The 228190-nt window shown below is 58.5% G+C and carries 221 protein-coding genes, 3 tRNA genes, 1 pseudogene and 1 riboswitch (1 of these 226 cut by a window edge); of the genes and pseudogenes, 131 read left to right on the forward strand and 94 right to left on the reverse strand.

The genetic code is table 11. The features are described 5' to 3' along the window. Together CRP02_RS12220 and CRP02_RS12225 are read right to left on the reverse strand one after the other, a co-directional pair. Window positions 1–461 (reverse strand): nitrilase-related carbon-nitrogen hydrolase (locus CRP02_RS12220; RefSeq protein ID WP_323455363.1); only part of this gene is annotated, 461 nt, incomplete at its 3' end. Then, window positions 458–1066: a GNAT family N-acetyltransferase gene (locus tag CRP02_RS12225; protein WP_179784002.1), complete on the reverse strand. Its 609-nt coding sequence runs from the start codon at window positions 1064–1066 to the stop codon at window positions 458–460. The genes CRP02_RS12220 and CRP02_RS12225, both read right to left, overlap by 4 nt. Window positions 1067–1139: 73 nt before the next feature. Between CRP02_RS12225 and CRP02_RS12230 the strand changes: the two genes are divergently transcribed. The 3 genes from CRP02_RS12230 to CRP02_RS12240 all read left to right on the forward strand — a co-directional run bounded on the left by CRP02_RS12230 (window position 1140) and on the right by CRP02_RS12240 (window position 2756). Next, window positions 1140–1541, forward strand: a complete 402-nt coding sequence (locus CRP02_RS12230) for a ketosteroid isomerase-related protein (protein ID WP_097171348.1) — start codon at window positions 1140–1142, stop codon at window positions 1539–1541. Between the two features lie 92 nt (window positions 1542–1633). After that, a complete protein-coding gene (locus CRP02_RS12235; RefSeq protein ID WP_065703672.1) occupies window positions 1634–2215 on the forward strand; it encodes a helix-turn-helix domain-containing protein in 582 nt (193 codons plus the stop codon). A 22-nt stretch (window positions 2216–2237) separates the two neighbouring features. Further along, entirely contained in the window at window positions 2238–2756 is a 519-nt protein-coding gene (locus CRP02_RS12240; RefSeq protein WP_097101159.1) for a GNAT family N-acetyltransferase, read from the forward strand. Window positions 2757–2766: 10 nt separating this feature from the next. Here CRP02_RS12240 and CRP02_RS12245 read toward each other — a convergent pair whose 3' ends face one another. Next, window positions 2767–3843 (reverse strand): alpha/beta hydrolase family protein, encoded by a 1077-nt coding sequence (locus CRP02_RS12245; protein WP_097171349.1) that lies wholly within the window; start codon window positions 3841–3843, stop codon window positions 2767–2769. A 143-nt stretch (window positions 3844–3986) separates the two neighbouring features. Between CRP02_RS12245 and CRP02_RS12250 the strand changes: the two genes are divergently transcribed. Next, window positions 3987–5075, forward strand: a complete 1089-nt coding sequence (locus CRP02_RS12250) for a helix-turn-helix transcriptional regulator (RefSeq protein ID WP_179784003.1) — start codon at window positions 3987–3989, stop codon at window positions 5073–5075. 3 nt (window positions 5076–5078) lie between these two features. On the opposite strand, the gene CRP02_RS12255 is transcribed toward CRP02_RS12250, so the two are convergent. Then, window positions 5079–6182, reverse strand: a complete 1104-nt coding sequence (locus CRP02_RS12255) for a TRAP transporter substrate-binding protein (protein ID WP_003514611.1) — start codon at window positions 6180–6182, stop codon at window positions 5079–5081. Window positions 6183–6319: 137 nt separating this feature from the next. Beyond that, complete coding sequence (locus CRP02_RS12260; protein ID WP_097171350.1) at window positions 6320–6793, reverse strand: group III truncated hemoglobin; 474 nt, start codon at window positions 6791–6793, stop codon at window positions 6320–6322. 140 nt (window positions 6794–6933) lie between these two features. On the opposite strand from CRP02_RS12260, the gene mbfA reads away from it, so the two are divergent. Then, window positions 6934–7917 (forward strand): iron exporter MbfA, encoded by a 984-nt coding sequence (gene mbfA / locus CRP02_RS12265; protein WP_097171351.1) that lies wholly within the window; start codon window positions 6934–6936, stop codon window positions 7915–7917. A 63-nt stretch (window positions 7918–7980) separates the two neighbouring features. Here mbfA and CRP02_RS12270 read toward each other — a convergent pair whose 3' ends face one another. Both CRP02_RS12270 and CRP02_RS12275 read right to left on the reverse strand, forming a co-directional pair. After that, on the reverse strand, window positions 7981–8595 hold the full coding sequence (locus CRP02_RS12270) for a transglutaminase-like cysteine peptidase (RefSeq protein ID WP_097171352.1): 615 nt from the start codon (window positions 8593–8595) through the stop codon (window positions 7981–7983). Between the two features lie 118 nt (window positions 8596–8713). Beyond that, complete coding sequence (locus CRP02_RS12275) at window positions 8714–9502, reverse strand: alpha/beta hydrolase (RefSeq protein WP_097171353.1); 789 nt, start codon at window positions 9500–9502, stop codon at window positions 8714–8716. Window positions 9503–9689: 187 nt separating this feature from the next. Between CRP02_RS12275 and infC the strand changes: the two genes are divergently transcribed. The 6 genes from infC (at window position 9690) to pheT (ending at window position 15636) form a co-directional block, all read left to right on the forward strand. Next, window positions 9690–10226 carry a translation initiation factor IF-3 gene (infC, locus tag CRP02_RS12280; RefSeq protein ID WP_060641871.1) on the forward strand — a complete coding sequence of 179 codons (537 nt, stop codon included), beginning with the start codon at window positions 9690–9692 and terminating at the stop codon, window positions 10224–10226. A gap of 194 nt (window positions 10227–10420) precedes the next feature. Further along, the gene (gene rpmI / locus CRP02_RS12285) at window positions 10421–10624 is read left to right on the forward strand and encodes a 50S ribosomal protein L35 (protein WP_003493355.1); all 204 of its coding nucleotides are present in this window, start codon (window positions 10421–10423) and stop codon (window positions 10622–10624) included. A 40-nt stretch (window positions 10625–10664) separates the two neighbouring features. Continuing rightward, complete coding sequence (rplT, locus tag CRP02_RS12290; RefSeq protein ID WP_097101173.1) at window positions 10665–11069, forward strand: 50S ribosomal protein L20; 405 nt, start codon at window positions 10665–10667, stop codon at window positions 11067–11069. 165 nt (window positions 11070–11234) lie between these two features. Further along, window positions 11235–12113, forward strand: a complete 879-nt coding sequence (locus CRP02_RS12295; protein ID WP_097171354.1) for a lipopolysaccharide kinase InaA family protein — start codon at window positions 11235–11237, stop codon at window positions 12111–12113. Continuing rightward, a complete protein-coding gene (pheS, locus tag CRP02_RS12300) occupies window positions 12106–13188 on the forward strand; it encodes a phenylalanine--tRNA ligase subunit alpha (protein WP_003514626.1) in 1083 nt (360 codons plus the stop codon). The genes CRP02_RS12295 and pheS overlap by 8 nt, the downstream gene beginning before the upstream one ends. 24 nt (window positions 13189–13212) lie before the next feature. Beyond that, window positions 13213–15636, forward strand: coding sequence for a phenylalanine--tRNA ligase subunit beta (gene pheT / locus CRP02_RS12305; RefSeq protein WP_097171355.1), 2424 nt, complete (start codon window positions 13213–13215; stop codon window positions 15634–15636). Window positions 15637–15691: 55 nt separating this feature from the next. On the opposite strand, the gene CRP02_RS12310 is transcribed toward pheT, so the two are convergent. Next, a complete protein-coding gene (locus CRP02_RS12310; protein ID WP_097171356.1) occupies window positions 15692–16693 on the reverse strand; it encodes an aldo/keto reductase in 1002 nt (333 codons plus the stop codon). 117 nt (window positions 16694–16810) lie between these two features. Between CRP02_RS12310 and CRP02_RS12315 the strand changes: the two genes are divergently transcribed. Further along, window positions 16811–17701: a LysR family transcriptional regulator gene (locus CRP02_RS12315; RefSeq protein ID WP_097101179.1), complete on the forward strand. Its 891-nt coding sequence runs from the start codon at window positions 16811–16813 to the stop codon at window positions 17699–17701. Here the strand turns inward: CRP02_RS12315 and CRP02_RS12320 are convergent, their stop codons facing one another. The 4 genes from CRP02_RS12320 to CRP02_RS12335 form a co-directional block, all read right to left on the reverse strand. Continuing rightward, window positions 17702–18145, reverse strand: a complete 444-nt coding sequence (locus CRP02_RS12320; RefSeq protein ID WP_003514632.1) for a GNAT family N-acetyltransferase — start codon at window positions 18143–18145, stop codon at window positions 17702–17704. Between the two features lies 1 nt (window position 18146). Next, window positions 18147–19097, reverse strand: coding sequence for an aldo/keto reductase (locus CRP02_RS12325; RefSeq protein ID WP_097172748.1), 951 nt, complete (start codon window positions 19095–19097; stop codon window positions 18147–18149). 111 nt (window positions 19098–19208) lie between these two features. Then, entirely contained in the window at window positions 19209–20192 is a 984-nt protein-coding gene (locus CRP02_RS12330; RefSeq protein ID WP_097171357.1) for a GlxA family transcriptional regulator, read from the reverse strand. After that, window positions 20192–20752, reverse strand: coding sequence for a cysteine hydrolase family protein (locus CRP02_RS12335; RefSeq protein ID WP_097171358.1), 561 nt, complete (start codon window positions 20750–20752; stop codon window positions 20192–20194). Before CRP02_RS12335 ends, CRP02_RS12330 begins: the two co-directional genes overlap by 1 nt. Before the next feature lie 180 nt (window positions 20753–20932). Here CRP02_RS12335 and CRP02_RS12340 point away from each other — a divergent pair, with 180 nt between their 5' ends. Beyond that, the gene (locus tag CRP02_RS12340; protein WP_097171359.1) at window positions 20933–21916 is read left to right on the forward strand and encodes a Gfo/Idh/MocA family protein; all 984 of its coding nucleotides are present in this window, start codon (window positions 20933–20935) and stop codon (window positions 21914–21916) included. Here the strand turns inward: CRP02_RS12340 and CRP02_RS12345 are convergent. After that, window positions 21913–22284, reverse strand: a complete 372-nt coding sequence (locus tag CRP02_RS12345) for a hypothetical protein (protein ID WP_097171360.1) — start codon at window positions 22282–22284, stop codon at window positions 21913–21915. The genes CRP02_RS12340 and CRP02_RS12345 overlap by 4 nt on opposite strands. Window positions 22285–22295: 11 nt before the next feature. Further along, entirely contained in the window at window positions 22296–22538 is a 243-nt protein-coding gene (locus tag CRP02_RS12350) for a hypothetical protein (protein ID WP_003514644.1), read from the reverse strand. 191 nt (window positions 22539–22729) lie between these two features. On the opposite strand from CRP02_RS12350, the gene xseA reads away from it, so the two are divergent. Then, complete coding sequence (xseA, locus tag CRP02_RS12355; RefSeq protein WP_097171361.1) at window positions 22730–24334, forward strand: exodeoxyribonuclease VII large subunit; 1605 nt, start codon at window positions 22730–22732, stop codon at window positions 24332–24334. Here the strand turns inward: xseA and CRP02_RS12360 are convergent, their stop codons facing one another. The 3 genes from CRP02_RS12360 to CRP02_RS12370 all read right to left on the reverse strand — a co-directional run bounded on the left by CRP02_RS12360 (window position 24335) and on the right by CRP02_RS12370 (window position 26914). Next, window positions 24335–25537, reverse strand: a complete 1203-nt coding sequence (locus CRP02_RS12360) for a mandelate racemase/muconate lactonizing enzyme family protein (protein WP_003514648.1) — start codon at window positions 25535–25537, stop codon at window positions 24335–24337. It lies immediately after the preceding gene. A 54-nt stretch (window positions 25538–25591) separates the two neighbouring features. Beyond that, window positions 25592–26299, reverse strand: a complete 708-nt coding sequence (locus tag CRP02_RS12365) for a FadR/GntR family transcriptional regulator (protein WP_097171362.1) — start codon at window positions 26297–26299, stop codon at window positions 25592–25594. A gap of 114 nt (window positions 26300–26413) precedes the next feature. After that, entirely contained in the window at window positions 26414–26914 is a 501-nt protein-coding gene (locus tag CRP02_RS12370; RefSeq protein ID WP_097171363.1) for a MarR family winged helix-turn-helix transcriptional regulator, read from the reverse strand. Between the two features lie 81 nt (window positions 26915–26995). Between CRP02_RS12370 and CRP02_RS12375 the strand changes: the two genes are divergently transcribed. Beyond that, window positions 26996–27862: an EamA family transporter gene (locus CRP02_RS12375; RefSeq protein WP_097171364.1), complete on the forward strand. Its 867-nt coding sequence runs from the start codon at window positions 26996–26998 to the stop codon at window positions 27860–27862. A gap of 7 nt (window positions 27863–27869) precedes the next feature. Here the strand turns inward: CRP02_RS12375 and CRP02_RS12380 are convergent, their stop codons facing one another. The 3 genes from CRP02_RS12380 to CRP02_RS12390 form a co-directional block, all read right to left on the reverse strand. Further along, window positions 27870–29108 (reverse strand): aminopeptidase, encoded by a 1239-nt coding sequence (locus tag CRP02_RS12380; RefSeq protein ID WP_097171365.1) that lies wholly within the window; start codon window positions 29106–29108, stop codon window positions 27870–27872. Between the two features lie 87 nt (window positions 29109–29195). Further along, window positions 29196–29672, reverse strand: a complete 477-nt coding sequence (gene ybaK / locus CRP02_RS12385; RefSeq protein WP_097171366.1) for a Cys-tRNA(Pro) deacylase — start codon at window positions 29670–29672, stop codon at window positions 29196–29198. 12 nt (window positions 29673–29684) lie between these two features. Beyond that, window positions 29685–30032: an ArsC family reductase gene (locus CRP02_RS12390; RefSeq protein ID WP_097172749.1), complete on the reverse strand. Its 348-nt coding sequence runs from the start codon at window positions 30030–30032 to the stop codon at window positions 29685–29687. 211 nt (window positions 30033–30243) lie between these two features. Between CRP02_RS12390 and CRP02_RS27515 the strand changes: the two genes are divergently transcribed. Next, window positions 30244–30411, forward strand: coding sequence for a hypothetical protein (locus tag CRP02_RS27515; protein ID WP_003503889.1), 168 nt, complete (start codon window positions 30244–30246; stop codon window positions 30409–30411). A gap of 60 nt (window positions 30412–30471) precedes the next feature. Here the strand turns inward: CRP02_RS27515 and CRP02_RS12400 are convergent, their stop codons facing one another. From CRP02_RS12400 to CRP02_RS12465, 14 genes are all read right to left on the reverse strand, one after another. Continuing rightward, window positions 30472–31188, reverse strand: coding sequence for a 2'-5' RNA ligase family protein (locus CRP02_RS12400; protein WP_097101207.1), 717 nt, complete (start codon window positions 31186–31188; stop codon window positions 30472–30474). 103 nt (window positions 31189–31291) lie between these two features. After that, window positions 31292–32869 (reverse strand): glutamine-hydrolyzing GMP synthase, encoded by a 1578-nt coding sequence (guaA, locus tag CRP02_RS12405; protein ID WP_097171368.1) that lies wholly within the window; start codon window positions 32867–32869, stop codon window positions 31292–31294. Window positions 32870–32951: 82 nt separating this feature from the next. Beyond that, the gene (locus CRP02_RS12410) at window positions 32952–33590 is read right to left on the reverse strand and encodes a 5'-methylthioadenosine/S-adenosylhomocysteine nucleosidase (protein ID WP_097171369.1); all 639 of its coding nucleotides are present in this window, start codon (window positions 33588–33590) and stop codon (window positions 32952–32954) included. Further along, window positions 33587–34036 (reverse strand): PaaI family thioesterase, encoded by a 450-nt coding sequence (locus CRP02_RS12415; RefSeq protein ID WP_003514669.1) that lies wholly within the window; start codon window positions 34034–34036, stop codon window positions 33587–33589. The genes CRP02_RS12410 and CRP02_RS12415 overlap by 4 nt, the downstream gene beginning before the upstream one ends. An 80-nt stretch (window positions 34037–34116) precedes the next feature. After that, complete coding sequence (locus CRP02_RS12420; RefSeq protein ID WP_003514671.1) at window positions 34117–34569, reverse strand: TspO/MBR family protein; 453 nt, start codon at window positions 34567–34569, stop codon at window positions 34117–34119. Between the two features lie 51 nt (window positions 34570–34620). After that, window positions 34621–35715: a DUF1513 domain-containing protein gene (locus CRP02_RS12425; protein ID WP_097172750.1), complete on the reverse strand. Its 1095-nt coding sequence runs from the start codon at window positions 35713–35715 to the stop codon at window positions 34621–34623. A 4-nt stretch (window positions 35716–35719) separates the two neighbouring features. Then, the gene (locus tag CRP02_RS12430; RefSeq protein WP_097171370.1) at window positions 35720–36841 is read right to left on the reverse strand and encodes an imelysin family protein; all 1122 of its coding nucleotides are present in this window, start codon (window positions 36839–36841) and stop codon (window positions 35720–35722) included. Next, window positions 36841–38373 carry a di-heme oxidoredictase family protein gene (locus CRP02_RS12435; protein WP_097171371.1) on the reverse strand — a complete coding sequence of 511 codons (1533 nt, stop codon included), beginning with the start codon at window positions 38371–38373 and terminating at the stop codon, window positions 36841–36843. The genes CRP02_RS12430 and CRP02_RS12435 overlap by 1 nt, the downstream gene beginning before the upstream one ends. Before the next feature lie 41 nt (window positions 38374–38414). Beyond that, on the reverse strand, window positions 38415–39692 hold the full coding sequence (locus tag CRP02_RS12440; RefSeq protein ID WP_097171372.1) for an imelysin family protein: 1278 nt from the start codon (window positions 39690–39692) through the stop codon (window positions 38415–38417). Window positions 39693–39847: 155 nt separating this feature from the next. Beyond that, a complete protein-coding gene (locus tag CRP02_RS12445) occupies window positions 39848–41137 on the reverse strand; it encodes an RsmB/NOP family class I SAM-dependent RNA methyltransferase (RefSeq protein WP_025592218.1) in 1290 nt (429 codons plus the stop codon). 61 nt (window positions 41138–41198) lie between these two features. Continuing rightward, window positions 41199–41567, reverse strand: a complete 369-nt coding sequence (locus CRP02_RS12450) for a septal ring lytic transglycosylase RlpA family protein (protein ID WP_097171373.1) — start codon at window positions 41565–41567, stop codon at window positions 41199–41201. 427 nt (window positions 41568–41994) lie between these two features. Then, window positions 41995–42867, reverse strand: a complete 873-nt coding sequence (locus tag CRP02_RS12455; RefSeq protein ID WP_097171374.1) for an SDR family oxidoreductase — start codon at window positions 42865–42867, stop codon at window positions 41995–41997. A 3-nt stretch (window positions 42868–42870) separates the two neighbouring features. Further along, complete coding sequence (queG, locus tag CRP02_RS12460) at window positions 42871–44025, reverse strand: tRNA epoxyqueuosine(34) reductase QueG (protein ID WP_179784146.1); 1155 nt, start codon at window positions 44023–44025, stop codon at window positions 42871–42873. A gap of 71 nt (window positions 44026–44096) precedes the next feature. After that, window positions 44097–44789 carry a glutathione S-transferase family protein gene (locus CRP02_RS12465; RefSeq protein ID WP_003514689.1) on the reverse strand — a complete coding sequence of 231 codons (693 nt, stop codon included), beginning with the start codon at window positions 44787–44789 and terminating at the stop codon, window positions 44097–44099. Between the two features lie 157 nt (window positions 44790–44946). Between CRP02_RS12465 and CRP02_RS12470 the strand changes: the two genes are divergently transcribed. After that, on the forward strand, window positions 44947–45753 hold the full coding sequence (locus CRP02_RS12470) for an undecaprenyl-diphosphate phosphatase (RefSeq protein ID WP_097171375.1): 807 nt from the start codon (window positions 44947–44949) through the stop codon (window positions 45751–45753). A gap of 605 nt (window positions 45754–46358) precedes the next feature. Here the strand turns inward: CRP02_RS12470 and CRP02_RS12485 are convergent. The 6 genes from CRP02_RS12485 to dnaN form a co-directional block, all read right to left on the reverse strand. Continuing rightward, complete coding sequence (locus CRP02_RS12485; RefSeq protein WP_097171376.1) at window positions 46359–47339, reverse strand: complex I NDUFA9 subunit family protein; 981 nt, start codon at window positions 47337–47339, stop codon at window positions 46359–46361. Window positions 47340–47460: 121 nt separating this feature from the next. Then, a complete protein-coding gene (locus CRP02_RS12490; RefSeq protein WP_003514697.1) occupies window positions 47461–47748 on the reverse strand; it encodes a DUF1330 domain-containing protein in 288 nt (95 codons plus the stop codon). A gap of 20 nt (window positions 47749–47768) precedes the next feature. Continuing rightward, window positions 47769–48476, reverse strand: a complete 708-nt coding sequence (gene pyrF, locus CRP02_RS12495) for an orotidine-5'-phosphate decarboxylase (protein ID WP_097171377.1) — start codon at window positions 48474–48476, stop codon at window positions 47769–47771. Between the two features lie 4 nt (window positions 48477–48480). Then, window positions 48481–49077, reverse strand: a complete 597-nt coding sequence (locus CRP02_RS12500) for a histidine phosphatase family protein (protein ID WP_097171378.1) — start codon at window positions 49075–49077, stop codon at window positions 48481–48483. A 95-nt stretch (window positions 49078–49172) separates the two neighbouring features. Continuing rightward, complete coding sequence (gene pmtA, locus CRP02_RS12505; RefSeq protein ID WP_097171379.1) at window positions 49173–49766, reverse strand: phospholipid N-methyltransferase PmtA; 594 nt, start codon at window positions 49764–49766, stop codon at window positions 49173–49175. Between the two features lie 197 nt (window positions 49767–49963). Beyond that, the gene (gene dnaN / locus CRP02_RS12510) at window positions 49964–51082 is read right to left on the reverse strand and encodes a DNA polymerase III subunit beta (protein ID WP_003514704.1); all 1119 of its coding nucleotides are present in this window, start codon (window positions 51080–51082) and stop codon (window positions 49964–49966) included. 267 nt (window positions 51083–51349) lie between these two features. On the opposite strand from dnaN, the gene rsmI reads away from it, so the two are divergent. The 10 genes from rsmI to CRP02_RS12560 all read left to right on the forward strand — a co-directional run bounded on the left by rsmI (window position 51350) and on the right by CRP02_RS12560 (window position 61225). Next, the gene (rsmI, locus tag CRP02_RS12515; RefSeq protein WP_097101236.1) at window positions 51350–52291 is read left to right on the forward strand and encodes a 16S rRNA (cytidine(1402)-2'-O)-methyltransferase; all 942 of its coding nucleotides are present in this window, start codon (window positions 51350–51352) and stop codon (window positions 52289–52291) included. Then, on the forward strand, window positions 52281–52649 hold the full coding sequence (locus CRP02_RS12520) for a YraN family protein (protein WP_097171380.1): 369 nt from the start codon (window positions 52281–52283) through the stop codon (window positions 52647–52649). Before rsmI ends, CRP02_RS12520 begins: the two co-directional genes overlap by 11 nt. A gap of 13 nt (window positions 52650–52662) precedes the next feature. After that, on the forward strand, window positions 52663–53223 hold the full coding sequence (locus CRP02_RS12525) for a sugar O-acetyltransferase (RefSeq protein WP_097171381.1): 561 nt from the start codon (window positions 52663–52665) through the stop codon (window positions 53221–53223). A gap of 133 nt (window positions 53224–53356) precedes the next feature. Then, window positions 53357–54655, forward strand: a complete 1299-nt coding sequence (locus tag CRP02_RS12530; RefSeq protein ID WP_097171382.1) for an extracellular solute-binding protein — start codon at window positions 53357–53359, stop codon at window positions 54653–54655. Window positions 54656–54739: 84 nt separating this feature from the next. Next, window positions 54740–55714 carry a carbohydrate ABC transporter permease gene (locus CRP02_RS12535; protein ID WP_179784004.1) on the forward strand — a complete coding sequence of 325 codons (975 nt, stop codon included), beginning with the start codon at window positions 54740–54742 and terminating at the stop codon, window positions 55712–55714. Window positions 55715–55725: 11 nt separating this feature from the next. Next, entirely contained in the window at window positions 55726–56568 is an 843-nt protein-coding gene (gene ugpE, locus CRP02_RS12540; protein WP_003514715.1) for a sn-glycerol-3-phosphate ABC transporter permease UgpE, read from the forward strand. Window positions 56569–56579: 11 nt separating this feature from the next. After that, complete coding sequence (locus tag CRP02_RS12545) at window positions 56580–57680, forward strand: sn-glycerol-3-phosphate import ATP-binding protein UgpC (protein WP_097171383.1); 1101 nt, start codon at window positions 56580–56582, stop codon at window positions 57678–57680. 110 nt (window positions 57681–57790) lie between these two features. Next, window positions 57791–58303 (forward strand): cupin domain-containing protein, encoded by a 513-nt coding sequence (locus CRP02_RS12550; RefSeq protein ID WP_065659811.1) that lies wholly within the window; start codon window positions 57791–57793, stop codon window positions 58301–58303. A gap of 244 nt (window positions 58304–58547) precedes the next feature. Then, window positions 58548–59507, forward strand: a complete 960-nt coding sequence (gshB, locus tag CRP02_RS12555; protein WP_097101246.1) for a glutathione synthase — start codon at window positions 58548–58550, stop codon at window positions 59505–59507. A gap of 185 nt (window positions 59508–59692) precedes the next feature. Further along, the gene (locus tag CRP02_RS12560; RefSeq protein ID WP_097171384.1) at window positions 59693–61225 is read left to right on the forward strand and encodes a YifB family Mg chelatase-like AAA ATPase; all 1533 of its coding nucleotides are present in this window, start codon (window positions 59693–59695) and stop codon (window positions 61223–61225) included. Window positions 61226–61339: 114 nt separating this feature from the next. On the opposite strand, the gene cysK is transcribed toward CRP02_RS12560, so the two are convergent. From cysK to dut, 3 genes are all read right to left on the reverse strand, one after another. Further along, on the reverse strand, window positions 61340–62308 hold the full coding sequence (cysK, locus tag CRP02_RS12565; RefSeq protein ID WP_097101314.1) for a cysteine synthase A: 969 nt from the start codon (window positions 62306–62308) through the stop codon (window positions 61340–61342). Between the two features lie 156 nt (window positions 62309–62464). Beyond that, entirely contained in the window at window positions 62465–63082 is a 618-nt protein-coding gene (locus CRP02_RS12570; protein WP_019564444.1) for a LysE family translocator, read from the reverse strand. A 76-nt stretch (window positions 63083–63158) separates the two neighbouring features. Beyond that, a complete protein-coding gene (dut, locus tag CRP02_RS12575; protein ID WP_097101316.1) occupies window positions 63159–63629 on the reverse strand; it encodes a dUTP diphosphatase in 471 nt (156 codons plus the stop codon). A 90-nt stretch (window positions 63630–63719) separates the two neighbouring features. Here dut and CRP02_RS12580 point away from each other — a divergent pair, with 90 nt between their 5' ends. The 3 genes from CRP02_RS12580 to CRP02_RS12590 all read left to right on the forward strand — a co-directional run bounded on the left by CRP02_RS12580 (window position 63720) and on the right by CRP02_RS12590 (window position 66935). Further along, window positions 63720–65303 carry a peptide chain release factor 3 gene (locus CRP02_RS12580; protein ID WP_097101319.1) on the forward strand — a complete coding sequence of 528 codons (1584 nt, stop codon included), beginning with the start codon at window positions 63720–63722 and terminating at the stop codon, window positions 65301–65303. A gap of 70 nt (window positions 65304–65373) precedes the next feature. Then, the gene (coaBC, locus tag CRP02_RS12585) at window positions 65374–66579 is read left to right on the forward strand and encodes a bifunctional phosphopantothenoylcysteine decarboxylase/phosphopantothenate--cysteine ligase CoaBC (RefSeq protein WP_097171385.1); all 1206 of its coding nucleotides are present in this window, start codon (window positions 65374–65376) and stop codon (window positions 66577–66579) included. Next, on the forward strand, window positions 66576–66935 hold the full coding sequence (locus CRP02_RS12590; protein WP_003514733.1) for an MmcQ/YjbR family DNA-binding protein: 360 nt from the start codon (window positions 66576–66578) through the stop codon (window positions 66933–66935). The genes coaBC and CRP02_RS12590 overlap by 4 nt, the downstream gene beginning before the upstream one ends. A 23-nt stretch (window positions 66936–66958) precedes the next feature. Here the strand turns inward: CRP02_RS12590 and CRP02_RS12595 are convergent, their stop codons facing one another. From CRP02_RS12595 to ubiE, 3 genes are all read right to left on the reverse strand, one after another. Further along, window positions 66959–67873, reverse strand: coding sequence for a sterol desaturase family protein (locus tag CRP02_RS12595; RefSeq protein ID WP_097172753.1), 915 nt, complete (start codon window positions 67871–67873; stop codon window positions 66959–66961). Between the two features lie 163 nt (window positions 67874–68036). After that, window positions 68037–69611: a 2-polyprenylphenol 6-hydroxylase gene (gene ubiB, locus CRP02_RS12600; protein ID WP_097171386.1), complete on the reverse strand. Its 1575-nt coding sequence runs from the start codon at window positions 69609–69611 to the stop codon at window positions 68037–68039. 36 nt (window positions 69612–69647) lie between these two features. Then, window positions 69648–70424, reverse strand: a complete 777-nt coding sequence (ubiE, locus tag CRP02_RS12605) for a bifunctional demethylmenaquinone methyltransferase/2-methoxy-6-polyprenyl-1,4-benzoquinol methylase UbiE (protein WP_097171387.1) — start codon at window positions 70422–70424, stop codon at window positions 69648–69650. Window positions 70425–70567: 143 nt separating this feature from the next. Between ubiE and mutM the strand changes: the two genes are divergently transcribed. The 4 genes from mutM to dnaA all read left to right on the forward strand — a co-directional run bounded on the left by mutM (window position 70568) and on the right by dnaA (window position 75071). Then, window positions 70568–71470 (forward strand): bifunctional DNA-formamidopyrimidine glycosylase/DNA-(apurinic or apyrimidinic site) lyase, encoded by a 903-nt coding sequence (gene mutM / locus CRP02_RS12610; RefSeq protein ID WP_097171388.1) that lies wholly within the window; start codon window positions 70568–70570, stop codon window positions 71468–71470. Window positions 71471–71501: 31 nt separating this feature from the next. Further along, a complete protein-coding gene (locus CRP02_RS12615) occupies window positions 71502–72275 on the forward strand; it encodes an enoyl-CoA hydratase (protein ID WP_003514743.1) in 774 nt (257 codons plus the stop codon). 194 nt (window positions 72276–72469) lie between these two features. Then, on the forward strand, window positions 72470–72736 hold the full coding sequence (gene rpsT, locus CRP02_RS12620; RefSeq protein WP_003493474.1) for a 30S ribosomal protein S20: 267 nt from the start codon (window positions 72470–72472) through the stop codon (window positions 72734–72736). Window positions 72737–73607: 871 nt separating this feature from the next. After that, entirely contained in the window at window positions 73608–75071 is a 1464-nt protein-coding gene (gene dnaA / locus CRP02_RS12625) for a chromosomal replication initiator protein DnaA (RefSeq protein ID WP_003514748.1), read from the forward strand. Between the two features lie 74 nt (window positions 75072–75145). On the opposite strand, the gene hemW is transcribed toward dnaA, so the two are convergent. Genes hemW through rph form a run of 3 tightly spaced genes read right to left on the reverse strand, consistent with a single transcriptional unit; the run spans window position 75146 to window position 77729 of the window. Continuing rightward, complete coding sequence (hemW, locus tag CRP02_RS12630) at window positions 75146–76345, reverse strand: radical SAM family heme chaperone HemW (protein ID WP_097172754.1); 1200 nt, start codon at window positions 76343–76345, stop codon at window positions 75146–75148. 5 nt (window positions 76346–76350) lie between these two features. Next, complete coding sequence (gene rdgB / locus CRP02_RS12635; protein ID WP_003514751.1) at window positions 76351–76995, reverse strand: RdgB/HAM1 family non-canonical purine NTP pyrophosphatase; 645 nt, start codon at window positions 76993–76995, stop codon at window positions 76351–76353. A gap of 17 nt (window positions 76996–77012) precedes the next feature. After that, window positions 77013–77729, reverse strand: coding sequence for a ribonuclease PH (gene rph, locus CRP02_RS12640; RefSeq protein ID WP_003514752.1), 717 nt, complete (start codon window positions 77727–77729; stop codon window positions 77013–77015). Window positions 77730–77865: 136 nt separating this feature from the next. Here rph and hrcA point away from each other — a divergent pair, with 136 nt between their 5' ends. After that, window positions 77866–78957, forward strand: a complete 1092-nt coding sequence (gene hrcA, locus CRP02_RS12645; RefSeq protein WP_097101329.1) for a heat-inducible transcriptional repressor HrcA — start codon at window positions 77866–77868, stop codon at window positions 78955–78957. Between the two features lie 113 nt (window positions 78958–79070). Further along, window positions 79071–79706, forward strand: a complete 636-nt coding sequence (gene grpE / locus CRP02_RS12650) for a nucleotide exchange factor GrpE (RefSeq protein WP_097101331.1) — start codon at window positions 79071–79073, stop codon at window positions 79704–79706. 129 nt (window positions 79707–79835) lie between these two features. Here grpE and ptsN read toward each other — a convergent pair whose 3' ends face one another. The 6 genes from ptsN to lptC form a co-directional block, all read right to left on the reverse strand. Further along, on the reverse strand, window positions 79836–80297 hold the full coding sequence (gene ptsN, locus CRP02_RS12655; RefSeq protein ID WP_003493488.1) for a PTS IIA-like nitrogen regulatory protein PtsN: 462 nt from the start codon (window positions 80295–80297) through the stop codon (window positions 79836–79838). Window positions 80298–80379: 82 nt separating this feature from the next. Continuing rightward, entirely contained in the window at window positions 80380–80961 is a 582-nt protein-coding gene (hpf, locus tag CRP02_RS12660; protein WP_097101333.1) for a ribosome hibernation-promoting factor, HPF/YfiA family, read from the reverse strand. 234 nt (window positions 80962–81195) lie between these two features. Continuing rightward, window positions 81196–82746, reverse strand: coding sequence for an RNA polymerase factor sigma-54 (gene rpoN, locus CRP02_RS12665; RefSeq protein ID WP_097171389.1), 1551 nt, complete (start codon window positions 82744–82746; stop codon window positions 81196–81198). 153 nt (window positions 82747–82899) lie between these two features. After that, entirely contained in the window at window positions 82900–83709 is an 810-nt protein-coding gene (gene lptB, locus CRP02_RS12670; protein ID WP_003514762.1) for an LPS export ABC transporter ATP-binding protein, read from the reverse strand. A 9-nt stretch (window positions 83710–83718) separates the two neighbouring features. Continuing rightward, on the reverse strand, window positions 83719–84285 hold the full coding sequence (locus tag CRP02_RS12675) for an LptA/OstA family protein (RefSeq protein WP_097101335.1): 567 nt from the start codon (window positions 84283–84285) through the stop codon (window positions 83719–83721). Window positions 84286–84298: 13 nt separating this feature from the next. After that, complete coding sequence (lptC, locus tag CRP02_RS12680; RefSeq protein WP_003514764.1) at window positions 84299–84964, reverse strand: LPS export ABC transporter periplasmic protein LptC; 666 nt, start codon at window positions 84962–84964, stop codon at window positions 84299–84301. A gap of 249 nt (window positions 84965–85213) precedes the next feature. Between lptC and sppA the strand changes: the two genes are divergently transcribed. The 27 genes from sppA to trmB all read left to right on the forward strand — a co-directional run bounded on the left by sppA (window position 85214) and on the right by trmB (window position 114466). Continuing rightward, on the forward strand, window positions 85214–86167 hold the full coding sequence (sppA, locus tag CRP02_RS12685) for a signal peptide peptidase SppA (protein WP_097171390.1): 954 nt from the start codon (window positions 85214–85216) through the stop codon (window positions 86165–86167). Window positions 86168–86169: 2 nt separating this feature from the next. Then, window positions 86170–86496, forward strand: coding sequence for an integration host factor subunit beta (locus CRP02_RS12690; RefSeq protein ID WP_219256707.1), 327 nt, complete (start codon window positions 86170–86172; stop codon window positions 86494–86496). 65 nt (window positions 86497–86561) lie between these two features. After that, window positions 86562–86903, forward strand: a complete 342-nt coding sequence (locus tag CRP02_RS12695; protein ID WP_003514766.1) for a LapA family protein — start codon at window positions 86562–86564, stop codon at window positions 86901–86903. A 93-nt stretch (window positions 86904–86996) separates the two neighbouring features. Then, the gene (locus CRP02_RS12700; protein ID WP_097171391.1) at window positions 86997–88130 is read left to right on the forward strand and encodes a class I SAM-dependent methyltransferase; all 1134 of its coding nucleotides are present in this window, start codon (window positions 86997–86999) and stop codon (window positions 88128–88130) included. Beyond that, window positions 88127–88987 (forward strand): TrmH family RNA methyltransferase, encoded by an 861-nt coding sequence (locus CRP02_RS12705; RefSeq protein WP_097171392.1) that lies wholly within the window; start codon window positions 88127–88129, stop codon window positions 88985–88987. The genes CRP02_RS12700 and CRP02_RS12705 overlap by 4 nt, the downstream gene beginning before the upstream one ends. Continuing rightward, the gene (lspA, locus tag CRP02_RS12710) at window positions 88987–89475 is read left to right on the forward strand and encodes a signal peptidase II (RefSeq protein ID WP_097101342.1); all 489 of its coding nucleotides are present in this window, start codon (window positions 88987–88989) and stop codon (window positions 89473–89475) included. Before CRP02_RS12705 ends, lspA begins: the two co-directional genes overlap by 1 nt. Window positions 89476–89530: 55 nt before the next feature. Next, window positions 89531–91762 carry a hybrid sensor histidine kinase/response regulator gene (locus tag CRP02_RS12715; protein ID WP_097171393.1) on the forward strand — a complete coding sequence of 744 codons (2232 nt, stop codon included), beginning with the start codon at window positions 89531–89533 and terminating at the stop codon, window positions 91760–91762. A 95-nt stretch (window positions 91763–91857) separates the two neighbouring features. Then, window positions 91858–92739: a GNAT family N-acetyltransferase gene (locus CRP02_RS12720; protein WP_003514771.1), complete on the forward strand. Its 882-nt coding sequence runs from the start codon at window positions 91858–91860 to the stop codon at window positions 92737–92739. Window positions 92740–92929: 190 nt separating this feature from the next. Beyond that, window positions 92930–95581: a DNA mismatch repair protein MutS gene (mutS, locus tag CRP02_RS12725; protein ID WP_097171394.1), complete on the forward strand. Its 2652-nt coding sequence runs from the start codon at window positions 92930–92932 to the stop codon at window positions 95579–95581. 95 nt (window positions 95582–95676) lie between these two features. Continuing rightward, a complete protein-coding gene (locus CRP02_RS12730) occupies window positions 95677–98505 on the forward strand; it encodes a [protein-PII] uridylyltransferase (protein ID WP_003514778.1) in 2829 nt (942 codons plus the stop codon). 7 nt (window positions 98506–98512) lie between these two features. Then, the gene (gene murJ, locus CRP02_RS12735) at window positions 98513–100102 is read left to right on the forward strand and encodes a murein biosynthesis integral membrane protein MurJ (RefSeq protein WP_097171395.1); all 1590 of its coding nucleotides are present in this window, start codon (window positions 98513–98515) and stop codon (window positions 100100–100102) included. Next, entirely contained in the window at window positions 100102–100506 is a 405-nt protein-coding gene (locus CRP02_RS12740; protein ID WP_097171396.1) for a VOC family protein, read from the forward strand. The genes murJ and CRP02_RS12740 overlap by 1 nt, the downstream gene beginning before the upstream one ends. A 101-nt stretch (window positions 100507–100607) precedes the next feature. After that, window positions 100608–101672 (forward strand): tryptophan--tRNA ligase, encoded by a 1065-nt coding sequence (gene trpS / locus CRP02_RS12745; RefSeq protein ID WP_097171397.1) that lies wholly within the window; start codon window positions 100608–100610, stop codon window positions 101670–101672. 115 nt (window positions 101673–101787) lie between these two features. Next, the gene (locus CRP02_RS12750; RefSeq protein WP_003514782.1) at window positions 101788–102279 is read left to right on the forward strand and encodes a universal stress protein; all 492 of its coding nucleotides are present in this window, start codon (window positions 101788–101790) and stop codon (window positions 102277–102279) included. 169 nt (window positions 102280–102448) lie between these two features. After that, a complete protein-coding gene (locus tag CRP02_RS12755) occupies window positions 102449–103012 on the forward strand; it encodes a NifU family protein (RefSeq protein WP_097171398.1) in 564 nt (187 codons plus the stop codon). 21 nt (window positions 103013–103033) lie between these two features. Continuing rightward, window positions 103034–103702, forward strand: a complete 669-nt coding sequence (gene tsaB / locus CRP02_RS12760) for a tRNA (adenosine(37)-N6)-threonylcarbamoyltransferase complex dimerization subunit type 1 TsaB (RefSeq protein ID WP_097171399.1) — start codon at window positions 103034–103036, stop codon at window positions 103700–103702. A 39-nt stretch (window positions 103703–103741) separates the two neighbouring features. After that, window positions 103742–104236 carry a GNAT family N-acetyltransferase gene (locus tag CRP02_RS12765; RefSeq protein ID WP_003514785.1) on the forward strand — a complete coding sequence of 165 codons (495 nt, stop codon included), beginning with the start codon at window positions 103742–103744 and terminating at the stop codon, window positions 104234–104236. Window positions 104237–104305: 69 nt separating this feature from the next. Further along, on the forward strand, window positions 104306–104734 hold the full coding sequence (locus CRP02_RS12770) for a Fur family transcriptional regulator (RefSeq protein WP_003514787.1): 429 nt from the start codon (window positions 104306–104308) through the stop codon (window positions 104732–104734). A gap of 30 nt (window positions 104735–104764) precedes the next feature. Further along, window positions 104765–105559: a lysophospholipid acyltransferase family protein gene (locus CRP02_RS12775; protein WP_097171400.1), complete on the forward strand. Its 795-nt coding sequence runs from the start codon at window positions 104765–104767 to the stop codon at window positions 105557–105559. A 64-nt stretch (window positions 105560–105623) separates the two neighbouring features. Next, window positions 105624–107027: a tRNA (N6-isopentenyl adenosine(37)-C2)-methylthiotransferase MiaB gene (miaB, locus tag CRP02_RS12780; protein ID WP_179784006.1), complete on the forward strand. Its 1404-nt coding sequence runs from the start codon at window positions 105624–105626 to the stop codon at window positions 107025–107027. A 40-nt stretch (window positions 107028–107067) separates the two neighbouring features. Beyond that, a complete protein-coding gene (locus CRP02_RS12785; RefSeq protein ID WP_003514799.1) occupies window positions 107068–108123 on the forward strand; it encodes a PhoH family protein in 1056 nt (351 codons plus the stop codon). A 9-nt stretch (window positions 108124–108132) separates the two neighbouring features. Then, complete coding sequence (gene ybeY / locus CRP02_RS12790; protein WP_019564421.1) at window positions 108133–108639, forward strand: rRNA maturation RNase YbeY; 507 nt, start codon at window positions 108133–108135, stop codon at window positions 108637–108639. Window positions 108640–108654: 15 nt separating this feature from the next. Continuing rightward, window positions 108655–109800, forward strand: a complete 1146-nt coding sequence (locus CRP02_RS12795) for a hemolysin family protein (RefSeq protein WP_003514803.1) — start codon at window positions 108655–108657, stop codon at window positions 109798–109800. 199 nt (window positions 109801–109999) lie between these two features. Beyond that, a complete protein-coding gene (gene lnt, locus CRP02_RS12800) occupies window positions 110000–111589 on the forward strand; it encodes an apolipoprotein N-acyltransferase (protein WP_097171401.1) in 1590 nt (529 codons plus the stop codon). A 134-nt stretch (window positions 111590–111723) separates the two neighbouring features. Further along, a complete protein-coding gene (locus tag CRP02_RS12805) occupies window positions 111724–112143 on the forward strand; it encodes a helix-turn-helix domain-containing protein (protein WP_003514807.1) in 420 nt (139 codons plus the stop codon). Window positions 112144–112331: 188 nt separating this feature from the next. Then, complete coding sequence (metK, locus tag CRP02_RS12810; protein ID WP_003514808.1) at window positions 112332–113594, forward strand: methionine adenosyltransferase; 1263 nt, start codon at window positions 112332–112334, stop codon at window positions 113592–113594. Window positions 113595–113767: 173 nt separating this feature from the next. Next, window positions 113768–114466 carry a tRNA (guanosine(46)-N7)-methyltransferase TrmB gene (gene trmB, locus CRP02_RS12815; RefSeq protein ID WP_097171402.1) on the forward strand — a complete coding sequence of 233 codons (699 nt, stop codon included), beginning with the start codon at window positions 113768–113770 and terminating at the stop codon, window positions 114464–114466. A 12-nt stretch (window positions 114467–114478) separates the two neighbouring features. On the opposite strand, the gene CRP02_RS12820 is transcribed toward trmB, so the two are convergent. Next, window positions 114479–115378, reverse strand: coding sequence for a ribokinase (locus tag CRP02_RS12820; protein ID WP_097171403.1), 900 nt, complete (start codon window positions 115376–115378; stop codon window positions 114479–114481). Window positions 115379–115431: 53 nt separating this feature from the next. Further along, window positions 115432–116625, reverse strand: a complete 1194-nt coding sequence (locus tag CRP02_RS12825; RefSeq protein WP_179784007.1) for a DNA recombination protein RmuC — start codon at window positions 116623–116625, stop codon at window positions 115432–115434. A gap of 148 nt (window positions 116626–116773) precedes the next feature. On the opposite strand from CRP02_RS12825, the gene def reads away from it, so the two are divergent. Genes def through truA form a run of 3 tightly spaced genes read left to right on the forward strand, consistent with a single transcriptional unit; the run spans window position 116774 to window position 119069 of the window. Then, window positions 116774–117286, forward strand: a complete 513-nt coding sequence (gene def / locus CRP02_RS12830) for a peptide deformylase (RefSeq protein WP_003514812.1) — start codon at window positions 116774–116776, stop codon at window positions 117284–117286. A gap of 47 nt (window positions 117287–117333) precedes the next feature. After that, window positions 117334–118269 (forward strand): methionyl-tRNA formyltransferase, encoded by a 936-nt coding sequence (gene fmt, locus CRP02_RS12835; RefSeq protein WP_097171404.1) that lies wholly within the window; start codon window positions 117334–117336, stop codon window positions 118267–118269. After that, a complete protein-coding gene (truA, locus tag CRP02_RS12840) occupies window positions 118269–119069 on the forward strand; it encodes a tRNA pseudouridine(38-40) synthase TruA (RefSeq protein ID WP_097171405.1) in 801 nt (266 codons plus the stop codon). Before fmt ends, truA begins: the two co-directional genes overlap by 1 nt. 15 nt (window positions 119070–119084) lie before the next feature. Here truA and CRP02_RS12845 read toward each other — a convergent pair whose 3' ends face one another. From CRP02_RS12845 to dapD, 3 genes are read right to left on the reverse strand one after another with little or no spacing between them, the layout of a single operon-like run. Then, window positions 119085–119681 (reverse strand): hypothetical protein, encoded by a 597-nt coding sequence (locus tag CRP02_RS12845; RefSeq protein WP_019564415.1) that lies wholly within the window; start codon window positions 119679–119681, stop codon window positions 119085–119087. After that, window positions 119665–120861: a succinyl-diaminopimelate desuccinylase gene (dapE, locus tag CRP02_RS12850; protein ID WP_097171406.1), complete on the reverse strand. Its 1197-nt coding sequence runs from the start codon at window positions 120859–120861 to the stop codon at window positions 119665–119667. Before dapE ends, CRP02_RS12845 begins: the two co-directional genes overlap by 17 nt. 14 nt (window positions 120862–120875) lie before the next feature. After that, window positions 120876–121730: a 2,3,4,5-tetrahydropyridine-2,6-dicarboxylate N-succinyltransferase gene (gene dapD / locus CRP02_RS12855; RefSeq protein ID WP_097101372.1), complete on the reverse strand. Its 855-nt coding sequence runs from the start codon at window positions 121728–121730 to the stop codon at window positions 120876–120878. 143 nt (window positions 121731–121873) lie between these two features. On the opposite strand from dapD, the gene CRP02_RS12860 reads away from it, so the two are divergent. Further along, window positions 121874–122734 (forward strand): LOG family protein, encoded by an 861-nt coding sequence (locus CRP02_RS12860; RefSeq protein ID WP_097172757.1) that lies wholly within the window; start codon window positions 121874–121876, stop codon window positions 122732–122734. A 168-nt stretch (window positions 122735–122902) separates the two neighbouring features. Further along, the gene (locus CRP02_RS12865; protein ID WP_097172758.1) at window positions 122903–125248 is read left to right on the forward strand and encodes a methyl-accepting chemotaxis protein; all 2346 of its coding nucleotides are present in this window, start codon (window positions 122903–122905) and stop codon (window positions 125246–125248) included. Between the two features lie 71 nt (window positions 125249–125319). On the opposite strand, the gene CRP02_RS12870 is transcribed toward CRP02_RS12865, so the two are convergent. Then, window positions 125320–126264 carry a nucleoside hydrolase gene (locus CRP02_RS12870; RefSeq protein ID WP_097172759.1) on the reverse strand — a complete coding sequence of 315 codons (945 nt, stop codon included), beginning with the start codon at window positions 126262–126264 and terminating at the stop codon, window positions 125320–125322. Between the two features lie 212 nt (window positions 126265–126476). Between CRP02_RS12870 and CRP02_RS12875 the strand changes: the two genes are divergently transcribed. Both CRP02_RS12875 and CRP02_RS12880 read left to right on the forward strand, forming a co-directional pair. Continuing rightward, on the forward strand, window positions 126477–126902 hold the full coding sequence (locus tag CRP02_RS12875; protein WP_013635387.1) for an Hsp20 family protein: 426 nt from the start codon (window positions 126477–126479) through the stop codon (window positions 126900–126902). A gap of 56 nt (window positions 126903–126958) precedes the next feature. Continuing rightward, window positions 126959–127216, forward strand: a complete 258-nt coding sequence (locus CRP02_RS12880; protein WP_003493591.1) for a DUF1150 family protein — start codon at window positions 126959–126961, stop codon at window positions 127214–127216. A gap of 43 nt (window positions 127217–127259) precedes the next feature. On the opposite strand, the gene CRP02_RS12885 is transcribed toward CRP02_RS12880, so the two are convergent. Continuing rightward, window positions 127260–127856, reverse strand: a complete 597-nt coding sequence (locus CRP02_RS12885) for an EF-hand domain-containing protein (RefSeq protein WP_025592284.1) — start codon at window positions 127854–127856, stop codon at window positions 127260–127262. 122 nt (window positions 127857–127978) lie between these two features. Further along, window positions 127979–128692 (reverse strand): pyrimidine 5'-nucleotidase, encoded by a 714-nt coding sequence (locus CRP02_RS12890; protein WP_097171407.1) that lies wholly within the window; start codon window positions 128690–128692, stop codon window positions 127979–127981. Window positions 128693–128798: 106 nt separating this feature from the next. On the opposite strand from CRP02_RS12890, the gene CRP02_RS12895 reads away from it, so the two are divergent. Further along, entirely contained in the window at window positions 128799–129716 is a 918-nt protein-coding gene (locus CRP02_RS12895; protein WP_035252051.1) for a DMT family transporter, read from the forward strand. A 48-nt stretch (window positions 129717–129764) separates the two neighbouring features. On the opposite strand, the gene argB is transcribed toward CRP02_RS12895, so the two are convergent. Beyond that, on the reverse strand, window positions 129765–130649 hold the full coding sequence (argB, locus tag CRP02_RS12900) for an acetylglutamate kinase (protein WP_003514834.1): 885 nt from the start codon (window positions 130647–130649) through the stop codon (window positions 129765–129767). A gap of 359 nt (window positions 130650–131008) precedes the next feature. Here argB and CRP02_RS12905 point away from each other — a divergent pair, with 359 nt between their 5' ends. After that, window positions 131009–131386 (forward strand): hypothetical protein, encoded by a 378-nt coding sequence (locus CRP02_RS12905; protein WP_097171408.1) that lies wholly within the window; start codon window positions 131009–131011, stop codon window positions 131384–131386. Between the two features lie 13 nt (window positions 131387–131399). Here CRP02_RS12905 and yihA read toward each other — a convergent pair whose 3' ends face one another. The 4 genes from yihA to rpmH are packed head-to-tail and all read right to left on the reverse strand — an operon-like array spanning window position 131400 to window position 134406. Then, window positions 131400–132053: a ribosome biogenesis GTP-binding protein YihA/YsxC gene (gene yihA / locus CRP02_RS12910; protein ID WP_003514838.1), complete on the reverse strand. Its 654-nt coding sequence runs from the start codon at window positions 132051–132053 to the stop codon at window positions 131400–131402. After that, entirely contained in the window at window positions 132050–133849 is a 1800-nt protein-coding gene (gene yidC / locus CRP02_RS12915; protein ID WP_097171409.1) for a membrane protein insertase YidC, read from the reverse strand. The genes yihA and yidC overlap by 4 nt, the downstream gene beginning before the upstream one ends. Continuing rightward, window positions 133849–134232, reverse strand: coding sequence for a ribonuclease P protein component (rnpA, locus tag CRP02_RS12920; RefSeq protein ID WP_003514841.1), 384 nt, complete (start codon window positions 134230–134232; stop codon window positions 133849–133851). The genes yidC and rnpA overlap by 1 nt, the downstream gene beginning before the upstream one ends. A 36-nt stretch (window positions 134233–134268) precedes the next feature. Further along, a complete protein-coding gene (rpmH, locus tag CRP02_RS12925) occupies window positions 134269–134406 on the reverse strand; it encodes a 50S ribosomal protein L34 (protein WP_013635393.1) in 138 nt (45 codons plus the stop codon). A 349-nt stretch (window positions 134407–134755) separates the two neighbouring features. On the opposite strand from rpmH, the gene CRP02_RS12935 reads away from it, so the two are divergent. From CRP02_RS12935 to CRP02_RS13020, 17 genes are all read left to right on the forward strand, one after another. Next, a complete protein-coding gene (locus tag CRP02_RS12935; RefSeq protein WP_097172760.1) occupies window positions 134756–136783 on the forward strand; it encodes a methyl-accepting chemotaxis protein in 2028 nt (675 codons plus the stop codon). A 255-nt stretch (window positions 136784–137038) separates the two neighbouring features. Next, on the forward strand, window positions 137039–138457 hold the full coding sequence (locus CRP02_RS12940; protein ID WP_038492672.1) for a sensor histidine kinase: 1419 nt from the start codon (window positions 137039–137041) through the stop codon (window positions 138455–138457). A gap of 217 nt (window positions 138458–138674) precedes the next feature. Beyond that, window positions 138675–138751, forward strand: a tRNA-Arg gene (locus CRP02_RS12950). Between the two features lie 173 nt (window positions 138752–138924). Next, a complete protein-coding gene (locus tag CRP02_RS12955) occupies window positions 138925–139737 on the forward strand; it encodes a class I SAM-dependent methyltransferase (RefSeq protein ID WP_097171411.1) in 813 nt (270 codons plus the stop codon). Window positions 139738–139954: 217 nt separating this feature from the next. Further along, complete coding sequence (locus CRP02_RS12960; protein ID WP_179784008.1) at window positions 139955–141100, forward strand: ABC transporter ATP-binding protein; 1146 nt, start codon at window positions 139955–139957, stop codon at window positions 141098–141100. Next, on the forward strand, window positions 141097–142023 hold the full coding sequence (locus CRP02_RS12965) for a carbohydrate ABC transporter permease (protein WP_097101409.1): 927 nt from the start codon (window positions 141097–141099) through the stop codon (window positions 142021–142023). The genes CRP02_RS12960 and CRP02_RS12965 overlap by 4 nt, the downstream gene beginning before the upstream one ends. Further along, on the forward strand, window positions 142023–142844 hold the full coding sequence (locus tag CRP02_RS12970; RefSeq protein ID WP_003514860.1) for a carbohydrate ABC transporter permease: 822 nt from the start codon (window positions 142023–142025) through the stop codon (window positions 142842–142844). Before CRP02_RS12965 ends, CRP02_RS12970 begins: the two co-directional genes overlap by 1 nt. A 42-nt stretch (window positions 142845–142886) precedes the next feature. Then, on the forward strand, window positions 142887–144179 hold the full coding sequence (locus CRP02_RS12975; RefSeq protein WP_025592292.1) for an ABC transporter substrate-binding protein: 1293 nt from the start codon (window positions 142887–142889) through the stop codon (window positions 144177–144179). A 66-nt stretch (window positions 144180–144245) separates the two neighbouring features. Then, the gene (locus CRP02_RS12980; RefSeq protein WP_097171412.1) at window positions 144246–145046 is read left to right on the forward strand and encodes a phosphodiesterase; all 801 of its coding nucleotides are present in this window, start codon (window positions 144246–144248) and stop codon (window positions 145044–145046) included. Window positions 145047–145323: 277 nt separating this feature from the next. Next, the gene (locus CRP02_RS12985) at window positions 145324–146820 is read left to right on the forward strand and encodes an acetyl-CoA hydrolase/transferase family protein (RefSeq protein ID WP_097171413.1); all 1497 of its coding nucleotides are present in this window, start codon (window positions 145324–145326) and stop codon (window positions 146818–146820) included. Between the two features lie 188 nt (window positions 146821–147008). Beyond that, the gene (locus tag CRP02_RS12990) at window positions 147009–148331 is read left to right on the forward strand and encodes an alpha/beta hydrolase (RefSeq protein WP_097171414.1); all 1323 of its coding nucleotides are present in this window, start codon (window positions 147009–147011) and stop codon (window positions 148329–148331) included. Window positions 148332–148459: 128 nt separating this feature from the next. Next, window positions 148460–149497: a 4-hydroxyproline epimerase gene (locus CRP02_RS12995; RefSeq protein ID WP_065661431.1), complete on the forward strand. Its 1038-nt coding sequence runs from the start codon at window positions 148460–148462 to the stop codon at window positions 149495–149497. A gap of 113 nt (window positions 149498–149610) precedes the next feature. Next, window positions 149611–150648, forward strand: a complete 1038-nt coding sequence (gene pyrC, locus CRP02_RS13000; RefSeq protein ID WP_097171415.1) for a dihydroorotase — start codon at window positions 149611–149613, stop codon at window positions 150646–150648. Window positions 150649–150712: 64 nt separating this feature from the next. Continuing rightward, window positions 150713–151411 (forward strand): orotate phosphoribosyltransferase, encoded by a 699-nt coding sequence (locus CRP02_RS13005; protein ID WP_097171416.1) that lies wholly within the window; start codon window positions 150713–150715, stop codon window positions 151409–151411. Window positions 151412–151508: 97 nt separating this feature from the next. Next, a complete protein-coding gene (locus CRP02_RS13010) occupies window positions 151509–152435 on the forward strand; it encodes a carbohydrate kinase family protein (protein WP_097171417.1) in 927 nt (308 codons plus the stop codon). Window positions 152436–152559: 124 nt separating this feature from the next. Beyond that, a complete protein-coding gene (locus CRP02_RS13015; RefSeq protein ID WP_097172762.1) occupies window positions 152560–153525 on the forward strand; it encodes an acetylxylan esterase in 966 nt (321 codons plus the stop codon). After that, window positions 153522–154250, forward strand: coding sequence for an esterase family protein (locus CRP02_RS13020; protein ID WP_097171418.1), 729 nt, complete (start codon window positions 153522–153524; stop codon window positions 154248–154250). The genes CRP02_RS13015 and CRP02_RS13020 overlap by 4 nt, the downstream gene beginning before the upstream one ends. A 16-nt stretch (window positions 154251–154266) precedes the next feature. Here CRP02_RS13020 and CRP02_RS13025 read toward each other — a convergent pair. The 3 genes and pseudogenes from CRP02_RS13025 to CRP02_RS13035 all read right to left on the reverse strand — a co-directional run bounded on the left by CRP02_RS13025 (window position 154267) and on the right by CRP02_RS13035 (window position 158692). Beyond that, window positions 154267–155136: pseudogene (locus tag CRP02_RS13025) on the reverse strand (ornithine carbamoyltransferase). 90 nt (window positions 155137–155226) lie between these two features. Beyond that, window positions 155227–156852: a glucose-6-phosphate isomerase gene (gene pgi, locus CRP02_RS13030; protein WP_097171419.1), complete on the reverse strand. Its 1626-nt coding sequence runs from the start codon at window positions 156850–156852 to the stop codon at window positions 155227–155229. 127 nt (window positions 156853–156979) lie between these two features. Beyond that, on the reverse strand, window positions 156980–158692 hold the full coding sequence (locus CRP02_RS13035) for a long-chain fatty acid--CoA ligase (protein ID WP_097171420.1): 1713 nt from the start codon (window positions 158690–158692) through the stop codon (window positions 156980–156982). A 354-nt stretch (window positions 158693–159046) separates the two neighbouring features. Here CRP02_RS13035 and CRP02_RS13040 point away from each other — a divergent pair, with 354 nt between their 5' ends. From CRP02_RS13040 to CRP02_RS13065, 6 genes are all read left to right on the forward strand, one after another. Beyond that, window positions 159047–160096, forward strand: a complete 1050-nt coding sequence (locus tag CRP02_RS13040) for an ABC transporter ATP-binding protein (RefSeq protein ID WP_097171421.1) — start codon at window positions 159047–159049, stop codon at window positions 160094–160096. 154 nt (window positions 160097–160250) lie between these two features. Beyond that, a complete protein-coding gene (locus CRP02_RS13045) occupies window positions 160251–161267 on the forward strand; it encodes a Fe(3+) ABC transporter substrate-binding protein (RefSeq protein ID WP_097171422.1) in 1017 nt (338 codons plus the stop codon). Between the two features lie 73 nt (window positions 161268–161340). After that, the gene (locus CRP02_RS13050; protein ID WP_097171423.1) at window positions 161341–163017 is read left to right on the forward strand and encodes an ABC transporter permease; all 1677 of its coding nucleotides are present in this window, start codon (window positions 161341–161343) and stop codon (window positions 163015–163017) included. Window positions 163018–163189: 172 nt separating this feature from the next. Next, window positions 163190–165379, forward strand: a complete 2190-nt coding sequence (locus tag CRP02_RS13055) for a TonB-dependent siderophore receptor (RefSeq protein ID WP_097171424.1) — start codon at window positions 163190–163192, stop codon at window positions 165377–165379. A 102-nt stretch (window positions 165380–165481) separates the two neighbouring features. Continuing rightward, a complete protein-coding gene (locus tag CRP02_RS13060; protein ID WP_179784009.1) occupies window positions 165482–166363 on the forward strand; it encodes a helix-turn-helix transcriptional regulator in 882 nt (293 codons plus the stop codon). 127 nt (window positions 166364–166490) lie between these two features. Then, on the forward strand, window positions 166491–166883 hold the full coding sequence (locus tag CRP02_RS13065) for a PRC-barrel domain-containing protein (protein ID WP_003514894.1): 393 nt from the start codon (window positions 166491–166493) through the stop codon (window positions 166881–166883). Between the two features lie 66 nt (window positions 166884–166949). Here the strand turns inward: CRP02_RS13065 and CRP02_RS13070 are convergent, their stop codons facing one another. Continuing rightward, complete coding sequence (locus CRP02_RS13070; protein ID WP_003514896.1) at window positions 166950–167192, reverse strand: DUF982 domain-containing protein; 243 nt, start codon at window positions 167190–167192, stop codon at window positions 166950–166952. A 341-nt stretch (window positions 167193–167533) separates the two neighbouring features. Beyond that, window positions 167534–167692, reverse strand: a complete 159-nt coding sequence (locus CRP02_RS13075; protein ID WP_003514897.1) for a YqaE/Pmp3 family membrane protein — start codon at window positions 167690–167692, stop codon at window positions 167534–167536. 418 nt (window positions 167693–168110) lie between these two features. Between CRP02_RS13075 and CRP02_RS13080 the strand changes: the two genes are divergently transcribed. The 4 genes from CRP02_RS13080 to CRP02_RS13095 all read left to right on the forward strand — a co-directional run bounded on the left by CRP02_RS13080 (window position 168111) and on the right by CRP02_RS13095 (window position 173283). Next, window positions 168111–169433, forward strand: coding sequence for a tyrosine-type recombinase/integrase (locus CRP02_RS13080; RefSeq protein ID WP_097171425.1), 1323 nt, complete (start codon window positions 168111–168113; stop codon window positions 169431–169433). Between the two features lie 89 nt (window positions 169434–169522). Beyond that, window positions 169523–169750 carry a helix-turn-helix transcriptional regulator gene (locus CRP02_RS13085; protein WP_097171426.1) on the forward strand — a complete coding sequence of 76 codons (228 nt, stop codon included), beginning with the start codon at window positions 169523–169525 and terminating at the stop codon, window positions 169748–169750. Beyond that, window positions 169750–170487 (forward strand): hypothetical protein, encoded by a 738-nt coding sequence (locus tag CRP02_RS13090; RefSeq protein WP_097171427.1) that lies wholly within the window; start codon window positions 169750–169752, stop codon window positions 170485–170487. The genes CRP02_RS13085 and CRP02_RS13090 overlap by 1 nt, the downstream gene beginning before the upstream one ends. A 99-nt stretch (window positions 170488–170586) precedes the next feature. Continuing rightward, the gene (locus CRP02_RS13095; RefSeq protein ID WP_179784010.1) at window positions 170587–173283 is read left to right on the forward strand and encodes a CHC2 zinc finger domain-containing protein; all 2697 of its coding nucleotides are present in this window, start codon (window positions 170587–170589) and stop codon (window positions 173281–173283) included. Here CRP02_RS13095 and CRP02_RS13100 read toward each other — a convergent pair. Next, complete coding sequence (locus tag CRP02_RS13100; protein ID WP_097171429.1) at window positions 173277–174008, reverse strand: DUF3800 domain-containing protein; 732 nt, start codon at window positions 174006–174008, stop codon at window positions 173277–173279. The genes CRP02_RS13095 and CRP02_RS13100 overlap by 7 nt on opposite strands. Before the next feature lie 257 nt (window positions 174009–174265). Between CRP02_RS13100 and CRP02_RS13105 the strand changes: the two genes are divergently transcribed. Genes CRP02_RS13105 through CRP02_RS13125 form a run of 5 tightly spaced genes read left to right on the forward strand, consistent with a single transcriptional unit; the run spans window position 174266 to window position 182019 of the window. Further along, on the forward strand, window positions 174266–175057 hold the full coding sequence (locus CRP02_RS13105; RefSeq protein ID WP_097171430.1) for a terminase small subunit: 792 nt from the start codon (window positions 174266–174268) through the stop codon (window positions 175055–175057). Continuing rightward, window positions 175057–175356, forward strand: a complete 300-nt coding sequence (locus CRP02_RS13110; protein ID WP_097171431.1) for a hypothetical protein — start codon at window positions 175057–175059, stop codon at window positions 175354–175356. The genes CRP02_RS13105 and CRP02_RS13110 overlap by 1 nt, the downstream gene beginning before the upstream one ends. 5 nt (window positions 175357–175361) lie before the next feature. After that, the gene (locus CRP02_RS13115) at window positions 175362–175949 is read left to right on the forward strand and encodes a hypothetical protein (protein ID WP_143539319.1); all 588 of its coding nucleotides are present in this window, start codon (window positions 175362–175364) and stop codon (window positions 175947–175949) included. A gap of 2 nt (window positions 175950–175951) precedes the next feature. Beyond that, on the forward strand, window positions 175952–178687 hold the full coding sequence (locus CRP02_RS13120; RefSeq protein WP_097171433.1) for a hypothetical protein: 2736 nt from the start codon (window positions 175952–175954) through the stop codon (window positions 178685–178687). A gap of 11 nt (window positions 178688–178698) precedes the next feature. After that, a complete protein-coding gene (locus CRP02_RS13125; protein WP_097171434.1) occupies window positions 178699–182019 on the forward strand; it encodes a hypothetical protein in 3321 nt (1106 codons plus the stop codon). A gap of 150 nt (window positions 182020–182169) precedes the next feature. Here the strand turns inward: CRP02_RS13125 and CRP02_RS27520 are convergent, their stop codons facing one another. Further along, complete coding sequence (locus CRP02_RS27520; RefSeq protein WP_179784011.1) at window positions 182170–182346, reverse strand: hypothetical protein; 177 nt, start codon at window positions 182344–182346, stop codon at window positions 182170–182172. A 135-nt stretch (window positions 182347–182481) separates the two neighbouring features. Here CRP02_RS27520 and CRP02_RS13135 point away from each other — a divergent pair, with 135 nt between their 5' ends. Then, complete coding sequence (locus tag CRP02_RS13135) at window positions 182482–182760, forward strand: hypothetical protein (protein WP_097171436.1); 279 nt, start codon at window positions 182482–182484, stop codon at window positions 182758–182760. Next, a complete protein-coding gene (locus tag CRP02_RS13140; protein WP_097171437.1) occupies window positions 182757–183023 on the forward strand; it encodes a pyocin activator PrtN family protein in 267 nt (88 codons plus the stop codon). The genes CRP02_RS13135 and CRP02_RS13140 overlap by 4 nt, the downstream gene beginning before the upstream one ends. 612 nt (window positions 183024–183635) lie before the next feature. Here CRP02_RS13140 and CRP02_RS13145 read toward each other — a convergent pair. The 3 genes from CRP02_RS13145 to CRP02_RS13155 form a co-directional block, all read right to left on the reverse strand. Beyond that, window positions 183636–184865, reverse strand: a complete 1230-nt coding sequence (locus tag CRP02_RS13145) for an ATP-binding protein (RefSeq protein ID WP_097171438.1) — start codon at window positions 184863–184865, stop codon at window positions 183636–183638. A 181-nt stretch (window positions 184866–185046) separates the two neighbouring features. After that, window positions 185047–185122 (reverse strand) — tRNA-Thr (locus CRP02_RS13150). Window positions 185123–185247: 125 nt separating this feature from the next. Beyond that, the gene (locus tag CRP02_RS13155; RefSeq protein WP_097171439.1) at window positions 185248–186222 is read right to left on the reverse strand and encodes an NAD(P)H-dependent flavin oxidoreductase; all 975 of its coding nucleotides are present in this window, start codon (window positions 186220–186222) and stop codon (window positions 185248–185250) included. Window positions 186223–186476: 254 nt separating this feature from the next. Between CRP02_RS13155 and CRP02_RS13160 the strand changes: the two genes are divergently transcribed. Then, entirely contained in the window at window positions 186477–187622 is a 1146-nt protein-coding gene (locus CRP02_RS13160) for a hypothetical protein (protein WP_097171440.1), read from the forward strand. A gap of 61 nt (window positions 187623–187683) precedes the next feature. Here CRP02_RS13160 and ppk2 read toward each other — a convergent pair whose 3' ends face one another. Then, on the reverse strand, window positions 187684–188565 hold the full coding sequence (gene ppk2 / locus CRP02_RS13165) for a polyphosphate kinase 2 (protein ID WP_003514903.1): 882 nt from the start codon (window positions 188563–188565) through the stop codon (window positions 187684–187686). 231 nt (window positions 188566–188796) lie between these two features. Here ppk2 and phoR point away from each other — a divergent pair, with 231 nt between their 5' ends. From phoR to phoB, 7 genes are all read left to right on the forward strand, one after another. After that, window positions 188797–190065, forward strand: coding sequence for a phosphate regulon sensor histidine kinase PhoR (gene phoR, locus CRP02_RS13170; RefSeq protein WP_097171441.1), 1269 nt, complete (start codon window positions 188797–188799; stop codon window positions 190063–190065). Window positions 190066–190260: 195 nt separating this feature from the next. After that, a complete protein-coding gene (locus CRP02_RS13175) occupies window positions 190261–191295 on the forward strand; it encodes a substrate-binding domain-containing protein (protein WP_003514907.1) in 1035 nt (344 codons plus the stop codon). 274 nt (window positions 191296–191569) lie between these two features. Then, window positions 191570–193054, forward strand: coding sequence for a phosphate ABC transporter permease subunit PstC (gene pstC, locus CRP02_RS13180; protein WP_097171442.1), 1485 nt, complete (start codon window positions 191570–191572; stop codon window positions 193052–193054). Beyond that, window positions 193051–194373, forward strand: a complete 1323-nt coding sequence (gene pstA, locus CRP02_RS13185; RefSeq protein ID WP_097101439.1) for a phosphate ABC transporter permease PstA — start codon at window positions 193051–193053, stop codon at window positions 194371–194373. The genes pstC and pstA overlap by 4 nt, the downstream gene beginning before the upstream one ends. A 14-nt stretch (window positions 194374–194387) precedes the next feature. Further along, window positions 194388–195203, forward strand: coding sequence for a phosphate ABC transporter ATP-binding protein PstB (gene pstB, locus CRP02_RS13190; RefSeq protein ID WP_003514913.1), 816 nt, complete (start codon window positions 194388–194390; stop codon window positions 195201–195203). A gap of 98 nt (window positions 195204–195301) precedes the next feature. Then, window positions 195302–196027 carry a phosphate signaling complex protein PhoU gene (gene phoU / locus CRP02_RS13195; RefSeq protein ID WP_003514921.1) on the forward strand — a complete coding sequence of 242 codons (726 nt, stop codon included), beginning with the start codon at window positions 195302–195304 and terminating at the stop codon, window positions 196025–196027. A gap of 31 nt (window positions 196028–196058) precedes the next feature. Then, window positions 196059–196742, forward strand: coding sequence for a phosphate regulon transcriptional regulator PhoB (gene phoB / locus CRP02_RS13200; protein ID WP_003493692.1), 684 nt, complete (start codon window positions 196059–196061; stop codon window positions 196740–196742). 299 nt (window positions 196743–197041) lie between these two features. On the opposite strand, the gene CRP02_RS13205 is transcribed toward phoB, so the two are convergent. Further along, window positions 197042–197575 carry a GcrA family cell cycle regulator gene (locus CRP02_RS13205; protein WP_003514924.1) on the reverse strand — a complete coding sequence of 178 codons (534 nt, stop codon included), beginning with the start codon at window positions 197573–197575 and terminating at the stop codon, window positions 197042–197044. Between the two features lie 430 nt (window positions 197576–198005). Between CRP02_RS13205 and CRP02_RS13215 the strand changes: the two genes are divergently transcribed. The 3 genes from CRP02_RS13215 to CRP02_RS13225 all read left to right on the forward strand — a co-directional run bounded on the left by CRP02_RS13215 (window position 198006) and on the right by CRP02_RS13225 (window position 201393). Next, complete coding sequence (locus CRP02_RS13215; protein WP_097171443.1) at window positions 198006–199208, forward strand: aspartate aminotransferase family protein; 1203 nt, start codon at window positions 198006–198008, stop codon at window positions 199206–199208. 54 nt (window positions 199209–199262) lie between these two features. Then, entirely contained in the window at window positions 199263–200180 is a 918-nt protein-coding gene (argF, locus tag CRP02_RS13220; protein WP_003514928.1) for an ornithine carbamoyltransferase, read from the forward strand. 223 nt (window positions 200181–200403) lie between these two features. Further along, complete coding sequence (locus tag CRP02_RS13225) at window positions 200404–201393, forward strand: Hsp33 family molecular chaperone (RefSeq protein WP_097171444.1); 990 nt, start codon at window positions 200404–200406, stop codon at window positions 201391–201393. Between the two features lie 37 nt (window positions 201394–201430). Here the strand turns inward: CRP02_RS13225 and apaG are convergent, their stop codons facing one another. Continuing rightward, window positions 201431–201823, reverse strand: a complete 393-nt coding sequence (gene apaG, locus CRP02_RS13230; protein ID WP_003514932.1) for a Co2+/Mg2+ efflux protein ApaG — start codon at window positions 201821–201823, stop codon at window positions 201431–201433. A 236-nt stretch (window positions 201824–202059) separates the two neighbouring features. After that, window positions 202060–203244 carry an O-succinylhomoserine sulfhydrylase gene (locus tag CRP02_RS13235; protein ID WP_097171445.1) on the reverse strand — a complete coding sequence of 395 codons (1185 nt, stop codon included), beginning with the start codon at window positions 203242–203244 and terminating at the stop codon, window positions 202060–202062. 42 nt (window positions 203245–203286) lie between these two features. Next, window positions 203287–203365: riboswitch (SAM riboswitch) on the reverse strand. 73 nt (window positions 203366–203438) lie between these two features. On the opposite strand from CRP02_RS13235, the gene CRP02_RS13240 reads away from it, so the two are divergent. The 4 genes from CRP02_RS13240 to CRP02_RS13255 all read left to right on the forward strand — a co-directional run bounded on the left by CRP02_RS13240 (window position 203439) and on the right by CRP02_RS13255 (window position 205891). Further along, on the forward strand, window positions 203439–204536 hold the full coding sequence (locus CRP02_RS13240) for a 2'-deoxycytidine 5'-triphosphate deaminase (protein WP_097103160.1): 1098 nt from the start codon (window positions 203439–203441) through the stop codon (window positions 204534–204536). A 56-nt stretch (window positions 204537–204592) separates the two neighbouring features. Further along, a tRNA-Gly gene (locus CRP02_RS13245) sits at window positions 204593–204666 on the forward strand. A gap of 154 nt (window positions 204667–204820) precedes the next feature. Next, window positions 204821–205507, forward strand: a complete 687-nt coding sequence (aqpZ, locus tag CRP02_RS13250; RefSeq protein WP_019564342.1) for an aquaporin Z — start codon at window positions 204821–204823, stop codon at window positions 205505–205507. A gap of 90 nt (window positions 205508–205597) precedes the next feature. Then, window positions 205598–205891, forward strand: coding sequence for a hypothetical protein (locus CRP02_RS13255; protein ID WP_179784012.1), 294 nt, complete (start codon window positions 205598–205600; stop codon window positions 205889–205891). Window positions 205892–206027: 136 nt separating this feature from the next. On the opposite strand, the gene CRP02_RS13260 is transcribed toward CRP02_RS13255, so the two are convergent. Then, entirely contained in the window at window positions 206028–207965 is a 1938-nt protein-coding gene (locus CRP02_RS13260) for a glycosyltransferase family 2 protein (protein WP_179784013.1), read from the reverse strand. Between the two features lie 170 nt (window positions 207966–208135). Here CRP02_RS13260 and CRP02_RS13265 point away from each other — a divergent pair, with 170 nt between their 5' ends. Further along, the gene (locus CRP02_RS13265; protein WP_097101448.1) at window positions 208136–208897 is read left to right on the forward strand and encodes a transporter substrate-binding domain-containing protein; all 762 of its coding nucleotides are present in this window, start codon (window positions 208136–208138) and stop codon (window positions 208895–208897) included. A gap of 40 nt (window positions 208898–208937) precedes the next feature. Here CRP02_RS13265 and uppX read toward each other — a convergent pair whose 3' ends face one another. Then, the gene (gene uppX / locus CRP02_RS13270) at window positions 208938–210164 is read right to left on the reverse strand and encodes a Wzx-type polysaccharide biosynthesis protein UppX (RefSeq protein ID WP_236772363.1); all 1227 of its coding nucleotides are present in this window, start codon (window positions 210162–210164) and stop codon (window positions 208938–208940) included. Between the two features lie 350 nt (window positions 210165–210514). Between uppX and uppY the strand changes: the two genes are divergently transcribed. Continuing rightward, on the forward strand, window positions 210515–211810 hold the full coding sequence (uppY, locus tag CRP02_RS13275) for a Wzy-type polysaccharide biosynthesis protein UppY (protein ID WP_097172766.1): 1296 nt from the start codon (window positions 210515–210517) through the stop codon (window positions 211808–211810). A gap of 27 nt (window positions 211811–211837) precedes the next feature. Continuing rightward, on the forward strand, window positions 211838–212590 hold the full coding sequence (locus CRP02_RS13280) for a polysaccharide deacetylase family protein (RefSeq protein WP_097171447.1): 753 nt from the start codon (window positions 211838–211840) through the stop codon (window positions 212588–212590). A gap of 74 nt (window positions 212591–212664) precedes the next feature. On the opposite strand, the gene CRP02_RS13285 is transcribed toward CRP02_RS13280, so the two are convergent. Both CRP02_RS13285 and CRP02_RS13290 read right to left on the reverse strand, forming a co-directional pair. Further along, window positions 212665–213315 (reverse strand): helix-turn-helix transcriptional regulator, encoded by a 651-nt coding sequence (locus CRP02_RS13285; RefSeq protein WP_003514944.1) that lies wholly within the window; start codon window positions 213313–213315, stop codon window positions 212665–212667. 111 nt (window positions 213316–213426) lie between these two features. Further along, the gene (locus CRP02_RS13290; protein WP_097101453.1) at window positions 213427–214077 is read right to left on the reverse strand and encodes a response regulator; all 651 of its coding nucleotides are present in this window, start codon (window positions 214075–214077) and stop codon (window positions 213427–213429) included. 244 nt (window positions 214078–214321) lie between these two features. Here CRP02_RS13290 and CRP02_RS13295 point away from each other — a divergent pair, with 244 nt between their 5' ends. Further along, entirely contained in the window at window positions 214322–214675 is a 354-nt protein-coding gene (locus tag CRP02_RS13295) for a DUF952 domain-containing protein (RefSeq protein WP_097171448.1), read from the forward strand. Next, window positions 214675–215766, forward strand: coding sequence for a quinone-dependent dihydroorotate dehydrogenase (locus tag CRP02_RS13300; RefSeq protein WP_097171449.1), 1092 nt, complete (start codon window positions 214675–214677; stop codon window positions 215764–215766). The genes CRP02_RS13295 and CRP02_RS13300 overlap by 1 nt, the downstream gene beginning before the upstream one ends. Before the next feature lie 81 nt (window positions 215767–215847). Here CRP02_RS13300 and CRP02_RS13305 read toward each other — a convergent pair whose 3' ends face one another. Continuing rightward, window positions 215848–216345, reverse strand: a complete 498-nt coding sequence (locus CRP02_RS13305; RefSeq protein WP_013635432.1) for a CAP domain-containing protein — start codon at window positions 216343–216345, stop codon at window positions 215848–215850. 1 nt (window position 216346) lies between these two features. Beyond that, a complete protein-coding gene (locus CRP02_RS13310) occupies window positions 216347–216613 on the reverse strand; it encodes a DUF6460 domain-containing protein (RefSeq protein WP_003514949.1) in 267 nt (88 codons plus the stop codon). A gap of 168 nt (window positions 216614–216781) precedes the next feature. On the opposite strand from CRP02_RS13310, the gene CRP02_RS13315 reads away from it, so the two are divergent. The 3 genes from CRP02_RS13315 (at window position 216782) to CRP02_RS13325 (ending at window position 219184) form a co-directional block, all read left to right on the forward strand. Continuing rightward, window positions 216782–217723: a class I SAM-dependent DNA methyltransferase gene (locus tag CRP02_RS13315; protein WP_179784014.1), complete on the forward strand. Its 942-nt coding sequence runs from the start codon at window positions 216782–216784 to the stop codon at window positions 217721–217723. Between the two features lie 134 nt (window positions 217724–217857). Next, window positions 217858–218469, forward strand: a complete 612-nt coding sequence (locus CRP02_RS13320; protein WP_025592410.1) for a YitT family protein — start codon at window positions 217858–217860, stop codon at window positions 218467–218469. Between the two features lie 73 nt (window positions 218470–218542). Further along, window positions 218543–219184, forward strand: a complete 642-nt coding sequence (locus tag CRP02_RS13325; protein ID WP_097171450.1) for a YitT family protein — start codon at window positions 218543–218545, stop codon at window positions 219182–219184. A gap of 26 nt (window positions 219185–219210) precedes the next feature. On the opposite strand, the gene CRP02_RS13330 is transcribed toward CRP02_RS13325, so the two are convergent. Continuing rightward, window positions 219211–219672: a carboxymuconolactone decarboxylase family protein gene (locus tag CRP02_RS13330; RefSeq protein ID WP_065658364.1), complete on the reverse strand. Its 462-nt coding sequence runs from the start codon at window positions 219670–219672 to the stop codon at window positions 219211–219213. Between the two features lie 101 nt (window positions 219673–219773). Continuing rightward, window positions 219774–220277 (reverse strand): RrF2 family transcriptional regulator, encoded by a 504-nt coding sequence (locus tag CRP02_RS13335; RefSeq protein ID WP_097101461.1) that lies wholly within the window; start codon window positions 220275–220277, stop codon window positions 219774–219776. Window positions 220278–220327: 50 nt separating this feature from the next. Between CRP02_RS13335 and CRP02_RS13340 the strand changes: the two genes are divergently transcribed. Then, the gene (locus CRP02_RS13340; RefSeq protein ID WP_323455364.1) at window positions 220328–222919 is read left to right on the forward strand and encodes a ligase-associated DNA damage response DEXH box helicase; all 2592 of its coding nucleotides are present in this window, start codon (window positions 220328–220330) and stop codon (window positions 222917–222919) included. 34 nt (window positions 222920–222953) lie between these two features. Further along, window positions 222954–223682: a ligase-associated DNA damage response endonuclease PdeM gene (pdeM, locus tag CRP02_RS13345; RefSeq protein WP_097171451.1), complete on the forward strand. Its 729-nt coding sequence runs from the start codon at window positions 222954–222956 to the stop codon at window positions 223680–223682. Between the two features lie 18 nt (window positions 223683–223700). On the opposite strand, the gene CRP02_RS13350 is transcribed toward pdeM, so the two are convergent. The 4 genes from CRP02_RS13350 to podJ all read right to left on the reverse strand — a co-directional run. Continuing rightward, window positions 223701–224138 carry a universal stress protein gene (locus CRP02_RS13350; protein ID WP_097101465.1) on the reverse strand — a complete coding sequence of 146 codons (438 nt, stop codon included), beginning with the start codon at window positions 224136–224138 and terminating at the stop codon, window positions 223701–223703. Window positions 224139–224298: 160 nt separating this feature from the next. Beyond that, window positions 224299–225123, reverse strand: coding sequence for a TIGR02186 family protein (locus CRP02_RS13355; RefSeq protein WP_013635439.1), 825 nt, complete (start codon window positions 225121–225123; stop codon window positions 224299–224301). Further along, window positions 225120–226046, reverse strand: coding sequence for a sulfite exporter TauE/SafE family protein (locus tag CRP02_RS13360; protein ID WP_003514964.1), 927 nt, complete (start codon window positions 226044–226046; stop codon window positions 225120–225122). The genes CRP02_RS13355 and CRP02_RS13360 overlap by 4 nt, the downstream gene beginning before the upstream one ends. Before the next feature lie 263 nt (window positions 226047–226309). Continuing rightward, window positions 226310–228190: the end of a cell division protein PodJ gene (gene podJ, locus CRP02_RS13365; RefSeq protein WP_097171452.1), read on the reverse strand. The gene runs 1893 nt beyond the window's last position; the window shows 1881 of its 3774 coding nt (coding positions 1894–3774); its start codon lies beyond the right edge, outside the window; it ends in the stop codon at window positions 226310–226312.

Raw genomic sequence — 228190 nt, forward strand, 5'->3', positions numbered from 1 at the left:
ATGCCGAGCCTGCCGATTGGCGTCTCGAAGGCTCTCAGGCCCTCGATGCCGGCATGGATGTTCCATTGCTCCCGCTCGAAGCGCGTCATGATCTGCTTGTCCTGATACCCGATCAGTCCGTTAGGGCCGAACAGCCATGCGCGGTTGCGGAACTTGCCGTCCTTGTCCTTCACTGGTGCGCTGCCCGGCTGAAACAGGATTTGATGTTGCCGCGCCAGCTCTTCACAAAGCTCGACCCATGAGGGGATGAGCGCCTGTATCTCTTCGATGGAGCGGTGCAGGTCCGAGCGCGCATCGGGCGGCAACTGCCCGGTCAGCATCATGGCCGAATATTCCGGCAAAAGCAGCAGCTCGGCGCCTTTTTCTTTCGCCTCGCGCACGATGGCGGAAAGATGGGCGGCATAGCCTTCCCATGTCTCAATGAGTTCGATGGCATATTGGCTGGCGGCGAGTTTCGTCATCTGTTTTCCTCTCCGGCAGCAATGGTCTTCATCCAGAAGGACAGGGGTTTCGGGCTTTCGGTGCTCTCGTCGAGATCCCGCCAGGTGAAGCTGGTGTGCAATTGCGGGTGATGGTGATAGCCGCGTTTTTCCCAGAAGGTATTCAGCGGCACGTAATCCGGTGGCCGGCGCGGGTGATGGGCCGGGCGCTCGACCGCGCAGAAGGTGCAGCAGTTGAAGCCGAGCTTGCTCGCATGCGCCTCCCGCTCCGCAAAGAACCGCACCCCGATGCCATGCCCGCGATAGCTGGGCAGAAGCACGCTTTCGCCGAAGTAAAATATCCGGTCCGGATCGTAACCCGCCTTCAGGAACGGCGCCTTCACCTCGTCGGTTTCCGCCGCCATCGGCATGCCGGTGGACATGCCCACCACGTGTGCGCCATCAAGCGCCAGCACGAAAACCGCGCCTTTCGTGTCGGCATAGGTGGCGAGATATTTGCGCTCGTAATCCAGCGATCCGTCATAGAGATAGGGAAAGGCGCGAAACACTTCGATCCGCAGGCGCGCAAGGTCATCGAAATAGGGCGCGGCCTCGATGCCGGAAAGAGACTTGATTTCGACGGCCATGGGCATTTTCACTTTCGGTTGCACTGGTTATACCGTCATGGAAAACCCGCGCAAGCATTGAACGGAGAAGACGATGACCGCCACTGAGACCATCCGCGCCTATTACGATGCCTTCAACCGTCAGGACATGGATGCCTTTCTGGCGCTTCTTCACGACGAGGTGGTACATGACATCAATCAGGGCGAGCGTCAGACCGGAAAGCCGGCTTTTGCGTCCTTCATGCAGCACATGAACCGCTGCTATAAGGAAAACCTCACCGGCATGGTCATCATGGCGAGCGAGGACGGCAAGCGCGCCTCTGCGGAATTCATCGTGAACGGCGAATATCTCGCAACCGATGAAGGCCTGCCGGAAGCCGATGGCCAGACATACGTCCTGCCAGCCGGTGCATTCTTTGACCTGAAGGATGGAAAAGTTAGTCGAGTAACGAACTACTATAATCTGAACGATTGGATCGCCCAGGTCGGTGCCTGATGCATTTGCCGCGCGCACAACCCGCGGTAAAAAACGATCGCAATTTCCATTATGATAGATATTGACTCCATCATGCGAGAATGTATTCTCGCATGATGGAAAACGAAGATCATATTCTCGAACGCTCTATCGGCGACCGCATCAAGACGTTGCGCGCCGAAAATGGCCTGACCCTGGACCGGCTCGCCGCCGAATCCGGCGTCAGCCGCGCCATGATTTCCCGCATCGAACGTGGCGAGGCGAGCCCCACGGCCTCGCTTCTTGCCCGCATCTGCGCAGCGCTCGGCCTGTCGCTCTCCGGCTTTTTCGCCGAAGACGAAGAGGCTGTTTCACCGCTGGTGAAAAAGCGTGACCAGCAGCTCTGGAAAGACCCGGAGACCGGTTATGTGCGCCGTGCCATATCCCCGCCGCGCGTCGGTTCCGATGTCGATATTGTCGAGGTCGAGTTCCCGGCGGGCGCACGGGTCGGTTTCCCGCCGCATGCGGCAAGCCGCGGAATGACGCAGTATGTCTGGCTTTTCGAAGGTGTGCTGGAGATGACGAGCGGTGGAGACGTGCACCGGCTGGAACCCGGCGATTGCCTTTTCATGCCGGTGGGTGAGGGACATGTCTTCCACAATCCCTCAGAAAAACCTGCCCGTTATGCCGTCGTGCTGGATCAAAGACAGCGCTGATTTTCCCCGACAGGAGTTATTAATGGCCACCATCCGCGTATTGAATCGGGCAGAGACGATCAATGTCTTGCCCGAACTTTGTGACGTTATCGCCGATTGCGTGAATGGCGGCGCGTCTGTCGGTTTCATGCTGCCTTTCTCCCCAAAAGATGCCGAGCCGTTCTGGCAGGATGTAGCCGATGCCGTGGAAGCAGGCGGCACCATCCATGTGGTGGCGGAAGTAAACGATAAAGTGGTGGGCACGGTGCAGGTTGGTTTGGCCTCCAAGCCCAACCAGCCACATCGCGGTGATCTGATGAAACTTCTTGTGCATCGGTCGGCACGCGGGCTGGGACTTGCACGAAAGCTCATGGAAAAGGTGGAGCAGGAAGCGGCAAAACGTGGCCGTACCCTTTTGGTGCTGGATACGGCCACGGGTAGCGATGCGGAGGCAATTTATCCCCGTCTTGGCTGGGAACGCGTCGGCGTCATCCCCGATTATGCGCTTTTTCCCGACGGGCGTTATTGCGGCACGACCTTGTTTTACAAAAGGATCGGCTAGGTTCTTCTGGTTATTGACCCGGCTTCAGCGTGCGGTTGAAGGCGGTGACGATCATCGTTTCCAGCTGTGCATGAATATCCTTACGGTCGCGGGGCCCGGCCGGTTCGCAGATCGGATCGCGCTCGCCAACGGATTTGAGAAACGCGTCGGCATCCGGCTTGCAAAGGGGCAGGAAGCTGAAATGGTTGGCCTCGTCGACCTGTTGGTAAGTAGAGGCTGGCACTTGTGCTGCAAGCGCGTCGGCAAGCACGGCGGGCGGTATTTTACCTTCGCTGCCAAGATTGATGAAGGTCAGCGGAATATCGATTTGTCTGAGGCTGTCCGGCTGGAACGCCAGCGCCAGACCCGGATCGACCAACACGGCGGAACGGATGCGTGGATCGCGGTTCTGCTGCTCGAAACGGGCCTTGTCGATGGTTCTGAGATCGAGCTTCGGCACGCTGACCGGCTCGTTATTGACATAGGCCCGGCCGCCGGCAAACCACTGGCAATCCATCATTGCTGCATTCTCTTCACAATAGCGCACATAGGCGTCAAGATCGGCGCGTGCACCTGCAATCTCCATCGCCGCGCTACCGCCCAGCGAAAAGCCGAGAACACCGATGCGTTGCGCGTCGATCGCACCCGACCACGTGCCGTCCGTCGTCAAAGCCGTGACGATTGTGGATAGATCGTTCGCACGTTCCCAGATTTTCGGCGTATCGGCAGGCGTCGAGTCACCACTGGTCGTGCCGGGATGATTGGTTCCGGCTACGATGAAACCTTCGCCGGCGAGTTTCGCTGCGATCCAGGCCATGCCTTCCGCGCGAGATCCGGACCCGTGTGAAATCAACACGAGGGGGAAATGGCCGTCCTTGATGGTCGCGTCCTTCCGAACCGCCGTTCCCTGAAAGATACGGTTCTCGGAGGAAACCGTCGGTGTGCCGTCTCCGCCTTTGGCCGGATACCAGATCGTAACGTCAAGGTTTGTGTCGCGAGCCTTGGAAGGAACAGGGATGCTTGTAAGCCCGACATCCTCTGCGGCAAATGCCTGCGGGGAAAAAGCTGCGCACATCAGAAGTGCGACAAGGGTGTTTTTCAGTGTCATGAGAGCCTCTCCGTTTGACAAGGTGGATGCTCCCGTTTTGCTTTTAGGGGGAATAAATGCGTCCTTGATCGCGTTAAAGGTCGTGCCGAAACGCGATCTGGTCCATGAATGGATGGTAATTCATCGCTTCGGGATCGTTATCCGTGCTTTTCATTCCCTTGCCTTTTGTCGTCGCACTTCTGCTGGTCGTCATGTTCATCGTCTTCTTTCGAGGCGGAGAGGATATGCGAACCAATCGGGCGTTTCTGGCGCTCATCGCGCTTTGCGCCGTGCAGTCCGTTCTTGTTGGCTTGCGCTGGGGATATGGTGTGAGCGAAGCGCGTTATGTTTTGCCTGTTCTGGCTGCCTGCCTGCCGCCTCTCGTCTACATCGCCTTTCGCGGACTGATGGGCGTTGGAGTTGAAAGCAGGAGAGCGATGTTTGCCAGTCTTCTACTCTCACCTTTATTCGTCGTCTTTCTGGAGTTCGTTCTTCCTGTTGCGATCGATTTTGCGCTGATCGTGATTTTTGTCGGGCACGCCATTGCCCTGCTTCTTTTGGCAAGAAAAGGGCCGGATGGGCTGGACGAGGCGCAATTTGCCAGCGTCGCATCTGCGCATAAGGCGCTCATTGTTGCCGCGGTCGCTCTCTGCGTTTCCGCGTTCTTCGATCTTCTGGTGTTTTTCGATTTCGAGTGGGCGCATGGAGAAAATGTTGCCGCGCTTGTCAGCAATGCCAACCTTCTCGGGCTTCTGCTGATCGGTCTCATGGCTGCACTTGCCGGCAAAAGCAAAGCGCCGCAAACGGCTGCCCAGCCTGCCGTGGAGTTGTCTTCGCCGGAGCCTTCACAACAGGACCGGGACGTTGTCGAAAGGCTTGATCGCTTGATGGAGACCCACGCGCTCTACCGCGATGAGAACTTAAACCTGTCACGGCTCGCAAAACGTCTCGGTCTGCCGAGCCGGCAAATCTCGGGCGCCATCAACCGCTCCCTCGGCGTCAATGTCTCGCAATATGTCAACCAGCTGCGCATCCGCGAAGCGTGTCGGCTGCTGGAGGAGACGGATCAGTCGGTCACTGCGATCATGCTGTCTTCCGGCTTTCAGACCAAGTCCAACTTCAACCGGGAATTTCGCCGCGTCACCGGCATGAGCCCGGTGGACTGGCGTGAACGCGAAGTGTGGAAACTGGTATCGAATACAAAAATGGCCACCCGGCAGATGCCGGATGGCCGTTTGAAGATACTGAAATGAGGATCAGAGCGTGCCGTTGCGCTGCTGGATCATCATATAGGTGTCATAGGTATATTCGGCGATCTGTGCCCAGAGATAGGCGTCTTTCTTGAACGCCTGCTGGCTTTCGTAGATCTTCTTGAAGCTTTCGTTCTTGGCCGAAATCTCCGCATAGGTGTCCTGTGCCGCCTTGTGGCAGACGTCGAGGATTTCCTGGCTGAACGGCCGCAGGATGGCGCCCTGTGCCACGAGTTCCTTCAGAGCCTTCGGATTGCGCGCGTCATAACGCTCCAGCATGCTGGCGCTGCCGGCGGCGCAGGCGTCTTTCAGAATACGCTTGTAGTTCTCCGGCAACTCGTTGAACTTCTGCAGGTTCACGAAAGCATGAACGGCCGGGCCACCTTCCCACCATGCGGGGTAGTAGTAATATTTCGCAACCTTGTAGAAGCCGAGCTTCTGGTCGTCATAAGGACCGACGAATTCGGTGGCATCGATGGTGCCCTTTTCCAGAGCGGCGTAAACATCGCCGCCGGCGATCTGCTGCGGTGTCACGCCAACCTTCTGCATCACCTGGCCGGTCAGGCCGGCAATGCGCATTTTCAAGCCCTTCAGGTCATCGATGGTGTTGATTTCCTTGCGGAACCAGCCGCCCATCTGGGCGCCGGTATTGCCGAGCAGGATCGAGTAGATATTGTGCTGGGCAAGAAACTCATTGAGCAACTCGTTGCCGCCCGCCTGGTTGAACCATGCATTCGTCTGGCGTGCATTGAGACCGAAGGGAACCGAGGTCCCGAGCGCGAAGGTCGGATCCTTGCCGACATAGTAGTATGAGCAGGTATGCGCCATTTCGACGGTTCCGGCCGTCACCGCATCCGCTGCCTGCAGCGCCGGCACGATTTCGCCACCGGCGAAATGCTGGATGACGAAGTTGCCGCCGGAGGCTTCCTTGACATGATCGGCGACGATCTGGCCGGCACCGAATAGAATGTCGAGGCCCTTGGTGAATGACGACGTCATGCGCCAGGTGATTTTGGGGTTTTCCTGCGCAATGGCCGGAGCGGCCAGCACGGTTGCGGTAACACCGGCGCCAACAGCGCCCGCCTTGCGAATAAATGATCTGCGATCCATGTCGATAAGCCCTGATATGTCTGCATATTACAGGCGAACCGTACGGTACGCCTCCCACTGGCTACTAAACATTTATCCTTGCGGCCATCAAGGGGAATATTCGAAATTGCCGGGCCTGCGATCATCGCCCGGAGGGGCTACGGATGCATGCGTTTTAACGCCGGATGATCCATTGCAGGATTGTAAAACAGCGAAAGCGTCAGGCTTTTTGCGATGCGTTCCGCAGTTTCCATGAACCAGCTATGGGCTTGTGGGCTCGGCGCGATATCGTCAAGGGTGGCCGAAAAAAGCGCCAGCCACTGCGGGAACAGTTCCGCCGACATGCCTTTTACGCCAAGATGCGCCTGTACCGGCTTGCCGCCGTAGCCGCCATTCTTGAAGGCGACGGCCGCCCAGAACTGTTTCATCCTGGCCATATGCTCCGGCCAGCGCCCGGAAAGCCGCGCATCGAAGACAGGGCCGAGCGTGGGATGTTCCAGAACGCGGCCGTAAAATGTCTCGACCAGCAGGTCGACGAAACCGGCGTCGATGCCGATAGCCGCCATGGCCTTTTCCGCCCTGTTCTGAATTTCCGCGTTGTGGGCGGCCTTTGCCGCGATCTGGTCCTGCATTGTGCTTCCTTTTGCGGCAGAACCTACGTGGCTCTTCAACACTCCGCAATGCGACCCTTTGGCATATTAGAATAATTCTAAAAGGCTTGATTGTGACGTGATCGGGATGTATTTAGAATTATTCTAAAGAGGTTCCAGCCATGTTCCGCAGTCTTTTTTCCCTGTCCAAACGCCCGTTCTCCTCGCTTGGCGAACAGGAAATCCTCGCACTTGCCATCTCGTCCGAAGAGGACGATTCCCGCATCTACCGCTCCTATGCCGATCATCTGCGCGCGCAATATCCGCAATCCGCAAAAGTCTTCGATGATATGGCCGAGGTGGAGCAGCAGCATCGAAACGTGCTGATCGACATGCACCGCAGGCGATTTGGGGAAACGATCCCCCTGATCCGCCGTGAGCATGTGCGTGGCTTTTACGAGCGCACGCCGGACTGGCTGGTGAAGAACCTGTCGCTCGACAAAATTCGTGCGCAGGCGGAATTGATGGAGGCCCAGGCGATCCGTTTTTACGATGAGGCTGTCAAGCGCACCAGCGACGCCTCGACCCGCAAGCTGCTCGGCGATCTGGCCGAGGCGGAGCGTGGTCACGAAGACATCGCGCACATGCTGGAAGAGAAACATCTCGATGAAAACGGCAAGACAGAAGAGGCGGAGACCGCAAAGCGACAATTTCTTCTGACCTTTGTGCAGCCGGGTCTTGCGGGACTGATGGATGGGTCCGTATCGACGCTGGCGCCGATCTTCGCAGCCGCCTTCGCCACGCAGGATACGTGGCAAACCTTCCTGATCGGCCTTTCGGCCTCCGTTGGCGCGGGTATTTCCATGGGCTTCACCGAGGCGGCCCATGATGATGGCAAGCTTTCCGGTCGTGGCTCTCCGGTAAAGCGCGGTCTCGCCTCAGGCATCATGACGGCCGTTGGTGGCCTTGGCCATGCGCTGCCCTATCTCATTCCGCATTTCTGGACAGCCACGGCCATCGCCGCCGTCGTCGTTTTCGTGGAACTCTGGGCCATCGCCTTTATTCAGAACCGTTTCATGGAAACGCCGTTCCTGCGGGCAGTGTTTCAGGTAGTGCTCGGCGGTTCGCTGGTGCTGGCCGCCGGCATCATCATCGGCAACGCCTAGTGAATAAGAAAGCCCGCAGCGTTTGCTGCGGGCTTTCTGCATTGAGCCTATAATATCTGTCGATCAGCGCAATGCGCCGACCAGAACGTCGCGGCCATCCTCGATGGAAACCCAGCGGCCCGAATTGAAGGACGCCTGCCGCTTCAGATAAGTGTAGTTGGTGTCGGTCCAGAGCTTCACGTCGTCGGTGAGATTGTCGAGAATGTAATCGCCATCGGTGGTGCGGAGCGTCAGCACGGCGTGGCCCTCGCCATCAGGCTTGCGCACGACAGTGATCAGCAGGTCAGCAACGGAAAACCCGCGCTCGACCAGCTTCTTGCGCTTCATCAGTACGAAGTCCTCACAATCGCCGGCGGTCGTGGGATATTCCCAGACTTCTTCCTTGCCGTAGATTTCCATGTCGGTCATGGCGACGATCGAGGTGTTGACGGATGTGTTGATCTCGCGAACCACACCCCAGCCATACTCGGTGACGCGTGGCGGCGGCGTCAGCTTGCTTCGAATGTTGCACTCGCTCGCGTATTTCTGACAGAACTCATAATGACCGATCGGCTGGGATGTGATCCCGCCCGTCACCATGGAAGGGCTTCCCTTGGTTTCCGCCACGGCGGAGGCAGCAGTCAATAGCCCGGCGGCAACTGCAAACAGCAGCGCACGCGCCAGCGGTGCGTTCATCATGAAACCCGTCCCTTAATTCTTAATGAAAAGTTAAGAGGGTTGGGGGTCAGGAGTCAATCACTAGCCATCGGCGTCGCGCAAGACTCGTTAAATATGGTTAAGATCGTTGCGCAAATGCCTATGTTGCAAGGGCTTTGACGGCAGCCATCATCCTGTCGATATCCTGCGGCCGGGAAAGCCGGTGGTCGCCATCGCGGATCAGCGTCAAGACGACGTCGTCGGCAGGAAGATGTTCGAGGAGTTTCAGCGCATGCTGATAGGGAACATCGGGATCGCGCATTCCCTGCAGGATGTGAACCGGGCAGCCCGTGGTAATGATGCCGGTGAGGACTCGGTTCTGCTGCCCGTCTTCCATCAGCGCGCGCGTAAAGATGTTCGGCTCGGGGCTGTATTCCGAATGTTCCTCGAAATATCCCTTCTCCTCAAGCGACCGCTTTTCCGCATCAGTGAGGCTCGGCTCTATCAGGTCTGCCGTGAAATCGGGGGCTGGCGCAATAAGGACCAGACCGGCGACGGACGGCGTGCCGCCAGCCTTGCGCAGTTCCTCGACCATGCGCAGCGCAATCCATCCACCCATCGACGAACCGATAAGGACGACGCGCGATGGCGCCTTTTCGCGCACGACGGCAAGTGCCTCTTCAAGCCATCTTGAAATCGTACCCTTTTTGAAGTCGCCGCCGGAAGCGCCGTGCCCGGAATAATCGAGCCGCAGGCAGGCAATGCCGTTTTCCGCTGCAAAGCGGTCGAGTTCCACCGCTTTGGTTCCCGTCATGTCTGAACGGTAACCGCCGAGCCAGACAAGCGTGGGTGCATCTTCTCGTGAAGTTGCCGGGCGATGAAGGACGGCGATGTCGCGGGCGTCGTCGCCCATGCCTACACGCAGGAATTCAGCGGCTTGTTCTGTCATGTATATGCAATTCTCCTGAATTTCGCGCAACAAAGGCGGCGTATTTGCAAAAACCGTGACAACAGGTGATCTTTTCGGGCAGATATGCTATTGACTTCGCCACGGCAATAACGACATTTCCGCCGCTTGTACCAAACAAGCTGTTTTTTGCCGATGTGATCCAGAAACAGATCAGGAGAATACGACCATTCGCAGACCTTTCAAAGCCGATGCCCCCGTCAAGGAGGGCCCGCGCTCCAACCGGGAAATCCGGGTTCCCAGAGTTCAGCTTATTGATGAAGAGGGCCAGAACCTCGGTAGCATGCCGACGGACCAGGCTTTGAAAATGGCGGAGGATGCCGGTCTCGATCTCGTTGAGATTTCGCCGAACGCTGAACCGCCGGTATGCAAGATCCTCGATCTCGGCAAGCTTAAATACTCGACCCAGAAAAAAGCCGCTGAAGCGCGCAAGAAACAGAAGATCGTCGAGGTCAAGGAAATCAAGATGCGCCCCAACATCGACACGCATGACTATGACGTGAAGATGAAGGCGATGAACCGTTTCTTTGACGAAGGTGACAAGGTGAAGGTGACGCTGAAGTTCCGCGGCCGCGAAATGGCCCACCAGGAACTCGGCATGAAGCTTCTCCTCCAGGTGAAGGAAGATACCCAGGCGATTGCCAAGGTTGAAGCCGAGCCGAAGCTGGAAGGCCGTCAGATGATGATGGTTCTCGCGCCGAAATAACTCTTTCGCGCACGCCGCCCGGGCGGCATGAAGCACCACCGCAAGGGGAAGTTCGTATTCCCCGTTGCGCTTTTAACCGACTGCGGTTATAAGCGCGCGTCCGAACGGTCCGGCAGGGCATGCCGAGGCCGTTCCTGAATAGCTTGAAATAGGCCTCGTCTGCCTGTTTCGATACAAAAACACGGAGTAGCAAAATGCCCAAGATGAAGACGAAGTCCGCTGCAAAAAAGCGGTTCAAGATCACCGCCACCGGCAAGGTTGTTGCAGCCGCCGCCGGTAAGCGCCACGGCATGATCAAGCGTACCAACAAGTTCATTCGCGACGCGCGTGGAACCATGGTTCTCGCCGAAGCTGACGGCAAAAAAGTCGTCAAGAACTACCTGCCGAACGGTCTCTGAGACTTTTCCGCACTTTTGGACACTTTAAGGAGATCATGACATGGCACGCGTAAAACGTGGCGTAACTTCCCGCGCCAAGCACACCAAGACACTCAAGGCAGCCAAGGGCTTCTACGGCCGCCGCAAGAACACCATCCGCGCAGCAAAGGCTGCCGTGGATCGTTCCAAGCAGTACGCTTACCGCGACCGCAAGGTCAACAAGCGCAACTTCCGCGCTCTGTGGATCCAGCGTATCAACGCTGCTGTTCGCGAATTCGGCCTGACCTACGGCCGCTTCATCGACGGCCTGAACAAGGCTGGCATCGAAGTTGACCGCAAGGTTCTGTCCGACATGGCTATCCATGAGCCGGCAGCATTTGGCGTGCTCGTTGAGACCGCGAAGAAGGCTCTTGAGTACCTCAAGGACGCTGGTACGACCAACGAGTTTGAAACCGCTGTAAAGTAATTACGGCGCGGACAATCTGTTGTTCATTTGAAACCCGCGCCGGTCCTCCGGCGCGGGTTTTTCGTTTTCAGTTTCTGATGCAGCTCTATCGGCGTTTTTTAATTTAGAAATTTAGAATAGTTGGAGTATTCACGCCGTTTGAAGCGAAATCCTTGGTGGACGGAAATGCTGGTCAATAAAATTGAGGTTGTGGAAGCAGAAGGCTTTCGCGTTCATCTCGACGACGACGACATCGCAACCCTGATGCGCGTCCTCCTGAAAAGTGACCGGCGCATTCAAAAAGTCGAGCTTTCGCACTTGACGGTGTGGATCAAACGGCAGGGCACGGAACGTGTGACCTGGTGGATGAAAATGCAGAAGCTGCTGTCAAAACTTCTGCCTTATGCTTTTCTTCGCCCTTCGGAACCACTGGACGGCGCCGGCCTCATGCAGCGAGAGCTGGAAACGTTGCAGCAGTTCCAGCAATGCGGTTTCCCGGTTCCGCCGCTGATCTATTCGTCGCGCACAGCAATGGTGTTGGGAGATGTCGGTCCGACGCTCATGGAGCGGATGGATGCGCTAAAGGCGTCCGATCCGGTGCAACATGACGCCTTGCTTGTGAAATCCGCAGAAGCGCTTGGCGAGCTGCATGCGGCGGGCCTCTGCCACGGCCGCCCGCATGTGCGTGACTTCTTTTTAAAAGACGACCGTATCGGTTTCATGGATTTCGAGGAGCGCCCGCAGGAGGTCATGCCGCTGGAGACAGCGCAGGCGCGCGATATCTGGCTGCTGTTTTTGCAGGTCGCGAGCCGCGCCTGCGATGCACCGAAAACCTGCGACGCCGCCTTTGCCCGCTGGCGTGAAAACGCCTCACCGCGGGCGCTTGAAGAATTGTGCCGTCTGATCGGCATTCTGGGGCGATTTTTACCGCTTGCCCGGTTGATCGGGCGCGTGCGGATGGGTAGTGATCTGCGACGCTTTATCATGGCGACCGACTATCTGATGAATGCTGTGAACCCCGAAGCCGCTGTTAAAAATACCGGCAAGGCAGGAAAAGATGACTGAACTTGATACCTTGAAATCGCAACTGATGTCGGAGATCGCCGCCGCCGCCGATGAGCCGGCCATCGAAGCCGTGCGCGTCTCCGCGCTTGGCAAGAAGGGCTCGGTTTCGGAGCTTCTGAAGACGCTGGGGTCGATGACGCCGGAAGAGCGCCAGACCCGAGGCGCTGCCATCAACCAGCTCAAGACTGAAATCACCGACCTGATCGGTGAACGCAAGAGTGGCCTGAAAGATGCCGCGATTGCCGCCCGCCTGAAGGCGGAAACGCTGGATGTCAGCCTGCCGGTCCGCCAGTCTCCGACCGAGCGCGGCCGCATTCATCCGATCAGCCAGATCGTCGATGAAATCACCGCGATCTTTGCGGATATGGGCTTCTCGATCGCCGAAGGTCCGGATATCGAAACGGACTATTACAACTTCACGGCGCTGAATTTCCCCGAAGGCCATCCGGCCCGCGAAATGCATGATACCTTCTTCTTCCAGCCGGATGAAAACGGCGAGCGCAAGGTGCTGCGCACGCACACCTCGCCTGTGCAGATCCGCACCATGGAAAGCCAGAAGCCGCCGATCCGCATCGTCATTCCGGGCAAGACCTACCGTCAGGATTCCGATGCCACCCATTCGCCGATGTTCCATCAGGTCGAAGGTCTGGTGATCGACAAGAAGGCTCATGTTGGTAATTTACGCTGGGTACTCGAAGAGTTCTGCAAGACCTTCTTTGAGGTGGATAGCGTTGTCATGCGCTTCCGCCCGTCGTTCTTCCCCTTCACGGAGCCGAGCTTCGAGGTGGATATTCAGTGCGACCGTTCCGGCCCGATCGTCAAGTTCGGCGAAGGCAACGACTGGATGGAAATCCTTGGCTGCGGCATGGTGCACCCGAATGTGCTGCGCGCCGGTGGGCTGGACCCGGATGAATATCAGGGCTTTGCCTGGGGCATGGGCCTCGACCGCATCGCCATGCTGAAATACGGCATGCCGGACCTGCGTGATTTCTTCAACGCCGATGTCCGCTGGATGAACCACTACGGCTTCCGCCCGCTCGACATGCCGACGCTGTTCGGCGGTTTGAGCGTTTAATCCGGTTAGCCAAGGAGCAAAGACATGAAATTCACTCTTTCCTGGCTGAAAGAGCATCTCGAAACGGATGCGACGCTGGACGACATTTGCGAGCGGCTGACGGCGATCGGGCTTGAGGTCGAGGATGTTGACGACAAGGCGGCCTATAAGCCTTTCGTCATTGCCAAGGTCGTCTCCGCTGAAAAACATCCCGAGGCCGACCGCCTCAAGGTGTTGATGGTGGATGCCGGTGACGGCAAGCCGGTGCAGATCGTCTGCGGCGCACCGAATGCGCGCGCCGGCCTTGTCGGTGCGCTGGCGCGTCCTGGCGTTTACGTGCCGGGCATCGATGTCACGCTTGCCGTCGGCAAGATACGCGGTGTCGAAAGCCACGGCATGATGTGCTCCGAAAAAGAGCTGAACATTTCCGACGATCACGACGGCATCATCGATCTGCCGGAAGACGCGCCGGTCGGCACTTCTTTCGCGACCTATGCCGGACTTGACGATCCGGTCATCGAGATCAATCTGACGCCAAACCGCCCGGATTGCACCTCGATCTATGGCATCGCCCGCGATCTCGCCGCTTCCGGTCTCGGCAAGCTCAAGACCAAGCCAGCGCCGTCCTTCAAGGTCGAAGGCTCAACCCCGGTCGACGTGAAGCTGGAGCTGGATGACGCGGCGCTCTGCCCCGGCTTTTCGCTGCGCATCGTGCGCGGTGTGAAGAACGGCCCGAGCCCGAAGTGGATGCAGCAACGTCTGATGGCGATCGGCCTGCGTCCCATCAATGCGCTCGTGGACATCACCAACTACATGACCTTCGATCAGGGCCGGCCGATGCACGTCTTCGATGCCGCCAAGGTCAAGGGCGATCTCACGGTCCGCCGTGCGAAAGAGGGTGAGACGATCCTCGCGCTTGATCAGCGCGAATACAAGCTCGGCCCGAACAATGTCGTCATCGCCGACGAAAAGGGCCTCGAGTCCATCGGCGGCGTCATGGGCGGTGAACACTCCGGCTGTGATGAAAACACCGTTGACGTGTTGATCGAGTCCGCTCTCTGGGATCCGATCAACATCGCCAAGACTGGCCGTTCGCTCGGCATCATCACCGATGCCCGTTATCGCTTCGAGCGCGGCGTCGATCCGGAATATATGGTTCCGGGTCTGGAACGCACCACCGAACTGGTTCTGGAACTCTGCGGCGGCGTTGCCGGCGAAGCCAAGGTCGTCGGTTACAAGGGGCATCAGCCCAAGGTCGTTGATTTTCCGCTCTCGGAAGTGAAGCGTCTGACCGGCCTCGAAGTTTCGGCGGAAGAAAGCCTGGCCATTCTCAAGGGTCTCGGTTTCGGCATCGAGGGAACGGGCGAGCGTGTTTCCGTCACCGTGCCGTCCTGGCGCCCGGATGTCGACGGCAAGGCCGATCTGGTGGAAGAGGTCATGCGCATTCATGGCGTCGACAACATCAAGCCGGAACCGCTGGAAAGCTTCGGTGCCGTCAACGGCCGCATCCTGACGACGCTGCAGGTCCGCACCCGCACCGCGCGCCGTGCGCTTGCCAGCCGTGGCATGCTCGAGGCAGTGACCTGGTCCTTCATCCCGGAAGCTCAGGCGAAGCTTTTCGGTGGCGGTTCGCGCGCTCTGAAACTGGCCAATCCCATCGCGGCCGATATGTCGGATATGCGTCCTTCGCTGCTGCCGGGCCTTCTGACCGCAGCACAGCGCAATGCCGACAAGGGCCATGGCGATGTGGCAATCTTCGAGGTCTCCGGCACCTATGAGGGTGACACGCCGGACACCCAGCGCCGCGTTGCCGGTGGTGTACGCCGTGGCACGGCCTCTCTCGCAGGCAGCGGCCGCATGTGGTCCAATGCTACAAAGGGCGGCGGCAAGCCGGTGGATGTCTATGACGCCAAGGCCGATGCGCTTTCGGTGCTCGAAGCCTGCGGCCTGCCCATGGCCAATGTGCAGATCGAGGCCGGCGCTCCCGGCTGGTATCACCCTGGCCGCTCCGGCACCATCAAGATGGGTCCGAAGGTCGTGCTCGGCTATTTCGGTGAATTCCACCCGAAGACTCTGTCAGAGCTGGATGTTTCCGGTGTCTATAGCGGTTTCGAGATCTATCTCGACGCCATGCCGGAGCCGAAGAAGAAGGCGACCCGCACAAAGCCGGCCCTTGAGCTTTCGCCCTTCCAGGCGGTCAAGCGCGACTTCGCCTTCGTGGTCGACAAGTCGGTCGAGGCAGGTGCCATCATCAAGGCTGCAACAAGCGCTGATCGCAAGCTGATCACCGGCGTCAATGTCTTTGACGTCTTCGAAGGTGCATCGCTTGGTGAAAGCCGAAAGTCCATCGCTATCGAGGTTCAGATCCAGCCGGTCGACAAGACGCTGACGGATGAGGATTTCGAGGCGCTGACCGCAAAGATCGTCGGTAATGTAGAGAAATCGACGGGCGGCGTGCTGAGAGCGTAAAGCTCTGTTTCATGAATTGAAAAAGCCGAGGCAGTCGCCTCGGCTTTTTTTGTTTTTAGCGGTTTGCCATCTGGGACATACGCTCGGGATATCGTTGGCCGGCAACCTTTGCTGGAGAAAGCAACGCGCCAAGGCTGGCGACTTCTTCTGCCGTCAGCGATACATCCGCTGCCGCCACGTTTTTCTCAAGATTGGCGATTTTTGTCGTACCGGGGATCGGAACGATAAAGTCATCCTGCGCCAGAACCCAGGCCAGCGCCAGCTGCCCGGCGGTAACACCCTTTTCGGCAGCCATGTCTTCCAGAAGCTTGATGAGTGCGAGATTGGCATCGAAGTTTTCACTTTGGAAGCGCGGCAGGCCGCGGCGGAAATCGTCGGATGCAAGTCCGTCGAGCGACTTCAGCGCGCCCGTCAGGGCACCACGCCCGAGCGGGCTGAAGGGGACGAAACCGATGCCAAGTTCGCGGCAGGTTTCCAGCACGCCGTTTTCCTCCACATCGCGGGTCCACAACGAATATTCGCTCTGTATGGCAGCGATCGGGTGAGTGGAATGCGCCTTGCGAAGTGTTTCGGCACTCGCTTCCGATAGGCCTAGATGTTTCACCTTGCCCTGCCGGACCAGTTCCGCCATGGCGCCGACCGTATCTTCAATTGGAACATCCGGATCGACACGATGCTGATAGAACAAGTCGATGGTGTCGACGCCTAGGCGTTTGAGAGAGGCTTCGGCGACGGCGCGCACATTTTCCGGGCGGCTGTCGGTGCCCACCATCATCTGGCCTGCGGGTTTGCTGGCGTCGATTTTGAAACCGAACTTGGTGGCAATGACCACCTTGTCGCGATAGGGCTTCAAACCCTTGCCGACGAGGATTTCGTTGTTGTAAGGCCCATAGACCTCTGCCGTGTCAAAAAAAGTGACACCGAGTTCGACGGCGCGTTGTAGCGTCGCTATTGCGCTGTTTTCGTCGCCGGTCGGGCTATAGGCATGGGTCATGCCCATGCAGCCGAGGCCAAGCGCCGAAACGGAAAGGTTGTTTCCGAGAGTTCTTTTTTTCATCTGTTCGTCCTTCCATGAGGAACCGCCCGTTGTCAGGGGCGTGATGAGAAGATAGCGCCCTAAGACGGCGAAAATAATCGCTGCAAATCGGTGCGGGTTGTTCTATTATTTAGAACAATGAACCGTGTACAACTCTCCCAACTCGCTGTCCTCGCTGCCGTTGCCGAAGGCCGTAGCTTTCGTAAAGCTGCCGCCGAACTTGCCATTGCGCCTTCCGCCGTCAGCCATGCGGTGTCGTCGCTCGAAGCAAGCCTTGGCCTGCGCCTGCTGCATCGTACCACCCGCAGCGTTTCGCCGACGGAGGAGGGCAGGCGGCTTCTCGAGACGCTGGGGCCGGCCCTTGCTGAAATAGATGCCGTCATCGATACGCTTGCCGAGCATGGCGGAAGGCCGGCCGGACCGTTGCGGATCACCCTGCCGAGACTTGCGGCGGAGGACCTGATCATGGCCCGGCTTGGCGAGTTCCTGCGGCTATATCCAGATATCTCGCTGGAGATTTCGACCGATGACCGCTTCGAGGATATTGTCGCGAAAGGTTTCGATGCCGGCCTGCGGCTCGGCGAGAATCTTGAAGCGGATATGATTGCCGTGAAGGCGAGCGGCCCATGGCGTGGCGCGATTGTCGGCGCGCCCACCTATTTCGCAGAAAATCCGCCGCCCCGTGAGCCGAGGGATTTGATGCGGCATCGCTGTATTCTCCGTCGCTTCTCCAGCGGGTTGCTCTACCGCTGGGAGCTGGAAAAGGACGGCAGACCTTTGGTGGTCGATGTGCAGGGGCCGCTCATCCTGTCGGACCAGAGCCTTATTCGCCGGGCGGCGATTGACGGCGCGGGTCTGGCTTTCGTTTTCGAACAGCGCGTAGAAGACGACATCAAGGAAGGCAGGCTGGTCCGGGTGCTGGAGGACTGGTGTGCGCCCTTTGATGGTTTTTATATCTATTACCCCTCGCGCCGGCAGATGCGCCCGGCGCTGAGGGCTTTCGTGGATTTCTTCCGCTTCAGAGGGTGATCAGAACTTGATGCGATAGCGGATATGGCCGTCACTTTTGACGTAGCTGTCGTAAAGCTTCTGGGCACGGTGATTGTGCTCGTCCGTATTCCAGTAAAGCCGGGACCAGCCCTTTTCCTTGCATATGGCAATGAGGTCATCCATCAGCGCCCGGCCTGTTCCCTTGCCGCGGATCGCGCCGTCAACGAACAGGTCTTCCAGATAGCAGTCGGGCGTTTTCACCCAGGTGGAATCATGGAAGTGATGGATGGCGAAACCGGCCATCCTGTCGCCCAGAAGAGCCACGCGCATGGAAACGCGTGATGCCGGATCGAGGATGCGCGCCCATGTATGGTCCGTAACTTCCTCGGCAAGGTGTACGTTATAGAAGGCGAGATAGTCGTTCCACAGGCGCAGCCATTCCGCCCGGTCTTCTGGCTCCGCGTCGCGAATTACAAGATCCATGTCACGCGCCCGCCTTGTCGAGCAGCGCCATCATCTCATCCGTCAGCTTGAGATTGACGGCGCGTTTGAAGCTTTCGAGTTGCGACAGGCTGGTGGCGCTGGCAATCGGTGCCGTCACGGCCCTCTTCCGCAGTAGCCACGCCAGCGCGATATCGGCAAGCTTGGCCCCTGTTTCAACGGCAACCGCATCCATGGCGCCCAGAACGGCAAGGCCGCGGGCGTTGACATATTCACCCACCCGGTAGCTGCGGGCGACGCCTTCCGTATCCGCCTTGGCGCGATATTTCCCGGTGAGGAACCCGGCCGCGAGGCTATAATAATTGATGACGCCAATTTCCTGGGCGACGCAAAGATCGGCAAGCGGGCCTTCGAAATCCGCACGGTTGTAGAGATTATATTCCGGCTGCAGCACATCGTAACGGGGCAGATCGTTCTTCGCGGCCGTGTCCAGCGCTTCCTGAAGCTGGCTCACCGAATAGTTGGAGCAGCCGATGGCGCGTATCTTTCCCTGTTCCTTCAGCTTTGCAAAGGCTGCAAGCGTTTCCTCCAGCGGCACATCCGCGTCCGGCTTATGGGCGAGGTAGAGATCGATATAGTCGGTTTGCAGCCGCTTCAACGAGGCGTCGACAGCCTTTGCGATCCATTTGGCGCTGAGGCCTGTCTTCTGACCGCGATTGTCGAAACCGACCTTGGTGACGATCACCGCGTCCTCACGCTTGACGCTCGACTGTTTCAGCCATTTTCCGATGATGGCTTCCGACTCGCCGCCCTCATGCCCGTCCACCCAGGCGGAATAGACGTCTGCCGTGTCGATGGCGTTGAACCCGGCGTCGAAAAATGCATCGAGCAGGGCAAAGGAAGTCTTTTCGTCCGCTGTCCAGCCGAACACGTTGCCGCCGAAGACGATCGGGGCGATGGAGAGGCCGGTGCGGCCAAGGCTTCGTTTTTCCACGGGGAATGCTCCTGTTGCTGTCTTTGGCGGCAAGGTTATCAACTGCTTGCCGGCATAACCATTCAATTCCTTTGATGGCATTCATCAGGCAACGGGCAAAAGCGGGTGAGATCAGGCCTGAAAGCCGCGATAGTGGCTGGGCGGGAGGCGATTGTGCTGTTGCCACACGCGCCGCAAATGCCGGGCGGAGGCAAAGCCCGCCCGCTCCGCAATGGTCTCCATATCCAGACGGCTGTTTGCAAGGATGTCGCGGGCAAGATTGACCCGCATCAGGTTGACGTAGTCGATGACGCTGATGCCGGTATGCTCGCGAAACAGGCGGGACAGGTGCCTCTCGCTGAGTGCGGCAATATCGGCCAGCCGTTCCAGCGACCAGTCCTGAGCCGGCTCAGTCATCACCCGGTCCTGCACCCGGTGAATGGCGGGGTGAATGTGGTTGCGGCCGGTAAGCCAGGGGGAGATTTGCGGATCATTGCCGCTGCGCCTGAGATAAACGACCATGTTTTTGGCAATGCGCGCCGCGACCGCAGGCGATGTCAGTCGGGAAACGACATGCAGCATGAGGTCGGTGCCGGTGGAAATACCGGCACTGGAGAAGCGGTTGCCATCCTCCACAAAAAGGCGGTTTTCGGCCACCTGCGACAGCGGTGCGGTGCGGCGCAGCGCTTCGACGCAGTCCGCATGTGTCGTACAGCTCCGCCCGTCGAAAAGTCCGGCTTCGCCCGCCAGCAGAGCGCCGGAGCAAATGGAAATGACTGTGGTGTCCGCGCGCACTGCGCGGCGTAACCATGCCACCAGCGCCTGCCGCTCCCGTCGCATCTCCGGCGCGTTGTCGAAGCGGGAGATGCTGCCGGAAATCAGCAGGAAAGCATTTTCCGGCAGGGTTGCGGGCAAGGCCTCCAGCCCGCAAAGCCCAAGGCCGATGGAGGATTGCTGTTGGTCATGTTCCGCGATGTAGCGGCAGTCGAAATGGATGTCCCGCTGTTCCGCGTTGGCATAACGGATCACCTCCAGCGGGCCGGCAATGTCGAGCAATAACGCGTGTGGCGGCACAAGCGTATAAAAGGGAATGATGCGCGTGCCGCCATTGTCCATCAGGCGGCCTTTCGTACCGTTTCGAGAACGTCGCCGACGGTCACGATGCGCGCAAAGCGACCGGCCAGCACCAGCTCGGTTCGGGTGCGAATGTCATCAGGGCTGAACACGGTGCCCGAGGCGTGCGTCATTGGAAAGGTAAGCGTCGCCTCGGTGACGTAATCGACTTTGTAACCGAGGTCCGATGCATGCCGGGTGGTCGTTTCGCAGCACTGTTCGGTGCGGATGCCGGATACGATCAGCCGGTTGATACCCTTTTGCGTCAGCCAGATATCGAGGCCGGTGCCGGCGAAAGCCGAGTGGCGGTTCTTGCGAAAGGTGACGTCAGGGGTAATGCGCAAACCCTCGAGTGCGCGAATATAGCCGCTCTCTTCTGCAAAGGCCCGGTCGCCATCGACATGAAAGATTTGCACGACGGGAATGCCCGACGCCTTGGCGCCGTCGATCAGTGCCTGCTGTTTTTCCAGATAGGCGGGAAGTTCGCTTTCTTCGAAATAGGGGGTGTGCCGGAAGGATTCCTGAACGTCGATGAGAAGGAGTGCCGTGTGAGAAGAGGACATTTCATGATTCTCCATTGGGTTCATGCATAGCATAATTCACCTTTGAAAGGCTGGATAAAAGCATGGAAACCGACAAAGGAAGGACGAATCCGGCCATAGCTTTTGCAGTTACGTCTCGCGCGACTTGCCAGGCGGCGCGACGATGGTAAGTTTTTGGGAACTACAGAGTGGGAGAATGAGATGCTGCGCTTCGGAATAATTTCAACGGCGAAAATCGCTCAGGATCACGTCATTCCGGCGATACAGGATGCGCGGAACTGTGTGGTCAGCGCCATCGCCAGCCGCGATCATGCCAAGGCGCGCGCGGTTGCAGACCGGTTTTCCGTCCCGCATGCCTTCGGCTCCTATGAGGAAATGCTTGCGTCCGATGTGATCGATGCCGTCTATATTCCGCTTCCCACCTCGCAACATGTGGAATGGACCATAAAAGCTGCCAATGCCGGCAAACACGTTCTGTGTGAAAAGCCGATTGCACTCAAAGCTGAAGAGATCGACGCCATCATCGCGGCGAGGGATGACAATGGCGTTGTCGTGTCGGAGGCCTTCATGGTCACCTATTCTCCTGTTTGGGGCAAGGTGAAGGAATTGCTGGCATCAGGTGCAATCGGAACGCTGAAGCATGTGCAGGGCGCTTTCAGCTACTTCAACCGCGATCCCGGCAATATGCGCAATATTCCCGAACTGGGCGGCGGGGCCTTGCCGGATATCGGCGTCTACCCGACCATCGTCACCCGTTTTGCCACGGGTGCCGAGCCGAAGCGCGTACAGGCGAGCGTCGAGCGTGATAAGGAATTCGGCACCGATATCTATTCCAGCGTCAGGGCTGATTTCGGCGGCTTCGAACTGAGCTTTTATCTGGCGACTCAGCTTGCCGCCCGCCAGATGATGGTTTTCCACGGCACGGACGGGTACATCGAGATCAAATCTCCCTTCAACGCCAATCGCTGGGGTGCGGAGGAAATCGAGTTGACCAACCAGGGCCATAACCAGTCGCAAGTCTTCCGGTTTCAGGACAGTCGTCAGTACAAGCTGGAGGCAGAGGCCTTTGCCCGCGCGGTGAAAGGTGAGGGCGAGGTCGTCACCCTGGAAAGCTCGAGGAACAACCAGCTTTTCATCGATGCCATCTACCGTGCGGCGGAAAAGGACGGTTGGGAGACGGTTTAATCCCGATCCGCACGCTGCTTTTGAAGCCGTCTGTAGCCGTAAAGCGCCAGCACCAGTGCCGCGAGTGCCGAAAAGGCAAGCGGGACCAGCGGCTGCACTAGTGGATTGCGCCATTGCAGCAGGGCAAACAGCCCGACGCCAACCATGCGGGAGATAAGCGTGACGGCGTTCATCAGAAAGCCGTTCAGCCCCTTGGGGCCATCGCCATTCGAATGGTTTAGCCTCCAACTCGTCGCAAGCCCTGCCAAAGCGCCCGGAAGACGGGCGGCAAGCGGGTCGATGCCGATATAAAAAATCAGCAGAAAAGAGATGGAAAGGTCTACAGCCAGTCCGTAAACCTCGGTCAGGGCGAAGTGGCGAAGCCGCAAGGCCGTGTGCTTTAAAGCGTCGGCTGGGTGGAACGCGGACGTTGCAGCACGAGAAGGCCGATGACCACACTCACAACGCCGAAATTATAACCGGCAAGCGCCAGGAGCAGCGACATCAGCGGCACGGCGGTTGCAGAAATCGCCATTGCGACACCATAGGCGCCGATGACCATCAGGCAGATGAAAATGATGCTGAATACCGAACGCAACGCAACTGCGGTTACGCCGAGCAATGTGGCGGTAAGAAAAATCATGAATGCCGCCTCCTCTTTGGTTGCCGGGTCTGGGACAAGACGTAGCGTCCTCTTCCCTAACGAACCCTTGTTTTCTCCTCCCTCACCCATTTTCCTAACTCGTTAGTTGAGGATATGGTTTCATCGCCGTTAAAAATAGAGCCGGCCAGTGCCGGCATTTCCGAATCGACGGGTTTTGGTTACAAACGGGCATGAGCGATATTTTCTCCAATGCCGCATTGAGCAATCTTGCCGAGTTCTCGGTTTCCGAACTGTCGGGTTCCATCAAGCGAACGGTGGAGACGGCTTTCGATCAGGTGAGGGTGCGCGGCGAGATTTCCGGCTACCGGGGTCCGCATTCTTCGGGTCACGCCTACTTCTCCCTGAAGGACGATCGCGCCCGCATCGATGCGGTTATCTGGAAGGGTACTTTCTCGCGGCTGAAGTTCCGCCCGGAAGAAGGCATGGAGGTCATCGCCACCGGCAAGGTCACCACCTTTCCCGGCTCCTCGAAATATCAGATCGTCATAGAAAGCCTCGAACCGGCCGGCGCGGGCGCGCTGATGGCTTTGCTGGAGGACCGCCGCCGACGTCTGGCGGCGGAAGGGCTGTTCGATGCGGAACGCAAACGCCGCCTGCCGTTCATGCCGCGTGTCATCGGCGTTGTCACATCGCCCACGGGCGCAGTCATTCGCGATATTCTCCACCGCATTTCGGATCGCTTTCCGGTCCATGTCGTCGTCTGGCCGGTCAAGGTGCAGGGCGAGGGCTCGGGTGAGGAAGTGGCGAACGCCATTCGCGGTTTCAATGCGCTTCAGCCCGGCGGTGAGATTGCACGCCCCGACGTGCTGATCGTCGCCCGTGGCGGCGGCAGTCTGGAAGATCTCTGGAGCTTCAACGACGAAATCGTCGTGCGCGCCGCTGCCGAGAGCGAAATCCCGCTGATTTCCGCCGTGGGGCATGAGACGGATACGACCCTGATCGACTACGCCGCCGACGTGCGCGCGCCCACACCGACGGGTGCCGCCGAAATGGCCGTGCCGGTGCGTGCGGAACTGGAGGCGCAGCTCTCCGGCCTTGCAGCGCGCCTTTCCGGCTCGGTATCACGCCAAATGGACAATCGCCGACAGGGCGTGCGTGCGCTGGTGCGTGCACTGCCATCGCTTGACCAGCTTCTGGCTCTGCCGCGCCGTCGTTTCGACGAGGCCGCAAGCGGTTTGGGTCGCGGGCTTGAGATGACGACGCTGAACAAGCGCCGCGCGTTCGAACGCTCTGCTTCGGGTCTGAGGCCGGAAATCCTGCTGAATGGCCTGCGGCAGCATCGCCAGCGTGTTAAGGAACGCATGCAGAGGGCCGAGGCGCTTGTGGAGCGCCGCCTGTTGCAGGCGCAGTCGAGAATTTCCTCGACCGATTCCGCGCTGCGTTCGCTACCCGCTCGCCTGCTCGGCCAGTTGGAGCGGCAGAAGGAACGGGTCGTCACCGCAACGCGACGTGCTGATACCGCCGTGCTTCACCGCATGGTGCAGAACCGTTCGGGCCTTGCTGCCCATGACCGCATCCTGCAGTCGCTGTCCTACAAGAATGTGTTGAACCGCGGTTATGCTGTCATCCGCGACGAGGAGAACCGGCCGCTGACCCGCGCTGCCGCCATCGTGTCCGGTGCAGTGGTGTCGATGGAGTTCGCCGACGGCCGCGTGGCCGCCCTGACGACAGGCGAGGCTACTCCATCATCTGATGTTCCAACGCCTGCCGCTCCCAAAAAGAAGCCGGTGAAACCGGCCTCTTCCGACCCGGGAAATCAGGGCAGTCTGTTCTGATCAGATCGACGCCGCATCTGAAAAACGGCGGCTGACAGTGAAGGTCTTTTCAATGTCGGGATGCAGCTCCATGCCAAGGCCGGCACCCGGCGGCACGGTGATCATGCCGTTTTTCACCTCCGGCAATGCGGTAACGAGATCGCGGTACCACGTCTTGTAGAAAGCACGCACGCTTTCCTGAACCAGCGCATTCGGTGCGTTGAGCGACAGATGCGTGGAGGCGCAGAGCACCACCGGGCCGGTGCAATCATGCGGCGCGACCGGCAGATGCCAGGCTTCAGCCATGGAAGCGATCTTGCGCGCTTCGGAAAGTCCACCACACCAGCTGATGTCAAGCATCACCACGCCGGCAGCGCCAGTTTCCAGGAGATCTCGGAAAGCCCAGCGCGAGCCGAGCGTCTCCGATGCGGAAATCGGCGCGGGTGAAACGGCGGCATAACGCGTCAGGCTGGAAAGGCTGTCCATCTTGATCGGATCTTCGTGCCAGAAGGTCTGGTAAGGGGTGAGCGCCTTGGCAATCTGCATGGCGGGCAGAAGCTGCCACATGGAGTGAAACTCCACCATGATATCCATCTTGTCGCCGACTGCCTTGCGGATTTTCTCGAAAGGCTCGAGTGCGCTTTTCAGGTCCGGCATCGAGATATATTGCCCGCGCGTCTTTTCCGCCGCCGCATCGAAAGGCCAGATCTTCATGGCCGTGATGCCGTCTTCCAGAAGCGAATGGGCAAGCTCGTCCGCCCGGTGCAGGAAGCCGTTCAGATCGTCATAATCCTTGCCGCCGGACAGGCCGTAATTGGCCGTCTGCTGGCCGGTCGCCTTCTTGATATATTCAGTGCCCGCGCAGGTATTGTAGGTGCGGATTTCCCTGCGGCTGAAGCCGCCGAGCAATTGCGCAATAGGCTGGTTGGTTGCCTTGCCGAAAATATCCCAAAGCGCGATATCGAAGGCCGAATTGCCGCGTACTTCCGCACCCGATGAACGGAAGCCGAGATAACCGACGAGGTCCTGTGCCAGAAGGTCGATCTGCAGCGGATCGCGGCCGATCACACGGGGTGCGATATATTCGTGCACATAGGTTTCAACCGTCTCGGCGCCGTAGAAGGTTTCACCAAGTCCGGTAATGCCCTCATCCGTGTGGACCAGAACCCAGAGCAGGTTTGCCCGTTCCGCCACGCGGACGGTTTCGAGTTTCGTAATTTTCATGAAGTGTCTCCTCCAGAGGCAGGCAGTTTTCGATCTGGAACTGCGTTTGAAAAATCAGGCGATGCCGGCGGCCAGAAGCGCATGCACGCTTTCATCGAAGTGCCGTGCCATCAGTGTTGAGGCCGTTTGCGGGTCGCCCGCGGCGATGGCCTGTCCGATGGCGATATGAAGTTCAGTCGCGGCATGACGCTGCGCGTCGGATTTGCGGCTCTTCCAGCCGATCGGCCATGTCTGGCGCGTCACATTCTGAAAGGCGCCGAGAATGAGTTCGAAAACCGGGTTCTTGGAGGCTCTGGCAACGGCAAGGTGAAAGGCAAGGTCGTGTTCCATGACCTTGTCACTATTGCCGAAGTCCCGCTCCATATTGTTGGCGTGGTCGAGAATGGTGAGCGCCTCCGCATCCGTTCGCCGGAGCGCCGCCAACGTCACGGTTCTGACTTCGATGGTGCGGCGCACGTCGTAAATCTGCTGGATGTTGATCTGCTCGGTATGAATGCCATGTTCGAACATCAGCGACATCGCGCCATGATCCAGCGTCGCCACCGTAGCGCGCTTGCCGACGCTGACATCGATCAGCCGCATGGCCGACAGGGATCGGAAAGCCTCGCGGACGACGGTGCGCGAGACACCGAGCTGCTGAGAGAGCGAAAGCTCGCTCGGCAGCTTCGCCCCCGGGGCAAGTTCGTTTTCGCGAATGTGGCGCGTGATTGCGCCAATCGCGCCGCTGACAAGGTCGGTTTCATGCGAAATGGGCTTATACAATCTTTCCTCCAACCTGTAGGACAGGTTTATGGAAAATTGCTTATAGGATTTTTATCGCCGAAACAAGCGCCATCACCTGCGCGATTGCTGGTTCCTGTCCGCGTTGTGGAAAACCTAAGCTTCAAACCCCTGGAGGAACCGCTTCACAAGCTTGTTCAGCGCCGTACGCTCTTCTTCGCTGAGCTGTGCGACCAGCCGTTGCTGGTTCTCGACATGGGCGCTGACCGCGTCCTCGACAATGACAAATCCCCGCTCTGTCAATGATATCAACACGCTGCGACGATCCTGCGGGTTGTGGATGCGCTCCACCAGACCCGCTTTTTCCAGCTGGTCGATCCGGTTGGTCATTGTGCCGGAGCTTACCATTGTCATGGCCAGCAGATCACCGGGCGAAAGCCGGTAGGGCGCGCCCGCGCGCCGCAATGTCGCCAGCACATCAAAAGCGGAAGAGGAGAGGCCGTGTTTCAGCAGCACCGCCTCCACCTCGCGACCGAGATGCGTGGTTAGCCGTTTCAAGCGCCCAAGCAGCCCCATTGGCGCGACATCGAGATCGGGCCTCTCCTTGCGCCATTGCGCCAGAATGTGATCGACGTGATCGAGCGGTTCTTTGTTCATCTTCAAGGCATAACAAATGATATCTTGACGTCAAGATAAAATTGACTAAGTTGTGTTTATCTTGATGTAGAGATTCTTGAAATGAAGAAAAATACCACCTATGCCGCCGATGTGCTGGTGACCGCACTTGCCCCCGCCATCTGGGGAACGACCTACTTCGTCACCACCGAATTCCTGCCGCATGGATATCCATTCCATGTTGCGATGCTGCGCGCCTTGCCGGCCGGCGTATTGCTGTTGCTTCTGGTCAGAAAACTACCGGAGGGCATCTGGTGGCCACGCAGCCTTATTCTAGGTGCGCTGAATTTCTCGTTTTTCTGGGCGATGCTTTTCGTTTCGGCTTACCGGCTGCCGGGTGGTGTAGCCGCGACTGTGGGTGCGGTCCAACCCCTGATCGTCATCGGCCTTTCGCGGCTGTTTCTCGCCGCGCCGGTCCGGCCGCTGGCCATTGTCGCTGGTCTTCTGGGTATTGTCGGCGTCGCACTTCTGGTTTTGGCGCCGGGTGCTGCCGCGCTGGATGCCGTCGGCGTGGCTGCGGGTCTTGCAGGCGCCGTATCAATGGCCTTTGGAACCGTGCTCACCCGCAAATGGCGACCGCCGGTGTCAAATCTCACCTTTACGGCCTGGCAATTGACGGCTGGAGGCATTCTACTTCTGCCGGTCGCATATTTCCTGGAACCGGCCCTGCCTGCACCGACCGCGGCCAATATTCTCGGCATGGCCTATCTCGGCATTATTGGTGCCGCCTTGACCTATTTTCTGTGGTTTCGGGGTCTCACCCGCATCGAACCCTCGGCTGCGGCCTCGCTCGGTTTCCTAAGCCCCGTCGTTGCGACCCTGCTTGGCTGGCTGGCGCTCGGCCAAAGCCTCACGCCAGTGCAAATCGTCGGGTTCGTTGCGGTGCTTTTCAGCATCTGGCTCAGTCAGCGGAGCCAGGTGCCGAAATAGCTCTTTATCAGGCCCATTCGCCCTTGCGCATCAACGGAACCGTGGAGCCATCCGGCTTCACGCCATCGATATCCACCTTGTCGGAACCGATCATCCAGTCGATGTGGATCAGGCTCGAATTGCCGCCCTGCGCCTTGATCTGATCCTGCGACAGCGAAGCACCATCAACGAAGCATTTCGAATAGCATTGGCCGAGCGCAATGTGGCAGGAGGCGTTTTCGTCGAACAGCGTGTTGTAGAACAGGATGCCACTTGCCGAAATCGGCGAGGAATGCGGCACCAGCGCCACTTCACCCAGACGCCGCGCACCCTCGTCTGTATCGAGCACCTTGTTCAGCACGGCTTCGCCCTTCGAAGCCTTGGCTTCCACGATGCGGCCGCCTTCGAACTTCACCTGGATATCGTCGATCAGCGTTCCCTGATGTGAAAGCGGCTTGGTGCTGGACACGTAACCGTCCACGCGCAGCGCATGCGGTGTGGTGAACACTTCTTCCGTCGGAATGTTCGGGTTGCAGGTGACACCGTTCTTGGCGGTGGAGGCGCCCCCATGCCATTCGTGGCCGTCCGCCAAGCCGATTTTCACGTCCGTGCCGGGACCGGTGAAATGCAGCGACGAGAAATGTTCACCGTTCAGCCATGCCGAACGCTTGGCGAGATTGGCGTTATGCTCCGCCCATGCCGCAACCGGATCGGCAAGATCCACCCGCGAGGCGGCGAAGATGGCGTCCGCAAGCTTGCGGACCGCTTCGTCTTCCGTCACACCGGGAAAGACCTGTTTTGCCCAGGACGGGTTTGGATAGGAGATGATGTTCCAGTTGATATCGAAGTTGGAAATCTTCTCAAGCGCCGGCTTATAGGCTGTGGAATTGGCCTTGTTGGCGCGCGCCACCTTGGCGGGATCCTGTTCGGCCAGCAGCATGGGGTTGTCGCCGGCAATCGCAAGCCGCGCCGCGCCATTGGCATAGGCCTTGGCCATGCCGTCATAGAGCCAGCCGGAAGCCCGGTCGAAATTGGCGTCGCTGGCGTGGCGGTAGCGGGAAAGCGTGGTTTCTTCGTCGGAATAGAAGGTGGTGACCAGCCCGCCGCCGGCAAGATAGGCGTGTTTGGTCAAAAACCGCACCAGCGGCAACGCCGCCAGCGGAGCGGTGATCACCAGATCCTGATCCTTCTGCAATTGCAGGCCGACCTTAATGGCGACTTCAGCCAGTTTCTCGAGTTTGACGGGATCGATGGGGGAAACAGTCATGATCTGCCTTCGTATATTTCAATCGGAGGCGCCGACCATAGCCCATTCGCTTCGAAAGCCAAATGCTTTCAAAGCTGTGTCCAGACGTCAATCGGCCACCAAAGGTGCGACAACGGCTTTCAGCGCTGCCTGCGCGTCGCCGGGGGAAAGCCTCACCTGCAAACCGCGCTGGCCGCCATTCATGTAGACATAGGAATGTGTCATGGCCTCAGCCTCTATGGCGGTCGGAACCTGTTTCTTCTGTCCAAAAGGGCTGATGCCGCCCACATGATAACCGGTTGCCCGCTCTGCATCGGCGGGCTTCATCATGCTTGCGGATTTGCCCCCGAAGGCGGCGGCAAGCTTCTTCATGCTAACTTCCCGGTCGGATGGGACGACGACGCAGACCGGCTTGCCATCCAGCTCAGCCATCAGTGTTTTAAGAACCAGATGTGGCGGCTCGCCGATAGCTTCGGCCGCCTGCAGGCCGATCCGGTCGGCATTCGGGTCGTAGTCATAGGTGACTGTGGTGAAGTTCACACCGGCCTGGGTCAGCATCTGTGTAGCGCGGGTTGTCTTGGACATGGCGGCGTGCGCTCACGCAAAGAGGGACTGATAGGTTTCCGGCTTGAAGCCGACGGATATCGTCTCCTTGGCCTCCAGCACCGGTCGCTTGATCATGGAGGGCTGCTCCAGCATCAGGCCAATGGCCTTTTCGCGGGTAAGATCGGCTTTCTGGCTGTCGTCCAGTTTTTTGAAGGTGGTCCCAGCCCGGTTCAGAACCGTTTCCCAGCCCGCGGCATCGCACCATGTTTCGAGATGGGCCTGGTCGATACCGGCCGTCTTGTAGTCATGGAAAGAATAGTCGACACCGTTGGCTTCCAGCCAGCTTCTGGCCTTTTTCATCGTGTCGCAGTTCTTGATGCCGTAAATGGTGACCGTCATGTTGCGTGCCCCTTTGTCTTGAACTTCCGGCATAACAAATAATGCGCCGTATTCAACCCGCAGCCTGCAGCACGGGATTCAAGCCATGCAAAAATGCAGTGTCTGACATCCAAACGAGCGCGAGCAAAGCTGCATGGCTTCCCTGCTACATCATGAGTTGTAGCAGAGGCCAAAAATGCCCATTATCTGGGCATCAAAGATGGAGAGAAAAATGCGTCAGGTTGCAAAGACATCGCGTAACTTCTTTGGCGAAACTTTCGCCGTTCTCGGTGCCGCACTTTCGGTTTCGGCCGCTGTTCGCGCGCATCGCAAGCCGGCCCGCGCCGACCTCGAAGCGCTTGGCATCGACGGCAAGGCTTTCGACAAGGTTCAGCTCTAAGCTGATTATCGTTTGCGGCGAGGCGACATCGCCTCGCTCGTGCGTATATGTTGGCGGGCCTTAGCGTTCCGCCTGCTTTCGGTTCGGCCGTTTTCTCGGACCGATCAGTTTATCCGGTAAATGCAGCTGGCTTTCGAGCGGCTCATAACGATCTGCTTTTGCGGAGAGTGCGAAGCGTCCTAGGGACTCATGTCGCGTTTCGCCATTATGGCTGAAAACAAGCTCGAAATTACCCGCAAGCCAGCTATAGGGTTTTCCCGCCGGCATCGGCTCTATCTTCCCGCAGCCATAAATCATCGTGATATGCGGCGTGAAAGATGGTGCCGCGATATAGGGAAGGTTCGCCTGTCGAAGCGCTCGCTGCAGCAGCTTCACCAGAGCGTTGATCTCCGGCAGATCACCACCGTTTCGCAGTACCAGACTGTTGCGATTGCCGAAAAGCGCGCTTCCGTCCAGGGTGACTGGAACAGGCCGCGCGCTTACCGCACCCATTGCCGCCTTCAGCCTGCTTGTCAGTCCGTGAGGGATTGTCTCGAAACATCCCAAACACAGCAGGGTTATGTGCAGAAGCTCGGCGGGATATGCCTCGCGGGTTGTCCGACCCATGGCATGATGCGACGCATCGACAAAAATTCTTTCCGCCAATTGCCGTGGTGGCTTCAGCAGTAGCAGGAGCTTGTTTCGAAAGCGCGGATTGATGCGTCGTATTTTCTGCGGCTCCAGCCCATCAAAACAAAGCTGCCTTAAGGCTCTTTCGTCCGCCAACTCGCACTCCATGACGATGCTCCACAGCCTTATACCAAGGCCGGAAACCTATCATTGCGCGGTGATAAAATAAAGAACAAAAGAGGAACAAAAGGCGGAATTACTCCGCCTTCGTTTATTCCCACTCGATCGTGCCGGGCGGCTTGCTCGTCACGTCATAGACGACACGGTTGATGCCGCGGACTTCGTTGATGATGCGGGTCGCGGCACGGCCGAGGAAATTCATGTCGTAGGGGTAGAAATCCGCCGTCATGCCATCCACGGAGGTCACGGCGCGGAGCGCACAGACGAAGTCATAGGTGCGGTAGTCACCCATGACGCCCACGGTCTGCACCGGCAGGAGCACTGCGAAGGCCTGCCAGATGGTATCGTAAAGACCCGCCTTGCGGATTTCGTCGAGATAGATCGCATCTGCCTTGCGCAGAATATCGAGCTTCTCGCGGGTGATCGCACCGGGGCAGCGGATCGCCAGACCCGGGCCGGGGAAGGGATGGCGGCCGATGAAGCTTTCCGGCAGGCCGAGTTCACGGCCAAGCGCACGCACCTCGTCCTTGAAGAGTTCGCGCAGAGGCTCCACCAGCTGCATGTTCATGCGCTCGGGAAGGCCGCCGACATTGTGGTGGCTCTTGATGGTGACGGAAGGACCGCCTGAGAAGGAAACGCTCTCGATGACGTCAGGGTAAAGCGTGCCCTGCGCCAGGAAATTCGGAGCACCCTTGCCGTCTGCTGCGATCTTGGCAGCTTCCGCCTCGAAGACCTCGATGAACAAACGGCCGATGGTCTTGCGCTTCACTTCCGGGTCGGAGACGCCCGAAAGCTGGCCCAGGAACATGTCTGCGGCATCCACATGCACCAGCGGAATATTGTAATGGTCGCGGAACATGCCGACGACCTGCTCGCTTTCGCCAAGCCGCATCAGGCCGTGATCAACGTAAACGCAGGTTAGCTGGTCACCGATCGCCTCATGGATGAGGATCGCCGCAACCGAGGAATCGACGCCGCCGGAGAGAGCGCAGAGCACGCGCCCGGCGCCGACCTGATCGCGGATCTTGCGGATCATCTCGGCACGATAGGCTGCCATCGTCCAATCGGATTTGAGACCAACGATCTTGTGCACGAAGTTGGAGAGCAGCTTGCCGCCATCTGGCGTATGCACCACTTCCGGGTGGAACATGGTGGTGTAATAGTGGCGTGTCTCGTCGGCAGCGATGGCGAAGGGTGCGTTCTCGGAGGTTGCGATAACCTCGAAACCTTCCGGCAGTTTCGTCACGCGGTCGCCGTGGCTCATCCATACGGGATAGCTCTTGCCCTGTTCCCAGAAACCGTCGAACAGAGGGCTTGCCTTTTTGATGTCGATATCGGCGCGCCCGAATTCCGCCGCGTGACCGCCCTCGACAACGCCGCCGAGCTGGGTGCAGAGCGTCTGCTGGCCGTAGCAGATGCCGAGGATCGGAACCTTGCTGTCGAACACCGCCTGCGGAGCGCGCGGGCTGCCTTCCGCCGTGACAGATGCGGGGCCGCCGGAGAAGATCACGCCCTTGGGCTGGAGCTTCTCAAACGCCTCTGCGGCATTCTGAAACGGGTGGATTTCGCAATAGACCCCGGCTTCGCGGATGCGGCGCGCAATCAGCTGCGTCACCTGGCTGCCGAAATCGATGATGAGAATGCTGTCGGGATGGGCTATCTGGGTCATGGCGAGCCTTTAAAGAAAATGGCGGCTTTAGGCAACCCGGAAGCGGGCGTCAAACGCCGGAAATTTGCGAAAATCGCGAGGTTCAAAGGGTGATCGCACCGTCTTCGATGGCGTGGCAAAGCCTGTCGACGGCGTCTGCGAGCTTTTCATCGATGATATGCAGGTATTCCGTCCAGTCGTCCACATGGTTCACATCTTCCCTGCCGTCGGAAATACCGCACAGGCCGATGAGCGGCACGCCGAAGCGCTGGCAGGCCCGGAGCACGGCATAGGTTTCCATTTCCACCATATCGGCATCGATCGACCCATAAGCGGCACCAGAGACGACGTTGGCGCCCGTGGAAAGCCGCGCCTCGGCAATATCGGGTATGCGCAGGGACAAGGCCACCTCGGCCGGCAGATCGAGAAACGGCGTGCGGCCCTTTTCAAAACCGAAGGCTGAGGCATCCATGTCGCGGTAGGCAACAGAAATCGCCTGATAGATGCCCGTCTGGTCGAGCGTCCGCGAGCCGGCGGAGCCGAGCGAAACGACAAGGTCAGGCAGATGGTCCGCCGCATCGAGCCCGGCAAGAATTGCCGTGACCGAAATCGCTGCCTCGACCGGGCCGACGCCGGTCATCAAGGGCGCGATGCGCGCCTGCAGGTGGGGGCCGTATTCGGCGGAAGCCGCCATGACGAAAAGTATGGATTTGTCTGCAACATGCAAAAGCCGGTAGCTCATCCGGTAATATCCTCGCGGCCCTTCACCACCATCATCGTGCCTGTCATGGAGGCGATCAGCTTCGCAGGCCCGTCGGAAAGGGCGTAAGCGCGGCCATCGGCCACGATCAGGTTGTTGCCCGGCTTGATGATTTCGCCACGAAACAGGAACCGCTCGCCGCGCCCGGGCGACATGAGGTTGACCTTGAACTCGATTGTCAGCAGCGAGGCTTCCGGCTCTATGATCGTATAGGCGGCATAGGTGCAGGCGGTATCCAGGCCTGCGGCAATGACACCGGCATGCAATATGCCGTGCTGCTGTGTCAGCTTTTCATGAAAGGGCAGCTCGATTTCCACCAGACGGTGTTCGATGCGGCTTATCTGCGCACCGATTGCCTGCACCACACCCTGCCGCGCAAAGCTTCTTTCTATCCGCTGACGAAAATCGCCGGGATCCGTGATCTCCATTGGCTTACCTGCCTGCTTTTGTCCTCACCGCAAACTGACATGGCGTGTGGCGGCGGGCAAGGCAAGTGCCGCAGGAGCAATTAGTTCAGCACGGCGATGCTGGCATTCAGCAGCGTGGCAAAGGCGACCCAAAGTGCGTAGGGCACGAAAAGCCACATGGAGATGCGGTCGCGACTGTAGGTGAGCGCAATGAAAGCCAGAATGCAGATCAGCATCGGCACGATGATGACCAACGCGCCCGTCGGGCTTTGCATGCCGAAAAAGATGGGCGACCACAGGAAATTCAGCACCAGCTGCGTGAACCAGAGACGCATGCGCGTGCCCGCTGGTCTCACGATCCAAGTTCGCGCGCCTGCAATGCCGATCATCACGTAGAGCGTTGTCCAAACGGGGCCGAATATCCAGTTGGGCGGGTTGAAGGGCGGCTTCTGAAGCGACTGGTACCATTCGCCCGGCACGTTGTTGATGCCGATGAGCGCACCCAGCGCAACAACCACAACCACGAAAATGATATACACGGACAGGTTTTTCATGACGCCTCAAATGCTTTTTGGTCTTTTTTGTTCCGGTGCATTTTCAGTATTTTAGCCTGAAATACGCACGATATGCTGGTCCCACGCCACGTCGCTGCGAATAGCCTCGAAAAATCCGTCATAGGAAGAAACCGCAATGCCCTTTGTGGCGGGGGCAACGCCCGCAGCCTCCCGTACGGTCGTCTCGGATACAACACGCCCGGTTTTCGCATCCAGCGTCACGGCCGCGTTGCCATTGGGTGAGGTCAGGCCCACCAGGCCATCGCGTCGGTTGACGGCGATGGCACCGACATAATTGGCAAGGCGCACCGTCGTTGGCTCTGGTAGATCGACGAAGGCAAGGTCCTCGCCCTTCGAGAAATGGCCAACAAGCGGCGGAAGATCGTTGCGCGGTCCCTCATATTGGCAGGCAAACCAGACACGCCCGTCATCGCCGAGATCGACATGGCGGGTGGAAAGCTGTCGCAACTGGTCTGGCATGGCATGTTTCTGGATCAACTGGCCGCTGGCGGCGTCCAGAAGCACGAGCGACGGCTGCATTCTGTCGACATTGAGTTTGGTTCGGCCGAAATCCGGGTGGGTCTCGATGCCGCCATTTGCGATCACGATCAGCCTGCCATCATCGCTCACGGTCATGTCATGGGTGCCAATGCCGTGGGCGTCGTATTCACCGATGCGGACAAATCCGTCGCGGGCATCGTAAAGCCCGATAACACCGCGATTGCCATCGAAGTCGTTTTCGCTGGCGTAGAGGATCGCACCGTCGGGGGAAAATTGTCCGTGGCCGTAGAAGTGGCGATTTGCCGGCGTGTGCATCACGACAGGTTCGCGGCGCCGCGCGGGGTCAAAGGCCATGAAGAAGGTGCCGGGCCGGCGCGCAAAGGCCACTGTCATGCCGGTCGCATGGCTCGTTGCCATTCCATGGGCGCGGGCTGGAAGCGCAACACGGTCGATGATCTCGCCGCGTTCGCTCACAGTCGCAATGCCGTAGGAACCGTCATGGGCGCGAAAGGCGGAAGCGAAGACAGCGTCCGCGCGTTCAAGCGCATGCAGCGAGCCGGGAGCGAGCGTCGCAAGGAACGGAATGCCCGCCGCCTTGATGAAGCTGCGCCGGTCTATCAACGTCGGCTTTTTGCCTGATATCACCGCCTCAGTCTCCGTCGGCGAAGGAAAAGCCGGAGCTGAGACCGATTGCTCCGCCATACTGGTCGTTGAGGCGGTAGATCAGGTCTTTGCCGTTCAGCAGCAGGTAATCCACCTTGGCGCGTTGCTGATCGTCGTCCAGCGCCTGTTCCACGTTGGTATCAATCGTTCCGGCAATGCGGATCATCGATTTGGCGATGAAATCGATGGAGTTGACGATGGAGCGCTGGTCGGATGGCACGAGTTCGACCATATCGGCCGTGTGCAGGAGGGTCTGAACGGCCTTGATGTTTGCGGCAATGCTTTTCCACGTAAGGCCGGACCGCCAGTAGATCGCCGTGCGGGGAAACTTCGCCTTGTCCGGCCCTTTGTAGAAAGTCTCTATGCGCTGGTCGCGGATTGCTTCGGCGCCGTGCACGAGAATGCCAAGCAGGGCAACCAGCGCCTCACGCTCATCGCGAAAGACGGGATTATCCGCGCCGGGCTGCGTCCAGTTTTTCTGCGCGCCGTCAGGTGCGTTCCAGCTGTCGGAAAGCTCCGCCGCCACATTGGCAACGTTGCCGGCAATCGCCGCGCCATAACGGCAACGGAAATCGCCCTTCTTGTCGAACAGGTCATCCGCACCGGTGCCATAGAGCACGAATTCCAGCGCGCCGAGGCCTTGCGCTGCGACACTCTTGCCCTTCAGGCTCTCGGCGCTGGTGACGCTTTCGTCCTTTTCCGCAAGGTAACGCTGTACCTGTTTCAGGCCAAGACCCTTCTTGTCTGGGTAATAGAGCACACGTTCGAAGCGGTTGTGCTCGATCACCGGACCGACCCGAACGATCTCGATGGTTGACCAGCTGGAGACCGTATCGGCAAAGGCCGCTTTGGCCGCCTCGTCCGTCGTTTTGGAAGGGGAGGCGCAGAAAGCCTTCATGCTGCCTTCCAGCTTCTCTGCCGATTGCCGGAAGTGGTCATAGCCGGGACGGATGAAACCGTTCACCGCTTTTTCCATCACGCCCCGCACCTGTACGGGGTCGAGCGGTGGCGGCGGCATCAGCTCCACATCCTGCGCCATTGCGGGCTGCATGCCCAAAAACAGCAGCACGGAGATGAGACCGGGTATTTTTCGCATGGCATTTTTCATCAAAGGGACTCCAGAAAAGCCAGCAAAGCCTGCCGGTCGGATTTTTGCAAGGCGGCAAAGGCATCGCGCGCTTTTTGCGCTTCGCCGCCGTGCCATAATATCGCTTCTGTCAGGCTGCGCGCCCGCCCGTCATGCAGGTAAAAGCCGTTGCCATTCACGCTTTGCGTCAGACCGATACCCCAGAGCGGCTGGCTTCGCCATTCCTGCCCGCTTGCTTCGCCCACCTGCTGGCCGTCGGCAAGCTCCTCTCCCATGTCGTGCAGCAGAAAATCCGAATAGGGCCAGATCAGCTGGAAAGACTGAATGGGGTCGGCAGCGTCACGGCGGGTGACGAATTTCGGTGTATGGCAGGATGCGCAGCCGGATGCGTAGAAAAGCTGCTTTCCCTGCAAAACGGTGGGATCACCCACATCGCGGCGCTGCGGCACTGCAAGGTTTTCGGTGTAAAAGGTCACGAGATCGAGAATGGGGTCCGGCGCTTCCACTGGCCCAAGCCGTGGCTGCACGCCGGTCGGCATGGCAAGACAGTCTTTCTGAACGTCTGTGCAATCGCCATAGGCGTTTTGTGCATCCGGCGTGGAAATGCCGATATCGTGGGAGAACGCGCTGGCGCTCTGGTCGCGGACGCTGGCGTTCTGGGCTTTCCAGCCAAATCGGCCGAGCTTCACTTCGCCGGTCCGGTGATCCCGTACAAAAGCAGGGCGCCCGGAAATGCCGTCGCCATTTTTGTCATCCGGATCGGCGCTGGCCAGAATATCGGCCTCGGCAATGGCCTCGATCAGCCCAAGCCCAAGGGTTGGCATGGCAATCCGCGCCGACAAAGTCGTATCGACGCCCAGGGGGCCATAGTGCAGGCCTGCCACGGCATAGTCTGGCTTGCGCAGCATCACCACCTCGCCGTCGGCCAGCCGCACGGGCTTTTCGATATAGGTGACGACAGGTTTGCCCTCTGCGGCGAGGCCGGGAATGGCAAGGTTCTGAAGCTGCCGGCCATAGGTCTCGTCGGGAAAATTCAACATCTCGTGGCGCGCAATCGCTGCCCGTTCCGCCTCGTTGCGGGCAGGCCGCGCCAGCCGCAGAAACAGGGAGACGGCATCTTCGCCGGCAAGTGGCGGTCGGCCTCTGCCGTCCTTCACATGGCACGCCTGGCAGGATCGGGCGTTATAGAGTGGTCCCAACCCGTCCGAGGCTTGCGTGGAGGAGGGGGAAGACACCCAGAGCTTCTGGAACAGCGCATTTCCGAGCTTGAAATCCTGTTTTCGCTCGAACGGCATTGTTGCGGATGGATGCGAAAACGCGCCGCTATCGGCTTTATTGGTGCTGGTCGTTGCCCCGCCGGACATGGTCTCGAAGGGCTCCGGCCTGGTAAAATCGATCGTCGGCGCGGTGACAGCCTGAACGCGGCTTCGGTCTTTTTCCGTCAGATCGTCTCGAAGCGGCGCGGCAAGCACCATCGATGCCACAAGGCAGGCTGCCCCGGCGAAGAAGAACGGCTTGCGGATCCGCGGCAGCGATGACTTCATGGAAAGCATGGGAATGGCGGGCCGCAGCGATCTGCGGCCCGCATTGGTTCTTATTTGAAGACGGCGTTCGGATTATCGAGGCTGGCGGAACCTTCAAGTTCGATCTTGCCGAGATCGAGTGCCGCAATCACGCGTTCGACGGTTTTCGTCTGGTCGAGAAGGCCGTCGATGGCCGTCTGAACCACGGCGTTGCCTTCCTTGTTGCCTTCGCCGATCATCTGGTCGTAGGCCTCGACGGTCTGGGCGCGCTTTTCCATGGCATGCATGGCGTCGAGCGTCTTGTTCAGCTTCGCCGTCATCTCGTCGTTCAGCGCCTTGTCCTTGGCGCCTACCAGCTCCGACAGCGAGGCGCCGGTCATCTTCGTTCCATCCACACGGGTATATTCGCCGGTATAGGCAGATGCGATGCCGATGGCGTCGTTAAGATGCGAATTATAGGTATTGTCAGAGAAGCAATCATGCTCCTCTTCCGGATCGTGCAGCAGTAGGCCGAGCTTCATGCGCTCGCCTGCCAGCTCGCCATAGGAAAGAGAGCCCATGCCGGTGAGAATGGCGGTCAGGCCGGCTTTCGGGTCGGCTTCCACTGTCTTGGTGGCTTCTCCTTCCGGCGCCCAGGCGTCCACCATTTCCTGAAGATCCTTGATCAGCAGGGTGGAGGCGGACTTCAGGTAATCGGCGCGGCGGTCGCAATTGCCGTTCGTGCAACTCTTCTTGTCGTAGTCGGTATAGGGGCGGTTGCCCGCACCAGGTCCGGTGCCGTTCAGGTCCTGGCCCCAGAGCAGGAATTCGATGGCGTGGTAACCGGTCGTCACATTGGCTTCGACATCGCCCGCCTCGTGCAGGCTTTCGATCAGTTCGGGGGTGATCTTCGAGGTATCGACATCTTCGCCGCTGATCTTGATCTTCGGATTGGCGATGATGTTTGCGACGTAAAGCTCGTTCTCGTCGCTCTCGGTGCCGTAGGAACCGTCGACATAGTCGATCAGGCCTTCATCCAGCGGCCAGGCGTTTACCTTGCCTTCCCAGGCGTCGACGACAGGGTTGCCGAAACGATAGACTTCCGATTGCTGGTAGGGAACGCGCGCCTTGATCCACGCTGCACGTGCAGCTTTCAGCGTTCCTTCGCTCGGCGTTGCGATCAGCGCGTCGATTGCCTTGTCCAGCGCCTTGGCCGTGGTCAGCGAATCCTCGTATTTCGCATGCGCGACGTCGGCGTAATGTTTGACGACAGCGGCGGCGTCGGTCGCAGCGCGGGCGGGAAGTGCGGTGAAGGTCGCGGATGCGGCCAGAAGCGCGAAAGACGCGCTGAGAATGGTTTTGCGGATCATGATCCCTCTCCTTGGGCAGGCGTGAAATAACTTCACGCCGCGGAAAGCGAGTTCTGACCCAATCGCAAACTTGTGTCAAATATTCTAGTTTAGAATGCTTTGAAACAAGCTACTCGGTATTTTTCGAAGTAAAATCAGCGCGTGCAAAACCTGTTTCAGGCTTTGCGTTTCATCACGCAGAAGAAGAAACCATCCGTATCTGTAGTTGCAGGCGTCAGCGTCACTGTCTTGCCGTCAGAGGAATGCGGTTTGTTTGCATTGCCGCCAAAAGTCGTCTGCCAGCGTTCCAGTGCCGAACCGATATAGAATTGCGGATTTTCTTCGCAGAAGCGCGTGACCTGCTGCTCGTTTTCCTCGGGCAGAACCGAGCAGGTGACATAAAGCAGCTCACCGCCGGGGCGCACAAAACCCTTGGCCTGCGAAAGGGCCTCGCCCTGCTGCTGTACCCGTTCTTCCAGATTGCGTGTGGTCAGCCGCCATTTGGTGTCAGGCCGCCGGCGCCATGTTCCGGTGCCGGTGCAGGGGGCGTCCACCAGAACGCGATCGAATTTTTCATGAAACGGGACAAGTCCGGCTGCGCGGTCATGAACCTGCACATTGCGCGTGCCGGCTCGTTTCAGCCGCTCGATGATCGGCGCGAGCCGCTTGCGATCGGCGTCGAAGGCGTGAACCTGACCCTTGTTGTTCATGCTGGCGGCCATGGCCAGCGTCTTGCCGCCGCCACCAGCGCAATAATCGAGGATCTGTTCGCCTTCATGCGCGCCGGCAAGATCGGCAACGATCTGCGATCCCTCGTCCTGAACTTCGAACCAGCCTTTCTGGAAGGACAATTCGGCAGTCACATTCGGCAGGCGGGAAGGGCCTTCGCCGGCGGGGATGCGGACACCCTGACGGGCGATATGCGTTGCTTCCGCACCGCTCTCTTCCAGCGCCTTCAGCACCTTGTCGCGAGTGGCCTTCAGCGTGTTGGCCCGCAGATCAAGTGTCGGGCGCTGGTTCAGCGCCTGCGCCTCGGCAAGCCAGCCCTCTCCGAACGCCGTCTCGAAGGATGCTTGAACCCATTCGGGAATGTCGCCCTGAATATGGGCTGGTGCGTCGGCGAGAGAACGGGAGAGAAAGGCTTTCTGCTTTTCTTCATCAGGCGCGGCAGGGGCGAATTTGTCGCCGTCGAATTCTGCCGCAAGTTCCGAAAAGCTCTTGCCCCATTGGCGCAGCAGAACTGCATAACCAAGCGAGGCGGCGCTGTCGTCATCCATCAGCCAGGCGTGGGACAGTTTCATGCGCAGCGCGTCATAGACGATGTTGCCGATCGCGGCCCTGTCACCCGAACCTGCGAAACGATGGGCAAGTCCCCAGTCCTTCAGAGCATCGGCAACGGGACGCCTGCGTCCCTCAATATCCGCCAATACTTCGATTGCTCCGGCCAAACGCCCGCCCAAACGCATTGTCTACCTCATTTTGCTGATTAGCCCGGTTGGTAGACGCGAATGGCGGCAAGGGCAAGGCTCAATCGGCGCTGACGATCTCGTAGCAGACCTTGGCGGTGCCGGAACTGATCATGCCGATGTTTTTGGCAGCGGCCTTGGAAAGATCGAGAACGCGACCCTTGATGAACGGACCGCGGTCATTGATGCGCACCACAACGGCCTTGCCGTTACGGGCATTGGTAACCTTGACCTTGGTGCCGAACCGCAGCGAGCGGTGAGCGGCGGTCATGTTGGCGGCGTTCATACGCTCGCCCGAAGCAGTCTTGGAGCTCAACGCATACCACGATGCCCCTCCACAACCATTTGCCGCATTCGCCTGAAGAGGCGCAATGATGGAACAGGCGGCTATAGTTGCGACGGTGAAAGTTATACGACGGATATTCAACAAACTGTGCTTCCCTGAAAATCGGCCCCGCGCCGATTGATTGTGCCCTTGCTAAACGGCCATTGTCTGGCCTGAACGCGTTTGAATGCGAGATTGTAGGGCGAGGGAAAAATGGCGAAAAAAAGCTTAGCTCAAATCACGAAGTGTTACAGGCTGTAACATTCGTGATCGTTAGCCGGAAAGGTGTCGCCGGTGCCTTATTGTTGAAAAGTGGAAAAAATGACGCAGAATCAATGCTCAATGGAAATGCTGTTACAAGTCACGCCTTCGTGAATCCAGTTCACGAAATGTGAGTGAAATATTTTTCTAATGGCTACGATTTTAGCGATTTTTGCATGGTTAATAAAAGCCTAATTGACTGAAAAGCCACGAAAACCATCCTCAAAAACGGGTTTGGAAGGATTTTTCATCGCTTTTAACTGGGGGATTTTCAGCCCCGCCAGAGGCCGCTTTCCCACAATTGTGTCAGGGAGATTTTGTACTCCGGAAAGCTGAAATCGAAACCGAGGCCACGTATCCTGGCGTTGGAAACACGCTTGTTCTCGCCGTAGAAGGAGCGTGCCATCGGCGTCAGATCGGCGGTCTCGAATGCCTGTTCGGGAGGCGGCTCGACGCCCATCAACGTGGCGGCGAAGCTCACCACATCCTGCGGCGGGGCGGGTTCATCATCCGTCACATTGAAGACGCCGCGTTCATTTCTCCGCGCCAGAAAGGCGTGGGCCGCACCAATATCCTCAACCCGAATGCGGTTGAACACCTGGTCTTTCTTCACCAGCCTGCGCGCCGTTCCCTTTTCAAAATTCATGAAACTATTGCGTCCGGGGCCGTAAATTCCCGAAAGGCGCAAGATGGCAAGCGGCACGCCCGCTTTTTCAGCAGCCGCGATCCAGGCGGCTTCGGCAGCAACGCGTTCCACGGACCGGGCGGAAACCGGGCGGCACGGGGTTTCCTCATCCACCCATGCGCCGTCATGGTCGCCATAGACGCCAACGGTGGAAAGATAAGCGATCCATTCAAGCTTGGGCAGGAGCCTTTTCAGGTCGTCGCCCAAAAGCGCAAGCAGTGGATCTCCATCCTTGCCCGGCGCGATGGACTGCACGAGATGCGTGACATTGGCCATTGTGGCGACGAGATCGTCATTGAGATGGGCACCGTCGAACAGGAAAGGTGTCATGCCAGTTGCAGCAAGGCTTGCGAACTTGTCTGTGCTGCGCGTGGTGCCCGATATCGTTGCAGCTTCGGTTTTCAGCGCGTTTGCGATGGCCTTGCCCGAATATCCTGCGCCGAAAATCATCACATGCATGGGTCACGCCTCTGCCAGTTGCCATTCCATTTCCGCCTCCGGATCAGGCTCCGGGGCGCGGCCGGCAGAGTATGCACGGAATTCCTCGCTGTCCATAAGCTGCGACAAAGCCCATGCGGCCATGCCGCGCACCTCCGGTGCCGGGTCTTTTTCGGCGAGAGACTTGCATTGCTGCACGAATTGCCGGTCGCGCGAGTTTCCAGCTGCTATCAGCACGTTGCGGATAAAGCGGTTACGCCCGATGCGCTTGACCGGTGAGCCGCTGAAGAAGCTGCGGAAGGCAGCGTCGTCCAGCGTCAGCAGGAAGGCGATGGAAGGTTCCTTCAAATCCTCGCGCGCCTGCAGCTTCATCTCGGAGGCGCTGGCCGCGAATTTGTTCCAGGGACAGGCGGCAAGGCAATCGTCGCAGCCATAGATGCGGTTGCCTATCATCGGCCGGAACTCGTGCGGGATGACGCCTTTGTGCTCAATGGTGAGGTAGGAGATGCAGCGGCGGGCGTCCAGCTGGTAGGGAGCGGGGAAGGCCGCCGTCGGACAGGCATCGAGACAGGCGCGACAGGAGCCGCAATGGTCCTTCTCGGCCTCATCAAGACAAAGCTCGGCGGTGGTGAACATGCTGCCGAGAAACAGCCAGGAACCGTGGGTGCGGCTGACCAGATTGGTGTGTTTGCCCTGCCAGCCGAGACCCGCGGCTGCGGCAAGCGGTTTTTCCATCACCGGCGCGGTGTCTACGAAGACCTTCACGTCCTCGCCGGCGCGCGCGGCAAAACGGGTGGCGATTTCTTTCAGTCGACCTTTTATGACGTCGTGATAGTCGCGGTTGCGGGCATAGACCGAAATGGCTGCCTTGTCGGATTTGGAAAGAACGCCGCGAGGATCTTCCTCAGGCCCGTAATTCAGCCCGAACATGACGATGGAGCGCACGTCGCCCCACAGCGTTTTCGGCTCGGCGCGACGGGCCTCGGTCTCCTCCATCCACGCCATCGTGCCATGATAGCCCTTGTCGAGAAACTGCCTCAGCCGTTCCGGTGCCAGCGGAATGCTGTCCGGCGCGGTGATACGACAGAGATCGAAGCCGAGCGAAAGCGCCTCCTGACGAACGAAGTCCGTCAGTTTGCGAGCGCGTATCCGCTGCTTGTCGCTGGCAACGTCGATGATCGTTTCTCCTGCGTACTCTGCGACATATATACGCTTAGCGTATGCCGCAGCAAATAACCGGGAGCGGGGATTTAAAAATCCAGATCGGCGTAGTGGGAGGAGGGGGCAAGGCGCGGAATGCGCTCGCTGAGGAAAGGCCGGAATGACGGGCGCGATTTCAGTCGCTGATACCACTCCTTGGCAATGGGCGCTTCGAGCCAGTTGATTTCGCCGAGATAATCCAGCACCGAGACAGAGGCGGCCGCGGCCAGATCGGCATAACTCAACCGGTCGCCCGCCAGCCACGTCCGCGAACCCGCCAGCCATTCCAGATATTTGATGTGCTGACGAACATTATTGCGGGCGGTGCGCAGAAGCTTGGAATCCGGGGGGCCACCACCCTGCGCGGCCGTCATCTGCAATTTATAGACCCGTTCCCGCACCAGCGGCCTGGTCACGTCGTTTTCCATCTTCTGCAGGAACCACTCCGTCAAGCGGCGGATTTCCGCCCGCTGAAACGGGTCTTCCGCCAGCAATCGCCGGTCACGCTTCAAAACCCCGTGCGTTTCGTCGAGAAACTCGGCGAGCACGTAGGGACCGCTGAGAGAGCGCATATTGTCATCGAGATAGACCGGCAGGGTGCCCGCCGGATTCAGCGCCAGAAACTCCCGCCTTCTTTCCCACGGCTGCTCCTCCACGAGATCGGTCTGGAACCCGTATTCCGAAAGGATCAGACGAACGAACCGGGATGCGGTCGACATGGGAGAGTGATAGAGAGTTGGCATCGGTACTCAATTTTTACGATTGGTTGTCATGATCGACAATTGCCGGAAAACTTTTTCAGTTTCGCTTCATCAAGACGCTATAAGAGCTTGGCTACTTTAAAACAAGTTTAACGCAATTGCTTTCCCTTCCCGCTTCCCCCTGAAAAAAGGATACCTCATGGGTGACCAATCGATCATCAGCGCGCTTTTGCTGGGCATTATCGAGGGTCTGACGGAGTTCATTCCCGTTTCCTCAACGGCGCATGTGCTGCTGGCCGGGCATTTTCTCGGCTTCAAATCGCCGGGCAACACCTTTGCCGTTCTCATCCAGCTCGGCGCGATCATTGCTATCCTTCTTGTTTATTTTCAGAAGCTTGTGTCGATCGCCATGGCGATGCCGACAAGTGCCAAGGCGCGCCGCTTCGTGCTGGCTGTCGCTGTCGCCTTCCTGCCGGCGGCGGTGATCGGCGCTCTGGCGCATGATTTCATCAAGACGGTGCTGTTCGAAACGCCCATCCTCATCTGTATCGTGCTGGTTATCGGCGGCATCATATTGCTGGCCGTCGACCGGATGCCGCTGAAGCCCAGATATACCGATATCATGGATTATCCGCCGTCGCTTGCCTTCAAGATCGGTCTGTTCCAGTGCCTTGCGATGGTTCCGGGCACCTCCCGGTCCGGCGCCACCATTGTCGGTGCGCTGTTGATGGGCACGGACAAGCGCTCCGCCGCCGAATTCTCGTTTTTCCTGGCGATGCCGACCATGCTCGGCGCGTTTGTGCTCGATCTCTACAAGAACCGCGATGTCCTGAGCTTCGATGACAGCGCGCTGATTGCCGTGGGCTTCATCGCCGCTTTCGTCTCCGGCCTGTTCGTCGTGCGCTCGCTGTTGGACTTCGTCTCGCGACGCGGTTTTGCACCCTTTGCCTGGTGGCGCATCATCATCGGCTCGCTGGGTCTGGTGGCACTTCTGCTCTACCGTTGAGCCGAACTTTAAAATAGCCGTTCGTTTTTAATACACGGACAAAATAAAAAGCGCCCCGGAGAATCCGGAGGCGCTTTCTATTTGAGACTTGTGAAAGCTGATCAGTTCGTGCTGATCGAAGCCGTTGCGCAAGGGTCGACACCGTAGGCGGGAGCGCAACCGCTCTTGCCCGCTGCAACCGTGCCCGGCGCCATGAAAGAACCCGCCAGAACCACCAAAGCCGCACACGCAAAAAAGAGTGCGATAGATCTGCCCATTTTATTATTGCCTTTCAGACGTTCGTTCGCGCGGATTACGCCGCCGTGTGTGAAGTGAGGGTTCTGGATATGTTAGGAATGTGGCCATTATCAATAAAGCGGCTTGCTGAATACCGGGTTAATGCGAAGTCTTTTCCACAGTTGCGCTTGTGCCACGCTTGGCTGTGGAGGCCACTTGGCCGTTAACTTTTACCCGGCTGTTCAAAACAGCTTCAGTCGATAGTGCACCTCCCCTGCAGTTGAGGGGAAAATGCACCAATAGCGGTTTGGTTGCGATTGAATTGCGCAAAAACAAAAAGCGGGAATGGTTCCCGCTTTCGTCCAGATCGTTAATGCACGACGGTAGGCTTATGCTGCTTTTCCGGCGTTCGAGAACTGTCCGTGCGGGCGATAGTGCACCATGTAGGACGGCAAGACGGAAGCAACGCGAACGGGCGTAATGCCGATGCCTTCCAGGGTCAGGCCGTTCTTTTCCGCGTCAGCGGAAACGACATTATCCTTTTTCAGCATGGTCACCTGATCGACAGTCAGCGGCGGCGTAATCAGCGGCACCAGCGACGCGATCTTGCCGATTATTGAGGCGACGCCGAAAGGCAGGTTGACGAAAGGACGCTGACGGTAGGTTGCGGCAAGAACCGCCTCAAGACAGTCGCGGAACGTCATGACGTCCTGGCCACCCAGTTCATAGATGGCGCCGGGCTTCAGCTTGCCATCCACGCTGCGGGCAACGGCTTCTGCTACATCTTCGACATAGACCGGCTGGAACTTGGTTTTTCCGCCGCCGATCAGCGGCAGGAACGGCAGGCTGCGGGCCATCTTGGCGAATTTATTGAAGAAATCGTCTTCCGGTCCAAAGATGATCGAAGGACGCAGGATCACGGCGCCGGGCAGAACGGAATGGATTGCTGCCTCGGCGCGGCCCTTTGTGCGGCCGTAGCCGGTCGGCGAATTGGCATCGGCACCGATGGCGGAGATATGCGTCAGCGTTGCACCGGCGTTGCGGGCTGCCTCGGCAATGGCTTTCGCGCCGAATTCCTGCACGGCGTCAAAGGTGTTGCGGCCGCTTTCGGCCAGAATACCAACGCAATTGACCACGTGGTCGGCGTCTTCGACGGCTTTGACGATGGAGTCGCGATACCGCAGGTTCGCCTGGGCAAACGAGATCTGGCCGACATTACCGAGTGGCTGCAGGAAACCGGCAAGATCGGGACGGCGCACGGCCACGCGGATGCGATAACCGCGCTTGGCGAGCATCCGCACGACATGCCGCCCGACAAAACCCGAACCGCCGAAAACGGTGACGAGGGGTGGAAGGTTGGCCAAGGTCATGGGAGGCTCCTCAGAAGCTGTCGATAAAGCGTTTTTCAGTCTCTTAGCCCAAAGCCGTGCGCGCGTGAAGAGACGTTGTCGCAACGCCCGGGACTAGTTTTGGAAATGCGGTTGACGACCGTCAAATTCCTTCGACGATCATCATCTCCGCGTCAGCGACTTCCTGACGGATTTTGGCCGCCGCCTGGTATTCGGGCGAGTTGTAGCAATCGATCGCGTGCTGCACCGAAGGGAACTCGATGATGACGTTGCGTGCGCGTGCCTTGCCCTCAAGTTCGGTCAACGCACCGCCGCGGGCGAGAAAGTTGGCGCCGAACCGCTCGAAAGCGGGCTTCGCTGTCGAGACGTAGTCCTTGTAGCGCTCGTTGTCGCGTACATCGACGCGCGCGATCCAGTAACCCTTTGCCATTTCGTCTCCTCCGATGGTCCTTATTGATTTGCCGGAAAGCTGGCGCGCAGCATGTCGTCAAGAATGGCGCGGGCTGCTGCTTTCGGATCTTCTGCTCTGACGATGGGGCGGCCGACAACCAGATGGCTCGAACCGGCCCTGATGGCGTCGAAAGGTGTCATCACGCGCTTCTGGTCTCCCGCCTCGGCACCGGCCGGGCGAATACCAGGGGTGACGACGGCAAGGTCGGGGCCAAGGATTTCACGCACCGCCGTCGATTCCTCTGCCGAACAGACGATGCCGCCCATGCCCGCCTCGCGCGCCTGTTCCGCACGACGCAGCACCAGCGAACGGGCATCCGATGCATAGCCGGCCTCGGCAAGATCGGCGTCGTCCATCGAGGTTAGCACGGTGACACCAAGCAGGCAGAGGCCAGAGCCTTCGGCTGCCTTGACTGCGGCGCGCATGGCTTTCGGGTAGGCATGCAGGGTCAGCATCGACATGCCCATGCGGGCGATGTTTTCGACGCCGGAGGCGACAGTATTGTCGATGTCGAGCAGTTTCATGTCGAGAAAGACTTTCTTGCCGCTCTGGGCAAGGTCGCGGGCGAATTCGAGACCGCCGGCAAATACCAGCTGATAGCCGATCTTGTAGAACAGAACCTCATCGCCGATCTTCGACACGATGCTTTCAGCTTGTTGCACAGTCGGAACATCGAGCCCGACGATCAGTTTTTCGCGCGCGGTCATAGTCTTATCCCTGCCATGTTTCCATTGCCGTCCAGTCGCATGTGGGGCGCTGAGCTGCAAGTGAAAATTCGGCGATTGGGAACCGGAAAAGATTGCCGCCGCCGGGTGGCTGGTCCTTGCTGCGGCTGATGCCGACGCCTTCGATATGGCATTTCAAAAGCGTGCCGACGCCGCCATGGCCGACAAAGGCAATCGGCTGTTGCGGGTCGTGCCGGTCGAGAACAGCCCTGACGGCGTTAACAATTCGCGCCTGCGCATCGATTGCCCGTTCCCAGCCGTGAAAGCTTTCTCGCGGATGGGCAAAAAACCAGTCGGCAGCCTTTTCGAATTCCGGCGGCGTCAGGAAGCCTGTGGCCGACCGGTCGTTCTCATGCATCGCCTCGATGATCTCTATCTCCGCACCGGATGTTTCGGCAAGGATTCCGGCGGTTTCGATGGCTTTGGTTTCCGCGCTCGACACGATCCGGCGCAATGCGCGTGCCCATGCCAGGCGGCTTGCCTCAAGCGCCCGCTGTGCACCCAAGTCCGAAAGTCCCCATTCCGGAACCGGAACAGCCGGATCGATCCGGACCTGGGGATGGGTAATGTAAAGGGCATGCATGGGAACGGTCCTCAATGGCGATGGAAGGGCAAATCAGGACCCTAACCATCTGTCACGACCGTGAAATGACGGCCTTTGCCCACTCTGCCGTGTGATCAGGCCCGCGTATAGGTCCACAATTGCGCCGGAGGAATGTTGCGCACGATGAAATCGAAATGGCGGATGTGGTAGAGATGCGGCTGCGCAACGATCGGGGAAATCGGACCGTAGGATATCTGTATGACGGGGCGACCGTGCGGCACGCGTTTCAGCAATTCGTCGAGAAGCTTGATACGGGCGGCCATCGGGAAATTCAGCATCGGTACGGCGGAAATGACGCTGTCGAACATCTGGTCCTGGTACTCGCCAAGTGTCGCATTCAGATCGAAGGCATCGCCATTGATGAAGTTGACGCCCGGATAGCTTCTGAGAAGCTGATTGTAGAAATCGGTCGAATATTCGATGGCCGTCAGGCGCTCAGGCTTGATGCCGCGTGCCAGAATGGCCTTGGTGATGACACCGGTTCCGGGGCCGAGTTCGAGAACTGGCAGGTCGGAATGGGGGTCGATGACACTCGCCATTTTTCTTGCCGTGATGGAGGATGTCGGGACGATGGCTCCGACCTTTTTCGGCTGGCTGACCATGCCTTTGAAAAAGCGGATTTCTTCCTCAAATTTTCTTTCAAAGCGTTGCTTCAGGTTGAGTGCCATAATTCCCCTCGGATGTATTTTGGTCATTGTCAAAAAAATGTTACGCACTGTTGATCTCATTTGGCGCTAAAACAAGGCAAAATGTCGTAATTGGAAAAATTCGTTTAGCGTTAAAAATCTGTCTGCGCCGAATCAAAAAACGCCGGTGGAGCGATCCACCGGCGTTTTTTGATTGATTTGAAGAAAAAAAGTCCACTTTAAACGCGCATCGGCATCAGAACATAAAGCGCATCGTCGCCGGCGGTGTCGCGAACGAGCGTTGGCGAACCCGCATCCGCCAGAAGGAAAATCGCGTCTTCACCGGAAAGCTGCGAGGTGATGTCGAGGAGATATTTGGCATTGAAGCCGATTTCCATCGAATCATTGTCGTAGCCGACAGCCACTTCTTCCGTCGCACTGCCTGAATCCGGATTGTTGACGGTCAGCGTTAGCTGGCCGTTGGTCAACGCCAGCTTCACGGCGCGGCCGCGCTCGGAAGAGATGGTCGACACGCGATCGACCGCGCGGGCGAAGGTCTGGCAATCGACGCGCATTTCCTTGTCGTTGCCGGTGGGGATGACGCGCTGGTAATCCGGGAAAGTGCCGTCGATCAGCTTCGAGGTCAAAACGACCGAGCCGATGGTCAGGCGGATTTTCGCGTCCGATACCTCGACGGTGACGTCAAGTTCGGGATTGTCCATCAGCTTCTGCAATTCGCCGACGGTCTTGCGCGGAATGATGATGCCCGGCATGCCTTCGGAACCGGAAGGCGCATCCACATCGGCGCGCGCAAGGCGGTGACCGTCCGTCGCGACTGCGCGCAGCTTGAGGTCGCCGTTGCTTTCGATGGTGTGGAAGAAGATGCCGTTCAGATAATAGCGTGTCTCTTCGGTCGAAATCGCAAATTGCGTCCGGTCGATCAGCATCTTCAGGTCGGTCGCCTTCAGTTTGAAGGTGTGGCTGAAGGTACCGGCGGTCAGATCCGGAAAATCGGTTTCCGGAAGGCATTGCAGCGAGAATTTCGAACGGCCGGAAGCAACCGTCATCGTGGAGCCATCCGGATTGGTGGCCAGAAGCACTTCGGAACCATCCGGCAGCTTGCGCACGATTTCATAAAGCAGATGCGCCGGCACGGTGGTCGCGCCCGCCTGCTCCACCATGGCCGGCGTCGCTTCGGTGATTTCGAGGTCGAGGTCGGTCGCCTTCATATCCAGATTGGCGCCGGATGCGCGCAGCAGAACGTTGGACAGGATCGGGATCGTGTTGCGACGCTCGACGACCCTGTGGACGTGGTTCAGCGATTTAAGAAGGTTCGACCGCTCAAGAGTAATACGCATGGACGCTACCGCTTTCAACCGTTGCGACCCGGCCACCGCCGGATCGGTAAGAAGAGTCTTGACCGGCCGGAACGCCGGATAATGTGGACGGGCAAAATGGCAGAGTTATTGCAGAAAATGCAAGAGCCGAGTGCATCTGCCGCCGGTCATTTTGCTGCTATACAGCATGATCCACAGCCTGTGACCGCCCGTGGACCTTGTTCGCCGGTTTTCTATTGCCCATAAAGGGGTAAAACTGGAGCGACCGGCCGTGAATGATCGGCCAGAATGATTGGAAGCCGTGTGACGGAAGAAATATCGAACAGCGACGCCGGACAGGCGACCAAGAGCTTCAGGATCGGCACGGCCACTATTCCGGCGCGGCCGCTGGAGCCGGCGCTCTATCTCGTGGCCACCCCCATCGGCAATCTCGGCGACATCACCATCCGGGCGCTGGAAACGCTGGCGTCGGCCGACGTCCTTGCCTGCGAGGATACCCGCGTCACCCGCATTTTGCTCGAGCGTTACGGTATCCGCACACGTCCGCTCTCCTATCACGAGCATAATGCGCAGGAAGCGGGGCCAAAACTCATCGCGGCTTTGGAGGCCGGAAAATCCGTGGCGCTGGTGTCGGATGCCGGAACGCCACTCGTCTCCGATCCCGGTTATCGCCTCGGTCAGCTCGCGCTGGAGGCCGGTCATCGCGTCGTGCCGGTGCCGGGAGCGTCGGCGCCGCTTGCTGCCCTTGTCGGTTCTGGCATGCCGAGTGACGCCTTTCTGTTCGCGGGCTTTCTGCCGGTAAAGGATCGCGGCAAGCGCGACCGTTTTGCCGAACTTGCGAAAATTCCGGCCACCCTCATGTTTTTTGAATCGCCACGCCGCATTGGCACCTCCGTAAAGGTGGCATCGGAAGTCCTTGGCCGCGATCGCCGTGCTGTGGTGTGCCGCGAGCTGACCAAGACTTTCGAGGAGTTCCGGCGTGGCACGCTGGGCGAGCTTGCGGAATATTACGACGAGGACCGTGTGGTGAAGGGCGAGATCGTGCTCCTGATAGAACCGCCCTCTTATGACGAAATTCCTGATATCGAGGATGTCGAGAGACTTCTGAAGGATCTTGTCACAACCATGCCTGCCGCAAAGGCCGCAGCCGAGGCGGCAAAGCTGACCGGCCTGCCGCGCAAGGAGCTTTATCAACGGCTGCTGGATATGAAGGATGCGGATGGCCGCTGACGGGCGAACGAACAAAAGACGAAAGGCCGAGCGACGCGGCCACACTGCGGAATACTGGGCAGCACTCTTTCTGCTGTTTCGGGGATACCGCATCCTCGCCATTCGTTATCGAACCCGGCTGGGGGAAATCGATCTCATTGCCCGCAAAAAGGATGTCGTCGCCATCGTCGAGGTCAAGGCGCGGCCCTCCGGTGCCGGGGCTGTCGATGCGGTCGGCTTCCGTTCGCAACAGCGAATTCGGGCCGCTGCCGATATTTGGCTCTCCCGCCGCAAGGATGCCGCGCGGTTTTCGTTGCGTTTCGATATCGTCGCAGTCCTGCCACGACGCCTGCCGCAGCATTTCATCGACGCTTTTTGAGGGGAGGGAAGGTATGTCCACTGAGCGGGAAAAAATGGCCGCCGGCGAATGGTATTGCTGCATGGATGCCGAACTGGACGTGCTGCGCGCCCGCGCCCGCCGTGCCGTTCACCAGCACAACACCGCGCCGCCGGATGAGCGCGGGGCCATGTCGCCTTTGCTGCGGGCGCTCTTTGCCTCCGTTGCGGAAGGGGCCTTTATCGAAGCGCCGTTTCATTGCGCTTACGGCTTCAACATTACGTTGGGTGCGAACGTCTATCTCAATACCGGCTGCGTCATTCTTGATTCCGCGCCCGTGCGGATTGGCGATGGCGCGATGTTGGGGCCGGCCGTCCAGATCTATTGCGCCGAACATCATCTGGACCCGGTTCCGCGTTCGCAAGGCATTGAAATCGCAAAGCCGGTAACGATCGGTCGCGATGTCTGGATCGGCGGCGGCGCGATCCTTCTGGCCGGCATCACGATTGGCGATGGCGCGATCGTTGGGGCCGGTTCGGTGGTGACGCGGGATGTCCTGGCCGGGACGACGGTGGTCGGAAATCCGGCTCGCCCGATAAAGCGCAAGGACGCTTGAGACATCCGTTTCTGGAAGAATGGAGTCCCTATCGCAGGGACTGTAATAAATCTGACATAAAACCGTTAAAGAGGCGTCATGGAACGTCTCTATTCGCATCCTCATCCCAATAAATGGTGGAGAGGATTTAGTAATGTTGAAGAAGATTTCCATGGCCGCAGTGGCGGTCAGCATTTCGGCAACGTCTTCCATGGCAGCGACCAACATCACTTGGTGGCATGGCATGGGCGGCCGTAACGGCGAAGTCATCAACGAAGTTTCGCAGAAGTTCAACGAAGCCCAGAAGGAATGCGCTCTGACGCCGGTTTCCAAGGGCTCATACGAAGAAGCGCTTGCAAGCGGCATCGCTGCCTTCCGTTCGGGCGAACAGCCGAACATTCTCCAGGTTTTCGATGCTGGCGCTGCCACCATCATCAACGCCAAGGGCGCTGTCATTCCTGCGGAAGACCTCATCAACAAGGCCGGTTACAAGTTCGACCGCGAAGCCTTCATCAACGGCGTCCGCTATTTCTACGCTGCCGCTGACGGCAAGTTCGTCGGCATGCCTTTCAACACTTCCGCGCCGATCATGTATGTTAACGACGAAGCCCTGAAGAAGGCCGGCGTCGAAGCTCCGAAGACCTGGGAAGATTTTGAAAAGGTCGCACCGAAGCTAAAGGAAGCGGGCTACATCCCGCTCGTCCAGTCGCAGCTCACCTGGCAGTTCACGGAGAACTTCTTCTCCCGCAACAACATCCAGTTCGCAACCAACAACAATGGTTACGACAGCGTCACCGACACCAAGCTCAAGGTCACCGACCCGAACCTCGTCATGATGTTCGACAAGCTGAAGGACTGGAAAGACAAGGGTCTGTTCGCCTACTACGGCGCCGGCTGGAACGACAACCAGAAGCCCTTCGAAGAAGGCAAGGTTGCCCTCTGGATCGGTTCCTCGGGTTCGTTCGGTGGCCTGCAGAAGACGGCATCCATGCCGTTCTCGGCAACCTTCCTTCCCTACTGGGGCTCCATCAAGGGCGCCGGCACCAACTCCTTCATCGGCGGCGCTGCCCTCTTTGCAATGTCGGGCAAGTCCGAGGCCGAAAACAAGTGCGTGGCTGACTTCTTCCAGTTCCTGACCTCGCCGGAAATCCAGGTCTTCTACCACAAGGCAACCGGTTACGTCGCTATCACCACGGCCGCTTACGAAAAGGCCAAGGCTGAAGGCTTCTACAAGGAAAAGCCTGCCGCCGAAGTCGGTATCCAGCAGCTGTCGCTGCCTTCAGGCGAATGGTCCAAGGGCTACCGCCTCGGTTTCTACCCGCAGATCCGCTCCATCATGGAACGCGAATACAACCGCATCTTCTCCGGCGAAGTAACGCCGAGGGACGCCTTCGACATCATCGAAAAGGAAGGCAACGATCTTCTCGCCCGTTTCGCTAAAACGGCTGGCTGATCTCCCTTTTCGAAACCAACGATAGTTGTCGAGCCTCCTTTCCGCCGGAAAGGAGGCTCGCTCTTGGATTAAGGAGGCGCAAGCGTGGCCTATACATCGTCTCAACCGCGTCTGGCCCGGTTTCTATCCGGCCGGTCTGCAAAAACCGGAAAAATGGCGAAGGCCGCAGAAGCCAGCATGAAGCGCGTGCAGTTCTCCTCGTCCTACGTGCCCTATCTGTTTCTGGCGCCGCAGCTGGCGGTGATTTTCATCTTCTTCTACTGGCCTTCCGTTCAGGCCGTGCAATCGTCGTTCTTTATCGAAGACCCTTTCGGGTTCGGTGCAACGTTCGTGGGCTTCGCCAATTATTCCGATGCCATCTTCAATCCGGAATATCTCAACATCGCCAAATTCACGGTTGTCTTCACCGTGCTGGTCACTTTCTTTTCGCTGGCGCTCGGTCTTTTGCTTGCGGTCAAGGCCGATGCGGTCATTCGCGGCAGTTCCGCCTACAAGACGTTGCTGATCTCCGTTTACGCCATCGCGCCGCCGGTTGCGGGTCTCATCGGCATGATGTTTTTCGACCAGCATATCGGGCCTTTCGTCAAGATGGCCGCGTTTTTGGGCTGGGATATGAAGGTTGGCCTCAACTACTTCGATACGGCCTTCGCCATGATTGCCGTCGCAGTCTGGAAGCAGATCCCTTATAATTTCATCTTCTTCCTGTCCGGATTGCAGGGCGTATCCGTCGCCGTGCGCGAGGCTGCCGCCATCGATTGTCGATCGGGCGTGCGCCGGTTCTGGACGGTCATCATGCCGCTTCTGGCACCGACTGCCTTCTTCCTGCTGATCATCAACATCACCTATTCGCTGTTCGATACCTTCGGCATTATCGACGTGATGGTGAAGGACAAGGCCGCCAACAATCCGATTACGCTGGTCTACAAGGTCTTTCTCGATGGTTTCCGCGGCAATGACATCGGCGGTTCTTCTACCCAGTCCGTCATCCTGATGCTGGTCGTCTTCGTTCTGACCATCATCCAGTTCCGCTTCATCGAAAAACGCATCCATTACAATTGAGGGAAAAGACAATGTACAAGACAAAACCCCTCGACCATCTGGTGCTGATCATTGGCGCACTGTTCCTGATATTGCCTGTCGTCGTGGCATTCATGACGTCCACCCATACGGCGGCGGAAATCCACCGCAGCGGCCTGACACTCGTTCCGGGGGACAATTTCGTCGGGACCTATGAAAAGGTCCTGACGCAGAAGGGCGGCTTCACCGGGCAGATCACCGGTCTCAACATGGTGCTCAACTCGCTGATCCTCGGCATCGGTTTTGCCGTCGGCAAGATCGTCCTGTCGATGATGGCAGCCTATGCGATCGTCTATTTCCGGTTCCGGTTTGCAACGCTTGCCTTTTGGATCATCTTCACCACCCTGCTTCTGCCGCTCGAAGTGCGCATCATGCCGTCCTATGAGGTGATGAGCAAACTCGGCCTCTTGAACTCCTATACCGGTCTGATCGTGCCGCTTCTGGCGTCTGCGACGGGCACCTTCTATTTCCGGCAGTTCTTCAAATCCATTCCCGAGGAATTGCTGGAAGCCGCTCGCATAGATGGTGCCGGCCCGGTCAAGTTCTTCATTGATGTGATCATCCCGCTTTCCCGTACCATGATGGCGGCGATCTTCATCATCATGTTCGTTTACGGCTGGAACCAGTACCTCTGGCCCATGCTGATGACCACGGACGAGAGTTTCTTCACCCTGATGCGCGGCATCAAGTCGATCCTGCAAGTCTGGGTCGGTTCGCAAATCCCCGATTACAACGAAGCTTTCGCGCTTGCCGTTCTGGCCATGCTGCCGCCTGTGATGATCGTCGTGATCTTCCAGCGCTGGTTCATCAAGGGCCTGACCGAAAGCGACAAATAAGGAAACTGAAAATGGCCGCGATAGAAATCAGTCAGGTCTGCAAGGATTATCATGGCGGCGTGCGTGCCGTGCATCACGTCGATATCGACATCAGGGACGGCGAGTTCATTGTTCTCGTCGGTCCTTCCGGCTGCGGCAAGTCCACGCTCCTGCGTATGGTCGCCGGACTTGAGGATATTTCCGAAGGCACGGTGAAGATCGGTGACCGGGTGGTCAACCAGGTAGATCCGGCTGACCGGGATATTGCCATGGTGTTCCAGAACTATGCGCTCTATCCGCATATGTCGGTGCGCCAGAACCTGGAATACGGGTTGAAGAACCGCAAGACGCCGAAGGCGGAGATCGATGCGCGCGTGGCCGAGGCCGCTCGCATGCTCCAGCTCGAACCCTATCTGGAGCGCAAGCCGCGCGCCCTTTCCGGCGGCCAGCGTCAGCGAGTCGCCATGGGCCGCGCCATCGTGCGCAAACCGGCGGCCTTCCTGTTTGATGAGCCCCTGTCCAACCTTGATGCCAAACTACGCGTTTCCATGCGCGGCGAGATCAAGCGCCTGCAAAAGCGCCTCGGCACCACGTCGATCTACGTCACGCACGATCAGCTGGAAGCCATGACGCTGGCAGATCGTCTGGTGGTGCTGAACGGCGGCCGCATCGAACAGATCGGCGCACCGCTTGAGGTCTATCACACCCCCGCTTCCACCTTTGTCGCAAGCTTCATCGGCTCTCCCGCCATGAACCTGCTGAACGGCGAGTTGCACGGGGATAGCCTTGCCGTCGGGCCGTCGCTGATCGCGCTCAACGGTTTCGCCCCCACCTCCGGCCCGGTTACTGTGGGCATGCGGGCGGAAGATTTCCGCCTGGCGGCCGCAGGTGAGCCAGGTTTTTCGCTACGCGTCGAGTATATCGAGGAACTCGGCTCGCAGCGTCTTATCCACGGCATGATCGGCGACCAGAACCTGACTGTGGCGTTTTCGCCGGAGGTCGAGATTCCGGCTACCTTGTCGGTCGCCATATCTCCGGACAAGCTGCACTTCTTCTCCAGCGATACCGGCAAGCGCATTGCCGGCAAGGCGGAACAGGCCATGGCGCAGCCCGTGCAGCTGGCAACGGCCTGAGTGCACGATAAGAAATCGGCGCGATGACTAAAATTGCGCCGATTGTCAAAACCGCTTCGTTACGATCCCGATGATAGAAGATCTCCAATAATTCACGGGGGTTTTCTAATATGCCTTTAAAGATGATGTTCGCGGCGGCTGCGACCATGGCGATCCGCACGGTGCCGATATTGCCGGCCTCTTTGCGCCGGGCAAAAGACGAGGGCGTGGTTAGCGCGTCCTGCACCGATTTGCGCCTGCAGCCGGCCCCCATCAACCCCGACTGGATCATTTCCGGCGATCCTCAGGCGCGCGCGGCGGATCATTCCAGAAGCGGCGACCGCGCCTCCAGCACTGCCATGTGGGATTGTACGGCGGGCGAGTTCCGCTGGTTCTTCGGTTGGGACGAAACCGTCTATATCCTTGAGGGTGAGGTGCATGTGACGGCGGAAGACGGCACAGTCAGTATCCTGCGGGTGGGTGACGTCGCTTATTTCCGCGCGGGAACATGGGCCACCTGGCGGGTGGATGAGTATGTCCGCAAGGTTGCCTTCATGCGCCGTCCTTTCCCCACGGCGCTGGCTCTGGCCTACCGGGTCAAGAACAAGCTGTTTGCCGGTCGTTCCTACAAGCTGGCGGCCTGAACTGGTAAAACACTCCGGCAGGTGGGGCTCTGCGCAGCGCCACCTGCGGAATTGTGAAGGTTCAATAAAACTCACAAAAAGCACCCCTCGCAGCAGTTGCGTTTGAATGGTCGCTGCCCTACATCTTCAGGGTTTTCTGAAGCATTTCCGGGTCTCTTCCGGTCCTGCGGGGAATCGCGAACAGACGAGGCAATGGGCACGGCGGAACCGCGAAGCGTCCGCATGCTGCAAGAGGAAGATGCGCATGGCGAAGATCAAGAACGTCGCGATCCAGATGGATCATGTCTCCGGCATCAATATCGCCGGCGACTCCACCTTCGCCATGAGCCTTGAGGCGCAGGCACGTGGATACCGGCTGTTTCACTACACCCCCGAACGCCTCTCCATGCGCGATGGCAAGATCTACGCGACCGTCGAACAGATGGAACTGCGCGATATCAAGGGCGACCATTTTTCGCTCTCGGAGCCGGAGCGCGTCGATCTCTCGACCATGGATGTCATTCATCTGCGCCAGGATCCGCCATTCGACATGGCCTATATCACCTCGACCCACTTGCTCGAGCGCATTCATCCCAAAACGCTTGTTGTCAACGATCCCGCCTGGGTCCGCAACTCGCCGGAAAAGATTTTCGTCACCGAATTCGCCGATCTTATGCCGAAGACGCTGATCACCAAGGATGTCGCTGAAATCGCCCGCTTCCGCAATGAAATGGGCGATATCATCCTCAAGCCGCTTTATGGCAATGGTGGTGCAGGCGTCTTCCATTCCGCGCGGGACGACCGCAATTTCTCATCGCTGCTGGAAATGTTCGGCCAAATGTTCCGCGAACCCTATATCGCCCAGGAATACTTGCCGGATGTTCGCAAGGGCGACAAGCGTATCCTCCTGGTAGATGGCGAACCCGTTGGCGCGATCAACCGCGTGCCGGCAGAAAATGATGCCCGCTCCAACATGCATGCCGGCGGCCGCCCGGAGCCAACGGAACTCACCGCGCGCGAGAAGGAAATCTGCCGCCGCATCGGCCCCGCCCTGCGCGAGCGTGGTTTCCTGTTCGTTGGCATCGACGTGATCGGCGATTACCTCACGGAAATCAACGTCACCTCACCGACAGGCATTCGTGAAGTGCAGAAATTCGGTGGTGCCGATGTGGCAAGCCTGTTGTGGGATGCGATCGAGAAAAAGCGCGAAGCACAGGATTTCTGAGGCAATTTCCTCGCCACCTGCGCTTGTTCCGCGTGCACAACTCTATACAACTGAAATACACCGTGTGCGCGAAATTGTTCGCTTAATGTTCTTGTTTTATTCTTTGCTCTGTGGCAGGTTACTTGAGAGTGGCCGCCATCGGGGCATAATGCTTTGATGTTGCGGCCGGTTTGCGGGGGCAGGCCATGGTGGCACGGGTCAATACTGTTGCATTTCAGGGAATAGAGGGTGTGCCGGTCGAGGTGCAGGTGATGGTCGCACCCGGAAAGGTCGGCATCCAGATCGTCGGCCTACCGGACAAGGCGGTGGCGGAAAGCCGGGAGCGGGTGCAGGCCGCGCTCCACGCCTCGGGTCTGGCGCTGCCGGCAAAAAAAGTCACGGTCAATCTGGCGCCTGCGGATTTGCCCAAGGAAGGATCGCATTTCGATCTTCCGATCGCTTTGGGTCTCATGGCCGCTTTGGGAGCGATACCGGCGGAAGCGCTCGGGCAATATGTGGTTCTCGGCGAGCTCAATCTCGATGGCACCATCGGCACGGTTTCGGGCGCTCTGCCCGCGGCCATCGGTGCCAATTCGCTCGGTAAGGGGTTGATTTGCCCGGCCGATAGCGGGCCGGAAGCAGCCTGGGCCGGGGCTGGCATCGATATTCTCGCCCCACGCAGCCTTATTGCGCTTGCCAACCATTTTCGCGGCACCCAGCTTCTCTCCCGCCCGATGCCCGCCATCCGCGCCAATCCGGTCAATTTGCCGGATCTGGCCGATATCAAGGGGCAGGAGACGGCCCGGCGCGCGCTGGAAGTGGCAGCGGCCGGTGGCCATAATCTGCTGATGGTTGGCCCGCCCGGCTCCGGCAAATCCATGCTCGCCGCGCGCTTGCCTTCAATTCTGCCGCCGCTCGAGGCTGCGGAATTGCTGGAAGTGTCCATGGTCCATTCCATCGCCGGCCAATTGTCCGGCGGCAAGCTGTCGGACCGCAGACCGTTTCGCACGCCACACCATTCCGCCACCATGGCCGCGCTGATCGGCGGAGGGCTGCGTGCCAAGCCGGGCGAGGCTTCACTTGCCCATCACGGCGTTCTTTTCCTCGATGAGTTCCCGGAATTTGCGCCACAGGTGCTGGATGCGCTGCGCCAGCCGCTGGAAACGGGCGAATGCATCATTGCCCGTGCCAATCACCGCGTCACCTATCCGGCGGAAATCCAGCTTGTCGCTGCGATGAACCCCTGCCGGTGCGGCAGAGCGGGGGAGCCGGGTTTCACCTGCGCCAGAGGCCCACGTTGCATGACAGATTATCAGGCCCGCATTTCCGGCCCGCTGATGGATCGCATCGATATCCGCATCGACGTTCCCGCCGTCTCCGCCACTGACCTCATCCGTCCCATGACTGCCGAACCGAGTGCGGTGGTGGCCGCCCGTGTCGCCCGCGCCCGCCTTGCCCAGCAGGAGCGTTATGCGGCGGCGGGCTTTTCAGGCATTCGCACCAACGCTCGCTGCACGACAACGCTGATCGAAAAATATGCGGAGCCGGATGCGTCCGGGCTGCAATTGCTGCGCGATGCTGCCGAACGGTTGAAGTTCTCCGCACGCGGTTATCATCGCATTCTCAAGGTCGCCCGCACATTGGCTGATTTGGACGGCAAACAAACTGTCGGGCGTATCCATGTGGCGGAAGCCATTTCATACCGCATTGCCGGTGAAAGACTGACGGCGGCGGCATAAAAGGCCTTGCTTCACCCTCTACCGGCTAAAACAATTGTGCCGCCAGCGGATGGCCAGCGGCACAATCGGTCATTGCGGTCACGCGCGCGTTTGCGGCCTGCACAAAGAGGTGGCTTAAAGCCCAAGCCCTTCGAAAAGGGCGGTCGAAAGGTAACGTTCCGCGAAGGAGGGAATGATGACGACGATATTCTTGCCGGCGTTTTCCTCACGTGCGCCGACCTTGATTGCCGCTGCGAGTGCCGCGCCCGAGGAGATGCCGACGGGTACGCCTTCCAGCTTCGCCACCAGACGGGCGATTTCAAAAGCGTCGTCATTGGTCACGGTGACGATTTCGTCATAGATTCCAGTGTCGAGGATCGCGGGTGCAAAACCGGCGCCGATGCCCTGGATCTTGTGCGGACCGGGGTTGCCACCGGAAAGAACCGGGCTGTCGGCTGGCTCGACGGCAATGACCTTCACCTCCGGCTTGCGGGATTTCAGCACCTGGCCCGTACCGGTAATCGTGCCACCGGTGCCGATGCCCGAAACAAAAATATCAACAGTACCCTCGGTGTCGTTCCAGATTTCTTCCGCCGTCGTCTTGCGGTGAATATCCGGGTTTGCGGGGTTTTCGAACTGCTGGGGAATAATCGCGTCTGGCAGGGTTTCGGCCAGTTCCTGTGCCTTGGCGATGGCGCCCTTCATGCCCTTCGGGCCTTCGGTCAACACCAGTTCCGCGCCCAGCAAGGCCAGCATTTTCCGGCGTTCGACCGACATCGTTTCCGGCATGGTCAGGATCAGCTTGTAACCCTTGGCGGCGGCGGCAAAGGCGAGCGCAATGCCCGTGTTGCCGGAGGTCGGTTCAACCAGCGTCGTTTTACCGGGGGTGATCTTGCCCTGCGCTTCCAGCGCTTCGATCATGGCAACGCCAATGCGGTCCTTCACGGAGGCGATGGGGTTGAAGAACTCCAGCTTGGCGAGAAGATTGGCCTTCACGCCCTTTTCCCTCGCCAGCTTGTCCAGCCGCACGATCGGCGTATCGCCGATTGTTTCGGTGATGGAGGAATAGACGCGTCCGCGTCCGGGCTTTCTGGCTTCGGGCATGATGCTCTCCTGTATGAAGGCCACACGATGTGCGACCGCAAGATTTCAGCGGCAGAATAGGAGCAATAGTCTTGTCAGGCCAGCGAACGTTCGTCCTAATATCGTCTGATTACCGGAAAAAATTCACGATAAATCAGGCAAATGCACGAAATCGTTTCAGGTGCTGCGGATCGCGATCATGGTCGCCGTTCCCGCCAGAATTCCCGCCGCCGTGCGGTTGAGGATCGTCAACGCACTTGGCCGTTTCAGGAGGTTGCGCGCCTTGGCGGCAAGCAGGATGTAAGGCAGGAGAACGGCCATCAATACGACGAAGGTCAACGCCAGAAGTGTCGCATATTCCGATGGGCCGATCATGCGGATGTCGATCAGCGTCGGCACCAGCGCCACATAAAACAGCATGGTTTTTGGATTGCCCAGCGTGATCAGCAGGCCGGACAGAAACGACATGGGAATGCTGGTGCTTTTTTTCGCCTTCAGGTCCTGCGGCAAGAGGCCGGCGGTCCAGAGCTTCCATGCGATATAGAGAAGATAGGCTGCGCCGGCAAACTTCAGGACCATGAAGGCCTCCTGAAAGGTCTGCGCCACGAAGGCGAGGCCGAGGATCACGCCGGTCAGGTAGATCATGTCGCCCAGCACCAGCCCTAGGCCCATGAAGAAGGTTTCCCGAAACCCAGATCCCAGCGCCCGCGCCACGATCGCCGTCATGCCGGGGCCGGGAATGGCAGCGGCGATGAAGAGTGCGGTGGCATAGGCAAGAAGGGTTGTCAGCGTCATGATCATTTTCCCCGAAATCCGCCAGATCCATAGCGAAAATCAGGGGTGAAAACAATCGCCCATAAAGGGGGGCTGGTCAAAGCCCCGTGGAGCCGAAACCACCGGCGCCGCGTGCCGTCTCGGATGTTTCGGTCACTTCGCTGACTGTCACCTGCGTTACCGGTGCAATCACCATCTGTGCGATGCGCATGCCGCGTTCGATGACAAAATCGGCCTGCCCCAGATTGGCGAGAATGACCTTCACTTCGCCGCGATAGTCGCTGTCCACCGTGCCGGGGGAATTGAGGCAGGTGATGCCGTTCTTGATGGCGAGGCCGGAGCGCGGACGGATTTGCGCCTCATAGCCTTGCGGAACCTCGAAGATGAAACCGGTCGGCACCAGCGCCCGCTCGCCCGGCTGCAAAGTCAGCGGTTCATCGGCCGGCACTGCGGCGCGCAGGTCCATGCCGGCGGCGCCACGGGTTTCATAGGAAGGCAATTCGAGGTCTGCGCCATTGGCGAGACGCACGAGCCGGAGGAGGGGTCGATTATCATTTTGAACGGTCATGCGGCATTAGTTTGCCGAGATCGCGGCAAGGTCAATTGCAAATGCGGGCCTGAAACGCTAGATACCCCGCAATTCCACAGGATTTGTCAGATGGCCGAAACACTTGCCGAGGCGGTCTCCCGCCGCCGCACCTTTGCTATTATTGCGCACCCGGACGCGGGTAAGACCACGCTTACGGAAAAACTGCTGCTGTTCGGCGGAGCGATCCAGCTTGCCGGCGAGGTGAAGGCGAAGAAGGATCGCATCCAGACCCGTTCGGACTGGATGAAGATCGAGCGCGAGCGCGGCATTTCGGTCGTCACTTCGGTCATGACCTTCGAATATAACGACCGCGTCTTCAACATCCTCGATACGCCCGGCCACGAAGACTTCGCTGACGACACCTACCGCACGCTGACGGCGGTGGATGCGGCGATCATGGTCATCGATGCCGCCAAAGGTATCGAGCCGCGCACGCTGAAGCTTTTCGAAGTTTGCCGCATGCGCGATATTCCGATCATCACCTTCATCAACAAGATGGACCGCGAAAGCCGCGATCCCTTCGAGATTCTGGACGAGGTCGAGGAAAAGCTGGCGCTCGATACAGCGCCGATCACCTGGCCGGTCGGCCGGGCGAAGAGCTTCTGTGGCGCTTACAATCTTGCTGAAAACACCTTTCGTGGCAACGACACGCAGGTGGATGGCCTTTCGGTCAACGGCCCTCAGGCTGTCGCCGATCGTCTGCCGGAAAATGAGCGCAAGGTCTTTGTCGAGGAAACGGAACTGGCTCTGGAAGCCTGCCGCCCCTTCGACCGTCAGGCGTTCCTGGAAGGTCATATGACGCCGGTATTCTTCGGTTCGGCGCTGCGCAATTTCGGTGTGCGCGACCTCATCAATGCGCTGGGTGATTTCGCCCCGCCGCCGCGCGATCAGGTGGCGGATACCCGCACCGTGCATGCGGCGGAAGACAAGATGACGGCCTTCGTGTTCAAGATTCAGGCCAATATGGATCCCAACCACCGCGACCGCATCGCCTTTGCCCGCATCTGCTCCGGCAAGCTGGAGCGCGGCATGAAGGCGCGGCTGTCGCGCACCGGCAAGCTCATGGGGCTGACCGCACCGCAATTCTTCTTCGCGTCACAGCGCCAGTTGGCGGATACCGCCTTTGCGGGCGATGTGGTCGGCATTCCCAACCACGGCACGCTGCGCATCGGTGATACGCTGACCGAGGGTGAAAACCTCGTATTCCAGGGCGTGCCGAACTTCTCGCCGGAAATCCTGCGCCGCGTGCGCTTGGAAGACGCGATGAAGGCCAAAAAGCTGAAGGAAGCTTTGCAGCAGATGGCGGAAGAAGGTGTCGTGCAGCTCTTTTCGCCAGAAGACGGCTCGCCCGCCATCGTCGGCGTTGTCGGGGCGCTGCAGCTCGATGTGTTGAAGGAACGGCTGATGGGCGAATATGGCCTGCCGGTCTCGTTTGAAATGTCTCGCTTTTCCGTCTGCCGCTGGATCTCGTCCGATCAGCCGGCGGAAATGGACAAGTTCCTCAACGTCAAACGCGGCGATATCGCCCGCGATCTGGATGGCGACCCGGTGTTTCTGGCGCAGGATGCCTTCTCGCTGCGGTATGAATCCGAGCGGTTTCCGGCGATCAAGATGGTCGCGATCAAGGAATATCACGTAGCCAAGGCGGCGTGATATCAGCCGGATTGCACTTTGAATGCCAAGGGCTTAGTTTCCCGGTTAAACGGGAAACTGGTCCGGCATCATGACGCTTTCAGGCAAACATATTCTCCTCATCATCTCCGGCGGCATCGCGGCCTATAAGAGCCTCGACCTCATCCGCCGCCTGAAAGAGCGCGGCGCAAAGGTGACGCCAGTCATGACGAAGGGCGCACAGGAATTCGTCACTCCGCTTGCTGTTGGCGCACTGTCCGCCACCCACGTCTTCACCGAGCTTTTTTCGAGGCAGGACGAGCAGGATGTCGGGCATATCCGGCTCGCGCGCGAATGCGACCTTGTGCTGGTCGCGCCCGTCACCGCCGATCTGATGGCGAAGATGGCGAATGGTCTGGCTGATGATCTTGCCTCCACGATCCTTCTGGCGACCGATCGCAAGGTGCTGGTCGCACCTGCCATGAACCCGAAAATGTGGTCGGCAAAGCCAACGGTGCGCAATGTCGAAACGCTGAAAAAAGACGGCGTGTTTTTCATCGGCCCTATGGCAGGCGAAATGGCGGAAAAGGGCGAGGCCGGTCTTGGTCGTGTGGCGGAGCCTTTGCAGATCGTCCAGGCAGTAGAGGCGTTGCTGGATGGCGGGCCGAAGCCTTTAAAAGGCAGAACGGCGATCGTTACTTCCGGCCCCACCCATGAGCCGATCGATCCGGTGCGTTACATCGCCAACCGCTCCTCCGGCAAGCAGGGCCATGCCATCGCAGCTGCGCTTGCGGAATTGGGGGCGGAGGTAACGCTGGTCTCGGGTCCCGTCACGATTGCCGATCCGGCGGGCGTTGCAACGGTCCATGTCGAGCGTGCCGAGGAGATGCGCGATGCGGTGATTTCAAGGCTGCCAGTGGACATCGCCGTCATGGTCGCCGCTGTCGCCGACTGGCGAGTGGCGGGTTCTTCGGAGCAGAAGATCAAGAAGCAGCCAGGCGATTCCCCGCCTGCGCTGCAACTTATGGAAAACCCCGATATTCTCAAAACCGTCGGCCACCACGAAAAGCGCCCGAAGCTGGTGGTGGGTTTCGCCGCCGAGACGCAGGATGTCGAAAAAAACGGCCGGGCCAAACTGGAGCGCAAGGGCGCCGATTATATCGTTGCCAATGATGTGTCGGCGGAAACCGGCATCATGGGTGGAGACCGCAACAGCGTGAAGATCATTTCGAATGAGGGTATCGAGGCCTGGCCTGATATGGACAAGGCCGAAGTCGCCAAACGTCTGGCGGCCCTTATCGCGGAGAAACTCGCATGAGCCTTTTCGATCGCAAGACATTCGACAGGGTGCTCGGCGAATGGCCGGGCGTCCGTTTCGTCGATCAGTGGGATTCCCACGTTGCCAAGGTCGGAGACAAGGTCTTTTCCGTTTTGGGTGAGCGTGACGACTGGCGGCTTGTGGTGAAATGTTCGGAGGAAAGCTTCGAAATCCTCACCTCGCTGGAAGGGATCCATCAGGCACCTTATTTCGCCAAGCGCAAATGGATATCGATCTCCGATCATTCACCGCTGGAGCAAGAGGAGCTGGAACACTATGTCCGCCGCTCCTATGAACTCGTTGCCGCAGGGCTGACGAAGAAGCTACGGGTCGAACTGGGAATTCTCCCGGCCTGAAGGCGGCATTGCCGCCAATCCCTTCAATTTTCTTTCGTGTTTCGCCCGATGATCTGGCGAACCCCTTCCTTGGTGAAGGGCTGAAAAAGTTGTGGCAAAAAGCCCTTTGCAATTTCTCCCTTGATGCCGATGTTGGTTGAGGAAGGGCGATCGGGATTGAAATAGCTGCCAAACAACTGGTCGAAAACGACAAGGTTCTCACCATAATTGGTATTTCCCTCAGGCAGCTGTTTGGAATGGTGCCATCGGTGCAGCCTGGGGGTGCTGAACACGTAGTCCAGCGGACCGGTTTTCATATCCACATTGCAATGGGTCAGAATGCCGATGAAGGCCGTCACAGCCGCGAGCCACCAGAACACCTGCAACGGTGCGCCCATGAGATAAAGCGGAATCTGGCTGAGCGCGATCTTGAACAGCGAGTCGGCTACATGGAAACGGCCCGTATTGACGACCCAAAGACGGACAACGCTGTGATGAAGCGCGTGGAAACGCCAGAAAAACACCGTTTCATGAGCGATACGGTGCGCCCAGTAGAGACCGAATTCAGCGATCATCAGGGCGAGCGTGACCTGAACGATCATCGGCAACTGAGAAGGCCACAGGTCGAATTTCATGGCCGCCAAAGGTTGCAGAAAAATGGCAGTCAGCATTGGAAAGAGAACCGCTGCCATGGCAGCAAGCTGAACAAGCCCCTTGGTCAAGAGCGTGTGGGCGATATTGTTGACGGTTTCACCATCAGACTGAAGCCATTCCGTCTCGTAGGGAATGTAACGCTCAAGAAGAAACAGGCTGGCCACCGCGCCCGCGTAGACGGCGAGGAATGTGGTGATTGGATGCTCACTCGAAAAAGCGAAATAAGCCCCGGTAAGACCGAGAAAAAACACCATGGGCCACGAGCAATAGGTAAGGACCCGTTTTACGGCTTCATTTTTTGCCATCAATCTCAATTCCCGTCCGGCAATCATTTAACTTTCAACCAAGATCAGGTCATTATCCTCGATATGTTGCAGCAGCATGGTACGCATCTATCGAACTGGAAGACCGGCGATTTTCGGTTCGAAAGTGTGCCGCACCGGCGTGAGCGCCGAGTTTGAATATCGTTTAGCTGATCCTGATCGCGATATAGAGAAGCGTCAGCGCAATCACCCAGAGCGCCGCCCGGCCCCATTTGGTATGGCGCGCTTCCGCCTTGCCGATGGCTTCCGCCGTCTGGGCGTCGAAACGCAGGCCGTTCTCGCTCATATACACCAGGTCGGAATGCAGCTTCTCCGTCTTGGCAGCGATCTCGGGTGCCGCCTCCGCAAGCTTGAGAGCAGCCTTCACGCCGTCCTTCAGATCGGTGACGATGCGTTTCGGGCCAAGATTGTCCCTTATCCAGCCGCTGACGACCGGATCGGCCGCTTTCCACATGTTGAAACGCGGATTGAGCATGCGGGATACGCCTTCCACCACCACCATGGTCTTTTGCAGCATCACCAGTTCCGGGCGCGTTTCCATGTCGAAGAGTTCGGTAACTTCGAACAGCAGCGTCAGCAACTTGCCCATGGAGATCGTCTCGGCCGGCTGGCCGTGGATCGGTTCGCCGATGGCGCGGATCGCCTGCGCAAAGCTGGCTTTATCGTGATGGCCCGGCACATAACCGGCCTCGAAATGCACTTCCGCGACGCGCATGTAATCGCGGGTGATGAAGCCGTAGAGGATTTCGGCAAGGAACCTGCGTTCTTTTTTGCCCAGCCGCCCGGCAATGCCCATATCCACGGCTACGATCATGCCCTGCGGATCGACAAAGAGATTGCCGGGGTGCATGTCGGCATGGAAAAAGCCGTCGCGCAACGTGTGCCGCAGGAAGGACTGGATGAGGGTATCAGCCAGCTTGTTCAGATCGTGGCCGGCAGCCTTCAGCCCCTCAATATCCGACATCTTGACGCCGTCGATCCATTCCATGGTGACGACATCGCGGCCGGTGCGTTCCCAATCTACCTCCGGAACGCGGAATCCGGGGTCTTCTTTGGTATTTTCGGCAAGTTCGGAAAGGGCGGCGGCCTCAAGCCGCAGATCCATCTCGATCTTGGTTGTCTGTTCCAGCGTGCGAGTGACTTCCACCGGCCGCAGGCGGCGGGCAGAGCGGACGAAACGCTGTTGCAGGTCGGCGATCAGATACATCGCCTCCAGATCGTTCTGGAAGCGCTGGCGAACGCCGGGGCGAATGACCTTGACGGCGACCTTGCGCGGCCCTTTCGGCGTATCCACTATCGCCGGGTGAACCTGGGCGATGGAAGCGGCGGCGATCGGATCGCCAAATTCCCTGTAGAGTTCCGAAACAGACCGCCCGAGCGAACCTTCGATGTTAGCCTTGGCCGCGGCTGCGGGGAAAAATGCCATGCGGTCCTGCAGGCTCGCAAGATCGTCGGCGAAGTCGGCGCCGACCACATCCGGCCTTGTGGCCAGAAACTGTCCCATCTTCACATAGGACGGGCCAAGCCGCTCGACAGCTACCGCCAGCCGGTCGCTACGCTGCGCCCGCTTGGCCTTGCTGCGGGCGAATGGCTTCAGCAATGCCTTTATCACTTGCGCGGAGGCAGGAAGGTCATCGGATGGCAAGGCCAGCACGACGCCTTCGCGCACGAGAACCCAGCCAACCCTTGCGAGGCGGAAATATGCGCCCAAAGTGCTCATGCTTATGCTTGTCTCCTGCTTTTGCCGGACATGGTCTTAAAGCTTCCAGCCGGAATGCAGGGCGGCGATACCGCCGGTGTAATTGGTGTAGGTCACGCGCGAAAAGCCGGCGGTGCGGATCATCGTCGCGAAATCCTCCTGGTTGGGGAATTTGCGGATCGACTCGACCAGATATTGATAGGGCTCGGCATCGCCGGTGATCATCTTGCCGAATTGCGGAATGGCGTTGAACGACCATGCATCATAGACGCGGTCGAGCAGCGGCATTTCCACTTCGGAAAATTCCAGCACCAGCAGTCGCCCGCCACGTTTCAGCACGCGGTAGGCCTCTTTCAGCGCAACGTCGATGCGCGGCACGTTGCGAATGCCGAAGGCGACCGTATAGGCGTCGAAGCTGTTCGCCTCGAAGGGCAGCTCTTCGGCATTGGCTTCAACGAAGGTTAGATTGTCGGAAAGCTTTCGTTTTACCGCGCGCTCCTCGCCAACGGCAAGCATCGAGCCGTTGATATCGAGAACGGTGGCATGCGCCAGACGGTTGGAGGCTTCCACGATGCGGAAGGCGATATCGCCGGTGCCACCAGCTACGTCAAGCACCTTATAGGAGGCATCCTTGCGCGGTGAAAGCGAGGACACCATGGCGTCCTTCCACAGCCGGTGCAGGCCGGCCGACATCACGTCGTTCATAATGTCGTAGCGCTTGGCCACCTTGTGGAAGACATCGTTGACCAGCCCCTGCTTTTTGCCTTCGTCCACTTTGTGGAAGCCATAGGACGTTTCCATGCCGCCTTGGGCAGTGGTACGGGCGTCGGTCATCGTCTGTCTCCATATTAATTGCGTGGCGGACCATAGCGGAAACGCCGTGGCGACGCTATCTGTTGCCGCATCGCCTGGGCGCGACATTTCGCGTGCATTGTATAGACCACATGGTCCTAACGATAAACTGCCGGATAAGCCAGATGCCAGAATTGCCAGAAGTCGAAACCGTCAGACGCGGCCTCGCGCCCACCATGGAAGGGGCAAGCATCCGCAAGCTCCATCTTGGCCGTCCCGATCTGCGCTTTCCGTTCCCGGAAGACTTCGCGGGACTGATCGAGGGCAAGACGATCATATCGCTCGGGCGCAGGGCGAAGTATCTCTTGATAGAGCTGGAAGACGGGCTGACGATCGTTGCCCATCTTGGAATGTCCGGCTCGTTCCGTATCGAGGCGCGAGAAGATGAGGCAGGGAATAGGAACGCGCCCGGCGCGTTTCATTATGCCCGCTCGAAGGACGGCAAGCATGATCATGTCGTCTTTCATCTGGATAGAGGCGAAGAGCGCATCTGCGTCATCTATAATGACCCGCGCCGCTTCGGCTTCATGCATCTGGTGGAGCGCAACAAGCTCGATCTTTACCCCGCTTTTGCGGAGTTGGGACCGGAACCCACCGGCAACGCGCTGAGTGCTGATTATCTCGCGAGCCGGTTCCAGGGTAAAAGCCAGCCTTTGAAAAGCACGCTGCTGGACCAGAAGGTCATCGCGGGCCTCGGCAATATCTATGTCTGTGAGGCGCTGTGGCGTGCCCATCTCTCGCCTTTGCGGGCGGCGGGAACGCTGGTGACCAAAACCGGAGAGCCGAAGCCGCAGCTCATCAATCTTACGGAGAAGATCCGGGACGTGATCGCGGACGCAATCGCCGCCGGCGGCTCTTCCCTGCGCGACCATATACAGACGGACGGAACGCTCGGTTATTTCCAGCATTCCTTTTCAGTCTACGATCAGGAAGGCCAGCCTTGCCGTACACCTGGCTGCGGGGGTACGGTTGAAAGGATAGTGCAGGCCGGTCGTTCGACCTTTTATTGCGCGGCCTGCCAGAAGTAGCTGAGGCGGAATAATGGCGAGGGAGACTGCCGTGGATTATGAAACGATACTGGTCGAGAAACGCGACGAGGTGGGCGTCATCACGCTCAACCGTCCCAAGGCGCTCAACGCCCTCAATTCGGTGCTTCTGAAGGAGCTGCGGCACATTCTCTCCTCGTTCTCTGCCGACGATTCCATCGGCGCGATCATTATAACGGGGTCGGAAAAGGCATTTGCCGCTGGCGCGGACATCAAGGAAATGCAGGGGCTGGATTTTGTCGATGCCTATGTCGGCGACTTTCTCGGCGGCTGGGACGAGGTCGCATCGACCCGCAAGCCGGTCATTGCCGCAGTCTCCGGCTTTGCGCTGGGCGGCGGGTGTGAGCTGGCAATGATGTGCGATTTCATCATCGCTTCGGACACGGCGAAATTCGGCCAGCCGGAAATCACGCTTGGCGTCATTCCCGGCATGGGCGGCTCACAGCGGCTAACGCGGGCGGTGGGCAAGGCGAAGGCGATGGATCTGGTTCTGACCGGCCGCATGATGGATGCGGCCGAGGCAGAGCGCGCCGGCCTCGTTTCGCGGATTGTCCCCGCAGCAAATCTTATGGATGAGGCGGTGGATGCCGCCACGCGCATCGCCTCGCTGTCGCGCGCTTCCGTTCTCATGGCCAAGGAAAGCGTCAATCGCTCATTCGAGGTTCCCCTTTCGGAAGGGCTGAGATATGAAAGGCGATCCTTTCAGTCGCTCTTTGCAACAGCGGATCAGAAGGAGGGCATGGCGGCCTTCGTTGAAAAGCGCAAACCCGCTTTCCGGAATCGCTAAGGATTCGGAATATCGGCGTTTTCCGCCATTTGCGCGTTGACGGGCGTACGCTTTAGCGGTATATGCCCGCCCACGGTTAAGGAAAGCCATCCGGCTTGTCCGAAATTACTCCCGCATTCTTGGGTTAAGTGAGGTCTTCGAACGACCCGATCCTCTGGTTGCGGAATTTGGTTTGAATTCGAAGAGAGGCATACATGGCCAATACAACTTCGGCGAAAAAGGCGACCCGCAAGATCGCTCGCCGTACCGCAGTCAACAAGGCTCGCCGTTCGCGCGTTCGCGGCTTCATCCGCAAGGTCGAGGAAGCAATTGCTTCGGGCGATCTGGCAGTAGCCACCGAAGCTCTGAAGGCAGCTCAGCCTGAGATCCAGCGCGCAGCGACGCGTGGCGTTCTGCACGGCAACACGGCATCCCGTAAGGTGTCGCGTCTTGCCCAGCGCGTTAAGGCTCTTTCCGCCTAATCCGGCTAATCACAATTAACTATTCAAAAAGCCTGGTCTTTTGACCGGGCTTTTTGTGATTCTAACCCTCCGTTAATCATTCCTGCCGTAACGTGACAAACGCGTGTCAGATGAGCGACAAGAAAAACTGAATAAAAACAATGGATTGCCGGAGGTCTCCCGAAAAATGGGAAGCTTTCTCTACGGAAGTCGCAGCCAGTTTTGAGTCAAGAAGATTTTTATTTTTTTGCCAAAACGGGCTATCGAAAAATGCCAAAATTGAATCTCATTGATTCATAAGCGATTCTGCTTCGGACCTTGCCGGTGATGCAAAACGACCATTGCGAGTCAATGGTCGATCTGAGTTTTTGCAGAAAAAACGCCATTGATCTCTCCCCACGATCCTGCCTAAATGCATTTCAACAAGGGGTGCGGATCTCAGTCCACAGATTATCTCGATGATCGTATCGACGATATTCACCTTCTTGCTGGCGGGTCTTTCGAGGTCCGTTTTCTCAGGTCATTGAGCTTTTTGTGCCGTTTCGGTCTCGGAACGGGCTGGAGCTTTTTGTCCTTAAGAATGCGCCTTACAGTTGTAGCGAAAGGAGCGTTTTTAGCGTGTCGCAGGCCTCTCCATGAAGGGGAGGGAAATGGGATAACCGGCTCGCAAACAAGTAGTAGTCTTTGACGCTCTTTCGAGGGGAGTGCTGGAGGCGGGAAATAATACGAGGGGGATCTCTGGCGATCGTTTTTTGATCGTCAGGCTATGATTGGCAATTTGAAAGGCGGCAATATGCAATTGAATTTGGCGATGGGTGCGGTGGCCGATGGGGACCGCGCACCACAGGCTCGTGATGCAGCTTGCTCAGAAGCGGCAGGGGATAAATCGGCAATGAAGCACGATGCGCTGTTTGAACGTTTTAGCGCGCGGCTGAAGGCACAGGTTGGTCCCGAGGTCTATGCAAGCTGGTTTGCACGGCTCAAACTCCACACCGTTTCGAAAAGCGTCGTCCGTTTTACCGTTCCGACGACCTTTCTGAAGTCCTGGATCAACAACCGTTATATGGATCTGATCACCAGTCTCGTCCAAAGCGAGGATCCGGACGTGCTGAAGGTGGAAATTCTTGTCCGCTCCGCCAGCCGCCCGGCCCGGCCCGCGCAGGTCGAGGAACGGGTGCAGCCCGTTCAGGACATGGGCGCTGTTGCGCGCAACAAGTCCTTCATTCCGTCGCAGCCGGCGACAGCACCTTCTGCACAGCCTGCGGCGGCGCAGGCGACGCTGCGGCAGGGTAGCTCCGGGCCGCTGTTCGGTTCGCCGCTCGATACACGTTTCACCTTTGACACTTTTGTCGAGGGCTCGTCCAACCGCGTCGCGCTTGCGGCGGCAAAGACGATCGCTGAAGCGGGTGCCGGTGCGGTGCGCTTCAATCCGCTGTTCATTCATGCGGGTGTCGGGCTTGGCAAGACACACCTTCTGCAGGCGATTGCCAATGCTGCCATCGACAGCCCGCGCAACCCGCGTGTGGTCTATCTGACGGCCGAATATTTCATGTGGCGTTTTGCGACTGCGATCCGCGACAATGATGCGCTGACGCTGAAGGACACCCTGCGCAATATCGACCTTCTGGTCATCGACGACATGCAGTTCCTGCAGGGCAAGATGATCCAGCACGAATTCTGCCACCTGTTGAACATGCTGCTCGACAGCGCCAAGCAGGTTGTCGTGGCCGCTGACCGCGCGCCGTGGGAGCTGGAATCGCTTGATCCGCGTGTCCGTTCGCGCCTTCAGGGTGGCATGGCCATCGAGATCGAAGGTCCCGATTACGACATGCGCTACGAAATGCTCAACCGTCGCATGGGCTCGGCGCGTCAGGACGATCCGTCTTTCGAGATTTCGGACGAAATCCTGACCCACGTGGCCAAAAGCGTGACGGCGAGCGGACGCGAGCTTGAAGGCGCCTTCAACCAGCTGATGTTCCGGCGCTCTTTCGAGCCGAACCTCTCGGTTGACCGTGTCGATGAGCTGCTGTCGCACCTCGTCGGGAGTGGGGAGGCCAAGCGCGTCCGTATCGAGGATATTCAGCGCATCGTCGCCAGACATTATAATGTGTCGCGGCAGGAGCTGGTTTCCAACCGTCGCACCCGCGTCATCGTCAAGCCGCGCCAGATCGCCATGTATCTGGCCAAGATGCTGACACCGCGCTCATTTCCCGAGATCGGTCGCCGTTTCGGCGGTCGCGACCACACCACGGTTCTTCACGCGGTGCGCAAGATCGAGGATCTGATTTCCGGCGACACCAAGCTCGGCCACGAGGTTGAGCTGCTGAAGCGCCTGATCAACGAAAACAACGCATGAAAAAGCGGCCTTCGGGCCGCTTTTTTATTGGTTTCTCGGTTGTTGATTGGCTCAGGACCAGGCAGTGCTGCCGGTCAGCAGGCGAGATCGGCGACCACGGCATCCAGAATAAGCATGCCGGAAGGGGTGCAGCGCAGGCGGGAATTGCCGATGCGTTCCACGAAGCCGTGTTGCAGGAGGAATTCCTCTTTCTCCGGGTCGAGTTCGCGGCCGGAGAGATCGCTCCAGCGAGCAAGATCAATGCCTTCGCGCAGGCGTAGACCCATCAATAGCAATTCGTCTGCCTGTTCGTCGACGCCGAGAAGCTCCTGATCGACCATGCCGTGACCTTCACGCTCGACGGTCTCGAGCCAGGTTTCCGGGTGGCGCTCGGTGACGGTGGCGAGCTTGGAGGCGCCATTGGTCAGGCGTCCATGCGCACCAGGGCCAATACCGGCATAATCGCCATAACGCCAATAGGTCAGGTTATGGCGGCTTTCCGCACCGGGGCGGGCATGATTGGAAACCTCGTACGCCGGCATGCCGTAACGCTCGGTGATTTCCTGCGTCGCTTCATAAAGCACGGCCGAATGCTCGCCATCCGGCACAATCAGCTTGCCAGCCTTGTGCAGCCCGTAGAACGGCGTGCCTTCCTCGATAGTGAGCTGATAGAGCGACAGATGGTCGACAGCGTAGGAGACCGCTTCCTTCAGCTCAGCGTCCCATTCGGCCACCGTCTGTTTCGGGCGGGCGTAAATGAGATCGAAGGACATGCGCGGAAAAATCTCCCGCGCCAGCCGGATGGCTTTCAGCGCATCGGCAACATCATGCAGACGGCCAAGGAACTTCAGGTCCCGGTCGTTCAGCGCCTGAACGCCGAGCGAGACGCGGTTGACGCCGGCTGCCCGGTAACCGCGAAACCGCTCCGCCTCGACGCTTGAAGGATTGGCCTCCATGGTGATCTCGATACCATCAGGCACATGCCAGAAGCGCGAAACGCCATCAAGAAGCGCGCCTACGGTCTGCGGGTCCATCAGCGAAGGTGTGCCGCCGCCCATGAAAATGCTGGTGACGACACGCGGACCGCTGAGCGCCCGCATCTTTGCCATTTCGCTGAGGAACGCCGCAGTGAACCGTTCCTGATCCACCGGGCGGTGGCGGACATGGCTGTTGAAATCGCAATAGGGGCATTTGGCCGCACAGAAGGGCCAGTGCAGATAGATCCCGAAACCGGGATCGCCCGTATCCGGCAGAAGCGACGCGCCGGGGGCAGAAAGTTGGTGCTCCCCGGTCATCGGGTTCATGCCTCCAGGCAGGTTTCTACGAATTTTTTAAAGGCGCGGGCACGGTGGGAGAGCGCAAACGCATCGCCGTGCTTCCAGCCGTGTTTTTCGTCTGCGGTCATTTCACCGAATGTGGTGTCGTAACCTTCCGGTTTGAAGATGGGGTCATAGCCGAAACCGCTCGTTCCGCGCGGGGGCCACGCCACCGTGCCTTCCACCTCGCCGCGAAAATATTCGACATGCCCGTCCGGCCAGGCAAGGCACAGCACGCTGACGAAGCGGCCCGTGCGGTCTTCCGGCTTCGTTGCACCGCGTTCGGCAAGCGCATCCTCGACCTTCTGCATGGCCATGGCGAAGTCGCGCGTACCGTCAGCCGTTTCCGCCCAATTGGCGGTATAAACGCCCGGCGCGCCATCCAGCGCATCGATCACCAGACCGGAATCGTCAGACAGAGCAGGCAGGCCGGACGCCTTCGCAGACGCGAGCGCCTTGATGGCAGCATTTTCCTCAAAGGTGGTGCCTGTCTCGTCCGGCTCCACGAAGTTCAGCTCCGCAGCCGATTTGGCTGAAAAGCCGAAAGGCCCGATCAGGTCGGCGATTTCGGCGATCTTGCCCTTGTTGTGGCTGGCGACGACGATCGTTCTGGTATCGAGCTTGCGCATGACGTTTTCCTGTCGGCTCAGGCGATTGCCTGTTTCTGAAGGGCGACCAGTTCGCTGCATCCCGCCTTTGCAAGACCGAGCAGCGTCAGGAACTCCTCTTCGGAGAAAGGGGCGCCTTCCGCGGTTCCCTGCACCTCAACGATGCCGCCGGAGCCGGTGATGACGAAATTCGCATCGGTCTCGGCGGAGGAATCCTCGAGATAATCGAGATCGATGACCGGCTGTTTTGCAAAGATGCCGCAGGAGATCGCGGCAATATGGTCTTTCAGGACCTTTTCGACCTTGATCATGTTGCGGGTTTCCATCCACTTCAGGCAATCATGCAGGGCGATCCATGCGCCGGTGATGGAAGCCGTGCGCGTGCCGCCATCGGCCTGAATGACGTCGCAGTCGATGCTGATCTGGCGCTCGCCGAGCGCCTGCAGGTCGACCACTGCACGCAGCGAGCGGCCGATGAGGCGCTGGATTTCCTGCGTGCGTCCGCCCTGCTTGCCGGCTGAGGCCTCGCGTTTCATCCGTTCATGGGTGGAACGCGGCAGCATGCCGTATTCGGCGGTGACCCAGCCCTTGCCGCTGTTGCGCAGCCACGGTGGCGTCTTTTCCTCAAGGCTTGCGGTGACGAGCACATGCGTATCGCCGAATTTGACCAGACAGGAACCTTCGGCATGTTTCGAGAAATTGCGCTCGAAGGAAACCTTGCGCATCTGATCGGTTTTTCTGCCTGAAGGCCGCATATGATCCACTCTCCATGTTGGTTCCTGCCTTCTAAGGTGCGCCCCGGGCTTTTGCAAAGCCAATTTCCATTTTGCCGCAGCGGTGCAACGCATTATATTGGTAAGGACAAGGTTTTTACGATAAAGAACGGATCATATGGGCTTTTCCGCACCGCTTTCAAAAGATCAGGCATCGTTGCTGGATGAACGGTCGCGGGAGATTTTCCGGCGCATCGTCGAAGGCTATCTCGACACCGGCGAACCCTTGGGGTCGCGCAGCCTGTCGCGGCTGTTGCCGATGTCGCTTTCACCGGCCTCCGTTCGCAACGTCATGAGCGATCTCGAGGAACTGGGTCTCATCTATTCGCCGCACATCAGCGCCGGTCGCCTGCCCACCCAGACGGGGCTGCGCTTCTTCGTGGACGCATTCATGCAGGTGGGCGATTTGCCCGCCGATGAGAGAGCCAGCATCGACCGGCAGATCGGTCCGGTCGCCGGCCACGAGCAATCGCTGGAAGGGTTGCTGACGGAGGCAAGCCGCATGCTTTCAGGCATGTCGCGCGGTGCGGGCCTGGTGCTGACGGCCAAGAGCGACGTCATTCTCAAGCATGTTGAATTCATCCGGCTGGAGCCCACCAAGGCGCTTGCCGTGCTGGTAGGGGACCACAATCAGGTCGAAAACCGTATCATCGAATTGCCGGCTGGCATTTCGTCATCGCAATTGACCGAGGCGGCGAATTTCATCAATGCCCATCTTTCCGGGCAGACGCTGCAGGAACTGCGGGGCCAGTTTCAGACGCAGCGTGCCGAATTGCAGTCGGAACTCGGCACGCTCGCGCAGGATCTCATCGAACGTGGTCTCGCCATATGGGCGGGCGACAATGAAGAGGGCAAGCTCGGCCGCCTCATTGTCCGCGGACGCTCCAACCTGCTGGAAGGTCTGGCCGGTGAGGAAGATATCGATCGTGTGCGCCTGCTGTTCGACGATCTGGAACGCAAGGAAAATCTCATCGAGATCCTCAACCTTGCAGAAAGTGGCTCAGGTGTCAGGATTTTCATCGGCTCGGAAAACAAGCTCTTCTCGCTGTCAGGCTCGTCACTGATCGTGGCACCTTATCGGGATGAGGAAAATCGCGTTGTGGGTGCGGTCGGCGTCATCGGTCCCACGAGGCTCAATTACGCCCGTATCGTGCCTATGGTGGACTACACCGCACAAATTATGGCCCGCCTTTCCCGAAAGCAGAGATAGGACAAGCCCGCAAGGTTAGAGAATGCGGCAAGCTTTTCGCCGCAAGCCTTGATTTTTGCCCTTCAAACCTCGATATCGGGCGCAACCAACAATATTCAAATCTGGAGAACGTCATGACCGACGATACGAAAAAGCCCGGACCTGACGCGGACGTCGCCGAAGAGTTTGTCGAACCCGCATTTACAGGGGAAGAGACGGCGGAAGCTGCCGAGCCCGATCCGATCGAACTGCTCAGGGCCGAAAATGCCGATCTGCGCGACAAGTTCCTGCGTCTTGCAGCAGAAATGGACAATCTTCGTCGCCGCACCGAGCGCGAAGTCAAGGATGCGAAGGCCTATTCTCTCGCCGCTTTCGCGCGCGACATGCTTGCCGTTTCCGACAATCTTCGCCGCGCTCTTGAAGCCATTCCGGACGAACTCAAGACCAATGGCGAAGCCGGTCTCAACGGCCTGATCGAAGGTGTCGAGATGACAGAGCGTTCGATGCTCTCGACGCTGGAGCGCCATGGCGTCAAAAAGATCGATGCGGAAGGCCAGAAATTCGATCCGAATTTCCACCAGGCTATGTTCGAAATTCCGAACACGGCGGTTCCGAACAACACGGTACTGCAGGTGGTTCAGGCCGGTTTCACCATCGGTGACCGGGTGCTGCGCCCCGCCATGGTTGGCGTCTCCAAGGGTGGCCCGAAGGTGGAGACCGCCGCAACGCCCGAGCCGGGCACCGCTTCCGTCAATGAGAAGGATGCGTGAGGCATTCTCTCACCTAAAGCGCGTCCGGATGTAAAACCGGTACGCGCTTTTGCTTGAAATGCTCCAATAAAAAACGCGCCTCAAGGGCGCGTTTTTTTGTCCATGGAAAGGGCCGTCGGCAACCTTTGATCAGGCAGCGGTCGCCTGCTCCTGATTGAGGAAGGCGTAGATTGCCGTGTCGGAATCGGTGGCGCGCAGCTTGGCCACCAGCTCGGGGTCGCGCAAAGCACGGGCAATTCTCGACAGCGCCTTCAGATGATCCGCGCCGGCGCCTTCGGGTGCAAGCAGCAGGAAAACCAGATCGACCGGCTGGTCATCCAGCGCCTCGAAATCAACAGGTGTTTCAAGACGTGCGAAGACGCCGGTGATCTGATGGATGCTGCTCAGCTTGCCATGCGGAATGGCAATGCCGTGCCCCACACCGGTGGAGCCGAGTTTCTCACGCTGGAGGATGACGTCGAAAACTTCCCGTTCCGAGACTCCGGTAATTCTGGCTGCCTTTGCGGCCAGCTCCTGAAGCAATTGCTTTTTGGAATTCACCTTGAGGGCGGGAATAATCGCATCTTGTTGCAGCAAATCTGCCAACGCCATTCTCTTTTTCCTTCATGCCATCGAGACGATGCAGGAGGCAGATACGCTTTCGCGCTCTGCCTCCCATGTCTTGTCAGACTGTTCAGCTCTTGATCGTTTCCGCGTCGATCCAGCCAATATTGCCGTCATGTCGTCGGTAGACGATGTTGAGATATTCCTTGCCGGGGCTGCGGAACAGCAGAACCGGTTCGTCCGTCATGTCGAGCGCCATCACGGCGCTGGCGACGGACATCGTCTTTATCTGTTTCGAACTTTCCGCAACGATCGTGGGTGCGTAGTCTTCCGGAACCTCGTGGTCCTCATCGGGGACAGCATCCATTACCGTATAGGCGATTTCCGACATCGCGCCGTTCACCGCGGAACCATTGTGGTGATGGTCCTTCAGCTTCCGTTTGTAGCGACGCAGGCGCTTCTCGATACGCTCGGCGGCGGCATCGAAACTCGCTTGCGGATCATTTGCCTGACCCGCCGCATGCAATACAACGCCCGTATCGAGATGCAGTTTGCAATCGGCTGCAAAACGCGATCCGGACTTCTCTACGGTCACTTGGCCTGAATACCCCCCATCGAAGTATTTGGTAACTGCCAGACCTATATTGTCCTCAATCCGCTGCCGGAAAGATTCGCCGATCTCCATATGTTTACCAGATACACGCACACTCATGGAAAATTTCCTTTTTGTAGTGATTTGCGAGTACCAGCTTACGTCAAGCCGCGCGCGCATCCAAGCGTTTCGAAGGCCTTTAAAAGCCCCCATTCGAATTTTACGCCCATGGACGGTGGAGGTGAATCCGTTACAAATGACCTTGCTTACGTGTGCGGCGGGCTTCTAGCCCTTGCCGTAGCAAGAGTCAATGGTGCGGCTGGAAAGCCCTGAAAACGTGACCAGCGCCACCGCTCAGAACGCCGACAGTCTGGCCAGGGCCTTCTTCTCGCGCCGTCTCTGAACGGAGGATGGGATGTTCATCGCCTCGCGATATTTGGCCACGGTGCGGCGGGCAAGATCGATACCACTCTTTTTCAGATTATCGACGATATCGTCATCGGAAAGCACTGCGTCGGCGGCCTCCTGCGCGATCATCGCCTTGATGCGATGACGCACCGCTTCTGCCGAATGGCTGTCACCGCCTTCCACCGAACTGATGGAAACACTGAAGAAATATTTCAGCTCGAACAGGCCGCGCGGCGTCAGCATGTATTTTTTCGACGTCACCCGGCTGACGGTGGATTCGTGCATCTTGATGGCGTCGGCCACCGTCTTGAGGTTCAGCGGGCGCAGGTGATCCACGCCATTGACGAGAAAGGCGTCCTGCTGGCGCACGATTTCGGTCGCCACCTTCATGATCGTTCTGGCGCGCTGGTCGAGGCTGCGGGTCAGCCAATGGGCCGTCTGCATGCATTCGGAAAGGAAATCCTGATCCTCTCCCTCACGCGACTTGTGCCTTGAAACCTCTGCGAAATAGGTCTGGTTGATGAGCACGCGCGGCAGGGTCTCGGGGTTGATTTCCACAAGCCAGCCGCCGGCAGAGGAAGGGCGAATGATGATATCAGGAACGATTGTCTCGGAAACGGTCGAATCGTAACCAGCGCCGGGACGCGGATTGAGCGTGCGGATTTCCGCCAGCATGTCGAGAAGGTCTTCCTCATCCACGCCGCAGAGCTTTTTTAGAGAAGCGAAATCCCGTTTCGCCAGAAGCTCCAGATTGTCGATAAAAGCCCGCATTGCCGGATCAAGCCTGTCCTTCTGGGCAAGCTGGATCGCCAGACATTCGCTCAGCGAGCGGGAAAACACGCCGGGAGGATCAAAGCCCTGAAGCGTCTCCAAAATGCGCTCCACTGCCGAAGGCGCCGCCCCCAGCCGTTCAGCGACATCTTCGATGGCATCTACGGCGATATATCCGGTCTCATCGAGCTGGCCGATCAGCGCATCAGCGATCATCCTGTCTTCCACAGAGGATATGGCGAGAGGCAATTGCTGATTGAGATGGTCGCTGAGGGTCTGTTTCGCGGCAACGAAGTCGTCGAGATCGTAACTTTCGCCGGACTCCTGCCCGGGCATGGATTTCCACTGCCCCGCCAGTTCGGGTGCGTCGGGCTTTCTGGGTTCGGTATCGTCGGGAAAAACATTTTCGAAGCTGGTGTCGAGCTGCTCGCCGAGATTTGCCGCGCGGTCGCCGTACCAGTCGTCGCTGTCGGCCGTTACCGGCGCAGACTTGTCGGACCCTTCGCTGTCGGCATCGCCGAAATTCTCCGCATCAACAGGGGTATCGTTGCTCAAATCGCCGTCGTTTGCTGCAATTTCAAGCAAAGGATTGCGTTCCACCTCCTGCGCGATGAACTGCGTCAGTTCGAAATGCGTCATCTGAAGCAGCTGGATGGACTGCATCAGTTGCGGTGTCATCACGAGAGACTGGTTTTGACGCAGCAAAAGGCTGGCAGATAATGCCATGGCGGACGCGAAACTCCCCTTACAGCTTCTTCGTCGCCACAAATTTCATAAATTTTGCGCAGGCAACGAAACTTGGCCCAAAAATTGCTTTTTTATTATGTTTGGTCAAGCGTCACTGCGGGGCGCGATGAAGAATCTTTCGCGCCCGGGAGCTTAAAGGCTAAAATTATTGCCGAGATAGAGCCGGCGCACATCCGGATTGTTGACGATATCGTCCGCACGGCCATGGGTCAGAACCTCACCGGCATGGATGATATAGGCGCGGTCGATGAGGCCGAGCGTTTCGCGAACATTATGGTCGGTGATGAGAACGCCGATCCCGCGCGCGGTCAAATGTCTGACGAGGTTCTGAATGTCGCTGACGGAGATCGGATCGACGCCGGCAAAAGGTTCGTCCAGAAGCATGAAGGTTGGATCGGTCGCGAGAGCACGGGCGATTTCCAGACGGCGACGTTCGCCGCCCGACAGCGCGACAGCGGGCGATTTGCGCAGCTGCGCAATGTGGAACTCTTCCAGCAACTCATCGAGCTTGCGGCTGCGCTTGGCGCTGTCAGGTTCGTGCACTTCCAGCACGGCGCGGATGTTTTCCTCGACTGTCAGTCCGCGGAAAATGGAGGCTTCCTGTGGCAGATAGCCGACACCGAGGCGGGCACGCCTGTACATCGGCATGGTGGTGACGTCGTTGCCGTTGATTGCGATCTTGCCGCTATCGACGGGTACGAGGCCCGTGATCATGTAGAAACAGGTGGTTTTGCCCGCGCCGTTCGGGCCAAGCAGCCCCACGGCTTCACCACGGCGCACGACCAGCGAAACGCCGTTGACAACCCGCCGCGTATTATAGGTCTTCGTCAGACCATGCGCGATCAGGGTGCCGTCATAGCGAGCCTTGTCGGCCTGCGACGCAGCGTCCACAGGTCGGTCGCGCCCACCGCCAAATATTTTTGAGATCGAGGCTATCTTCACGAGGTGAGACTACTGTTTCTTCTGCTGCGATTTCGGATCGAGCATGATCCGGACAGGGCCGCCGCAGCTTTCGAGCTTTGCCTGCCCTGAATTCATCAGAACAGTGAGCTTGCAGCCGGTGAAGACATTCGCGCCCTCGGACAGCACAACCTGCTTGCCGGTCAGAATGAAGGTCTGCGCCGCCATGTCGAATTCGCCGTGATCGGCCGTGGCCTTCTGCGTCTCGGACGTCAGGTAGACGTTATTGTCGACGAAGATTTTTTCGATGTTGGCGTCACCGCTGGTGAGCGAGGAACCTTCACCCTTGTAATTGACCGTCATCTTGCCGGCCTGAAGGGTGGTGGTGCCCTGCACAACTTTTACGTTACCTGTGAAATAGGCCTTGCGCTCTTGGTCCCGAATCTCGAGCTGATCGCTTTCGATAGCGATCGGCTGGTCGCCGGAGAGCTTGACGCCTGTCATGTTGCTGGTGGTGTTCTGAGCGAAAGCCACGGTTGCAAGACAGGAAAAAGCAAAAGCTGCGACTGTAACGCCTGCGGATTTGCCAAGGGAAACGGGACGGGAAATTTGCATCATCTGGACCGGGCTCTCACTTGCCTTCATTCTTGATATTGGATGCAGCGATACGTGCGCGTACCTGCCCCGAAAATGTAATAGTCTTGCCATTATCCGCGATATCAATCGATTGCGCAACAATGGCGCCGTCGTTTGTTTTGATCGAAACCGGCTCTTTGCTGCTCATTTTTCCAGCCTTCAGATCGACATCCGCAGATTGGAACTTCGCTTGTATGCCATTGCTGAGATTGATGTCAAAAGGGGCGGTCATCTTCAGCGTGTTGGTGGCCCGGTCGAAAATGCCTTCCTTGGCGATCACCTGGGCGACGCTGTCGTTCACAGGCACCGCAGCCAGAACCCTTTCGAGCGTCATGAGGTTGGGGTTGGCGATGTCCTGCAACGCACGGTCTGCGTTCATGGAGTAGTCGATCCCCTTCTCGTTGCGGCCCGCAACTGCCGGCTTTTCCATCACGATCTTGCCGTCTTCGATCCTTGCGCTTTCAAGCGAGACCTCTTCGGGCGCCCAGGTGCGAATGAGCGAAACGGCGACGAAGGCAAACGAGATGATCGCCGCACCGAGCGGCAGAATGATTTTCAGCCGCTTCACGCGCGCGGAATGCCTCAGCGCGCGCTCGTAAGCGCCGTTCTGGTCATTGGGCAGCGGAAACGCTGGCGCGGGTTGGCGGAGTCTTTCGAGCATAAGAGTGGGTCCGGAAAACTTCCTGGGCGCCACTTTGGCGCGCAACTGAAGCTTATATGTTTATCTTGATGTCTTTGGCATGAGTGCTGTGTCCTGCCAATATGGTTTTTGTCTGGAAAGGTGCAAGGGAAATGCGAATTTAATCGTAATTCTGGTTTCCTTATTGTTTCCTTGCGGCTTCGCGCTAGAAGAACCATATGGCCATGATGCTTATATTACGCTTCAAATGCCGGAAGGCAGGGGTTTTCGATGGATAATATGGCGATAGCGGATCGCAGACGATTGCGCCGCAAGCTGACTTTCTGGCGGATTGCCGCTGTTTTTCTGTTTATCGCCGGCATTTTCGGCCTCTACCGGTTTTTATGGGCCGCCCCGCAGCAAAGCGAGAGACCCCATATTGCCCGTGTCCAGATCTCCGGGCTGATCCAGGACAATACCGAACTTCTGGAGCGGCTCGACAAGATTGCCAAGAGCGACAATGTCAAAGGGCTGATCGTGTCGATTTCATCGCCCGGTGGTACCACCTATGGCGGCGAGCGCATCTTCAAGGCCATTCGCGGCGTTGCGGAAAAGAAGCCGGTGGTGTCCGATGTCCGCACGCTTGCCGCCTCCGCTGGATATATGATCGCATCTGCAGGTGACGTCATCGTCGCTGGCGAAACCTCGATCACCGGCTCGATCGGCGTGATCTTTCAATATCCCCAGATCGGCCAGCTGATGGATAAGCTCGGCGTTTCGCTGCAGGAAATAAAGTCCTCTCCGATGAAGGCAGAGCCTTCGCCGTTCCATGAGGCGCCCGAAGAGGCGAAGACGATGATCCGTTCCATGGTGATGGACAGCTACGGCTGGTTCGTCGACCTTGTGGCCGATCGCCGCAAATTGCCGCGCGAGGATGTGTTGAAACTGGCGGACGGATCGATTTTCACGGGCAGACAGGCGCTCGCCAACAAGCTGGTCGACACGCTTGGCGGCGAAAAGGAAATTCGCGGCTATTTCGAAACGCGCGGTGTTGCCAAGGATCTGCCGATCGTGGAATGGCGCGCACCGTCTTCCAGTTCGCCTTTTTCGCTTTTCAGTGTTGCGCAAATAGCGAAGCTTCTGGGATATGACGATTTAATTCCGTTTGCGGGCTCCGGTCAGCTCGGTGCGGACAAGTTGTTTCTTGACGGTCTTGTTTCCGTTTGGCAGGTTGAGCCGCATTAAAAATCCAATTCTTTCAGGGGGCAACCGTGATCAAGTCTGAACTGGTGCAGATCGTTGCTGCGCGTAACCCGCACCTTTATCACCGTGACGTGGAAAATATCGTCAATGCGGTGCTGGATGAAATCACCGATGCCTTGGCAGCGGGAAATCGTGTCGAGCTTCGTGGTTTCGGCGCATTTTCGGTGAAAAACCGTCCTTCGCGATCCGGTCGGAACCCGCGTACGGGTGAATCGGTTTTCGTCGAGGAAAAATGGGTGCCTTTCTTCAAGACGGGCAAGGAACTGCGTGAGCGCCTGAACCCCGGTATGGGTGACGAAGAGGACGATTGATCGTTCTCACCCGCCGCGCCGGAAACGGAGCCGGCGGAATGCACGCCGCGATGGAGTAATGTCGGATGTCGAAAAAAATCATCAACCTCATCATCCTGCTTCCGCTGGCGATTATCCTCGTCATCCTGTGCGTGGCCAATCGTCAGTCCGTGACGCTCGCGCTCAATCCGTTCCGGCCGGAGGATGGCGTACTTTCCTTCACCGCGCCGTTTTTCGTGTTCCTGTTTCTGGCCGTCATTTTCGGTGTGCTTCTGGGATCTTCCGCCACATGGTTTGCGCAGGGCAAGCATCGCAAGCGCGCCCGGATCGAGGCGAAGGAAGCCGTTCGCTGGCATGACGAGGCGAACCGGCACAAAGCGGCAACAGCCGCGCAGCTTCCGAATGCGGGCCAACTCCCGGCAAAGTGATGGTGCCGACATTCGTTGCGGCTCTAGTCGAGCGACGCTTGGAATGCTATTTGCTGGCGCGATAAGACGCGGGCAGAAGCGGAAAGATTTCCATTGAAGAAAAAAGACAGCCGGCCGGGCAATCGCGTGCGTGCCGGGAGCGAGAAAAAACAGGTTCATGCCGCAAAGCCGGCACGGCGGACGGACGCGGCACCGAAAAAGCGCGAGCCGGACGCGGTGCGTAGCGCGCCGAAACCTGCGCCGAGGGAAAAGATAGCCCCAGTACCGGCCGTTGAGCAGGTGCCTGCGCGGCCCCTCAAGCATCGCACCGGCGAGCGTCCCGCAGAACAGGTTCCGGTTATTCTGGAATCGAGTGGCGCGGGTGATTTTCATCTCATCGACAGCGGCAATGGCCTGAAGCTTGAACAATACGGCGAATATCGCGTCGTCCGTCCCGAGGCGCAGGCTCTCTGGCAGCCGTCGGTTCCCGACCGCGTATGGCAGAATGCCGACGCCATTTTTACCGGCGACACGGATGAAGACGGCATGGGCCGTTGGCGTTTTCCAAAGGCAGCACTCGGCGAAACCTGGCCCCTGTCCCTGCTCGGCGTCGAATTTCTCGGTCGTTTCACGGCCTTCCGGCATGTCGGCGTCTTCCCGGAGCAGATCGTCCACTGGGAATGGCTGAAACATGCCGTCGAAACGGCTGACCGGCCGCTGAAAGTCCTGAACCTGTTTGGTTACACCGGCGTCGCTTCGCTGGTCGCCGCTGCTGCAGGCGCTGAAGTGACCCATGTCGACGCCTCCAAGAAAGCGATCGGCTGGGCAAAGGAGAACCAGGCGCTTGCCGGGCTCGAACAGGCGCCGATCCGCTGGATTTGCGAAGACGCGATGAAGTTCATCCAGCGCGAGGAGCGTCGCGGCAGCACCTACGACATCATTCTCACCGACCCGCCGAAATTCGGCCGCGGCACCCATGGTGAAATCTGGCAATTGTTCGACCATCTTCCGTTGATGCTCGATATCTGCCGGGAAATCCTGTCGCCCAAAGCGCTCGGTCTGGTGCTGACGGCCTATTCTATCAGGGCCAGCTTCTATTCGATGCATGAATTGATGCGCGAAATCATGCGCGGCGCCGGTGGCGTCGTTGCATCCGGTGAGCTCGTCATTCGCGAGGCCGGGCTTGATGGCAAGACGCCGGGCCGGGTGCTTTCCACATCGCTGTTCAGCCGCTGGGAGCCGAAATGACGAACGACATGCGCGAAAACACGACGCGCCGGGTTGGCCAGGTGAAGGAAGTCACCAGCCTTGCCAATCCCATCATCAAGGATATCAAGGCGCTTACCCAGAAAAAGGGCAGGGAAGAGACCGGCACCTTTATGGCGGAAGGCTTGAAGCTGGTTATCGACGCGCTCGAACTGGGCTGGACCATCCGCACCCTGGTTTACGCCAAGGCGGCCAAGGGCAAGCCGCTGGTGGAGCAGGCGGCGGTAAAGACGGTCGCTTCCGGCGGGCTGGTGCTCGAAGTCAGCGAAAAACTCATCGCCTCGATCACCCGCCGCGACAATCCGCAAATGGTTGTTGGCATCTTTGACCAGAGATGGAAGCCATTGAAGGATATCCGTCCGGAAAAAGGCGAGACCTATATCGCGCTCGATCGGGTGCGTGATCCCGGCAATCTCGGCACCATCATCCGCACGGCGGATGCGGCGGGTGCCTCAGGCGTCATTCTGGTCGGCGATTGCACCGATCCGTTTTCGCTGGAAACGGTGCGTGCGACCATGGGTTCGGTCTTCGCTACGCCCGTTGCCCGCGCCTCGGTTGAGGAATTCCTCTCATGGAAAAAATCGGCGAATGTCAGTGTCGTTGCCACCCATCTTGCCGGGTCCGTGGATTATCGAAAAATCGATTATGCCGGAAAGCCCGTCGTGCTTTTGATGGGTAACGAGCAATCCGGCCTGCCACCTGAACTGGCTGGCAAGGCAGACCAACTGGCGCGCATTCCCCAACAGGGCCGTGCCGATAGTCTCAATCTCGCCATCGCAACCGCTGTCATGCTTTTCGAGGCGCGGCGACATCTCCTCGAACTGGCACCGGTGAAGTAATGGCCAAAGCGGCGTTGTTTTCGAAATTTGGCCCGGCTTTCGCGCTTATCGTTGCTGCCCTTGTGCTGGACCAGATCGTCAAGCAACTGGTCGAGACCTATCTGCCGTTGCAGGAGATGGTGCCGGTCATTCCGTTCCTGGCGCTTTACCGCACCTATAATCTCGGTGTGGCGTTTTCGATGCTGGCGGACATGCACGGCTGGTTCATCGTCAGCATGCGACTCGTCATCGTGGTCTTCGTTCTGTGGCTCTGGCGCAAGACGGCGGCGGACCGGACTTTTGCCCATCTTGGCTTCGCCTTCATCATCGCTGGAGCGGCCGGTAATCTTCTCGACCGCTTTTTCTACGGTCACGTCATCGACTACATCCTGTTTCACACCGATACATGGTCGTTCGCGGTCTTCAATCTGGCCGACACTTTCATAACCATCGGTGCCGGTTGCGTCATTCTCGATGAGTTTCTGCACGCCCGGGCGGCTAAAAAGTAAAATTTTAGCGTTTGAGCCAAACATATCAAAACCGCTGCCGTGGTAGCGGTTGTGCATGAGCGAACTGGCACGACTGCGGGAAAAATTATCAGATGGCCTCGCCGCCACCCCGGCGCAGCCGGCGGATCGCGTCGACACGACATCTCAACCTGTCGGTGCGGAGCGCGGGATAGATGCCGGATCGATCACGCTATACGTTGCCGCGTCATTGTCGGTGGGTGCCTTCTCCGCAGCCTTGATCGCGCTTGCGGTGCCTTATGCGGTCACCGTCGCCTTGGCATCCTTCTTTGGTGCGGTGCTGGTCGGTCTCCTGTCCTACGCCATGTTCGGCAAATCCTTCCAGTATTCCGGCAAGATATCTGCTGATGATCTGGATGTACGGCTACGCCAAACTCAAAACCGATCGCTGATTGCCGAGATCCAGGAGGCCATGGGCGATATCATCGTCATCCGCAATATGGATCGGCGCATCGTCGAGGCGAATGCGGTTTTTCGTGAAGTGACGGGCTGCTCGGCCCCCGAAGGGCTGAGCTGTGAGGAAATCGGCATCGCTTTCCGGCCGGGCGACAAGGCCCACGCTTATGATGTGGAAATTGCGACCCCGTTCGGTCAGCGCATTTTCTCCTGGCACGATGTCGTCACCCGCGATCTGGCAAGCAGTCGTCTTCTCATCAGCAGCATCGCGAGAGATGTCACCGAGGAGCGGCTGGCACTCGGCGAACGGGAAGACGCCCGGTTGCGCGCTGAAAAGGCCGATGCCGAAAAGGCAAGGCTGCTTGCCACGGTTAGCCACGAGATCCGCCTGCCGCTTTCCGGCATGCTTGGCATGAACCATCTTCTGTCGCAGACGAAGCTCAACCAGGAGCAACGTAATTATCTCGACGGCATGAAGCAGTCCGGTCAGTCGCTGGTACAGCTGGTCGAGGACCTGCTGGATTATTCGACCATGGAGGCGGGCCGTTTCAAACTCAATCCGCGTGCGGAAAACCTGCGTCGACTGATCGAGAGTATTGTCGAGATGCTGGCGCATCGCGCCCACGAAAAGGGCATCGAAATCACCTCCTTCGTCACGCCGGATGTGCCCGATTATCTGGATTTCGATCCGGCAAGGCTGCGTCAGGTTCTGTTCAACCTCCTCGGCAATGCCGTCAAATTCACGCAGGTGGGCGGGGTCGTCATCCGGGCGCGCATGGTTGAAGGCGAATTGCATATCACCGTCGAGGACACCGGCCCCGGCATGAGCCAAGCGGAACAGGCCCGTATCTTTGGCGAATTCGAACAGGCAGGCCCGATGTCGCAGCAAAGTGGGGGAACAGGGCTTGGGCTCGCGATTTCCACCCGCATCGTGCGGGAATTCGGCGGCAGCCTCACGGTCTTCAGCCGCAAGGGCGAGGGCAGCACCTTCACGCTGGCATTCCGTCCGGGCAGTTCGTCCACCGGCACGCCGGACCCGGACCGGCGCCATTGCCTGCAGCATACCAATGTCCTGCTGATCGCGCCGAGGGGCGTGGCAGCGGCGGTGACGATGGAGGCGATCGAGGCTTTCGGCGGCAAATGCGCTCTTATCCACGAACCGGAGGATTTGGAAAGGCTGCACGGTACGGCTGCCGATCTCACCGATATCATTGTCGACAGGCGTATTTCACCTCTGTTCAGAGACGCGCTAAGGGATTGGCCGCAACAAAATGTCCGCCGCACGTTGCTGGTCAGTCCCGAAGAGCGGGCGTCGACCATGCATGCGTCCTTCGACGCCTGGTTGATCCGGCCGCTGCGCGAAAAGTCCCTGATTGACGTCCTCTGCGGCCGTCTGCGCGGCATAGAACGGCGCGATGCCATCAACGACAACCACCCGGATGTGGGGTTTTCTTCACGGGTGACGGAGGGGGTAAGCGGCATCGATATCCTCGTGGCCGAGGACGACGCCGTCAATGCGCGCATCATCCGGGCCGTTCTGGAAAAAAGCGGTTACATCGTGCGCGGTGTCGACGATTTTCAGGCCCTGCAGCAAGCCGTGGCGCCGGGCACAACCCGCCTACCGCACCTCATCATATCCGATCTCAATATGCCAGGTGGCGAGGGGCTTGAGGTGCTGCCGGAGCTTCTCGGCACGCTGAAGGGTGGAAGAAATATTCCGCTCATCGTGCTCAGCGGCGATGCGAGCGTTGAGACCGCCGAAATCCTGCTGAATGCCGGTGCGGCCAAGGTTTTGAACAAGCCTGCCGACCCGAGACGACTGGTCGAGGAAATCCGCCGCTTGCTGGAGGCGAAACGCCTGTTGCCATCATGACTTGAGAGACTCGCAATGGCTGCATTTTGTCACTATTCTGTCGTCAATTAGTGATTTATGACAGGAAAAATCTTTTGGTGGCGGAGCGATTCCCCATGGTTGCCGAAATCTACAGTCACGACATTTGTGAAAACAAAGTTGTTATTCATCCTCGTCCAGACACCGCTCAGGACAATGAGGGGCTTTTCGGCCGTATCGGCTCGCTGGAAACACGGCTCGCAAGAAACGAGCGGGAGATCGACGCGGCGCAGTCCGTGCGTTACCGGGTTTTCGTTGATGAAATGAAGGCGCGCCTTCCCGCAGACGCGATGCGCCGCAAGCGCGACATCGACGCCTGGGACAGTGTCTGCGACCATCTGCTCGTGCTCGACAAGGCGATTGAAGGCGACAGCGAGGACCAGATCGTCGGCACGTACCGTCTGCTGCGGCAGGAAACGGCGCTTGCCAATAACGGGTTCTATTCCGCAAGCGAATTCGACATCGCCGGGCTGGTAGCGCGCCATCCCGGCAAGCGCTTCATGGAGCTTGGCCGCTCCTGCGTGCTGCCGGAATATCGCACCAAGCGCACGGTTGAGCTTTTGTGGCAGGGCAACTGGGCCTATGCCGTGAAACACCGCATGGATGCCATGATCGGTTGCGCCTCGTTTCCCGGCGTGCAGCCGGAAGCCCACGCGCTTGCTCTGTCCTTCCTGCATCACAATTGCGTTGCAAAGGGCGAATGGGCGGCTTCCGCCCTTCCCGAGCTTTATCACGAGATGGACCTGGTACCGGCTGAGGCGCTGAACGCCCGCAAGGCGCTGAACGCCATGCCGCCGCTGATCAAGGGCTATATGCGTCTCGGCGCCATGTTCGGCTCCGGCGCCGTGGTGGACCACGCATTCAACACGACAGATGTTCTCGTGGTCCTGCCGGTTTCCTCTATAGCCGGCCGCTACATCAGCTATTACGGCGGTGAGACCGAGCGCATCAACGGCTGACCGGTTTTAACTCGGATCTAGCGGGATGTTCCTGTGGGCAGCGGTCCGGTGTGTGTTGTCTTGGGGCGGCCATTGCCGCTAGTGTCGGCGCTCCCTTTCCGCAACACGATATGACATCGGCAAGCCATTGACGGACGTTTTGACCACCGCTTCCCTGATCTCGGAAGAGAGCCGCGCTACGGCCACTCCCATGATGGAGCAATATATCGAGATCAAGGCGAACAATCCCGGTTCGCTGCTGTTTTACCGCATGGGCGATTTTTACGAATTGTTCTTTGACGATGCGGTGGAAGCCTCGCGGTCGCTCGGCATCACGCTGACGAAACGCGGCCAGCATATGGGGCAGGATATTCCCATGTGCGGCGTTCCCGTTCACGCCGCCGATGATTATCTCCAGAAGCTCATCCTGCGCGGTTATCGCGTCGCCGTCTGCGAGCAGGTGGAGGACCCGGCCGAGGCGAAGAAGCGCGGATCGAAATCCGTTGTGAAGCGCGATGTGGTGCGGCTTGTCACACCAGGCACGCTCACCGAAGAAAAACTGCTGTCGCCGACGGAATCCAACTATCTGATGGCGCTTGCCCGTGTCCGCGGCAGTGCCGAAGCGCAGTTCGCGCTCGCCTGGATCGATATTTCCACCGGCGTCTTCCGTCTGGCGGAAACCACCCTGACACGGCTTCTCGCCGATATCTGGCGTATCGACCCACGCGAGTTGATCGTGGCCGACAGCCTGTTCCACGACGAAGAGCTGAGGCCTGTTTTCGATGTCCTCGGCCGCGTGGCGGTGCCGCAACCGGCTATCCTATTCGACAGCGCGGTCGCGGAAGGGCGTATCGCACGTTATTTCAATGTCTCGACGCTGGACGGTTTTGGCGCTTTTTCACGCGTGGAAATGGCGGCAGCCGCAGCAGCCGTGGCCTATGTCGAAAAGACCCAAATTGCCGAGCGCCCGCCCCTTGGCGCACCGGAGCGCGAAAGCGCCGCCTCCACCCTCTTCATCGATCCCGCCACCCGCGCCAATCTGGAACTGGTGAAGACGTTATCGGGTGAAAGAGACGGATCGCTGCTGCATGCCCTCAACCGCACGGTCACGGGCGGCGGCGCGCGACTTCTGGCGGAGCGGCTGATGTCGCCTTTGACCGACCCGGAAAAGATCAATGCCCGCCTCGATGCGGTCGCTTATCTCATCGATGACGTATCCCTCTGCGATGGCCTGCGCGATGCCTTGAAACACGTCGCAGATATGCCGCGTGCGCTTTCACGTCTGGCGCTGGAACGCGGTGGTCCGCGTGATCTCGGCGCTATAAGGCAGGGGCTGGTTTCGGCCGAAAAAATTGCAGCTATTCTCGATGATGGGCTGCTGCCGGATGAGCTGGCGACAGCTCTCAAGGATTTGAAAGCCTTGCCGGGCGGGCTTGAAGCGATGCTTGGCTCGATGCTCGCCGACGATCTGCCGCTTTTGAAGCGTGATGGCGGTTTTTTGCGTGAGGGCGCCAATCCAGAACTCGACGAGGTACGCGCGTTGCGCGACCAGTCGCGTCGTGTGATCGCCGGGCTGCAATTGAAATACGCCGATGAAACCGGCATCAAGTCGCTCAAGATCAAGCACAACAATGTGCTTGGTTACTTCATCGAGGTGACGGCGGGCAATGCCGATGTGATGATGGCGACGGACGAGGCGAAGGCGCGCTTCATCCACCGCCAGACCATGGCGGGTGCCATGCGCTTCACCACCACCGAGCTTGCCGATCTCGAAAGCCGCATCGCCAATGCCGCCGCACAGGCATTGACCATGGAGCTGGAGGCCTTCGCACGCATGGTTGAGGCCGTGGTGCAGCAGGCGGAAGCAATCAAGGCCGGCGCGGCGGCACTTGCAGTTATCGACGTTGCCTCGAGCCTTGCCTATCTGGCGACGGAGCAGGCCTATTGCCGACCGATCGTCGATGCCTCCATGACCTTCGCGATCAAAGGCGGGCGCCATCCGGTGGTGGAACAGGCCCTGCGGCGCCAGTCGGCTGGGCCATTCATCGCCAATAATTGCGATCTGTCGGCTGCTGAGGGCGGCAAAAATGGCGCGATCTGGCTGCTCACCGGCCCGAACATGGGCGGTAAGTCGACTTTCCTGCGTCAGAATGCGCTCATTGCCATCCTTGCGCAGATCGGCTCCTTCGTTCCGGCAGAAGCCGCCCATATCGGCATCGTAGACCGGCTGTTTTCCCGCGTCGGCGCCTCCGACGATCTGGCGCGTGGCCGCTCTACCTTCATGGTGGAAATGGTGGAAACGGCCGCCATCCTCAATCAGGCGACGGATCGCTCGCTGGTCATTCTGGATGAGATCGGCCGTGGCACGGCAACCTTCGACGGCCTTTCGATCGCCTGGGCGGCGGTCGAGCATCTGCACGAGGTCAATCGTTGCCGTGGCCTCTTCGCCACCCATTTCCACGAACTGACGGTGCTGTCGGAAAAACTTGGTCGCCTTTCCAATGCCACGATGCGGGTGAAGGAATGGGAAGGTGACGTCATCTTCCTGCACGAGGTCGGACCGGGTGCTGCGGATCGTTCCTACGGTATTCAGGTGGCAAGGCTCGCCGGACTTCCGGCATCGGTGGTGGAGCGCGCCCGTGAGGTGCTGACGAAGCTCGAAGATGCCGATCGCAAGAACCCTGCCAGTCAGCTGATCGACGATCTGCCACTGTTCCAGATCGCGGTTCGCCGTGAGGAAACCCGCAAGGCTGGGCCATCGAAGGTGGAAGAAGCTTTGAAAGGATTCAACCCGGACGAAATGACGCCGCGTGAGGCATTGGACGCGCTCTATGCGTTAAAGAAAGAACTTGGCAAGGCTTAAGAGGATAGACTGCCTGTCCATCGCCTTTGAAACTCGCTATAGGACAATCCCATCGCAAGCGGTGGCTTTCCCACAGGACATGGATACCGGCATAAATGGCCATCAAGGACCTGGATTTTTCCGAAATTCTCGATGTTTCGGCGCTGAAGCGCGAATGCGACATCATCTTCAAGAACGACGGCAAGCGCATAGCCGATGTCAGGTCCGACCTGCTGCCGATCTTTCGCAAGGCCAGCACGGAAGGCCGGGAAAAGGCTCGCGAACTGCTGAAATCCGACGGCAGCGGCATCGACTGCGCCCGACGTATCTCCTGGCTCCAGGACCGGCTGATCGAAATCCTCTATGATCTCGCCTGCCAATATGTCTATCCGAAAGACGCACCGCAGATCGCCGTTGCAGCGGTGGGCGGTTACGGTCGCGGCACGCTGGCGCCGGGATCGGATATCGACCTACTGTTCCTGCTGCCAGCCAAGAACACGCCGGATATGCACAAGGCCGTGGAGTTCGTGCTTTATCTGCTCTGGGATCTCGGCTTCAAGGTCGGCCACGCCACGCGCACGGTGGATGAGTGCGTCCGCCTGTCGAAATCCGATATGACTATCCGCACCGCCATTCTGGAAGTGCGGGCAATCTGCGGCAAAAAATCCCTGACCGATGATCTCGAAAAACGTTTCGAGTCGGAAGTTGTTACCGGCACCGGGCCGGAATTCATCGCCGCCAAGCTGGCCGAGCGCGACCAGCGTCACCGCAAGGCTGGCGATACGCGCTATCTGGTGGAGCCGAACGTCAAGGAAGGCAAGGGCGGCCTGCGCGACCTGCACACGCTGTTCTGGATCGCCAAATATTATTACCATGTCCGCGATACGGCCGATCTCGTCAAGCTTGGCGTCCTGTCTAAGCGCGAACTCAGGCTGTTCGAAAAGGCCGATGATTTTCTCTGGGCCGTCCGTTGCCAGATGCATTTCATCACCAACAAGGCAGAAGAGCGCCTGTCCTTCGACATTCAGCGCGAGATCGCCGATGCGTTGGGCTATCAGCCACGCCCCGGGCTTTCCGCCGTCGAGCGTTTCATGAAGCATTATTTCCTGGTGGCGAAGGATGTGGGCGACCTGACCCGCATCGTCTGCGCCGCACTGGAGGACAGGCAGGCAAAGGACGTGCCGGGCCTGTCGGGTGTTCTCAGCCGCTTTGCCCACCGGGTCCGCAAAATTCCCGGTTCTGTTGAATTCGTCGAGGATCGCGGCCGCATCGCGCTGGCCAAGCCGGACGTGTTCAAAAACGATCCGGTCAATCTGATCCGGCTCTTTCATATCGCCGATATCAACAATCTCGAACTTCACCCGGATGCGCTGCGTGTCGTTACCCGGTCGCTGTCGCTGATCAATGACGGGCTTCGCGAGAACGAGGAGGCGAACCGGCTGTTTCTAGCGATCCTCACCTCGAGGCGGGATCCGGCGCTCACCTTGCGGCGCATGAACGAGGCTGGCGTCCTCGGCAAGTTCATTCCCGAATTCGGCAAGATCGTCGCGATGATGCAGTTCAACATGTATCATCACTATACGGTGGACGAACATCTGATCCGCTCTGTCGGCGTACTGTCGGAGGTGGACAAGGGGACGGCTGTGGATGCCCATCCGCTTGCCAACCAGCTGATGCCGGGTGTCGAGGAGCGTGAGGCACTTTATGTGGCCGTTCTGCTGCACGATGTGGCCAAGGGCCGGCAGGAGGATCACTCGATTGCCGGCGCGCGCGTGGCCCGCAAGCTTTGCCAGCGTTTCCGGCTGACCGGCAAGCAGACCGAAATGGTCGTCTGGCTGATCGAGCAGCATCTTCTGATGTCCATGGTAGCCCAGACGCGCGACCTGCACGACCGCAAGACCATCACCGATTTCGCCGACAAGGTGCAATCCATGGAGCGGCTGAAGATGCTGCTTATCCTGACGGTCTGCGATATCCGCGCGGTCGGTCCGGGTGTCTGGAACGGCTGGAAGGGTCAGTTGCTCCGCTCGCTTTATTACGAGACCGAGCTGCTTCTCTCCGGTGGCTTTTCGGAAGTCTCCCGCAAGGAAAGGGCGCATATTGCCCGCCAGGCGCTTTACGACGCGCTGGAAGACTGGGGCCAGAAGGCACGGCGCAAATACACCAAGCTGCACTATGAGCCCTATCTGCTGACGGTGGCGTTGGAAGATCAGGTGCGTCACACCCGCTTCATCCGCGAGGCCGACAAGCAGGAAAAAGCGCTGTCGACCATGGTGCGCACACATTCCTTCCACGCCATCACCGAAATCACCGTGCTGGCGCCCGACCATCCGCGCCTGCTGTCGATCATTACCGGCGCCTGCGCTGCGGCCGGCGCCAACATTGCCGACGCGCAAATCTTCACCACATCCGATGGGCGGGCGCTGGATACGATCCTGATCAACCGCGAATTTCCGATCGACGAAGACGAGACGCGGCGCGGCAACAATGTCGGCAAGCTGATCGAAGAGGTTCTGTCCGGCCGTCAGCGCCTGCCGGAAATGATTGCCACCCGCACCAAGAGCCGGAGGAAGAAAAGCGCCTTCACCATTCCGCCCTCCGTCATCATTTCCAACGGGCTTTCGAACAAGTTCACCGTTATCGAGGTCGAGTGCCTCGACCGGCCGGGGCTTCTGGCGGATATGACGGCTGTCATCGCCGATCTGTCGCTGGATATTCATTCCGCACGCATCACCACCTTCGGCGAGAAGGTCATCGACACATTCTACGTGACTGATCTCTTCGGCCAGAAGGTCACCAACGACAACCGGCAGGCCAGCATTGCCACGCGCCTGAAGGCCGTGATGAGCGAGCAGGAAGACGAATTGCGTGATCGCATGCCAAACGGCATCATCGCCCATCCCGATGTGGCGGCGTTGCCCGCCACGCGCACGGCAAAGGCTTGAAATCCCCATGAGCTTGATCGGAAAGTTCGCCACGGTCGGCACGGCCACGCTCGGAAGCCGCATCTTCGGTTTCCTCCGCGAGACCCTGATGGCCGCAGCTGTCGGTACCGGCCCGGTCGCCGATGCCTTCAATGCTGCCTTCCGTTTCCCGAACACCTTCCGGCGTCTTTTTGCCGAAGGCGCATTCAACTCGGCCTTCGTGCCGCTTTTTGCCAAGGAAATCGAGGCGAACGGCATGGAGGGTGCAAGACGCTTTTCCGAAGAAGTTTTCGGCGTTCTGTTCACCGTGCTTCTGGCTTTGACGATCCTGATGGAACTGTCGATGCCGTTCATCGTGCGCACCGTTATTGCGCCGGGCTTTCTGGAAGACCCGGTGAAATTTGACAACACCGTCCGTCTCGCAACCATCATGTTTCCCTATCTTGCCTGCATGTCGCTGGCGGCGATGATGGGCGGCATGCTGAATTCGCTGCACCGTTATTTCGCTGCCGCGATTGCGCCGGTCTTCCTGAACATCATTCTCATTGGTGTTCTGATGCTGGCCTGGTGGAAGCATTACGACCCGCTTCAGGTGGGTTATGCCCTGTCCTGGGGTGTCATGGTGGCCGGTGTGGTGCAGCTTGGCATCGTCTGGATCGCGGTGCGCAATGCCGGCATGCGGATCGGTTTCCGCAGACCCCGGCTGACGAAGAATGTCCAGCGCCTGCTGGTCCTTGCTTTGCCAGCGGCGATCACCGGCGGCATCACCCAGATCAATCTCCTGATCAACACCAATATCGCGTCTGCCGGTGAAGGTGTGATCTCCTCGCTTGCCTATGCTGACCGGATTTACCAGCTGCCGCTCGGTGTCGTCGGCATCGCCGTTGCCACCGTGCTTTTGCCGGAACTGGCGCGGGCTTTGCGTGGCGGACATATGGTCGAGGCGGGAAGCCTGCAAAACCGCTCGGTCGAATTCGTGCTGTTTTTGACATTGCCAGCTGCCGCTGCCCTTCTCGTCATGGCGGAACCCATCGTGCGCTTTCTGTACGAGCGCGGCAATTTCGCGCCTTCGGCCACCGTCACCGTCGCGCAGATCCTCGGTATTTATGGCCTCGGCCTGCCGGCTTTCGTGCTGATAAAGGCGTTCATTCCCGGCTTCTTTGCCCGCGAGGACACCCGCATCCCGATGATCTTCGCGGCGATTTCCGTGGTTGTGAACGTCTCTCTGGCGCTGACGTTGTTTCCGCGTCTCGGAGGTCCGGGCATCGCCATTGCCGAGATTACCGCCGGCTGGGTCAATGCCGCCCTGCTGTTCGGCATGCTGTTGTGGCGCGGTCACTGGCATGTGGACATTCCGCTCCTTACCCGCATTCCGCGCTTGCTGCTGGCCGCCGCCCTTATGGCGGGCTTCGTTCACTATGCGCTGACCTATCTGAGCTTCGAGCTGTCCTCCGCCTCCTCCATTTTCGTCCGGGCCGGAACCATCATGGGCCTCGTGTTCTCCGCCATGCTCGTTTATTTCGTGCTGGCTTTCGTTTCGGGTGGTGCCGATCTTGGCATGGTCAAGAGAGCCCTCAAAAAGCGCCGCAACAAGAATGCCCAGACGGAGACAAGCTGATGTCCTTTGCCGGGAACCGCCGCATCGCCCTCACTACCCTTATTGTGGACGATTACGACCGGGCAAAGTCGTTTTATTGCGAGGTTCTGGGGTTTGACTGCCTTTCCGACCAACCTCTTGATGACGGCAAACGCTGGCTGGTGGTGAAGCCGCAAGGCACCGATGGCTGCGCCCTCTTGCTTGCCGAGGCGGATGGTGAGGCGCAGCGTCTTGCCATCGGCAACCAGACCGGCGGCCGTGTCGGGTTTTTCCTGCATACCGACGATTTCGGCCGTGACTACGAGACGATGCTTGCGTGCGGCGTGCGCTTTCTGGAAGAACCGCGCCATGAGGTTTATGGCTCCGTCGCGGTCTTTGCGGATCCTTATGGAAATCACTGGGATCTTCTTCAGCCGCGCGGCTGACGCGCCCTGAAACCGCTTGATTGCGAGGGGCTGTAGGTGCATAAGCGCGTGCAATTCCAACCACGGGGCGGGGCCCTCCACAAGCCTTTTCGAGGACGACAATGAACGCATTCAAGCCGCTGGTTTTCTCGGGCGTCCAGCCGACCGGCAATCTGCATCTCGGCAATTATCTCGGCGCCATTCGCAAATTCGTGGCTTTGCAGGAAGATAACGACTGCATCTATTGCGTAGTCGACATGCATGCCATCACCGCCCAGCTCGTTCATTCGGACCTGAAGGCGCAGACCCGCTCGATCGCGGCCGCCTTCATTGCCGCAGGCATCGATCCGGTGAAGCATATCGTCTTCAACCAGTCGGCAGTGCCGCAGCACGCCGAACTCGCCTGGATCTTCAATTGCGTGGCGCGCATCGGCTGGATGGAGCGCATGACGCAGTTCAAGGACAAGTCCGGCAAGAATGCCGAGCAGGTGTCGCTTGGGCTACTTGCCTATCCGAGCCTGATGGCTGCGGACATTCTCGTCTACCGCGCGACCCACGTTCCTGTCGGCGACGACCAGAAGCAGCATCTGGAACTGGCCCGCGACATCGCCCAGAAATTCAACATCGATTTCGGCGACCATATCCGCAACGCCGGTCTCGGGCTTGACATCACCGTGGGCAATGAGCCGGTGCATGCCTATTTCCCGATGGTGGAGCCGCTGATCGGCGGTCCGGCACCGCGGGTGATGTCGTTGAAGGACGGCACCAAGAAGATGTCGAAGTCCGATCCGTCGGATCTGTCGCGCATCAACCTCATGGACGATGTCGACGCAATTTCGAGAAAGATCAAGAAGGCGAAGACGGACCCGGATGCACTGCCGAGCGAAGTGGAAGGCCTGAAGGGCCGCCCGGAGGCCGAAAACCTCGTTGGTATCTATGCGGCACTGTCTGACAAGACGAAAGCGGAGGTTCTTGCCGAATTCGGCGGACAGCAGTTCTCGGCCTTCAAGCCGGCTCTCGTCGAGCTTGCCGTCAATGTGCTTGCTCCGGTCAACAACGAGATGCGCCGCCTTCTCGACGATCCCACCCACATCGATGCCATCCTCAAACAGGGTGGTGAGCGAGCGCGCGCGATCGCTGAAAAAACGATGAACGAGGTGCGCGACATCATCGGGTTCCTGCGCTGACCAGGTATCGCCTTGCGGCTCACGGCGGGCGGTTTGCGCCTGCCGTGATTTGATATAATCTCCGCCCGAACCGTCGGGCGGTTTTTCGGATCGCGGCGGACACAGGGAGTGCGGAATGGTTTCAAAACGGCTGTCGCGTCTGGAAGGGCATCGTCGCAAATTTCTCGCTGTTATCGATGACACACCGGAATGCGAAAGGGCCGTGCATTATGCCGGTCGTCGCGCCAAGAACTCCAATGGCGGACTGGTTCTGCTCTACATGATACCGGAAGGCGATTTCCAGCAGTGGCTGGGCGTCGAGCAGATCATGCGGGCCGAGGCGCGCGAGGAGGCGGAAGCAACGCTTGCCAAGATCGCCCAGAAGGTCCGTGAGACCATCGGCATCGAGCCGGAGGCAGTCATCCGTGAAGGCGGCGCAACCGAACAGATCCACGGACTTATCGAGGAAGATCGCGATATTGCCATTCTGGTTTTGGCGGCAGGATCGACGAAGGAAGGGCCGGGACCGCTCGTCTCCTCCATCTCAGGACGCGGTGCGGCCTTCCCCATCCCCGTCACCGTGCTGCCGGATACGCTGACGGATGAGGAAATCGACGCCCTCTGCTGACGTTTGTCGGGCCCTGAAAGACAGGGACGGATTCGGGTAAGAAGTTGGGGCTGACGATTTCTTGAATGTAATTATCATGTCAGGGCTTGAAGTAAGGCTTCGCCAGGCGTATTTTTTGGAAGAATTCTAAATTGCGGGGCGTGAACGGCGACCTCGAAGGAGACAGATAATGTTCATTCAGACGGAAGCCACGCCGAACCCCGCGACCCTCAAGTTCCTGCCGGGCAAGGTGGTGCTGGAAAGCGGCACGGCTGAGTTTCTCAACCCCGCGCAGGCGCAGGCCTCGCCGCTGGCAGAGCGCCTCTTCACCATTCGGGGTGTCACCGGCGTTTATTTCGGCTTCGATTTCATCACCGTCACCAAGGATGACGCCGAATGGCAGCATCTGAAGCCCGCCATTCTCGGTTCGATCATGGAGCATTTCATGTCTGGCCGCCCCATCATGGGCACTGCCATTGCGGCTGAAGTGTCGGATGAGGAAGGCGAGTTCTTTGAAGCGGGTGACGAAACCATCGTCGCCACCATCAAGGAACTGCTGGATACCCGCGTCCGCCCCGCCGTGGCGCAGGATGGCGGCGATATCACTTTCCGTGGTTTCCGCGACGGCACCGTGTTCCTGAACATGAAAGGCGCTTGCTCCGGTTGCCCGTCCTCCACCGCCACGCTGAAGCACGGCGTCCAGAACCTGCTTCGCCATTTCGTGCCAGAAGTGCGCGAAGTTGAAGCCGTATGACGTTGTAAGCTAGGCCGCGCCATGATTGTTCTCGCACTCGATACCTCAGGTGTGGATTGTTCCGCCTGCGTCTATGACAGCGCCTCCGACACGGTGCGTGGCGAGGTGTGCGAAACCATCGGAAAAGGTCATGCCGAGCGGCTGATGGCTGTGATTGATGGTGCCCTGCAGCAGGCGCAGCTGCCGCTTCAGAAAGTCGGGCGCATCGCGGTAACGATCGGGCCGGGTTCCTTTACCGGCATTCGCGTCGGCGTTGCCGCCGCGCGTGGTTTTGCCCTCTCGCTCGGCATAGAGGCAGTCGGCGTAACCACGCTTGAGACGATCGCCTTGCATCATCTGCTGGAAAATCCCGACCGGCCAGTGGCTGTCGGGCTCGACGCCAAACGGGGCGAAGCCTACCTCCAGACATTTGCAGAGGATGGATCGCCGCTCCGCGAGGCCGCGCTTTTGTCTCTGGAGGATGCCAAAACGGCTCTCTCCGGTTTCGATGGTGCCATTGTCGGTTCCGCCGCACCCCTTTTTCAGGGTTTCGACGCGGCGTCAGGGCCCGATCATTTTCCGATTTCCACTGTCGCGCGGGCGGGTGGACGCAAGCCGAAAGGCATGCCGAAACCCGCACCGCTTTACCTTCGCGGCCCGGATGCCCGGCCGCAGACGGGTTTTGCGCTGGCACGCCAGAGCGTTGCCTGATAGGTGGCACCCGTAAATGCGTGCGGATGATTCCTTGTTATGTTTGACGAATATCTAAGCTGGAAGCCTTATTTCGAGATCGTGCCGATGCAGCATGAGGATTGCGCCGGAGTGGCGGAGTTGCATGCGCTGCGCTTTCCGCGCCCCTGGAATGACGGGGAGTTTTCCGGGCTGTTGACGCAAGGCTCGGTTTTCGGTGCCGTCGCGCGGCAGACGAACGCATTTTTCAGCAAACCGCTCGGTGGTTTCGTGCTTGCGCGCGAAGTGGCCGGCGAGGCGGAAATCCTGACCGTTGCGGTGGCCGACAAGTTCGCGCGCACCGGCCTCGGCTGGCGCCTGATGCAATCGGCCGTCCGTGAGGCGATGATGCGCGGTGCAGAAACGATGTTCCTAGAGGTGGACAGCAACAATGCCTCCGCTCTGGGACTTTATAAAAAGCTCGGCTTCAAAACGGTCGCTGAGCGCAAGGCCTATTACACCGCCAAGGATGGCGCGAAGTCGACGGCGCTTGTCATGCGCCGCGATCTTCGCTAGTTCCCTGCGACAGGCATTTTTCGGCGACAGCCCCGAAATTCAACCGGAATACTCAAAAGGCCAGAAGACGTGATAGACCTTTCGAAAACGCTGGAGGAACTTTGTGCCGAACGCGGCATGCGGATGACGGACCAGCGCCGTGTCATCGCCCGTGTGCTGCAGGAATCGGCAGACCATCCGGATGTCGAGGAGCTTTACCGCCGTTCCTCCGCCGTGGACCCGCGCATCTCGATTTCTACCGTTTACAGAACGGTGAAGCTGTTCGAGGACGCCGGCATCATCGAGCGTCATGATTTTCGCGATGGCCGCTCGCGTTACGAGACCGTGCCTGAGGAACATCACGATCATCTGATCGATCTGAAGAACAGTGTGGTCATCGAGTTTCATTCACCCGAGATCGAGGCGCTTCAGGAAAAGATCGCCAGGGAACATGGCTTCAAGCTCGTTGATCACCGGCTCGAACTCTACGGTGTACCGTTGAAGCCCGGCGAACATTGAGACGCTGGTGAGCAAGCGCACGGTTCAATCATGATGTGGATTCGGACAGCCTATATTGCGGTCGTTCTCCTGATCGTCACGCTTATATTGCTGCCGCTGCAACTGTTGGGCCTTGCCTTCGACTTGCGGCTTCGTCGCCGTATTCCCCGCATCTGGCACCGCATAGCCTGCCATGTTCTTGGCATCCGCGTGCATGTCCATGGGGATGTGGAGCGGGCAAAACCGCTGATGCTGGCGGTCAACCACGCCTCGTGGAAGGACATTCTCGTTCTCGGCAGTATTGCCGACGTGGTGTTCATCGCCAAGACGGAAGTGCGTGACTGGCCCGTCTTCGGCTGGCTCGCCCGTCTGCAGAAAAGCATCTTCGTCCAGCGCGAGCAGAAGCGCAGCACCGGTGCGCAGGTCGGCGAGATCGCCGCCCGCATGGCCGATGGCGAGATCGTCGTGTTGTTCCCGGAAGGCACCACCTCTGACGGTAACCGCATGCTTGCCGTCAAATCCTCGCTGTTTGGCGCAGCCTCCACGGCTGCCGAGCAGGTTCCGGGCAAGCTCGTTTATGTGCAGCCGGTTGCAATCGCCTATACGCGGGTGCAGGGAATGGCCATGGGACGTTACCACCGGGTCATTGCAGCCTGGCCGGGCAGCATAACTCTGGTGCCGCATCTGCTCGGTATCATCAGGGCAGGTGCTATCGACGTCGACGTTACATTCGGCGACAGCGTTCCGTTTCACAGCACGGATAACCGCAAGCGTCTGGCGACCGATATCGCCGCTTCTATCCGCTCCATGTTGGCTTTCAGCCTGCGTGGTGGCTGGCGGAAATAGAGCATTGCAGCTTTTCCGGTATTTTTCTGTTTAATCCGGGCGTGAAAAACACTAGATAACCGCCATGACCCAGGAAACGCTTGGCCTCGACGCCCCCGAAATGATTGCCCGCGAGGGCTCTAACAGCAGGAAGGTCTTCATCAAGACCTATGGCTGTCAGATGAACGTGTACGATTCCGTCCGCATGAGCGATGCGCTTGCGAAGGACGGTTACGTTCAGACGGAGGATATGGGCGAGGCGGATCTGGTGCTTCTGAACACCTGTCACATCCGCGAGAAGGCCGCTGAAAAGGTCTATTCGGCGCTCGGTCGCCTGCGCGACATGAAAAAATCGCGCGAAGAACAGGGCCGCGAATTCGTGATCGGCGTTGCCGGATGCGTGGCGCAGGCGGAAGGCGAGGAAATCCTTCGCCGTGCGCCTGCCGTCGATGTCGTCATCGGCCCGCAGACCTATCACCGCCTGCCTGACGCCCTGAAGCGGGTGCGCGGCGGCGAGCGCGTCATCGAGACCGAATATGCGGTCGAGGACAAGTTCGAACATCTGCCGGTGGCCGAAAAGGCAACACTGCGTACGCGCGGCGTCACGGCATTTTTGACGGTGCAGGAAGGCTGCGACAAGTTTTGCACCTTCTGTGTTGTGCCCTATACGCGTGGTTCGGAAGTTTCGCGCCCCGTGCGCCAGATCGTCGATGAGGCGATGAAACTGGTGGATGCCGGCGTGCGCGAGATCACGCTGCTTGGCCAGAACGTCAATGCCTGGCAGGGCGAAGGCCCGAAGGGCGAAAAATGGGGACTTGCCGAGCTTCTTTACCGGCTGGCGGAAATTCCCGGTCTTGCCCGCCTTCGTTATACCACGAGCCATCCGCGCGACATGGATGACCGCTTGATTGGCGCACATCGCGATCTGCGCATCCTGATGCCCTATCTGCATCTGCCTGTTCAGTCCGGGTCGGATCGCATTCTGAAGGCGATGAACCGTCGCCACACGGGTGAGGAATATATCCAGCTCATTGAAAAAATCCGGGCCGTCCGCCCTGATATCGCCATGTCCGGGGATTTTATTGTTGGCTTCCCCGGCGAGACGGATCGTGATTTCGAAGACACGATGGCGATCATCGAACAGGTGAAATATGCGCAGGCCTTTTCATTCAAATATTCCACACGCCCTGGAACGCCGGGCGCCGATCTGACGGATCAGGTTACGGAAGAGGTCAAGGCCGAGCGGCTGGAACGATTGCAGGCGCTGCTCTTGCGGCAGCAGAAGGAATTTGCGGAATCGCTGGTCGGAAAGACGATGGATGTGTTGCTGGAAAAGCCCGGCCGCATGCCTGAACAGTTGATAGGTCGCTCTCCCTGGCTGCAATCTGTGAATCTTGATGCAAAGACTTTGAAAATCGGTGACATTGTTAATGTACGAATCACCGCAACGGGTCCAAACAGCTTGTTTGCCGAGGTGGCAGAGAGTTAGAGTGAGGAGCCGACACTGATTGGGACAGGAGCCTGACCGCTTGAACGCACATGAATTGGTATCACCTTCATCGCGCCAGCCACGCCAAGCCGCGACCGACGCCAATCACTTCGTCCTCACGTTCGAGAATAACAGGATAGCGGGAGAGCTATTCGGTCAGTTCGATCAGAACCTCAAATTGCTGGAACAACGCCTCAACATCGATGCGCGCCCGCGCGGCAATTCCGTTGCCATCACCGGCGATGTCGTTGCCACCAATCAGGCTCGCCGGGCGCTGGATTTCCTCTACGAGCGTCTGCTCAAGGGCGGAACCGCCGAGGTTTCCGACGTGGAAGGCGCGATCCGCATGGCCATGGCGGCAGACGACCAGCTGACCTTGCCGACGATGGAGCGCAAGGCGAAGATCTCCATGGCGCAGATTTCAACGCGCAAGAAGACTGTCGCTGCCCGCACGCCGACCCAGGATGTCTACATGCGGGCGCTGGAGCAATCCGAACTGGTTTTCGGCGTCGGCCCCGCCGGCACCGGCAAGACCTATCTTGCCGTGGCGCATGCGGCGCAACTTCTGGAGCGTGGTGCGGTCGACCGCATCATCCTCTCGCGTCCCGCAGTGGAGGCGGGCGAACGCCTTGGCTTCCTGCCGGGCGACATGAAGGAGAAGGTCGATCCTTATCTGCGCCCGCTTTACGATGCGCTTTACGATATGATGCCGGGTGACAAGGTGGAGCGCGCCATTCAGGCGGGCGTCATCGAAATCGCTCCGCTGGCCTTCATGCGCGGACGCACGCTTGCCAACGCCGCCGTCATTCTGGACGAAGCCCAGAACACCACGACCATGCAGATGAAAATGTTCCTCACCCGTCTCGGTGAGAAAGGCCGCATGATCGTGACCGGCGACCCAAGCCAGGTGGACCTTCCGCGGGGTGTGAAGTCAGGCCTTGTCGAGGCCCTGCAAATCCTCACCGATGTGGAAGGTGTATCCGTCGTGCGCTTCAAGGATGTGGACGTCGTGCGCCATCCGATGGTGGCGCGCATCGTGCGGGCGTACGAATCCCACACGGCGGTGCCGGATGAAAGCCTCGTGAAGGGCAACTGACGCAAGACAATGACAGCTCTGGATATTCAAATCAGCGTCGAGGCCGAAGGCTGGTCCTCGGAAGAGGACCTTCTTGCCTTCGCCACCAAGGCGCTGGATGCAGCGGTTGATTTTTTGAAGCGGGAAGAGAAACAACCCTTCCCGAAAATGCCGGTGGAACTGTCACTGGTCTTTACCGACGATGAAAATATCCGGGAAATCAATGCCGAATGGCGCGACAAGGACAAGGCAACCAATGTCTTGTCTTTCCCCGCTTTTCCGCTGGAACCGGGCGGTATGCCCGGCCCGATGCTGGGCGATATCGTCATAGCGCGCGAGACGGTTGAACGCGAGGCTCTTGAACTTGAGAAGAGTTTCGAGGATCATCTGACCCATCTTCTTGTTCATGGGTTCCTGCACCTGTTCGGTTATGACCACATGGATGAGGAGGAGGCGGAAGAAATGGAGTCGCTTGAGACTCGCATTTTGGCGGTGCTTGGCCTATCTGATCCTTACGCGGGACAGGAACCGCTTTGAATATTGTCTGGAGCCATGAACGAACATTCTGCACGACCTGCCAATGAGGGCAGAGAAAACGGCGAGCAGTCCTCCTCGGAGGAGGGCAGTAGTCATTTACGGAACGACTCCAATGCAAAGCCGAGATCGACGATCTGGTCGCGCATTGGACGGTTGTTGAAACCGTCACAGGGCGAGCGCCTGCGCGAGGATTTGACCGACGCGCTGATGGACGACACCGAAATCGGTGCCGCCTTTTCGCCCGAAGAGCGGGCGATGCTGAACAATATCCTGCGTTTCCGGGAGGTTCGGGTCGAAGATATCATGATCCCACGCGTGGATATCGACGGTCTCGACCAGAATATGACCATCGGCGAAGCTCTGATCCTCTTTGAGGAAACCGGGCGCTCCCGCATGCCGGTTTATGATGAGACGCTGGATAATCCGAAGGGCATGATCCACATTCGCGATTTGCTGGCCTATGTCGCCAAGCAGGCGCGCAACAAGCGCCGGGTGGGATCGCGTGGCGTTGCTTATGGCGAGGCGAAGGCTCCGCGCTCGCCGCGACCGAATTTTGACCTGGCACGGGTGGATCTGGAACAGACGGTCGCCGATGCCGGGCTGGTGCGCAAAATTCTTTTTGCACCCCCCTCCATGCTGGCTTCCGATCTTTTGAAGACCATGCAGGCACAGAGAACACAGCTTGCCCTCGTGATCGACGAATATGGTGGCACGGACGGTCTCGTCAGCCATGAGGACATCGTCGAGATGGTCGTGGGTGACATTGATGACGAGCACGACAAGGACGAGACGATGTTTTCGCGTCTGTCCGCCGACGTGCTGGTGGCGGATGCCCGCGCCGAACTTACGGAACTTGCCGAGGCAATCGGACCGGAATTCGATGTCCGCGAGCATCTTGAAGAAATCGATACGCTCGGCGGCCTGATATTCTTCGCGCTCGGCCGCATTCCGGCCAAGGGTGAAGTGGTCCGGGCCGTACCCGGTTTCGAGTTCCAGATCCTCGATGCGGATACGAGGCGTATCAAGGGTGTCCGTATCGTCCGCGATCACGGCTCGGAAGGGCAGGATGACCGCGCGCCGGGCGATGCCGATGCCGATGAGGTTATTCCGCTGCCCGCGCCGGATGTTCGCCTCATCACCCACCAGCAAAACGCTGACTGAGGTGGGCGACGGGATGCTCCCCGTCGCCTCCGCTCCTTGAACGCGTCATCAAGAGTCCAAAAGGACGCACGGTGCTCCGGCGACCATCCCTTCTGTGGACTGCGAATCTTTTTTCCTTTACGTCGAGTCTAAAGGGAAATTCCTTTGCGCGGCCATGCCGGGGTTGGGCTTTTCCGGGTGGGCATTAAACGGAGATGGCATGGAGCGTCTTGCAGGCAGGGTAATGCTGGCCGGCGGCAAAAGCCGCGCAGTGATGGCGATTGCCGCAGGCGCGGTTGGAGCGCTGGCCTTGCCTCCGGTCGGCTTTTTCGCGGCGCTTTTTTTGTCTTTCACCCTGCTTGTCTGGTTGGTCGATGGCTGCACCGGCAAGCCGGGCGGCGGCATCTTCAGCCGCATCATGCCCGCTTTCGGCATCGGTTGGTGTTTCGGCCTTGGTTATTTCGTGGCGGGCCTGTGGTGGCTGGGCAATGCGCTCCTGCTGGAAGCTGACGAGTTCGCCTGGGCGCTACCGCTCGCCATCCTCGGCCTTCCGGCTTTTCTCGCCGTGTTTTACGGTTTTGCGGTCGCAGCCGCCAATATCGTCTGGTCGGACGGTCTCGGCCGTATCACCGCACTTGCGGCCGCATTCGGCCTTTTGGAATGGCTCCGCAGCTTTATAGCAACTGGCTTTCCCTGGAACGCCATCGGTTATGGCATCATGCCTGTGCCGATCATGATGCAGTCGGCGCATCTGCTTGGTCTTTTTGGTGTCACCACGCTTGCCGTTTTCATCTTCGCCTCGCCTGCCTTGATCGGCACGAAAAAAGGCATGTGGCCGGGTCTCATTGTGGCGGGCCTGCTGCTGGCTGGCCATTTTGGTTACGGCTTTTACCGCCTTCAGACACCGTTGGAGGCACCTGCGGATGCGCTGACCGTGAGGATCGTGCAGCCGTCGATCGACCAGTCCCGCAAGATGCTGAATGCAGACAGGGCCGAGATTTTCAGCGAGCATCTGCGTTTGACGGGCCTGCCGCCCGGCGAAGGAAAAAAACGCCCCGATATCATCGTCTGGCCGGAGACCTCCGTGCCTTTCATCCTGACGCAAAATCCGGACGCTCTGGCGGAAATCGCCAAGACGCTGGAAGACGGGCAGGTCCTGTTTACCGGTGCGGTCAGAATGGAAGATGCCGGTGCCGGCCGGCCTCCGCGTTACTACAATTCGGTCTATGCGATCGACAGTCAGGGCGAGATCATCGGCGCGACCGACAAGGTCCATCTGACACCCTTTGGAGAATATGTCCCTTTCGAAGATATTCTACGGGGATTCGGCATCAATAATGTCATCAGCCTGCCGGGCGGCTTTTCAGCCGCCTCGTCGCGCACGCCCTTGACGCTTCCTTCCGGTAAAACCTTTTATCCCCTGATCTGCTACGAGATCATTTTTCCCGAAGAGATGACCCCTGGTCTGGCGGGTGCCGCAGCGATCCTGAACGTCACGAATGATGGCTGGTTCGGCGATACGCCCGGCCCTTATCAGCATTTTCTGCAGGCAAGAGTACGGGCCGTTGAAACGGGAGTGCCGGTGATTCGCGGCGCTAATACCGGAATTTCCGCCGTTATAGACCCCTATGGTCGTATTATTGCCGGGTTGGACTACGGCCGGGTCGGAATTGTTGACGCCACCTTGAGTGGTGGGTCAAATGATGCTGTTACTTACGACATACATCGGACGTATTTCTGGTTGATTTTTTCTATCATGCTGACCGTTGCGGTATTTTCTGCCTGGCGTTTTGCCCGGCGCCAGAATTGACCGGGAACCCCTACAATTGCATAGTGAATACGTCAGTCGTAAAACAAGTTTAGACGTTATCGAAATGCCAGCTCATTTCTTCGAATAAGCAATGAAACGAGATATCAACCCTTTCCGAGTGTCAGGACCGCATGATGACCGAAAATAAGAAAAAGCCTAACCCCATCGACATTCATGTCGGAAGCCGAATTCGTCTTCGCAGAACCATGCTGGGCATGAGCCAGGAAAAGCTGGGTGAAAGCCTCGGAATTACCTTTCAGCAAATTCAGAAGTATGAAAAGGGCACGAACCGCGTGGGCGCCAGCCGCCTGCAGAATATCTCCGCGATCCTGAATGTGCCGGTTTCCTTCTTCTTCGAGGACGCGCCGGGCGACCAAGCTGTTGGCACGACGGGCATGGCAGAAGCATCGAGTTCCAATTACGTGGTGGATTTCCTGTCGTCTGCCGAAGGCTTGCAGCTGAACCGCGCTTTCGTGAAGATCGCCGACCCGAAGGTTCGCCGCCGCCTCGTTGATCTCGTCAAGTCGCTCGCCGCCGAAGGGGATGCCGAGTAGCACTCGCAGGCGACTCCTTTATTTTCCAGCGTGCGGCGCTGGACACTCAACGGTCCGCAAGGGCCGTTTTTTTGTGCCCAATTAGAAAGGAATTCTCACATAAAGATATATTTATGTGGTTGTGTCCTTGTCTTTCATGGCCGAAATGACTAACAAAACCGAAGACCGTTCTTTGAGGGGAATCCCGCATGCGTGCCAATTACCTGTTCACCAGCGAGTCCGTGGCCGAAGGTCATCCGGACAAGGTTTGTGATCGTATTTCCGATGAAATCGTGGATCTCATCTATCGTGAGGCATCCAAGACGGGTGTCGACCCCTGGACCGTGCGCATCGCATGCGAAACGCTTGCGACGACGAACCGCGTCATTATCGCCGGTGAGGTTCGGGTTCCCGATACCCTGCTGAAAAAGGACAAGGACGGCAAGGTTCTCAAGGATGCTGCCGGCCACCCGGTCATCAATCCCTCGAAGTTCAAGTCGGCTGCCCGCAAGGCGATCCGCGACATCGGCTATGAGCAGGATGGTTTCCACTGGAAGACGGCGAAGATCGATGTTCTCCTGCATCCGCAGTCGGCGGATATCGCGCAGGGTGTGGACAACGCCTCCGACAAGCAGGGCGACGAGGGTGCCGGTGACCAGGGCATCATGTTCGGTTACGCCTGCAAGGAAACGCCGGACCTGATGCCGGCTCCGATCTATTATTCCCACCGTATTCTGCAGCTGCTCGCCACCGCCCGTAAAAGCGGCGAAGGCGAAGCTGCGAAACTCGGTCCCGACGCGAAGAGCCAGGTGACGGTTCGTTACGTCGACGGCAAGGCTTCGGAAGCCGTGTCCATCGTTTTGTCCACGCAGCATCTCGATGCCAGCTGGGATTCGAAGAAGGTTCGCGAAGTTGTCGAACCTTATATCCGCGAAGCGCTGGGTGACCTTAAGATCGCCGATGATTGCCAGTGGTATATTAACCCGACGGGCAAATTCGTCATCGGTGGTCCCGATGGCGATGCGGGTCTGACCGGCCGCAAGATCATCGTGGACACCTATGGCGGTGCTGCCCCCCATGGCGGCGGTGCATTCTCCGGCAAGGACACGACCAAGGTCGACCGTTCCGCGGCCTATGCTGCCCGCTATCTGGCCAAGAACGTGGTGGCTGCCGGTCTGGCCGAGCGCTGCACCATTCAAATTTCCTACGCGATCGGCATCGCCCAGCCTTTGTCGATCTATGTCGATCTGCACGGTACCGGCAAGGTCAGCGAAGATCAGGTCGAAGGCGCCATCCGCAAGGTCATGGATCTCTCGCCGTCGGGCATTCGCCGTCATCTCGATCTCAACAAGCCGATCTATGCCAAAACGTCTTCCTACGGCCATTTCGGTCGCAAGGCGGGCCGTGACGGTTCCTTCTCCTGGGAGAAGCTCGATCTGGTGAAGCCGCTCAAGGAAGCTTTGAGCGCTTGAAGCATTTCCAGTAAAATTGCGTAGCGATTTTACGTCCGGAAAATGCGGGGACTTGTTCTAAGCCTTGTCATTCGACGGGGATTGAGAGATACCGGTTGCACCATTTGTAACCCGCATAGTGCCATTCAAGTGGCCCTGTGCGGGTTTAGTCTATTTGTTCTTGAGAGTATGACATGACGGAAGAGCGGCGTTCGCGCGCAACGGAAGCGTTTTTTGGCAGACGCAAGGGCAAGCCCCTGCGCAATCAGCAGATCGATACGATCGAAAACCTGCTGCCTTTGCTGAAAATCGATCTGGAAAGCGCGCCTCCGAAAAATCTCATCGCTCTCTTTCCGGCGGATGTGAAATCGGTCCGTCTGGAAATCGGTTTCGGCGGCGGCGAGCACCTTGCCCACCGCGCGGTTGAAAATCCTGAGACCGGCTTTATCGGCGTCGAGCCCTTCGTCAATTCCATGGCCAAGCTGCTGGCAAGCGTGCGTGAAGGCGAGTTGATGAATATCCGCCTTTACGATGATGACGCGACGCAATTGCTGGATTGGCTGCCGGATGGGTCGATCGATCACATCGATCTTCTCTATCCCGATCCTTGGCCGAAGAAGAAGCACTGGAAGCGCCGTTTCGTTTCCGACGTCAATCTTGCCCGTTTCCATCGCGTCCTGAAACCCGGTGGCAAGTTCTGCTTTGCTTCCGATATCGATACCTACGTCAACTGGACGCTACAGCATTGCGCCCGCCACGGCGGTTTCGAGTGGACGGCGGCAAGCGCCGAGGACTGGCACACCCCCTATGCCAACTGGCCGGGCACGCGTTATGAGAACAAGGCGAAAAGAGAAGGCCGCAGCTCGGCCTATCTCACTTTCATTCGCATTTAACAGCTCGAACCGTCAGATATTCGCGTCCACTTCGGCTGCGACCGGAATGGAAGGCTGGGCGCCGGCGCGGGTGCAGGCGAGCGAGCCTGCGACGGCGGCGCGCTTCAGCGCCTTTTCGAAATCCATACCCTGATCGAGGCTGGCGGCGAGATAACCGCAGAATGTATCGCCAGCGCCAACGGTATCGACCGGCTCGATCTTGAGACCGGACGCCTTGAAGACCTTGCCGTTGCGAATGGCGATCACGCCATCAGCACCAAGCGTCACGATCAATGTCTGGCCGGTCTGCTCATGCAGGGATTTGAGTTCATTTTCCCGTTCGGAGGCTGAAAGTCCGTTTTTGCCGATCAGCAATTCAAACTCGGTTTCATTGGCGATGACGATATCGGCAAGGCTGGCAAGGCGCGGCCCGTCCGCAGTCAGCGGCGCGGTATTGATGATAGTGGTGATGCGTTTAGCCTTCGCGGCCGTCAGTGCTGCTTCGATTGAGGGTGCGGGCACCTCGAACTGAAGCATCAGAATATCGCCCGCTGCCATCTCCGCCACGGCTCTTGCGGCGTCGGATGCGGAAACTTCGCCATTGGCGGCGGGAATGACCGAGATCATGTTCTCCCCGCCTTCACCGATCAGGATTACGGCGGTTCCCGTGGGGCCGGGCGCGGTCTTGACGAGCGACAGATCGGTGCCGGCATCGCGCAGCAATGTCAGCGCTGGCGCGGCAAAGGTGTCATCACCCGTAGCGCCCGCCATTTTGACCGTTGCACCTGCGCGCCGTGCGGCAAGCGCCTGATTGGCTCCCTTTCCGCCGGCCGCCGTGGAAAAGGTGTCTCCCGTCACGGTTTCACCGGGTTTGGGCAGGCGTTTGGCGGTGGCGACGAGATCCATGTTGATGGAGCCGAAAACAGTAATCATCAGGGCATGTCCGTATGAAATTCAAAGCAAGGCGGCGACTTTGCCCGACGGGATCACTCGTCGTCAACCACCCGCAACTTGGCCGTTCCCGCCCTGTTCTCCGCAAAGCGTCGCGCCTGCTCGATTTCGCTATGGGAGGTCTCTTTTTCCGTCGGCGAAAAATCGAGGCCCTCGATTTTCTGGCCACGCGCCAGCACCTTGTCGGAGGAGATCAGCATCATGTCGACATCTTTCTGCGCCAGCCCGAAATGGGCTTGCAGCTTGCGCGTCCGGTCGTCCAGCCGCCGCACGTCATCCATGAGAAGCGCGACTTCACCCTGAATGAGATGCGCCTGCTCGCGCATGCGCTGGTCCTTCAGCACCGACTGGATAACCTGCACCGACAGCATCAAAAGCGATGGCGAGACAATAACGACACGGGCGCGATGGGCACGCTGCACCAGATATTCGAAATGCTGGTGAATGTCGGCAAAGATCGATTCCGACGGCACGAAAATGAAGGCCGTATCCTGCGTTTCGCCGCGTATCAGATATTTCTCCGCCACGTCGCGAATATGCACTTCCATATCGCGGCGGAACTGCTGGGTCGCAGCCCGTTTGCCCTCGGGCGTTTCATCCGCCTTCAGCGCATTCCACGCCTCCAGCGGAAACTTGGCGTCGATGACGAGGGACGGCGCGTTGTTCGGCATCATGATGATGCAGTCCGGTCGGTAGCCATTCGAAAGTGTAGGCTGAAGCTGAAAGGCCCCGGCGGGAAGCGCATCGGCGATCAGCGCTTCCATGCGCGCCTGTCCGAAAGCGCCGCGCGTCTGCTTGTTGGAGAGGATCGCCTGAAGCCCCACCACGTCCTTTGCCAGATCCTGAATATTGCCCTGCGCGGCATCGATAACCGCAAGCCGCTCCTGCAGGCGGCTTAGATTCTCGTGCGTCGACCGGGTCTGCTCGGTTAGCGTTTCACCCAGCCGCTGCGACATGCCGTCGAGGCGCTGGTTGATCGTCTGGCCCATCTCGCTCTGGCGTGTACCGAGTGTCTCGGCCATCGCCGCGATCCGGCCGTGCAGTTCCGACTGGGTTTTCAACAGATCGGAAATTTCACCATCGGCTTCCGCTTTTTTCCCACGACTTTTCGTGACCATCCAGAAAGCGGAAAGGCCGAAAACGAGAGCCGCAAGAAGCCCGCCGAAGCTGATGTCGACGGAGCCGGCCCGCAAGGCGGGATCGAGGAGAAAAGAGAAATCGATGCTCATGGCTAAATCTACCAGATTTCCAGTGATTCGTAAGATCAAAACAAGAACATTCATGCGGCGGAATTGAGTCGGGCAAAACCGGACGAAGGTCCCATTTCGACCGCGTATTTTTTATTTCCTCCGCGCAAGAGATACGTTATGGGAAGCCATGACTATCAAACCGCTTATCATTTTGCCCGATCCCGTGCTGCGCCAGCAATCAAGGCCCATCGAACAGGTGGATGCCGAAGTGTTGCGCCTTGCCGACGATATGCTCGAAACCATGTATGATGCGCCGGGTATCGGCCTTGCCGCCATTCAGGTGGGCGTGCCGCGCCGCATGCTGGTGATCGACGTTTCGCGCGAGGACGAGGAGAAAAAGCCGGTCGTCTTCATCAATCCGGAAATCCTCAAAGTGTCGGACGACGTCTCGGCCTATGAGGAAGGGTGTCTCTCCATTCCCGATTATTATGCCGAGGTGGAGCGTCCCGCATCCCTGACGGTGCGATATGTCGATCGTGACGGCAAGCAGCAGACGGTCGATGCGGACGGACTTCTGGCGACGTGTTTGCAGCATGAGATAGACCACCTGAACGGCATTCTGTTCATCGACCATATTTCGCGCCTGAAGCGAGAAATGGTCATCAAGAAATTCACCAAAGCAGCCCGCGCTAAGGTCTGATTCGTCTTAAATATGTAGACGGAACGACATAGAGGGCAGGGGGCGATATGGCTCTTCGCATCATTTTCATGGGTACGCCGGAATTTTCCGTTCCGACGTTGCGTGCGCTGGTGGAGGCTGGTCTCGAGGTCGTCGCCGCTTATACGCAGCCGCCGCGTCCAGGCGGTCGCCGTGGCCTCGATCTGCAGAAATCGCCGGTGCATCAGGCGGCCGAACTGCTGGGTCTGCCCGTGCTGACGCCGGTGAATTTCAAGGCCGAGGAAGACCGGCAGCAATTCAGGGAATTCAACGCCGATGTCGCTGTTGTCGTTGCCTATGGGCTGCTATTGCCCGAGGCTATCCTGAGCGGTACGCGCCTTGGCTGCTATAACGGCCACGCCTCGTTGCTGCCGCGCTGGCGCGGTGCGGCGCCCATTCAGCGGGCGATCATGGCTGGCGATGCCGAGACGGGCATGATGGTCATGAAAATGGAAAAGGGGCTGGATACCGGCCCGGTGGCGCTGACCGCCAAGGTCACGATCGGTGAGAATACCACGGCAGGTGAATTGCACGACAGCCTGATGCTAACAGGCGCGCGGCTGATGCGGCAGGCGATGGACAAGCTGGAAGCAGACGATCTTCCTCTCGTTGCACAGCCGGAAGAAGGCGTCGTTTATGCATCGAAAATCGACAAGGGCGAGACCAGGATTAATTTTTCCCGGCCGGCACAGGACGTCCATAACCATATTCGCGGCCTTTCGCCTTTTCCCGGCGCATGGCTGGAAATGGAGATCGGCGGCAAGGCGGAGCGCGTGAAGGTTCTGGCGTCAGAACTGGCGAGCGGTATGGGCGAGGCAGGCGCTGTGCTCGATGACGCCCTGACCATCGCCTGCGGCAGTGGCGCGGTGCGGCTTACCCGTTTGCAGAAGGCAGGTGGCAAGCCGCTGTCGGCTGCCGATTTCGTTCGTGGCACACCCGTTCCGGCCAGAACGAGGCTCGGCTGATGCCGCGTTTCCGCATGACCGTCGAATATGACGGCACGCCTTACTTCGGCTGGCAGAGACAGGACAATGGCCCTTCGGTTCAGGGCGCGCTTGAAGCTGCCGTCCGCTCGCTGACTGGCGAGACCGTGTCCATTCGAGGCGCTGGCCGCACCGATTCCGGTGTGCATGCGGTGGGACAGGTAGCCCATGTCGATCTTTCTCGCGATTGGGCGCCATATAAGCTTCGCAATGCTCTCAACGCCCATCTGGCCATGGCGAAAGAGGGTGTCTCGGTTGTCGACGTAACGGCTGTGACCGAGGACTTCGACGCGCGCTTCTCCGCGCTGCGCCGCCATTATCTGTACCGCATCATTTGCCGGAAAGCGCGGCTGGCACTCGAGCACAAGCGCGCATGGTGGGTATCGAAAGATTTGGACCATGAGCGCATGCATGAAGCTGCACAGATGCTCGTCGGCCGGCACGATTTTACCACTTTCCGCTCGGTTCATTGTCAGGCGAACAGCCCGGTCAGAACGCTCGACCGGCTGGATGTGACACGTAATGGCGATCTTATCGAGATACGCGCCACCGCGCAGAGCTTTCTGCACAACCAGATACGCTCTTTTGCCGGAACGCTGAAAATGGCCGGTGAAGGCAGCATGACACCGGAAGACGTGCGCACGGCACTGGAAGCACGGGATCGCAAAGCCTGCGGCCCCGTCGCGCCGCCGGATGGTCTCTATTTCATGCAGGTCGATTATCCCGACGTCATTCCGCCGCGTGTCTATTCAAAGGTCGAGACGGTCGAAGACACGGACTGAAGTCCGTCTCGTTTCTCAGGCCGGATAAACGCCGAGAAAACGCTGCAGCGCCTCGGACAGAAGCATGCCCGGCACCAGCAGGGTCATGACGATCGCCGAGACAAGCAACGACTGGTCGCGGATGAAGAAGCGCACGATCCGCGAAAAGGCGAAGACCAGCGACAGCAGGAGTGCCAGCCAGAGGATGGCTATCAGCCCCTGCAAGGGCGGCAGAAAAAACGCGATCAGGATCAGAACCGCATAGGCATAGGAAAACGGCAGCGACAGCCAGTTCATGGTGGTGACCAGCGCGGTGAATTTTTCCCGTGCGCCAAAGGCAAACAGCAGCATGCCGATCAACAGCAGCGGCACGATCCAGCAGATAGCCTCGACCATCGCAAGGCGGAAAAAGAAGATGAACCCCGTTCCTGTTCCGGGCGGATAGCTTGCCAGGAACGCAGCGCGCAGCCACAGCCAGGAAACCAGCATGGCCGGCAGGCACCAGAGGGCGGAGTAGAAGGACCGCCACATGCCGCGCTCGGACAGATCCAGATAGCGCGCACCGGTGTGGTCGCCGAGCAGCAGCAGCCAGAGGCCTTTCAGATAGAGCCTTACTTCACTTGCCGTCGGCATGGGAGAACCAGCGTTCGATGAAGGTCTCGTAGATGCGTGTCAGCGTCTCCAGATCGGCGACTTCCACGCGCTCATCGACCATATGCATGGTTTGCCCGACGAGGCCGAATTCCACGACGGGGCAATAATCCTTGATGAAACGCGCATCCGACGTGCCGCCGGTGGTCGAAAGCTTGGGCTCCTTGCCTGTCACGGCTTCCACGGCGCCGGAAAGCGATGAGATGAGCGCATTGTTCCGCGTCAGGAAAACATGGGCCGGCCGGTCCGCCCAGACAATATCATATTTGACCGGGCTGCGGTCGGGACGAAGGTCTCCCTCGGCAGCGGCGGCATCGAGGCGACGGATGATTTCCGCCCGCAGGCTCTCCACCGTCCAGCTGTCATTGAAACGGATGTTGAACGACGCCGTCGCCCGCGCCGGAATGACATTTGTGGCGGCATTGCCGGTGTCGATGGTCGTCACTTCCAGATTGGACGGCTGGAAATCGTCCGTACCGTGATCGAAGGGCGGATGCATCAGCGCGTGGGTCAGCTGCAGCAGCCCGCGAATGGGGTTGTCGGCCAGATGCGGATAGGCGGCATGACCCTGCACGCCATGCACGGTGATGCGGCCCGAAATCGATCCCCGACGGCCGATCTTGATCATGTCGCCCAGCTGGTCGGGGTTGGTCGGTTCACCCACCACGCAGGCATCCCATGTCTCGCCTTTGGCTGCGGCCCATTCCAGCAACTTGGAGGTGCCGTTGATCGAGGGGCCTTCCTCGTCACCGGTGATCAGGAAAGAAACGGAACCTTTCGGTTTTCCGTGTTTCTCGATGTAGCGGGCAATGGCGGCAACGAAACAGGCAATGCCACCCTTCATGTCCACCGCACCACGGCCGAACATTTCGCCGCCCGCAATTTCAGCGGCAAAGGGCGGATGGCTCCATGCCGCCTCGTCGCCCACCGGAACGACATCGGTATGGCCCGCAAACATCAGGTGCGGACCTTCCGTGCCAAGCCGGGCGTAGAGGTTTTCCACGTCAGGCGTTCCCGCTTCCGTCGCCACCATCTTTTCCACCGCAAAGCCAAGCGGTGAAAGCAGGGTGTCTAGCAGGGATAGCGCGCCACCTTCGGCGGGCGTCACCGAAGGGCAACGGATGAGGGCGGCAAGATTGGCAACGGGATCGGTCGTGGTCATGGTATCAGCTTTTATCAGTCGCGCAGAAGCTCGTTGATGCCGGTCTTGGAGCGGGTCTTTTCATCGACGCGCTTGACGATGACGGCGCAATAAAGGCTCGGGCCCGGCTCGCCGTTCGGGAACGGCTTGCCCGGCATGGTGCCAGCAACGACGACGGAATAGGGTGGCACTTCGCCATAGGTGATCTCGCCGGTGGCGCGATCAACGATTTTGGTCGACTTGCCGATGAAGACGCCCATGCCAAGAACGGCGCCTTCGCGCACGATGCAGCCTTCTACGACTTCCGAACGGGCACCGATGAAGCAATTGTCCTCGATGATGGTCGGGCCAGCCTGAAGCGGCTCCAGAACGCCGCCGATGCCGACGCCGCCGGACAGATGCACGTTCTTGCCGATCTGCGCGCAGGAGCCGACCGTCGCCCAGGTGTCGACCATCGTGCCTTCATCGACATAGGCGCCGAGATTGACGAAGGAAGGCATCAGCACCACGTTCTTGGCCACATAGGCCGAGCGGCGCACGACGGCGTTCGGCACGGCGCGGAAGCCGGCAGCGCGGAACTGGTTTTCACCCCAGTTTTCGAACTTCGAAGGGACCTTGTCCCACCAGGTCGATTCACCGGGGCCGCCGGTGACGATTTCCATGTCGTTCAGACGGAAGGAAAGGAGCACGGCCTTTTTCAGCCACTGGTTCACCTTCCAGTTCCCGTCCGCCTGCTTTTCGGCGACGCGGACCTTGCCGCTGTCGAGAAGTTGAAGAGATGTGTTCACCGCGTCGCGAACCTCGCCCTTTGTCGATACGTTCACACCGTCACGGTTGTCAAAGGCTGTTTCGATGATGGTTTCGAGGGAGATGAGATCCGTAAGGCTCATGGAAAATTCCTTAAAGTCGCGTGTGTTCGTGGTCACGGATGGTCCCGCGCCGCTGGAAGGCTCTGGCCATTTGATCTAAGGGAGTGTTGGAAAGGCGTCAATGTGATTTGGGTGATTTGGCGCGTCAGACGAAAGGCATGGAAATGACACGACTGAAAAACGGCAAATTGCGGCGCAAGGACGGGGTATGGGACCCCTTGAAGCGCAGTGCTGCGGACAAACAGCAGGCCGAAGTCGTGCAGAAGACGCCGCAGTCGGATTCCGCGTCCTACCGGCTTGCCTATGTGGACATGGATTTTCTATGCCGCGAGGAATTGCGCCCTGTCAGGCTGCAACTGGAACTTCTGAAGACGGAGATGGCGCTGAGCGAGCGCGGGATCAAATCCACCGTCGTCCTGTTCGGCGGCGCCCGCATTCCCGAACCGGGCGGCGCGGCCTGGGCGGCGCGCAACGAGACGCAGAAGCGCAATCTGGAGCAGGCCTCGGTTTATTACGAGGAAGCGCGCAAGTTCGCCCGGCTTTGCACCGACTATGGCGCGAAATCCGACCACCTGGAATATGTGGTCGTTACCGGCGGCGGTCCGGGTGTCATGGAAGCGGGCAATCGCGGCGCTGCCGATGTGGGAGGCCCGTCGATCGGCCTCAACATCGTTCTGCCGCATGAGCAGGCGCCCAACCCCTATGTCACGCCGGAGCTGAGCTTCAACTTCCACTATTTCGCCATCCGCAAGATGCATTTCCTGATGCGGGCGAAGGCCGTGGTGATCTTCCCCGGCGGTTTCGGCACGCTCGATGAACTCTTCGAGACGCTGACACTGATCCAGACGAAGCGCATGGCGCCCATTCCGCTCATCCTGTTCGGAGAGAAATTCTGGCGCTCCGTCGTCAATTTCGAATTCCTCGCGGACTTCGGAACCATTGCGCCCGAAGATATGGAGCTGCTACATTTCGCCGAAACGGCCGACGATGCATGGAACATCGTCTCCGCCTATTACGAACATTGATTTTTTGCTTGGCGCGACGAAGTAATTTTAGGGGTTAATTAGCAAACATAACCTAATTTTGCCTCGTCGCGATGCAGCACACTGTCCCATTCTGGACGGGCCTCCATGACGGAGATTTCTCATCCGTTGACGCCAGCCTTTTCGGCCGGCGATTTGATCGAGGCCAAAATGTTCAATTTCAAAGTGAAGTCGCTTGCGACCAAGCTGATCCTTGTAACCGGCTGTGCAATCACCACGGTCCTTGTCGCATCGAATTCCTTCCTCATTTCCCAGACCAGCGACCGTGTCCATTCGCTGACCATGGATCAGGCGAACACCGAGGCACGCGCCATCGCCAACGTCATCGCCGCCGATGTCGGTGAACTCGGTAGCGCCGCCCGCTCCATGGCCGGTATCATCGGCCGTGCGCACCAGGCGAAATCGATGGACCGCCCCGGCATCGTCAACATCCTCAAGGCCAATGTCGAGCAGAATGCTTTCGCTTTCGGAAGCTGGTTCTGTGAGCAGCTGGGCCTTTTCGACGGACAGACCACGGAGATCGCTAACAGGCTCGATCTCGGCACCAATGCAACAGGTGCATTTGCCCCCTACTGGTCGAAGACCCAGAAGGGCGACATCCAGTTTTCGACCTTCAAGAACGATTATGCGGCGGAATGGTATTCGCTTGCTGCCAAATCCGGCAAGGGCGCCATTACCCAGCCCTATCTGGCCGAAGGCACGGAAGTGCCCACCACAATGACCTCGCTTGCCTATCCCGTCATGTCTGATGGTAAGATGATCGGTGTGGCGGGGGTCGATATCTCGCTGGCGGCTCTGTCGCAGAAGCTGCAGGCGCTGCATCCTTTCGAAACCGGCCGTGTGACACTCATTTCGCAGGGCGGCCAATGGCTGGTACCGCCGACGCCCCAGCAGAACATGAAGGCCTATGACGGAGAGGGTGCCAGCACCGTTCAGGCGGCGATCACATCCGGCAAGCAGGGCCTGATCGAAAATCTCGGCCTTGATACCGACGCGCCCTATAACCGCCTTGTCTATCCGTTTGCGGTTCCGGGCCTCAATGCCACCTGGGTGGTTCTGGTGGATATCCCGCATCAGGCGTTGAACGCGCCGGTGCAGGAGCAGACTTATCTGATGATCCTTGGGGCGATCGTCATTCTTGCGGCGGTTATTGCCGCGCTCTATTTCTCCGTCCGCTATTTCGTCCGCAATCCGCTCGCCTCGCTGGTCTCTGATGTGAAAACACTGAGCGACGGCCGTTACGATGTGCCGGTTTCCGGACAGGACCGCAGGGATGAGACGGGCGCGGTGGCAACGGCTCTGGAAGGCTTCCGTGCGAAACTTGCCGGTATCCGCGAAATGGAAGCGGATGCCGCCGTGCAGCGTGGCAATGCGGAAACGGAGCGCCACAGGTCCGAATCCGAGCGCAATGAGAACAGCCGGATGCAGCAACATATCGTGAGCGTACTCGGTGCAGGTCTCAATGCGCTCTCGCAGGGCAATCTGACCTATCGCATCGAGGACCAGTTCCCCGGTGAATATGCAAAGCTGCGCAACGACTTCAACTCGGCGCTCGCCAGCCTCGAGGAAACCGTTTCCACCGTCAACGGAACCGTTGCCAGCATCGGCAACGGCACCGGCGAGATCACCCGCGCTGCGAGCGATCTCTCCCACCGCACGGAACAGCAGGCTGCAAGCCTGGAAGAAACCGCTGCCGCCCTCAACCAGCTGACTGCGCAGGTCAATTCCAGTGCGGAAAACGCAGCGCAGGCGGCGACAGCTGTCAGCAATGCCTGCGACGACGCCGGCAAGTCGGGCGAGGTCGTACAGCAGGCCGTCAGTTCCATGGAAGGCATCGCTCAATCCTCGGCGGAAATCTCCCGCATCATTGGGGTAATCGACGAAATCGCTTTCCAGACCAACCTTCTGGCGCTGAATGCCGGCGTGGAAGCCGCCCGTGCGGGCGAGGCTGGCAAGGGTTTTGCCGTGGTCGCGCAGGAAGTGCGTGAACTGGCGCAACGTTCCGCGACGGCCGCCAAGGAGATCAAAGGTCTGATCAACACCTCCGCAAGGCAGGTGGGCGAGGGCGTCCAGCTGGTCGGCAAGGCCGGCGAGACGATGAGAAAGATCGCCGATCAGGTTCTGCAGATCAACCAGCTGATACGGCAGATTTCGGCCTCCGCCAGCGAGCAGGCGGTCGGTCTCAAGGAAATCAATTCCGCCGTCACCCAGATGGATCAGGTCACCCAGCAGAATGCGGCCATGGTGGAAGAAACAACGGCGGCAAGCGTGACGCTGAACAGCGAGGCGGAAACGCTGAAATCGCTCGTTGCCGGTTTCTCCGTATCCGGCGGTCATTCCAGCCAGTCGAGTCAGCAATTGCGCGCCACCGCGGCGGCAATGCGTGCGCCTGTCGCCCCGCCACAGGCATCGGGTCGCTCGGCTGCAACCCAACGTGCCCGCCCAAGAACCAGCGGCGCAAACGCGCTGGCACAGGATGACTGGACCGAGTTCTGAGAATATCCCGTGGTTCCAAATGAAAGGGCCGCTGGTCATGCCAGCGGCCCTTTTTCATGTCTGCGTTCCCATCAGAGGCGGGCGAAACGTTCCGTCAGCAACTCGAAGAAGCCGTCCGCATCCACATTGCGCATCACGCGGGCGTTGACCGGGCGCTCGGTCACCCGCCACCAGTCCACCACCGTCATGCCCATGGTGAGTTCGGAATTGACCTCGATTTCGACATTGCAATCGCGGCCCTGAAACAGCTCGGGCTTGAGGAGATAGGCGATGACGCTTGGATCGTGCAGGGGGCCGCCGTCCGAACCGTATTTCTCGATGTCGAAACGTTCGAAGAATTCCAGCATTTCCGCCATGGCGATTGCCGGGCGTGTGCCGATATCGCGAATGCGGCTTACACGCGCCTTGGTGGTCAGCAGCTGGTGGGTTGCGTCAAGCGGCATCACGACGATGGGCACGCCGGAACGGAAGACGATATCGGCAGCCTGCGGATCGACATAGATGTTGAATTCCGCAGCCGGTGTGATGTTGCCGCCTTCAAAGAAGCCGCCACCCATCATCACCAGTTCCTTGACGCGGCCGGCAATCTCGGGGGCCTTCTGCAAAGCCAGCGCCACATTGGTCAGCGCGCCGAGCGTGCAGAGCGTCACGGTGCCCGCAGGCTCTCGCAGCAGCGTTTCGATGATGAAATCGACGGCGTGCTGCTTTTGTGTCTCCATCGTCGGCTCGTCGAGAACCGGGCCATCAAGGCCGGTGCTGCCGTGAACATGCTCGGCAGTGATGGGCTTTCGCACCAGTGGCCGCTCGGCACCCTCATAGACGGGAATATCGGTGCGGTCGCACAATTCGCAGATGATGCGGATGTTGCGGCTGGTCAATTTCAGCGGAACATTGCCGGCGACGGCGCACAGACCGAGAATTTCAATTTCCTCCGGGCTTGCGAAAGCCAGCATGATCGCTGCCGCGTCGTCCTGCCCTGGATCCGTGTCGATGATGATTTTTCTGCGTTCTGCCATGTCTTGCCCGCCGTTGAGATAAGGCGCTTTTTTCGAGCGGCGGACGCTCACTTGTCAAGTCTCATTCCTCCGCATGCCTGGCTTTGCCTGGTGGCACCGCCTTGCGCATCGTGGTTTTGCTTCCCATATTGCGTAGAGCCGGTAAGATTGACCGGCAGGGTTGCCGGAAGCGGGACCGCGAAACGTCGCTTGGTTGCAAGGACAGAGACGATATGAGCCGCATGACGCCATTCACCCACCCGCTTTTGCTGGGTTTTGATGCCATGGAAAAAACGCTGGAGCGTATGGCGAAGGCCAATGATGGCTATCCTCCATACAACATCGAGCGCCTGCCCGGCGGTGAAGACGTGCCGGAACGCCTGCGTATCACGATTGCAGTCGCCGGTTTTTCGCAGGACGATCTGGATGTGACGACGGCCGACAACCAGCTCGTCATTCGCGGTCGCCAGCAGGAGCAGGAAAAGCGGGATTTTCTATACCGGGGTATCGCTGCCCGACAATTCCAGCGGGTCTTCGTGCTTGCAGACGGCATGCAGGTGAGGGACGCGCGCCTGCGCAACGGCCTTCTTGCCATCGATCTGGTGAAGCCCGAAATTTCAAACGTGGTAAAGAAAATTAATATTTCCGTCTCAGAGTAGAACGTGAACGCCGGAATCCGACACGAATCGCTCGGCGTGAAGAAGGAGGCTGAAATATGCTTTTAAAAGAAGCGCATGCGCGTCTCACCCGGTCCCAGCTCGCTCATATCGGCGAGGGAGAAGTGGGCTATATCCGTAAAATCCGTGCGGAAGACGTAAGCCGCTGTTTCCCGGAAGCGCCTGATCTTGATCCGCAACTCGATCTCTGGGCCCTGTTTGGCGCGGATGGCACGCCGATCCTCCTGACAGACAATCGTTCCAGCACGTTTTTCAAGGCTGCCGAAGACGATCTGAAAACCGTCAGCCTGCATTGAAAGGAAAAAAGCCCGCCGATTGAGCGGGCTTTTTCTTGTGTGATTAAAGGAATGGGCGGTCTGGCATATCATCGATGGAGATGACGCCGTCCTTGTTCCTGTCCAGCCGTTCGAACATTTTTTCGCCGGCTGCGGTGAATTCGGCCTTGCTGACCTGGCCGTTTTCATCGGTGTCGGCCATGCGCATCATCGCGAACGCCCCACCCTTGCCGCCATGCTTGCCCCAGCCCTGACGTCCGCCATGTTCGCGTTCGGCGCGCTTGCCCTCAGGTCCCTTGCCTTCGCCCGCTTTGGCGTCAGCAGCCTCTGGGCGCGGATGAGCCGCACGGAACGCCTCCATTTTGGCCTGGCGGTATTCTCGCATTTCCTTTGGCGTGATCGAACCGTCCTTGTCCTTGTCGATCTCGGCAAAAAGTGCGTCCTGACGTGCGGCGAACTCTTCCTTGGTAATCTTGCCGTCCTTGTTGGTGTCGGCCACCTTCAGCAGCTGAACGAACGCCAGTTCCGGGCGGAACGGCATGCGCTCGCCGTGGCCTTTGCCATGCGCTGGCGGGGCGGCAAAGCTGGCCGTTGCGGCCGAGCCGAGCAAGAGGGCTGCGCCAAGAGCAGAGAGTGCGATCTTTCGTGTAGACATCGTCATTACCTTCCGTTGGTGTCCCTGAAGAGGAAGATAGTGGCGCAGGCGGCAGTCCACTACTTAAACATCCGTAAGGTGCATGAAGCTTCGGTAATGTCGTCTGCGCTCGATTTCGATGTTGCCGGTCAGCGGGTGATCGTTTTGGTCAGGAAACCGGTCAGATCGTCGGTGATGTAGTCGATATGCTCATCCGTCGCAGCGGGGATCTCCCAGCGCTCCATGATGACGCCTTCGAGGTTCGAAGGAACGAGCAGCACGGTCTTCATGCCGAGTGCCTTGGGTGCCGCGAGATTGCGCGGCAGGTCCTCGAACATGGCGGCTTTTCTGGTGTCGAGCTTTGCAAGTGCCGCAAACTTCTCATAGGTCGCGCTGGCCGGTTTTGGCAGATAGTCCGCGGCGACGATATCGAAAATATCCTCGAAATGGTCGAGAATGCCGAGCGCGCCCGCCGCTGCCTGCGCATGTTTTACGCTGCCATTGGTGAGGATGAACTTGCGGCCCGGCAACGCCTTGATTGCCTCGCCGAGCTCCGGATGCGGGCTCAGTGCGGAATAGTCGATGGCATGCGCGCGCTCCAGAAACTCGTCCGGGCTGATGCCGTAGTGGATCATCAGGCCCTGAAGCGTGGTGCCATGTTCGTGGTAATAACGCTTCTGAAGCGCGCGAGCCTCGTCGGGGTCGAGCTTTAAAAGCTCTGCAACATAGGCCGTCATGTTACGATCGATCTGGGAAAACAGATTGACGTGATGCGGATAGAGCGTGTTGTCGAGGTCGAAGACCCATTCGCTGACGTGGGCGAAATCGGCGGCATCGGGCAGGTTTTTCGGCTTTGTGTCCATGGGCAGCTTTATGCCCGTTTCGAATGCCGAAGAAAATCGAAAAGACGACGACAGACGGGAAAATCGGGCTTGGCTGCGGCCTCCGGCGCATGATACCGCCAAGACCATGGAACTCTGGATAGGCATAACCTTCGCAAGCGCGTTCTTGCAGAACCTGCGCTCAACCCTGCAAAAGCACCTGAAGGGCATGATGGGCACCACGGGCGCGACTTTCGTGCGCTTCGTTTTCGGAATGCCCTTCGCTCTTGCCTATCTCGGTTTTCTGCATGGTGTACTTGGCCGGCCGCTGCCGGTGCCGAACATGTCATTCGCTGTCTGGGCGATGGTTGGGGCCATGGCGCAGATCGCCGCCACTTTCCTGTTGGTGCACCTGTTTTCCTTCCGCAACTTCGCGGTTGGCACGGCCTATTCCCGAACTGAACCGGCGCAGGCGGCGTTGTTTGCGCTGATTTTCGTTGGTGAAAGCGTCAACGGCGGCACTCTTGCGGCCATCGCTATTTCGGTGGCCGGCGTCATGCTGATTTCGGTTGCGCGCACGGAAGTGACCCCTGCCTCCATTCTCACCTCCATCTTCAGCCGGACGGCGGGCATCGGCCTCGCCTCAGGTGCGTTCTTCGGCCTCTCATCGGTGGCCTATCGCTCTGCCTCGCTGGCTTTGGCACCCAGCCTGCCGGCACCGGATGCGGTGATGCAGGCCGGCTTTACCCTCGTCGTTGTCATCGTGACGCAGACCTTGGCGATGTTCTTGTGGATCGTATGGCGGGAGAGGGACGAATTGCGGCGGATCGCGAAGGCGTGGAAACCGTCGCTTGCGGTCGGTTTCGTGGGGGCCACGGCGTCATTCGGCTGGTTCACGGCGATGACGTTGCAACAGGCGGCTGTGGTCAAGGCGCTGGCGCAGGTGGAGATGCTCTTCGCCTTCGCCTCGACCGTGCTCTTCTTCAAGGAAAAGATCAACCGGCTCGAACTCTCGGGCTGTCTGCTGATCGTGCTCGGCGTGCTGTCGCTTCTGATATTCGGCTGAAAGTGTCGTCGTGGCGGACAGGCATTCCCGTCCGCCACATGAACCATATCAGGGCACGATGAGCGTGCCGGCGCCTTCCGTGAAGATTTCCAGAAGAACGGAATGGGCGGTCTTGCCGTTGAGGATCACCACGCCCTGAACACCGGCCTTGATGGCCTCGATGCAGGTCTCGACCTTCGGGATCATCCCACCGGAAATCGTGCCGTCCTTGATCAGCGCACGCGCCTGGGAGACCGTCAGTTCCTTGATGAGTTCCTTGTTCTTGTCGAGAACACCAGGCACGTCCGTGAGGAACAGGAGGCGGGTGGCGTTGAGCGCACCGGCAATGGCGCCGGCAAAGGTGTCCGCATTGATGTTGTAGGTGGCGCCATCGCGACCGGGAGCAACGGGAGCGATGACCGGGATCATCTCCGACTTGGCAAGCAGGTCGAGCAGGGTGCGGTCGACCTCGACGACTTCACCGACAAAACCAAGATCGAGAACGCGTTCGATATTGCTGTCGGGATCGACGACAGTCTTTTTCGCCTTTTCGGCGAAGACCATGTTGCCGTCCTTGCCGCATAGGCCAATGGCCCATTCGCCCGTCTGGTTGATGAGCGCGACGATCTCCTTGTTGATCGAGCCGGCCAGAACCATTTCGACGATCTCGACTGTTTTGGCATCGGTGACGCGCAGGCCGCTTTCGAACTTCGATTCAATGCCCATCTTCGTCAGCATTGCACCGATCTGCGGGCCGCCGCCGTGCACGACGATGGGGTTGATACCGGACTGCTTCAACAGGGCGATATCTTCCGCAAAAGCCTTTCCAAGTGTGGAGTCGCCCATGGCATGACCGCCATATTTCACCACGATGGTCTTGTTCTCATATTTCTGCATAAAGGGCAGAGCCTGTGCGAGCAGCCGCGCCTGAGTCTCGCTTTCGGAAGCAGTCATGGAAAAACCTCGGTCTGTGGTTGCGGCCCTTGAGAGCCTGTCATCGCTCTACAGCATCGGCGCAAAAATCGGAATCGATTTTTGCGGTGCAGGATGCGCAGATTCGACATGTCGACGCGTTTGCAAGGACAGGTGAATGCGCGGGGTGGATGAATGAAATAACCTCCGGGCCATATTGTGTCGGCGCATAGTAAAATTCCGCTTTTGGGCCGCCCACGGCGCGTAATAAGATTGACATAAAGCACCAATCGGACCAGCCTTGTGGCAAGCAGGGGAGGGGTTATTCAGCAGAGCGACGGAGGATCGTTGCGCATCGCAAAAACGATGCTGGCCTGAACGACCGAGGAGTTTGAAAACATATGACCGTACCGGATCGAGACAAGCAAAGCGGTTTGCGGGACGAAGTACTCGCTGGCGAATATGTGCTGGGTGCCTTGCCACCGGAAAGCATGGCGGAGCTTGCAAAACGCGTCAAACGCGACCGCCAGTTTGCGGCCATAGTCAGGCGCTGGCGGGACAATCTGGCGGAAACCGAATATCGCGAAAGAGCGGGCGTTGCAGCCCTGCTTGACAGGGATCCGCTTCGTTCCGGTCTGCCATTCAAGGGCCAGCCGCTTCGCAATGGCAGCATATTCGCCGCGATGCTTCTTGAGGTGTGGAATTCCGTGCGTTTCTGGCGGCTTCTGGCATTGACGGCGATGCTCTGGACCGCCGTCCTGCTTTTCACCATCGCCTGAAGGCGACGGTCTTTTAGAGAGAAACCGTTCGTACGATCTCGGCGCGCAGGCTATCCAGCCCGAAGGATTTCTCCGACGAGGTGGCGAGAACTTCCGGATAGGCGGCGGGACGCTTGCGGATTTTCTCCAGCGTCTCACTGATCAGCCGGGGAACGCCAACGTCCTTGATCTTGTCCGTCTTCGTCAGCACGACCTGATAGGACACGGCCGCCTTGTCGAGCAGGCCAAGAACTTCCTCGTCGTTCTTTTTTATGCCATGGCGGGAATCGATCAGCACGTAGACGCGCTTCAGCGTCGCACGTCCACGCAGGTAATCGAAGACGAGCTTCGTCCAGGCATCGACGTGGTCCTTCGGCGCCTGCGCATAGCCGTAACCCGGCATATCGACCAGCGCCATCGGCGGCAGGTCGCCCGGCTCACCGGAATAACCCTCAGGAACGAAGTAGTTCAGTTCCTGCGTGCGTCCGGGTGTGTTGGAGGTACGGGCAAGGCCTTTGTGGCCCACCAGCGCATTGATGAGCGAAGACTTGCCGACATTCGAACGTCCGGCGAAGGCAATCTCCGGCGGGCCTTCGGGCGGCAGGAATTTCATCGCGGGAACGCCGCGAATGAATATCCAGGGTCGCCCGAAGAGGGGCTTTTCGGTTGCCGGGCCGGTTTCACTCATTTCGATTGCACCGGCTTTCGCTTGAATAGCCCTTTGAGATTATCGAACAGTTCGATTTTGGCACCGTGACGCTTCATGATGAGGGCCTGCTGCGAGATCGACAGCGTGTTGTTCCATGCCCAGTAGATAACCAGACCGGCGGGGAACGAAGCCAGCATGAACGTGAAGATCAGCGGCATCCAGGTGAAGATCATCGCCTGTGTCGGATCGGGTGGGGTCGGGTTCATGCGCATCTGCAGGAACATCGTGATGCCCATGACGAGCGGCCAGACGCCGATCATCAGGAAGTGCGGCACGTCGTAGGGCAGAAGGCCGAACAGGTTGAACAGCGAGGTCGGATCTGGCGCGGAAAGGTCGTGAATCCAGCCGAAGAACGGTGCATGCCGCATTTCGATGGTGACGTAGATGACCTTGTAGAGCGCGAAGAAGACCGGAATCTGCAGCAGCATCGGCCAGCAGCCGGCAACCGGATTGATCTTCTCTTCCTTATAAAGCTGCATCATCGCCTGCTGCATGGCCATGCGGTCATCGCCATGCTTGGCCTTCAGCTCTTCCATCTTCGGCTGCATGCGCTTCATGTTCGCCATGGATGCATATTGCTTGCTGGCGAGCGGGAAGAAGAGAGCCTTGACGACGATGGTGGTCAGGAGGATGGCCACACCGAAGTTGCCAAAATAACGGAAGAAGAAATCCATCATTTTGAACATCGGCTTGGTGATGAAGTAGAACCAGCCCCAGTCGATCAACAGGTCGAACTTCGGAATGGAATATTCGGTTTCATAGCGGTCAACCAGCGGCACTTCCTTGGCACCGGCGAAGACAAGGCTCTTCAGTTCGATGGACTGGCCGGGTTCGACTGTCATCGTGTCGCTCTTGAAATCGGCCTGGTAGCTCGGCTGATTGCCCTTGATGTGCGAGTAACGCGTTTCGAACGGCGTCATCTGCGGCGGCACAATGGCAGCGGCCCAATATTTGTCGGTGATGCCGAGCCAGCCGCCGGTCGCCTTGGCAACCGTTACCGGGGTTTCTTCGACATCCTTGTATTTTTCTTCCGTCAGGCTGCCGTCTTTGCCCGAGACGCCGAGGAAGCCTTCATGGATGACGAAAACGGGCGGTATTGCCGGCTTGTTGTTGCGCGTCACGCGGCCATAGGTGGCAAAGGATACGGGCGCCTGTCCGGGGTTCTCGACCTTGTCGTTGACCGTGATCATGTAATGCTGGTCGATCGAAACGGTACGGGAGAAAACGACGCCATTCTGGTTGGCATACTTCAGCGTAACCGGTGTGGTCTCCGTCAGCTTGTCGCCGCTTGCGAGGGTCCACACGGTCGCAGGACCGGGAACGCTGCCGGCATCGGCACCGCCAACGTAACCGAGTTCGGTGAAGTAGCCGTCCTTGGTGTCGGAAGGCGAAAACAGCGTGATGATCGGGCTCGAGTCATCGACGGTCTCATGGTAGCCCTTGAGCCGGATGTCATCGAAGCGGGCGCCGGTCAGATTGATCGAGCCGGCGATGGCGTTGGTGTCGATGGCGACACGCTGGCTTTTTGCGATCGCTTCTTCACGCGTCGCCGTGGCGGCGGCCTGCGTGGAGGAGGCAGGCGGTGCGCCGTCGACGGTCACGCCGGGTGCGGCACCCGGTGCCGGCTGTTGCTGCGTTGTCTGCTGCTGCGCCTGGCGGGCCTCTTCGGCGCGGCGCTGCTGCTCGATGCGCGGATTCATGTAAAGGAATTGCCAGGCGAGGACGATGACAACCGAAAGGGCTATCGCGATGAAGTAATTGCGGTTCTTTTCCATCATTCTTTCCTGGAGCGGGTGTCCTGGGACCGTTTCGGTTTCGCCGTTCCTTCAATTCGCTCGGTAAGGAGAGACTGAAGTTTGGGGAAGGCCGTCTCGAGCACGTCCCTGCGGGCGACAATCACATAGTCATGGCCGGGCTTCATTGCGAATCCGGCAGAAAGCCTGACGGCTTCCTTGAGACGGCGGCGCATGCGATTTCGCTCGACCGCGTTGCCTTGTCTTTTCGTTACGGTGAAACCGACCCGAGGTTCGGTTTCCGGGGTTTTCCGGTCGAGGACCTCCAGAAGAAAGGTGCCTCCCCGACGCTTTTCCCCCGTCTGCACGGCAAGAAAATCCGACCGGTTTTTAAGCCGGCCGGGCAGTTTTTTTGTCTTGCTCATGTGCCCGCGACTTTCATCGGGCCACAGAGACGGCAATTAAGCCGACAGACTTGCGCGGCCGCGCGCACGGCGGGCTGCGAGAACTTTGCGACCGCCGGCAGTAGCCATACGGGCACGGAAACCATGACGACGCTTGCGAACAAGCTTGGATGGCTGGAATGTACGCTTCGACATTTATTTAATACCGCGGTGTGCGGCCCTTCTTGAATTTGCACTATTTGCAAGAGCGTTTCGTTTTTTGCACGGCTAACCCCGCCTGGGCGAGCTTTTAATGGCCGAGCGTGCGCGGCTTATAAGGGCATAGGCCGAGCAAAGTCAATTGCCGAAGGGGTTTTCGCGCTTCACCTTTTGCGGAAGCGCCATGAAATCGGCTTCGCGCACGGGCGCTGCGGGCGCATTCCGATCGCACGATCGGTAAATTCTGAAATTCTTTCTTAAGACGGCATTGATAAATATTGTGGTGGGAAAAGTTATGCCAGCTTCCCATTTTCCATCGTGCGGCTGGCTTTTTGGGGGAACGAAATTGAGAATTCGCGGTCGTATCAATCTTCTTGTCGGGCTTATGAGCCTTGTGGCCTGCACCATCGGCGGCCTGTCCATATATGCGGTCAGCGAATTTCAGGTGCGCACGGTCGGATACGAAAAGGCAGCGGAGCGCGCCTATAAGGGTGAAGCGCTGAACCGGCTTGTGACTGCGGTCGTCATGGAGGCGCGCGGGGTCTACGCTGCGCCTGATATCGAAAAGGCGGCACCTTTTGCTGATGGCATCGTCAAGAACCTCGACGCCATGGAGAAGCTGATCGCAACCTGGACCCCTCTCGTTCCGGCGGAACAGAAGGCGGCCTTCGACAATCTCTCCAGCCGCTTCAAGGAATTCAAGGCCTTCCGTCTGGAAACGGCGCGGCTTGCCCGCGAGGCCGGCCCGCAGGCCGCCAACCAGCAGGGTAACAACGACGCGAACCGGGCCAACCGCAAAGCCTATCAGGCGGAAATCGATGCTGTCGTGAAGAATGACATCGCCGGGCTTGAAGCCGTCAAGGCGGGCATCGACGGCTTTGTGACGACGACCTTCTGGCTGGTCATCATCGTCACCGGCAGCGGCATATTGGCGGGCGCGGCGTTCGGCCTCTACATCGGAGCGCGGCAGCTGAGTGCGCCCATCCGCAAGGTTTCGGAAGTGATGAATGCCGTTGCGGACGGAAATCTGGACGCGGACGTACCCTATCTCGGCCGGACCGACGAAATCGGGGAAATGGCAGCGGCAGTCGAAGTCTTCAAGAAGAACGGTCGTGAAGTGCGCCGCATGAATGCGCAGGAAACCGCCATGCGTGCCAAGAGCGATGACCTGCAGGCCGGCATGGCCGTTGTCGTCGACGCTGCGGCCCAGGGCGATTTCAGCCGCCGCATCAACAAGGATTACGGCGACGAAAACCTCAATCGTTTCGCTGCGACGATCAATGCCCTGCTCACCGGCGTGGACAATGGGGTTTCCGAGACCAGCCGCGTCATCGAAGGTCTGGCGCGGGGCGATCTGACGGAAAAGATGGATGGCGAGTTCCGCGGCGTGTTCGCCGAGCTCCAGACCAATGTCAACGAGACGCTGGCCAAGCTGCGGGAGACGATGCGGGAAGTGCGCAGCAGCACGGAAGGCATCAGCGGCAATGCGAACGAATTGCGTTCGGCGGCCGACGACCTTTCGAAGCGGACGGAACAGCAGGCTGCGGCACTGGAGGAAACCTCCGCTGCCCTCGACGAAATCACCGCGGTCGTTCGCAATTCCACGGATCGGGCACAGGAAGCCAGCACCATGGTGGCCGAGACCAAGCAGAAGACGGCAGAATCCGCGAATGTCGTGCGCGATGCCGTCTCCGCCATGGATCGGATCGAGAATGCCTCGCGGGAAATCAGCCAGATCATCAATGTCATTGACGAGATCGCCTTTCAGACCAACCTTCTGGCGCTGAACGCCGGCGTTGAGGCCGCGCGTGCGGGTGAGGCGGGCAAGGGCTTCGCTGTCGTCGCACAGGAAGTGCGTGAACTGGCGCAACGCTCCGCGACGGCTGCGAAGGACATCAAGGCGCTGATCACCAAATCCGGCGAAGAGGTCGGACGCGGTGTGTCGCTGGTGCAGAGAACCGGCAGCGCACTGGGCGAGATCGAGACCCGCGTTCTGGCGATTAACGAACATATCCATTCGATCGCCACGGCGGCGCGGGAACAGTCGACCGGCCTGCATGAGGTGAATACCGCCATCAACCAGATGGATCAGGTGACGCAGCGCAATGCCGCCATGGTCGAGGAAACCTCGGCCGCAACCCACAAGCTGAGCGGTGAGGCGGGCCATCTCGTGACGCTGGTGTCGCGCTTCAAGGTCGGCGTAGAGGATGGTCAGATCCGCTCTCGCGCAGAACAGCCGATGCGGCCCGTGGCGGTGTCCGGAAGGGCAGCGGCCGTGGCCTCTCCGGCACGTAAATTGATGAGCAGCGTCAGCCGCGCTCTCAACGCCCAACCAGCCGCTGCTGTAGCGAACGGGGACTGGCAGGAGTTCTAAGCCATTCCGCCTGCGGTGTCGCTTGAGACAGGTTCTACGTCAAACGCCGCCCTTCCGGGCGGCGTTTTGTTTTTCAGGCGATGGAAACGTTTGTTTTGCAACGCATTTGAAAAATATCTGTTAGGTCCTATTATCGTGCTTGCATATAAACCGAGCCGTTCCACCGAAGCGGCGGCGCGCATACAGGATCAGGGCCCGGTGTTTTCTAAAGGCGTAGACAGCTTGGACGGCACGGAAGACAATCCGGTGCACTGCATGCCGGGATTGACCGGGGGGCTTTCCGGGCGCCTGCTGTTGCTCACCGTTATTTTCGTGATGATTGCCGAAGTGCTGATCTTCGTGCCTTCGGTCGCCAATATGCGCCTTTCATGGCTGCGGGACCGTCTGAACACGGCCGCAGCAGCCGGCGCGGTGATCGATGGCTTGCAGGCCGAATTGCCGCGGAGCGTGCAGAACGACACGCTGATGGCCACCGGGGCGAAGCTGATTGCGCTGCGCAAGGATGGCACATCGCGCCTGCTTGCCGTGGCGGAAACGCCGCCCGGGGTTGATGAGCAATATGATCTTTCCGATGTCTCGCAACTGGCGGCGGTGCGGGATGCCTTTTCCACATTGCTGTTTGGCGGCAATCGCGTCATCCGCGTTTTCGATGTGGTCGGAGACAGCGACACCATCATTGAACTCGTGCTGGGTGAAAACAAACTACGGGCGGCGATGCTGGCTTATGCCCGCAATGTTTTCCTGATCTCCATCGTCCTGTCGCTTGTCACCGCCGGTCTCATCTTCGTTTCCATCAACCGCATCATGATCCGGCCCATACGTCGCCTGACGCTTGGCATGCAGCGTTTTTCCGAGGAACCGGGCAATCCCGAGCGGATTTTCGTGCCGGAGGAGGGAAGCGACGAGCTGTCCGTCGCGGGCCGTCACCTGGCTGACATGCAGACGGAGTTGCAGAAAACCCTGCGGCAACAGAAAAACCTCGTGGATCTCGGTCTGGCGGTTTCGAAGATCAACCACGACATGCGCAATATCCTGTCATCCGCACAGCTCATGTCGGACCGGCTGGTGGACGCCAAGGATCCGATGGTCAGGAGCTTTGCGCCGAAACTGCTGCGCACGATCGACCGCGCCGTGGCCTATACAACCGAGGTTCTTGCCTACGGGCAGGCGACGGAGGGCGCGCCGAAACGCAAGACGGTGCAGTTAAGTCTTCTGGTACGGGATGTGCGTGACATTCTGGCGCTCGATCCGGAAAGCGGTATCGAGTTTCACGATAGCGTGCCGCCCGATCTCACCGTCGATGCGGATGCCGAGCAGCTTTTCCGGGTGATCCACAATCTCTGTCGCAACGCTGTTCAGGCACTGCAATCCGACACGGCGAACGCGGCGCCTCGGCATCTGTCGATTGCAGCGCAGAGGGCAGGCAACGTCGTCAGCATCGTGATAGACGACAATGGGCCGGGAATGCCGCGCAAGGCGAAAGAGAACCTGTTTTCCGCCTTCAGGGGATCGGCCCGCTCCGGCGGCACCGGTCTCGGCCTCGTCATCGCGCGGGAACTTGTGCTTGCCCATGGCGGCACGATAGCACTTGTCGAAAAACCCGGTCCCGGCACGCAGTTCCGCATCGAGATCGCTGACCGCGCCGCCTCCGTACACGCCGCTCGAACCGCCTGATGACTTCGCCTGAAGAAGGTCCTGCGCAATCGCCGCACCTCGCGGAATATGCGCCCCATACGGCCACTCAAAAATGCCCTTGATGGAATTTATAATATAATCAATAGGATACATGAATTGCTGCGGAAAAATGACAATTTCGAAACGAAATCGCTTGCAATCGGAATGAGGACGTTTTAGAGGATCGCCACGCCACCGGAAATGACCGGAACGGCACGCACCCGTAGCTCAGCTGGATAGAGCACCAGACTACGAATCTGGGGGTCAGGAGTTCGAATCTCTTCGGGTGCGCCATTTCTCTTTCCGCAAAAATATAATGATACGGCCTTTCCCAAGGCTGTTTGTCGTGTCGATAGAATATCGGCACCGTTGGCATCTCCGTAAAACCCACGTGGCCGAACAGATTCCGAATTTCCCGTATATGTGCTAAAGTTCCGGGGTCATCAGCTGACCGCAGGGTGAAAGCCATGTTGGAAACGGACAAGGTTTTTGCCGGGTCTATCCCGGAAAACTACGACCGCTATATGGTGCCGTTGATTTTCGAGCCATTCGCCCGCGATCTGGCACGGCGGGCGGCGGCGTTAACGCCGATCAATGTTCTGGAAATCGCCGCAGGTACCGGGGTCGTCACGCGGGAACTGGCGCCCGGATTGCCGCCCGCGGCAAATTATGTCGTGACAGACCTCAACCAGCCGATGCTCGACTTTGCGGCGTCGCGCAAGGTGCCCAACAATCGCATCCAGTGGCGCCAAGCCGACGCTCAGGCGCTGCCGTTCGAAAATGCTGCTTTCGATCTTGTTATCTGCCAGTTCGGTGCGATGTTTTTTCCCGACCGCCCGTCTGCCTATCGCGAAGCGAAGAGGGTGCTGAAGCCCGGCGGCCATTATTTATTCAACGTATGGGACCGAATCGAGGAGAATCATCTCGCGAATGAGGTGACGAACGCCCTTGCAAGCCTGTTTCCCGACGATCCGCCGCGCTTCATGGCCCGCACCCCGCACGGCTACCACGATACGACATTGATTCGTGGTGAGCTGGAAAGTGCCGGCTTCTCTCTCGTGGTGATCGAGACGATAGCGGCGCAAAGCCGTGCATCGTCACCGCGCATTCCTGCCATCGCCTATTGTCAGGGAACCGTTCTCCGGACCGAAATCGAAGCCAGAGGGCCGGGAAAACTTGAAGCCGCGACGGACTGCGCCGCATCCGCCATTGAAGCGCGCTATGGCAGCGACGAAGTCGTCGCCAGAATTCAGGCTCATGTGATTCTTGCAGCCGTTTAGAAACCGGGCCCGCGAGGCACGCAAGGCCGGTGAACAGGCGTCAAGCTCGGATAGTCGAACTGCCCCCTGATATTAGCAGTTTTTTGTGAAGGTCGGTATCTCAGGGCGTGGCGATGAGCCGGGATTGCCGGGCTTTTCAGTGTCACGGAACTTTCTGCAAACCTTCGTCATATTGTCATACAATATAAGCATATGCGCTCCAGAAAAGGAGCGCAGAATGACGCCACAATCACTTGAACTTTCGGGTATCGGAAAAGGCTTTGGAGCTGACGATGTTCTGAAAGAGATCGATCTCTCCATCCGTCCCGGAGAATTTTTGTCCCTCGTCGGCATGTCCGGCTGCGGCAAGTCAACGCTGCTGCGCATCATCGCGGGGCTGGAAACGCCGGATCGCGGTTCGGTGACGATCGGCGGTCAGGATGTGACGGAGATCGATCCAAGTGATCGCAATCTGGCGATGGTGTTTCAGTCCTACGCGCTTTATCCGCATATGAGCGTGCGCCAGAACATCGCGACGCCGCTTCGGATGCGACGTCTGCCGCTTGCTGCACGCTTGCCGCTGATCGGAAGATTTGCGGCGCCTGCCGAAACTTTGCGCCAGATCGATGCTGCCGTCGAACAGGCGGCCGAGACCCTGCAGATCGCGCATCTGCTGGACCGCAAGCCGGCCCAGCTTTCAGGCGGCCAGCGCCAGCGAGTGGCTCTGGCCCGGGCACTGGTGCGCTCGCCTGCCGCATTCCTGATGGATGAACCGCTCTCCAACCTCGATGCAAAGCTTCGCGCCCACATGCGCGAGGAGCTTGCCGGGCTGCACCGGCGGTTGGGCGCGACGTTTATCTACGTCACCCATGACCAGATCGAAGCGATGACAATGTCGGACCGCATCGCGCTGATGTCGGAAGGTCGTATCGAGCAACTGGGCACGCCGGACGAGCTTTACCGGAAACCGGCGACACTGACGGTTGCGCGCTTCATTGGCACGCCGTCGATCAACCTGCTGCCGGTGGAAATCCATGCTGGAGGTAAAGTCACGGCTTTCGGCCGCGATCTTGGTGTGGAGGCTTCTGGTCGTGATGCCGGCCCGGCGACGCTTGGCCTTCGCGCCGAAGATTTGCGCCCGGGCACCGAAGGCTTCGCAGTGCGGGTGACCCGCAGCGAAACCCACGGTGCGGACCGTTTCGTAAGCTGCCGCCTGTTGAGCGACGAGACGGTGGCCATCACACTGCGTCAGGCAGCAGGTGAGGTACTGGGCGCCGATGAGAACGGCGTGATGAATCTCGGTTTTGCACCGGAGCGCGTGCATCTTTTTGCCGCAGACGGCCTGCGTCGCAAGACGACGGTGCGTGAAATGGTGCCGGCATGACGGCGGTTGATTTTTCCTCGGCCACGCGCACAAAGTCTCGCCCGCGCCTCTCGAAGGCGGACCGGCGGATGATCTGGCGTGGCCTGATGTTCGCAGCACCGGCAAGTCTGCTGCTTTTGGCGATCTATATCGTTCCCATATTCGTTCTGGCCGGTTTTTCCGTCACAGATTACAAGCTCGGCGCACTCTCCACCCGCTTTGTGGGTCTCGACAATTTCGTCAAGGCTTTCCACGATCCGGTCTTCCTGCGCGCGCTGGCGAATACGGCCATTTATGCGGTCATCGTCATTCCCTTCGGCGTGTTCCTGGCGCTCGGCGTGGCCTTGCTCGTTTATAATCGCAAGCGCAGCCGCGCCTTCTGGGAAGTCGCTTATTTCCTCCCCGTCACCGCAACGCTCGTCGCCATGGCGACCGTGTGGCAATTTCTGCTGCATCCTTCGCTTGGCCCGGTGAATGCGGCGATCAAGTGGTTCGGTTTCGAGCCAGTCGCGTTCCTCTCCAACCCCGTTCTGCTCATTCCGACCATGGCGCTGATGGGTGTCTGGCAGGTTCTGGGCTTCAACATGGTGCTGTTCCTCGCCGGCCTCACCGCCATTTCGAAGGATTTGCACGAGGCATCGAGACTGGACGGCGCTAAAAACCCGATCGACCGGTTCCTGACGGTGACTTGGCCGATGCTGGGGCCGACGACGATGTTCGTGGTGGTCACCACCTCAATCTCGGCCTTCAAGGTCTTCGAGACGGTTGCCGTGCTGACCAAGGGCCGCTTCGGTTCCGAAACCCTGCTTTTCGATCTCTATCTTGAAGGGTTCGAATATTCCAACACCGGTTATGCCGCCGCGCTGACGGTGATCTTCCTCGCGATCGTGTTGATCCTCTCGATCGGCCAGACGCTGCATATGGACCGGAAGGTGCACTACTGATGGCCGCGCTTCGCAAATACTTCCCGCATCTCGTGCTGGCACTCGGCGCTTTCGTGATGCTCCTGCCGTTCTACTGGATGATGTTGACGTCGATCCGCTCGCCTGCGGAAATATTCGACGTCTCGCTCTGGCCGATCCCGGCGAAATTCGATGCCGTCGAGAACTACACCCGGGCGGCGAGCCAGGTGCCGATGGCGCGTTTCATGCTGAACGGTGTCATCGTCTGCGTCGGCATCCTTGTCGTGCAGGTCCTGACATCGGTGCCGGCGGCCTATGCGCTGGCGAAGCTTAGGTTTCCGGGTCGCAAGCTGCTGCTGGGTCTCATCATCGCGGCACTCTGCGTGCCAATTCAGGCACTTGCCCTACCGCTTTTCGTCGGTCTGGCGAAGACGGAACTGCTGAACACCTACTTCGCGATGATGATGCCGTTCTTCCTGTCGGTCTTCGCCATCTTCCTGTTCAACCAGTCCTTCCGCAGCTACCCGGATGAAATCATCGAAGCGGCCCGCATGGATGGTTTTTCGGAAATGGAGATTTGCTGGGGACTGGTGCTGCGCGGCTCGCTGCCTTCGCTCGCGGCTTTCTCGATCTTCTCGCTCGTCGCCCACTGGAACGACCTTTATTGGCCGATGATCGTGGTCTCCGACACCAATCTCGCCCCGCCGCCGCTCGGCATGATGCTTTTTGCGGATGTCGAATCCGGCGCCAATTACGGTGCCCTGATGGCGGGCGCAACACTGATTACCGCGCCAATGGTGCTGTGCTTCCTCCTCGCACGGCGGCATTTCATCGCCGGTATTACCATGACCGGCGTCAAGTGACGTCGTTCGAACTCCTCCTCCCAACCCATTTTGGAGAATGACATGAAAATCAACCGACGCGCTCTGATGGGCGGTCTGGCACTCGGCGTGGCCTTTGCAGGCCTCGCTACGCCGGTTCTTGCCAACGAAATCACGCTGAACGTTCTCTACAACCTGCCGGGTTTCACGAAATTCCATCAGCCGCTGGCCGATGAATTCATGAAGAAGAACCCGGATGTGAAGATCAACTTCCTCGCTCCGGCCGCAGGCTACAATGAAGGCCAGCAGCAGGTCTTGCGCTCCGCCGTCACGGGCAATCTGCCTGATGTTTATTTCTCGGGTTACAACCTGACGGCGGAACTGGTGCACACGCTCGCACCGCGCAACCAGATCACCGATCTTAGCCCCTTCATCCAGGCTGAAGGCGGTCAGGCCTTCCTCGACAAGAACTACAGCCCGAAGATGGCCGCACTCGGCCAGATCGACGGCAAGCAGTACGGCCTGCCGGTCAACGCTTCCTCGCCGATCATCTACATCAACTCCGACCTCGTCACCAAGGCTGGCGGCGACCCGGACAAGATGCCGACGACCTTCCCGGAGCTGATCGCTCTCGCCAAGAAGATCAAGGCACTCGACCCGAAGTTTGCGGGCATGAGCTACGACATCAATGGCTGGCCGGATGACTGGTTGTGGCAGGCGCTCGTTTTCGAACAGGGCGGCAAGCTCGTTGACGAAAAGACCAAGACCGTTGCATTCGACAATGAGATCGGCCTCAACGCCCTGAAAATGACCCGCCAGTTCGTCACCGAAGGTGGCCAGAACCTGCTCGACTGGGACCAGTCGCGCCAGCAGTTCGGTGCAGGCCTTACCGGCTTCATCTTCTCGACGCCCGCTCACGTTCAGACAATCCAGGGTCTGGTTGGCGATCGCTTCAAGCTGAAGACGGCAACCTTCCCGCTCGACAACAAGGAAAAGGGCGGCGTGCCGACCGGCGGCAACTCTGCCGTTATCCTGACGCAGGAAAAAGCCAAGCAGGACGCTGCCTGGAAGTACCTGAAGTGGATCACCGGCCCCGAGGCGCAGAACACCATCGTGCGCATCACCGGCTACCTGCCGACCAATAAGCTGGCAACCGGCGCTGACTTCCTGGCTCCCTATTACGCCGAGAACCCGAATGTGAAGACCGCTTCGCTGCAGGCTGACCGTTCTCTGCCGTGGGCCGGTTATCCCGGTGGTGATTCCGTCCGCATCTGGCGCACCCAGCGCGATATCATCGGCACCGTCATGCGCGGTGAAGTGTCGCCGGAAGCCGGTCTCAAGCAGATCGTCGAGCAGACCAACGCCCTGCTGAAGTAAGCGACACCATCGAAAAGGCTGCGGGAAGCACATTCCCGCAGCCATTTTTATGCAGAGAGACCGACAATGAAGATCATCCAGATCACTGATACCCATCTTTTGCCGCCAGGCATCGCGATAAACGGCGTGGATCCCGAGAAGCAGCTGCGCGGGGCGATATCAGATATCGTCGAAAAACACGCCGACGCCGACCTTCTGGTGATGACGGGCGATCTTTGCAATTACGGCGAGCCGGAGGCCTATGACCTCCTTCGCGACATTTTGGCGCCCGTGTCCTTGCCCGTGCGGCTGATGCTCGGCAATCACGATCGACGTCCGGAATTCGTGGCGGCCTTTCCCGAACAGCCACGGGATGAAAACGGCTATATCCAGTCCTTTATCGATACCGAATTCGGCCGGCTGCTGTTTCTCGACAGCCACGAGGCCGATGTCATCGGCGGCATGTACGGTGCGGATCGCCTGACATGGCTGGACAAGGCGCTTGAAGGCGCTGGCGACCTGCCCGTGACGGTTTTCGTTCACCACCCGCCAATGGATTGCGGTATCCGGCATTTCGAAAACATCGGCATGCATGATGACGGCGCGGTTATGCAGCGTCTAGGCAGACATCCGGCCGGCGTGCGCCATATTGTTTTTGGCCATATCCACGTTCCGATGGCGGGCACCAGCGCCGAAGGCATCGCCTATAGTTCCGGCCAGGCCTGCGCGCATCGCTTCATCACCGATATCGAGGTTGTCGATCCCCTGTGGACCGGCGGCAACCCCTGTTACCGGGTGATCAGCCTCGGTGCATTCGGCCTCCGTGCCTATGATGTCGAGGTAGGGCAGGTCGTGCTGGGCCAGGCCTCCGCATGCGAAGGCCCCTGATTGCAGGCAATAGCTGAGGCAACCCTCCTGTATGTGACGAGGCGATCCATACGCCTCATCAGCGGTTGCGGTCGGCTGCGATGCTGCGATGGCCCTGCAGCCTGTCGCGCCGATGCGCCACTTGCGGTCTGTCGATCAGATTTGATGGATCAAAGCCATGGTCCCGTTCACACCCTTGATCTATGTCAGTTTCATCGTTGAAACTCCGCGCCATAGTCACTGGTGAGGTGGCCAGCCACGTGACGCGCCATCTGGAATGCAGATCATGGAGAAGTGCATGCTTGAAAAGCGTATCCGCAACGCGTCCCTCTTGAACAGGATAGTCAGCGCTGAAGAGGCTGCCGGCCTCATTCAGGATGGCATGACGGTGGGCATGAGCGGCTTTACGCGGGCCGGCGAAGCAAAGGCGGTGCCGCTGGCGCTGGCCGAGCGTGCGAAGACGCACCCGATGAAGATCACCCTGATGACCGGTGCATCGCTTGGCAACGATCTCGACAAGACCATGGTGGAGGCGGGCATGCTGGCGCGCCGTATGCCGTTTCAGTCCGACCCTGCTTTGCGCAAGGCGATCAATGACGGCAAGGTGATGTTCATCGACCAGCACCTTTCTGAAACGGTCGAGCAATTGCGCGGCGGCCAGATCCACGGCGTCGATGTTGCCATCATCGAGGCGGTAGCGATTACGGCGGACGGCGGTATCGTGCCCACCACATCCGTCGGTAATTCGGCGAGCTTTGCCATTCTGGCCGAAAAGGTCATCGTTGAGATCAATCTGTCGCAACCCGACGTTCTCGAGGGGTTGCATGATATTTTCATCCCCGCAAAACGCCCGACCCGCATGCCCATTCCGGTGGTGGCAACGGACAGTCGCGTCGGTCTGCCGTTCATTCCGGTGCCGCCGGAAAAAATCGCCGCAATCGTCCTCAGCGACAAGAGCGACAGTTTTTCGACGGTGCTGCCGCCTGATGACGAGACCAAGGCGATTGCCGGCCATCTCACCGAATTCCTGCTGAATGAGGTCCGTCATGGCCGCATGACCCACGAACTCCAGCCGTTGCAGGCCGGTATCGGCACCATCGCCAATGCCGTCATGCACGGTTTCATCGATACGCCGTTTCACGATCTCAAAATGTATTCGGAAGTTCTGCAGGATTCGACCTTCGAGCTTTTCGATGCTGGCAAGCTTACTTTCGCCTCCGGTTCATCGATCACGCTCTCCTCCGCCATGAACGAACGGATCATGCCGCGACTGGCCGATTACAAGAGCAGGCTGATCCTGCGTCCGCAGGAGGTCAGCAATCACCCGGAGGTCATCCGCCGTCTCGGCATCATCGGCATCAACACCGCGCTGGAATTCGATATTTATGGCAACGTCAATTCCACTCATGTCGGTGGCACTCACATGATGAACGGCATTGGCGGCTCGGGGGATTTTGCCCGCAACGCCTATATGTCCATCTTCGTCACCAAGTCGATTGCCAAGGGCGGGGCCATCTCCAGCGTCGTGCCGATGGTTAGCCATGTCGACCATACCGAACATGATGTGGATATTCTGGTCACGGAAATCGGGCTGGCCGATCTGCGCGGCCTTGCCCCGCGTGAGCGCGCTGCGGTCATTATCGCAAATTGCGTGCACCCCCACTATCGCGATGCCCTGACGGACTATTTCGAGCGGGCGGTGGCACGCGGCGGACATACGCCGCACCTCATTGAAGAGGCGTTGTCCTGGCACAATGCCCTTCGCGAACGGGGCACGATGCTGCCGCAGCGATAGAACTCGCCTGCACGTCACAATCAAGTCTCCCGGCTCCGCACAGCGGGAAATTGGGTCTGTTTGGACACACCGGCGCGGAAATCTCCGTGCTTCCGCGATGGTTGCTGGCGCGGCAGTTCCGCCTCCGGTAGAAATTCCTGTCCTCTGGCCGCTATCCGGTTGCCTTTGGGTTGCAGGAGAATGATGTGATGCCCATCCGTTTCGTAGCCATAATTGCGATTGTTGCCCTGCTCGCCGGCTGCGGGGGGCGTCCCATCGGGGTCATGACGCCAACAGGGCAGACCGTGGCGGGAACCACGCCCGTCAATCTTCTGGTCGCCACCACGCGTGCGCCCTCGGACAATGCCGCCGTGCTTTTCGGCGGCGAACGCGGAACCGGCTTGAAGGTCGATGCCGTCACCATCTCCATTCCGCCCAAGGCCAACCGCAAGGTCGGGCAGGTGCAATGGCCGAAGAAGCTGCCGCCTGACCCGCTGAAGGATTTCACCACGGTGGCGGTTGAGCCTGTTCGTTCCGAAGCGGAGACGAAAAGCTGGATCAGCAAACATATCCAGAAGGACCGCCGCGTTCTGGTCTTCGTGCACGGTTTCAATAATCGTTACGAGGAATCGGTCTATCGCTTTGCGCAGATCGTTTATGATTCCGGCTCGGATGTCGTGCCTGTGGTTTTCACATGGCCGTCGCGAGCAAGTATTTTCGACTATAATTACGACAAGGAAAGCACCAATTACTCGCGCGATGCGCTTGAGGAAATGCTGACCCGTCTGGCAAAGGATAAGTCGATCGGCGAGGTCACGGTCATGGCGCATTCCATGGGCACATGGCTTGCCGTGGAGGCGCTGCGCCAGATGGCCATACGCAACGGTCGCGTCGATCCGAAGATCAGCAATGTCATTCTGGCAGCACCAGATCTCGATGTGGACGTGTTCAGCCGGCAGTTCGCCAGCTTCGGCAAGGTGCCGCCGAAATTCACCCTGTTCGTCTCGCAGGATGATCGTGCGCTCAGCCTGTCGCGCCGGATTTCCGGCAATGTCGACCGTCTGGGCCAGATCGACCCTTCCGTCGAACCCTATCGCAGCCAGCTGGAAAAGGCCGGTATCACTGTACTCGATCTGACCAAGCTGCAATCCGGTGACCGGTTGAACCACGGCAAATTTGCAGAAAGCCCTGAAGTCGTGCGCCTGATCGGCGACCGCCTCATTGCCGGTCAGACCGTAACGGATTCCGATGTCGGTCTGGGGGAGGCGCTGGGCGCGGTCAGCATCGGTGCCGCGCAAACTGTCGGAACGGCGGCAAGCGTCGTGGTCAGCGCGCCCATTGCGGTGTTCGATCCGCGCACGCGTGAAAATTACGGCAGGCAGGTGGAGAGGCTCGGCCGCTCTGTCGAAAACACCGTCGGATCGGTTGGTGATACGGCCGGCTCCGTGGTGGACGATCAGGCAGTTCAGTCTTCGAGAGTGAATTGCGACGCCGCCGCCAATCGTAACCGGGCGGAGTGCCGCAATCGCTAGATCACGATGAGAAGTGTATGGCGAAAACCATAAGCGATTTTCGGCATACAGCTCACGCAGATTTGTATACAGCTTGTATTTTTACCTATATGGTCGGGTCAACAGCTCAACTTCCGGAGTAAGATCCCATGCGTTGGAAACGCACCCTGCAGCTTCTCGATGTTCATTGCGAAGGCGAAATCGGCCGTGTCGTCACCGGCGGCGCGCCGAAAATTCCCGGCAACACCGTGGCCGAGCAGCTTGACTGGATGAATACCGATCCCAAAGGGGAAGCCCTGCGCCGCTTTCTGACGCTGGAGCCGCGTGGCACGCCCATGGGGTCGGTCAACCTTCTGCTGCCGCCGAAGCACCCGGATGCCCATACAGCCTTCGTCATTCTCCAGCCGGATCAGGCGCATGCCAGCTCCGGCTCCAATTCCATCTGCGCGACGACAGCACTTCTGGAAAGCGGCATGGTGGAGATGCAGGAACCGGAAACGGTCGTCATTCTGGAAACGGCCGCCGGTCTGGTCAAGGCCACCGCCACCTGCCGCGACGGGCGCTGCGAAAAGGTCAAGCTGACCATGGTGCCGTCCTTCGTGCATGAGCTGGATGTGACCATCGACACGCCCGAATGGGGCAAGGTGACGATGGATATTTCCTATGGCGGCATCTTTTACGCGCTGGTCGATGTGCGCCAGATCGGCCTGACCATCGAAAAGGCCAATGCAGCGAAACTGGTTGCTGCGGGCATGATCCTCAAGGACCTCGTCAACAGTGAAATGACGGTCGTGCATCCCGAAATCCCCGCCATATCAGGCGTGGCCTATGTGATGTTCCGCGATGTGGATGCCGATGGCTCCATCCGCACCTGCACCACCATGTGGCCGGGCCGGGCGGATCGCTCGCCCTGCGGCACCGGCAACTCCGCCAATCTTGCAACGCTTTACGCGCGCGGCAAGGTGAAGGTGGGAGACGAATACAAATCCCGCTCGATCATCGGTTCGGAATTCGATGTCGGCCTTTCCGCCGTCACCGAAGTGGCAGGCCGTCCGGCGGTCATTCCCACCATTGCCGGGCGTGGTTTTACCTTCGGGCTGCACCAGGTCGGACTTGACCCCTTCGATCCCTTTGCTGACGGCTTTGCCATGACGGATGTATGGGGTCCCGAAGCGGGCGGCATCTGAGGCTGGCTTCAAAAAAATGACATTTACAGCCGCCCGATGCCTCTCGGCGGCTGTTTTCCTGCAACGAAAGATGCTAAGCGGGCGCCAATTCCGTCATGCTCCGAGGTATCCCGATGAAGTCGCTCACCCTTCGCCGCCCTGATGACTGGCATCTGCATCTGCGCGATGGCGCCATGCTGGAAGGCGTGATCGGGGATACGAGCCGCCATTTCGCCCGCGCAATCATCATGCCGAACCTGGTGCCACCGGTGGTCACCTGCGCCGATGCCCGCGCCTATCGCGAACGCATCGTCAAGGCCATTCCGGCGGGCGACCGTTTCGAGCCGCTGATGACGCTTTATCTCACCGAGGACACGCAGGCCGACGACGTGGAAGAGGGCAAGAAAAGCGGCCTTATCACCGCCGTAAAACTCTATCCGGCCGGCGCGACCACCAATTCCCACGGCGGCGTGCGCGATTTCAACAAGGCGATGCCGGTTCTGGAACGCATGGCGAAGATCGGCCTGCCGCTTTGCGTGCATGGCGAGGTGACGACGCCGGAGGTCGATATTTTCGACCGCGAGAAAGCCTTCATCGACACGGTTCTGGAGCCGCTGCGCCAGCGCCTGCCTGAACTCAAGGTGACGATGGAGCACATTACCACCCTCGATGGCGTGGACTACATAAAGTCGTCCAAGGCCAATCTCGCCGGATCCATCACCACTCACCATCTCATCATCAACCGCAACGCCATTCTGGTCGGCGGTATCAAGCCGCATTATTACTGCCTGCCCGTCGCCAAGCGCGAGGAGCACCGGTTGGCACTCCGTGCGGCCGCGATTTCGGGTGATGCCCGCTTCTTCCTCGGCACGGATTCCGCCCCGCATGTCGATCCGCTGAAGGAATGCGCCTGCGGCTGCGCCGGCATCTATACCTCGATCAACACCATGAGCTGTCTTGCGCATGTCTTCGAGCAGGAAAACGCTCTCGACAAGCTGGAAGCCTTCGCTTCCCTAAACGGCCCAGCCTGGTACGGGTTGGCGCCAAATGAGGAGACGATCACGCTGGTGAAGCGCGAGGAGCCGGTGTCGTTTCCCGCCAAGATTGAGACGGGCGCCGGGCCGGTGACCGTATTTGATCCGATGTTCCCGCTTCATTGGGACGTGAGCTGATTTTTTTAATGACCGCCGGCACTGCCGGCGGTTTTGTTATGAAGGCCGAAAAAGGAGAACGCCTATGAACCATTTCACATTCACTGACCGCACTGTCGTTGCAGAACTGGTTGCGAAGATGTTGTGGGAAATCAAGGCGGTCCACTTCAATTCGGAAAGCCCGTACACCTTCGCCTCGGGCATGAAGAGCCCTGTTTATATCGACATGCGCAAGCTCATTTCCTTCCCGCGCATTCGCTCTGCGGCAATGGATTTTGCGGCAGCGGCGGTGATGCGCGAGGCCGGTTTCGAGAAATTCGACTGTGTCGCGGGCGGTGAAACGGCGGGCATTCCCTTCGCGGCTTTCCTTGCCGAGCGCCTTGGCCTGCCGATGATATATTGCCGCAAGAAGCCAAAGGGCCATGGCCGCAACGCCCAGATCGAAGGCCATATGCCGGAAGGCGCCCGCGTTCTCGTCATTGAGGACCTGACGACGGCCGGCGGCTCGATGTTCACCTTCATCGACGCCATCCGCGCGGCGGGCGGCATTGTCGATCACGGTATTGCACTCTTCTACTACGGCATTTTCGAACAGGCCGAAGCGCGCTTCGCCAATGGCAATGTCAAGCTGCATTACCTCACAACCTGGCGCGATGTTCTGGCTGTTGCCCGGGCTGAAAAGCTGTTCGACGAAAAGACCCTGTCGGAGGTCGAGGCCTTCCTCGATAACCCGCTGCCTTGGTCTTCAAAGCGCGGCGGCGTCAGCGAATTGCCGCAATCTTGATTTCGGATGCGGCCAGCCAGCTTGTGGCTGGCCTTCCGATCGATCTTCGTCTAAATCGATTTAAGTCCATTTGATTTGCTGTTTGAGGAGGACCGTAATGATCCTGTGTTGTGGTGAAGCCCTGATCGACATGCTGCCCCGGCAGACGACGCTGGGTGAGGCGGGTTTTGCCCCCTATGCAGGCGGAGCAGTCTTCAACACGGCGATTGCGCTCGGGCGTCTCGGCGTCCCGTCCGCGTTCTTCACGGGTCTTTCCGATGACATGATGGGCGATATCCTGCGGACAACCCTGCGGGCGAGCAACGTGGATTTCAGCTATTGCGCAACGCTTTCGCGGCCGACCACCATCGCCTTCGTCAAGCTCGTCGATGGCCATGCCACCTACGCCTTTTATGACGAAAACACCGCCGGCCGGATGATCACCGAGGCCGAGCTTCCGGCCTTGGGCGCCGATTGCGAGGCGCTGCATTTCGGCGCGATCAGCCTCATTCCGGAACCCTGCGGCAGCACCTACGAGGCGCTGATGGTGCGCGAGCATCAAAGCCGAGTCATCTCCCTCGATCCGAATATCCGCCCCGGTTTCATCAAGGACAAGCAGTGGCATATGGCCCGCATCCGCCGTATGGCTGCCATGTCGGATATCGTGAAATTCTCCGACGAAGACCTCGAGTGGTTCGGTCTGGAAGGCGATGAGGACACGCTCGCTCGCCACTGGCTGCACCACGGCGCGAAACTGGTCGTCGTCACCCGTGGCGCCAAGGGCGCGGTCGGTTACACCGCCAATTTCAAGGTGGAAGTGGCTTCCGAGCGCGTGGAGGTCGTCGATACCGTCGGCGCGGGCGACACCTTCGACGCCGGTATTCTCGCCTCGCTGAAAATGCAGGGGCTTCTGACCAAGGCGCAGGTTGCTTCGCTGACGGAAGAGCAGATCAGAAAGGCTTTGGCGCTCGGCGCAAAGGCTGCTGCGGTGACCGTCTCGCGAGCTGGCGCAAATCCGCCCTTCGCGCATGAAATCGGGTTGTAAAGGATATGGTTGAACCGTTTTGAAAAGGCGGTTCACCACTCCTGCCTGGGCCAGGGCCGTAAAAAACCGATATTTGGATATCAAGAAGCTTGTGTCGGCCGGTTTTTCACGAAACAAGCATCGCATGAGCGTTCTAACAACCCATCCTTTCGATTTCGACCCGACCTATGGCATGCAGCGCGAGCAGTTGCTGGCCATTATCCCGCCTGAGGCGCCGCCGGGCTTTGATGATTTCTGGAAGAAGCGCTATCGCCGCGCGCTGGCCACGGATCCGCGACCGGTACTGCGCAAGAGCAAACTCAGCCATCCCCGCTGGCATGTTCTCGACGTCTCCTACACATCCACCGGCGGCTTCCGCATCGGTGGATGGATGCTTCTGCCGCGCGAAGGACAGGTGCGGCGCGGCCTTGTTGTCGGCCATGGTTATGGCGGGCGGGGAGAGCCCGATTTCGATGTGCCGGTGGAAGAAACGGCCGTGCTGTTTCCCTGTTTTCGCGGGCTTTCGCTGAGCGCCTGTCCGCCGATTTCGTCCGACCCGGCCCTTCATGTCCTCTACAACATCGACAGGAAAGACGACTACATCATCGGTGGCTGTGTCGATGATCTATGGATCGCCGTCTCCACGCTCATCACGCTCTATCCATGGCTGGAAGGGCAGGTGGGTTATAGCGGTATCAGCTTCGGCGGCGGCATCGGGGCTTTGGCGATACCATATGATGCGCGCCTTGACCGGGGCCATCTGGTCGTACCGACATTCGGACACCGGCCGTTCTGGCTGACGCTGCCGACCGTCGGCAGCGCAGATGCGGTCCAGACCTATCAGAAGACCCATGCCAATGTGCTGGAAATGCTGCGTCTGTTCGATGCCGCTTCTGCGGCTTCCCGCATAAAAGTGCCGATGCTGGTCGCGCCCGCCCTGTTCGATCCGGCGGTGGCGCCGCCGTGCCAGTTTGCGGTTGCCAATGCCCTGCCGTCCTCAAAATTTAATGAAATCTTCATCCTAGACGCGGGACATTTCGAATACGCTGACAGTGCATCCCAAGATGCGGTCCACAAGGACAAGGTCAGACAGTTTTTCAAGGTGCCATGAAACGCGAATATCTCCGCTGGTATAGTCAAAGGCTTCATCGCGATATGGAGCTGTTGATATTCGGTCATTCTGGCGCCAAGGTGCTGATGTTTCCCACACGCGACGGGCGCTTCTTCGAATATGAGGAACTTGGCCTTGTCGACAGTCTGGCCGATAAAGTGGAGGCCGGTCATCTTCAGCTCTATTGTATCGAGGGGCTGGCCAAAGAGACTTTTTATGCGGCCTATAATCACCCGGCCGAGCGCATTCGCCGCCATGCCGCCTTCGAAGATTATATTCTGAACGAAGTGCTGCCGCTGATGGCGCAGAAAAACCCGCATGGTGATACCATCGTGCAGGGCTGCAGTCTCGGCGCGTTTCAGGCCGCCAGCCTCGTCTTTCGTCACCCACATCTTTTCCGCAAGCTCGTCGCCTTTTCCGGCCGCTACGATCTGACGATGAAGGTGGAATCCTTCCGCGATCTGTTCGACGGTTACTACGATGACGATGTCTATTTCCACATGCCGAGCCACTTTCTGCCGGACCTCGCCTGCGACTGGCGGCTTGAAAACCTCCGCCGCATCGACATGGTTTTCACCATCGGCGATGCCGATCCGTTTTTGGACAACAACTATCATCTGAGCCGGGTTCTTAACAAAAAGCAGATAGGGCATCAGTTGCATGTCTGGGAGGGACGTGCTCATCGGGCAGGCGCATGGCGCAAGATGGCGGCGCTGTATATTTGAGGCGACCGGCGCCGTCTCAGGCGAGGAGAAATTCCATCAGGGCATTCTGCGCGTGCAGAAGAAATGCCTTTGCGGGCCGGCTTTGACAGGCCGGATGCGTCATTGCATCTGCCGTCACTTCCTGACCACGGGCAACCGGCGGGCAGGGTAAAAAAATCACCTCGGCCTGCATCCTGTCGAGAAGGGAAGCGGATATGCGGTAGTCGATCAGGATATGATCCGAACCGGCGGGCCAGGAATCGGTAATGACCACATCCGCGTCCAGCAACTCCGCCATATCAGAACTGGCCCGGAAGTTCGGGTTGATGAGCGCAGCATCCGTGACGTGCCATTGTTCGGGGTAAACTTGTGTGACCTGAATTGGCAGGGAAATCGAGGCCTCGACCCACGAGCGTAAGATATTGGCATCCGGTGCGACGCCGACGATTTTGAGACCGTCGACCCAGCCTCTCACGCTTTTGATGTAGGCAAGATCGCCAAGCGTCTCACATGGATGATTAGACTTGGTCCGCGCGTTGATGACGGGTGCACGCATTTCGGCTGCAAGCGCCCGGAGGGTCGCGAGTTCTTTCGTGCGGATAATCACAAGATCGAACCAGTTGTCGAGATAGCCCGCCAGATCGGCGATTTCTTCACGGCCATTAAAGCTGATCGGGACGGTGACACAAATACCGCCCATGGCCTAAATGCCGAGATCGAAGGCAGCGGTGTTGCGCCAACCGGTGTCGTCGACGATCAGCCCGACGCGTTTTCCCTTAAGCAGCTGTGGCATCGTGCCCTTTGACCAGTCCTGCGCCAGACTGTCTGCACGGTCTAGGATCGACAGCACCGCATCTTCAGGCAGATCATGAAACGCCAGAAAATCCTTGCCCTGCCGCAGTGCCATATGTGCCTCCAATCGGTGTTCCATCGATGCTGAATTGAAAAAGCCGGAAGTTTCCTTCCGGCTTTCGTAATTATCAAGGGAGCAAGGATTTTACCCCGCCAGTCCCGACAGCGCCTTCACCAGACCCTGTGTCGAGCTGTCATGGCCGGCTGCACTTTCCTTGCCTTCAACGACGGGAAGCAGGCCGGTTGCCAGTTCCTTGCCCAGCTCCACGCCCCACTGGTCGAAGGAGTTGATGCGGAACAGCACGCCTTCCACGAAGACGCGGTGTTCGTAGAGCGCGATCAGGCGGCCAAGCGCAAATGGCGTCAGCTTGTCGTAGACGAAGGTGATGGACGGGCGGTTGCCGGTGAAAACGCGGTGCGGCGCGATGAAATCGGCTTGACTGTCTTCCATGCCCTTGGAGGTGAGCTGGGCTTTCGCTTCGGCCAGCGTGCGGCCCTTCATCAGGGCTTCCGACTGCGCCAGGCAATTGGCGATGAGAAGCTGGTGCTGATGGCGCAGTTCCGGTTCGAAACCGTTGGCGGCGATCATGAATTCCGCCGGAATGACGCTCGTGCCCTGGTGGATGAGCTGGTAGAAGGCGTGCTGGCCATTGGTGCCGGGTTCGCCCCAGACGACCGGGCCGGACTGGCCTTCGACAGGTGTCCCGTCGATCGTTACGCCCTTGCCGTTCGATTCCATGTCGAGTTGCTGCAGATAGGCAGGGAAACGCGACAGGCGCTGGTCATAGGGCAGGATCGCCCGCGTGGAATAGTTCAGCACGTTGCGATGATAAAATCCGATGAGACCGAGCAGCATCGGCAGGTTTTCACGGATCGGCGCTTCGCGGAAATGCTTGTCCATGGCATGCGCGCCATCCAGAAACTTGCCGAAATTCTCCGGCCCGATGGCGATCATCAGCGGCAGGCCGATAGCCGACCAGATCGAATAACGTCCGCCAACCCAGTCCCAGAAACCGAAGATGCGATCGCTCTCGATGCCGAAGGCGGCAACCTTTTCCAATGCTGTCGAAACGGCGGCGAAATGGTGCTTCACCGCCTCTTCACCCAGCTTTTCGGCAATGAAACGGCGCGCGGTCGCGGCATTCGTCATCGTTTCGATTGTGGTGAAGGTTTTGGAGGCGACGATGAAGAGCGAGGTCTCGGGATCAACGAGCTTCAGCGTGTCGGCAATATGCGCGCCATCGATATTGGAGACGAAATGCGCACGCGGACCATCATGGAAAGGCGCAAGCGCCAGCGTCGCCATGACGGGGCCGAGATCGGAGCCGCCGATACCGATATTGATGATGTCGGTGATCTTCTTGCCAGTCGCACCTTTCAGGGAACCGGAGCGAATGGCGTCGGCAAACTTGCCCATTGCGGTAAGAACGGCGTTCACATCCGGCATCACATCCTTGCCGTCAACGAGAACAGGCGTGTCGGAGCGATTGCGCAGTGCGGTGTGCAACACGGCACGATCTTCGGTGAAATTGATCGCCTTGCCGGAGAACATTTCCTCGCGCTTTGCCTCGACGCCACCGTCACGCGCCAGCTGTTCGAGAAGCGTTACGATTTCGTCATTAACTGCGCATTTGGAATAGTCCATCAGCAGGTCATCGAATTTGGCGCTGAAACGGCTGAATCGTTTGTCGTCGGCCGCAAAAGCGGCGCGCAGATCGGTTGCGGCTGTGCTGCTTGCCGTTGCTTTCAGTTTTTCGATGGTGGCCTGCATCTCGTGCTCCTCGGCTTCCTGGAAGGATGAGGAAACTATTCTTTTTCAGGCGACCAAATCAAGGCGACTTCGGTAAAAGAAATGGACTGGGAGAAAAGAAAAGAGCCGGTCACCCGGCTCTCGTCCTTCAGTTCAGATTGCGTAACTCACGCCGCAAGATCTTGCCGACGTTCGATTTCGGCAGCTCCGTTCGGAACTCGATGATTTTCGGCCGTTTGTAGTTGGTCAGGCTCTTGGCGCAGAAGGCCTTGAGTTCCGCTTCCGTCAGCGACTGATCCTTCTTGACGACGAAAAGCTTGACGGTCTCGCCGGAATGTTCGTCGGGAACCCCAATTGCCGCGCATTCCAGCACGCCGGGATGGCTGGCGGCCACTTCCTCGATCTCGTTCGGATAGACGTTGAAACCGGAAACGAGGATCATGTCCTTCTTGCGGTCGACGATCTTGGTGTAGCCGCGCTCGTCCATGAAACCCATGTCGCCTGAACGGAAGAAGCCGTCTTCGGTCATTGCTTTCGCGGTTTCATCCGCCCTCTGCCAATAGCCGGCCATGACCTGCGGCCCGCGAATGCAGATCTCGCCGACCTCGCCGGTCGGCAGGCTGTTGCCTTCCTCGTCGCGAATGTCGATCTCCGTCGAGGAAATAGGCAGGCCGATGGTGCCGCTGAATTCCGTGGCATCGAGTCTGTTGACGGTGGCAACGGGCGATGTTTCCGATAGCCCGTAACCTTCGGCGATCGGGCAGCCGACCATGGAAAGCCAACGCTCGGCCACCGGCCTCTGCACCGCCATGCCGCCGCCGAGAACGAGAATGAGCGAGGACAGATCGAGCTTGCGGAAATCCTCATTGTTCATCAGCGCGTTGAACAGCGTATTGATACCCGGAAAAATATGCGGTCGATAATGCGACAACTCTTTCACGAAGCCGGGAATATCGCGCGGATTGGCTATCAGCAGGTTATGGCCGCCAAGCGCAATGCCCATCAGCGAATTCACCGTCAGCGCAAAGATGTGGCATAGGGGCAGCGCGCAGACGAAGTTGAGGACTTCTGGACGGTCCTTGCGTTGGGTGAAAGCAGCATCCAGCCACAGGCTGATCTGGGCCTTGTTGGCCAGAAGATTGGCGTGGGTGAGGATCGCACCTTTGGAAATGCCCGTCGTTCCGCCGGTATATTGCAGGAATGCGATATCCTGCGGCAGGAGGCGGACCGCCTTCAGGGAAAATCCCTGACCTTCCTTCAACACGGCCTTGAAGCTGATGGAGCCGGGAATAGCGTAGGCCGGCACCAGTTTCTTCACCTTGCGAACCACAAGATTGACGATATGTCCCTTGAGGCCGAGGAGATCACCCATGGCCGCAACGACCACATGTCTGACGGTGGTTTTCGGCACCGCCTGCTGCGCCACATGGGCGAAATTCTCGAGTACGAAAAGCGCTTTTGAGCCGGAATCCTTCAGCTGGTGTTCCAGCTCGCGCGGCGTATAGAGCGGATTGACGTTGACCACGATCATGCCTGCCCGCAAAATTCCGTATACGGCGACGGGGTTCTGCAGGATATTCGGCATCATCACGGCAACCCGGTCGCCTTTTTCCAGCCCTCTGGATTGCAGCCATGCGGCCACCGCGCGGGTTTCAATATCCAGCTCCCGGTAGGTCAGGGACTTTCCCATGCTGGAAAAGGCCTTCCTGTCGGCAAATTTCGCGCAGCTCTTTTCGAGAAGTTCGACAAGGGAGGTATTGGCGGATGCGGGGATTTCGGAAGGTACGCCCGGCGGGTAGGATGCCAGCCAGCGCTTCTCTGCGCTGACATTTTCCGGATGTCCCAGGGACAATTCACTCATGCTTCTCCTCCCAGAGTCTCTGTCGCGCCGTGCGTTCGATGGAACGCATGAAAGGCGCTATAAGCTGCCTGATCATCATGAGACCCCCCAATCAACCGGCGTAATGGCCGGATTGAGGGAACCGCATGTGGCGTCACCGGATCGACTGCTCCTCCGCTCCCCGATGACGAATGATAGACGTCTAATCACCTGACGTCCATCGTATCGGCAAAGCCTATTTAACTCTAACGTAAACGTCAATATTCCTGCCGAACATCTCGCAACCTCGTGAATGGAAACCCATTTTCCCCGCCTTTTGACTTTAATCCTGATTTGAGCGATCAACATAATTCGCAAAGCAGGGCAGGATTGGAAATGGCAGGCAACGCAGCGCTTGAACTGAAATCGGTCGGAAAAAGATTCGGCGATACGGATGTATTGTCCGATATCGATCTGACCGTCGAACGCGGCGAAATCATTTGTCTGGTGGGACGGTCCGGCTGTGGAAAATCGACCCTGCTGCGCATTATAGCGGGTGTGGAAACGCCTGATCATGGCAGCGTTTGTGTGAATGGCGCAGTCGTTGCTGGTCCGGCTGGTTTCGTGGAACCGGAAAAGCGCAATATCGGTTTCGTCTTTCAGGATTATGCGCTCTTCCCGCATCTCACCGTCGAACAGAATGTGATGTTCGGTCTCAGGTCATTGCCAAAGGCCGAGGCCCGCCGCCGGGCTGCGGAGATGATCGAGCACGTTCATCTGCAGGAGTTGGCCAAGCGCTACCCGCACACGCTTTCGGGCGGTGAGCAGCAGCGCGTAGCCCTCGCCCGCGCCCTTGCCCCGCAACCCGGCCTGCTGTTGATGGATGAGCCCTTTTCCAATCTGGACCGGGGATTGCGCGACACTGTGCGCGAGGAAACGCTGGGCGTCCTGCGGCAACTGGGCACGACGGCGATCATGGTCACCCATGATCCGGAAGAGGCGCTTTCCGCCGGCGATCGTGTGGTGCTGATGCAGCGAGGGCGTATCGTCCAGAGCGGCACGGGCTACGAAATCCACGATCATCCCAAAAGCCGCTACGCCGCCGATTTTTTCTGCGCCTTCAACAAGATCGAAGGCAGGGTGAGGCAGGGTCGCGTGGAAACGCCGCTCGGGCCTCTGGGCGATGCGTCCGGTCTGGCGGAAGGTCTTGCCGCCACCGCCTATGTTCGCCCCAATGCGATTTCGATCATCGAGGACAGCGCTGCGAAAGACGGGATTGCCGGCGAAATATCAAGTCGTGTGTTCCTCGGCGAGATCGAACAACTCGGCATAGCCGTTCCCGGCCTTCCAGCCGACCTGCGCGTCAGGACGATGCAGCGCACACCCGCCAAGACCAAGGCCGTGCGCTTCGGCATCGATCCGAAGGGTGTCCTGATATTTACCTGAAGTTGAATGAGCGGATTTGCATGTTTATTTTCGCTCTATTTTCAACTGTTGGTGATCGAAACCTGTCTGAAAACGGCCAAATAAAACTTGATTTGATACATCATGTATGATGTTTGCTCCCCCTATATTGCGCCATCGAAGAGGGAGACACACCATGACGAAATTTGCCAAACTTGCCCTGCTTGCCAGCACGGTCGCTGTTGCAGCGGGATCAGTCAGCGCTGCTGAACTGAACATCTACACCACGAGAGAGCCGGCCCTGATCCAGCCCCTGCTGGAATCCTTCACGGCCTCCAGCGGTGTCAAGGTCAACACCGTATTCCTCAAGGATGGCCTTGCAGAGCGCGTTCTGAGCGAGGGCGCAAGCTCACCTGCCGACGTGCTGATGACGGTGGATGCCGGCAATCTCGTCGATCTCGCGGAAAAGGGTGTTACCCAGCCGGTTGAATCCGAAACCCTGAACAAGGCCATTCCGGCGGAACTTCGCGACGCCAAGGGCCACTGGTTCGCACTTTCCATGCGTGCCCGCGTTCTCTATGCGGCAAAGGATCTCGACCTTGCCTCCTTCAACTATGAAGACCTGGCAGATGCGAAGTGGAAGGGCAAGATCTGCATTCGCGCCGGCCAGCATCCCTATAATACGGCTCTCTTTGCCGACTACATCGCTCACTATGGCGCAGCGGACACCGAAAAGTGGCTTGCCGGCGTCAAGGAAAACCTGGCCCGCAAGGCAGGCGGCGGCGACCGTGACGTTGCCAAGGATATCCTCGGCGGAATTTGCGATATCGGCATCGCCAACTCCTATTATGTCGGCCTGATGCGCTCGGGCAAGGGCGGCGAGGAGCAGGTGAAGTGGGGCGACGCGATCAAGGTCGTTCTGCCGACGTTCAAGAATGGTGGCACGCAGGTCAACATCAGCGGCGCGGCTGTTGCCAAGAACGCTCCGAACAAGGCCGAAGCCGTCAAGCTTCTGGAATACCTCGTTTCGGACGAAGCCCAGAAGATCTATGCCGAAGCCAACTTCGAATATCCGGTCAGGCAGGGCGCAGCACTCAACGACATCGTTGCCTCCTTCGGCACCCTGAAGGTTGACAATAAGTCGCTGACGGAGATCGTCTCTCATCGCAAACAGGCGAGCGAGCTGGTCGACAAGGTCGGTTTCGACCAGTAAAGGCCAATTGGCGACAACAAGTTGAAAGGCGTTCGCATCCGCGAGCGCCTTTCCCTGTATTTTCAAGAAGCTCATGAATCCAGACGCCGTTCAGCCATCGATGCCCCGCGCAAGACCAAGGTTTTCATCCTCCTTCTGGTGGCTGAGCCTGTCTCTGGCAGCGGTCTGTGGCGCCATGCTGCCGGTTCTGGCACTCGTCTCACAGGCGGTGCAGGGGTCTGATGGCCTGTGGTCCCATCTCGGTTCCAGCGTGATTTTGACGGCTTTGCCGGATACCGCCGTTCTGATGCTCGGCGTCGGGTTGCTGGCCGGTGTTATCGGCACATTTGCCGCCTGGCTGGTTACGGCCTATGCTTTTCCCGGCCGCAAAATACTGGAATGGGCGCTGCTGCTGCCACTGGCCATGCCCACCTATATCGTCGCTTACGCCTATCTCGATATCCTGCATCCGATCGGGCCGGTGCAGGGGGCGATCCGCTGGCTGCTCGGCTATTCCAGCCCGCGTGAATTCCGCCTGCCGGACATAAGGTCCATGACGGGCTGCATCATCCTGCTCGGTTTCGTGCTGTTTCCCTATGTCTATATTCCCGTGCGCGCCATGTTCCTCACGCAGGCGGGCAACCTGCTTGAAGCGGCACGCACGCTTGGCGTTTCCAGACGCGCGGCTTTCTTCAAGGTTGCGGTGCCCTTGGCACGCCCGGCCGTCGCGGTCGGCATCAGCCTTGCCCTGATGGAAGCGCTGAACGATATCGGCGCATCGGAATTTCTTGGTGTCCGCACACTCACCGTTTCGGTCTATACCACATGGGTCACGAAATCCGACCTGCCCGGTGCGGCGCAGATCGCGCTTTCCATGTTATTCATCGTGGTTGCCCTCGTGGCATTTGAACGATGGGCGCGGCGCAAGCAGCGTTATACCGTGTCGGCGCAGAAAAGCAGGGAACTGGAGCCTGTGCGTCTCACCGGTCTTAAAGCTTTCTGTGCCTTTGCGCTCGGCAGCCTGCCGGTTCTGATCGGCTTCGTGGCGCCGGCAAGCTATCTCGTCACCGAGGCATGGAAGCGTTTCCGGTTCAGCGGCCTGTCGTCCCGTTTTGCCGATGAGGCTCTGAATACCATCCTCTTTGCCGGACTGGCGACGGCGATCACCCTCGTCCTCGGCCTTGCGGTCGCTTACGCGATGCGCCTTGCTCCGGGACGCCTCTCGCTCTGGTCCTACCGGCTTTCCACGGTAGGTTACGCGGCCCCAGGCACGGTCATCGCCATAGGTGTGCTGATTGCGCTTGGCGGCTTCGACCGGTTTGTAGATCAGACCATGCGCGACTGGTTCGGCATATCCACCGGCCTCATTTTCATCGGCAGCGGTGCCGCCCTGATTTACGCCTATTCGGCGCGGTTCCTCACCATTGCGGCTGGCGGCGTTGATGCCGGCCTGAGCCGTATCCCGCAATCCTTCGATCACGCCTCGCGAACGCTGGGACGATCCGCAACACAGACATTCCGACAGATCCATCTGCCGCTTTCAAAGGCATCGCTGGCCGCCGCCGCCTTGCTGATCTTCGTCGATTGCGTCAAGGAACTTCCCGCCACCCTCCTGTTGCGGCCGCTGAATTTTGAGACTTTCGCAACCCATCTTTACGGTGAGGCAGCGCGTGGCACCTACGAGGAAGCGTCGATTGCGGCACTGGCGATCGTCGTCATCGGCATCCTGCCAGTCATGCAGCTTGCAAGGATAGGGCGGCGCAAGACCTGACGCTTGCACCATAAATGACGGGCGCAAAACTGTGCGAGAAGCCAATAAGCTTCAAATCTCCCCAGAAAACGACAAGCATCCGGCCTTAATCCTGATGTAAATACTCAGCTTAATTGAGGTGCTGCGGCCTGCCGTATATAAACGTCGGCCGTGATCTGTTTCGGGGCATATCTTGAAAAATTTGCATGAGATGTTTTTGGGCCGCCTGGCTTTGGGAACGGCTGCCATTGTTTTGATGGCGCCATTGGTAGGTCACGCACAGCAGACGACCGTTCTGCGTGAGATCACCGTCGAGGGGCAGGGCGCGGAAAACGCCACGGGTCCGGTCCGCGGCTATGTCGCGAAGAAAAGCGCGACGGGTTCGAAAACTGAGACGGAAGCGAAGGACATTCCGCAGTCCGTATCGGTCGTCGGCCGCAGGGAAATGGATGACCGCGGCGTCGTGACCAAAATTGACGAGGTTTTGCGCTACACGCCCGGCGTGACGGCGGAGCCTTTCGGCACCGATCCGGATACGGACTGGTTTTACATTCGCGGTTTCCAGGCAACCCAGACCGGCGTGTTTCTGGATGGGCTGAACCTGTTCAGCTACGGTTTCGGCGGTTTCCAGATGGATGCCTATGGTTTGGAGCGGGTGGAGGTGCTGAAGGGACCGGCTTCGGTGCTCTACGGCGGCGCCAATCCCGGCGGCATCGTGCAGATGGTTCGCAAGCGCCCGCAGGATGAGCCGGTTCGCGAAACGGAAATCGGCATCAACAATTTCGGCAACGCCTTCTTCGGTTTCGATCTCGGCGACAAGGTCGACGGTGAGGGCGTATGGAAATACCGCGTCACCGGCAAGGTCTCGGGCGGCGACAATTACACCGACTACTCCGAGGATCTGCGCGGTTTCATCATGCCGCAGATCACCTTCGAGCCGGATGCTCAGACCAGTGCCACGCTCTACGGCTATTTCTCGGCGCTGGATCAGGTCCATGTCGGCAATGGCTTCCTGCCCTATGTAGGCACTGTGGTTGACGCACCCTTCGGCAAGCTCGACCGGAAGGCCTTTTATGGCGAACCGGATATCGACAATGGTCGCGTCTACCAGTCCATGGTGGGTTACGAAGTCAGCCACGAATTCGACAATGGCTGGAAGATCAGCCAGAACGCCCGCTACGGCCACCTTTACAAGCACGAAACCGGGCCCTATGCGGGCGGCTGGGCCAATACCGACGCCAATGGCCAGCCAATCCTCGATGCCACCACCAATGACTATATGCTGACCCGCTTTGGTTATGACGGCCTGTCGAAGGTCGACAGTTTCGGCGTCGACAACCGCGTCGAAGGCCAGTTCGATACCGGCGCGGTCAGCCATTCGCTGCTCTTCGGTCTCGACTATAAATACTACAAGCTGGATCAGGTGCAGGCGTGCTGCGGATCGAATGCGATCGGTGCGCTCAACCCGGTCTATGGCTCGACGCAGGGAACGAATTTCGTCTACGCCAATAACGTCGTGACGCAGCAGCAGATCGGCATCTATGCGCAGGACCAGCTACGTTTCGGCGATGGCTGGCTGGTCACGCTGAACGGGCGTTACGATTACGTCGATACCGAACTGAACAACAGGCTGCCAGCGGGTGTGTCTCGCCGCTCCAATGACGATGCGCTGAGCGGTCGCGCCGGTCTTGCCTATGAATTCGACAACGGCCTGACGCCCTATGTCTCGGCGGCCACCTTCTTCAATCCGCTCATCGATACACTTGCGGATGGCAGCTCCGCCGTACCGGAGGAAGGACATCAGTTCGAGGCCGGTATCAAATACGAGCCCACCTTCTTCGATGGCAGCATCACCGCCTCGGTCTTCAAGCTGGTCAAGGACAACGCCATCGTTTCCTATACCGCCGGCGGCGTAACCACGAGCGGCCAGTTCGGACAGGTGGAATCCACCGGCTTCGAGCTGGAGGCGAAGGCCAATCTCACCGAAAACTGGAAAACCATCGCCTCCTATTCCTATACCGATCTCGATATCACCAAGGACGCCAATCCCAACCTGATCGGCAAATCGCCGTGGATCGTGCCCGCTCACACCGCGTCACTTTGGGTAGATTACGCCTTCACCGATGATACGTTTGAAGGCCTCAGCATTGGCGGCGGCGTGCGTTATCAGGGCAAGTCCTGGGCAGATGCGGCAAACACGCTGCGTGTTCCGGATGCTGCGGTCTTCGATGCCGCGATCCGCTACGAGAAGAACGACTGGACGGCATCCGTCAACGTCGCAAATGTCTTCGACAAGGAATATGTCAAGAGTTGCGCCGGTGTCTCCGTTTGCGGCTGGGGTGACAGCCGCACCATCACCTTCAAGCTTTCCAAGAAGTGGTAACGGGTGGCTGGCAGTTGCGGGAAAAATAGTTTGCCCCTATAAACATGAATAATCTTATCATGTTTATAGGGGCGCCTTTGCGCCTTGCGGGATCGAGAGGCCATGGCTTTCCGCGTTCGGATGGAAAATGAGATCGAGGGCTTTGCCGTCATCGGCGGCCCACGCTCGCGGGTGTGGAACGGCATCGTCGCCGATCTCTGGGACGTGCGTTGCGCACCGAAGGCGGGTGGCCGCTATGTCGGCAAGGACCCGCGTTTCGTTTTCCTGCTCGATATGGATGGGACGGATGATGGCCGGTTCATGATGAACCGTAGCCGCCGCGACAATTACGCGTCATCCGAAGCGAACCGGATTTCCTTCGTACCGGCCGACCTGGATGTACATGCGGAACTCAGCAATGTTTCCTTCGTGCGCCATCTCGATCTGCATTTCGATGCGGGATTACTGGGGGCGCGGCTGGTGCAGGGGTTCGATCCGCATGGGTTGCTCGATCCGCACCTGATGTTCGAGGATGAGCGCCTGCTAGTGCTTGCGCGGCTGATCGCCGCCGAATGTGATAATCCAGACCCTTTGCACGATCTATACGGCGAAAGCCTGGTGCTGGCGCTGTTGACGGATTTCCTCAAGGTGAAGCGGGAGCCAGTCAAAAAACGCAGCAAGTTGGCCTCCTGGCAATTGAGGGCGGCGACCGATTACATTCGCGAACATTGCCTGCGGTCGATAAGGCTGGAGGAACTGGCAGAACTCACCAACCTGTCTCAATCCCATTTCAGCCACGCCTTCAAGGCGTCGACAGGCGTGCCGCCGCATCAATGGCAGATGCAGGCGCGTATCGATCGCGTCAAGGACCTGATGATGCGAACCGACATGGCCCTGACCGACATCGCCATCGCAGCCGGGTTTTCGGATCAGGCGCATTTTTCCCGCGTCTTCCGCAAAATGGTCGGCGTTTCTCCTTCTGTCTGGCAAAAAATCCGCCAATAGGGCTTTTTCCGCGCCTCCTGATCCGCGTCTTCAGTCCGCAGCGCGCGAAAAGCTTCGGAACGAATTTCCGGTGGAGAGGTTTACCAAGCGTAATACTCACGAGGAAAAACCAAGGAGGAAAGACGTTATGTTGCATCAAGAACCCCGTGCCGGGCAGGACCCTTACGTCAAGGATACACCGAGCCTGATCGCCAGCGACAAGGTTGAAGGCACGCGCGTCTATGGCGCCGATGGCAAGCATATCGGCTCGATCCAGCGGATCATTCTGGAAAAACGCGGCGGCCGTGTCGCCTATGCGGTTTTGAGCTTCGGTGGCTTTTTCGGAATCGGCGACGACTATTATCCGCTGCCGTGGGAAAAGCTCCATTATGACGAAGAGCTTGATGGCTATCGCATCGATCTCACCAAAGAGCAGATCGAAAATGCGCCCCACTTCGCCAATCTGGACGACGATGACCTGCTGCATGCGCGAGACCGCAAGGTTTATGACTACTACGGCGTCGCACCCTACTGGATGTAGATCGAACGAAATATGGCAAACATGAAAATGGCCCCTTTCGAGGGGCCATTTGTCGTCTGAATATGGTCAGTGCGGATTTTTCTGCATCTCGGACACCGCATCGGTGAAGCACTTGCGCGCTTCCTCCGGCGATTTGCGTCCATCAAGCGCAGCGCGGCACGCGCTTCTGGCTCTCACGAAACTCAATCCGCGAATTTTGGGCCAGCCTTCCGTCAATAACATCAGTGCCTCGAACGGGCCGGCGATAACGCTTTTGCCCTTCGCCTCGAGATTGACCTCGACAGGCTCTGTCCATCTCTCGTTCTTCATCGTGCACCTCCCAGAGCAACGCGATCCCGAAATACACCCGACAGCAAAGCAACCCATGAACGCAGCCGTGTGTCACCGCTGATTAGAATAAGCGCAAGCGATCGAATTGACAACGGTGATCAACGAAAGCCGAAAAACGACAGAATCGCCAGAACGATGACGACGAGGCCCACGATGTAGATGATCTGGTTCATGATTTTCTCCTTAGCTGGTGTCATCACCATAACGTGAGGGAGAAGATGAGGTTCCAGTCGGCATTGAGAATTTAATCACGTACTAAAATATTGTGGGCATCCGTTTGTGCGCATCTGATGGTTGTCCCCTCATATGCCGCGCAAATCTCATTTGCGCAGGATCACCCAGATCGCATGAATGATGCCGGGAATGTAACCGCAAAGCGTGAGCAGGATATTCAACCAGAAATGCAGGCCAAGTCCGACCTGGAGAAACACGCCAACCGGCGGAAGAATGATGGCGATGAGAATACGAAGGACATCCACGATGGCAGGCTTTCCATTTGATTACGACTTGCTGCTCAACGTGCGGAGGCCTGTTTGGTTTCAAAGGTTTTGTGATTGCAGGCAGCAACGCCAAATGACGATTTCCGCCAGTGGACAACGCCGCGCCAAAGGCAACTAAGTGTCGGAAATGAATTTTTTTGGGAAGAAATGGTGCCGCTTACGTGACTCGAACACGTGACCCCGTCATTACGAAGTATGGGAGCACTTCTAACGAGACATATCAGCGCTTAACACAGAAATCAAATAACACATTGAAAATGCTAAATTTCTGAATTTCTGAAATTCAGGAATTCTGCCTCCATAACTTGACATAACATTCCAAAACAGTGCTTAACATACGGAAGTGTTACCCCGCTCGTTACCCTTGTCGCGGAGTGAGCGGAATAAAGGCTTCCTCATGTCAAAGACCTTAACCGTTAAATTCATCGCCAACGCCAAGCCAGCCGTATTAAGACGGGAAATCCCCGACGCGGCTTGCCCAGGCTTATATTTGATCTTGAACCCGACTGGCGCGAAGTCATGGGCTGTACGCTATCGCTTCGCCGGAAAACCCAAAAAACTCACCCTAGGACCGGTAATTACGGAGCGAGCGGTACCATTACCGGTCGGTACAGCGCCGCAGATTGGCGAAGCGCACACGCTTTCGGAGGCCAGGGTTCGGGCAAACTCCACTATCGCGCTGCTGCGGGAGGGTGAAGACCCGGCACAGGCTGTAAGGACTTCACCTAGGCAGGACGCGGAGTCGCGCGATGACACGGCGAACGGCGCGTTGAATGATTTCATCTTGCGGCACGTCGAAAAGAAAAACCGGCCATCCACACAGAAGGCAACCAAGCGCTTTATCGATATGTACGTGCGCCCGGAGATCGGTGGCAAGAAGGTGCGGCGTGTGAGCAAAGCCGATTTCGTAGGGATCATAGACAAAGCTCATAGGGAAGGCGGCCCGGCCTCAGCAAACCGCGTTCTAGCAATCCTGAAGAAGTTCGGAGCGTGGTGTGTCGCGGAAGATATTTTACTCTCCTCTCCGGCCGAAACGATCCGAGCGCCGGCACCGAACGTATCGCGCGATCGCGTGCTTACAGACGATGAAATCCGGTGGCTCTGGAGCGCTTCAGGGGAATTCGGTTATCCTTTCGGGTTTCTTTGGCGGGTTCTCCTGCTCACAGCGCAACGGCGCGAAGAAGTGGCGGCTGCGCCGACAGATGAATTTTATTTCAAGGATGAAAAGCCCCTCTGGATCATACCACGCGAGCGCACAAAAAACGGGAAGGAAAACGCAATTCCTCTCGTACCGGCCGTCGTTGAAATCCTCTCAGGCATGCCGGTCATTGCCGAGTGCAAGTTCATATTCTCCACTACGGGGGAAACCAGCATATCGGGCTATTCCAGAGCAAAGGGGAGGCTTGATGCACGGATGTTAGAGATTGCACGAGAAGATATTGTTGCGCGGGGCGGCGATCCAGAGAGCGCTAGCATCCCGCCTTGGGTTCTCCACGATCTGCGGCGTACAGCCGCTTCAGGAATGGCGAAGCTCGGCGCGCCGATCCACGTAGTCGAGGCTATCCTAAACCATAAGAGCGGAACAATCTCGGGCGTGGCCGCGATCTATAATCGTCATGATTACGCCGATGAGAAGCGGAAATGGCTTCTATCTTGGACTGAAAAGGTTCTCCTGCTTGGTTCGAATCAAGCAACTTTAACGTTGGATAACAAGTCGTAACGACCGACAACATAATGATATTATTTGATATTTTAGACGACAACCATTCGCGACTTATTTTTGCGACATCAACATCGTGAGGAAAGAATATGCCCAATACAACGACGCCCTGCACTCTGCTTGACAGTGCCGCTATAAAAAAGGTCGCTCCGGTTTCAAACATGACTTTATGGCGATGGATGCGGGAAGGGAAATTCCCGTCACCTTTGAAAGTTGCGGGCCGCAACTTTTGGAAATCCGACGAAATCGAAGCTTGGATAAATGACCTTTCGGCAAAGCGTCATGTCCACATAGCGACATCAGCGAAGGTGGCGTGATGAGGGGCGAAGTCAACACTCTGTGGCCTAGCACCATTGCCGGCCGTGATCAGCGGCGAAAACTCGATCATCCCGACTGCGAGTTGGTCGCGGAGCGAATGGACCGCCTGTACAACGACGCGCCTCTCGAAGCGCATGAACGTGCGGCACTCATTTTTCTCTATTCAGCGAAACTTGTAATCGAAGATTTGAAGCTTCGGACGCATCGAGTCAAAAAAGTTGATCTTATGAGCGGGGCAGCCGTTAGCAATCCTTGGAACGATGTCCTGCTTGATCCCGATCAGTCCCCCGTTACGCTGGCGGTCACTCGGGCGCGAAAGATTGCAGGTTATGTACGGTATCTCGAACTGCGATATTTCGAGAACAGCCCACTTTCTGCCCAACCGGCCGCCATCGCGCCTGCTGACTCATCTCAATACAACGATATCGTTTTCTGTGCCAAAACTGGTTGTGAAATTATGCCCGGCCATCTTCAAAACCGGATGCCATGCGAAGGCGATATTGAACCTGTTACGAGCCAAGGCCCTATACTGGATAATTCGTATCCTTTTGAGATCGGTTTCACGATTGCTGAATACGACGCATCAATGGAACGATACATTCATGCACGTCGCACTCATTTTGAAAGCGGCGGAACTCTTGACGAATGGAACGATCTGGAAAACCGAGCCGTACTCGCGCGCATTGAAAGCGAACGCGCACTTTCGATTAAGAGTCATGAGCCGGAGCCCCTCTGACACCAGAATGCAAAAGGCTTCCTGATCGCCAAATCGGGAAGCCTATTATTGCCAAAAAGCTGACTGCAAACAGCTTCTATGTCTCATGCGGAAAATTTCATGAATAAGATAGCGGAAGACGCGCGTACGTCAAGACCCGGAGCCACGCACGACATAGACCGCTTGCGCCGTGACGTGTCCCTGTCATCGACGGTAGAACACTACGGTTACAAGCTGGAGCGCAACGGCCACGAGTTTGAAACGTGCTGCCCGTTCCATGCCGAAGACACAGCATCGTTCACGATATTCGTTGGGCAAGATGGAGTTGAGCGTTTTCAGTGTTTCGGCTGCGGAGAAAAAGGCGACGTTCTTGACTTTGTTCAAAAGGTGAAAGGCGTCAATCTGCCTGAGGCTATCCGCATATTGGATGGCCGCGACAATACCCGCCCGAACGTCCAGCCGCGCAAAATTCAAGCGCGCAATGCGTATGATGGCATCACGGCAATAACGCCTCCCGCCGACATATTGCAACCTGGTTCACGGGTGCGCCTGTACAATCCAAAACGCAAAGGCGAACGCTCTGAATGGGGCTCTTTTGCGCCTTCAATGGTGTTCCCTTATCGTCATATTGACGGCTCCCTGTTCGGCTATGTGCTGCGCCATGATCTACCTGACGGCGGAAAAGAGACGCCTATGGTCATGTTTACGTGCCTGCCAGACGGAACGGAAACATGGTGCCGCTTCCCCTTCCCAAAACCCCGGCCGCTCTACGGCTTGCATGAGCTTGGTGACCGGCAAGTGCTGATAGTCGAGGGCGAGAAATGCCGCGACAAACTGCGCCGGGCAACTGGCCGCGCTGTCGTCTCGTGGGCAGGAGGAACGCAAGGCGTCAAGCATACTGACTGGTCGCCGCTTGCTGGCCGCGATGTAATCATTTGGCCGGACTTTGATGCGCCGGGGATGGCTACCGCGCTTGAAATTGCCGTGAAACTGACGGAACTCGGCGCGCACGTTCGTTTTGTCGGCCTTACGCAACTCGGCGCGGCTTCGGGTATTGAGCAGTACACGTTCGATGACTGGAAGGTAGGCGACCTTCCCCTTCGCGGTTGGGACAGCGCCGATGCGGCAGACGCCGGTTGGACGAAAGCCCAGCTTGACGAATTCATGCGCCTCACAATGCGGCCGTTCTTGCCCGTCGAGCCTGCCGCCGAGAAATCCCCAGGGCTTGGACAGGAGGAGCGGAAGAGGCCGTCCGCGAATTCGGATACACCTGTGCTTGTTCACGACGATCCGACCAATGTAGTCGATCATACGCGTACGCCAGACGACGACAGGCCGATGATTGCTTTCTACGAGTCTGATATCTCGGAAGTGGTTAGCCGCGCGTGCCAGATGGCATGTGAAAGAGAAGCCCCGCTGTATGCTCGCGGAACGTCGTTGTTTCGGCTTGTGCGGATCGAAGGGGCCGACGCCCCTATTCTCGTACCGGCCGACAGAGTTTCGATGATTGAAATATTCAGTAAAATCATCCGTTGGATGAAGCCGGACGCTCGCGTTTCCCAAGGCTGGAAACCTGTTTCCTGCCCATCTCTGGTGGCGGAAGCCGCTCTTGCTCGGCAAGGTGAATGGCCTTTTCCTCAGATCAAAGCGATTGTATCGACGCCGACCATGCGCCGCGATGGCAGTATTTTGTGCAAGCAAGGCTTTGATCGCCAGAGCGGTATACTTTTCGAATCTGATGAGCGTTGGCCGGCGATGCCTGAGCATCCGACAAAGAAAGATGCGCACAATGCAGTTGCGAAGGTTCGGAAACTTCTTTCGACGTTTCCTTTCGTCAGCGACGTAGATTGCTCGGCGGCAATCGCCTTGATGCTGACGGCGATTATTCGACCATCAATGAAAACGGCTCCACTTTTTGGAATCAATGCCACAGCGCCAGGAACGGGAAAGTCGAAGCTGGTCGATGTTGCTGCGGTTTTGGCGACGGGCCGCGTTGCAGCAGTCGATTCCTATCCGACAGAAGAGGAAGAGCTTAGGAAAACGATTTCAGCGCGATTGATGCAGGGCGGTTGCTTTATCACCCTCGATAATGCGTCTGCTGCGTTGCGCTCAGATTTTTTGTGTCAGGTTCTCAGCCAGGAAGAAGTTAGCTCTCGTGTGCTGGGCGCAAGCCGAACAGTCACCTTGCCCACTGCCGTCACATTCTGTGCGACTGGGAACGGTTTGCGCTTTGCTGGCGATTTGACGCGCCGCGTGGTGCTTGTCAATCTGGATGCTGGCGTTGAGCGGCCGGAAGAGAGGGTATTTGAACAGGACGTTGTTGAAGTTGCGCAGCTACAGCGTGTCGAGATCGTAACTGCATGCCTGACCATCCTGCGAGCGTTTATGGTCAACAAGGGCGAAAAAGTCGTGCCGGCCTTGGGTTCGTTTGAACAATGGTCGAATATGGTTCGCTCCGCTCTTGTGTGGTTGGGAATGCCTGACCCGCTCGGAAACTCCATCAAGGTGCGGGACAACGATCCAGAGAAGGAAAGAACATCAGCCATTCTTTCGGCTCTGCCGACTGATAAGCCTTGGACGGCTTCCGATATCGCCAAGATGGTTGATGAGGGAATTCATGATCCGATCGGCAACCGTAGACATGAAGCCCTTATCGATGCCCTATCCGAATTTATCGAACGCGGGCGGCTCAAAACGACCGGGTTCAGCGGGTTTCTTCGCAAAAATCAGGGGCGGATTGTGAATGGACAGATGATTGTGTCTCCCGGTAAAAATAGACTGAACGCCGTGTTGTGGAACGTTGAAACTGGTCAGTGAATACACCCGACCCATGCCGTGCCAAAGCGATGTTGGACAGCGCGAGCCACGCCATCATCGCAGCCGTCTGAAATCAAAAGCCCGTACGGCTTCATCGCTGGTTCATAATATCCATCTTCCTCCACTACTCCTTGCGGCTCATTGCTGGCCAGAGCGAAGCGGATTGATGCCCACAACGTCCATGCTAGTTCCAGATCGAAGTCGTAGCCGGTATTCGCAGGGTCCGCTGGGAGCATTTTAGTTACGAGTCCCAATTCGCCCAACAGAATCGTCCCAACAACGTGCGCGCAACAGTCGGCAAGCTGAATGCCAACAACCGTTCTCGAATCACAGTCGATTTTCATGTCATAGTCTGGAGGTAGTGCAATGGGCTGGCGTCTCATGCCCTGATCAAGGTAAAGCACTCGCTGGCCTTCGCCTTCGCCAACTAGCGATTGGCCCAGTTGCCCAGCAAGAGACATGAGTTGATCTCGCTCGTGAATCGCGCAGACCCCTATCGCCAACTTACAACCGCCTATGATTTCCTGAAATCGCTCCCTGATGGCTTGGGCCTGCGGATTTCCATTCATCGTCATACTACTCTTGAATTCATCTCTTCCCGGCTCGAAGCCGCATTCGCGTAATGCATTCGTTGCCGCCAATATTTCCTCAGTCGATGCCACGACAGCAGCCAAGACTATAAATTTACCTCGATCATGAATGCTCTCATCAAAATAGATATCCATCGTCCATCCCGTAAATTCATCTCTTGATCTGCATAGGATGCATAGGATGCATAGGATTGTCTCTACTTAAGCTGGGAAATGTCAGCCGTTTATATAAGACGGTATAAATCTGACAGTTTCGAGAAGGGGGCAGAAGGTAACCGTCGACCCTATGCATCCTATGCGCTTTCCAGAAACCCCGGTTAAAAAATGCTGCACTCAGCAAAACTCAGCTTTCCACTTTAGACGACAACCATTCGTGACGAATAGTCGCCTTCATGAGCGACTTGACCAAAAAGCAACGACGTTTTGTCGATGAATACCTGATTGACCTGAACGGATCCCAGGCGGCAATTCGCGCTGGCTACTCGCGCCGGAATGCAAACGACCAGGCCGCCCAGCTTCTCGCAAAGCCTGCGATACGGGATGCCATCGCTTCGGCCATGCAATCCCGCTCTGAGCGCACACAGGTTGATGCTGATTGGGTTTTGCAGCGTCTCGCGAGAGAAGCCGACGCCGATCTTGCTGACCTCTATGATGATGACAATAACCTATTGTCGGTCGAAGAATGGCCGCTGATCTGGCGTCAGGGCCTTGTGACTGGCGTTGATATCGAAGTCTTGTTCGAAGGGCAGGGCGAGGACCGGAAAGAGGTTGGCCGCGTCAAGAAAATCCGCATGTCGGACAGAATTCGCCGCCTTGAACTGATTGGCAAGCATGTTCGCGTGAACGCTTTTCAGGAAACTATCAACGTCAAGGTGTTTGATGGCCTTGCTGACCGCCTGGAGCGCGCCAGAAAGCGCCTCGACCGCATAGAAGACGCAACCTTCGTCGCCCTAGACGCCACGCCAGCGCCGGAGCCTCTGCCGTCGCGGAATAGCACGGCTTCCCTTCTGCCGGGCAATCTGGATGTTGACGGGCCTCCGGCACCCAAACCCAAACCACAGAAGCCCCCGCCGCCTGTCTATCGCCCCATTCTGCCACGCCCGGCTGAGAAACCCGTTTCCGCTGGTGCGGACTATCAATCACCTGATCGCACATTTTTCAAAATCGAAAGGAAGACAGAGTAATGGCTTCTCTTGTTTCAACCCATGCGGCTAACATCGTAGCTTTGGCCGTCCAAGCCGACGCGCTTGTGACCCAATTCCGCGCGTTGCTGCAAAGCCTGGAAGATGAAGAGCGGGCTATCTATCTCGCCACGCAACAGCCGGGCGAGCCGCATGTAACAGATGTGCTCGCCGGCCGCCGCCGTCTTGGCCATTACGTGATTTTGCGGGCGCAGATACCTGCAAACGCGCCCATTCCTTCCGAACACAGCAAAACCGTCACCCAACTCGCGGCCTACGCTTGGTCGCCTTTCCTCGGATGATCGCCATGACAGAACAGAAACACACTCCCGTAAGCTCCGATCATATTGCCGAGCAAATCGACGCAATCGCTGTCACGCTTTCCAGGCTGGAGCGTGAAGCAACGAAGCTTTCGCTCGCGGCAGTCAGCGGTGATGAGAAAGCCGCCCAGCGGCTCGCGGAGATCAATGCGGATATCGAGCGCGCGCAGTCTGACCGCGTAATTTTGCAGCGGGCGGAAAAAGCAGCGCTGCAAATCGAATTGGCCGCCGACAACCGCGCCGAAGAAGCGAAACGGCAACACCACTACATGAACGCGGTCAATGCGGCCGTCGAATTGGTGGGCCGTGCTGAACGGCTTCAAGCGGTTATCGAGGAATTTGGGCAGATGGTCTTGGCTATAGAAGCGGATGAACGGCTTATTTCGTCCGAAATGAGGCTTGCAAAAAAAGAGATTTCTCCGCGTGCCGGCCAATTCAGGACGTATCGGATGGCATCCGTCGCCGTGGAAAACGTGTTCGGCAAGGGGGATTTCGCGAATGAATCGATTGCGAAAATTATCCGGGATGCTTGGGCTCCACTCTTGGAAGATGCTCAGCCCAAGGGGGATGAATAACCATGGCAAGGGTTCCCCTTTACCAAGACACACAGCAGCGGGTAGCGCTCCGGCCCGAATATACAGAAAAGATGACGGTCCTAGCCGACCCGGATGCTTTCGGAGCGGGCATCGGGCGCGGCATGCGGTCTGTCGCGAACGGTCTAGAGGTTGCCGCCGAGGGTGTGAATTCGGTGCGTCAGCTTGAAGATCGAGCAGTTGTCACCGGTGCCAAGACAGACTGGCTGATGCAAAAAGACAGCCTGCTGTATGACCCTGAGAGCGGCTATGCGAACGCACAGGGTAAGCAGGCGGTCGATCAGTACGACACGTACAAGCGTCGGGTGGGTGAGCTTAAAAACGATATCACATCGAAGCTGACACCCTCACAATCGAAAATCTTCGGTCAAGAGATCGATGCATTCGAAGCCGACGCAATACGCAGCGGCTTGGAGAAGCGGTCGAAAGAGTTCAAGTCGTTCGTTCTCCAAGAACACAGTTCGGCGGCGGAAACCCTTATACAGCAGGCCATTCAAGAGCCTTTGAATGAGGGTCGTTGGGAGGGTTTGATTGGTAACGGGCTGCATGAACTCGAACAGAGCGGCCAAAAACAGGGTTGGGGAGAGCAGCGCGCGTCCCAAGAGCGCAGGAGCTATATTAGCACCGCCCGCACTCAGTCCGCATTGCAAATTGCCTTGTCGGACCCGATTAAGGCAGTGGAATATGCCACGACGCACGCCGCCGAGATCGGCCCGCAAAATAATCTTGTCCTTTTGGAAAAACTGAAACCGGACTTGGCTAAGGCTGTTTCCGCCGACGCAATTCATTTCAACGCGTCTAACCCGGCTTCGGGCCAGTTCGCCGCACAGGGGATGAGCCGCGACACTTACGCGCTTCTTTCTGTCATCGCCGGAACCGAAAGCCCCGGATATGACGTGATGAACGGTGGCCAGCGCATCAAAGATTTTGCTGCGCATCCGGGATTTATCGGTGCGGGTGGGACAACGACGGCGAGCGGGCGATATCAGTTTGTCAAGGGAACTTGGAAGATGGCCGCCGAAGCTCTCGGCCTGACCGATTTCAGCCCGGCCAACCAGGATCGCGCCGCCGCTTGGCTGGCTGCAAAGGACTATAGAAGCCGAACAGGCCGTGATATTAACGCCGATATAGCAGCAGGCAATTACGCTGCCGTAAATGCCGGTCTAGGTTCGACGTGGGAGGGGCTTGCAAAGCTCTCCGACGCTGATTTCGCAAAACGGATGGCATCGGCCCGGTCTGCGCCTCTCAAGGTTTCGGCCGGCGCTCCAGCCTCGACGGCTGTCCCTAAACAATCCTCGCAGCCTGCCGGGCTTCAATTCTCGCCCGCGACGACGAAGATACTGGCAGGGCTTCCGCAAGCATATGCCGACGAAATCCGTGCTAGCGCTGTTGATAGCGCACGAGTTTATGCCGCGCACGATGCAGCAAGACAGAAGGCTACCCAAACCGCGCTGACCGATTCTTACAAGTTGAGAATTGCTAACAGCGACCCGACGCTTTCAGTTGCGGATATCAACGACAATACCGTGATCGATGACGGCGACAAGGCCGTTTTGATCAACGCTTTCAACGAGAAGAACAAGAGCGCGATGGAGACGCGCGCGAATGTCGCGGCTTTCCGCGCTGGCAAGTTGATTGTCGATCCATATAGCGAGCAGGGCCGCAAAGCCAACGATGCAGTTTGGAGCGAGATTTCTTCCGTCGCCACGCCCCAGCAGGTTGAGCCGCTGCTTTTAGAGCAGGTGCGCCAGACAGGTGCCGTGCCGACGTCGATATCCAACGCCATGCGCAGCGACCTCGCCGGCCGGAGCCTTGATAGCACGCTTAGTGTCTTGCAGCTTGGCAGCCGGATTGCGCAGGTTGACATTGGAGCACTTACGCGATCCCCGAACGGAACCGGCTTGGCCGATGATGTCGCTCTTTACCGTCACTATACCAACGATCTCGGCCTGCCTCCCGCTGTGGCGGCAAAGCGCGTTCTCGATAAATCCGACCCTGAGAAGGCTCGCCAGCGTTCTGCGCTGATGGAAACCAAGGAAACCAAGAGCGCAATCGAAAAGCAGGCGACGGAAGCTAACGTAAAATCGCTCTACAGCGCCGGGATGTTTTCCAAAAATCCGGCGCTTGGCACGAGCAAATTGCAGTCCGCTGCGATCGTCAGCGACTATAAGGAAACGCTCGCGGAAAGCATGTTCGACGCGGGCGGCGATATCGAGGCGGGTAAGAAACTTGCCGAAGATCGCTTCAAACGCCGATATGGTACGTCTGATTTCGCGATGGGCGGCCCGAACGTCGTAACGCGACTTCCCCCCGAAAAAACCTATCCTGCCGACGCCAATGGCTCGTACGCCTATATCCGTGAGCAGCTTTCTGCCGATCTGAAAGCGGACGGCGTGACGCATGCTGAGGCGTTCCTTGTTGCCGACAGTGCAACGGAAACTGACGTTTCAGCGGGAAATCCCCCGAGATACCAGGTCTTTTTCCGGGATGCGAACGGCGTTCTTCAGCATCATCGTGCGCCCTTCTATGCCAAAGCGCCGACGCCGAAACAGGTCGAGGCCTCGAAGAAGGCAGCAAGAGATAAGGTGCTTGCCGATCTGGAAGCCCGCCGACAGGAGGCACAGCAGGAACTTGAAGCCGGCCGGGATCGCGAAGGCAACCTTGATCGCTTCCTTGCTGGCCCGCCGTCAATTTTCAGCAACCCGCCCGCCGCCAACTGAAAGAGAACACCATGCCTTTTGACGAAACAAGAGCCGCTGACCTCGCTCCATACGACGCCGATTACTCCATGCAGCAGCAGGTTGGTGCGCCGGCTGATGCTGCCGGCGCAGGTATCCTGTCAACGGCTGGGGCGGCGTTCCGCCAGAGCAATCTTATCGGCTCCATCCTGTCATCTGATTCCCTCTACCAAAAAGCGACAGGAAAATTTTACGAAATAGACCCGTCGTTTCAGCCCTTCGCCGCCGACAACATCGCCGGTTATGAGGATCACGCGGACAGGTTCACCAACGTCTTCAACAAACAGGCGATGAGCGCCGTCAAAGCTGACATTGATCAGGAAACGGCGGATCGCAAGACCCTTGCGCAATCCGGCTGGAAGGGGCTTGGTTTGAGTGTCGTCGCCGGCGTGACTGACCCCACAATTCTGCTTCCAGGTGGCGCGCTCGTGCGCTCGGGCAAGGCCGGCTATTCTGCCGGTCGATCTGCCTTGAACACGGCCCTCGCGGCTGGTGGCGCGGCGGTGGCGCAGGAAATCGGGCTCCAATCGAGCCAGCAGCTTCGAACCGAAACGGAGACGTTCGCGAACATCGGCGGCTCCGTGATCCTGGGTGGGGCGCTAGGCGGATCGGTGGCCGCGCTCATGTCAAAGCTGGAACATTCCGTTGCATCACGGGCGTTGGACGCCGCAAAAGCGCCTGACTTCGATCAGGCCACCAACGCACTGCATGCGGAGTTGATACGGCAGGCTTCCCCGCAGTCGGCCGGCGCGGCAGGCGTGGTGCCTGAAACGCTCGATGATTTGTCCATCGCCGGCCGTGCCGCCTCTAAGGCTGCCAAGGCGACGGCGCAATTGAACCCGCTGCTGCGCACCCTGCACAGCCCATCTGTCGCCGTCCGTCAGATTGGATCGCAGATGATGGAGAACCCGATATACCTCCGCAAGAATATGGCGGGTGAGGGAGATATTGCGGCGGAAACGTCCATGCACGAATTCACGCGCGGCGGTGTTGCCCAAGCGGTTGAGGCGCAACGGGCGGCATATGCCAGCGCCCGGAAAGACGGCCTTGCGCTGACAGAAAGCGATTTCCACAAGGCTGTCGGCCGGGCGATGCGGCGCGGCGACAAAAGCGACATTCCCGGCGTCTCGGAAGCTGCCACAGCATGGCGAAACAGTGTCGTGGAACCCCTTAAGAAACGCGCCATTGAAACGGGCCTGCTGCCTGCCGATGTGGAAGTTGCCACAGCAGAATCATACTTCACGAGAATGTGGAACCGGCCGGTCATCGAAGCCAATGAGCGTGAATTCAAAGACATTCTGCGCAATTATTTCGACGGGCAAGTGTCGGCCGCCATGCAACGCGAAGCCGCCAACTCCGAGAAGGCAATCTCCAGCCTCGAAAGCGTTCGGGCTGATCTGAACACAGGCATCGCAAACCGGCAGGCCGGTATAGCAAAGCTGGCGCAGGGTGTTGCACAATATATTCCTGACGAAATGCTCCAGTCTGTTGAGGCCGGATTTCAGCGGATCGCGGGCGGTATCGCGCGCGACATGGATGCGGTGGACTTGGGCAAGGTCGCGAAAGTCGAGCGGCAAATTTCGGATTATAATTCGCGCGGGCAGTTCGAATTTCTCGATGATGCGGACAGGGCGGATTACGTTAGCGGCATCGTGGATGACTTGTACGACATGCTGACTGGCCGCGCGCAAGATGGCTTCCTGCCGCCGAATTTCACCGTCGCGGCGCGCGGACCTCTGAAAGAACGGACTTTTAATATTCCCGATGCCCTGGTTGAAAAATTCCTTGAGGATAATGTTGATCTGGTAGGACGGCGATATGCACGGGTCATGGCGGCCGACACTGAGCTTGCCGAACGGTTCGGCTCGCCTGACATGAAAGAAGCCTTTGAGCGCGTCCGGATCGAATATGCCGAACTGCGCGCCCAGGCGGGCAACGATCCGAAGGCGGTCAAGCGGCTCAACCAGCGCGAACGGGCCGATATCCGCGATCTACAGGCGGTGCGCGACATGCTCCGTGGAAACTACCGCGCCGATATTCAGCACACTGGATGGGCTAGAATCCTCGCTGGAGCGGGTGCGTTCAATTATATGCGAAGCATGGGCGGCGTCCTAATAGGCTCACTGACGGACGCCGTGCGCCCGGCTATGGTGCATGGCCTGACCTCCTACCTCAAGGATGGCATCGGCCCGATGGTGCGCGGGGTGAAGGCGGCGGGCTTGAGCAAGAAGGAAGCCCAGCTTGCCGGTGCGATTAGTGAAAAAATTCTGGCGTCACGTATGGCGTCCATGGCCGAACTCACTGACCCTTATGCTGCGAACTCGCCGTTCGAACGGTTCCTTGAGAACATGACGACGGGTTTCACCCGAATGACAGGCTTGTTGCATTGGGATGATTTTCAGAAAACCTTGTCATCCCGAATGGTGCAGAACCGCATTCTCGCGAATGCGGAGACGGCGGCGAGGAGCGGCTTTTCGTCTCTGCCGGCCAAAGAGCGGGCCTATATGGGTTATCTCGGCATTGGCGGCCAGAAAGCCGAAGATATCGGCCGTTTGTATGCATCGCATGGTGAGGCGAGCGAAGGCGTGAGGGTTGCCAACACTGAGGCTTGGGGCGATGAGCCGATTTCCGCCGCCGCCCGCCGTGCGTATCGTGCCGCTATCAACAAGGACGTGGACAGCATCATTGTGACCAAGGGCGTTGGCGATGTACCTTTGTTCGCTTCAACGCCTGTCGGGCGCGCGATCCTGCAATTCAAATCCTTTTCTATCGCCTCTAACCAGCGCGTTCTTATCCGTGGCCTCCAGGAAGACAAATCCCGTCTTGTGGGTGGCATCGTCGGTATGGCGACCATCGGCGCATTCGTCTACGCGCTGAAACAGATCGAGGCGGGGCGCGAGCTTTCAGACAATCCGGGGACGTGGGCTATGGAAGGTTTGGATCGTTCCGGCATATTCGCTATCGGGTTTGAGGCAAACAACGCCCTTGAAAAACTCGGCGTTCCCGGCCTGTACGTTGGCGCGTCGGCGCTTTTTCCGAATTCTAGCCAAAAGCAGCCGGCAAGCCGATATGCAACGCGTTCTGTCGTCGGCGGATTGCTAGGGCCGACTTATGAATTGTCGTCTGATGCCATCAGCCTTGCCGGGCTTGGCATCGCCAATGCGAAAGGCGCGGTCACGGGCGATGCGCCCGGCATGGCGGAAAGCGATGTTTCGACAATGCGCCGTCTCACGCCTTTTGCCAGCCTGCCATATTGGCGCTGGCTCATTGACGGCATGCTTGTGCCGGAAGTGAAAGAAGCAGTGCGGCACTAGATCGGGTGAGAACGCCGCGGCGGGCAGTGCAAAGGTACCCCGCCGCGAAAGATTTCAGTTCCATTACTGAAACTCTGCTCTCCAACGCCCAAAGCGACGGCGGGGATAGCGGTAACTAACGCCTGACCGAATTTGGACTCAAGGAATTTATCAGTCGGGAGTATCTGACGATTTGCCAGTTATGCTCTCGCGGCGCTCAATTTCCGCGTCAATGGCAAAGCGGATCAGGTCAAGACGGCTCTCGCCTTCTTCTTTGTTTAAGACAGCATCCATCCTTGCTTTAGCCCCTTCGGGCAAGCTCAGGTTGATACTTTCCGGCCACAACATTTTTCGTCCCATAAACCCCATAGATCATATGTACAGTTCTTTTGTCAATAATTTCGGGTACGCGATATTGACAATAATAACGGGTACCCGATATATGCTTAATCATTCGCAAACATGCTCACTGGAGGTTCGGAAATGATTGGCACTCTCGGCTTAAACGACGCGAAATGGATTGAAATGGGAAGCTGGCTTCGCACGGCGGCGCTCGATGCAAGCTTGAAAATAGAGGCGCTTCCTGAGGATATAGAGTCGTATGAGGAAGGAAAACTGATCGATGCAATAAGTGCCGAGGCTTATGCGCTGGCAACCTTGATTGTTGGCAGCGAAGCACTCTCGCCGGCTGCCGCAAAGGTCAGGCAAATGGCGTTGTCTTGGTTGGATGGAAAAGGCTGCGGACAGGAGTATATGATATGAACACTGCATTTCTGCTTTTGGCGCAGTACAATGGCGCGGCCGTCATCCCCTTGGAACTAGTTTGCCGCGACTTTTTCAATCACCTGACGCCCGTGCAGTTTGCCCGAAAATCAACGGAGGGCGACATAGATATCCCGCTCATACGAATAGAGAACAGCCAGAAAGCTGCGAAGGGCGTCCATCTTCAGGATTTGGCAGATTATATTGATAAGCGCCGCGAGGCCGCTCGGAAAGAAAACGACCAGCTTCATGGAAGGCGGTAAAAAGCGATCTGCGATTTTTTACGCCGTAAAATCACGCGTGTTTTTTTTACGCACATAATTCCTGTAGCCATCAGTAGCGATCTGTAGCTGTTAAGCCTGTGATTTTTACGCCGTAAAATCACGCGTGTTTTTTACGCATATAATTCCTGTAGCCATCAGTAGCGATCTGTAGCTGTTTAAGCCTGCGATTTTTTACGCCGTAAAATCACGCGTGTTTTTTTACGCACATAATTCCTGTAGCCATCAGTAGCGATCTGTAGCTGTTTAAGCCTGCGATTTTTTACGCCGTAAAATCACGCGTGTTTTTTTACGCACATAATTCCTGTAGCCATCAGTAGCGATCTGTAGCTGTTTAAGCCTGCGATTTTTTTACGCCGTAAAATCACGCGTGTTTTTTTACGCACATAATTCCTGTAGCCATCAGTAGCGATCTGTAGCTGTTAAGCCTGTGATTTTTACGCCGTAAAATCACGCGTGTTTTTTACGCATATAATTCCTGTAGCCATCAGTAGCGATCTGTAGCTGTGTAAATCCGCGTTGTTTACGTTGTAGATGAGGGAACGGCGCTGAATTAACGATTTAGGAATTCAGAAAAGAAAAACCGAGTAGACCTCACTCATTCACTTCTTCTGCCTTTTTCCTAATGCTAATCCACACAGCGAATGAGCGTGTTGGTAGCCTGTAGTGGCCTGCTCGGCTTTCATCCTGCATAATTATGTCTTTAGCTTTTAACGCTCTGAGAGCATTATCGACAGTTGCGGCTTTAAGGCCGCTATCGCTAATTATCGTAGATCGACTCACCCAAGAGTCATCATGCTCAGACATGGCATCTAATACCTTCCGATAATCATCGGATGCGGGGGTCGAGTAAGATTTATCGAAATATTTAGCGCCAAGCTGATCAAATGCTCCGTTCTCCTCGAACAAGCTTCCCATGAAGTCGTCAGGAGTGATTTCGTTATCTGTATCGGTTTCGAACGCGCAGTAGGCAAACTCCTGCAAAAAATGCGGGTATCCTTCCGAGAAGTCTCCAATCATATCATAGGCGTGATCATGGATCGTCACCGGATCTGCATTTCGTTTGTTAGCCTCCTTAATGCCAGCGTCGAGAACGTGTCTCCGTTCCACAGGTTCTAGCGGCTTCAAGTTGAGGATATGAAACAGACGCAAAGAAGACTCATGACTTTCCCGAAGTTTTGATACCAGTGGAGGCAGGCCAGCAAGGCCGATGCAAATCTTATCGCACCCTCTCATTGCCATTTCTTCTGTAAGCAGCTTGCAGAAAAGTCCCAAGTTTGCATTAGCGTCTGGACGATCAGCTTCATCAATGAGCAGGAGAATGCCGTCTTTTGCATCTCCCATCTTTAAGATAGTTGTTTCGAAATCATCCTCAAGCGAAGCCATGCTTTCTTCTTCGCTGCCAGCCAAGTTGTCACGATTAAATTTAACACCTGCGGCCTCAATTCTAGACAGGAAGTCTATGGATTTGAGGACCATATTCGCAAGAGAGTTCTCTTTTGCGACTTGTTTCCTCAATTCACGTGCCACACGATCAATTATCGACAGAAAGGTATCTTCGCGGCGCAAAGCGACGTTTATAACCATAAAATTGTAGTTGGTGCCGCTAATGCCTGGAACTCTCCCAGACGCCACAGCTTGTTCGAGCAACACAAGTGACGATTTGCCAATCCCTCGCTCTCCAGTGATAAGAAAATGCTTTGGATTGCCAAACTTCGTCTGCCGAAGGCAGCCGTCAATGAATTGAATCTCGGCATATCGGCCTGCAAACATACCAGGTGTGGCAACCTTGTCTGGTCTGTAGGGATTGAACTTGCCGGGCATTCACAAACTCCAAACGCTTTTTTACTCGCCAGCAACTTGCCCGCATACAAGCGAGAGTCAATAGGAGGTTAGAAACTGTATCAAAACCTGTAAGAACGCAGTTTGTTACCCTCGCCGTTACCCTGAGCGCAGGTAATGGAATTGGAAACAGGTAGATATCGATTTAAGTAGTTGAAAAATATGGTGCCGCTTACGTGACTCGAACACGTGACCCCGTCATTACGAATGACGTGCTCTACCAACTGAGCTAAAGCGGCCCGATTGTGACCCGTTTGTTACGGATCAGCTTCATGGCGGGCTGATACAGGCAATGCTGACGGATTTCAAGCCTTGAATGCGCGGGTTTCGAAAAATCCGAAAAAAAGCTTTGCCTGTCCGTTGTTTATAGGTGGCCCCAGCTTCTCGCGCAGATGCGCTGTCTGGCTGCCTCATACTCGCGTACCAGCCGATCGACGAGGTCAGCCACCGGCTCCACCACCTTGACCGCGCCGATGCCTTGTCCGGCGCCCCAGATATCCTTCCAGGCCTTTGCGCCGCCGGTGGCGGTTTCGAAGTCCATCTTGGAAGGGTCCGCTTCCGGCAGGTTGTCGGGGTCCATGCCTGAGGCGACGATCGAGCTTTTCAGGTAGTTGCCGTGTACGCCCGTGAAATAGTTGGAATAAACGATGTCCTTGGCCTGTGCCTCCACGATCGCCTGCTTGTAACCGTCGGAGGCCCGGGCTTCCTGGGTCGCGATGAAGGGGGAGCCTATATAGGCCATATCCGCGCCCATGGCCTGCGCCGCAAGGATGGAGCCGCCATTGGCGATGGCGCCGGCCAGCAGCAGGGGACCATCGAACCATTCGCGGATTTCCTGAACCAGGGCGAAGGGCGAGAGAGTGCCTGCATGTCCGCCGGCACCCGTTGCCACTGCAATCAGCCCGTCCGCGCCCTTGCGGATGGCGGAGCGGGCGTGGCGATCGTTGATGACATCATGCAGCACGATACCGCCATAGGAATGCACGGCCGCATTGACTTCCGGCACTGCACCGAGCGAGGAAATCACCACCGGCACCTTGTATTTGACGCAGAGGCCGAGATCGTGTTCCAGCCGCCGGTTGGACATATGTACGATCTGGTTGACGGCGAAAGGAGCGGCCGGGCGCTCGGGGTTGGCCTTGTTGTGAGCGGCCAGCTCCTCGGTGATCATTGCCAGCCATTCGTCCAGCTGGCTTTCGGGCCGCGCATTCAGCGCCGGGAAAGCACCGATGATGCCCGCCTTGCATTGCGCCAGCGTCAATTGCGGATGCGAAATAATGAATAGCGGTGACGCTATGACCGGAAGACGCAGATTGTCTTTCAGCACGGACGGCAGCATGTCTCCTCCCACGGATTACGTTTACGCGCACGTAAGTCAATATCGTGTTCGGCAGCGGATTGAAAGCGAAAACAGCGTCGCACCGGCCCGCCAGACCTGCGCTCGCAGCGCCACAATGGATCGATTTTCCCCAAGGCAATCCGGTCTTTATCGCAAACGATGCTTGCGGAGGCGCGGCATAGCCGTTACCGAATCGTAAACCAATGGCGCACTGCCATATATTTTTGCGAAGAGCAGTAGAATAAGGATCGGTCGTGAGCGGACTGGAAACGGCAATCAGAAATGCTCTGGAAAAATCGGACAGATCGAACGCCGAAGTTCGTGCACGAATTTACCAATCGTCCCGTCAGGCACTGGAAGCGGGCCTGCGCAAGCAGGGCATAGACGACCCGCAGACTGTGGGCCAGCAGCGCCAGCGGCTCGAAAGCCTGATCCATGTCATAGAGAATGAAGAGCGGAACCGTCTTCTGGACAGGGTGGAGCAGCAGTTGCGGCCGCCTGTGCCGGAAAGTGCGGCGCATGACGACCCCTCGGTCGATTCCGTCTCACAATCGCAGCATCACGGGGATATGGCAGTCGAGCCGGAATTGCGTGGCGAAACGCGCGACGTGCGGCCGGGCGCCGCTGCCGCTCCGGAACCTCTGAGTGCTGGACGTCGCAACGGAAAACCGCCAAGAAGAGGCTCCAGCGCAGGTGACGCCTCGCTCGCGTTTCGTCCGGAAGGTGCCGTTGGCCGCCGCAAGCGCCGCGGACTTTTCGCCCGGCTTTTCATGCTCGTATCGCTCCTGGCCTTTGTCGGTTTCGGCGCCTGGTGGGTCTATTCCTCCGGCCTGCTGCTCACGCCGGAGCAGCGCGATACCAGCGTGCCCAATCCGCCGGCACAAGTCCAGGCGGAGGACTTCAACGGTGCCGAGCCCGCGCCGAGCCTTTCCGCCGGCCGCGGTTTTTCCGACGACTGGGTGGAGGTATTTAATGCGGAGCGCGGCAGTTCCGGCGTTTCGGCAGGCCCCCGCGCCAATGTCGAGAACATCGCCACACCCGCCGGCAAGGCGATACGGGTGACGTCGAGAAGCGTCTCTCAGGACGGCGCAATCAGCGTCGAGGTTCCGGTGGAAGTGATGCGCGACATGGCGGGTAAATCCTCGACCATCTCGATCACGCTGCAATCCTCCAGCGATCGGCAAACGCAGGTTTCCGTAGCCTGCGATTTCGCCACGTTGGGCGATTGCTCCCGTCACCGTTTCACGGCAACGGCCGAGCGTGCGGATATGCTGCTGAACACGACGTTCGAGCGTTCGCTTGCCCCGAATGCGCCCGGCAAGATATTCATCAACAGCGATATCGATGGCAATGCCCGCCCGGTGAACCTGTACTCCGTGCGCATTTTGCCGGGTCAGTAAGAATCCAGCAAGAAGAGGGAACAAGCGCCGCAGCCGGGGCGCTTGTTTTCGTCTCCCAGTCTTATTTCAGAAAACCCGGTCCTGATCCAAGGATCTTGTCGTCGATTTCGCCAATCGCCTTTTTGTCCTTGCCGTCGTAGTCAAGCGTATTGAGGATGTGGCGAATGAGGTTCACCCTCGCGCGGCGTTTGTCGTTGGCGCGCACCACCGTCCACGGGGCGACATCGGTGTGGGTCTTTTCCAGCATCTCGTCGCGCTTTTGTGTGTAGTCGTCCCATTTCGTCAGCGCGGCGATATCCATGTCGGAAAGCTTCCAGCATTTCAGCGGGCTGTGGCGACGGTCATGGAAGCGCTCGATCTGCGTTTCGCGGCCGATATCAAGCCAGAACTTGAACAGATGAACACCCTCATGGACCAGCATCTTTTCGAGGCGTGGTGTTTCCTTGAGAAAGCGCTTGTGCTCTTCCGGGGTGCAGAAGCCCATGACAGGTTCCACCCCGGCGCGGTTATACCAGGAACGGTCGAAGAGAACGAATTCTCCAGCCGTCGGGAAATGCGAGATATAGCGCTGGAAATACCATTGGCCACGCTCGGTCTCGGTTGGTTTGGTCAGCGCCACGACACGGGCATAGCGGGGGTTGAGGTAAGCGTGGGCCGCAAAGATCGCGCCGCCCTTTCCGGCGGCATCGCGTCCTTCGAAGACTGCCATCACCCGTTTGCCGGTGGCCTGCAGCCAGAACTGCACCTTGACCAACTCAACCTGCAGCGCCTCGAGGGTGGCGTCGTATTCCTCCCGCTTCATCTTTTTGTCGTAAGGAAAATCTCCGGCGGAAAGCTTCTTCTCCTCCACCCAGTCGGGAAGAACCGGATCGTCGATGTCGAAGCTGCGCAGCTTGCCGCCAATGGTGATCTCCACCGATCGCTTCTTCGTTTCTTCGCCCATGCTTTCCTCCTGATGTTGTTGTGTAAAGGCAACTCGCTGCCAATGAGTTCATATCCACCCGCAGAATTCAAGTGAAAGAGGATTGGTTAGCCGGAGTGCTGCGGCAGTGACGATTGCGGCGCAGATTTTGCGCATATACGCTGTGGAAAATACGCGATGATGAATCTCTGTCATGAAGCTGGCCTATGAGACTCCGATGCGCTGTCAGGTGAAAGTGGAAAGTGTGCTGAAATGGCAGTCATGAAAGGCGAGAGTGGATTGAAGCTTTTTGCGAAAAAGCTTGGCCGAAACTGGTTGCCTGTTCTCGTCGTCAGCATGCTTGCTGTCGCTGCCGTTTCTGAGTTGCAAACGCCCTACATGCCCGCCGTCCTGTGGCTCTGTGCCGTCATCGCTATTTTGACCGCCCGGCAAAAGCCGGAGGAGCCGGCTAAGGATGAAACCACAGCTGCGGAGGCGGAAGAGCCTGATGTGCCCGGCGAAAACGTCATCTCAGGGGTGAGGGCGGGTCTGGCCGTTCTGGATACGCCCGTCTTCATCCTCGATAAAAACGCAGGCGTGCTTTATCAGAACGGCGCGGCGGAACGCGCCTTTGGCCAGCTTCCGGCCGGCGCGCATATTTCCGCCCGGCTGCGTTCGCCGGGCTTGCTGGATGTCATTCGCGAAACCATCACCACCGGCCAGCCCAACCAGGTCGAGCATTCCGAGCGTTTTCCCTCAGAGCGGGTCTTCATCGTCCGCATTGCCCGGGCGGATGCGGGAGAGGCGGCGGGTCCACCGTTCTACATCCTGTCGTTCCGCGATGTTTCGGAGCTTCGTCGCATCGACCGCATGCGCAGCGACTTCGTTGCCAATGCAAGCCATGAATTGCGCACCCCGCTCGCCTCGCTGCGCGGTTTCATCGAAACCATGCAGGGGCCAGCCCGCAACGACCCCAAAGCGCAGGAACGTTTCCTCGCCATCATGCTCGATCAGGCCACACGCATGAGCAGGCTGGTGGATGACCTCATGTCGCTTTCAAGGCTGGAATTGCGAGCGAATATCGCGCCGGACCAGAAGGTCGATCTCGTCCCCGTCATCGGTCATGTGCGGGATGCGCTGCTGCCGCTCGCCAACGAGTTGGATGTGGTTATTACGCTGCATCTGCCCGACCGGCCGGCAGAAGTGCAGGGCGACCGCGACGAGCTGGTGCAAGTGTTCCAGAACCTCGTTGAAAATGCTTGTAAATATGGCCAGGAAGGCAAGGTCGTGGATGTCTGGCTGCGTGCCGAACCCGGTAAGCCGGTGGAGGTGAGCGTCATTGACAAGGGGCCGGGCATTCCCGCCGAACATGTGCCACGTCTGACGGAACGGTTTTACCGCGTCAGTGTCGCTGACAGTCGCTCCAAAAAAGGGACCGGCCTCGGGCTTGCTATCGTCAAGCACATCCTCACCCGTCACCGCGCCCGCCTCATCATTAAATCGGAACTGGGCAATGGCACGGACTTTACTGTCAGATTCTGACATAGAGTATGTTACAGTCTTTGGCTTCGAAAAATTTTATGAATGAAACCAATAATTTAGGCTGTCACAAATCTTTCACCGAAGTGACATAAAAGGAAGTGGTTACGGTGGTTAAGAAGAGACCGCCGAGCGCATGCTAAGAGCGTCTGCCGCTATCGGCTGCGTCCACAAACAAGCCCACGACGGGAGAGACAAATGAACTTCGTTAAATTTTCCGCAGCAGCTCTGGTGGCTTCTGTCGCCTTCGCTGGCGCCGCCGCTGCTCGCGACCAGATCCAGGTTGCTGGTTCCTCCACGGTTCTGCCCTATGCCAAGATCGTTGCCGAAACTTTTGCTGAGACTTTCCCGAACTTCAAGGCTCCGGTTGTTGAGTCTGGCGGCACGGGCGGCGGTCTGAAGGCGTTCTGCTCCGGCGTCGGCGAAGGCACCATCGACATTGCAAACGCTTCGCGCCCGATCAAGAGCGACGAACTTGCCGCTTGTAAGGCCGCTGGCGTTGCCGACGTTCAGGAAGTGAAGATCGGCTACGACGGCATCGTCTTCGCAATGGACTCTTCCAACAAGGACATCAAGCTCGAGCCGAAGGATCTGTACCTCGCGCTCGCCGCTGAAATCGTCAAGGACGGCAAGCTCGTTGCCAACCCTTACAAGAAGTGGTCGGAAATCAACAAGGAACTGCCTGATGTAGCGATCGCCGCTTACATTCCGGGTTCCAAGCACGGCACGCGCGAAGTCTTCGAAGAGAAGATCATGGCTGACGGCTGCAAGGAAGCCAAGGCGACCGACGCCATCAAGGCGCTGATCACTGACGCCAAGCAGGCTGCTGCCAAGTGCGTTGCAGTTCGCAAGGACGGCGCTGCAGTCGACATCGACGGCGACTACACCGAGACGCTTGCCCGCATCGACGCCAACAAGACCGGCCTCGGCGTTTTCGGCCTGGCATTTTATGAAAACAACGCTGACCGCCTGAAGGTTGCGACCGTTAGCGGCGTTGTTCCGTCCACGGAAACCGTTGCCAGCGGCAAGTACCCGGTTTCGCGCCCGCTGTTCTTCTACGTGAAGAAGGCTCACCTGGGCGTTATCCCCGGCCTCAAGGAATATGTCGAGTTCTTCGTTTCTGACGAAATGATCGGCCCCGACTCCCCGCTCGCAAACTACGGCCTCGTTGCCGCTCCGGAAAAAGAACGCGAAGAAATTCGCTCCAAGTTCGCTGCCGGCGCTTCGATGTAATAAACAAGGAGGGGTGCGGCCTGCCGCGCCCCTCTCTCCGCTCCGGTACCGTTGTGCTTGAGGCGGCTGTCTTCGGTTGACAGTTCCCATCCATCGCCGTCCACATAATTGTTGATGGATTACAGATGGATAGGATGTATCAACCTTGACGCTTGCCAGACTTTGTTACAGTCAGGCGGCAAGCATCTCTGGATGGTCCAGCGGTCTCGTTTTGATGACTTTTTGATTTGCCCGATATCGCACCGTGCTCTTGAGGCACGACGAGGGAACTCTAATGAACACATCGATCCTTTTGCTGATACTGGTGTTGATCGGCATCGGCAGTTATCTGCTCGGAAGCCGCCGCGCCGTTGCTTTGTCTGGTGGGCGTCCCGCCAGCATGCATTCCCGTGCCGGTTATCACGGTTCCTACGCTGTCGTCTGGGCGGTGCTGCCTGCAGCGCTCATTCTCTGTATCTGGCTTGTTATCAGCCCGCTGATCGTTACCTCTGCGGTGCGCGGCGAATTTCCCGAAGATGTGCGCTCCCAATCCGAAGCGCAGCAGAGCCTGACCTACGGCATGGTAACGTCCATCGCCCGCGGTCTTCAGCGTCTGACGCAGGAAGAAACCGCAAAGGTTGATGCGGATACGGCTGCGGTAAGATCTCTTCTGGCATCGAAGGGCGTGGCAATTGCCGGCGAACCCCAGCGTTTCATGGTCGATGCCGCCCAGACGCTGAATGCGATGACCGCCACCAGCCGCCTGGGCATGATCGCCACCGTGCTGCTGGCCGCATTCGCCGGTGCCGCTTATGCACTGCGTTCAATCGCGCCGCGTTTTCGGGCGCGCAACAGGGTGGAGCGGGTCATTCTCGCGGCTCTGGTCGTTGCGTCGTCCATCGCCATCCTGACGACTATCGGCATCGTCCTGTCGATGCTTTCAGAAGCAATCCAGTTCTTTACGATGGTTCCGGCGCACCAGTTCTTCTTCGGAACGGTGTGGGATCCGCGTTTTGCCGCTGCCGGTGCGACCGACTCCTCCGGCCAGTTCGGCCTGATCCCGCTGCTCGCCGGCACGCTCTATATCGGTTTCGTCGCCATGCTGGTCGCCGTTCCGGTCGGGCTGTTTTCGGCGATCTATATGTCGGAATATGCGACGCCGCGCCTTCGCTCGATTGTAAAGCCGCTGCTCGAGGTGCTCGCGGGCATCCCGACGATCGTCTACGGCTTCTTCGCGTTGACGACCGTTGGTCCTTTCCTGCGAGACATTTCCACGCAGATCAGCGGTCTTGCGACAGGCAACTACGCTAACTTCATCCAGGCGCAGAGCGTCATCACCGCCGGCTTCGTCATGGGCATCATGCTGATCCCTTACGTTTCGTCGCTGTCTGACGACATCATCACCGCCGTGCCGCGTTCGCTGCGCGATGGCTCTCTCGGTCTCGGCGCCACGCGCTCTGAAACCATCAAGAAGGTCATCCTTCCCGCCGCTCTTCCCGGCATCGTCGGCGCCGTGCTGATGACGGCGTCGCGTGCGATTGGCGAGACCATGATCGTGGTTCTTGCGGCTGGCGTCGCTGCCCGCCTGCAGCTCAACCCCTTCGAACCCATGACAACAGTGACGGTCAAGATCGTCAGCCAGCTGACGGGTGACCTTGAGTTTACCTCGCCGCAAACGCTGGTGGCCTTCGCGCTGGGCATAACTCTTTTCGCAATCACGCTTTGCCTGAATATCTACGCGCTTTACATCGTGCGCAAATACCGGGAGCAATATGAATGACCGACATCGTTTCCCCGGCGGCCGGTGCTGCCGCCGTGAACAAGGCCACGCGCCGTGATATCGGCATCAAGCGTCGCTATGCTGCTGAACGCCGATTCCGCGCCTATGGATTGGCAGCAATCTCGTTCGGCCTCATCTTCCTCTTTCTGCTGCTCTGGTCGGTCGTATCCAAGGGTCACACCGCCTTCCAGCAGACGATGATTACCGTTCCGGTCGAGTTTTCCGAACTTATCATCGATCCGAAGAACGAGCGCGCAACCAATCCCGCAAAGCTGATGACGGCCAACTACCCCGTCCTCGCCCGTGATGCGGTTGCCAAGGTTCTCGGCGTCGCGCCGACGGATAAGGCCGGTCTTCGCGCCGTCAACGTCATGATCTCCGACAGCGTACGCACCCAGCTGCGTGATATCGTCGTCGCCGATCCTGCCGTCATCGGCACCACGCGCAGCGTCACGCTTCTGGCGTCGGGCGATGTCGACAGCGCCTTCAAGGGCCAGGTCGACATGTCGGTGGATGAAGCAAACCGCCGTATCTCGAACCAGCAGCTCGGCTGGATGAACCAGCTCGTGGAAAGCGGACAGCTTGGCAAGCATTTCAATACCGGCATCTTCGTCAACGGCGCTTCGAGCCGTCCGGAAGCCGCGGGTGTTGGCGTTGCGCTGATCGGCTCGTTCTACATGATGCTGATCGTGCTGGTGCTGTCGCTGCCGATCGGTGTTGCGGCCTCCATCTATCTGGAGGAATTTGCCCCCAAGAACCGGTTGACGGACCTTATCGAGGTCAACATCAACAATCTGGCGGCTGTTCCCTCCATTGTTTACGGTCTGCTTGGTCTCTCCGTCTTCATCAACTTCATGGGCTTTCCACGCTCGGCCTCGCTGGTCGGCGGCCTCGTCCTGACGCTGATGACCCTGCCGACTATCATCATCGCGACCCGCGCTGCATTGAAGGCCGTGCCGCCGTCGATCCGCGCCGCCGCACTCGGTCTTGGCGCTTCCAAGATGCAGACGATTTTCCATCACGTCCTGCCGCTGGCAATGCCTGGCATTCTGACCGGCACCATCATCGGTCTCGCCCACGCACTGGGCGAAACGGCGCCGCTGCTTCTGATCGGCATGGTGGCATTCGTCGCGAACTATCCGACAACGCCTATGGATCCGTCCACGGCCCTGCCGGTGCAGATTTACATGTGGGCGAACGAAGCTGAGCGTGCCTTTGTCGAACGGACATCTGGCGCTATCATCATCCTGCTTCTGTTCCTCATTCTCATGAATGTTGGCGCAATCCTGTTGCGTCGCCGCTTTGAGCGGCGCTGGTAGAGGGAGCTAGAGCAATGAACATGTTGTCGGAAGCAGCAGTTGAAAAGGCGCTGGACAAGAAAATGAATGAAGTCTCATACAAGATGATCGGCAAGGACGTTTCGGTTTATTACGGCGAAAAGCGCGCGCTTTACGACGTGAACCTCAATGTCCGCGAAAACACGGTGACTGCACTTATCGGCCCGTCCGGTTGCGGTAAATCCACTTTCCTGCGCACCTTGAACCGTATGAACGACACGATCGACGGTTGCCGGGTCACCGGCAAGATCACGCTCGATACCGACGATATCTACGATCAGCAGATCGACGTCGTGGAACTGCGTGCCCGCGTCGGCATGGTGTTCCAGAAGCCGAACCCGTTTCCGAAGACGATTTATGAGAACATCGCCTACGGCCCGCGTATCCACGGTCTCGCCCGCAACAAGGCGGATATGGACCAGATCGTCGAGCATAGCCTGCAGAAAGCGGGTCTCTGGAACGAAGTGAAGGACCGTTTGCTGGAATCCGGCACGGGCCTCTCCGGTGGCCAGCAGCAGCGTCTGTGCATCGCACGCGCGGTTGCCGTCAGCCCGGAAGTGATCCTGATGGACGAGCCGTGCTCGGCGCTGGATCCGATCGCGACTGCTAAGGTCGAGGAACTGATCCACGAACTGCGCACCAACTACACCATCGTCATCGTCACGCACTCCATGCAGCAGGCGGCGCGCGTTTCCCAGCGTACGGCCATGTTCCATCTTGGTCATCTTGTCGAAGAAAACGAAACCGACAAGATGTTCACCAATCCGGACGACCAGCGCACGCAGGACTACATCATGGGCCGCTTCGGCTGATCCCCGGCCGGTGCTTTATCGTAACCGTACAAGACTGGTGCCTCTGCCGTGCCCCGCTGTTGGGCACGCGCATGCAGGCCAAGCCGGAGGAATAGACCATGACACAGACAACGACCCATTCGCATATCCTGTCTGCCTATGACGACGAACTGAAGTTTCTGACGCGCCGCATCGCCGAAATGGGCGGTCTTGCCGAGCAGATGTGCGGTGACGCCGTGCGCGCGCTCGTCAATTCCGATGCGGCGCTCGCGCAGAAAGTCATTTCGGACGACACAATTCTCGACCACGCTGAGCGCGAAATCGGCGACAAGGCGATCGTAACCATCGCCAAGCGTCAGCCGATGGCGGCAGACCTTCGCGAGATCATCGGCACCCTGCGTATCGCCGCCGATCTCGAACGCGTCGGCGATCTTGGCAAGAACACGGCCAAGCGCGTCATCGCTGTCGCCGGCACCGGCGTTCCGCGCAAGCTCGCCCGCGGCATCGAGCATCTGTCCGACCTGGCGCTGGTGCAGCTCAAGGAAGTCCTTGACGTCTATTCCACGCGTTCCGCCGAAAAGGCCAATGCGATCCGTGAGCGCGACGAGGAAATCGATGCCATGTACACGTCGCTCTTCCGCGAGCTTCTGACCTACATGATGGAAGACCCGCGCAACATCACCACCTGCACGCATCTTCTGTTCTGCGCCAAGAACATCGAGCGTATCGGCGATCATGCGACGAATATCGCAGAGACGATCTATTACATGACCACCGGCAGCCAGCCGGAGGGCGAGCGTCCGAAAGACGACAGTTCCAACACGCTTGGTTCGGTGACCGAGTAACAGACAAGCAGAAGCTTGCGGAGTTCAGCATATGGTGCCCAAGATTGCAGTTGTGGAAGACGAGGAAGCATTGAGCGTCCTGCTTCGTTACAATCTCGAGGCTGAGGGATACGACGTCGACACGATACCCCGTGGCGACGAGGCGGAAATCAGGCTGCAGGAGCGCATTCCGGATCTTCTCATCCTGGACTGGATGTTGCCCGGTGTCTCCGGTATCGAACTGTGCCGGCGCTTGAGAATGCGGCCGGAAACAGAACGCCTGCCCATCATCATGCTGACGGCGCGTGGCGAAGAGAGCGAACGGGTTCGCGGTCTCGCTACCGGCGCTGACGATTATGTCGTCAAGCCGTTCTCGACGCCGGAACTCATGGCCCGGGTCAAGGCCATGTTGCGCCGGGCCCGTCCGGAGGTTCTTTCGTCGGTGCTGAAATGCGGCGATATCGAACTGGACCGCGAGACCCATCGCGTTCACCGCAAAAGCCGCGAAGTGCGCCTCGGCCCGACGGAATTCCGCTTGCTGGAATTCCTGATGACGTCGCCGGGTCGGGTGTTTTCCCGCTCGCAATTGCTGGATGGCGTCTGGGGTCACGATATCTATGTCGATGAGCGCACTGTCGATGTGCATGTCGGACGTCTGCGCAAGGCCCTGAATTTCTCGCACATGCAAGATGTCATCCGCACGGTGCGTGGTGCGGGATATTCGATGGAAGCTTGAGCGAAGCGGAACCAGATAGTTTAGCTGGCGAAGTAGTGCACCAAAAAATCAGGAAGCCCGAAATCTGAAACGGTTTCGGGCTTTTTCTATATGAATACCCGCCCAACTCGATGCCATTGTCCGTTTTGACCCGAGAGATCGGCGGCGCGTTGAAATCCGGATTGAAGGGTCACGCCCAATAGTAAGGGTAACGGGTGCGTCGTGCTATCAAGCCAACCCCGGAGCCTGTTTGGTTTTTACCATAAAAAAACGGGCCCGAAGGCCCGTAATTTTTGAGTGCTGAATGCGTGCCGCAACACTCAAGCTTTGCGGCGCTCGCTCACCGGCTGGTAGGCGAGTTTCGCATGGAACTTGCAATAAGGCGAAGATTCCAGCGCTTCACAACCGCAGAAATGGAAGTCGTCCTTCAGCGGATCGCCAACCGGCCACTTGCAGGTGCGCTCGGTCAGTTCCGTCAGCGTCAGGCGACGGGAAATCGGCGTGACCACGTTCTTGGAAGGAACGTAATCGAGCACCTGCGCGGTCTCGATATCGATCTCCTCGTGCAGCGCCGTTGCCGCGTTCGAACGGGTGAGGATGCGCGCCGGTGCCGCGTTGACGCGACCTGCGAAAGTGGTCGCGCGCGGCGCAGGGGCAGCGGTGCGCTTCGGCGCGGAGCGTGCCGAAGTCACAGGACCGCCAGCCTTGACGCGTCCCGGCAGATTGAGACGATGGACCTTGCCGATCACGGCATTACGGCTGACGCCGCCCAGCTGCGCTGCAATCTGGCTGGCGCTAAGGCCCTCGGACCACAATTTCTTGAGCTTTTCGACTCGTTCGTCTGTCCAGTTCATGCCGCTTCTCCGCTTGTCGCGTGTATTTTCGGCAGAATCCCTCTCCGTCTCGCGGGCATGCCGCAAGCGTGGTTTCTGCCTGATTTTCGGTGACTAGTTCCGCCGCAATGCAGTCTAGTAATTAGCGATTAACCTAGTGCCAGCCCGACTCCGTGGCAAGAGTCGCGGGAATCATCTGGAATCGATTTTCCGGTTTTCCCCAACTTGCTGGCGTATTGAGTCTGAAAGGCAACACCTTGGGGCTGGTTCGCCGCCGCATACTAGTGCTTGAGAAGCCCGGGAAACGCTGACTTTTGTTGACATCGGCAAACGAAGTGACAATAGTGCCCCTGCCGCCGCAAGGCGGCATTTTGATTTTCAGGCGAGGGATAACCCCGCAAGCCTATTGACAACAGTTTGACAGCGCATCTGCGCAAGGAGTGATACAGCCATGGCCGAAGCCGGCGCGCCATTGTTTGATACGTTTTCAAGAGCCCCCTTGCGCTTCGAGCGCGGTGAGGGTGTATGGCTGTTCACGGAAAGCGGCGAGCGATATCTGGATTTTGCGGCCGGTGTTGCTGTCAACTCGCTGGGCCACGCCCATCCTCACCTCGTTGATGCGATCAAGACGCAGGCCGAGAAGGTCTGGCACGTCTCGAACCTTTATGAAGTGCCGGGACAGGAAAAACTCGCCAGGCGCCTGACGGAAGCGACTTTCGCGGACAAGGTATTCTTCACAAATTCAGGCGCGGAAGCCCTGGAATGCGCCATCAAGACTGCCCGCCGTTATCATTATACCAAGGGCCATCCGGAGAAGTTCCGCATCGTGTCCTTCGAAGGCGCTTTCCATGGCCGTACACTTGCGACGATCGCCGCGGGTGGCCAGCAGAAATACCTCGAAGGTTTCGGTCCCAAGGTCGAAGGTTTCGATCAGGTTCCGTTCGGTGATGTCGATGCCCTCAAGGCCGTCATCACGGCTGAGACTGCAGCACTTCTGATCGAGCCCATCCAGGGCGAGGGCGGCATTCGCTCGCCCAGCAAGGAATTCCTGCAAATCCTGCGCGGATTGTGCGACGAGCACGGCCTGCTGCTGATTTTCGATGAGGTTCAGACGGGTGTCGGCCGCACAGGCAAGCTGTTTGCTTATGAACATACCGGTGTTGCGCCCGATATCATGGCAGTCGCCAAGGGTATCGGCGGCGGTTTCCCGCTCGGCGCATGCCTTTCCACGGCAGATGCCGCTTCCGGCATGACGGCGGGCGTGCATGGCACCACCTATGGCGGCAACCCGCTGGCCATGGCAGTCGGCAATGCCGTGCTTGACGTCGTTCTCTCCGAAGGTTTTCTCGAGAAGGTCCGTGACGTCTCGCTGGTCTTCCGGCAGGGGCTGGCCTCGCTCAAGGACCGGTATCCCGACGTGATCGAGGAAATTCGCGGCGAAGGTCTGCTTCTGGGCATCAAGGCGAAGATTCCTTCGGGCGAATTGCTGCAGGCCATGCGCGCAGAGCATCTGCTTGGCGTGCCTGCGGGCGACAATGTCATCCGTCTTCTGCCGCCGCTCGTGACCACGGCTGAAGAGGCCCGTGAGGGTCTTGCACGTATCGACGCGGCTGCCGCCTCCCTGACGGTTGCGAAACAGGCAAAAAGCGCCTGAAAAAATCAAGAGCGGGCCTCTCTTCAGGGGCTCGCAAGCATGGGACAGATTAGAATGGGTTCACCAAAACATTTTCTGGACCTCTCGGCCGTCGGGTCGGAGGATCTGCGGACAATTCTTGATGATGCGCGCACGCGCAAGATTGCCACCAAAACCGGCACAGCGGAAAAGCCGCTTGCCGGCAAGATGCTGGCAATGATCTTCGAAAAGCCGTCCACACGCACCCGCGTCTCCTTCGATGTCGGCATGCGCCAGCTCGGCGGTGAGACCCTTTTCCTGTCGGGCACGGAAATGCAGCTCGGCCGCGCGGAAACGATTGGCGATACGGCCAAGGTGCTGTCGCGCTATGTCGATGCCATCATGATCCGTACCACTGATCATTCGCGTCTGCTCGAGCTTGCCGAACACGCCACCGTGCCTGTTATCAACGGCCTGACGGACGATACGCATCCTTGCCAGATCATGGCGGATATATTGACGTTCGAGGAACATCGCGGCCCGGTCAAGGGCAAGACCATTGCCTGGACGGGTGACGGCAATAACGTGCTGCATTCGTTCGTGGAGGGCTCCGCCCGTTTCGGTTACCGCATGGCGATGGCAGTACCGATGGGTTCGGAACCGCACGACAAGTTCCTGAACTGGGCGCGCAACAATGGCGGCGAAATCTCGCTGTACCACGATGCCGACAAGGCAGTGGCGGGCGCTGATTGCGTCGTCACCGATACCTGGGTGTCCATGAACCAGGAACACAAGGCGCGCGGCCACAATATCTTCCAGCCTTATCAGGTCAATGAAGCGCTGATGGCGAAGGCCAACAAGGAAGCGCTGTTCATGCACTGCCTGCCGGCGCATCGCGGTGAGGAAGTAACGGATGCAGTGATCGACGGGCCGCAATCGGTGGTCTTCGACGAGGCGGAAAACCGGCTCCATGCGCAGAAGTCCATTATCGCATGGTGCATGGGCGTCATCTGACCGCTATCGGCCGGGTGCTTGAACTCGGCGATGCACATTCCCATCTGTGGGGCTTCGAAGACGCTCGTCGGCTTTTCGCTGGCGGGCTACCTCACGATTTGCACGATTTTCCCCGGAGGCGGTTTCGCTTCCCGGATCTCTGTGCGACAAGCTGAAAAAGTACATTTTAAAAGCCGGACTTTTGGACGGTAGCGGCGCAACGGCTGCGCCAGGGAGTTATGACATGGCAGATGTAACGGTTGAACTGGACAATCTCGATTTAGCTGGCGACGACAAGGTTGTGCCCTTTCAGGTCGAAGGTCTGGACGTGCGCGGTCGCGCCGTACAGGTCGGGCCGCTGTTGAATGCCATCCTCGAACGTCACGAATATCCCGAGATTGTCGCCCGCCTGCTGGCGGAAGCAACGGTTCTGACAGCGCTGATCGGCACATCCCTGAAATTTTCCGGCAAGCTGACCGTGCAGACCAAGGGCGACGGCCCGGTTGACCTTCTGGTGGCGGATTTCACCGCGCCCGAGAGCATGCGCGCTTATGCCCGTTTCGATGAGGAGCGGCTGGCGGAAGCTGTCGCTGCGGGGCAAACCTCGCCTGAACAACTGCTCGGAACCGGCATTCTGGCCTTCACCATCGATCAGGGCGTCGGCATGCAGCCTTATCAGGGCATCGTGCCGCTGGACGGTTCTTCGCTGGAAGAAATCGCCGGGGTTTATTTCCGTCAGTCGGAACAGCTTCCCACCCGCGTGCGCCTCGGTGTTGCCCAGTTCTTCGACCGTGACGGAGAAGGCAAGCCGCGCCATAGCTGGCGTGCAGGCGGCGTGATTGCCCAGTTCCTGCCGCAGGCGCCCGAGCGTTTGCGCATGCGCGATCTCCATGGCGGTGACGGCGACGAGGGCGATTACGAAGGGGCCGAGGACGATGCCTGGACAGAGGCAGTGTCGCTGCTGAATACGGTGGATACCGACGAACTGACCGATCCGCAGGTGCCAGTGGAGCGTCTGCTTTACAGGCTTTTCCACGAGAGCGGCGTGCGCATCTACGATCCGCAGGTCATTTTCGACCGTTGCAGCTGTTCACGGGACAAGATCAAGGGTGTGCTGTCCGGTTTCACCGCCGAAGAGATCAAGGCGAGTGAGGAAGACGGTGCGATTGCCGTGACGTGCGAGTTCTGCTCCACGACCTATCGCTATGATGTCAGCGAGTTTGAAAACGTCTGACGAGGAGAGCCGCGGTTGTGGATCGCGCGGCTTTTCGTCAATTCAGCACCCGCAACAGGCCGGGTGAATCCAGTGAAAAGGCGGGGATGGTAACGTTAAACACTTCGCCTTTGTCCGTTTCCATTTCATAATGGCCGAACATAAGGCCTGACGGCGTATCCAGCGGGCAGCCGGATGAATATTCGTAGCTGTCGCCGGGGTTCAGGTGCGGTTTTTCGCCGACGACACCCGGCCCGTAGACCTCATCCACCTGTCCGTTCTGGTCGGTGATGTGCCAATAGCGGTTGACGAGTGTTATCGGAACATCGGAATTGTTCGAGATCACGACTTTATAGCCCCAGACGTAACGATCGTCATCCGGGTCGGACTGTTCCTCGAGATAATACGGATCGACCGTTACCTCGATATCCCTTGTCAGAGCACGATACATACGCGCCACACCTCGATATTTTCCCTGCTGCCATCATCCTACACTACAGGTTCTGGCTATCGTCAAGAAAATGAATGACTTGACGACCACGTGCATCTTCTGTTGCGCCGTTTTTTCACCGTTAGGGATAACGATAAAGGTAAATATTGGTTGCCCGACGCGGGCTTTCGCCCAGGCGGGATGCGTGCCATGGCCCGACGGGGAAGTCGGGCCATGGCGATATGTCGATTGAATTCTTAAATTGAAACGGCCGCAAGACCCTTAGCCAGATCCTCCAGCAGATCGTCCGTATCTTCGATACCGCAGGAAAGACGCAGGGTCCCGCCGGAAATACCGAGTTCGGCGCGCGCCTCGTCGGTCAGGTTCTTGTGCGTCGTGGTGCCGGGGTGCGTGATGAGGCTCTTGGCATCGCCGAGATTGTTGGAAATCTTCACGATATCAAGCGCGTTCTGTAGTGCGAATGCCGCTTCCTTGCCGCCCTTCAGTTCGAAAGCCACGAGCGTCGAGCCGCCCGACATCTGCCGCGCGATGATGTCTGCCTGCGGATGGTCGGCGCGGCCCGGATAGATCACTTTGGCAACCTTGCCGCTGTCGGCGAGGAAATCGGCGATCTTCGAGGCATTGGCCGTCTGCTGTTTGACACGCAGCGGCAGGGTTTCGATGCCCTTCAGCAGCGTCCAGGCATTGAACGGCGACATGGCTGGGCCGGTGTGGCGGAAATAGTCCTGCAGCTCTTCCTCAATCCACTTCTTGTCGGAAAGGATCACGCCGCCAAGGCAACGGCCCTGACCGTCAATATGCTTCGTCGCCGAATAAACGACGATATGGGCGCCGAGTTCGAGCGGCTTCTGGAAAAGCGGTGTGGCGAAAACATTGTCGACAACCACTTTCGCGCCGATCTGGTTGGCGAGCTTCGCCACGCCGGCAATATCCACCACTTCGAGTGTCGGGTTGGTCGGGCTTTCGAGGAAAAACAGCTTGGTGTTCGGCTGGATCGCCTTTTCCCAATTGTTGAGATCGCGTCCGTCGATCAGCGTGCACTCGATGCCGTATTTGGGTGCAAGCGTTTCCACCACCCAGCGGCAGGAGCCAAAAAGCGCGCGGGCAGCAACGATATGGTCGCCTGCACGCAGCTGGCACATGATGGCGGCTGTCACGGCGGCCATGCCGGAGGCAAGTGCGCGTGCGTCTTCCGCACCTTCCAGCAGGCACATGCGCTTTTCGAACATGTCATTGGTAGGGCTTGCATAGCGGGCATAGATGAAGCCATCCGTTTCGCCCTTGAAGCGCGCTTCGGCGGCTTCGGAGTTTTCGTAAACGAAACCCTGGGTCAGATAGATCGCTTCCGACGTTTCACCATAGGGTGAGCGTAGCGTACCGCCGTGAACGAGCTGGGTTGCCGGGCGCCATTTATTGCTCATGTGATCACCTCAAAACAAAAAAACCGGTCGCAAAAGCAGACCGGTTCCTAGCACCCGGTCTTTTTAGCCACTTGTTTAACGTGGCTGCAAGCCGACCGGCCAAATCACCACGGGATAAGCTTGCCATACTGCCGTTACCGGCTTGCGTCAATGCTTTCCTTTTGGTTTTGTCGCCGTAAAAAGGAATGATGATCATGACCAGAACCACGGGCATTTTGGCGGATGGCGCGATCAGGGCGCTGTTTGCGGGCGGCAAGCTGAAAAGCGAGGCTGATCTCGATGTCGATCAGGTGCAACCCGCGAGCCTCGATCTGCGACTGGGCTCCAAAGCCTATCGCGTGCGCGCCAGTTTCATGCCCGGCCCCGGAACCCGAGTCATCGACAAGCTCAACCGCTTCAGCCTGCACGAGGTCGATCTGAGCGAGGGGGCGGTGCTGGAAACCGGTTGCGTCTACATCGTGCCCTTGATGGAGAGCCTGGAGCTGCCGGCGGATATGTCGGCTTCGGCCAATCCCAAAAGCTCGACGGGGCGTCTTGATATCTTCACCCGCGTCATGACCGACAATGCGCAGGAATTCGACAAGATACCTGCGGGCTATGCCGGCCCGCTCTATCTGGAAATCAGCCCGCGCACCTTCCCCGTCGTCGTGCGTCGCGGCTCGCGCCTCTCGCAAATCCGTTTCCGCATCGGCCACTCGTTGCTCAATGAAGCCGAGCTTCTGAAATTGCACGAGACGGAGATGCTGGTCGCCAGCGAAACCCCTAATGTGACCGGCGGCGGCATCGCGCTTTCCATCGACCTCAAGGGTTTCGGTGAAACAGGGCTGATCGGCTATCGCGGCAAGCATCACACGGCGGTGGTAGATGTAGACAAGAAGGCTCAGCACGATGTTCTCGATTTCTGGGAACCTCTCTACGCCCGCGGCCGTGCCGAACTGATCCTCGATCCGGATGAGTTCTATATTCTCGTTTCGCGTGAAGCCGTGCATGTACCGCCACTTTATGCGGCCGAAATGACGCCCTTCGATCCCTTGGTGGGCGAGTTCCGCGTGCATTATGCGGGCTTCTTCGATCCAGGCTTCGGCCATGCGCAGGCGGGCGGCACGGGCAGTCGCGCCGTTCTCGAAGTGCGCAGCCACGAGGTGCCCTTCATCCTCGAACACGGCCAGATCGTCGGCCGGCTGGTTTACGAGCACATGTTGCAAAAACCTGATGGCCTCTACGGCAGCGGCCTTGGCTCCAACTATCAGGCACAGGGCCTGAAGCTCTCCAAGCATTTCCGCGCGGAGTAATGATCCTGTCGGGTGCTTGACACCCGATAAGAACTATCCGATGTCTTGTGCGCGGCGCGGGTGTAGCTCAATGGTAGAGCAGCAGCTTCCCAAGCTGAATACGAGGGTTCGATTCCCTTCACCCGCTCCATATTTTCAAGGCAATCCAAACAATTTCCTGACCAGCGAAAAGCGCGCATGTCACCGCCATCGCTCCGGCAAAAGTGCGACTATGCGATTTAGCTTGACTGCAATTAAATTACACGTAATAGTTGATCCAGTCGTAACATTATTGGGGGAGTGTTATGAGTCGCAAGCTTCTTTCGGAATTTCTTGGCACTTTCTGGCTCGTGTTCGGAGGTTGCGGCAGTGCGGTTTTTGCCGCTGCTTTCCCTGAACTCGGCATTGGCTTTCTCGGTGTCGCTTTCGCTTTCGGTCTGACTGTATTGACCATGGCCTACGCGGTCGGGGGCATTTCGGGCGGTCATTTTAATCCGGCCGTTTCCGTCGGTCTGTCCGTTGCTGGCAAATTTCCGGCATCGAACCTCGTTCCTTACATAGTGGCGCAGGTTCTGGGGGCGATCGTCGCGGCGGGGGCGCTTTATGTCATCCTTACCGGCAAAGCCGGTGCCGATATAGGCGGTTTTGCTGCAAATGGTTACGGCGAACATTCACCGGGTGGATATTCGCTCGTGTCGGCACTGCTGATCGAAGTCATTTTGACGGCATTTTTCCTGATCGTCATTCTGGGATCGACGCACGGCAGGGTTCCCACTGGGTTTGCGCCGATCGCCATTGGCCTTGCTCTCACACTTATTCATCTGATCTCCATTCCGGTCACCAACACATCCGTCAATCCGGCCCGCTCGACGGGACAGGCGTTGTTTGTTGGTGGATGGGCGCTGCAACAGCTCTGGCTGTTCTGGCTCGCTCCGATCCTCGGCGGCGCAATCGGCGCCGTGGTCTGGAAACTTTTCGGCGAGAAAGACTAAGGCTCAAGGCCCGCTTTCTCCGGCCCGCACAGACATGAATGGGAAGCATTGTTTGCCCGAATGGTCGGGGAAACCTGTGAGGAGGATGACATGGATCTTACTTCGATATTGGCCCAAATTGTCGGCGGTGCGGTTGGTGGTTCGGCCGGCGGAAAAATACTCAAGGATTCCGATCTCGGTGCGCTCGGCAACCTGATTGCCGGCGCTATTGGCGGCATCGGCGGCGGAACCGTGCTCGGATCGCTGCTCGGGACGGCGGGAACTGCAGCAGCCGGCGGCGTGGATATAGGCGCTCTTGCTGGCCAGCTGGTTGGCGGCGGCGTCGGCGGCCTGATTGTCCAGATCATTGTCGGCCTCATCAAGAACAAGCTCGTTACCAAATAGAGCTGCTCGGCCGATCTTTTGCGAAGCGATAGAACCTTGCCGGAGGAGAAGCCTCGTTCGGCAAGGCGTTTTGGTTTATGCCATATCCGCAGTGTCGGCGCTGACGGAACCGGAATTCGTTTGTAGAATCCGGTCGTCAGGCCTTGTTCCTGATGACCGGCATATGCGGCGTCTTGTTCCAGACGAACGGCTTGGTTTTCAATTCCACTACGGCGCGCCATGCGGCGAGTGACAGCATCAGCCAGTAAAGCGGGATCGCCAACCAGCGCCGTCCGACCTGTTGTTTCTCATGAGCTATCATCCTGTTTCTGCCCATCAGTGCGAAGATGGCGTAGCTTCCGAAAATATTCAGCGTATCGATGAAAAACAGAATGCCCTGCCAGGAAAGCAGCATATCCGCGCCGTTTTCCCGGATTGCCATGGCCATGAAGGCGAAGGAAACAAACAGCAAGGGATGGGCCAGGGACGACAGAAGCATACCGCCAATCAGCAGCTGAAAGACGATATAGGCGATCCATCCCATGCGGCGCGCGGTCGCGAAGGGCGAGCGGGTCATGACCAGCCAGCTTTGCAGCCAGCCCTTGTACCAACGCGCGCGCTGGTTCAGCCAGACGGAAAGGGAGGTCGGGGCATCCTCCAGTGTCTGTCGCCGGATGACACCACAGCGATAACCCAGCCTGTGCAGCCGGAGGCCCATATCGGCATCTTCCGTCACATTATAGGGGTCCCATCCTCCCACCCGGCGTAACACGGCGGTGCGGAAATGGTTGGAGGTGCCACCAAGCGGCAGCGGCAACTTGCACGCTGCAAGAACGGGCAAGATGCAGCGGAAAAGACCGGAATATTCCAGTGCGAAACAGGCGCTGAGCCAGGAGGAGTTGGCATTGCTGATAATAAGCGGCGCCTGCACACAGGCCACCTCGTCCGGCTGGTCGCGGAAGGCGGCATAGGCTTCGCGCAGTTGCAGCGGATGCGGCCGGTCCTCGGCGTCGTAGACGGCAACGAAAGTGCCACGCGCGCCGGAAAGCGCATAGGTCAGGGCCTTGGGCTTCGTGCGTGGCATGGATGGCGGCACCCTGACGATCTCGATATGCGGACCGGGATTTATCCGCTGGACAGCCTCTATCGTCGCTGCGTCGTCTGCCTCGCAGACGAGCTTGATATCGAGCCGGGATTTGGGCCAGTCCAGCCGCTCCAGCGCACGAATGAGCTGCTCAACGACCGCCTCTTCGCGATAAAGCGGCACAAGAATGGTGTAGATCGGCAGCTCCCCGTCCTGCTGGAGTGGTATGACGGTTTTCGCATCGTTTCCTTTGGGCGTATGGACGAGTGCAAACAACCTGAAAAGCAAGGTGGAGAGATAAAGCATCGTGAGGGTGACGTGAATATAGACCAGGGCCGCCTGCGTATAAAACAGTAGCGACAGAACGAGCAGGGTAACGAGAATGCCGCTGACAAAACCCTGCTCGCCATGCAGCGTGATCCTTGCGGAATGCTGCGGCGCCGCGTTGAAAAGCTGATGTCGCGTGTCTCGGCAGCGGCGTGCTTCGCCCGCCTTCCAGATTGCGCTGCGCATGGCCTGTGGCGTGGTCACGGCAAGTTCTTCGAGAAGATACGGACGCTGATCGAGGATGCCTTTCAGCAATTCCATCCTTGCCAGTTCCGGCACGATCAGCAGCACTGGCTTACCATTCAGCGGTGTCAACCGCAGGAGCCGTGGTTCGGCTAGTTGCGCGTCCAGGTGATTGATGTCTGCCACCCGACCCGGATCGATTTCCGGTCGAAACGGCAATCGCAAGAATCTGGCAAAAGCACCGTAATACGCATCCGCATCAACAAGGCCGCTCGCCAGCAATTCGTCTTCCACGGTTGAGCCGTTTTTGAGGGCCTGCTCTTCGAATGCGGCGATGTAAGGCTTGCCGAACCCCAGCGAAGAGAGAAAGCGTGTTGGCCCGTGCTCGTCGGGTTCGGGCGCTGTCCAAAGCGGATTGTCGCCAATGAGCGAAAACGCAATTTTTCGCCCTACTGACGTCGTGCGGAACGATTCTCGTGTATAGTGCCTAAAATAATCCATGCATCGCCGCCGCCGCCATGGTAACGCCCCGCTTCTTGTTACGGACAGTATAGATGAGAATTATGAATGTAACGCGAAATATAGGTATTGGTTTTACTTTAGCTATCGCTTTACAATTCGGTGGTAATTTTGGAAAAATTCATGCGGAAGGTCTCTCGGACAGAAACCGCATGCCGGTGCTGTTTGATGCGCAGGAGCGGTTTCCGGGTGGCGATCTGTCCTCCGTGCCCCGGATCAGGTTTTTGATGTCGGTCGATTTCCCACCCTTCAATTTTACCGATCAGGAAGGCCGGCTTGCCGGTTTTCATGTCGATCTGGTGCGCGAAATCTGCGCCCAGCTGAAGGTTGAGAGCAAATGCCAGGTGCAGGCACTGCCGTTCGACGAGCTGGAGGCAGCGCTGGAAATGGGAGAGGGCGAAGCGGTGATTTCCGGTATCGCCACCACCGCCGATCTGCGCAAGAGTTTCACCTTCTCGCGACCCTATCTGCTGTTGCCCGCGCGTCTTGCCGTCAACAAGGCGGCGAAATTCACTGGCTCCGGCGCAGATGCCCTGTCGGGAAAGAAGGTGGGTGTGGTCACAGGCTCACGGCACGAACAGATGCTCAAGGCATTTTTTCCCAAAGCCGCGGCCGAAGGCTTTAATGGCTACGAACCCATGTATGAGGCGTTGAAGACGGGCAAGGTGGACGCCGTTTTTGCGGATGGGCTGCGCCTGCCTTTCTGGGTTTCGGGAAGCACGTCCGGTGGTTGCTGTGCGCTTTTCGGCGGGCCTTATTTATCCGACAGATTTCTTGGCGAAGGCCTTTCCATCATGGCAGTTGATCCGGACGATGTGCTTGTACCGGCCTTTGATCAGGCGCTTGCCGCACTTTCGCGCAATGGCCGGCTGGAGGAAATCTACCGGCGTTATTTCCCCTACGGGCTTTATTAGAGAAATCCGGTTTCACTCGTATCGGTGCCCGGATGACGTTCTATTTGGCGGCCGCAAAGGCTTCTTCGTTGCGCCTTAATCGCAAAAGCGCGATCCAAACGGCGGCGGCGATGGCGGCTTCCACGAAGAAATAGCTGCCGATCGTTCCCGAAATGCTGAAGGACCACGTGAGGAAGGCGACGATGACGGAGCCGATGAGATTGCCGCTGTTCCATATCTTGGCGCGAATATCCTGCCGTCCGGATGCTCCAAGCGCCTCAAGCGCGGTCGCCGCAACGGCCATCGGCAGCACGACCCAGCAAAGTATACGGGTGATGATCGGCAGCGAGACGTATTCGTCGCCGAACAATAGCGGCAGGAAGGGTGCGATGATGAAGATGACCAGCGCGCTGCCGACTGCGATGACAAGCGCTGCCTTCAGCACATTATAGGCGCGCTCTATGGTCTTTCCGATACCCTGCAAGGCGGCTGAGGCCGACCCCGGATAGATCAGCCGGTTGAGAGCCTCGACGGAGAGGTAGGAGCTGTCGAGAATCCGCCGGGCAATGGAGTAGCTGCCCAGAACCTCGGCGCTGGCAACGGCACCGAGAACGAGAATATCGGCATTGCCACGCACGGCCTTGAACAGGAACTGGGTGGAAAACAGGATGCCGATGCGGATTTCATCGCGAACGATCCGGAAGACCGGCCGACCGAGCCTGCCGATCGCCTTCAGCGAAATCACTGCCGCAATCGTATGGGCAGCCAGGTTCCACAGGGCCCAGGCCTCCACCGTCTCCACCTTGAAGATGAGACAGGCGACCACGGCGGCAATTGTGCGGGCGACGGCGAACATCACTTCCAGCTTGTTGGCGGAGGCGAAGTCGGAATGGGCGATGAAGCTTTGGGTGGAAAGCGAAATGACTTTCAAAAGGATGAGGTTCGTCACCAGGATCACGAAAGTGGTGATGAGGGTATGCAGCAATGTTTCCGACGTCGGGAAAAACACCGGGATCGTGACCATGCCGATGATGGTCAGCACAATGCCGGTCGCGGCGCTCAAGAGATAGCTGTGGCCGAGCATCACGGGAAACATGCTGCGATCCTGCGCCACGCGGCGGATCAGCGATTCCTGCGAACCGAAACCACAAATCTGTACGCCGAGATTGGTCACGGCCGTGATCGAGGCATAGAGCGCGAATTGTTCCACGCCGAGATGGCGGGCAAGCAGGGCGAAGGTCAAAAGCTGGGCGGCGCTGGACATCAAAAGCGCCCCGCCGGATGCCATATAGGTCAATCCCAGTCTGACTAGATGGCTGAACCGCGGCGTATTCAACGACACCTTATTCTCCGTGCTTTCCGGCGTCGCCGGGAGAATTCAAAATAACTGCCGTGTTTTTAAAGTTGATGAACTGAAAAACCCGGCAAGGGGGCAATAATTCGAAGGCCGTTGACCTCTATGAATGGCAGTTGCCCAGTCTTAGCCTTCTTGAGGTAAGAGAGGGTTAAAGCAATTGTATAATAATGATGATAATGACTGTTATGGTTATTTGGACATGGCCCGGTTTCAAAGAGGGTTTCGTTGTTCGTCACAAGGCAGGCCAATGATCCGATTATCCTTTTTCGATGTGGCCGACGATGCCGCCTTTTACTGATACGCAGTCCATTCCTGTACAAAGCAACAGCATGTCGCTTACGGGCGGCCGTCGCGACGCGATTTTTTTCGTCGTCACGATGCTTTATATCTGGATTTCCGTTGCGCCTTTCGAAAATCTTGCGGCTGCACCCGTGCCGCACGCCGCCGCAAACCAGCTGACCGGGCTGGTGATTGCGCTGATGCTGGGTGTTTTTGCCCTGCGTCATCGGCTGACGGGGCTTTTGTTGCGGCCGCGTCTGCCCATTCTGATGTTGTTTTCCTGGCTGGTTATTTGTTCGGTGCTTGGCTCCCAGCCCGGCACTTCGCTGCAACGTTTGCTCTTTACGGGCCTTCTGTGCTTCATCACCAGCGTCCTCGTCGTCATGCCGCGCGACAGGCGGCAGTTCGACCGGATGATGGCCATTTTCGCCGTCATCCTGCTGGCGCTCTGCTACTTCGGGGTGATCTTCCTGCGCTCGCGCTCGATCCACCAGCCCTACGATCTCGATGAAACGGCGCTCGCCGGCGATTGGCGCGGTATCTTCAATCACAAGAATGCCGCCGCTCCGGCCATGATCATTCTCGTCATGATCGGGCTTTACCTGCGCAATAGCTGGTCGACGGTTGGCGGCATTGTCATCACGCTCCTGGCAGGGTTCTTCCTCTGGAAAACCAACGGGAAAACCGCAGCGATGCTGTTGCCCGTCACTGTCGCGCTGGTCTGGGTCATGGAAAGACATGCCGGTCGGACACTGCTGATGATCGGAGGTCTTCTGGCTTTCCTCAACATCCTCGCGGTCGGCTCCACCTATTTTCCGAGCATACGGCATGTGGTCGATAGTCTGGGGATCGATTCCACCTTCACCGGCCGAACGGATATATGGCGCCTGTCCTTCGACACGTTTGCGCAATCGCCGATCTTCGGGCAGGGTTTTCAGGCATTCTGGACGAGTGACCGGCTTCTGGCGCAGGCCGATACTGCCGGCACCTGGGCGGTCACCGCCTTCCATGCCCATAACGGCTTTGTCGAAAGCCTGCTGAATGGCGGCCTGCCGGCCTTTATTCTCATCGTCATATGGCTCGTCATTATACCCGCAAACGATTTTCGTATAGCTGTGAACAAGGGTACCGATCCGGCATTAACGCGGCTTTTTGCACGAATTTGGGTGTATGCACTGCTTTCTTCGTGTCTTGAGAGTAATTTCTTTACCGGAACCGGGCCTATCTGGTCTTCTCTACTGATTGCAATCTATTGTTTGAGGCATCAGGCGTACGACATACTTGAGCAGGGGCAGTAATTTGCAGACAGGCCGGGGGGCTTATGCATGACACAAAAAATCGGGACATTTGCAGACAGGATCAATAACCGGCTGGTGCAGTACTTTCCAGGACCGGCGGCGCTGATCAAAACGTCCGAATCAATCGTCTCCTTCACATTCGATGATGTGCCGGCGACCGCCTGGACGAAGGGCGCGCGCATTCTGGAAAGCGAGGGTGTTCGCGGGACATTTTATCTCGCAGGTACTTTTATCGACAAGCACTATGAACAGCAGGACATGATTTCAACCGACGGCTGTTCGGAACTTGCAGCGGCCGGCCACGAGCTTGCCTGCCATACTTTTTCCCATCGTAAACTCTCGAGCTTTTCGCGGCGCGGGCTTGAAGAGGATATTGATCGCAACGAAACCGTACTGGGATCGTTCGCCGAAAATCGTGGCAGGCGGAATTTCTCCGTTCCTTTCGGCATGGCCTCGCCCGTCATGCAACCCCTGTTGCGACGAAGGTTCAAGACCGCTCGCGGCATCATGCCTGGCATCAACCGGGGCAGCATCGATCCGTACAATCTTGCCGGGGTGGAGTTGCGCGCGGATCAAAACTATCTCGATGCCGCCGATCGCTGGCTCGAGGACGTTTTGCAAAATGGCGGCTGGCTCATCATTTTCACCCATGATGTTTCGCAGACACCGAGCTTTTACGGTTGCCCGGAAGACAAACTTCAGAGCCTTGTGCGCAGGGCAGCGTCCGGCGGCGCGAAGATCATGACGGTTGATGCCGCTGCGACGTCACTCGGTCTGTAAAGTGATAGTATCGGCGCCTGCTCTCTGAGTTGTGCCCGGGCAAGTAGGACGCCTGTCTTCGCAATGGCGGGTGTCTATTGGCTGGCCCAGATGATGCGGGCGATCCATTCCACATCGGCCATGTCGAAGCTGCGGTTCGGATGTTCGGGATTGAGCGAAAGAAGCTCGATATTCTTGGGGCTTTGCCGCGCCAGCACCTTGGCCATCACTTCGCCGTCTCGGCTTTTCAGTACCACGCGGTCGCCGCGCCGCACCTGCGCGCCCGGCTCCACGATCAGGATATCGCCGTCGCGGTAAAGCGGCATCATGCTTTCGCCCTGTACTTCCAGCGCGTAGACGCCCTGCTTGCGTTCGGGAGAAGAGGGGAACTCCACCACATCCCAGCCTTGACCGGCCGGAAAACCGCCATCGTCGAAAAAGCCGCCGGAGCCCGCCTGCGCAAAACCGAGCAGGGGGATGGCATTGTCCGCACCTGAAGGCTGCATTGTCTGCGTCCTGCCGAAAGCATAACCAAAAAACTGGTCGACGCTTGCCCCCGTCGCCTCCAGCACCTTGGATACCGATTCCGTCGAAGGCCAGCGTTTGCGGCCATCCGGGCCGAAACGCTTCGATTTGTTGAACGAGGTGGGATCGAGACCGGCACGCTTCGCCAAGGCCGAAGGCGTCAGCTGGTGACGCTTGGCAAGCGTATCGATGGCGCTCCAGATCGTCTCGTGTGAAAGCATGATGAAAGCCCGCAGGTGGAGCCCGTGGCGGAAAAGCTCCTGTCGTTTACTCCACGGAATCTAGACCATATCCCGTCAGGAGTAAAGAAAAGAAAGGAATAAAATCCTTGATTACGCCACCATGGCCGATGTGTTTATCTTGGCGAGCTGGATCACCGCCTGCGTGCGGCTATCGACCTTGAGCTTCAGCAGGATCGCGGAGACATGCGCCTTGATGGTGGCTTCCGAAACATTCAGCGCATAGGCGATCTGCTTGTTCAGCAGGCCTTCGGCCAGCATGCCCAGAACCCGGCTCTGTTGCGGCGTCAGCGTTCGGAGCCGGCCGATGAGATCAGCCACATCAGGATCATGCTCCTTTTCGCCCTGACAGCTTGCCGGTATCCAGACGTCGCCTTCAAGAACCGCGCGAATGCCATCCCTGATATCGTCGATGCCCGAGGATTTGGAAATGAAACCGGAAGCGCCGAGTTCGATGGACCGGCGAACAGTGGTTGCGTCGTCCGTTGCCGAAACGATGACGATGGGCAGGCTGGAAAATTCCGCCCGCAGCGCCATCAGGCCTGAAAATCCGCTGACACCCGGCATGGCGAGGTCCAGAAGCATCAGATCGGCGTCGTTGCATGCCGTCGCGGCACTTCTGGCAGCCTCGAAATCCCCGGCTTCCATGATTGTCTGCTGCCCGTCGAGACCGGATACGGCCTGTTTGAGAGCACCGCGAAAAAGCGGGTGGTCGTCTGCGATGATAATGACAAGTTCCGACATTCTGGCCCCCTCCCAAGGGCGTTATGCGGTTCTTTGAAAGGTATGGTGCACTCCCGTTTGCCGGCAGTCTAGACTGCTTCCGGCTCCTCTGCTGAAAGGTTGCTCTAATCGGTTGCGTATTACAAGAAAAAGCTTGGGAACAGCCGTCACGGCAATAAAAATGCCGTGGAAACTGTGGACAATCGACCCGCTTTGCGGCAAACCGCCCAGACTGAAAAGCCTTGGAAAGCCTTCGGAGAGCCCCATGCAGGAAACGCCCGCGATCATTTATAAAATCGTGCCGGAGACGTTGTGGAATGCAGCCAGGGCACAAGGCGTCTTCGAAGGCGCTGCCATCGATCTGACGGACGGGTTCATTCATTTTTCAACGGCAAAGCAGGCGGCCGAGACTGCCGCCCGGCATTTTTCCGGCCAGACCGACCTGCTTCTGATCGCTGTTGATGGTGCAGCACTTGGCGACAAGCTGGTTTATGAACCCTCGAGAGGCGGCGATCTTTTCCCCCATCTCTATGCGTCTCTTCCCTTGACCGCCGTGCTTTGGGAAACGCCGCTTTCACTCGGCCATGATGGCCAGCACCAGTTTCCGGAGATTTTATGATGAGCGGATTATTTTCCTCAATCGGCCGCAAGGGCCTGTTTCTTGTCGATCCGGAAAAGGCACATGGCCTGTCTGTGGCGGCGCTGAAAAGCGGCTTTCTGCCCACCTGCATGGTGCCGCACGATCCGCGTCTGCAGCAGACCGTTGCAGGCCTCGTTTTCCCCAATCCGCTCGGCATGGCGGCGGGTTACGACAAGAATGCGGAAGTCCCGGGACCGCTTCTGAGGCTCGGTTTCGGCTTTACTGAAATCGGCACCGTCACGCCGCGTGGGCAATCCGGCAATCCCAAACCGCGCATCTTCCGTCTGGTTGAGGATGAAGGCGTCATCAACCGCCTCGGTTTCAACAATGAAGGCCATGCCGCAGCGCTGGAGCGCCTGAAGCAGGCGCAGCTACGCGGCATCGTTGGCGTCAATATCGGTGCCAACAAGGACAGCGAAGACCGCGTCGCCGATTATGTGCAGGGCATCGAGGCCTTTTATTCGGTCGCATCCTATTTCACCGTCAACATCTCTTCGCCCAATACGCCGGGTCTGCGTGACTTACAGGCGCGCGAAAGCCTCGCGGCACTTCTTGGCGCCGTGCTGGAGCGCCGCAGGGCAGAAGCCGAACGCTTTGGCAAACGCATTCCGATCTTCCTGAAGATCGCGCCCGATCTGACCGAGGAAGGGCTGGATGACGTGGCGGAAGAGGCGCTGGCCCATGATCTCGATGGCCTGATCGTCTCCAACACCACGCTCTCGCGTGAAGGCCTGCGGCCCGGTCCGCATAAAGGTGAGGCGGGTGGATTGTCCGGCAAGCCGTTATTCGAGCTTTCGACCACTGTTCTCGCCAAGATGCGCCGGCGCGTCGGCAGCAATCTGCCCATCATCGGCGTGGGTGGCGTTTCTTCGCCGGAAACGGCACTGGAAAAGGTAAGGGCAGGGGCCGATCTGGTTCAGCTCTATTCCTGCATGGTCTATGAAGGCCCCGGCCTGCCGTCGTCCATCGTCAAGGGCCTATCGAAGCTGGTCTCTCGCGAAGGTGTGCAGTCCATTCGTGATCTGCGCGACAGCACGGTCGACCGCTGGGCCGACCGCAAGCTTGGCTGAGGGTGACCTGAACGGTCGAGACGCTGCGTCGGTTAAGATGAGTGCTTATCGTGGTGGAGGGGGTTTTCGCCCCCCGTTATCTCAAGCGCACAGCACCATCGCCCAATAGGGCCGGTTGCGGCTTGCCGCATCATAGGCAACCGCGACGCCAAGGCCATTATATGGTCCGAGCATGTTTTCCAGATGATGTTTCGAGCCGATCCAGGCCTTGACGACACGCTCCACGCTGTCCTGCCCGGCCGCCACGTTTTCCGCTGCCGGTAGCGGCACATTGCCGTCCTTCATGCGGATGAGGAAACTGTCGGTCAGGCCGATCAGATGCGCCATCTTCTGCGCCTTGACCATGCGTCCGGCCTGATAAGCGGCCGCACCACTTGCCGCACTACTGAAGGAGAGCGGCGAAAGCCCCTTCGAGCGGCGCAACTCGTTGACCATTGGAAGCGCTGCCGCGGTCTCATCGCGGGTGCCTGACGGCATGCCCTTGTTTGTGGGCACGGAAACACAGGCGGAAAGAACGGAACCGGCGGAAATAAGCACGAAGCCGCGCCGCGTAAGCGTCTGGAAAGATGTGTCGGTCATGTCAGCGGCGATAGCTCAGGAGGCGCAGGATGATGAAAATGGGTATGACGATCGTCGCGCCAAGGATCAGATAGTCGCCGATTGCGCCAAGCGCGTGGAAACCGCTGCGCCACAGATCGACCACGAAGTCGCGCGCGCCATAGATGATATTCCATGGCGTCAATCCGAAGATCGCCATCAGAAAGCCGACGAGCAATGAAACCACCAGCAGCTTCACCACGGTGCGGGCCACCGTATCACCCAGCATTTTGTTGACCTCACCGGCCATCAGCAAGTCTCCTGTTTTGTCCTGACATATGAAGCACGCTGCTTCGATGCAAGTTTCGGCGCACTATATCGCGTCATATTCGCAATTCCATGAGTGCGCCATGAAATAGGACTTGAGTTTTTTTATGGCTTGATAAATGACAGCCGACATCTTCTCAGGAAATCTTGAATGGCCCCAAACCAGTTTTCTTCCGGTGACGTCATTGCCGACCGCCGGGCGGACTATGCCCGCATGTTGGCGGAGAGCGGTGACTATCCCGCCGCCGCCGAACTCATGGAACAGGCGCTTGAACTTGCGCCACGGTGGACGGCGGGCTGGTTTCGCTTCGGGGAATATCATGAAAAGGCGGGGGAAACGGACAACGCCGTGGCGGCTTACGAAAAAGTCGCCGAACTGGATACGGAAGGGCTGTTTGCAGCCGAACTGAAACTCGCGGTTCTCGGCGCCGCGGACACACCGGAGCAGCCGCCGAGCCGTTATGTGGAAGGGCTGTTCGACGATTATGCCGACCGTTTCGAAACGTCGCTCGTCGAGAAACTGGATTACAGCGTACCGCAAAAGCTGGCGGAGCTGATCGGCAAGGCGGCGGGAGGCGGCGTCTTCGACACCATTGTCGATATCGGCTGCGGCACCGGGCTTCTCGGTGTTGAAATCCGCTCCCTGGCAAGGCGGCTGGAAGGTTTCGATATTTCCCAGAACATGCTCGCCAAGGCGGAGGAAAAGGGACTTTACGACCATCTCGGCCAGGCCGATCTATCGCTGGAAGCTGACGCCTCGGGACTGTTCGCGCCGGCAATGCCGCACCACCGCGCTGGCCTGGTCGCTGCTGCCGATGTGATGATGTATCTCGGCAGTCTGGAAACCGTCATGCCCCTCGTTTCGGCCCTGCTTGCACCCTCCGGCTTCTTCGCCTTTTCTGTGGAGGACGCGGGGGATGAAGATGGTTTCGTGCTGCGGGAATCGCTGCGTTACGCACATTCGAAAGCTTATGTGATCGGCCTTCTGGAGCGGGCGGGCTTTTCTCTTATCGAAATCCGCAAAACCACCATTCGCAAGGATGCCGGAAAACCCCTTTCCGGCATTCTTTTTCTTGCCCGTTCCAAAGCCTGAACATTTCGTTTCTTGCCTTTTTCACGATAGGTCAGTCGTCCTTACGTATCCATCTTGATCGCGTGTTTGTTGCAGTGCAAAATGCGCGGAAACCTGAGGGAAAAAGCGTGAGCAGAACGAGAAGCGTTTACAGCATGTGGAGTTCGGATCCTGCCAAACATGCGCCGGTGGAAGACGTGCAGGGCATCGTCACCGGAGCTATCGTATCGGCGCTCGGTTTTTATCTGCTGAACAAGGTCGGCCTTTTGACCGGTGGCACCGCCGGCGTCGCCTTCCTCATTCACTATGCCTTCGGCATCAGCTTCGGCCTCCTGTTCTTCCTCGTCAATCTGCCCTTCTATTACCTCTCGTTCCGCCGCCTCGGCCTTGCCTTTTCCATCAAGACCTTCATTGCCATCGGTCTTGTTTCGGTGCTGACGGAAGTGGAAGCGCGCTGGATGGTCATTGACAGCATCAACCCGCTCTGGGCGGCGCTGCTCGGTGGCCTGCTCCTCGGTTACGGGTTGCTGGCGCTTTATCGCCATCGCGCCAGCCTCGGCGGCATCGGCATTCTGGCCATCTATATTCAGGATCGCTTCGGCATCCGCGCCGGTCTGATCCAGCTTGCCTTTGATGCTTTTGTGATGCTCTGCGCCTTCCTCGTCATCGATCCGGCCACCGTTATCTATTCGATTGTCGGCGCTTTCGTCCTCAACATGTTTCTCGCCATCAACCACCGCTCGGACAGATACATTGTTGTGCGCTGAATAAAGTACGCTTGAAATCTCTCGCGCTTGGGCGCAATAGCTCGGTCAAGGCCGGAAAATCAGGGGAACAGGCATGGGCGATACAACTACGCGCAAGCGCGTGAATATCTGGGCTTCCGCGCCCGATCGCCATTCGCTGCTGGAAGATGCCCAGGGCGTTCTCGCGGGCAGCATGCTGGTCTCGCTCGGCGTGACGCTGCTTTCCGCTGCGGGCCTCCTCACCGGGGGTGTGGTGGGTATTGCCTTTCTGGTGCATTATTCGATCGGCTTCAGCTTCGGCGCGGTGTTCTTCCTCGTCAATCTGCCGTTTTATTATCTCGCCTTCCGCCGTCTCGGCCTTGCCTTCACGGTCAAGACCTTTTGCGCCATTGCCATGACGGCGCTGCTTTCGGAATATATGCCGGGCTTCTTCGCTTTCGAAAGCATCAATCCCATCGCGGCCGCCCTTTTCGGCGGGTTGACGGTCGCGGCAGGCATGCTGGCATTGTTCCGCCATCGCACCAGCCTCGGCGGCTTCGGCATATTGGCGCTTTATCTCCAGGACCGTTTCGGCTGGCGCGCCGGTCTCGTCCAGCTCGCCTTCGATGGCATGGTGCTGGCCTGCTCATTCTTCGTGGCGACACCCTTCGTCATCCTCTGCTCCATCCTCGGCGCGCTGGTCATGAACTTGACACTTGCAGTTAACCACCGAAACGACCGCTACATCGCCATGTAACGGTCGTCCGGTGCGGGTAAAGCGGATCAGGCTGCTTTTGCTGCCGCTTCGACCGGGTGCTGCGAACGGAAGCCGACGGCGATGCGGTTCCAGGTGTTGATGGCACCGATGGCAACGGTGATCTTCACGATGTCCTCATCGGAGAAATGCGCCTTCAGGGCCTCGAAGGCGTCATCCGGAGCGCCGGTTTCGGCAATCTTCGTCACCGCATCCACCCAGCCGAGCAACGCCCGTTCCTGTTCGGTATATACGGGGGATTCCCGCCAAACGCTCATCAGGTTGATCCACTGTTCGGAAAGACCGTCGTGACGGCTTTCCTTCACATGCATGTCAACGCAGAACGCGCAGCCATTGATGATTGATGCGCGCAGCTTGATGAGGTGAACGAAGCGGCGCTCAAGGCCGCTGCTCTGGACGTAGGTTTCGAGCGCCATCACGGCTTTGAAGGCTTCGGGGGATGCTTTGGCATAGTTCAAACGGGTTTTCATGGGTCTCTCTCCATTGGTGGTTCAGTTTGAGGGGCATGTGTCATCGTTCCGGGAAGCTGCGAAGCTCTCCGGTAGTTCAGATGGTTGGGTCTTTTTAGGTTCTAGCGCGTCGCCGTCCTGCGCTCGTTCAGCTCCAGAAAGGCGCAGCCGCGTGCCGCAATACCGCCGTCGTCAGTGGCGGCAAGGTCGCCCAGAATGTCGGCCATGCTGGTTTTCGCGAGTTCGGCCCGATAGGCTTTCTCCGCCTTCAGCATCGCGGCGTTGATGCCGCAGGGCTTGGTGAAATAACGTCCCGGCAAGGGGTTCGGCCCGCGCTGGCGAATTTCCGCGCAGCGAAAGGCAGGCTGTGGTCCCTCCACGGCCAGAACGATATCAAGCAGGGTAATCTTGTCGGTTGTCCGGGCCAGACGATAACCGCCCTTCGGCCCCGGTACGGTGGAAACTATTCCGGCACCGGAAAGCAATTGCAGGTGCTTCAAGAGATAACTCGTTGAAACGCCATGGAATTCTGCCAGCGCCGCCGCCGAAAGCACGCCGCCTTCGGAAAGTCCCGCTAACATGCCTACGCTGTGAATGGCCTGTTCAACGCCGTCGCCGAGTTTCATCCGATTTGCTCACGTTTGGTTTGCTTTAGTATCGTGGATATTATTTATCCATGATTATGCATTCCTGTCAAGCGGCTCTGTTCCGCTCTTCTTTTTTCAAGGTTTCTCACTACCTTGAAGGCGTGAAACACGCTGAGTCTCCCATTTCCGGCACGCATGTCGGCACCTTGCCCCTTTCATTCCAGAAATGGTTTGCCGAAAAAGGGTGGTCCCCGCGCGCGCATCAATTGGAGCTGATGGCTCGGGCGCGTGGCGGCGAAAACATGCTGCTGATTGCACCGACGGGTGCCGGCAAGACGCTCGGCGGCTTCATGGCGTCGCTCACCGATCTTGCTGAACGCGGCAAGGTGCCGCCGGGCTCCGCCTTTGTCGGCGTGCACACGCTTTACATCTCGCCGCTCAAGGCACTTGCGGTGGATATCGAACGCAATCTCACCAAGCCTGTCACGGAAATGGGCCTGCCGATCTCAATCGAAACTCGCACCGGCGATACGCCGCAGGCAAAACGCCAGCGCCAGAAGGTCAAACCGCCCGATATTCTTCTGACAACGCCGGAACAGGTGTCGCTGCTGCTCGCCAACAAGGAAGCCGAGCGCTTTTTCCGCGACCTGAAATATGTGGTGCTGGATGAGCTGCACTCGCTCGTCACCTCCAAGCGTGGCCATCTGCTGTCGCTCGCGCTCGCGCGGGTGCGCAGGCACGCGCCGCATGTCCGCTTCATTGGCCTTTCCGCCACGGTAGCGGAGCCGATGGATTTGCGCCTTTACCTGGCACCTCAGGGGCAGGGAGAACCGCCCGCAGGTCTTATAACAGTGGAAGGCGGAGCCAAGCCAAACATCGCCATTCTGCAGACGGAGGAGCGTATTCCGTGGTCCGGCCATTCCGCGCGCTACGCCATGAAGGATTTGTATCCCGCTCTGAAGGCGCACCAGACGACGCTCATCTTCGTTAACACCCGCTCGCAGGCGGAACGGATTTTTCAGGAACTCTGGAATGTAAACGACGATAATCTTCCGATCGCCTTGCATCACGGTTCGCTGGATGCCGGACAGCGCCGCCGGGTGGAGGCCGCGATGGCTGAAAACAAATTGCGCGCCGTCGTCGCCACCTCCACGCTCGATCTCGGCATAGACTGGGGCGATGTCGATCTCGTCGTGCATGTCGGCGCACCGAAGGGGGCGAGCCGCCTTGCCCAGCGCATCGGCCGCGCCAATCACCGCATGGATGAGCCGTCAAAGGCAATCCTTGTTCCCGCCAACCGTTTCGAGGTGATGGAGTGCCGGGCCGCACTCGATGCGAACTATATCGGCGCGCAGGATACGCCCCCCATTGCCGAAGGCGCACTGGATGTTCTTGCCCAGCATGTGCTCGGTATGGCCTGCGCCGAACCTTTCGATGCGGATGATCTCTATCGTGAAGTGACCAGCGCTTCACCCTATGCCGATCTACCGCGTTCTACCTTCGACCGCGTCGTGGATTTCACCGCTACCGGTGGATACGCACTGCGCACCTATGAACGTTACGCCCGCATCCGCCAGATGAAGGACGGCCGCTGGCGTGTCTCCAATCCGGCGGTCGCGCAGCAATATCGCCTCAACCTCGGCACGATCGTCGAGGCTGCGGAACTCAATGTACGCATGGTCAAGCGCAATGCCAAGGGCTGGGTCGGACGCGGCGGCATGTCGCTCGGCAAGGTCGAGGAATATTTCCTCGAGCAGCTGGTGCAGGGCGATACCTTCCTGTTTGCTGGCAAGGTTCTGCGTTTCGAAGGCATCCGGGAAAATGAATGCCTGGTGTCGCAGGCCTTTTCGATGGACCCGAAGATACCCTCCTATGCCGGCGGCAAGTTTCCGCTTTCCACCTACCTTGCGGACCAGGTGCGCTCCATGCTGTCAGATCCCGCCCGCTGGCAGTCGCTGCCGGATCAGGTGCGCGACTGGCTGGCAATCCAGAAGGAAAAATCGATCATTCCCAAGCGCGACGAGCTGTTGGTCGAGACATTTCCATTCCGCAAACGCTTCTTCATGGTCATGTATCCTTTTGAAGGGCGGCTGGCCCACCAGACCCTCGGCATGCTTCTGACACGGCGGCTGGAACGGGCGGGCGCAAAGCCCATGGGCTTCGTTGCCACCGATTATTCGCTCGCCATCTGGGCCATGGAGGATATTGGCAGGCGGCTGAAATCCCGCCACCTGTCGTTGGCGGAACTTCTCGACGAGGACATGCTGGGCGACGATCTGGAGGCGTGGCTGGACGAATCCTTCATGCTGAAGCGGACCTTCCGCAACTGCGCCGTCATTTCCGGCCTCATCGAACGCCGCCATCCCGGCAAGGAAAAGACGGGCCGTCAGGTCACGGTCTCCGCCGATCTTATTTATGACGTTCTTCGCAGCCATGAGCCGGATCATATTCTGCTGGAGGCTACCAGACGCGACGCGGCCGCGGGACTTTTGGACATTGGCCGTCTTGGCGATATGCTGAAGCGAATCAAGGGTCACACCACCCATCGTGCACTGGAGCACGTCTCGCCGCTTGCCGTTCCTGTCATGCTGGAAATCGGCCGCGAGACGGTGGCGGGCGAGGCGATGGATCAGGTGCTGGCCGAGGCCGCAGACGAGCTTATCGCCGAAGCCATGTCCTGAAGCATCAAACCGGAATGAAGGAACGACCACAAAAGTGCTGAGCCGACTGACATTGAGCGACAGGTTTTCCAATGGCTTCGAATGCCTTGGCAGCGAAACCGCCATCAACGGCGTCGCTGCCTCGTGCGACCCGCTGGGTGGGCTTTACCTGCCCGATCTGTCGCTGCTGGTTGTCTCGGACCTGCATCTGGAAAAGGGTGCGGCCTTTGCCCGGCGCGGCCGTCTGCTGCCGCCCTATGACACCATCGCTACCCTCAAAATCCTGTCTTCCCTTGTCAGCCGTTACGATCCGAAGATCGTCGTCAGCCTCGGCGACAATTTCCACGATCGGGTCGGGTCCGAGCATCTGCCGCTTATGCTGCGCGAACTGATCCGCGAGATGGCCCGTGGCCGTGACTGGATATGGATCAACGGCAATCACGATCCGGATGGCACGGTCGATCTGCCGGGGTCTTCGGTGGATGAGATGTTTTATGGCAATCTCGTTTTCCGCCACGAGCCGAAGGTAGGAGATGCCGCGGGTGAAATCGCAGGCCATCTGCATCCCTCCGCCACTGTTCGCCGTCGCGAAAAGACGGTGCGGCGCCCCTGTTTCGCCACCGATGGTTCGCGCCTGTTGATGCCGGCCTTCGGGGTGATGAGCGGCGGGCTGGATTTGCGGCATAAGGCCATGCGCGGTCTCTTCGACCACGCTGCACTCGTCGCGCATCTGATGGGGCGGGACCGCATCTATTCGGTGCGGTTTTCAAATCTGCTCGGCTGAGCGCATCGTTCCGCCCGCCTATTGGCGATAGACCAGAACCGGTATCTTCGAGTTTTTCAGCACCTTGGCCGTAACGCTGCCGACAAGCAGCTCGACGAAGCTTCTGCGCCGGTGTGAAGCCATGGCGATGAGGTCGCAGCCGGTCCTGTTGGCGATTTCGACAATCGCCTCATCCGGCCGTCCCGCCCGCGCCAGCAGGGCTTCGCAATCCAGCCCCATCGATGCGGCGTGCGCCTGCGTATCTCTCAGAAAATGCTCCGCCTCCTCGCAACGGTGGAATTCCTCTTCGGCAATGGCGGCAATGTCCTCGACATCGCTGGCAATCACGTGAAAGGGTTCGGACACCGTCACGACGGTCACCTTTGCGCCTGCCTCTCTGGCGAGAGCGAACCCTTGGTCGATTGCGATCTGCGCCAGCGGCGAGCCATCGGTGGGAATGAGAATGTGCTTGAACATGACATTTCTCCTTTTCATCCCGGTCACAACCGCACTTGCCGCCATAAGCTGCGTGCGTGGTTGTAACGTCTTGAATTTTACCGCAAACCATTGAAGGAAGCGAACGCTATCTTTTACGCCGAAGACGAAAGACGCGCTCCTTTACGGGAATGAAAAACACTCAGTCCTTGCGGAAAATAATACTGGCACTCCAGCCCGTGACGACGGCGAGTAGAACGCACAGCGCGCCATAGGCAAGCGGTGTCTGATGCGCGGCATCGGTGATTGCCTGTTCCATGCCGGTTTTGACGACGCGCAGTTTCAGCTCGCGCTGGGCGATGAAATTGCCGCTCTTGAAGAGATAGGCACGGGCGGTATGCACGCCGTTCGGGACGTTGGCGGGCAGGCGCAGGGTTGCCCAGAACAGGCCGGTGCGTTCAAGCCGCACGCCGGTCGTGTCGTTGCGATAGATGCCGCTTGAAAGCCGCAGGCGCCGATAGGCCTCCTGAAAATCGAAAACATTGTCGGGTACGCCGGAAAACACCGCACTTTTGAGCGATAGATGTTCGACACCCAGCCCCATTGCCCGCAAGGTGCCAGGCGAAGCGACGGCGCTGATATCGCGCGTGCTGGCCATGGAATAGGATTCCGGCAGCGGTGTGAAGGTGATGGCGCTGGTATTGATCCAGATACCGGCCACGCGCTCCTTCTTGCGCACCGTCATGTAGTCGCTGGGGCCTTCAAGGGTGACGACGATATCATATTGGCCGATAGCGAGCAGCAACTGGTCGGTATTGTTGAGAGCGCCGAAAAGCGTGAAATCCGCGCCGCGAAAATCGGAGGTGATCGGAATCTCCGTCGTCGATGCGCCGATTTCGATATTTTCCTGCAAGGACCGCTGCTGTGTGCCGGGAGGCAGGGCAAGCGGCGGTGTCTGCGCCGACGCGGTAAAGGCAAGGCAGGAACCGATAAGCAGAAAGGCGCAAAGCAGCAGACGGTGGGTCAATAGCCTAACCCTCCGACGGCGACCGAAAACAGGTCTTCGGGGCGAACAACCAGTGCCACGGCAAGGCGAAGGGCGACTGCAAGCACTAGAAGCGCCAAAAGCGCGCGCAGCTGTTCGCCGCGCAGTTTCTGCCCCACGCGCACGCCATATTGCGCGCCGATGACGCCCGCGACCATCAGGATGAATGCCAGCACCACATCGACGGAATAGTTCGTCGCGGCCTGAACGATGGTCGTATAGGCGGTAACGAAAATGATCTGGAACAGCGAGGTCCCGACAACGACGTTGGTCGGAATACGCAGAAGATAGATCATGGCCGGCACCATGATGAAGCCGCCGCCGACACCCATGATCGAGGTCAGGATGCCGATACCGAAACCCAGCGTGACAACGGGAATGATGCTGAGATAGATCTTCGACTTCTTGAACCGCATTTTCAGCGGCAGGCGGTGAACCCAGTTGTGATGGCCGGGGCGGCGCAGCGTCACCGTCTCATTACGGGCAGCACGGCGCAGGGCGGAAATGCTCTCCTTCAGCATCAAGGTGCCGACAGTGCCGAGCAGGATGACGTAAAGCAGCGAAACGATGAGATCGAGCTGGCCGATGCTGCGCAGGAAGGAGAATATCCACACGCCGACCGTAGCCCCCACGAGACCGCCGACCAGCAGCACGCTGCCAAGCTTCACATCCAGCGTTCCGCGCCGGAAATGCGTGATCGAGCCGGAGACGGAAGAGGCCACCACCTGGTTTGCGCCCGTTGCCACGGCCACCACGGGCGGAATATTGTAAAAAATCAACAAGGGGGTGATGAGAAAACCGCCGCCCACGCCGAACATGCCGGAAAGAAAACCGACGGCCGCGCCCATGCCGAGAATGATGAAAATGTTCACCGACAGTTCTGCAATCGGCAGATAGACAGTCACGGCTCGGACCTCGGGCAAATGGTTCCGGGCGGCAGGGCTTGTCCGGGTGTGGGGCCGCGCCGCGATTTACATTTTCTGTCTGAAAAGACCGGGCATGCCCAGCCTTCATCCGTCATGCCCGCGAGGGTAAGACGTGTCAACATTCAACGGTAAATACGTTGATAATTTGGAAAGATAGCGATCAGGCGTGGGAGCAGCGCCACATTCCGGCGCCAAACTGTGGGGAAGCGGCCGAGGAGGCCGCCTCATCCGTTGCGAAACGGTTATTTGTTGCGGGCGAGCAGCGCTGTCACCAACTCGTTGGTGATGCGCCCGTCGGGCGTCTGGCCAACGGATTTCTGGAAATCCTTGATGGCGGTAACCGTGTTCTTGCCAAGCTTGCCGTCGGGCTGGCCGGCATCGAAACCGTTCTTGTTCAGGATCGCCTGAATGTTGCGGATCGCCTTTTCCATGTCCACGGAGGCGGTCTTTACGCCCTCCTTGCCGGCCCATTCCTCGGGCGGGTTGACACTGTTGGCGTCTTCCGAAAGCGGCTTGACCTTCCATGCGTCGGCTTTCGCACGCGCGCTCTGAAGCTGCTGCGGGTTCATCGCTCCCGCAACCTCGTCGCGCTTCTGGGCAGCGTCGGTGTCGCCATCCTTTGCCGCAATGGAGAACCACTTGTAGGATTCCTCGATATCCTGCTTCACGCCGCTTCCGCGTGCGTAGAGAATGGCAAGGTTGAACTGGCTGTCGCGGACGCCGAGTTCGGAAGCCTTGATGAACCATTGCGCGGCGGTGGTGAAATCCGGCTGGCCGGCCGCATCGGAGGCGAGCAGGACGGCGAGATTGTGCATGGCGCCTGCATTGCCCTGTTCCGCTGCCAGCGTGTAATAGCGCTTCGCTTCGGAAAGGTTGCGCTCGACGCCATTCGCCTTCTCGTAAAGGTTGGCGAGACGATATTGCGCGGGAGCAAGGCCGCGATCCGCAGCCAGCTTGTACCATTTCGCGGCTTCCGCGCGATCGGCGGCAAGGCCGCGACCTTCGGTGTAGCGTGCTGCGATCTCGTACAGCGCCTGCGTGTCGCCTTTCGATGCGGCTTCCGCCAGCGATGCCGGCTCGATACCGGCGGGAACTGCAATCGCGCCCTGGGCGGCGGCAGCCGTGGTAGCGGCCTGCACCGGTGCCTGCGGCTCACTCTGTGCGACAGTGCCTGATGTCGCCGCATCCACAGCGGGCGCATCGGCAACAGGCGGTTCATTGGCAAGCGGCGCGCCGCCAATGGTACGCGGATCGATAGTGTTTTCCGATGGTGCTGCGTTTTCGATGCTGTCGGCGGATGCCGCCTCCTGCGGATCGATAGCCAGTTCGGACGGAATGGTCACGGCCTTTTGGCCGGTCTCGGGAAGTGCGGAGACCGGAGCATCGCCCATCTTCTCTTCGATGACCGGTACCGGGGCTTCCGTGCCGCCCATCATCGTCTTGACAAGCGGCATGGCCATCATCGCAAGAAGAATGGCGCCGATGCCGAGCAGCAGCGGGCGACGATAACGTGAAAGCGCCGAAGCGTCGGGCTTGCGATTTTTCTTGCCGGTCTCAAGCTTCTCCGGCGTAGTTTCCATGGCGGCAGCCTGCGCTGCGCGACGGGCGGCGGCGATGAAATCCGTCCGGCCTTCTGCGTCCGCCGCCTTTCCGCTGGAAGCGACCTGGCTGGCGCGCACCCGTTCCAGTATTTTCTTGATGTCAGGCGCGCCAGAGCCGGGCTCCAGAAGTTCGTTCTCCTGGCCCGTGGGCAGCACGTCGATCGGATCGAGCGAGGGGGCGGGTTCCACCTGCGTGCGGGTGGTGGTTGCCGACACGGGTTCCTCTGCCGATTTGGCGGTCTTCGCCGTACCGGTTTTGAAACGCTTGGTCAGTCCGGCAAGCAGGCTCTTTTTCTCTGCTCTCGCGGGTTTTGCAGCGGCGGGCGGCACGATTGCCATCGCATCCGCGCCGTTTTCGCCGGCATCCCGCGTGTCTTCGAGAATAAGCTGTTCTTCGGCGATGTAGCCCTCTTGCGGGAAGATGGCGGCCGGCATGGCCACGTCTTCGCGGGCGGGCGTGATCATATGCTGCGCGACGTTGCGTGGCGCTGCCTCTTCGCGATAGGCGGGAGCGGGAGCGCG

Origin of the sequence: Rhizobium sp. AN5, assembly GCF_900215255.1 — a bacterium.
Classification (GTDB): Bacteria; Pseudomonadota; Alphaproteobacteria; order Rhizobiales; family Rhizobiaceae; genus Agrobacterium; species Agrobacterium tumefaciens.

Coding starts and splice junctions, on each gene's coding strand:
- CRP02_RS12350 (WP_003514644.1), bottom strand. CDS start 22,538: ATGATTTTTCTTACCGCCACATTGCTCGGCGTAACCGCAGTTGCGTTG.
- pheS (WP_003514626.1), top strand. CDS start 12,106: ATGACTGAACTTGATACCTTGAAATCGCAACTGATGTCGGAGATCGCC.
- CRP02_RS12795 (WP_003514803.1), top strand. CDS start 108,655: ATGAACGAACATTCTGCACGACCTGCCAATGAGGGCAGAGAAAACGGC.
- dapE (WP_097171406.1), bottom strand. CDS start 120,861: ATGACCACGACCGATCCCGTTGCCAATCTTGCCGCCCTCATCCGTTGC.
- lnt (WP_097171401.1), top strand. CDS start 110,000: ATGGAGCGTCTTGCAGGCAGGGTAATGCTGGCCGGCGGCAAAAGCCGC.
- CRP02_RS12675 (WP_097101335.1), bottom strand. CDS start 84,285: ATGATGCAAATTTCCCGTCCCGTTTCCCTTGGCAAATCCGCAGGCGTT.
- rpoN (WP_097171389.1), bottom strand. CDS start 82,746: ATGGCATTATCTGCCAGCCTTTTGCTGCGTCAAAACCAGTCTCTCGTG.
- CRP02_RS12340 (WP_097171359.1), top strand. CDS start 20,933: ATGCTGCGCTTCGGAATAATTTCAACGGCGAAAATCGCTCAGGATCAC.
- rsmI (WP_097101236.1), top strand. CDS start 51,350: ATGATTGGAAGCCGTGTGACGGAAGAAATATCGAACAGCGACGCCGGA.
- CRP02_RS12955 (WP_097171411.1), top strand. CDS start 138,925: ATGTTGGAAACGGACAAGGTTTTTGCCGGGTCTATCCCGGAAAACTAC.
- hrcA (WP_097101329.1), top strand. CDS start 77,866: ATGGGCTTTTCCGCACCGCTTTCAAAAGATCAGGCATCGTTGCTGGAT.
- CRP02_RS12740 (WP_097171396.1), top strand. CDS start 100,102: ATGTCCTTTGCCGGGAACCGCCGCATCGCCCTCACTACCCTTATTGTG.
- CRP02_RS13135 (WP_097171436.1), top strand. CDS start 182,482: ATGATTGGCACTCTCGGCTTAAACGACGCGAAATGGATTGAAATGGGA.
- dnaA (WP_003514748.1), top strand. CDS start 73,608: ATGAAGCACGATGCGCTGTTTGAACGTTTTAGCGCGCGGCTGAAGGCA.
- CRP02_RS12985 (WP_097171413.1), top strand. CDS start 145,324: ATGCTTGAAAAGCGTATCCGCAACGCGTCCCTCTTGAACAGGATAGTC.
- CRP02_RS12975 (WP_025592292.1), top strand. CDS start 142,887: ATGAAAATCAACCGACGCGCTCTGATGGGCGGTCTGGCACTCGGCGTG.
- CRP02_RS12980 (WP_097171412.1), top strand. CDS start 144,246: ATGAAGATCATCCAGATCACTGATACCCATCTTTTGCCGCCAGGCATC.
- yidC (WP_097171409.1), bottom strand. CDS start 133,849: ATGGAAAAGAACCGCAATTACTTCATCGCGATAGCCCTTTCGGTTGTC.
- CRP02_RS13280 (WP_097171447.1), top strand. CDS start 211,838: ATGACACAAAAAATCGGGACATTTGCAGACAGGATCAATAACCGGCTG.
- CRP02_RS12995 (WP_065661431.1), top strand. CDS start 148,460: ATGCGTTGGAAACGCACCCTGCAGCTTCTCGATGTTCATTGCGAAGGC.
- CRP02_RS13155 (WP_097171439.1), bottom strand. CDS start 186,222: ATGCTGCCGTCCGTGCTGAAAGACAATCTGCGTCTTCCGGTCATAGCG.
- uppX (WP_236772363.1), bottom strand. CDS start 210,164: ATGGCATCCGGCGGGGCGCTTTTGATGTCCAGCGCCGCCCAGCTTTTG.
- pyrC (WP_097171415.1), top strand. CDS start 149,611: ATGAAGTCGCTCACCCTTCGCCGCCCTGATGACTGGCATCTGCATCTG.
- phoR (WP_097171441.1), top strand. CDS start 188,797: ATGGCAGTCATGAAAGGCGAGAGTGGATTGAAGCTTTTTGCGAAAAAG.
- hpf (WP_097101333.1), bottom strand. CDS start 80,961: ATGAGTGTGCGTGTATCTGGTAAACATATGGAGATCGGCGAATCTTTC.
- pstA (WP_097101439.1), top strand. CDS start 193,051: ATGACCGACATCGTTTCCCCGGCGGCCGGTGCTGCCGCCGTGAACAAG.
- ugpE (WP_003514715.1), top strand. CDS start 55,726: ATGTACAAGACAAAACCCCTCGACCATCTGGTGCTGATCATTGGCGCA.
- rnpA (WP_003514841.1), bottom strand. CDS start 134,232: ATGAGCAAGACAAAAAAACTGCCCGGCCGGCTTAAAAACCGGTCGGAT.
- hemW (WP_097172754.1), bottom strand. CDS start 76,345: ATGACCGGGGAGCACCAACTTTCTGCCCCCGGCGCGTCGCTTCTGCCG.
- CRP02_RS12520 (WP_097171380.1), top strand. CDS start 52,281: ATGGCCGCTGACGGGCGAACGAACAAAAGACGAAAGGCCGAGCGACGC.
- CRP02_RS13040 (WP_097171421.1), top strand. CDS start 159,047: ATGGCAGGCAACGCAGCGCTTGAACTGAAATCGGTCGGAAAAAGATTC.
- CRP02_RS12715 (WP_097171393.1), top strand. CDS start 89,531: ATGAGCGAACTGGCACGACTGCGGGAAAAATTATCAGATGGCCTCGCC.
- CRP02_RS13065 (WP_003514894.1), top strand. CDS start 166,491: ATGTTGCATCAAGAACCCCGTGCCGGGCAGGACCCTTACGTCAAGGAT.
- CRP02_RS12310 (WP_097171356.1), bottom strand. CDS start 16,693: ATGAAAAAAAGAACTCTCGGAAACAACCTTTCCGTTTCGGCGCTTGGC.
- CRP02_RS12470 (WP_097171375.1), top strand. CDS start 44,947: ATGGGTGACCAATCGATCATCAGCGCGCTTTTGCTGGGCATTATCGAG.
- dut (WP_097101316.1), bottom strand. CDS start 63,629: ATGACCGTTCAAAATGATAATCGACCCCTCCTCCGGCTCGTGCGTCTC.
- CRP02_RS13070 (WP_003514896.1), bottom strand. CDS start 167,192: ATGAAGAACGAGAGATGGACAGAGCCTGTCGAGGTCAATCTCGAGGCG.
- CRP02_RS12430 (WP_097171370.1), bottom strand. CDS start 36,841: ATGAAAAATGCCATGCGAAAAATACCCGGTCTCATCTCCGTGCTGCTG.
- CRP02_RS13110 (WP_097171431.1), top strand. CDS start 175,057: ATGGCTTCTCTTGTTTCAACCCATGCGGCTAACATCGTAGCTTTGGCC.
- CRP02_RS12390 (WP_097172749.1), bottom strand. CDS start 30,032: ATGACGGTCACCATTTACGGCATCAAGAACTGCGACACGATGAAAAAG.
- CRP02_RS12380 (WP_097171365.1), bottom strand. CDS start 29,108: ATGACTGTTTCCCCCATCGATCCCGTCAAACTCGAGAAACTGGCTGAA.
- CRP02_RS12420 (WP_003514671.1), bottom strand. CDS start 34,569: ATGAAAAACCTGTCCGTGTATATCATTTTCGTGGTTGTGGTTGTTGCG.
- ppk2 (WP_003514903.1), bottom strand. CDS start 188,565: ATGGGCGAAGAAACGAAGAAGCGATCGGTGGAGATCACCATTGGCGGC.
- CRP02_RS13290 (WP_097101453.1), bottom strand. CDS start 214,077: ATGTCGGAACTTGTCATTATCATCGCAGACGACCACCCGCTTTTTCGC.
- CRP02_RS12940 (WP_038492672.1), top strand. CDS start 137,039: ATGCCGGGATTGACCGGGGGGCTTTCCGGGCGCCTGCTGTTGCTCACC.
- ubiB (WP_097171386.1), bottom strand. CDS start 69,611: ATGAGCACTTTGGGCGCATATTTCCGCCTCGCAAGGGTTGGCTGGGTT.
- coaBC (WP_097171385.1), top strand. CDS start 65,374: ATGACGCTTTCAGGCAAACATATTCTCCTCATCATCTCCGGCGGCATC.
- tsaB (WP_097171399.1), top strand. CDS start 103,034: ATGATTGTTCTCGCACTCGATACCTCAGGTGTGGATTGTTCCGCCTGC.
- CRP02_RS12275 (WP_097171353.1), bottom strand. CDS start 9,502: ATGACAGAACAAGCCGCTGAATTCCTGCGTGTAGGCATGGGCGACGAC.
- trmB (WP_097171402.1), top strand. CDS start 113,768: ATGACGGAAGAGCGGCGTTCGCGCGCAACGGAAGCGTTTTTTGGCAGA.
- CRP02_RS12865 (WP_097172758.1), top strand. CDS start 122,903: ATGTTCAATTTCAAAGTGAAGTCGCTTGCGACCAAGCTGATCCTTGTA.
- CRP02_RS13090 (WP_097171427.1), top strand. CDS start 169,750: ATGAGGGGCGAAGTCAACACTCTGTGGCCTAGCACCATTGCCGGCCGT.
- CRP02_RS12260 (WP_097171350.1), bottom strand. CDS start 6,793: ATGCAGGACCAGATCGCGGCAAAGGCCGCCCACAACGCGGAAATTCAG.
- CRP02_RS12820 (WP_097171403.1), bottom strand. CDS start 115,378: ATGATTACTGTTTTCGGCTCCATCAACATGGATCTCGTCGCCACCGCC.
- dnaN (WP_003514704.1), bottom strand. CDS start 51,082: ATGCGTATTACTCTTGAGCGGTCGAACCTTCTTAAATCGCTGAACCAC.
- CRP02_RS13350 (WP_097101465.1), bottom strand. CDS start 224,138: ATGTTCAAGCACATTCTCATTCCCACCGATGGCTCGCCGCTGGCGCAG.
- rpsT (WP_003493474.1), top strand. CDS start 72,470: ATGGCCAATACAACTTCGGCGAAAAAGGCGACCCGCAAGATCGCTCGC.
- CRP02_RS12560 (WP_097171384.1), top strand. CDS start 59,693: ATGGTGGCACGGGTCAATACTGTTGCATTTCAGGGAATAGAGGGTGTG.
- CRP02_RS12970 (WP_003514860.1), top strand. CDS start 142,023: ATGGCCGCGCTTCGCAAATACTTCCCGCATCTCGTGCTGGCACTCGGC.
- CRP02_RS12965 (WP_097101409.1), top strand. CDS start 141,097: ATGACGGCGGTTGATTTTTCCTCGGCCACGCGCACAAAGTCTCGCCCG.
- CRP02_RS12485 (WP_097171376.1), bottom strand. CDS start 47,339: ATGACCTTGGCCAACCTTCCACCCCTCGTCACCGTTTTCGGCGGTTCG.
- CRP02_RS12845 (WP_019564415.1), bottom strand. CDS start 119,681: ATGCCGACGGCAAGTGAAGTAAGGCTCTATCTGAAAGGCCTCTGGCTG.
- CRP02_RS12590 (WP_003514733.1), top strand. CDS start 66,576: ATGAGCCTTTTCGATCGCAAGACATTCGACAGGGTGCTCGGCGAATGG.
- phoB (WP_003493692.1), top strand. CDS start 196,059: ATGGTGCCCAAGATTGCAGTTGTGGAAGACGAGGAAGCATTGAGCGTC.
- mbfA (WP_097171351.1), top strand. CDS start 6,934: ATGTTCCGCAGTCTTTTTTCCCTGTCCAAACGCCCGTTCTCCTCGCTT.
- CRP02_RS12750 (WP_003514782.1), top strand. CDS start 101,788: ATGGTTTCAAAACGGCTGTCGCGTCTGGAAGGGCATCGTCGCAAATTT.
- def (WP_003514812.1), top strand. CDS start 116,774: ATGACTATCAAACCGCTTATCATTTTGCCCGATCCCGTGCTGCGCCAG.
- CRP02_RS13005 (WP_097171416.1), top strand. CDS start 150,713: ATGAACCATTTCACATTCACTGACCGCACTGTCGTTGCAGAACTGGTT.
- CRP02_RS13175 (WP_003514907.1), top strand. CDS start 190,261: ATGAACTTCGTTAAATTTTCCGCAGCAGCTCTGGTGGCTTCTGTCGCC.
- CRP02_RS12455 (WP_097171374.1), bottom strand. CDS start 42,867: ATGCATGTGATGATTTTCGGCGCAGGATATTCGGGCAAGGCCATCGCA.
- CRP02_RS13240 (WP_097103160.1), top strand. CDS start 203,439: ATGACCAGAACCACGGGCATTTTGGCGGATGGCGCGATCAGGGCGCTG.
- pmtA (WP_097171379.1), bottom strand. CDS start 49,766: ATGGCACTCAACCTGAAGCAACGCTTTGAAAGAAAATTTGAGGAAGAA.
- CRP02_RS12500 (WP_097171378.1), bottom strand. CDS start 49,077: ATGCATGCCCTTTACATTACCCATCCCCAGGTCCGGATCGATCCGGCT.
- CRP02_RS12525 (WP_097171381.1), top strand. CDS start 52,663: ATGTCCACTGAGCGGGAAAAAATGGCCGCCGGCGAATGGTATTGCTGC.
- CRP02_RS12885 (WP_025592284.1), bottom strand. CDS start 127,856: ATGACGATGTCTACACGAAAGATCGCACTCTCTGCTCTTGGCGCAGCC.
- CRP02_RS13265 (WP_097101448.1), top strand. CDS start 208,136: ATGCCGGTGCTGTTTGATGCGCAGGAGCGGTTTCCGGGTGGCGATCTG.
- rplT (WP_097101173.1), top strand. CDS start 10,665: ATGGCACGCGTAAAACGTGGCGTAACTTCCCGCGCCAAGCACACCAAG.
- CRP02_RS27520 (WP_179784011.1), bottom strand. CDS start 182,346: ATGTTGTGGCCGGAAAGTATCAACCTGAGCTTGCCCGAAGGGGCTAAA.
- rpmI (WP_003493355.1), top strand. CDS start 10,421: ATGCCCAAGATGAAGACGAAGTCCGCTGCAAAAAAGCGGTTCAAGATC.
- CRP02_RS13015 (WP_097172762.1), top strand. CDS start 152,560: ATGAGCGTTCTAACAACCCATCCTTTCGATTTCGACCCGACCTATGGC.
- mutS (WP_097171394.1), top strand. CDS start 92,930: ATGATGGAGCAATATATCGAGATCAAGGCGAACAATCCCGGTTCGCTG.
- CRP02_RS12490 (WP_003514697.1), bottom strand. CDS start 47,748: ATGGCAAAGGGTTACTGGATCGCGCGCGTCGATGTACGCGACAACGAG.
- argF (WP_003514928.1), top strand. CDS start 199,263: ATGGGTTCACCAAAACATTTTCTGGACCTCTCGGCCGTCGGGTCGGAG.
- ptsN (WP_003493488.1), bottom strand. CDS start 80,297: ATGGCGTTGGCAGATTTGCTGCAACAAGATGCGATTATTCCCGCCCTC.
- lspA (WP_097101342.1), top strand. CDS start 88,987: ATGGCCAAAGCGGCGTTGTTTTCGAAATTTGGCCCGGCTTTCGCGCTT.
- CRP02_RS12825 (WP_179784007.1), bottom strand. CDS start 116,625: ATGAGCATCGATTTCTCTTTTCTCCTCGATCCCGCCTTGCGGGCCGGC.
- gshB (WP_097101246.1), top strand. CDS start 58,548: ATGGCGAAGATCAAGAACGTCGCGATCCAGATGGATCATGTCTCCGGC.
- CRP02_RS13305 (WP_013635432.1), bottom strand. CDS start 216,345: ATGACCGACACATCTTTCCAGACGCTTACGCGGCGCGGCTTCGTGCTT.
- dapD (WP_097101372.1), bottom strand. CDS start 121,730: ATGAGCCTTACGGATCTCATCTCCCTCGAAACCATCATCGAAACAGCC.
- CRP02_RS12225 (WP_179784002.1), bottom strand. CDS start 1,066: ATGGCCGTCGAAATCAAGTCTCTTTCCGGCATCGAGGCCGCGCCCTAT.
- CRP02_RS13295 (WP_097171448.1), top strand. CDS start 214,322: ATGCAGGAAACGCCCGCGATCATTTATAAAATCGTGCCGGAGACGTTG.
- pstC (WP_097171442.1), top strand. CDS start 191,570: ATGAACACATCGATCCTTTTGCTGATACTGGTGTTGATCGGCATCGGC.
- CRP02_RS12875 (WP_013635387.1), top strand. CDS start 126,477: ATGAGCCGCATGACGCCATTCACCCACCCGCTTTTGCTGGGTTTTGAT.
- ybaK (WP_097171366.1), bottom strand. CDS start 29,672: ATGTCCAAGACAACCCGCGCTACACAGATGCTGACCCAGGCCGGTGTG.
- CRP02_RS13255 (WP_179784012.1), top strand. CDS start 205,598: ATGGATCTTACTTCGATATTGGCCCAAATTGTCGGCGGTGCGGTTGGT.
- CRP02_RS12775 (WP_097171400.1), top strand. CDS start 104,765: ATGATGTGGATTCGGACAGCCTATATTGCGGTCGTTCTCCTGATCGTC.
- CRP02_RS13020 (WP_097171418.1), top strand. CDS start 153,522: ATGAAACGCGAATATCTCCGCTGGTATAGTCAAAGGCTTCATCGCGAT.
- CRP02_RS12530 (WP_097171382.1), top strand. CDS start 53,357: ATGTTGAAGAAGATTTCCATGGCCGCAGTGGCGGTCAGCATTTCGGCA.
- CRP02_RS12335 (WP_097171358.1), bottom strand. CDS start 20,752: ATGTCCTCTTCTCACACGGCACTCCTTCTCATCGACGTTCAGGAATCC.
- ybeY (WP_019564421.1), top strand. CDS start 108,133: ATGACAGCTCTGGATATTCAAATCAGCGTCGAGGCCGAAGGCTGGTCC.
- CRP02_RS12765 (WP_003514785.1), top strand. CDS start 103,742: ATGTTTGACGAATATCTAAGCTGGAAGCCTTATTTCGAGATCGTGCCG.
- CRP02_RS13035 (WP_097171420.1), bottom strand. CDS start 158,692: ATGAGTGAATTGTCCCTGGGACATCCGGAAAATGTCAGCGCAGAGAAG.
- CRP02_RS12435 (WP_097171371.1), bottom strand. CDS start 38,373: ATGCTTTCCATGAAGTCATCGCTGCCGCGGATCCGCAAGCCGTTCTTC.
- metK (WP_003514808.1), top strand. CDS start 112,332: ATGCGTGCCAATTACCTGTTCACCAGCGAGTCCGTGGCCGAAGGTCAT.
- CRP02_RS27515 (WP_003503889.1), top strand. CDS start 30,244: ATGCGTCAGGTTGCAAAGACATCGCGTAACTTCTTTGGCGAAACTTTC.
- CRP02_RS13320 (WP_025592410.1), top strand. CDS start 217,858: ATGTGGAGTTCGGATCCTGCCAAACATGCGCCGGTGGAAGACGTGCAG.
- CRP02_RS12445 (WP_025592218.1), bottom strand. CDS start 41,137: ATGCGTTTGGGCGGGCGTTTGGCCGGAGCAATCGAAGTATTGGCGGAT.
- rdgB (WP_003514751.1), bottom strand. CDS start 76,995: ATGCGCAAGCTCGATACCAGAACGATCGTCGTCGCCAGCCACAACAAG.
- ubiE (WP_097171387.1), bottom strand. CDS start 70,424: ATGACCGACGCCCGTACCACTGCCCAAGGCGGCATGGAAACGTCCTAT.
- argB (WP_003514834.1), bottom strand. CDS start 130,649: ATGACTGCTTCCGAAAGCGAGACTCAGGCGCGGCTGCTCGCACAGGCT.
- CRP02_RS12870 (WP_097172759.1), bottom strand. CDS start 126,264: ATGGCAGAACGCAGAAAAATCATCATCGACACGGATCCAGGGCAGGAC.
- pstB (WP_003514913.1), top strand. CDS start 194,388: ATGAACATGTTGTCGGAAGCAGCAGTTGAAAAGGCGCTGGACAAGAAA.
- CRP02_RS13120 (WP_097171433.1), top strand. CDS start 175,952: ATGGCAAGGGTTCCCCTTTACCAAGACACACAGCAGCGGGTAGCGCTC.
- xseA (WP_097171361.1), top strand. CDS start 22,730: ATGAGCGATATTTTCTCCAATGCCGCATTGAGCAATCTTGCCGAGTTC.
- CRP02_RS12730 (WP_003514778.1), top strand. CDS start 95,677: ATGGCCATCAAGGACCTGGATTTTTCCGAAATTCTCGATGTTTCGGCG.
- CRP02_RS13235 (WP_097171445.1), bottom strand. CDS start 203,244: ATGAGCAATAAATGGCGCCCGGCAACCCAGCTCGTTCACGGCGGTACG.
- CRP02_RS13095 (WP_179784010.1), top strand. CDS start 170,587: ATGAATAAGATAGCGGAAGACGCGCGTACGTCAAGACCCGGAGCCACG.
- CRP02_RS12550 (WP_065659811.1), top strand. CDS start 57,791: ATGCCTTTAAAGATGATGTTCGCGGCGGCTGCGACCATGGCGATCCGC.
- CRP02_RS13100 (WP_097171429.1), bottom strand. CDS start 174,008: ATGGATATCTATTTTGATGAGAGCATTCATGATCGAGGTAAATTTATA.
- CRP02_RS12235 (WP_065703672.1), top strand. CDS start 1,634: ATGATGGAAAACGAAGATCATATTCTCGAACGCTCTATCGGCGACCGC.
- guaA (WP_097171368.1), bottom strand. CDS start 32,869: ATGACCCAGATAGCCCATCCCGACAGCATTCTCATCATCGATTTCGGC.
- CRP02_RS12755 (WP_097171398.1), top strand. CDS start 102,449: ATGTTCATTCAGACGGAAGCCACGCCGAACCCCGCGACCCTCAAGTTC.
- apaG (WP_003514932.1), bottom strand. CDS start 201,823: ATGTATCGTGCTCTGACAAGGGATATCGAGGTAACGGTCGATCCGTAT.
- sppA (WP_097171390.1), top strand. CDS start 85,214: ATGGATAATATGGCGATAGCGGATCGCAGACGATTGCGCCGCAAGCTG.
- CRP02_RS12990 (WP_097171414.1), top strand. CDS start 147,009: ATGCCCATCCGTTTCGTAGCCATAATTGCGATTGTTGCCCTGCTCGCC.
- aqpZ (WP_019564342.1), top strand. CDS start 204,821: ATGAGTCGCAAGCTTCTTTCGGAATTTCTTGGCACTTTCTGGCTCGTG.
- CRP02_RS12360 (WP_003514648.1), bottom strand. CDS start 25,537: ATGAAAATTACGAAACTCGAAACCGTCCGCGTGGCGGAACGGGCAAAC.
- murJ (WP_097171395.1), top strand. CDS start 98,513: ATGAGCTTGATCGGAAAGTTCGCCACGGTCGGCACGGCCACGCTCGGA.
- CRP02_RS12255 (WP_003514611.1), bottom strand. CDS start 6,182: ATGGATCGCAGATCATTTATTCGCAAGGCGGGCGCTGTTGGCGCCGGT.
- mutM (WP_097171388.1), top strand. CDS start 70,568: ATGCCAGAATTGCCAGAAGTCGAAACCGTCAGACGCGGCCTCGCGCCC.
- CRP02_RS12895 (WP_035252051.1), top strand. CDS start 128,799: ATGGAACTCTGGATAGGCATAACCTTCGCAAGCGCGTTCTTGCAGAAC.
- CRP02_RS12570 (WP_019564444.1), bottom strand. CDS start 63,082: ATGACGCTGACAACCCTTCTTGCCTATGCCACCGCACTCTTCATCGCC.
- rpmH (WP_013635393.1), bottom strand. CDS start 134,406: ATGTCGAAGCGTACATTCCAGCCATCCAAGCTTGTTCGCAAGCGTCGT.
- CRP02_RS13205 (WP_003514924.1), bottom strand. CDS start 197,575: ATGAACTGGACAGACGAACGAGTCGAAAAGCTCAAGAAATTGTGGTCC.
- CRP02_RS12545 (WP_097171383.1), top strand. CDS start 56,580: ATGGCCGCGATAGAAATCAGTCAGGTCTGCAAGGATTATCATGGCGGC.
- CRP02_RS13125 (WP_097171434.1), top strand. CDS start 178,699: ATGCCTTTTGACGAAACAAGAGCCGCTGACCTCGCTCCATACGACGCC.
- pgi (WP_097171419.1), bottom strand. CDS start 156,852: ATGCAGGCCACCATCGAAAAACTGAAAGCAACGGCAAGCAGCACAGCC.
- CRP02_RS12580 (WP_097101319.1), top strand. CDS start 63,720: ATGGCCGAAACACTTGCCGAGGCGGTCTCCCGCCGCCGCACCTTTGCT.
- CRP02_RS12270 (WP_097171352.1), bottom strand. CDS start 8,595: ATGATGAACGCACCGCTGGCGCGTGCGCTGCTGTTTGCAGTTGCCGCC.
- CRP02_RS13145 (WP_097171438.1), bottom strand. CDS start 184,865: ATGCCCGGCAAGTTCAATCCCTACAGACCAGACAAGGTTGCCACACCT.
- CRP02_RS13335 (WP_097101461.1), bottom strand. CDS start 220,277: ATGAAACTCGGCGACGGCGTTGAACAGGCCATTCACAGCGTAGGCATG.
- fmt (WP_097171404.1), top strand. CDS start 117,334: ATGGCTCTTCGCATCATTTTCATGGGTACGCCGGAATTTTCCGTTCCG.
- miaB (WP_179784006.1), top strand. CDS start 105,624: ATGACCCAGGAAACGCTTGGCCTCGACGCCCCCGAAATGATTGCCCGC.
- CRP02_RS12440 (WP_097171372.1), bottom strand. CDS start 39,692: ATGATCCGCAAAACCATTCTCAGCGCGTCTTTCGCGCTTCTGGCCGCA.
- CRP02_RS13105 (WP_097171430.1), top strand. CDS start 174,266: ATGAGCGACTTGACCAAAAAGCAACGACGTTTTGTCGATGAATACCTG.
- CRP02_RS12805 (WP_003514807.1), top strand. CDS start 111,724: ATGACCGAAAATAAGAAAAAGCCTAACCCCATCGACATTCATGTCGGA.
- CRP02_RS13115 (WP_143539319.1), top strand. CDS start 175,362: ATGACAGAACAGAAACACACTCCCGTAAGCTCCGATCATATTGCCGAG.
- CRP02_RS12230 (WP_097171348.1), top strand. CDS start 1,140: ATGACCGCCACTGAGACCATCCGCGCCTATTACGATGCCTTCAACCGT.
- CRP02_RS13325 (WP_097171450.1), top strand. CDS start 218,543: ATGGGCGATACAACTACGCGCAAGCGCGTGAATATCTGGGCTTCCGCG.
- CRP02_RS13215 (WP_097171443.1), top strand. CDS start 198,006: ATGGCCGAAGCCGGCGCGCCATTGTTTGATACGTTTTCAAGAGCCCCC.
- yihA (WP_003514838.1), bottom strand. CDS start 132,053: ATGAGTGAAACCGGCCCGGCAACCGAAAAGCCCCTCTTCGGGCGACCC.
- CRP02_RS12905 (WP_097171408.1), top strand. CDS start 131,009: ATGACCGTACCGGATCGAGACAAGCAAAGCGGTTTGCGGGACGAAGTA.
- CRP02_RS12595 (WP_097172753.1), bottom strand. CDS start 67,873: ATGGCAAAAAATGAAGCCGTAAAACGGGTCCTTACCTATTGCTCGTGG.
- CRP02_RS12295 (WP_097171354.1), top strand. CDS start 11,235: ATGCTGGTCAATAAAATTGAGGTTGTGGAAGCAGAAGGCTTTCGCGTT.
- CRP02_RS12410 (WP_097171369.1), bottom strand. CDS start 33,590: ATGAGCTACCGGCTTTTGCATGTTGCAGACAAATCCATACTTTTCGTC.
- CRP02_RS13260 (WP_179784013.1), bottom strand. CDS start 207,965: ATGGATTATTTTAGGCACTATACACGAGAATCGTTCCGCACGACGTCA.
- CRP02_RS12890 (WP_097171407.1), bottom strand. CDS start 128,692: ATGGACACAAAGCCGAAAAACCTGCCCGATGCCGCCGATTTCGCCCAC.
- CRP02_RS13080 (WP_097171425.1), top strand. CDS start 168,111: ATGTCAAAGACCTTAACCGTTAAATTCATCGCCAACGCCAAGCCAGCC.
- CRP02_RS13330 (WP_065658364.1), bottom strand. CDS start 219,672: ATGAAAACCCGTTTGAACTATGCCAAAGCATCCCCCGAAGCCTTCAAA.
- CRP02_RS13300 (WP_097171449.1), top strand. CDS start 214,675: ATGAGCGGATTATTTTCCTCAATCGGCCGCAAGGGCCTGTTTCTTGTC.
- CRP02_RS12315 (WP_097101179.1), top strand. CDS start 16,811: ATGAACCGTGTACAACTCTCCCAACTCGCTGTCCTCGCTGCCGTTGCC.
- grpE (WP_097101331.1), top strand. CDS start 79,071: ATGACCGACGATACGAAAAAGCCCGGACCTGACGCGGACGTCGCCGAA.
- CRP02_RS13045 (WP_097171422.1), top strand. CDS start 160,251: ATGACGAAATTTGCCAAACTTGCCCTGCTTGCCAGCACGGTCGCTGTT.
- CRP02_RS13310 (WP_003514949.1), bottom strand. CDS start 216,613: ATGGCCGGTGAGGTCAACAAAATGCTGGGTGATACGGTGGCCCGCACC.
- phoU (WP_003514921.1), top strand. CDS start 195,302: ATGACACAGACAACGACCCATTCGCATATCCTGTCTGCCTATGACGAC.
- CRP02_RS12860 (WP_097172757.1), top strand. CDS start 121,874: ATGACACGACTGAAAAACGGCAAATTGCGGCGCAAGGACGGGGTATGG.
- CRP02_RS12375 (WP_097171364.1), top strand. CDS start 26,996: ATGAAGAAAAATACCACCTATGCCGCCGATGTGCTGGTGACCGCACTT.
- CRP02_RS12705 (WP_097171392.1), top strand. CDS start 88,127: ATGACGAACGACATGCGCGAAAACACGACGCGCCGGGTTGGCCAGGTG.
- pyrF (WP_097171377.1), bottom strand. CDS start 48,476: ATGACCGCGCGCGAAAAACTGATCGTCGGGCTCGATGTTCCGACTGTG.
- CRP02_RS13315 (WP_179784014.1), top strand. CDS start 216,782: ATGGCCCCAAACCAGTTTTCTTCCGGTGACGTCATTGCCGACCGCCGG.
- cysK (WP_097101314.1), bottom strand. CDS start 62,308: ATGCCCGAAGCCAGAAAGCCCGGACGCGGACGCGTCTATTCCTCCATC.
- CRP02_RS12880 (WP_003493591.1), top strand. CDS start 126,959: ATGCTTTTAAAAGAAGCGCATGCGCGTCTCACCCGGTCCCAGCTCGCT.
- CRP02_RS13050 (WP_097171423.1), top strand. CDS start 161,341: ATGAATCCAGACGCCGTTCAGCCATCGATGCCCCGCGCAAGACCAAGG.
- CRP02_RS13060 (WP_179784009.1), top strand. CDS start 165,482: ATGGCTTTCCGCGTTCGGATGGAAAATGAGATCGAGGGCTTTGCCGTC.
- CRP02_RS13340 (WP_323455364.1), top strand. CDS start 220,328: ATGATTATGCATTCCTGTCAAGCGGCTCTGTTCCGCTCTTCTTTTTTC.
- CRP02_RS13225 (WP_097171444.1), top strand. CDS start 200,404: ATGGCAGATGTAACGGTTGAACTGGACAATCTCGATTTAGCTGGCGAC.
- trpS (WP_097171397.1), top strand. CDS start 100,608: ATGAACGCATTCAAGCCGCTGGTTTTCTCGGGCGTCCAGCCGACCGGC.
- CRP02_RS12370 (WP_097171363.1), bottom strand. CDS start 26,914: ATGAACAAAGAACCGCTCGATCACGTCGATCACATTCTGGCGCAATGG.
- CRP02_RS12960 (WP_179784008.1), top strand. CDS start 139,955: ATGACGCCACAATCACTTGAACTTTCGGGTATCGGAAAAGGCTTTGGA.
- CRP02_RS12415 (WP_003514669.1), bottom strand. CDS start 34,036: ATGGAGATCACGGATCCCGGCGATTTTCGTCAGCGGATAGAAAGAAGC.
- truA (WP_097171405.1), top strand. CDS start 118,269: ATGCCGCGTTTCCGCATGACCGTCGAATATGACGGCACGCCTTACTTC.
- CRP02_RS13010 (WP_097171417.1), top strand. CDS start 151,509: ATGATCCTGTGTTGTGGTGAAGCCCTGATCGACATGCTGCCCCGGCAG.
- CRP02_RS12330 (WP_097171357.1), bottom strand. CDS start 20,192: ATGGACAATGGCGGCACGCGCATCATTCCCTTTTATACGCTTGTGCCG.
- CRP02_RS12400 (WP_097101207.1), bottom strand. CDS start 31,188: ATGGAGTGCGAGTTGGCGGACGAAAGAGCCTTAAGGCAGCTTTGTTTT.
- CRP02_RS12695 (WP_003514766.1), top strand. CDS start 86,562: ATGTCGAAAAAAATCATCAACCTCATCATCCTGCTTCCGCTGGCGATT.
- CRP02_RS12720 (WP_003514771.1), top strand. CDS start 91,858: ATGGTTGCCGAAATCTACAGTCACGACATTTGTGAAAACAAAGTTGTT.
- rph (WP_003514752.1), bottom strand. CDS start 77,729: ATGCGGCCTTCAGGCAGAAAAACCGATCAGATGCGCAAGGTTTCCTTC.
- CRP02_RS12320 (WP_003514632.1), bottom strand. CDS start 18,145: ATGGATCTTGTAATTCGCGACGCGGAGCCAGAAGACCGGGCGGAATGG.
- CRP02_RS12245 (WP_097171349.1), bottom strand. CDS start 3,843: ATGACACTGAAAAACACCCTTGTCGCACTTCTGATGTGCGCAGCTTTT.
- CRP02_RS12465 (WP_003514689.1), bottom strand. CDS start 44,789: ATGCCAACTCTCTATCACTCTCCCATGTCGACCGCATCCCGGTTCGTT.
- CRP02_RS13085 (WP_097171426.1), top strand. CDS start 169,523: ATGCCCAATACAACGACGCCCTGCACTCTGCTTGACAGTGCCGCTATA.
- CRP02_RS12240 (WP_097101159.1), top strand. CDS start 2,238: ATGGCCACCATCCGCGTATTGAATCGGGCAGAGACGATCAATGTCTTG.
- pheT (WP_097171355.1), top strand. CDS start 13,213: ATGAAATTCACTCTTTCCTGGCTGAAAGAGCATCTCGAAACGGATGCG.
- lptC (WP_003514764.1), bottom strand. CDS start 84,964: ATGCTCGAAAGACTCCGCCAACCCGCGCCAGCGTTTCCGCTGCCCAAT.
- CRP02_RS13285 (WP_003514944.1), bottom strand. CDS start 213,315: ATGCTTTCACACGAGACGATCTGGAGCGCCATCGATACGCTTGCCAAG.
- CRP02_RS13140 (WP_097171437.1), top strand. CDS start 182,757: ATGAACACTGCATTTCTGCTTTTGGCGCAGTACAATGGCGCGGCCGTC.
- uppY (WP_097172766.1), top strand. CDS start 210,515: ATGCCGCCTTTTACTGATACGCAGTCCATTCCTGTACAAAGCAACAGC.